Origin of the sequence: Flavobacterium sp. W21_SRS_FM6, from assembly GCF_052119645.1 — a bacterium.
In the GTDB taxonomy this organism is placed as follows: domain Bacteria; phylum Pseudomonadota; class Gammaproteobacteria; order Enterobacterales; family Alteromonadaceae; genus Paraglaciecola.
Map to the genome: position 1 here is coordinate 1 of NZ_JBGQOM010000004.1, position 230,686 is coordinate 230,686.

The following is a 230,686-nucleotide window of genomic DNA, read 5'->3' on the forward strand; positions in this document are numbered from 1 at the left end:
AACTAACAAGACTGAGAGTGTAGAAGTTTGGTTGAGAGGCCAGTATTCATCTCTAACCCTGCCAGTCGGACAGAAACGCTAAGGTTCGTTCTCCTAAGGTCAACAAGCTGCGGTCAATAAACACATGACCTCTTACCTTTATGTTGCCTCCTCTTTGCTTTATTTTATTATTTTTAGCAAAGCTTTTCCTATAAAACGTCCAACTAACAAGACTGAGAGTGTAGAAGTTTGGTTGAGAGGCCAGTATTCATCTCTAACCCTGCCAGTCGGACAGAAACTTATTATCGTGCTTACTAGCACCTCACAACGTAGTTTTTACTTGAAAGTTTAAAAGCGTCCTATTTTACAATACAAAAAGTAAAAGCAGTATGTATGCCAATTTTTCAGTCATTGTAAATATAAGTGGCCTCAGGTTATTTCTTTAGCGTTTTTCCGTATTTTGAAAATAATTGGAAAAAAGTGAAAATAAAATTAAAGATTCTCTAGAGGTGGTCGATACCTTTAGTTGAGGGGCATTCCGAGTGATTGCTTTTAGTTTTCAGTAAGGTAGAGGTACCAAACTGATTCGAGTGAGGCAGTGTTAAATGGGGAGGCCTATTTAACGTTGAAATTGAGGCAAACTTATCGTGTTGAGTCATTAACAATTAACGATGAGTTTTCAGGAGGTAATTTATGGGCTTATATGTAAACACTAACGTATCGTCGTTGAATGCTCAGCGTCAGTTGTTCAATTCTGGGCAGGCACTCAGCACGTCGTTTGAAAGATTGTCATCAGGTTTTCGTATTAACCGTGCAGCAGATGATGCCGCAGGTTTGCAAATTTCTGATCGTTTAACGACTCAGGTACAAGGCTTAAATCAAGCGGTACGAAATGCGAATGATGCAATATCCTTAACTCAAACAGCTGAGGGTGCATTAGGTGAGGTAACAAACTCATTGCAGCGTATTAGAACGCTAGCTGTACAATCACAAAATGGTATCAACAGCTCTGCCGATCGACTTGCTTTGCAAAAAGAAGTGTCAGCCTTAAAGCAAGAGATATCGCGCATATCTTCAGATACACAGTTTGCTAACACAGACATTTTAAAAGGGTCTTTTTCTGCTACCTTCTTGGTGGGTGCCAACGGTGGTCAAACTATCGCTGTGTCGCTTAATCAGTCAGGTGGATATGGTACTTCTGGCTTAAGCCTGGGTGACACTACTGTCGCGACTGAAGCTGGGGCGACAAGTGCTTTAACTGCAATTGATACAGCGATTTCTACCATTGGCGCTGTAAGAGCTGATTTGGGGGCATTGCAGAACCGTTTTCAATCTACTATTCGTAACCTGAGTAATATTTCTGAGAATATTTCAGCAGCTCGTTCGCAAATTCGTGATACTGATTTTGCGACTGAAACAGCTGAATTGACTCGAAATCAGATTGTACAACAAGCATCACTATCAGTATTAAGTCAGGCGAACCAGCGTCCTCAATCAGCACTGTCTTTATTAGGCTAGTCTAAAGAGTTTGGTTCATAGTATTGAATGAGTTAGCTTTGTATTGTGTGAAGCTGACTCATTTCCTTGTGGAGGTGTAAGATGGAGATTGATGTCTCGCAAAGTGGTAATAATCTTGCAGTACCAAAATACGTTAATCCTGGTTTAAGCGATTCCGCTGGACTTGAAAAAGCCCAAAACCGAGATGCGAAGCAAGAAACAGTTAAAGGTAATGCGGCAAACGTCGATAACCTAGATAATACTGAAAAGGCCCTATCGACAGAAAATATTAAAGCGGCAGTTGATGAGCTTAGCGATTTTGCTAAATCAAGCAACAGGCAGCTAAATTTTTCAGTTGATGAAAGTAGTGAGCGCGCTGTTGTTAAAGTAACTGATAGTGAATCCGGAGAGGTTATCCGGCAAATTCCTTCAGAAGAAGTATTAAAACTCTCAGAACGTTTACGTGAGTTGCAATCAGATTTGGGCAACACAGTAGGGATTCTTTTTAATAAACAAGTTTAATTAAGGTAGAGGTTTCTCATGTCAATTCAGTCTCTGGGTGTAGGTTCAGGTTTAGATCTTGAAGCTTTGGTGACTCAATTATTGGATGCTGAGCGCAAACCTAAACAAGATAGACTTGATGCAAAAGATGAAACCCTTGATGCTGAGATATCGAGTCTTGGCAAATTAAAATCTAAAATGAAAGACTTTTTAGATTCAGTGGATGAATTGCGCACCGATACCGCGTTGAAAGGACGCGAACCGACTATCACCAATCCGAGTGATAACGTTGAACCTTTTACTGCTGAGGCTTCTAACAGTGCAGTGGAGGGGTCATATAAAATTGCCGTCAGCCAACTAGCGAGTGGAAGTCGTATTGAAACAGCGAAAGCGGTCGACGGTGGTTTTAGCGGTACATCATCTCCAGTTCTAACTTCAGGGGCAGGTTCACTCACATTTAAAGTGCCCAGCACCAGCGACTCCTTTTCGATCAACGTTACTGCTGGAATGACTTTACAACAGCTCAGCTCGGCCATTAACCAAAATTCCGCCAACTTTGGTGTAACCTCAAGTATTATCGATACGGGTACTGCATCAGGGGGCGCTAAACTGGTATTTTCATCCTCTACGACAGGTGAAGGAAACGATTTAGTCATCGTCAACGATAATGACTTAGCTGAACTAAACCGAGTATCGACCACAAACTCAGCTGAATCACTCTCTTATTTGTCTCCAGTAGTCTCAGCGCAAAATGCGAAGGCAAACATAGATGGCATCGATGTAGAGAGTACTACGAATGAATTTAAGAACACCATCGCTAACGTGTCTTTTGAAGTGTCTGAGGTAAGTGAACTTGAAGGCGATGCAGTCACCCGTAAAAAGTCGACACTTAAAATTGGTTTTGATACCGAGGGTATCGATAAGAAAATTCGTGATTTTGTGGATAACTTTAATGCCTTGAATAAGGAAATGACGTCATTAACCAAATACGGTCTATCGGATTTGGAAGATGATGGTGCCTTGGCGGGAGACTTCATGATCAGAGGTATCCAGCAAGGCTTAGCGTCAATCATTGGCTCATCTGTATCCAGCTCAAGTTTGGGCACTATTTTTCAACTTGGTATTGAGTTCAATGAAGACGGTGATTTAGAGATTGGAGCTAATGACAAATACGGTTTTGGCAGTGGCGAAGACAGGCTCAAAGATGCGCTTGAAAATAACTTCGATGAAATTTCTAAATTGTTTACCGATGAAGATTCAGGCATCGGCGCCAGATTATACGACTACGTTAAGGAATATACGTCTTATAGTGGTTTGTTAACGAGCAGAGAAAGGTCTGTTAAGGATCAAAAAGATTTGCTGGCCGATGAGAGAGAGCAGTTCGAATTGAGAATGTCGAGCTATGAGCAGATCTTGCGGGACAAATACTTAGGGCTTGACCAAACGGTTGCTAAATTAAACCAAACTGGCTCTGCATTGGTTGCAATGTTAAATGGCTAATTTTAATAAGTTAAGGTAGGACTCGTGACGTTAAAAGGCATTAATGCATACAAAAAAGGTAATCTTAAACAAGATATCGCCCATGCTGATCCCCACAAGTTAACGCTAATGTTGATGCAAGGGGCGCTTGAAAAAATGGCCTATGCAAAAGGGGGCATGGAGCGCAAAGATTATGCGCTTAAGGCAGAGCACATATCACGCGCGACAGCAATCATCGTGACGCTGCGTGATACGCTAGATATGGAGGCGGGAGGTGAAGTTTCAGTTAATTTGTTTAATTTGTATGATTACATGGTTCAACGTTTAGTTGATGCCAGTGTGCAGAATAGCTTGAAGATAATGGATGAAGTGATTAACCTATTGTTACCTATCAAAACAGCCTGGTCACAAATTCCTGAGTCTGCGAAGCAAGAGGCTTATGAAATACAGAGGCAAAAGCGACAAACCGCCGTTTGAAGAACTTAAATCTAGATCATGCATTTACACCGATTCCACTAAAAGAGCTCAATGCACAAGTATCTGAGCTCTTTTTGCTTGAATCTTTCAATGAGTTTGAGCTTCTTAAACTCATTGAGCAAAGAGACGTTATTATCAACGAATATCTGCAATCTTGCGAACCTGAACTCCAAAAAATTTTTGCCAAGGCCGAACTTGAAGTTAATGGCCTGCTAGTTGCTTACGTATCAGAATTGTCAAAAGCGTCATTAAAACAGCTAAGTGATTTAGTTCGTGGCCGCAAGGCGGTCAAAAAATATAAATAATTCTTTTAAGATGTTTTGACTTTCACATCGAAGTTGTCGTTATAGTTTTTTCGTTATCCGATTTTGCGTTATGCTAATTAGGTGATGCACACTAAAAATAAAGTGAGAAAAACTCACAATTAGGTTGGAGAGATAAACGTGTTTAATAATAAAGTGATTTTAATAACCGGCGGCACAGGATCATTTGGAAAGCGTTTCGTTGAGTACATCACTAGTCATTACCAGCCTAAAAAAGTCATTATCTATTCTCGTGATGAGCTAAAGCAATTTGAAATGCAACAAACTCATGATCATCCCGCCATGCGTTATTTCATTGGTGACGTGCGAGATAAAGAGCGGCTAAAAAGCGCTATGCGCGAAGTGGATTATGTAATACATGCGGCAGCCTTAAAACAAGTGCCTGCGGCAGAATATAACCCCAATGAATGCATTAAAACTAATATCAACGGTGCACAAAACGTGATTGACGCAGCGATTGATACTAACGTTAGTAGGGTTATCGCTTTATCTACAGATAAAGCGGCAAACCCTGTTAATTTATATGGCGCAACGAAACTCGCCTCTGACAAATTATTTGTTGCCGCCAATAATATGTCTGGTGCTAAAGGACCGCGATTTGCTGTTGTGCGCTACGGAAATGTGGTGGGGTCTCGAGGTTCCGTGGTGCCTTTTTATCGGCAGCTAATCGCAAAAGGCGTGACTTCGTTGCCAGTTACTCACATCGAAATGACACGATTCTGGATCACCTTAGATGAAGGCGTCGATTTTGTGGTCAAAAGTTTTCAGCGTATGCAAGGGGGAGAGATTTTTGTACCTAAAATTCCTTCAATTCGCATATTAGATTTGGTTGAGTCAATTAGTGGCAAATTAGAGTACGAGGTGGTAGGCATTCGCCCGGGTGAAAAACTCCACGAGGTGATGGTGCCCGAAGAAATGGCCCATCATTCTTTAGAATTTTCTGATCACTATGTCATAACGCCTGCCATCACCTTTTTTGAAAAAAACATAAATTATAAGCTCAACAAATTAGGTGAAAAAGGGCAAGCGGTAGGCGAAAAATTTGAATATCACTCTGGTACTAACCCGCACTTTCTGTCAGTTGATGAACTGAAACAACTCGACAAAAATACCTTATAAGGGAACAATTTATGATCCCTTATGGTAAACATCTGGTGGATGAAGCCGATGTGCAGAGCGTGGTAGATGTGCTGCGCAATCAATTTTTAACTCAAGGAACGGTTGTTCCTCGATTTGAACAAGCACTATGCGACTACACTGGAGCCCGGCATGCTGTCGCGGTTAATAGTGCAACCTCAGGCTTGCATATCGCTTGTTTGGCCGCGGGTGTCAGCTCTGGCGATGTGGTTTGGACAGTACCCAATTCTTTTGTTGCGTCTGCGAATTGTGCGCGTTTCTGTGGAGCAGAGGTGGATTTTGTTGATATTGATCCGCTTACTCGCAATCTTGCTATTTCAGAACTTAAAAATAAGCTTGCCGAAGCGCAGAAAAACAATCGCTTACCCAAAGCCCTGATTGTTGTGCATTTTGCAGGCTTAAGCTGCGATATGCAGCAAATCCAACAATTAACTCAGCCTTTTAATATCGCCCTTATTGAAGACGCTGCCCATGCATTGGGCGGGGATTATTTAGGGAGAAAGATTGGTTGCTGCCAATTTTCTGACATGACTGTCTTAAGCTTTCATCCCGTTAAATCTATTACAAGCGCTGAGGGCGGTGCAGTACTTACCAATGACGCAGAGATGGCATCTAAACTGACCTTGTTTGCTAAACATGGCACCACACGTGACCCGAATATGATGCAAGGTGTCAATGAAGGTCCTTGGTATTACCAGCAAATTGAGTTGGGCTACAATTATAGATTAAGTGATTTGCACGCAGCATTGGGGCTCAGTCAACTGCAAAAGTTAGATGAGTTTATTGCTAAGCGCCGTTTTCTAGCCTTGCGCTATAGAAAAAAATTACAAGACCTGCCTTTGATATTGCCTTGTGAAGAAAGCTATCATACCAGCGCTTGGCATTTGTACATGGTTGAATTAACTAAACATGACCGGCTTCGCACTTATCAAGGCTTACATGACAAAGGTATTGGAGTGAATGTGCATTATATTCCTATTCACCTGCAACCTTATTATCAACACTTGGGTTTTCAACAAGGTGATTTCCCTAACGCTGAACACTATTATAATCACGCACTAACATTACCTCTTTTTCCGAGCTTGACTGAGACTGAACAGGACTCTGTGATTGAAACGTTGCAAGAGGTATTGAGTTGAATATAGCGATTATTCCAGCTCGAGGTGGTAGTAAACGTATCCCCGGAAAAAATATCAAAGCGTTTGCTGGTAAGCCTCTGATCGCCTATTCCATCGATGCAGCAAAAAACAGTGGGTTATTTGAACAAATTTGGGTTTCCACTGACAGTGAAGATGTCGCTGAGGTAGCAATCCGCTATGGTGCAAAAGTGCCTTTTTTACGCCCTGCTGAACTATCTGACGATTTTGTGGGTACCGGAGCCGTAACAAAACACGCTATAAAGTTTAGCCTGAGCCAAGGAATTCAACCCGACTATTTCTGCTGCATCTATGCTACCGCCCCCTTCTTGCAGGCCTATTATTTACAAGATGCCTTGCTGAAGCTGCAATCAGATAAGCAAAAAAGTTTCGCGTTTTCCTGTACCAGTTTTGCGTTTCCTGTACAGCGAGCTTTAACCATGCAGGGTAGCGGTGTCGCCCCAATGTATCCTGAATTTATTGCAAAACGCTCACAGGATCTAAGCGAAGCGTTTCATGATGCAGGTCAGTTTTATTGGGGCACAATCGACGGGTTTTTAAGTGATAAAGCTATGTTCAGTGAGCATGCCATCCCCGTAGTTTTACCTCGTCACTTAGTGCAAGACATTGATACTTATGAAGATTGGCAAAGAGCAGAATTAATGTACCAAGCTTATATGCAAAAAACGAATCTCATTACAGGTAATTCTCATGACTAAAGTGGCTGCATTGAGCCCTCAAAAAATATTAATCATTCGTATGTTATCTGACAGCGATGTAGTGGCTATTGGCTTACCAGCTTTGCGATTTTTTAAACAAAAATTTCCTGAGGCTGAAATTCATTTTTTGAGTTTTGGGCAAGCCGCTGGCGTGTTGAAACTGGCAGAGCCAGAGACTGATGTAAAAGTACTTGAGTATTGGCCTGATGATTTTTTTCAAGCTATGGAAGCTTTTTTAGGCTTGGCTGAAGATATTATCGGTGAAACATATTCGCAGATAGTCAATTTGGATACAGCTTTTATGCCGTGCTTTTTAGCGCGATTCTTACAAGATGCAGGCGAGCCTGTCGGCGGTAATTATTTGTCGATATCTATTCAAACCTTACTTGATAAAGTCAAAGATCAAAGTTTGCAAGCTGACTACGTAAACGTTCCTGCGACCTATATGCTGAGCAGTTTCTTTACAATGAGTCGTTGGTTTTCAAATTGGACGGTTGGCGATTATTTACCAGAAGGCGGTTATCCTGAATTTTACTTAAAACAGTGTTGTGGTTTTGGTTCTATCACTATGGATAATCGAATTGATATGAACATACAGCCTGGTGCAAGAAATGAAACTAAAAAAGCAACAGTAGCATTGTGCTTATCACAATCCGATGATGGGTATATTTATCCTTACAGCAAAGAGTTGGCTTTAGCGTTACAAGAAGCAGGATGCAAAGTGTGGTTCGACCGTGATTCAAATTTTGAGTTAAGCGGACTGCTTAGAAAACTAGCTAACAGCGATTTAGTGGTGTGTAAAGCAAGTGCTTTCAAATGGTATGCTGATGCTGTGGCATGCCCCACCTTACTCATAAGTGGTACGGCCAACCCCAAAATATTGATGCCAGACTTTGCTACAGATACAACGGCACCTTGCCCATTGCACTCTGGACAAGTACTTACTCAAAATGAGCGTTTACAGGCTAGGTGTTTATGTGAGAAGCCAGCTGTATTGGCCGATAACATTGTATCTATATTGCAAGCATTAAACGGAGCTGCAGAAGATGAATGATATTCAGATTGGCCATTTTACCATCGGCCCTAGCCATTCTCCTTTTGTCATCGCTGAACTAAGTGGTAATCATAGTCAACAACTAGATTTGGCCATCGCTATGGTTGAGGCGGCGGCTGAAGCTGGCGCCCATGCAATAAAACTACAAACTTTTACTGCAGATAGTATGACTTTAGATGTTGGTACTGATGATTTTGTGATCCAAGAACAAGACAGTCTATGGTTCAAAGAAAAGCTCTTTGCACTCTATCAAAAAGCAGCCACACCTTACGAGTGGCACGCTAGTTTGTTTAAGCGAGCTAATGAACTGGGTATGGTAGCGTTTAGCTCACCTTTTGATGAAGCTGCAGTGGATTTTTTAGACGAGCTGGGTGTGCCTTGTTTTAAAATCGCATCGTTTGAATTAACCGATTTACCTTTGATTGCCAAAGCTGCGTCTAAGAGAAAACCCTTGATTATGTCTACCGGTATGGCCAGTTTAAGCGAAATTGAGCAAGCGGTAAGTACCGCGAAACAAAACGGATGTCAGGATATTATTTTACTGAAATGCACCAGTACTTATCCGGCTGAGCCGAGTAATACCAATCTATTTACTATTCCTCATTTAGCGCAGGCCTTTAGCTGTCAGGTGGGCTTGTCTGATCATACCGGCGGCATTGGCGTATCGGTTGCAGCGATTGCCTTAGGCGCAACAGTCATAGAAAAACACTTTGTTTTAGATCGCAGTGCTGGTGGGGTAGATGCTGCTTTCTCACTTGAACCTAGTGAACTCAGTGCGTTAGTAACTGAGACTGGCCGAGCGAAACAAGCCTTGGGGCAGGTGTGTTATGGCGGCACTGAAGCTGAAGAAAAATCCAAACAATATCGCCGTTCGATTTATGTAGCCCAAGATATTAAAGCCGGTGATGTATTAAATAGTGAAAACCTACGCATAGTTAGACCAGCTTTTGGTTTGGCGCCCAAACATTGGTCGTTAGTGTTAGGTAAAACAGCCAAGACCGATTTAGTTAAAGGCACGGCACTGAAATGGCATTTTTTTGAGTAATGTCAGGTGAAAGTTTTATTTAGGGTAGAGGCTTACTTAGAAATTGGTTTAGGCCATATTATGCGGTGTAGTGCACTCGCCCAAACTTTGCGTGTTGAGGGTCATGAAGTCTGTTTTGTTTTATCTGAGCGCACACTGAAATTATATCAATCAAGACTCGCTAGCTTGGGTGAGGTATTCACTTTTCCAAGTGCAAATATAGCAACTGAGCCGCAACGTTTGGTGAACAAATGTGAGAGCCTTAATGTGGATTGGTTGATAGTCGATGGTTACGAGTTTGCGCAAGATTATCGTTATGCCCTGCACAAAAAGAAATTCAAATTAGGTATATTTGATGATGTAAATGACAGTGGTGCGCTATACGCAGACTTGGTGATTAATGGGGCTATTAAGGCAGATGTGTTGAATTATCAGCAAACAGCACCAAACGCCTCATTAGCCCTTGGTGATTATTATCGAATATTGAGACCTGAATTTCTGCAGTTGGCAGATAGAAGTTGGTCAGTTCGAACACACTTGACCATCATGTTTGGTGGCAGTGATCCGCAAAATTTAACATTGTCATTTTTAAAGGTTATTGAAAAGTGCGCGCCTGACATACCCATAGTACTCATTACGGGCTTAGCATATGCGCATCTCCCTGAGTTAGAAAAATGGTTAAAATTAAGTTGTTTGACCAGTAAACACCTGCATGATTGTCAGCATATGGCTGATGTTTTGGTTAATACGCGTTTAGCCGTCTCGGCCGCTGGTGGAACACAATTTGAGTTATTAGCGTGCGCCACGCCAGCACTTTTACTTGTCACTGCCAAAAACCAGATCTTTGCGAGTCAACAAGCTGCAGAGCAAGGCTGGTGTGAGGTTATTTCGTTGAATGATGTGAACATTAGTCAATTAGTTGAACATTGTGTGTCTGCTTGGCAGCAGACTGCACAGTTAAAAAAAATGCATGAACAAGCAAAAAGGTTTGTAACGCACGACGGTGCTAAGCATATTGTAGCGCTTATGTTACAGGGGCTTACAGATGGAAAATAGCAAAAATGAACGGATGCAGTCGAGGTTGCCAAACCACCGTTTTGAACCCTTGGTTGAAGCACAATTAGAATTGGTGTGGAAATGGCGCAATAGTGATAGGGTGAGGAAAAATATGCATGACCTAAACCTTATTGCCTGGCAGGACCATTTAAATTGGTTTTCTACATTAAAGAGCGATGTAAGTCGTCATTTTTTTATTATGTGGCAAAATGATAGGCCCATAGGCATATTAAACTTTTCAAAACTCGACACTTCAGCGCCCGAATGGGGGTGTTATTTAGGCGAAACGGATGTGTGGCCCGGAAGTGGTATCATTTTGGAGTTGGCTGCATTGGATTACGCGAGTCACAATCCAATTTTTACTCATTTGGATGCGCAAGTACTTTCATTTAACAATGCAGCGAACAAATTACATCAAGTCTTTGAATATGAAAGAATTAAGAGTGTGCCAGCTGGACAGCGAGATGGTCAATCTTTTGATATATTACATTACCGATATCCCCTTGATCTTTGGTCTCAGAAGCGGGATAAAGTTCTGGCGAAGCTACCCAAAAATATAAAGTTAGTGGCAGCTTCTATTCAATTTGTAAATTAGGAACTAACGTGAACATAGAACACCAAATCAGGCACGCAATGCACCAAGTTGCTGAGCTTAATGATTGTCAACTTATAGAGCCAATTGAAGCCGATACCCTACTGCTCGAATGTGGGTTAGACTCACTTTCCTACGCTATGCTGGTTGCTCAGCTTGAAGAAGATTTAGGCTTTGACCCGTTTACTGACTTAGTAATCGACACTTATCCGAGCTCCTTTGCTGAATTTTTAGCTATCTACCAATTATGCGCTGACAAACAATAATTCAGTCATGCAAAACTTGTTTAATGAACTATCTGCATTAAAAATTACAGGCAATGTAAGTGATAATTGTGAGTCTAAAACCGTCCTAGAAATAAATCGGCAAGCTTTAGCACTCAGACGAGCCAATCCACAGCTTAGGCAACAAAAAATAGCCTTACCTTATGATAACCTTATAAATTTTGTCACTGAACTCGTTGCATTTGACGGTTGGTGTTCTGCTATTTATTTATGCCCACCTTTAGTCAAAATTCCTGAAAATGTACTATTGTGGTCGAAAAACGATCAAATAGGCGCTGACTATTGTGAGGAAACAACAGGTTCATTTTCTTGTGCTCTGGCTCAGACAAGCTGGTATCTAGCAACGTCTGGGACGATGGGAGAGCCGAAATGGTGCGAACATAGTTTTGTATCTTTAAGTGTAGGCATTAAACAGAGTGATAATCTTCAAAAATTGTGCTGGGGGCTACTGTATCAGCCCTTTCGTTTTGCGGGTTTACAAGTTGTTTTACAAGCGTTACTCAGTGGCGCGGAATTGGTCGATGCTTCAAAAGGTGAGCCGCGCACTAAGCTAAATATTTTGCAGGGTAAAAGTGTAAGTGCTATTTCTGCCACGCCAAGTTTATGGCGACAGCTATTGATGACAAAGCAGCTACATAACTTGCCATTACGTTATATTACTTTAGGCGGTGAAATTGCTGACCAAACCTTATTAGATAACTTACGAGCCTTATTCCCCAAGGCGAATATTCGGCATATTTACGCATCAACAGAAGCCGGGGTTGGATTTGTGGTCAGTGATGGACAAGCCGGTTTCCCAGCCAAGTGGTTGGACGATCCATTGAGACTGCCTGTTGCTTTAAAAGTATCTGATAATCAACATTTATGGGTGAAACCAAGCCACCAAGGCTCAGAAACTCTGCTCCAGCAGTATGATAAACAAGGTTATATGGATACCTTGGACCAAGTTCAACTCAGCGGCGACAGGGTGTTATTTTTAGGACGTGTTACGGGTGTGATCAACGTAGGGGGTAATAAAGTGCATCCAGAGAAAGTTGAGCAAGTGTTATTGCAATGCCCCTCTATTGGTCAAGTGAAAGTCTATGCTAAAAAAAGTGCTTTAATGGGAGAATTAGTGGTGGCAGATGTCACGGTGATTGAAGATGCTGACCAGCACAGTGTTAAACAAGAGCTGTTAAAAATATGCAAAACCCAATTACAACGTTTTGAAATACCAACCAAAATTAGCATAGTGGATAATATTATCTGTGAGCCAACGGGTAAAGTGAATAGGAAGCTACAACATGGTTGACTACGTAATTGTTACGGGAGCCAGCAGAGGTTTAGGCTTAGCGATTTGTCAACAAGCTGTGCTTGAAGGCTATAGGATAATTGCCCTAGCACGTCAGTTTTCAGAGCCCTTGAAACTATTGCAGCAACGCTACCCTGATTTAGTCAACTACCATGCTGCTGACTTAGCCGATACGGATAGTTTAGCTGCGCTGTGTAAGCAATTAGTAAAACAGTATGGAAGACCTTACGCATTAATCAATAACGCGGCTGCAGGCCATGATGGCGTGTTGGCCACCATGCCTAACTCTGCGATTGAGCATTTAATGCAGCTGAATATTCAAGCGCCTATTTTACTGTGCAAGTACTTAGTGCGCTCCATGTTGTTAAATCGCAGAGGCCGGGTGATTAATATCTCGTCTATTATTGCCCAAACCGGATTTAACGGTCTGAGTGTTTATGCTGCCAGTAAGGCCGCTTTAGAGGGCTTTAGTCGGTCCTTAGCTCGTGAAGTGGGGAAGGCCGGTATCACCGTCAACTGTGTTGCTCCCGGTTATATGCAAACCGACATGACCAGTAGTTTACAGGGCTCCAAGTTAGACAGTGTTAAAAGGCGCAGCCCATTGGGGAAATTAGCCTCGGTGGATGACGCCGCGGCTATGGTTGTGTATTTACTCAGTGAACGCGCATCGGCTATTACCGGCACCGTTATGACAGTGGATGCAGGTAGTACGGCATAATTCACGCTAAAGCTGTAGGCTGAAATGCCGATACATTGTTGATTTATATTAAATTTTGATTGGTGGTATATGAAGTTATCGGTATTAGTGCCAGCGTACAACTTACAAGACTACATTGTACCTTGTCTCTTGTCGGTGCTAGAGCAAGAAACCGACTTTGACTATGAAGTCATTGTTTGTGATGACGCCTCAACCGACGATACCGCCGCTAAAATTGCGCAGATAGCCTCATTATTTCCACTCAAACTGCGCTGCATATACAAAACAAGCAATGCCGGTCTGGCGGCCAATATGCAAACCTTATTGGCCACTTGTAGAGGTAATTATATTGCTTATATGGATGGCGATGACTTAGCCTTACCCAGTAAGCTACAGACTCAGGTTGATTACCTAGATGCCCATGGGGATTGCCACATGGTTTATCACGAATCAGATATGTTTGATTCAGTGAGCGATAAAACCATTAAACTGTATTCTCAAGAGTTCTATAACTGGTCTTATATTCCAGCGCGTTCAAACATTGAACATATGATTAAGTTTGGCAGTTACATGCAAGCCAGCAGTGTGATGTTTAGACGGCACAACCATTTGCTCGATACGGTAGCTGGCAATTGTAAAATTATTTTTGATTACGCTTTTTACATTCTTACTGCAGGTTTTCTGCAGGCTAATATCGATTTTATTCCGCAAGTATTAGGTCGCTATCGAATTCATGAAAACAGCTTTGGCCAGCAAACAAGTCGTTCATTTGCCCGTCGTGAACAGTCTTTTCAAGACATTGAGTTGGCGTGTCATTTAGCAAAGCAATTTGATGTATCTGATATGGTTATTGCGCAGGGCATTGCCCATCACCAATTTGCCGCGGCCTTGTATTTTTTAACCCGTAACGAGCAAACTTTATTTTTAAAATACATTGAATTATCTGCTACGCAGCAGTGGTTTTTTAATGACAAACATCGACTGGCTTATGACTTAAGGCTTCAGCCTCAGCAACTTTTGCAACGTTTGCAGGGCGCTACCTAATGGAACACTTTGATGTCATTGTTATTGGCGCAGGTTTTTCAGGCGCGGTTATGGCGGAGCGTTTTGCCAGTCAGATGAATAAAACTGTATTAGTGCTTGAGCAACGGCCGCATGTTGCCGGTAATTGTTACGATTATCGCAATGAGGCAGGTATTCTGGTTCATCATTATGGCCCGCATTTATTTCACACCAGTAAACAGCAAGTTTGGGATTATCTGAGTCAGTTTACTCAGTGGACGCCATACGAACACAAGGTGCTGGGTTCGGTCGATGGTAAATTAATTCCTATTCCCTTTAATCTTAATAGCCTGGCTGTCTTATATGCAAAAGAGCAGGCTGAGAAAATTGAAGCGCTACTTATTAGTACCTATGGTTTTGATACTAAAGTACCGATATTGGAATTGCGTAAAAGCCCAGAGCTACTGCTGCAAGAACTGGCTGAATTTGTTTATCAAAAAGTATTTGTAAACTATACCGCCAAACAATGGGGCTGCTCGCCAGAAGATATCTCCCCTACTGTTACGGCTCGAGTGCCGGTGGTTATTTCACGGGATGATCGTTATTTTCATGATACTTATCAGGCGATACCTTCTGCAGGCTACACTAGCCTTATCACTAAGATGCTCAGTCACAAAAATATTACGGTCAAAACATCCGTAGAGGCTAAGTCTTTTATCCGCTTAGAGCCGCAGAGTAAGCGCGTATTGTTTGCAGGTGAGGTGTTTAAAGGGCAAGTTGTGTTTACCGGTATGTTAGATCAATTATTTGATTATGTAGACGGCGAATTACCTTATCGTTCATTGCAGTTTGACTTTCAAACCCTTGAACAAAGTCAGTTCCAACTGGCGACTACCGTCAATTATCCCAACGAACACGCCTTTACACGTATTACTGAGTTTAAACATATTCTGCAAGATAAGTCGGCTAGTACCACCATAGTCAAAGAGTATCCGCAGGACTATGATCGCCATGATCCGAGTAAGAATGTACCTTACTACCCAGTATTTACTGAGATAAATCAGCAAAAATTTGCAGCATATAAAAGCTTAGTTGCCACGTTTCCACAGATTATCCCGACGGGGCGACTCGCTGATTACAAGTATTACAATATGGATGATGCAGTGGCGAATGCCTTATTGAACTTTCAAAAAGTAAAGATGACGGACACGCTTAATGCATAACGTTGAACTAACAATTGTCATATGCAATTTTAATAAGAAGGCGTTTTTGCAGGGGTGCTTAGACAGTATTTTTGCATCAACGCTGAATTCCGATTTCTTCTCAGTCATTGTAGTTGATAATGCATCGACTGATGGCTCTGTTGACATGATAAAGACGGAATACACCAATCGTGTACGTTTGATTTCTATGCCAAAGAATACGGGAGGGGCTGGGGGATTTTCTCAGGGTATTGAAGCGGCAATGCAAACACAAACGGACTTTATTGCGCTGCTAGACAATGATATTTTGTTAGACAGTTCAACATTATTAACCCTGCTGAACTACCTCAAGGATAAGCCTGACGTGGGCGTTGTAGGTGCCAAAATATGTGTAATGGATAAGCCCAACACGCTACAGGAATTAGGCTCTTTTATTGACTGGAAAAGTTTCAATGTTAGCACACCATTGAAAGGCTATTTAGATACTGAAAAACTGCCAGAGATAGTGGAATGTGACTACGTACCAGCCTGCTGTTTTATTACTAAACGCGCGGTAGTTGAAAAAGTAGGGAGCTTTGATAAACGACATTTTATTTACTGGGATGATATGGATTGGTGCACGCGCGTTAAAGCTGCTGGATTTGCTGTTCATGCTATGCGGGATGCTCGGGTGTTACATAAAATGGGGGCAGTGAATACCAGCAATACGTTTAGTAATTACTACTTTGAGCGCAATCGTATTCTGTATTTTATTAAGCACAGCAGTCTAGAGACATTTAATAGATTTTGCAGGAAGTTTGTATCTCAGCTTCAGCAACAGTGCTTTTTTGCACATCGAAAAGGACTGAGTAACAACGTTATTAGCACCTTGTTAGGTATGATCGATATCGTTGCAGGACAATTATTTGAGCAGACAAAACATATACTAGAAAAGCAAGATGTTGAGCCACTCGCTGCACTTAAAGTAGAAGAGCACGACTCGGTATGTGTGATCCTCTGCGACGACGTGTTAACTAATAAAAGAGTGATAAATGCAATTTTACACTCATCGACATTACTCGTTTATGTTGTTGCACATGGTCCAAGTGATATACAAGTCGATGATGAAAGGCTAAGATTTTTAGACCAGAAACCGCAATCCACTGCGCTCACTGTGCGCATAGTTCCTCATATAATAGAGGCTAAGCTATCTGCGTCTAATAAGGGCGAATTTGCTATCGATGGTTTTTTAAATCTATGCCAAGTAGATAGTTTAGCTGAGCTTCAGCGGGATTATAGTAATTATCAACAGTTTTTCGGTAGTATTTTACGGCCTGTGTTTGAGCGTCAGTTACTGAATGCCTATGAGCGTTATCATGCTGAACGATGGGCATGAAAAAAAGGAAATAAGCAATGATTGATAAATACCAGCAGTTACTTGCTTACGTTGTTCAACATAATATCACCCATGTTTCTTTTGATATATTCGATACCCTAGTATTCAGGCATGTGCATTCACCCACTGAGTTATTTACCTCCATATCGACCATTAGTGGCCACAGTGATATGGCTTTATCTGCATCAGAGTTTGCGACCCTGCGTGAACAAGCAGAGCGGGTTGCAAGAAAAAAAGAACATGTAAAAGAAGACATAACTTTAATACAAATTTATGCTGAGCTTCCTTTTGATAATGCCTACAAAATTAAGTTGATGGAGGCTGAGTTACTCACTGAGAAACAGTGTTATGTATTAAACGAAAAGTTAATAAGAGTGATTGACCAATTATCTAAAAGTGGCGTGACTCTGTGTCTGATTTCTGACATGTATCTTTCATCTGAGCAAATTAGGCAGACGTATTTACAGAATACAATATTGCAGAATTTACCTTTATACGTATCGTCTGAGCAAGGACTGACCAAATTTAGTGGTAAACTTTTTAGTTATGTAGCGACTGAACTTGGGCTTGATTATGCTCAGTGGCTCCATGTTGGGGACAATATCGATACCGATGTGCGCTCTGCACAGGCGGCAGGTTTGCATGCCATACACTTTCATCCGATTATCGATTCTTGGCAAATTCGGGATGCAGAGAAACGGCAGTTTCAAGTCAACAGCATATCTAGTGCTGATAGATTATTAGCAGCACTGGATTGTAACGCTGCTTCAAAATACGAGCAAACCGCGTACGAAATAGGTGCGTTTGTTTGGGGACCGATTTTAGCTGCATTTAGTGATTGGGTGGTCAGAACAGCCGATAAAACTGCTTGCACTCATCTAATTTGCTTAATGCGTGAAGCTTATGTATTTGCACCATTGTTAAATCAACATCTTAAACAAATAGGTCGCGAAGACTTAACGGTGGTTTATTTTTATGTCTCTCGCAAAGCGGCATTTTTTCCATCGATTGATGTGAATAGAATCAAGTGGTTAGAAGAGTTGATGGATACACTCATGAGTTACCGGGGCTACACGCTCGAAAATTTTATCGATGATTTCGGTGTGTCAGCTGAGCTACTTGATCATTTCGCACCTCAATTTGAGTTGAAAAATATTGAAGGTGTTTTTGTTCAAGGTGAAGCGTTATACACGAGACTATTTCGGGATGCTGATAAAAACCGGATTCATTTGATAGATAAAATCCAGCAGCAACGGTCTTATTTAAAACAGTATTTTAAGCAAGTATGTCCTGTGCCTTATAGTAAATGTGCAATTGTCGATTTTGGTAACGGCGGCACAATCCAACATAGCCTTGAGAAAGTATTTGAACAACAAGGGGGCGCTAATCTACTCTTTTATTCAACAGGGAGGATATACCGTTTCATCAATGACACTGTGTTTCATTCATTTATTCCATTCGGCAATGATAAATTTAATGTAAGTGAAACACTTGCTCGATCACCTGAATGTATAGAAGCATTATTGTTGGGAGAGGGTGGGTCAACTCTGGAGTATAAACAAGAAAATGACAATATTTTACCTGTTATAGACATTGGCGTGGCGGAAAATCGTGCTCTATGTGAGCAATTTCTAGCGGGTATGTTGGCATTTGTAAAACGTTCAGTCCCTATTCAAAGTAAAACGTTATCTAAAAATAATGCTATAGGCATTTTAGCCCGCTATATAGTAATGCCTACCCCAATTGAAGCCAGTATATTTACTCAGTTGCTCCACCAAGATAATTTTGGTACCAAAGGAGAATATCCAGTTATCAGCGTGGAGCAATGTGAGCAAGTAAAAAATTTAGGCTTGGACCAGACGTTTCTCAATTTTTTACGCAACAAAGAATGGGAACGAGGTAATATCCACTGGCCTAACGGAGTGCTTAGTTTGTCTGATAGCACATTCTTGCCAAAATTTTTGGGTCTAGCTGTTAATGATAATTTGTATTACATACAAATACTGATTAAAAAAATACAAGCAGCAGGATGGAAACGCATCACTGTTTATGGCGCAGGTGATTTTTATTTACAAATGTGTCCCTATTTTCAACAACATCAAATCGATGTTGATTGTTTAGTGGATCGACGAGCGGAAGTCAGTGGGCAATATGAATTAATGGGAAAACCAGTCGTTAGCTTACAAAGCGCTCTAACTCAAGGAAAAACTATTTTTGTAGTTTGTTCAATGGCCTTTCGAACTGAAATTACTAATCGAATAAATGAACAAGCGACCTCAATGGGACGGGGATCAATACAACTTATCTGTGCTTAATCCTTAAGGCTGCTTGGACATATTGATGTTTTTTGTTGCTCTTCTACTATGAAGGAATTATTTTTTTGTGTTAGAAATTACTAGTCAAAAAACGCCAATGTTAAGCGTCATTATACCTGTTTACAACGCTGAAAAATTCTTATTGAGGGCCGTGTATTCGGTCTACAAACATGCACCAGAAGACACTGAAATTATTATAGTAGACGACGCATCTGAAGGGAGTTGTCAACAAATTGTTAGCCAACTTCCACGAGTGACCTATATTAGTCACACTGTCAACAAAGGGTTGTTAGCAGCTAGGTGTACTGGTATCAATGCAGCCAGTGGTGATTATATCGTTCATTTAGATCCCGATGATTGGATAATAAATGATATGTATTCCCAAGGTTTGGAGACTATCATTAATCATGACCTTGATGTTTTTATATTTGGTGTCGAAGAATGCGATTCTAATAATAAAAAATGGATTGAAAATAATAATGTATTAAGTGATAAATTAGATTTACAAGGAAACGATATTATTGAACGGATCTTTCTGATTAATAGTGCATGGATTTGGCACGTCGGCGTTAATAAAATTGTAAAAAGAGAATGTTGGTTAGAGGCTTTGAAAAAAATCAAGGACCTGCCTAGGATAAATATGTTCGAAGATTTGCTTTTTTCTATTTTGTTGTATACGAATTTTCCAGATAACAGAAAAATTGGCGTTACAAAAGATATAGGCTATCAGTATTATAGACATGAAAATACCTTGACCCTCTCAAAAGATAATCGTGCAAATTTTTTACGGGTCAAAGATATATTCAGAGTAAGAAAGTTAGTGATCGAAATCATGGGGATTAAGTGGAATTTTTTACGCCCATTTATTAACTTGAAATTTAATAATACTTTGAAGAAGTCGACTTATTTAATGAGTCTTAATTTCAAGTTTAAACATCCACTAATTTACTTGAAATCTTTTTTTTACTTACATTATTTTGATCTCATTAAAAATAATCCAGAACAAGAAATGATCATATTTAGGAAGATAATAAAATATATTCCTTTTGATAAAAAAAGATATTATGTTTTTGGGAATGGCGCTTTGGCAAAGCGATTAGGTGTTTATATCATAGAGAGTAAATTAAATTTAAAATTTTTTATAGTTTCAACATCTTCTGATAAAAACTTGTTGGGATTTCCCATTTTAGGACTGAATAATTTAAATAGAATGGATCAAGATGATGTGATTTTAATTGGTTCTGGTGGTTCAATAAATAGTATTTATGCTTTATTGATTGAGCATTCAAAAAACGTGAATATTGTCAGCGCTTTTGGTTACCAAAAAAATGCTGCCGCATAATATTTTTCTTGTAATTCAAACTATGAGCGATTTATGAAATGAATATTTTCTTTAGTTATGACTTTTTAACAACTCAGAGTCATGTTGGTAAAAGGGGGTTAGAAAGGTTTGACTTCCTTTTCAATATATTAAAGAAGCTCAATATTGATGTTAGACTTGATACAAACTTAAGTCACAATTTTCCGATAAAAAAATTTTACGCACTTCATCATAAAACTTATCAAGATCAGATACTAAATTATATTGAGCCTAATAGTAATTGTGTCGAGTCGAGACATTTAGTTGAAGACTATTTATCAGGGTGTGATATTTTTATTGGTTACGAACTTTCTGAAAAAACTCGGGCTTACTTTGATAGAATCGGCGTTTGCTATATTGACATTTGGTTATCTCCTCTAAGGTTTTGTAAGGATGTATTATTTTCTTTTTTTTCAAATAGTCATGATATTCAAAATAAATTTATCTCATATAAAACTAAAAAAGAGTTTTTCTACAATGAAGTTAAAACGCTTAAGAGAAATTTTAATTTCTTAAATGATGATTCTATGGATTTGATAGATGATAGTGCCTTACTAATATCTCAACTTTTTGTAGATAAAGCTTGTCAGAGAGGGGACCAGTTTTTAAACTTTTTGGACTTCAAACTGGAATTGACGGAGATCTCATCTTCTTTTCATACATTATATCTACTCAAGCATCCATTAATGTCAGATGAAGATTTTGTTAAAGTAATCGAAGGATTAAAATACTTAGAAAATGTTGTGTACTTACAAAATAAAAATGTATACGAACTTTTATCTAATTCTAAAATAAAATCTGTTATCGCCGTTTCTTCTTCCGTTTTAAAAGAAGCAAGCTACTTTGGAAAAAAGATAATTTGTCTATATAGACCAACACTCCACAATGGTTATTGTGATATCTATCAAAGTTTTTTCGATTCAGAATTCTGGACTGATTTATTAGATTTGAAATTCCGTCAAGAACATTGGATTTATTTTAACTGTGATAATTATTTACGACAAAAATTTAATGCGTTTTATGCTTACAGGCCGTTCGTTGAAGACCTTTTTTCTACGCCAAGACTTCAAAAAACTGATGTCGCATACAATAATCTTGTTACCATTAGTGCTCTCGTAGACAGCTTGACATTAGGTCCTCCTTTTATCTTGTGGGGCTTTGGCTCTGTCGGTCGCCTCATCTTTCCAAGTCTGAAATCAAAAATAAAGGGGGTCATTGATCATCAATTAACTATAAGTAATATTAGTGCAGTAGAAGGTGTACCGGTGATTAATATAGATGATTTAGACGATAACGATTTAATAGTTCTTTCTGCGTTTAAGTATATTCATGAAGTAAAAACACTACTTTCAGATAAGGATCTTTCCTGTGAAGTTATTCCTCTATTTTGACCAGATAAGTCTGACTCGTTGCTAAGGCTAATAAATAAGTAAGCTTTTTACTAACTCAGTCGATAGAGTAAGTTGAACTAACATAAAGAGTAAATCATGATCTGTTCTAAAACTGTTTCAAAACTATACCTAAAACCGCTTAGAGAGGACTTTTTGTCCTTAGTTAATAACTCAACTGCAGGTCAAGGGCTTCAAAAATTAATTGATAATTATAGCTTTCATACCGTTTTAGATATTGGCGCAGGTGAAGGTCTACACAGTAAAATTTTAAATAAATATGGTAAGAAAGTAACAGCTATAGATTATGGAAAATCTATCTATTATAAAAAGAATCAAAACCCGATAGCAGTAGATTATTTTTATGGCGACTTCATGGACTTTCCTGAAGATAGTTTATTTGACTGTGCTTGGTGTTCCCATGTCTTAGAACACCAACTTAATTGTAATTTATTTTTGCAGAAAATTGGTCGGTTAGTTAAAGAAGGTGGCGTTATAGCAATTACTGTACCGCCACTAAAAAATGATGTGGTTGGCGGACACTTTACGTTATGGAATGCCGGTATATTACTCTACAATTTGGTGATGGCTGGCTACGACTGTTCAGAGCCCGCAATTTTAAAGTATGGGTATAATATTAGTGTTATTATAAAAAAGAAGAGTGTAAATTTACCCAAAAATATGAGTTTTGACTCCGGAGATCTGGAATTATTATCTCCCTTCTTCCCACCTTTTGTTAAACAAGGCTTTAATGGGGATATATTAGAGTATAACTGGTATGAATGAAAACTCAGGGCTTTTTAATTGGAATGTCTTTGATGATATACCCAGCGACAAATTCATTTATATCAGGTGGATAGGGAATACATGCGATAGTCTTGTTCGGGAAATTGACGACAAAGAACAAGTTATTCACCCGATCACCTTTTTTATTGGTTCAAACGAGCCAGCTAATAGAATCAGAATCCATAATTTTGTTAGAGAAAATCCTTTATACTATAAAAAAACTTTAGAAAAAATTATCCATACTGATATCAAAGGATTTATTTTTACTTTTGATTGGTATTTTGTGTTTCGAGATATAGTTGAAATCGCAAATGCAAAAGGTATTTCAACTATTTTAATCCCACATGAAGGGGTATTCTCCTCAGAAGAGCAATATTATAAAGATAGGGAATACGGTTACAATTTTCCGATATGTAAATTTTGTTTGTTGTGGGGAGAATTGCAGAGAAAAATATTTATTCGTCGTGGTCACGCCGGGATTGGTTTGATGCTTGTTGGCGCGCCAAAGTTTGAAAAAATTTTCAAGTTACAATTAGATAAAAAAGTAAGTAAAGAAAATAGCTACCTATTGGTTTTGCAAAATATGGACTGCCAAATTTTACAAAAAGAAGCCGTAGAATTTCAAAACAAGCTAATTCAGTTTATGTGCTTCTATACTATTGCCCAAAATAAAAGACTAGTGATTAGAAATCCACCTAATAATATCAATATGATCCCAAATTCTATTAAAAAAGACTACATTGATATAAATGAATGTATAAGTGATTTTGATGGTGATAATGCAATCGATGCAATAATGGCTTCTTCGGTTGTTATATCTATTAATAGTACGATGCTCTTAGAAGCAAAGTTGTGTAAGAAAATTGCAATCTCAGTGACAAATGAAAATATTGACAATATTTGGTCTGACTATGATATTGAAACAGTTTTTACACTTTCAGAATTAGAAACAAGGTTAAATAGTATTGATAAAGTTTATGTTGAGCATAGTTCAATCTCTGAACTATTAAAAATTGATTTTGGTTTAAATTTTGAATCGCCTAGAGCAAGTATTCGAAAATTCTTAATTGGAATGTTAAATGATACTCACAGTAATTACGACTATTAATGGCCTAACTAAAGCCATAGAAAAATTTCTCCAATATCCTAAAACTCAAAATATGATCGTTATTGGTGACAAAGGAAGTAAGAACATAAATGAAACAAGAAAAGGATTGCAGTATTATTCATTTGAGCAACAACTTTCTCTTAAGGAATTAAAATCAAGTATGATGCCTGAGAGGCATTACAGTAGAAAAAATATTGGATACTTATTAGCGATTAAAAAGGGGGCTAATATTATTTATGAGACTGACGACGACAATATCCCTCATTCTGAAGATTTTTTAGACGATTTATCTAAAGGTTATGTTATTGATATACGTTCCGAAAATAACGTTGTGTTTAATTGCTATAAGTTATTTACAGACCAGTTTATTTGGCCGAGAGGTTTTCCTCTTTCCGAAATAAATAGTGATGTTGATTACAAAATTAATAAAGAAAAATTGATCGGAGCATCAATAATACAAGGCCTTGCTGATAGTGACCCTGATGTGGACGCAATATTTAGGCTAAGTAGAAAATACACACCTATTAATTTTTCTCGAAAAGACCATAGTTTTTTATTGCCTAGTCAATGTTATTGTCCATTTAATTCGCAAAATACGCTTTGGAAAAAGGAAGCATTTGCGCTTCTATATTTGCCAGTTACAGTGAGCTTCAGGTTCACGGATATTTTAAGAAGTTTTGTAGCAAAACGATGTTTAGATCAATTTAATTTATATTTAGCATTTGCAAACGCTACCGTTTATCAAGAACGTAATCAACATGATTTGTTCAAAGACTTCCAAGATGAGATAGAGTGCTATATTAACACTCCAGCGGTAATTCAGTGTTTGATTGATACGGTATTTCATCAATCAGATTCTTTAACAGATTGTTTGCTAAAAATTTATTCGAATCTAGTCTTAGCTAAACTTGTTAAAGAAGATGAGTTGTTACACTTAAATAATTGGATTACGGACTTTAATTTCGTGAGCAATAGCAATGAAGTTTGATTTTTTGATTATCGGTCACACGATTGAAGTGACTGATTGCAATAATCCCCTATCAAATGTGATTGGTAATGCCATTAGAGCGGTAGGTGTTGCGAAGGAGTTAGCAATATTAAATTTGAGTGTGGCTCTTGTCGTAGATTATAGGATATCTTTACCCACGGGGCTTAGTCATGAAAACATAACACTAATAGACAGAAGCCGCTACAAGAGCGTAGCTAACTCGGCAAGTCTGGTTCTTATCTCTACGACTAAGCCTAGTGTCTTAATAAGTGAGCATGGAATTGATTTGCTTGCTTTATCAAATTGTAATTTAGTTTTACTGTCTTGTTTTAATGATAATGCCATTAGTAAAGATGGGCAAGATTTGTACAACATCTTTAAGTTAATTACAGTGAATAACTATGAGCAGAAATTAATTGTTGAGCAGAGAGGGGTTGTTCCAAAGGTATTGAATCTTGATTTTGGAGTAAACGAATTAGTACAAAGTCGTAGTCATACTGAACCAGGGAAAATCAAGGCTCTTTGGGTTGGTTGTATAAGAAGTCGAGAGGTGTTGAAAAAGATAGTTAAATTTGCAAACGTATTTTCTAATATAGAAGTTAATATAGTAAGCAGGTTAGTGTTTGATAAACATACTGTAAGCACTGCACCTGGTAATAAAGTTTTTGGAACAGTAATTAATTTGTTAGAAGAGAACTTAACTTCGCGTGAAGCCTTAAAAAAGTTATCAGATTGGATTGGTCATGAACTGCCTTTAAATATTAATTTTCTTGGTGCAGCAGAATCTAACTACCAAGACATTTTACTATCACATGATATTGGTTTAGATTTTTGTGAAAGTGTGTATCAACAGCACGACAATACTAAGATTTTAGATTATTTATCTTCAGGAATGTTCGTTTTTACAGAAAATTATGCCCCAAGTTTTCGTTATGTAGAGGAGTTTGATTCAGGATATTGTCTGCCTGACTTCGAAGAGAACAATTTGATTTATGGTTTGGAACATTATAAAAAGTGCAGCTCTAAGTATGGGCGCAATAATCTAATTGACTTAGTCTACCAAAAATATGGCTGGAAAGCGCAAACCCAAAAGCTTATTTCCGCTCTTCAAACCATAGATGAACCCAAATTTTCTTAATTCGAAAATTCTTTAAGCTTCCGATTAATTGTATTCTTTATCATTAAATAAGCACGGAGTGATTTTTAAGTATTCTTCTTGGTTTTTTAATATTTCTTCTTTAGTGCAATAAGAAAAGATGTAGGCGCTTTCATCATCTAAGTTTGAAATTTTTATGCCTCTCTCTCCACTGAATGTGAGCAGCTCCTTATCTCTCTGTTCATTAAAAGGGATGATGGAATAGTATTTAAAAGTAACTGTAAAAAATGGGAAATCTTCGCGTTTAAATTTCCCGAATGAAGTTTTAATTTCAGATAGATCATTTGTCCCATATTTAACTTTAGGAAAAATGATGCCAGAGAATTTGAGTTCGATACAAGATCTGATTGCAACGGTAGCATAAACAAATAAATTGTATATTTTAAAATCAGTTAACTCGTTAAATTCAGGTCTAATTAATATTGATGTCCTTTGTCTTTCTTTAGTCAAAGCCTCTAAATTTTCGTCAAAAGAACGTGATAGGATAAGTGTATGAATTTTACCACCTACGGGATAATCGTAATCTTTCCGATTTTCGTTGTTTAAATAGAAACGAGAGTCAATATAGTAAATTACAAAATCATATTTAACATTCTCTTTCACATCTTTAATAAGACATATAGTTGCCTTGAGATTAGATTCATAAATTTTAGATAAAAACCATTCACAAGAACCTGCAAAAGTTGATGAATTGGTCACTACTAACATTGTTTTATACTCAAGGTAAGTTCGCGTCAAAAGTCTCTCTCTTTCAAAATCTCGGTAATTTGAAATATCATAAATAGTAGATTTATTGCGAATGAGTTCTTTAATTTTTGTTAGTGTTATTTTCCACACATTAAATGTATTAAGTGAATATGTATTATTAACTCCTATTTTGCTAAATACAGCATTTGCGTAATTTACTGTCCCGTATAAGTAATAAAAAAGAAGTGATTTTCCATTTTGATAGGAAGCAAAAAGCATCTCTTTTTGTTTATTTATAAGATAGTTTATCTGTTCTGTACTTATAAAAGCTTGTTCTAGCAACTTCTCAAAAGCAGTTAATTCTTGGATTAATAAAGAATGTGAAAATTTATTTTCATATTTTTCAATAAAATCTTCGTTATGTTCTACAGAAAAAACTAAACATTTTAGTCCCATTAAGACGTGTTTTTTCTGAACGTTAGATGAAACAATTAGAAGGTTGTCAATTCGGAGCGGGTTAGTACCACTAATCTTTGCACCATCACTGCAGTTGTAGAATGTTTGTAATTTTGGCTTTTTATGAGTGACTTGTTCAATGATCTGCCGTGAAATTTTAAATTCGTGCTTAGTATTTACGCGGGGGCGAAAATTCCCTGGGACGACTAATGAGGTATTATTATTCTCTGCATAATCATAAATTTCTTGGCCATCTTCCTGATAATAACCAGAAGATTTGGAGTGATGGTGTTTCACATTAATAAAGCCTAAATCAACGCCCATCAAATAAATATGATTAAAACCGATCACACTGGTAAGGTTAACTACAAAGTTACTCACCGTGGGGAAGGCGTGCTGCAACACTTCAAAGTGTTGTTGTCCTAAAACGCTCAATGCTGAAACAGTCGATGATTCACCTTCTTTGAACGCAATTAGAACATCCTTGTAAAGGTCACAGGTATCGGGATGAATGCCGTTACATGAAATCAGTGTGATCTTCGTTAAGTACTCTAAGTCTCCGATTAGTACGGCCCAATCATAGGTACTGCGGTTTTGCTCTATTTCAGCATGGAAGTCAGGGGTAATTCCGTTTCGATGTAAAGCTTGTAAAGCTGTGCCACAGCTAATGATAATCGCTTGTTCTTGCCATTCTTTAATCGCCTCTATAGACAGATCCAAAGACGGACCATTGCCGACGATAAAAACAGGTACTTCTTTGTCGTCGTAACTGAGTTTGCTCGACGGATTTTTGGTTAAAACTGGAATGTTTCTTCTAAAGCCTTCTTTAGTGTGTTCGATACCGTAATAGGCATGATCAAAATACTCTCCCATCGAAATAACAATTTGTAACTGCTCTCGTAACTGTGCGATGGCTGTGTTTAAAGATGCGTTGTAATAACTTTGATAAAAGTAGGTGTTATTGAGAATGTAGGGCCCAATTGAATGGAACTGGCGCAATAAGTCTCGAAAAAGATTTGTACCATCGTCACCTACATTCAGATAAATTCGCGCGTTTGAATTTTCAACAGTTTCGAAAATAGATTGCCAATCAATTGCAAAAAGTGAGGCGTAAAAAAAATCAGTATTTGGCTCACATAAGAATAATTTTTCAACTGTATGGTTAGCCAACAAGCTTTCAAGTTGATAACCCACCCCTAAACCAAACATAATTATCGATGCAATGTTTTCAGGTAGTGCGCCTACTTCGTCTTCTGCTTGAGCGAGTAATTCTTCAGTTTCCTTAACAAATTGATAATGAATATAGTGTGCGAGTTTAGTGCCTTTGTAACCTAAAACTAATCCATCTTTGTGGGGTTGTTCTTTGTAATTTTCGTAGTTAATCAAGCAATCGTTTTTTGGGTTGTTGCTGTACCATGCGGTTAACGAATCTGCTTTTACAACGTTTATTTCGCCTTGTTCATTTTGGAGAGGTAACCAAACTTTTGGCTGATAATCTTGGTATTCTTTATGGATATCAGGAAAGTAGTGTTGAAAGGCCTGCAGATTACGTTTAAATAGTTCATCGTTTTTTGAGCAGCTTTTATATCGTTTTATATCAAGGCTACTTGTCCAACTCGGCAGGTACCTTAGGTAGTTTTCAGTGAAATCAAACGACAGACCATTTTCAGTTAATTCATCCCAGCTTTTAGTTCTTAAGTCTTTTAATAAACTATTGAACACTGGGTGGTTGTAGTGTTTATAAACAAAGAAATGAGAAATTTTCTCATGCTCAACGAGCTCGTTTATATCATCAACGAGATTTCGCCCATCCTTTTCAATCTGCAAAAATATTTTAGTCCCCTTTTGCTTAGCTAAGTCAAAAATATCACTCCATTTATTGATTAAAACCGAGCATTGAAAATACTGCAGTTCAGGCTCGTAAATCACTAAGCAATTGATTGTTTTACCTTGCATCAGCTCTAATACATGGAAACCCAAACCGCAACCGAGTACAACCAAACACTCAATGTTTTCAGGAGCCGGTTTCTGTGCAATATAGTACTGATATCCCTCGCTTGACTTGAAATTTTCGGGATCTAATTCACCTTTGATCTGCGTCTGAGTATTTGCTGTGTTTAGGTAAAAGAGTGGGGCGTGAGAATTAAAATCGCCAACTTGTTCAAGAACTTCTTGCTGTGGATGAAAACCGTAAAGCGTTCTGCCTACACCGTAATCCACAATATTTATTTCACCAAATTTATTACAAAATAAGGAGTAGTTTTGCAGGTTGGGTTGTTTAATGTAGTGACTTAAAGACGGAATGTTTCTATCGAAACTGTTTACATTTTTATGGTGGGCCTCAAGAATGCTTTTAGCTAAGGATGCTTCTAGTTCTTGTTGTTTTTCTTCATCTTTTTCTAAATGTAAACGTATATTTTTTAGCATGATTATATTTTGACTACCAACCGTGCTGATAGGTTAGCAAAAAGTAAGCCTAACCGTCAGTAACTGTTACAGTAAAGCGCATTAAAAAAAGAATGTTATCAATCTTTAAGATGAAAAGTATCGAATTGTGGTGCTAGGTATTCATTTATATTGTTTACGCTTTGAGCGATATTTTGCTATTATCAGGGACTAGGTTGAGAGGGCCTTACTATGATTAAACTAGACAGCAGTTCAAATTCATCATTTTTACAGCAAATTCAACAGAAACAAGATTCTATTCTTGAAAAACTGTCGTCTGGTAAGCGTATCAATAGCGCGGCCGATGGCGCTGCAGCCCAGCAGATTATTGATCGCTTAACCAGTCAAGTTGAAGGCAATCGGCAGTCGATTTCTAATGCTTATGACGGTATTTCTTTGGCTCAGGTGGCTGAAGGTGGCTTGGCTGGAATTAATGAAGATGTTAATAGGATCCGTGAATTGTCTGTGCAAGCAGGCAATGGTTTATTGACTGACGGTGATCGCAAAGCACTACAATCTGAAGTATCTCAGCTGCAGCAAAATATTTCCCAAACGATCAAACAAACAGAGTTTGGTGGCAAGTCGCTTTTAAGCGGTTCTGAAAGTATTAATTTTCAAGTGGGCGCCAATGCAGGTCAAAAAATTGGCGTGCAAACTAACGATGTCGCCTCCGGTTTGAGCGATATTCTTAATGTAGACTTGAGCACAGCGCAGGGCGCGCAAGATGCTTTAGTAGCAGCAGATAGCGCAATTGATTATGTGGGTAATGCGCGCACTGATTTAGGCGCCACGCAAAATCGCTTCGAAAGTGCTGCCAGAAACTTATCACAAGCTGATGTTGATGTATCAGCGGCCCGCAGCCGAATTCAAGATACCGATTATGCGCAAGCCTCTGCGGAACGAGCAAGTAATGACATACTTAGTCAGGCGTCAATTGCCATGCAGAGTAGCGCGAATCAACAAAGAGGGCAGGTGCTTAGCCTATTAAATGGTTAGATTTTGCGATTAAGAGATTATTTTAGAAAGAGCAATTTGTTTGCTCTTTTTTTTATCTTGATTTTTGTCCGAGCGTAACAGAATAATTTGATTTAACTGTCACTTGCTCAGTAATTTGTGTTGCTATCCAGCCTTGAAAAGCTAAAATCATATAAGTTACATTGGCTTACAAGAATAATACGTGGTTGAGGAAGGCATGAGCGACATTTTGATTATTAGTTCCCAAGTAGATCGAGCCAATAATCTATGCACTATTTTAACCTTTCTTGCTGAGTCTTTTGGCAGTATTACATTCGCTGAAAGTATGCAAACCTTGCAGAAAAAACAAGGCTTTAAAGCAGTGTTTATCGATGCCAATGATCTTCAACTTGCCTCTGATATTTGTGAAAAATTCCCTCATTTACCTTTCGTAATGTTTGGACAAGAACTCGACTTAACTACCAAGGGCAATATCGTGGGAGCAATAGGCGAACCTTTTACCTATCCATCGTTAACCCAAGTGCTGCACCGTTGTCAGGAATACAAACGCCACCAACCCAATGCAAAAACCAGCGTTAATAATAAAACCCGTTTATTTAGAAGCTTAGTCGGGCAGAGCCGGCAAATTCAAAATGTGCGTCATTTGATTGAGCAAGTTGCTCCCACTGAGGCAAATGTGCTGATTTTGGGGGAGTCTGGTACCGGCAAGGAAGTAATTGCCCGTAATGTACACTTTTTATCAAATCGAAATGAAAGCACCTTTATCCCTGTGAATTGCGGTGCTATCCCCGGAGAGTTGTTGGAGAGTGAGCTGTTTGGCCACGAAAAAGGCGCTTTTACAGGTGCGGTTAATTCACGTAAAGGACGCTTTGAGCTAGCCGAGGGTGGAACATTATTTTTAGATGAAATTGGTGATATGCCTTTGCAAATGCAAGTTAAGTTGCTCAGGGTCCTCCAAGAAAGAACCTATGAAAGAGTTGGGGGCACCAAACCTATTAAGTGCAATGTCAGAGTGATTGCAGCGACCCATAGAGATTTGGAAATGATGATCGAGCAAGGGCAATTTCGCGAAGATTTATATTACCGCCTGAACGTTTTTCCTATTGAAAGCCCAGCGTTGCGTGAGCGAAAAGAAGATATTCCACTGTTATTACAAGAACTTATTTCACGGCTTGAATCTGAGAATGCGCAAATTAAATTTACTGAGAATGCCTTAACCTCTTTGATGGAACACAATTGGGCAGGGAACGTGCGTGAACTGTCAAATCTGGTAGAACGCTTGATGATTTTATTTCCCAATCAATTGATTGATTTGCATGACTTGCCTCATAAGTACAAACATATTGATGCTGAGGCCTATCAACCCGAATATCCCCAAGAATTGTTGGAACGCGAAGCCATTAATGCGATGTTTCAAGAGTCGGTCAATGCAGAAGAGGATCTAACTACTTTTGACGAATTGGCAGACCCAAGCACGAAAGCCTTACCTTCAGACGGCTTGAATCTCAAAGAATACATTTCAGATTTAGAAGTGAGTTTAATTACTCAAGCTTTAGATCAGCAAGACTGGGTAGTTGCCAGAGCTGCAGAAGTGTTAGGTATGCGACGCACGACTTTAGTGGAAAAAATGCGCAAATATACTATCTGCAAAGACTAATTTTTATCGTTCACTTTCTATCTTATCCTGAATTGCGTCAGTACCTTGACGCTTTTTTTCTGTCTTAAACTATCTAAGTAACTGATTTTAAAAAATATATACCTTGGCATGCCCTGTGCAATAGCTCTGCTGTAACTAATCTGTCTAAGTTTTGACGAGAGGACAATATGGCAAGTAGTGAATTGTTAAAAAATGAACATGTTCAAAGCCCATGTTTGACTTCAAACTCGACCAAAAAAATACTTCAAAAGGCCAACATTGAAGTTGTTGAGCAAGGTATCACTTGCAGTGAGCAAGAAATTGCTAATTTGCGTCAAGAAACGGCGCGACTGAATCATATATTACAAGTCATGCCTGCTGGTGTTGTGGTCATAGATGGTAACGGTCTGGTTAAACAAGCGAATAAGCTCGCTACAGACTTGCTGGGTGAACCGTTAGAAGGTCAACTATGGCGCGTTATTATCCATCGCTCATTTAAACCTCAGGCAGACGATGGGCATGAAGTCTCCTTAATCGATGGTCGTAAAGTGAAACTATCCATTACGCCGCTCGCTAACGAGCCGGGCCAACTTATCGTTTTGACCGATTTAACCGAAACAAGACAACTTCAACAACGGATTGGCCATCTACAAAAACTGTCCTCTCTAGGAAAAATGGTCGCCTCTTTGGCTCATCAGATCCGTACTCCTTTATCTGCAGCTATTTTGTATGCGGCTAATTTATCGAATAATACCTTGAGTAAAGAGTCCCGGGCTTCGTTTGCTGATAAGCTGCAATCTCGATTGCGGGACTTGGAAAATCAAGTCAATGACATGTTGTTGTTTGCTAAAAGTGGCAGTGAACAAGTGGTCAGCCGAATTTCTTTGCAAAGCTTACTGCAAGAGGTACAGCTTGGTGCTGAGGTGATGTTAGGGCGCCAAAATGCCGTATTAAAAGTTAATCTGCCTGACCCAGATATTCACATACTGGGCAATAAAGTGGCCCTTGCAGGGGCGTTACAAAACCTTATCCATAATGCCCTTGGGTTTACTCCGACCAATGCAGTTATTGAGCTTACTGCAAGTCGCGACTTACAAAACATCAGCCGAGTAAACATATCTGTTTCTGACAATGGACCAGGTATTAAAAAAGAACACTTAAAACAAATTTTTGAACCGTTTTTTACTACCCGTACACACGGTACAGGCTTGGGGCTTGCGGTGGTAAAAACAGTGGCACAATCTCATCATGGTAAAATTACGGTGACAAATAATATTGATGGAGGGGCCTGTTTTACCCTGCGCTTACCCATTTTATCAAGCCAGCCTTCACAAATAACGGCAATTCAAAATGCTACTGAATCTACACAACACTTTGCCAATGTAGCGAGGAACTAAAGTATGTCGCAAGCAAAAATTATGATCGTTGAAGACGATGCCGGGCTAAGAGAAGCCTTAGTTGATACCTTACTGTTAGGTGGTTATGACGTTGTTGAAGCCGATAGCGGTGAACAAGCTTTAGTTAAGTTAGGCGAACATGTTGTTGATTTAGTGGTGAGCGACATCCAAATGGGCGATATGAGTGGTTTAACGCTGCTTAAAAATATTAAACACCGCAACGCAACTATGCCCGTGTTATTGATGACGGCGTACGCCACCATCAATGATGCGGTGCAAGCAATGCGCGATGGCGCTACAGATTATTTGTCTAAGCCCTTTGCTCCTGAAGTACTGCTTAATTTAGTGGGACGTTATGCTCCAGCCCATAAAGTTGAGTCTTGTAACCCAATCGTCGGTGATCCATCAAGTGCCCAACTATTAGAGTTGGCCAAAAAAGTAGCACGCTCAGAGGCAAGCGTTATGGTGTTGGGCCCAAGTGGTTCAGGCAAAGAAGTGCTTGCACGATTTATTCATGATCAGTCACCTCGCAGTCAACAGCCTTTTGTTGCGATTAATTGCGCCGCGATCCCAGAAAATATGCTTGAAGCCACTTTGTTTGGTTACGATAAAGGCGCGTTTACAGGCGCTGTACAAGCTTGCCCCGGTAAATTTGAGCAAGCTCAAGGTGGCACTATTTTACTGGATGAAATCAGTGAAATGGATTTGAGTTTGCAAGCAAAATTGCTCAGAGTACTACAAGAAAAAGAAGTTGAGCGCTTGGGTAGTCGTAAAACCATTGCGCTGGATGTCAGAGTGATTGCCACCAGTAACCGGAATTTAAAAAAGACCGTAGACAATGGTGAGTTCAGAGAAGACTTATACTACCGCCTCAATGTATTTCCACTTACCTGGTTACCTCTTGATAAACGAGCGGGCGATATTCTGCCATTGGCCGAGCATTTAATAGAAAGACATTGTCAAAAACAGGGCAGTGCCATTCCTAAACTCAGTGCCGCGGCGCGCAGTAAATTGCTGCAACATGCATGGCCTGGTAATGTGCGTGAGTTAGAAAACGTGATCCAGCGGGCACTAATCTTAGCAGAACCCTCACAAATTGATGCTGGCGATTTAATGATTGAACAAGATCAACCTTTTACCTCGAGTAACAGTCAACTTAGCGTTGAGAAGTTTGAAGATGACAGTAAATTAGGCTCTGAGCTGCGCCAGCAAGAACATCAAATTATTTTAGATACCCTTCAAAGCTGCAAGGGGAGACGGAAAGATGTTGCTGAACGTCTTGGGATTAGCCCACGAACCCTGCGTTACAAACTTGCTAAAATGCGTGAAGTAGGTATTGACCTCCCTGCTTGATAGCGCACATTAGTACGTTTTTCAAAAAAACGATAGCGACCTTTCTGCTATCGTTTTTGCTTATTTGCACCCCACTTAGTGAATAATTGCCTTAACTAAAAAGAGCGTTTCCAAAATCCACATAGCGTGAAATGACGCGCTGCAATAATTCCGCCGAGCTTTATTTGCTTTAAGTCAATTTTATGACGCTGTTTTCATCGTTTTAAATAAGTTTAAGTTATTGATTTTAAATAAATATTGTTATTTTTTGGCTGGCTGTATGTTGGCACTCAGTTTGCTATAACTCTCTATATACAGTTTTTCACATCGTATAGTAAGCGGCGTGATAATCGGAGAAAACCAATGGATATTAAAGCTCAGTCTCTTTACTCAGAATTTCAAAATATGGCGGCGCAAAGCAAAATTGGCTTAGGCGACAGTCTTCCTAATTTGCAGGAAAATCCGTCTTCAGCCAACTTTGCTGACATGCTTGGCAAGGCGATAGATACGGTTAACACCATGCAATTGGAATCAAGAGACAAAACTATGGCATTTGAGATGGGTGATAAAAGCCTTAGTTTAGCTGATGTCATGGTAGCTAAAGAGAAGTCAGGCATTGCTTTTGAGGCCACCGTTCAAGTACGTAACAAAGTGCTTGAAGCTTACAAACAAATCATGAATATGCCGGTGTAGGAGTTAACTCGTGGCTGAAGCAACTGGTACAGAATTAGCGATGAACAATAACATGGGAATGGATTCCTATGGCAATGATCAAATCGTTGAACAAAAGTCTGGATTCATGGATTCGCTTGGTGGCACAGACTTAATGCGACAAGTTGTGTTAATTATTGCCTTGGTGATCTGTTGTACTATCGCGATTGTAGTTTTTTTGTGGGCCAATCAACCTGATTATCGCCCTTTGGCGGCAATGCAAACCCAAGAGCTGGTAGAAACCCTTGATTACTTTGATCAGAACCAAATTGATTATCGTCTTGAGGGCAACACCATTCTTGTAAACAGTGAACAGTATCAAAGCATCAAATTAGGTATGACCCGTCAAGGACTGACCCAAAGTGATACTCAAGGCACTGATATTATTATGCAAGACATGGGTTTTGGTGTCAGTCAGCGGGTCGAAAAAGAGCGTCTAAAACATTCTCGTGAGTTACAAATCGCCAATACCATTGAAGAAATGAGCGGTATTACCCGTGCAAAAGTCTTATTAGCTTTGCCTGTAGAAAATGTGTTTGCAAGGCGTGAAAAGAAAGCCAGTGCTACCGTGGTGGTCACACCTCGTCGCGGCACCGCGATTACCAGTGAAGAAGTGAATGCCATCGTAGATATTGTGTCATCAGCCGTACAAGGTATGGAGCCACAGCGCGTTACGGTCACAGACAGTAATGGCAGGTTGCTAAATTCAGGATCGCAAGATGCCGACTCAGCTCGTTCACGTAAAGAATATGAATTAGAAAAGCAGCGCGAAAGCGAATACTTATCCAAAATAGATTCAATTTTAATTCCGGTTTTAGGGCTCGGTAATTATACCGCGCAAGCTGATGTATCAATGGATTTTACGGCTGTTGAGCAAACGCAGCGCAGTTACAATCCAGATTTACCGGCAATTCGCAGCGAAATGACGATGGAAGACAATAGTATCGGTGGAGTCATTGCAGGTATACCGGGGGCGTTAACCAATCAACCGCCGCTAGATGCTAACATTCCAGAGCGAGCGACAGGCAGTAATTCTCAACAAACGGCGCCAGGTAGAAATCTTAAAGAAGCCACTCGCAATTATGAACTTGATACCACGGTAAGCCATACCAAACAGCAAACTGGGGTTATTCGCCGTTTAAGCGTCTCGGTCGCCCTTGATTATGTTGCTACAACTGCAGCCGATGGTACCGTAACCACCGCACCTCGTGCACAGGCAGAGCTACTTGATATTCGTCGTTTATTACAAGGCGGTATTGGCTTTGATGTCACTCGTGGGGATTCACTGGAAGTGGTGAGCATTCCGTTTAGTCGTCAAGATGAGTATGTGCCAATCGAGCTACCGTTTTGGCAAGATCCTGAAAACCTGCCGCTTGCTAAGCTTATTGCTGCGTTAATTGTAGGCATCATCTTGGTTCTGTTTGTCCTGCGTCCTATGGTTATGAAACTGATTTACCCAGATGATATTAAATCTAAAGATGAATATGACGCAGACGAAGCACTGGACTTGGGTGACGAAAGTATCAGTATGCTGGCTCAAGAGTTTGATGAGTCTCAAGTGGGCTTCGCTCCGGATGGAACCTTTAGATTACCTGATTTACATAAAGACGAAGATTTACTCCGTGCAGTGCGGGCCTTGGTGGCCAATGAGCCAGAGTTATCGTCGCAAGTGGTTAAAAATTGGTTGTTACATGATGAATAGCAAGATCAAGGCTATGAATAAAGACTTAAAGGTCGCATTATCTGCAAATAGTATTTCAGTAGGAGTTGCTCATGGCTGATGAAAATCCAGCGGAAAGTTCTGGTTACGATATTAGTAAACTAGAAGGTGTTGATAAGGCTGCTATTTTATTATTGAGCTTAACTGAGGATGATGCTGCCCAAATTTTAAAACATTTGGAGCCAAAACAAGTTCAGCGGCTCGGCCAAGCCATGGCTCAAATTGACGATATGACGCAGTCTAAGATCACGGCCGTGCATCGTCATTTTATCGAAGAGATTCAAAACTACAGTACCATTGGTTTCCAAAGCCATGACTTTGTTAAGCGTGCGCTTACCTCCGCCTTGGGTGAAGACAAGGCCGCTAATTTAATTGACCAAATTTTGATGGGTAGCGGTGCGAAAGGTCTGGATTCTCTTAAATGGATGGATTCAAAACAAGTGGCTAGCATCATTCGTAATGAACACCCACAGATTCAAACCATTGTTATGTCTTATTTAGATGCCGAGCAATCTGCCGAGATCTTAAGCCAGTTCCCTGAAAAAGTACGACTTGATTTAATGATGCGCGTGGCTAATTTGGAAGAAGTCCAACCAGCGGCATTACAAGAATTAAACGAAATCATGGAGAAACAATTTGCCGGTCAAGCGGGTACTCAAGCGGCCAAAATGGGCGGCTTAAAATCTGCTGCAGACATCATGAACTACCTCGACACCAATATTGAAGGGCAGTTAATGGATGCTATCCGTGAACAAGATGAAGAGATGAGTCAGCAGATACAAGACCTCATGTTTGTCTTTGATAACTTAGCTGATGTTGACGACCGCGCAATTCAAGCGATTCTGCGTGAAGTCCAACAAGATTCCTTACTTAAAGCCATCAAAGGTGCAGACGAAGAGCTGCGTAATAAGATCAGTAAAAATATGTCTAAACGCGCCGCTGAAATGCTCATGGATGATTTGGAAGCAATGGGACCTGTTCGAATTAGTGAAGTTGAGACCGCCCAGAAAGAAATTTTGTCTGTCGCTCGGCGCTTAGCCGATGCGGGTGAAATCATGTTAGGCGGCGGTGGTGGTGATGAGTTCTTGTAAGCCCAACCCTGCCAACCTAGGCGAGTACCATTATGTCTGAAGAGCCAAAAGAAGGGGTGAAGTCTTGGGATTTGCCTTACATTGAACAACGTCCAGATCACAACGATGCAAATAAAACCAATGTCTTTAACCGCCGTAATGACTGGAAATATGAACCACCCGAGGAAGAGGAAGAGATCCTTCCTCCTACCGCTGAAGAAATCGAAGCCATTCGTGCTGCGGCTCATACTGACGGTTTCGAACAAGGTAAGCAAGAAGGCCATGAAAAAGGTCTACAAGATGGTCTTAAGCAAGGCTACGAAGAGGGGTTTGCGAAAGGACTCGAGGAAGGCAATCAGCAAGGTTTAGCCGCGGCGCAAGAAGAGGTTTCGACGCATATTACTGCTCTAGCTGATATCGTTGAGCGCTTGCAAAAACCAGTGAGTAAAGTTGAAAAAGTACTTGAGAAGGAAGTCGTCCTTTTGGCCGTAAGTTTGGCGCGGGCGGTCATACGAGCCGAGGTAAAAACAAATGAAAATTTAATTTTTCAGGCATTGAGTGAAGGCTTAAAAGTACTGCCTATTCAAGAAGTAAAATATCAAATTCATTTACATCCGCAAGATCTTGCTTTGGTGACTAACCATTTTAGTCAGGAAGAAATCGAAAAACATCACTGGAATTTTGTCGAAAATCCAGAATTTAATCGCGGTGGATGTGAGGTTATTACTGAATCGAATGCCGTAGATATCACCATCGATCGGCGTGTGCGAGATGTGCTTGACCGCTTTTTACTAGAACAAGGTTTACATACCATCAGCACTGACGCCAGTGATGACGTATTATGAGCAGCGCGCTTCTAAACAAAATAAAGCAGTTGCAAGAGCAAGTGCCGCAAGCCCCCATTATCGCGGCCGGTAAACTAGTTAGAGGCATTGGCCTGACGTTGGAAGCTGTAGGTTGCCAAATGCCTGTTGGAAGTCAGTGCCTGATCCAAACCATTGACGGTGAAATAGAAGCGGAAGTGGTTGGCTTTGCAGGCAATATCACTTACTTGATGCCAACTACTGCCGTTAAAGGCATTGTGCCAGGTTCTCGCGTACAACCCCTTAATCGAGAGCAAGGACTTGCCGTTGGCATGAGTTTGCTAGGACGAGTGGTTGATGGGAATGGTCAACCTCTTGACGGTCTAGGGCCGATCAAAGCTGAAAAACGTGTTCCTTTGACACGCCCGCCAATGAATCCTTTGTTACGCAAACCTATTAGGCAACCATTGGATGTTGGTGTTAGAGCGATTAATTCGCTGATAACCGTCGGCTCAGGCCAGCGCATGGGCTTGTTTGCTGGCAGTGGCGTAGGTAAAAGCGTGCTATTGGGAATGATGACCCGAGGAACGTCGGCCGATGTGGTTGTGGTTGGCCTGGTGGGTGAAAGAGGACGAGAAGTAAAAGAATTTATTGACGATATACTCGGCGAAGAAGAGCGCAAAAAAGCAGTTGTGGTTGCAGCTCCTGCCGATACCTCACCCTTGATGCGCTTAAAAGGCTGCGAAACGGCAGTTACTATTGCCGAGTATTTTCGAGACAGAGGCTTGAACGTATTGCTTTTGGTGGATTCTTTGACTCGATACGCCATGGCTCAACGTGAAATCGCCCTTGCCGTCGGTGAACCACCTGCTACAAAGGGTTATCCTCCGTCGGTTTTTGCTCGCTTACCAGCCTTAGTTGAACGGGCGGGTAATGGCGCTGAACATCAAGGCTCGATAACCGCTTTTTATACCGTGCTTACTGAGGGCGATGATTTACAAGATCCTATTGCTGACGCCGCTCGGGCCATTCTTGATGGTCATATTGTATTGTCGCGTAGTATCGCTGATGCAGGTCACTACCCAGCCATCGATATTGAAGCTTCTATCAGCCGTGTTATGCCGATGGTGGTGTCACAAGAACATGTGCAACAAGCTCGGCGTATCAAGCAGGTCTATTCTACTTACCAACGTAACCGAGATTTGATCAGTATTGGCGCTTACACCAGAGGCACTGATCCGCGAATAGATTTGGCCATTAACGCTGAGCCTGCAATTAATGCTTTTTTACAGCAAGGTATGCACAACATTATTCCTTTTGAAGAGTCTGCAAACGCAATGAAAAGTCTGAGTTCCGGACTGGGTAAAGGCTAAAACGTTGAGGCAAACAAGGTGATAATTCAATGTCCATAGCGCAATTAGAGATGGTTGCTGAGCTGGAAAGCAATAAGGAGCAGAAATGTCTTCGCGACTTCCAGTTAGCTCAGCAACACGTGCAAAACAATAAACACAAGTTAACAGGCCTTGAACAATATCGTCTCGACTATTTGCGTCAGGCTCAGGCTAAAGCTAAACAAGGCATGGCCGCCACAAGTTATGGCCAGCATCAGCAGTTTATTGGAAAGTTAGATAAAGCCTGTGAACAACAAACTAAAGTGGTGAGCAACGCTCTGCTAGTGGCCGAGCAAAGGCGACAGCAATGGTTAAACCAGCAAAAAAAACGTAAAGCAGTAGAAATGTTACTGGCCAAACAGCGCAAAGCGATTGATTTTAAAATGGCCAAACAAGAGCAGCACATGCTGGATGAATTAGCCCTACAACGCTTTGTTCGCAAAGAACCCAGCTACAAGTTTTAAGCAACTCGCACCTTTGGAACAGACTTTGCTATTACCTAAGCATTGCAGCCCTAATGACTGTTTCAACTGGCTAAAGAGGTTAACATGCACATGTTTTATCGCCAATTGGCATTAAAATATTCTCAAAATACAACTCGATCTATAGGTTTATCTCAATTAAATCAGGGAGTTGTCTTACTATGATGCAAACTATTGCCTCTTCTAAATCTGAGCTTGCCGCTTTTGCCGCCCTGTCTGATCCCAGCGAAGCCAGCGTAAGCTCTACCTTTGAACAGATATTTCAGCAGCAGAGTAAGCAACAGACTGCGCCTTCTTCACCGCAAAAAACAAGCGCCAAGTCATCTGAGCAAACAACGGTACCAGTATTAAATAACTCAGCCAAAGCATCAGATGTGAAACCTGAGCCAAATTCTGAAGACTCGTTAATCGTAAGTGATTCTAAAAGCGCTGAAGAGCTCACCACATCGCCAAAGAATCAAGACCCCGCGCAAGATTTGCTTGAAAGTACACAGCCGACAAAAACTAAATCTGTGTTCAACGGACAAGAGGAGCAAGTTGTTAATGACGAGCAAGCGGAAGATTGGGTGGAGCTTGTTTATCAATTGCAGTTATTGAATATTGATGAGCAAAGTCAAGAAGTGGCGCCACGCCCAGAACAGGCAGTAGTGAATGAGGGGGAGGAGCTAACTGATGTACTATCGTTCATTGATACATTAGCTAACGCCCCTCGTTTTCAAGAAGCTTTATTGAAAGCTGGTTTCAGCTCGCTAGATGATTTTAAACAGCAAGTGAGCGGATTAATAGACAAACCCAACTCGGCGTTAACCAAGCTGTTAAACGATATCCAAGCTAGCCCTGAGATAGTTGAGTTAGTCTCATACCACAATGGCGACAAAGTTAATCAGAAGATTGAAGCTAACACGGTCGACACTAACATTGAGTTATTTGCGAATAACGTCTTACGACTCATGCAACAAGACCAATTAAGTGGCAGTGAAATTAAACAAATTCAGCAGGCTCTCAATGACAGTGTGAACAAAAATAATGTCATAAGCCCCGAGTTGCTATCGCTTGTGCAGTCAAAGCTAGCGGCTACGAGTCAAGATGTAAGTCAGCAAAAGGACACTCTTGCGAGTGAGCTTCCTCAGACTGAACTTGATGCTCTGAGTCAGTTGCTAACTAAATTCACACAAAATGAGAAGTCGCGTGGTGTAAAAGGTGAAATCAAATCACAAATCGACTTCCCATTGAACGAGTTAGCAGCAAAACCACAGCAATCGCCCTTTTCAGCAATGGTTAGGCAAGAGTCCAATGTGTTTGATGAATTCGTTATGTTAGTAGTTAGAGAAGCCGGTAATTCAGAGACAGGTGATAAAACCGCACCTAAAACGAGCGAAAAAATAGACCTTACCCTGCCGGTAGCGACGGGAGCAGAAAAAAGCCAGTCAAATAAGCTTACTAGCGATTCTGACCTTAAAGCTTTATTAGCTCTACCTACTGAAAAAATTGATGAAGCATTAGTGAATATTGCCCAGCGAGTGGCCGCTATTTTAGCCGATGAAGTAAAAGCCAAAGGAGCAAATTTAGACCTTGGTAAAGCGAGTAGTGACGCTGCTTTGCCTAATACCAATAGCAAAGATATTTTGGCTGCTTTAAAGGCTGGTGTCAGCGAGTTTAAACAACAACTAGCCGACGGCCGCCAGCCTGGTATTGATCTGAACGCACTGGTGAGCCAAGCAATATCTCAATCCGGTGATAGCGAATTATCAGCTAACGCGGCTAAAAGTATTGAACAGTCTTTATTGGGACTTAGCCAAGCTCTTAGCTTGGCTAGCCAGCTTGATGAAAGTGCGCAACGTCAGCAGGCGTTAGCGGCAGTTGACGTCAGTTTCGACAAGTTATTGACGCAATCTGAACAGATAAAAGTGCATAGCGCGAGTCAATTTGAAAGCAAACTGGATAAGGCCATTAACTTGGCTAAACCTGAAGCACATCAGCAGCTTGCAGAAAAAGTGCGCTGGATGGTGAATACCAACAATCTGATAGCAGAAATCCGTTTAGATCCGGCTGAGTTAGGTTCGATGCAGGTGAAAGTCTCGCTCTCATCAGATTCCGCTTCAGTTAATTTTGTCGTGCAGTCGCAGCAAACCCGAGATGCCCTTGAAAGCGCTACCCCGAGACTAAGGGAAATGTTGGCTGATAAGGGTATTGAACTGGGGCAATCATCAGTGCGCCAAGAAAGCCAAGCTAAACAAGATAATCAAGGCCAGTCGCAGCAGCAGACGAAGGCTGATCAGGGGGTAGCCGCTAATGATGGTTTAACCGATGATGCTGCGCTTATGTCACGACCTAACGTTAATCAGAGTCAGGTTTCTGGAGGCATAGACTACTTCGTTTAATCCTTTATTTTATTGGCTATTTACTTGTGATTTTAATTGGCAGGTAGATAATAACGCTACATGTTACAGATCTTGAGAAAGCGATGGCTGAAGAAGAATTAAAAATGGAAGAGGGCGGTAAGAAAAAAAAGCTGATAATCATTATTATTGCAGCTGTTGTTTTACTTGCCGGAGGCGGTGCTGCTGCTTATTTTTTACTGGGTGATTCGGAAGAAGTTACCACTGAAGTGGTCGAAGGTGAAGCTGAAAGTACAGAGGAAGCGACTGCCAGTGCGCCATCGCAAAGTGGATCGGCACTTTATGTTGCGATGCCACGACCATTTGTTTTTAATGTGCCTGGTTCCACCCGGGATCGTTTGGTTGAGATAAAAGTGCAGTTAATGCTGCGAGGTTATGACAACGAAGAACAAATTAAAATGCATATTCCATCCATCGAAGGTGCATTATTGAGAGTGTTTAGTACCGCCAATGCTGATGATTTAGTGACCGAAGCGGGGAAAATAGCGATTCGCGATAGCGCACTAAAAGAAGTACAGAAAAAGATGCAGGAAATCACCGGCAAGCAACTCGTGGAAGAAGTGTTGTTCACGGGTTTCGTCATGCAATAGCAATTAGTTAGCAAGAGAGAACTACATTGAGTGATTTATTATCCCAAGACGAAATTGACGCCTTATTACACGGTGTTGACGATGTTGAAGAAGAAGATACCAGTGGACGTGATTCTGACGGCTCACTACTAGAATACGACTTTTCTTCACAGGACAGGATAGTGCGTGGGCGCATGCCCACCTTGGAGATAGTAAACGAACGTTTTGCAAGGCATATGCGGGTAAGTTTGTTCAATATGATGCGACGCTCTGCAGAAGTCTCGATTAACGGCATCCAGATGATTAAGTTTGGTGAATATATTCACACATTGTTTGTACCAACAAGTTTAAATATGGTGCGCTTTAGACCTTTAAAAGGGACTGGACTTATCACCATGGAAGCGCGTTTAGTCTTCATTTTAGTTGATAACTTTTTTGGTGGTGATGGCCGTTATCACGCCAAGATAGAAGGTCGTGAATTCACTCCCACTGAGCGGCGTATTATTCAAATGTTATTAAAATTAATTTTTGAAGATTACAAAGAAGCATGGGCTCCGGTGATGGATGTGTCTTTTGAATATTTAGATTCTGAAGTTAACCCGGCCATGGCAAACATTGTCAACCCTACAGAAGTGGTGGTTATTAGCTCTTTTCATATTGAGCTTGACGGTGGCGGTGGTGACTTCCATGTTTCCTTGCCGTATTCGATGCTTGAGCCTATCCGTGAGCTACTTGATGCCGGTGTGCAAAGTGATAAGGAGGACACTGATCTTAGATGGAGTAAAGCCCTACGTGATGAAATCATGGATGTCAAAGTAGAGCTTTCAACTCACATGTTAGATGTTGAGTTGTCTTTAAGAGAAATCATGGAATTTAAACCGGGTGACATTATACCGATTGAGATGCCTGAGCATATTACCGTGTTAATCGAAGACTTACCGACGTTCAGAGCGAAACTAGGCCGTTCAAGAGAATATATAGCGTTGAAGATTACTGACAAAATTCCGCGTCCGACTTCTGTTAAGTCGGAATTGCAATTATTAACCAAAGGCGGTCGCAGAATAGATAGCGATGCTGAATTACAAACCCTTGAATTAGATTTGTAATCAATAGGAGTAGATTTTATGAGTGGTGATGACGAGTTAGACGATTGGGCAGCGGCCATGGCCGAACAAGCTGACGAAGAAGCAAAAGATGGTATTCCTCGTGTGGCTGAGTTTGATGAATTCGATGAAGATCGCGAGATTACCCCTGCCGAAAAGCGCAAACTGGATACGATTTTAGATATCCCGGTTACGATATCGATGGAGGTCGGTAGAAGTAACATCAGTATTCGTAATTTATTACAGCTTAACCAAGGTTCAGTTGTTGAATTAGAGCGGGTTGCTGGAGAGCCATTAGATGTTTTAGTAAATGGCACGTTGATTGCTCATGGAGAAGTAGTAGTAGTTAACGATAAATTCGGTATTCGCCTAACAGATGTTATTAGTCAATTGGAAAGAATCAAAAAACTCAGGTAGTAAATTACCTTTAAATTCATGGGCTTGGATTGCACTAAGCCCTTTATTTTTACTTTCTTTTAGTGCCCAAAGTGAGCCTCAATCACTATCAAATTCTACTTCAGTAGTGTCAATTTTCCTCTCTTTACTCTTGGTTATCGCAGTTGTTTTTATGCTGGCCTTTCTGATGCGTCGGTTTAATGTCACTCACGCGGGTTCATCTCAGTTAAAAGTTGTTGCGTCAATGATGGCTGGAACTCGTGAGCGTGTGATGGTGATTGAAGTAGGCGACGAGCAACATCTTATTGGCGTTACCGCGCACAATATTAATCATTTAGCCAAGTTATCTCAGCCATTAGCTGAATCTAAGCCCCTCGCTGGCGATAACTTCAAAGACAAGTTAGCTATGTTTATGGCAGGCAAAATAAATCCCAGCCAGCAGCAAGATAAAGTGTCAACAAAAGGGCGTAATGATGAATAAACTAAGTTGGTTCATGCTGGTCTTGCTGTTATCCCTGTGCAGCACGTCTGTATTTGCAGGGCCGGGTATTCCCGCATTGACCGTGACTGATAACGCCACTGGTGGACAAGACTATACCATGACCTTGCAAGTTCTGGCGATAATGACGTCTTTAAGTCTATTACCTGCCTTTGTCATGATGATGACCTCGTTTACTCGTATCATTATTGTATTGTCAATATTACGTCAAGCCATCGGTCTACAGCAGGCACCATCAAACCAAATTCTCATTGGCGTCAGCTTGTTTTTGTCGATGTTTATTATGGCGCCGGTTTTTGAAAAGATTAATGAAACAGCGCTGCAGCCATACCTGAATGAAGAAATTACCTCTCTTGAGGCTTATGAACTGGGTAAGCAGCCTTTGCGAGCCTTTATGTTGGCCCAAACACGGGTAAAAGATTTAGAGACTTTCGTTCAAATAGGAGGAATGGAAGGGCAGTTTCAAGATCCACAAGATGTACCCATGAATGTTTTGATCCCTGCCTTTGTAACCAGTGAATTAAAAACCGCGTTTCAAATTGGTTTTATGTTGTTTATTCCCTTCCTTATTCTCGACTTGGTGGTTGCCTCGATATTGATGGCGATGGGTATGATGATGTTATCGCCGATGATTGTTTCATTGCCTTTTAAGTTAATGTTGTTTGTTTTGGTCGACGGTTGGAATTTGATATTTGGTAGTTTAGCTAACAGTTTCGGAATGGGGTAATTAGATGAGTCCTGAGGTCTTTGTCGAGATTTTAAAAGAAGCGCTGCAGATGGTTATTTTATTGGTATCTGCCATCATCCTACCCAGTTTATTTGTGGGTTTGATTGTCGCAGTTTTCCAAGCTGCAACATCCATTAACGAACAAACCATGAGCTTTTTACCTCGTTTAATCGTGACTTTGCTCGCGCTGAGTTGGGGGGGACATTGGTTAGTGCAAAAATTAATGGATTTTACCTTTACAATGGTTGAACGCATCCCTGAGGTAGTGGGTTAAGCTCTTATGGAAGTCGCATCTGGCACCATCATGCAGTACCTGACGGATTTGTTGCTGCCGTTTATGCGCATATCAGGCATGTTTGCTGCGATGGTTGGGCTTAGTGCTAAGTCAGTACCGACCATGACTAAAGCGCTATTAACCTTATTTTTAACTATGTTGGTGATGCCTTTAGTTCCCCCTATTTCTATCGGTGAACTCTTTTCAGTGGGAACGTTTCTACTGGTTATTCAACAGCTCATTATTGGTATTGCGATCGGGTTTATATCAAATATGGTGCTCAATACCTTCGTTTTAGCCGGGCAAATCGTGGCCTTACAAACCGGTCTAGGTTTTGCGTCGATGGTTGACCCCGTGAATGGCATAAACGTACCTGCCGTTGGTCAATTTTATCTTATTTTGGCCACCTTAATTTTTTGGGCCTTAGATGGTCATTTGGCCATGATCCGGATGATTGTACTGAGTTTTGAGGCCTTACCCATAGGTGAGGCCTGGTTGACCGGCGAGCAATTTCGCGAAATCGCCCACTGGGCAAGCTGGATGTTTATTTCAGCGATAACTATTTCTTTAGCACCTATTATCTCGCTGCTAATCGTTAATTTAGCCTTTGGCATTATGACTAAAGCTGCACCGCAGCTTAACGTATTCAGTCTTGGTTTTTCAATTGCTCAGATCATGGGTTTATTCATTATTTGGTTGACCTTAGACAATTTAACCCACCACTTTGAAGTGCTGTGGGACCGCGCTCAGTTGTTGATGTGTCAACTGCTGCAAGTGTGTCAGTAAAGGGGGTAAGCGATGGCTGATGAGAGTGATAAAACCGAAGACCCCACGGGTAAAAAGGTTGATGACTCCCGAAAAAAGGGACAGATAGCTCGTTCAAAGGAGCTTTCTACTGCCTTGGTCTTGGTCGGCAGTGCTGCTTGTCTTATGCTAATGAGTTCAAGTATCGCTGAAGCAATGTTTAACATTACTCAGCGCACGTTTACTTTGTCTCGAGATGAAACCTATGACTATAACCATATGTTTCAGGCGTGGGGACAAGCCATTGAAACCATCGCATCTCCGGTATTGTTGTTTATGTTTGTAGTGGCCGCTGCCGGTATTTATGGCAGCATTGCCCTTGGCGGATACAACTTTACTTGGGAGTCAGCATCGCCAAAAGCCAGTAAAATTAACCCTTTGGCTGGTCTCAAACGCATGTTTGGAATGAATGGTTTGGTGGAACTGCTCAAGGCCTTAGCAAAATTTTTTATTGTTGCCGCTATGGCTTATGCCGCCATGGTGTTTTTTCATGACGAAGCTCTGCATATTGACATGGAGCTTTACCCGATGAATTTATTTCATGCCATGGACATGGTTCAGTGGAGCTTTTTGATCATGTGTTGTGCGTTGATCCCAATTGCTATTTTTGATGTGCCTTATCAAGCATGGAAGCACAATAAAGAAATGAAAATGTCTAAACAGGAAGTGAAAGACGAACGTAAAAATTCTGATGGTGATCCACAAGTAAAAAGTCGGATAAGACGATTACAATATCAGTCTGCTGCCAGACGCATGATGCAAGAAGTTCCTCACGCTGATGTGGTTGTGACAAACCCAACACATTATTCTATCGCGTTAAAATATGATCAGAATGGAACTAAAGCGCCTGTTGTGGTTGCCAAAGGGGTGGATGAATTAGCTATGCATATCCGAAAAATTGCTAATGCCCATGAAGTTCCCATTATCGAGTCCCCCATGTTAGCCCGAGCAATCTACTACTCAACTGAAGCTGAACAGCCCATTCCTGACAAATTATTTATGGCAGTAGCACAAGTACTTGCTTATGTTTATCAGTTAAAGGCCTATAAAAAAGGCAAGGGTAAACGGCCTAAACCACTTCGTAAAGATTTGCCTATCCCAGCTGAGCTCAGAAGGTAAACAGGCACAAAGGCTGTGTCGAAAAACGAACCAACTCAAGCCCCTCGCTCTTGAGCAGAAAATTCGAGGGTATTGTTTATTAAGTCAGCAAGTAACGTATCTCACCTTAAAATTGGCTTACTAGTTGCAGTGAGACTATCAATCGCCATCAAGTGTCAAACTTTCGTTCATGGAACTAGCCAGCTATTTTAATCAGTTCGACAAGAAGCAAATCAAAAATGTTGCTTCTGGTTTAGGTGCGCCTATTGTTCTTTTGGCCATCATGGGCATGGTTATCTTGCCCATGCCGGCCTTTCTCCTTGATGTGCTGTTTAGCTTTAATATTGCTCTTTCTCTGGTCGTCATTTTAGTGGCAATGTTCACTAAAAAACCGGTGGATTTTGGTATTTTCCCACTGGTACTGTTGATTGCCACCGTTTTGCGTCTTGCCTTAAATGTTGCCTCAACCCGGATCGTATTGCTTGAAGGTCATGAGGGCGCTGATTCTGCTGGTAAAGTGATACAAGCTTTTGGTGAAGTGGTCATTGGCGGAAACTTTGCAGTAGGTATCGTGGTATTTGCCATCCTTTTGATCATTAACTTTAAAGTGGTTACCGCTGGAGCGGGTCGTATATCTGAGGTTAGTGCTCGCTTTACTCTGGATGCAATGCCAGGAAAACAAATGGCCATTGATGCTGACTTAAATGCTGGGTTTATTGATCAAGACGAAGCCCGTAAGCGCCGCATTGAAATTACCAGCGAAGCCGATTTCTACGGTTCAATGGATGGTGCGTCAAAATTTGTTAAAGGGGATGCCGTCGCAGGTTTGTTTATTATGTTAATTAACATTGTAGGAGGCTTGTTTATTGGCATGATCCAACATGACCTGAGCTTTGGTGAAGCCATTGAAATATATACTTTGCTGACCATTGGTGACGGACTGGTAGCGCAAATTCCCTCGCTGTTATTATCAATCGCGACAGCCATCATTGTTACCCGTGAAAATGATTCTCAAGACATGGGCAAAGAGTTGACTAAGCAGCTCGGTAATCAACAAGCTCTGTATATTACTTCGGGTATTTTGTTTGTAATGGGCATTGTACCTGGTATGCCCCATGTGGCGTTTTTAGGTTTTAGTGCCGTAGTAGGGGGCTATGCCTATTATGGCTATTGGCGCAGTAAACAAGTAGATGAAGAGCCCCAAGTTAGCAGTAACTTCCCAGAGCAGAGTCGTCAGCCCGCTGAGATAAAAGAATTGGGTTGGGATGATGTGCAACAAGTCGACACTATTGGTTTAGAAGTTGGTTACCGTTTAATCCCCTTGGTAGATAAAGCCCAAGGCGGCGAATTATTGACACGAATTAAAGGTGTGCGCAAAAAGCTTTCTCAAGAATTGGGTTTTCTTATCCCCCCAGTGCACATTCGCGATAATTTAGATTTAAACCCAAATAGTTACACTATTTCGATGCTGGGCGTAACGGTGGGTGAGGCTGAATTAAGTCACGATGATGAATTAGCCATCAATCCTGGTCAAGTGTTTGGCAAATTAGAGGGTAAAGCGACAAAAGATCCCGCCTTTGGTTTGGACGCAGTTTGGATAAAAGCAAGTCAAAGAGAGCACGCACAAACCCTCGGTTATACGGTGGTGGATGCGGCTACAGTCGTAGCGACTCACCTCAGTCAATTACTGACTAACAACGCTTATCAGCTATTGGGCTATGAAGAAGTTCAGCAATTACTCGATTTGTTGGCAAAAAACAGTCCTAAATTAGTCGAAGGCTTAGTCCCTGATATTTTGCCACTTGGTACCGTGGTGAAAATACTTCAAACCTTGTTATCAGAAGGTGTGCCGATTAGAGATATGCGCAGCATAGTGCAAACTCTCTGCGAATATGGACCGAAAAGCCATGATCCAGATGTGCTTGTATCAGCGGTTCGTATTTCGTTAAAACGACTCATTGTTCAGCAAATTAATGGCGGATCCAATGAGATCCCTGTCATTACCTTGGCACCAGAATTGGAACAGATGTTGCACCAGTCACTTCAAGCTGGTGGCGCTGATGGTGCCGGTATAGAGCCTGGTTTAGCAGAACGTTTGCAAACCTCTTTGGGTGACGCATCCCAGCAGCAAGAATTGGCCGGGGAACCTGCGGTGCTGTTAACCTCTGGCATGCTCAGACCCGTGCTATCCAAGTTTTTAAAGCATTCAGTAAGTGGATTACATGTATTGTCATATCAGGAAATTCCAGATGACAAACAAATTAAAATAGTCAGTGCCGTTGGAAAATAGTTATTGTGCTATCTACGGTGTAAGGGGGTAAGGTGAAAATTAGACGTTTTTATGGCAAAGATATGCGCGATGTACTCAAACAGGTCAAAGATGAACTGGGCGGTGATGCGGTTATTATGTCAAATAAAAAGCATGCTGATGGCATTGAAATCGTCGCTGCCTACGACCGAGAGCCCGTGGCCAAACTCAAACCCCAGCAGTTGAAAAGCTCGACGGTAAAAACACCGACTTTAAGCGAAATAATAGGCGATTCGGGACCAGATAGCTTGCGCGCCCTATTAGAGAAACAGTCAAAAGTTTCTGCCCAGCCACAACGACAAACAGAAAGCCCCAGCCCCAAAGTTGCAGATAAGAAAGAAACGGCTTCTCACAAGCCTAGCGCTCTAACCAACGCTGACAGTGCAGCTATTGCTGAAATGCGTTCTGAACTGAGTTCGTTACGGAATATATTACAATACCAGGTCTCTGGCTTGTTACAGCAAGACAAAAACCGAAAACATCCTTTGCACGCTTATTTGGTTTCAAAATTAGAACAAATGGGTATTGCTACCCCATTGGCTGAAGAAGTGGTTTCTTATGCTCCTGACAAAGCAGACGAGCGCGAGGCGTGGGTATTTTTATTGAAGCTATTGGCTAATAGGCTGCAAACCAAGCACGATGACATTTTACTCAATGGTGGCGTTGTTGCGCTAATGGGCCCAACCGGCAATGGTAAAACGACGACTATTGCTAAATTAGCGGCCCAAGGAGCGCAAAAATATGGTGCTGATCAAATCGCTATAATTACCTTAGATAATTACCGCATTGCCGCCTACGAGCAGATAGCCACTTATGGCCGAATTATTGGATGTAGTGTTAAAAAAGCACAAACAAGTGAAGAATTAGCAGATTTATTATTTCAATATAGAAATAAGCGCCTAGTATTAATAGACACTGCCGGTTTTGGTCAGAGAGATGTTAGATTAATCAAACAGTTAGATACCTTAAATGCTGATGTGTGTGCTAATATTAAAAAATTCTTGGTTCTGCAGGCAAACTGCCAATATCAGGTGATACAACAAAGTATTAGAGCCTACAAACAAGTGTCGTTACAAGGGTGTATTTTAACTAAACTTGACGAGTGTTACAGTTTAGGCGAGGCCATCAGTGCCGTGATTGAACATAAGCTGCCTGTCTGTTATTTGACCAATGGGCAACGAGTACCGGAAGATTTGCAAATGGCTGATACAAAATTTTTAATAACCAGTGCTGCGAAGCTTTATAAAAAATATGGTTTAATTCATACTACGAGAAATGACGCACATAAAGCAGCAGTGGCAGTATGATTGAGGATCAAGCGAGTAGCTTAAGAAGAATGAATCAATCTAGATTAATTAAAGTAATAGCAGTGACGGGCGGTAAAGGGGGCGTAGGTAAAACTAACGTAACCCTTAATACTGCGATTTCATTAGCACAACAAGGCAAACGAGTCATGGTGCTTGACGCTGACTTGGGTTTAGCTAATGTTGATGTGTTATTGGGACTACGTGTTGAAAAAAATCTTTCCCATGTCTTATCAGGCGAATGTACTCTTGATGAAGTGCTAGTTGAGGGCCCCTACGGTATCAAAATCGCGCCGGCGACCTCCGGTAGTCAGTCTATGACTGAGCTGACTCCTACCGAACATGCAGGATTAATTAGAGCATTTAGCGAGCTGCAGTCTCAAATTGACGTATTGTTGGTTGATACCGCAGCAGGTATCTCTGATATGGTGTTAAGCTTTTCCAAAGCGTCACAGGACATTTTGATGGTGGTGTGTGATGAGCCAACGTCTTTGACCGATGCTTATGCTTTGATCAAAATTTTGAACAAAGAACATGGCGTTTTTCGCTTTAAAATTGTGGCTAATATGGTACGTACACCCCGTGAAGGCGATGAATTGTTTGCTAAATTAAGTAAAGTTACTGACCGTTTTCTTGATGTCGCTTTAGAATTAGTGGCGGTTATTCCGTTTGACGAAAATGTGAGAAAAGCCGTTAGAAAACAAAAAGCGATTGTCGATGCTTTCCCCAGTTCACCAGCGTCATTAGCTATTAGAAAACTAGCAAGAAAGGCAATCGATTGGCCAATACCTTCACAACCAGGAGGACATTTGGAGTTTTTCTTGGAACAATTAGTCAGTAAAAAAGCAGTGGGCGATAATCGGTGAATACTAAAGCCTCAGCTTATCAACAAATGACAGATAAGAATGAGCTTGTTGAACGTCATGCCCCTTTAGTTAAGCGCATCGCGCATCATTTGTTAGCGAGACTTCCGGCAAGTGTGCTGGTGGATGATTTGATTCAAGCAGGTATGATTGGTTTGCTTGAAGCATCCAGAAATTTTGATGGCAGTAAAGGCGCGAGTTTTGAAACCTTCGCCGGTATTCGGATCAGGGGTTCAATGCTCGATGAAATCCGCAAAGGAGACTGGACCCCCCGTTCAGTGCATAAGAATGGTCGCGCCATTACTCAAGCTATTCGTGAGGTAGAGCGTGAAACTGGCAGAGACGCAAGAGACGTCGATGTCGCTGAAAAACTTCAGGTTAGTATTGATGTTTATCATCAAATGTTACTTGAAGTTAACTCTGGTAAATTGATTGGTATAGAAGATTTAGGCGTAACGGAAGACGTTGTAAGCACGGAACAAACCAAAGGTTCGGACACTCCTTTTGAGGATTTGTTACAAGGTTCATTTCAAAAAGCGCTGGCTCATGCTATTACTACCTTACCTGAAAGAGATGCCATAGTTTTGTCACTCTATTATGATGAAGAATTAAACTTGCGTGAAATAGGTGAAGTGCTAGATGTTAGTGAATCACGCGTAAGCCAAATACATAGTCAAGCCATGTTGAAACTAAAGTCTCGCATGCAAGCTTGGCAAAATAACGATAATTAAATTTGCATTGAAGATGGGTTGAAACCCTTACCGGAGGTAGTTTTGGATAAGAATATGAAGATTCTTGTTGTTGATGATTTCTCAACCATGCGTCGGATTATCAAGAACTTACTTAAAGATCTTGGCTTTACGAATATACAAGAAGCAGACGATGGTAGTACTGCTTTACCGATGTTACAACAAGGTGATTTTGACTTTGTTGTAACTGATTGGAATATGCCCGGTATGCAAGGTATTGATTTGCTTAGAGCTATTAGAGCGAATCCTAACTTGAAACACATTCCGGTGTTAATGGTGACAGCAGAAGCGAAAAAAGAGCAAATAGTCGCTGCTGCTCAAGCTGGAGTAAATGGCTATGTCATAAAACCATTCACTGCAGCTACGCTTAAAGAGAAACTAGCGAAAATCTTCGAACGCTTAGGTTGAATTCAGAAAACCCTGATATAGAGGAATTGCTGTATGAAAACCCAAAGCGCGGTCAAAACACCAATCTCATTAGAAGAAGCTAAAAAATTAGTAGAGTTATTAGAAAAAGGCGACAACGAAGGTGCCAATGACCTCCTAGAAACAATTGGCGTACAAGACTCAGTAGAGCTATTTGCAGAAGTGGGTAAATTGACCCGTCAACTGCACGATTCGTTAAATAATTTTCAGCTTGATCCACGGATTGTTAATTTAACAACCGAAGATATACCCGATGCACAGGCCCGCTTAACCTACGTTATTCAGTCCACTGAAGATGCGGCCAATAAGACCATGGATCTGGTTGATTCATGTATGCCTATCGCTGAAAAACTTCATGAGGGGATCGCCACTTTATTACCAGAGTGGAATAAATTGATGTCCCGTGATTTGCAACTTGGGGAGTTTAACCAGCTTTGCAAAAATATGGATGCGTTTTTAAAGAGTGGAAGTGAAGACTCTGCGCAGTTAACTGGACTGCTTACAGAGGTACTAATGGCCCAAGGATATCAGGATTTGACTGGGCAAGTAATCCGTCGAGTGATTGAATTGGTCAAGGAAGTTGAAGACAACTTAGTTTATATGTTAACCATGTTTGGTGGCATTGAATCCAAAGACGTTAAACAACGTAAGGATAAAGCTAAGACTTCAGATGATCAGGCCGATACGATTAAAGCGGAAGGTCCAATCTTAGATGCTGAGTCTCGTGAAGACGTTGCTTCAGATCAGGTTGATGTTGATGATTTGCTTTCGAGTCTTGGTTTTTAGGGGTGCTACTGTATGGCTTTTGATGTGGATGAGGATATATTACAAGACTTTCTCGTTGAAGCAGGAGAGATCTTAGAACAACTACAAGAACAACTTGTTGATCTTGAAAATAACCCAGAAGATGCAGGTTTACTTAATGCTATCTTTAGGGGGTACCATACCGTCAAAGGTGGTGCAGGATTTCTATCTCTGACCGAGCTCGTTGATGTCTGTCATGGTGCTGAAAACGTATTCGACGTAATGCGTACAGGCCAACGTACACTCACTCCTGAACTTATGGATGTTATCTTACAGGCCACTGATGAAGTGGTAAAAATGTTTGATAGTGTAAAAGCCGCCCAGCCCTTAGTGCCCGCTGGCCAAGAATTATTAGATACTCTTCATAGATTGAGTCGCCCGGAGTCAGAAGACGAGGTGGCGATTGAGCACGACACAGTTGCCGACGACACGTCAGACCCCCTTGCGGTGGAAAGTACTAACCCGTCCGACTCTGATGATTTCAGTGAAGACGAATTTGAAGCTTTGCTTGACGAATTACATGGTAAATCAAGCGCTCCAGCTGCTAAACCAGCAGTCAGTCAACCGTCTAATCCAGCAAATGCTGATCAAGACATCAGTGATGATGAATTTGAAGCACTGCTTGATGAATTGCATGGCAAAGGCAAGTTCAAGGTGGAGGCAGAAGCAAAGCCTGCTGCCAAAAGTGTTGATTCAGCTGAAAAAGTAAGTAAAAAACCCCCAGCGAGTGATGAAATCAGCGACGAGGAATTTGAGGCCTTGCTTGATGAGTTACACGGTAAAGGTAAAGCACCTGATACCGTTGAAGCTGCTCAGCCACCTAAAAAAGAAACGCCTGCGCCAACAAAATCTGAACCGGTAAAAGCAAGTGCAGCAGTTAACAAACCAGCGCCATCAGTGGTTAAACCGGTTGAAAAAGCGAAACCTGCATTAGAGCCTGATCCCAAAGAAGATAAAAAATCAGCCGCCGCACCACAAGCCGAAACGACAGTCAGGGTTGACACTAAGCGACTCGACCAAATCATGAACATGGTGGGAGAGTTAGTTTTAGTGCGTAACCGACTCATCAGCCTTGGTATTAATACCAATGATGAAAGCATGTCGAAAGCGATTGCGAATTTAGATGTGGTAACTGGAGATTTGCAAGGCGCGGTCATGAAAACTCGGATGCAGCCGATTAAGAAAGTGTTTGGCCGCTTCCCTCGGGTTGTTCGTGATCTTGCTCGAGCATTGAAGAAAGAAATCACCTTAGAACTCGAAGGTGAAGAAACAGATTTAGATAAAAACTTAGTTGAAGCCTTAGCCGATCCCTTGGTGCATTTGGTAAGAAACTCGGTTGATCATGGTATTGAATCACCAGAAGATCGTAAAGCCGCGGGCAAGCCAAGTATGGGAACGGTTAAATTAGCAGCCTCTCAAGAAGGCGACCATATATTGCTTACTATCACAGACGATGGTAAGGGTATGGATCCTGAAAAGTTAAAAGAGATAGCCATAAAACGGGGCGTTATGGATGCTGACACGGCAGCCAGAATGACGGATGTTGAGGCGTTCAACCTCATATTTGCCCCAGGATTCTCAACCAAAACTGAAATCTCTGAAGTATCTGGCCGCGGCGTGGGTATGGATGTTGTTAAAACTAAAATTAATCAGTTGAACGGAACGGTAAAGATTGATTCAAGATTAGGTATAGGAACAACTCTTGAGATAAAAGTACCGCTCACGCTGGCAATTTTACCAACATTAATGATTGTTGTCGGTGAGCAGACCTTCGCCTTACCATTAGGTTCAGTGAACGAAATCATCAATGTGGATGCCAGTAAAACCAACACGGTTGATGGTCAACTTACGATGATAGTGCGCTCTAAAGCCATTCCATTGTTTTACTTAAAGGAATGGTTAACTCGAATTCCGGGCAAGCATACCCCAGTTGATAAAACCAAAGGCCACGTTGTGGTGGTGCAGATTGGTACAAAACAGCTTGGTTTTGTGGTTGATGCCCTGATCGGACAGGAGGAAGTGGTTATTAAGCCCCTTGATGAGCTGCTACAAGGTACGCCAGGTATGGCGGGTGCAACTATAACGAGTGATGGTGGTATTGCATTAATACTTGACGTTCCTGGCCTACTCAAACGTTATGCAACAAAAAAAGTGTAGTGACGGTAAGCTCATTTTACGGTTTTTAATATTACTTAAGGTTTAAATGGCATACCGAATTTTAATAGTGGACGATTCCACGTTTTTCCGTCGTCGTATTACTCAAATTCTTCAAGAAGATGCTGAGTTACAAGTGGTGGGAGAAGCTAAAAATGGTATGGAAGCGATTTCTTTAGCGCAAAGTCTCAAGCCGGATGTAATAACGATGGACGTTGAAATGCCCGTTATGGATGGCATCTCGGCGGTTAAGAAAATAATGGCCCTGTGCCCCGTGCCAATCATCATGTTTTCATCTTTAACCCACGATGGTGCTAGCGCTACATTAGATGCTCTTGATGCTGGCGCTGTGGATTTTTTACCTAAAAAGTTTGAAGATATAGCGCTGAATAGAAAAGAGGCCACACTATTATTACAGCAACGTGTTAAAACGTTGGCCCGCAAAAATCCCAACGTCCACAGCTCTGTTGTAAAAAGATCTTTTACTGACAGGTTTGAACCAAGGCAATCTTTAAGTTCGCTATCCAGTCGTAACGACCAACACGACAAATACAGTCATCCCTCGTATCCAAGCCATGCTAGCAAAAAAAGTTACAAATGTTTGGCCATTGGAACCTCAACCGGTGGGCCTGTTGCATTGCAAAAGATCCTTGTTGATTTACCGAGCTCATTTCCCTATCCCATTATCATGGTACAACACATGCCAGCAGCGTTTACAGAAGCGTTTGCAAATCGGCTAAATGACTTGTGTAACATTACGGTGAAAGAAGCTAAAAATGGCGATCTGCTGAGTCCCGGGACGGCATATTTGGCACCGGGCGGATGTCAAATGTTAGTCGAAGGAAGGCCTAGCTCTGCGCATATCCGAATTGTAGATGCTGATCGATACTCCGATATCACGTACAAACCAAGCGTTGACATAACCTTTAGGTCTTTATCAAGCGTTTTTGGTGGTGATGTACTTGGCGTTATCTTGACTGGAATGGGGGCTGATGGACGAGAAGGCTGTCGTGAACTCAAGTTACTTGGCGCAAAAATTTGGGCTCAAGATGAAAAGAGTTCAGTTGTATATGGCATGCCTCAGGCGGTTACGGTCGCTAATATTGCCGAACAAAATTATGATATAGAACACATGTCCCAACAAATTAAGTCTGAAATGCTTAATTAATACAACATGATATTGGTAAGTGTCTGTCTTGATTTTTTCGGGTGATTAAAATTAAGATTTTACAGTATTTATAAGGCGACAATTTTGATTGTTTGGACAGTTGCTAATCACAAAGGTGGAGTTGGCAAAACAACGACGACCGTGACTATGGGCGGTCTACTCGCACAAGCTGGCAAGCAAGTTATCTTGGTTGATACCGATCCTCAAGCGTCTTTAAGTTACTACTTTGGTGTTGATTCAGAGCAGTTAAGCTCGAGTCTTTATGATGTTTTCATCAGTGGCAAATCTTTAACGAGGGAAAATGTACTAGACTGTTTGTGTCCAACAAAGCTTGATTCGTTGTTTATATTACCCGCAACGATGGCGTTGGCTACGTTAGACCGAAAAATGGGTACACAAAATGGAATGGGGCTTATTCTTAAAAAGGCTTTGCAATTGATTAGTGACGAATTTGATTTTGCTATAATTGATTGTCCGCCAGTTTTAGGCGTATTAATGATAAATGCGCTGGCCGCTTGCGACAGGGTGATTGTGCCGGTACAGACGGAATTTTTAGCCTTAAAAGGCCTAGAACGAATAATGCACTCTATGGAAATAATGCAAAAATCACTCGATAAAACGTTCTCGTTTACAATCGTGCCCACGATGTTTGATAGAAGGGTTAATGCAGCTATCGAGTCTTATAGAAACCTGAAATTAACCTATGGTGATGGCGTTTGGCCCGGTGTCATTCCTGTTGATACCCGATTTAGAGATGCTAGCCAGGCCCAGACCCCGCCTTCTGTTTTTTCTGCCAAATCCAGAGGTGTATTCGCTTATGAAAAATTACTTAAATATATTTTAGATATGGATCATAAATCATGAGTGGTAAGCCCTTCGCTAACGAAGATGTCATGGAAGATTATATGTCAGCGTTGCTGACCGAAGAGCCTGTGATTGATTCCCTACAAAAACAGGCTATTTCAAGCTTGCTCGAAAAAGCTAAGCCTGTTCCTCGTAGTGAACCTTATGTGGCACCTGTGGAGACGCCTGTTGCCGAAGAAGCTAAAGTAATTGTTGAAAGTGTCGACATAAAAACCACAAACAGTGAAAAGAAAACTAAAAGAGTTGCAGCTCTGATACCAGAATCTGCATTTCAGGCCTTGTTTTTTGAAATATCCGGTCTGACCTTGGCAGTGCCTTTAACTGAACTAGGTGGTATTCATCAGATTGAAACGATTAACCCTCTGTTTGGCAAACCAAGTTGGTTTAAAGGGGTAATGTTGCATAAAGAGCAAAAATTTAATGTAGTTGATACGGCAAAATGGATAATGCCAGAAAAATCTGCTGAAAAACTGGCAGAATCTGCAAAATATCAATATCTTATACTATTAGATGATAGTGGCTGGGGTTTAGCTTGCGAGCGTTTGATAAGCACCTCAACCTTGCAGCCTGAAGATGTTAAGTGGCGAAGTGCAGATGCTAACCGACCTTGGTTAGCGGGCATGGTAAAAAATAAAATGTGCGCCTTGGTTAATGTGCAACAACTTGTTTGTATGTTAACGCAGGGATTAAGTAGTAACGAATAACCCTATCAGGGTGGAGCCTTTGCAATGAGTAATAACAAAAATCCAAGTAATAAAGTCACTGCTGGTGATGACGTTCTACAATGGGTCACCTACAAGTTAGGTGAAGAAACCTATGGAATAAATGTTATGCAGGTGCAAGAGGTCCTGCGTTACACTGAAATTGCACCAGTGCCTGGGGCGCCAGATTATGTGCTGGGTATCATTAATTTACGCGGTAATGTGGTTACCGTGATTGATACTCGCTCTCGTTTTGGATTGCCTTCATCTGAGATTTCAGATAACAGCCGTATCGTGATTATCGAATCAGACGAGCAAGTTGTCGGTATTATGGTCGATAGCGTTGCTGAAGTTGTTTACTTACGTTCTTCTGAAATCGACAGTGCCCCTAATGTTGGCACTGAAGAAAGTGCAAAGTTTATCCAAGGTGTTAGTAATCGTGACGGTCAGTTATTAATATTGGTGGATTTAAACAAATTATTAAATGACGATGAGTGGGACGAGATTACCAATATCTAAGGTTTAATGAGGGTAAACTTTATTTAAGAGAACTCATTGCAAGAGTTTTAGATAGAAAATCCATTAGTTGAATTAATCATGCCCCAGTTTTTAATTATGAGTGTCATTACAGGAATACTGTTCTTAATAAGCTGGGGTGCCATCGTTTATCTTATTATTCAAACCCGTAAACTTAAGAGTCAATTGTTGTTATTGCAGCAAATCAGCATGGCCAACGAGGTTAAATTAAAGGAAGTGGATGATGAGTTCCACGAAATTCATACGGGCAGCCAAGCTTTAGGCCGGAAAGTAAAAGAACTTGTTGTCAGTATCAAAGGCTTACGGGAGCAACATCAGCAGCTAGCTGAACAATATCCGCAAAGTCGCTTCTATTTAAACGCAGTAAAGCTCATCACTGACGGTGCTTCCCTTGAAGAAGTGATGCGGGAATGTGACCTGCCTAGAGCCGAAGCAGAGCTGCTCTTTAATCTGCATCAATCATAAAAATAATGACTCACTATTTGTGGCTACTACGCTAACATTGATCATCAACTGCGTGTTTATAGGTCATCGTGAGTGATGCAAAATCTGTTGCTGACTTTTATCACTTCCATCGAGGCTGACGCTTCTCCGTTTTTTTTACTTAAGTTGAATAGAAGCAACTAAAAAGAACTTAATTGTGGCGCATGCGATGCATCTTGATATTAATTACGTGTATACTACGCGGCCGTAAATTTCATCCGTATTATTGATTTAGAGGCGAGTTTTCATGCGCACAGATTATTGTGGCAACATCAATGCATCCTATATTGGGCAAACTGTAACCTTGTGTGGCTGGGTAAACCGCCGTCGCGATCTTGGAGGTGTTATTTTTATCGATCTACGCGATCGTGAAGGCATTGTTCAAGTGGTTTTTGATCCTGATTTAGCAGAGCTATTTGACGTTGCTAATAGTTTACGCAACGAGTTTTGTGTGCAACTCAGTGGCCTTGTCCGCCCTCGTCCAGCTGGTCAAGTAAACAGTGATATGTCCACTGGTGAGATTGAGATGCTGGGTAAATCTTTAACGATATTAAATAAATCTGCGCCATTGCCCTTAGATTGGAATCAAGAAAACTCCGAAGAGCAGCGCCTTAAGTATCGTTATTTGGACTTGCGCCGTCCTTTGATGAGTGACCGTTTAAAATTTAGAGCCAAAGTTACCAGCGCCGTTCGCAGCTTTATGGATAATGCTGGTTTTTTAGATATTGAAACTCCTATTTTGACCAAAGCGACACCTGAAGGCGCCAGAGATTATTTGGTACCAAGTCGAACACATAAAGGTCAATTTTTTGCATTGCCTCAGTCTCCACAGTTGTTTAAACAATTGCTGATGATGGCTGGAATGGATCGTTATTATCAAATTGTAAAGTGTTTTCGTGACGAAGACTTACGCGCTGATCGTCAACCAGAATTTACCCAAATAGATATAGAAACAACGTTTTTAGACGCAGCCGGCGTCATGTCTATTACTGAAAATATGATCCGTGATCTATTTCAAAAAATGTTAAACGTTGATTTAGGCGTGTTTCCTCAAATGACTTATGCAGAAGCGATGCGTCGTTTTGGTAGTGACAAGCCTGACTTGCGTAACCCACTTGAATTGACTGATGTTGCCGATTTATTAGCCGAAGTTGAATTTAAAGTATTCGCCGAGCCTGCCAATGATCCTAAAGGACGCATTGCTGTTATAAAAGTGCCAAGTGGCGCCTCCCTATCTCGTAAACAGTTAGATGACTACGCAAAATTTGTAGCTATTTATGGTGCTAAAGGCTTAGCTTGGATGAAAGTCAACGACCTAGCTGCAGGCATGGATGGTTTACAATCACCAGTACTCAAATTTTTGCCAGAGACTGCGGCACTGGCTATCGTCGAGCGCTGTGGTGCGCAATCAGGTGATTTGATTTTATTTGGTGCAGATAACAAAACTGTTGTTACAGAAGCCATGGGCGCTTTGCGTTTAAAGTTGGGCGAAGATTTAAACCTGTTGGAAGGCGAGTGGCGTCCATTGTGGGTTGTTGATTTTCCTATGTTTGAAGAGATTGATGGTCGCTTTTATGCACTTCATCATCCTTTTACCGCACCACGAGACCTCAGTGCAGAAGAATTAGCCGCTGATCCAGCTAATGCATTGTCGAATGCTTACGACATGGTTTTAAATGGTGTTGAGCTTGGAGGTGGCTCGGTACGTATTCATCAACAAGATATTCAAGCAAAAGTTTTTCAACTCCTTGGTATCAGTGATGATGAAGCACAAATTAAGTTCGGTTTCTTGTTAGAAGCCCTGAAATTTGGTGCCCCCCCTCACGCTGGACTTGCCTTTGGTCTTGACCGGTTGGTGATGTTAATGACAGGTGCTACTTCGATTCGTGACGTGATGGCTTTTCCTAAAACGACAACAGCAGCATGTCCTTTAACTAATGCCCCAGGCGAAGCGAATCCTGAGCAGTTGAAAGAGTTAGCAATTCAAACTGTCAAACCTGCCGTTGAAAAATAGTCAGCTTGGCGGTTTGTGAGTAGTCAATGGCGTATTCCTGAATCTGCCCTGATAGTCATATACAATATGGCTGGGCAGGTTTTGGTACTACAACGAAATGACGACCCCTTGTTTTGGCAGTCAGTAACGGGGACTCGTGAACAGGGCGAGTCACCTTTGCAAACTGCTATCCGCGAAGTGCGGGAAGAAACCGGTATTGATATTACTGCTTCAAATTATCAACTTGTTGATTGTAAGCAAACGAATCAATATGAAATACGTTCTCGCTGGCGTCATCGATACCCCCCAGATGTCAGTACCAATACGGAATATGTTTTTAGTGTTCAAGTCGTTAATGATCAGCAGATTATTTTGACTGAGCACAGTGCATTTTCTTGGCTACCAAAGGCGCAGGCTATAGAAAAGGTCTGGTCTGAAACCAATAAAGCGGCGATTGAACGTTTTGTCCCAAAGGTAGTTGATAATGATGATATGTCAGAGTAATAAGGGATTAAATGGCGATTATCTTAGGCATTGATCCCGGCTCGAGATTGACCGGTTATGGCATTATTAAACAGCTTGGGGCTAAAACAGAATATTTGGGTAGTGGCTGTATTCGTATGCAAGGTGATCCTCTTGCGCCAAGATTAAAACAAATATTTGACGGCGTCAGTGAAATTATCACGCAGTTTAGGCCTACTGAGTTTGCGATTGAGCAAGTTTTTATGGCTAAGAATCCTGATTCGGCATTAAAACTTGGTCAAGCACGTGGCGCCGCAATTGTGGCTGCTACATATCACAATCTACCGGTCGCGGAATATTCTGCCAGACAAATTAAACAATCAGTGGTGGGAAAAGGTAATGCGGATAAAAGCCAAGTACAGCATATGGTCACTTATTTATTAAAGTTAAGCGCCAGCCCACAGGCAGATGCTGCAGATGCGCTCGCCGTCGCGCTGTGTCATAGTCATACACAACAAAGCTTGATTAAGATGTTGGGGCAAGCGAGTAAGACAGTGCGAGGGCGCTTAAGATGAGCCTTGCAAACCTATTAACCAGCCTTTATCTAAGCTCAGCCATCTGCTAAGCGACAGGAATTATTATGATCGGCAGTATTCGTGGCATTTTATTAGAAAAACAAGCTCCAGAAATTTTAATTGAAGCTGGAGGCGTTGGTTACGAAGTGCAAGTCCCTATGACCAGTTTTTATCAATTGCCGGATGTGGGCCAAGAAGTTAGCTTGTGTGTGCATTTTGTGGTCAGAGAAGATGCTCAATTATTATTCGGTTTTGCTAATAAACAAGAAAGAGCTGTATTTCGTGAACTCATCAAAGCGAGTGGGGTAGGTCCTAAGTTAGCTTTAACCATCTTATCGGGCATGAATGCTGCTCAATTTATGCAAGCAGTGAGCCTTGATGATGTCACCGGTTTAACTAAATTACCCGGGGTGGGCAAAAAAACAGCAGAACGTTTGGTTATTGAATTGCGAGATCGATTGACAAAATTGTCTGTAGCTCCCAGCAATACCGAAGCGTTCGGTCGTGTATCGAGTCTACCTATCGAAAATACATTTTTACAAAGTAATGATGCCAAGGAAGAAGCCTTAAGTGCGCTAGTTGCCTTAGGCTATAAGCCTGCTCAGGGAAGTAAGGTTATCAACTCAGTGTATAAATCTGAGATGAGCAGTGAAGCCTTGATCAGAGAAGCATTAAGGGCAATGATTTAATCAAAAACTAATTTGCTTTTATAAGATATTCACCAACAATTCTGCTAACGTACTGAGCAGTAAACCCATTAACTTATCTCGTTAACCCGTGATATCAGTAACATTACCTAAGAATACACTGTAAAAACATGATTGAAGCTGACCGACTAATACAACCTGTTGCCAACAGAGAAGATGAACTTATCGACCGTGCTATTCGACCAAAAATGTTGGCTGACTACACTGGGCAAGATCATGTGTGCTCACAAATGGAAATCTTTATTGCCGCGGCGCGGCAAAGGCAAGAACCTTTAGATCATTTACTCATCTTTGGCCCTCCTGGCTTAGGTAAAACGACACTGGCTAACATTGTAGCAAATGAAATGGGCGTGGGAATAAAAACCACGTCTGGACCTGTCCTTGAAAAAGCCGGTGATTTGGCGGCTTTACTAACAAATCTTGAAGAAAATGATGTGCTATTTATTGACGAGATCCACCGCCTTTCGCCAGTTGTTGAGGAAATTCTCTATCCAGCTATGGAAGATTACCAATTAGATATCATGATTGGTGAAGGACCCGCTGCGCGTTCCATCAAGCTTGAATTACCTCCTTTTACGTTAGTTGGAGCAACAACGCGAGCCGGCTCATTAACCTCCCCTTTACGAGATCGTTTTGGTATCGTCCAACGCCTTGAGTTTTATAGTGTTAAAGACTTAACTACCATAGTAAAACGTTCTTCAAGCTATTTAAATTTGCCCATTGATGAAGCGGGTGCAATTGAGATTGCACGACGCTCCCGCGGTACACCAAGGATCAGTAATCGGTTACTCAGACGCGTACGAGATTTTGCAGAGGTAAAAGCCAAAGGAGAGATTACCGCTGAAGTCGCGTGTAATGCATTAGATATGCTAGACGTTGATGGAGAAGGCTTTGATTATATGGATAGAAAATTGTTGGTTGCTATCATCGACAAATTTTTAGGTGGGCCAGTTGGTTTAGAAAACCTAGCCGCTGCCATTGGAGAGGAGAAAGATACAATAGAAGATGTGATTGAGCCTTTTTTAATTCAGCAGGGCTTTTTACAACGAACACCTCGAGGGCGAATTGCGACACAAAGGGCGTTCTTGCATTTCAATCGTGATTACTCTCCTAGCTAAGTCAGCAAACCCGATAAAAATCCAAAAAAAAACCCACGAAATTCGTGGGTTAACAACAAAAACTGTTGAGGAAATATCCAGGGAACATGTTAGTCAACACAAATTGACTGGAGCATCTACAGACCGCTGTACTTAGAAGCACAACTGCCTTCAAGAAAACTGTGATTAGTATAAACGTAAGTTAATTGCCTACAACTGAAAAAAATTGTTTTTATTCATTATAAAAACTAATGCTAGACCTTTCATTTCTTCCTGGTTTACTGAAAAAAATGGCCTTCAAATCCTATAAAACATATGCATTACAATTACTTAAAATAGTTGTCTTATATTTAATCAATTAATTTAAGTAAGGTGGGGCTGGGTCTGTGAATTATATTTCTGCATTGAAATGCTGAATTGTAGCTACAACTTACAATGAACTTTTTGAGTTAAAGGGATTCAAATGACACTTATTTACAATTAACTATTTGAAAATTATCATAATAATTTTTATTGTAGATTTAATGTGTAAATTGCGTTTAATCAATCGTGATGCATAAAAATTCAAAATAACACGAGTTATAACCAGTTAAATTAAGGCGGTAACGAGTTATGGGGCATCAACATTCCATAAGAGTTTATTACGAAGATACCGACGCAGGTGGCATTGTTTATTATGCTAACTATTTAAAGTTTTTTGAGAGAGCCAGAACAGAGTGGTTACGTAATTTAGGTACTGAACAAGATGAACTGTTGGAACATTCCATAGGTTTTGTCGTCAAACGCGTTGAAATGGATAATCATGCGCCGGCTCGCTTCAATCAGTTGTTGTGTATTCAAAGCGAAATAGTAGAATTGAAGCGAGCGAGTCTGGTATTCAAACAAACCATCATAAGTCCAAGCGATACGCGCTTGGTTAGTGCAATAATCAAGGTGGCTTGCGTTAATTTATCATCGATGAAGCCGCAAGCAATACCAGCCAATATTTTAGAGGAATTCAAGCGTGTCGTCTGATTTAAACTTTTTTGACCTTTTTCTGCAAGCCAGCATATTAGTGCAATTTGTGATGTTATTACTGCTTGCAGTGTCGATTTTTTCTTGGGCTTTTATCTTTGAGCGCAGTAAGGCTCTGACTCATGCCCGTAATGAAATGAAAAAATTTGAAGATAAATTTTGGTCGGGCGTCGACCTCAATAAACTTTATCAAGAACTGTCTGCTCGGCAATCTATTCAGGGTATGTCAAGTATGTTCTGCGCAGGTTTTAAGGAGTTTGTCCGTTTACGTAAAACCACCTCAACTCCGTCGGAAGCGGTTATGGAGGGATGTTATCGGGCCATGCGAGTCGCCTTATCCAGAGAGGTGGATAATTTAGAAAATCGTTTACCGTTTTTAGCCACAGCAGGTTCGATAAGTCCGTATATCGGTTTATTTGGCACTGTATGGGGGATAATGAACGCCTTTATCGCATTGGGTGAAGTTCAACAAGCTACTCTTGCTATGGTTGCGCCTGGCATCGCTGAGGCATTAATCGCTACTGCAATGGGGTTGTTTGCTGCGATTCCGGCAGTTATTGCCTATAACCGTTTCAGTCATCAGGTCGAGAAACTCGAAAATAACTATGGCAATTTTATGGAAGAATTTTCGAGCATTTTGCATCGTCAGGCCTTAGCTGCAAACGCTGAGTCAGCCACACGCAGTAATAATCAAAGTAACTAAGGCTATTATCCTATGGTTGTATACACCAGAAAACGCCGTCGGCCAGTATCAGAAATTAACGTTGTGCCCTACATAGACGTAATGTTGGTTTTGCTTATCATTTTTATGGTTACAGCCCCTCTAATAACGCAAGGGGTAAAGGTCGATTTGCCAAAAGCAGAAGCGGCAGCGTTAGATAAAGACAGTAAGCCTCCGTTAATTGCGTCAGTTGACGCTCAGGGTAACTATTTTCTGAACATTGGCGATAGTCAAGAAGAGTCTATGTCAGCGGTTGATCTGGCGACTCTAGTGGCTGCACATTTACAGCTAGAGCCTCAAACACCCGTCGTAGTAAAAGGTGATGGAGCAGTGCCTTATAGTGAAGTGGTGCAATTAATGGTTTTATTGCAACGAGCAGGTGTGCCTTCAGTTGGTTTAATGACAGCGCCTCCTGAGAAAAAGAGATAGTGAACTGAAATGCAAAAATTTTCTATTCCTTTGTCTTTTTCTATCGCTTTGCATGCTGCGGTCGGAATTGTATTAACCTTGAGTATGAGTTTTACCCATCCAGTCTCAGAGGACCTAAGCCTTGATGCGCCGATTATCGATGCAGTGGTGGTTGATCAAAAAACGCTTGAAACACAAGTAAGGAAGTTAAAAGACGAAAAAACTGCTCAACGACAAAAAGAAGAACAGCGCGTTAAAGAATTGGAGCGTCGTGCAGAAGAGGCTGAGCGTGAGCGTCGTCAAAAAGAAACTCAAGTCGCTGAACTTGAAAAACAAACGCAAAATAAGCTAAATGAAAAGAAAAAGGCTGACCAAGCTGCAGTAGAGGCACGGGAGAAACAGCAACAGGAAAAAGCCAAAGCGGCCGCTTTAGAAGAACAGCGTAAGCGCAAAGAGCAGGAGCGAATTAAGGCTGACGAGCAAGCGAAAGCCGCCAAAGAAAAACGCGAAAAAGAAGAAAAAGCTTTGAAAGAAGCTGAGCGTAAAAAGCAAGAGGCTGCTGAGCAAGCGGCTCAAGAAAAGTTATTGCAAGAACAACTCCAAGCAGAACAAGCTACTCGTCAACAACGTCGAAATAAGCAAGTTTTAACTGAAGTGCAGAAATACGAAATTTTAATTAAGCAGACTATCCAGCGTAATTTAATTGTGGATGATGCAATGAAAGGAAAATCTTGTCGTCTAAATATTCGCCTAGCGTCGAACGGTTTAGTGACCCAAGTAAAAGAACTTTCAGGTGACGCGGTTCTGTGCAGAGCAGCTATCGCCGCAGTGAAAAAGTCAGATACACTTCCGGTCTCACCTGAGGCAGATGTATTTGAAAAATTAAGAGATATTAATTTAACAGTTGAACCAGGACTCTAATGTTTAAAAATAAAGTGCTTGTCTTTTTTGTCATTATTTTAGTCGCGAGCTTTAAAAGTATGGCGGCGCTAGAAATTGTTATTACTGAAGGTATCGATACCTCAAGACCTATCGGCATTGTGCCATTTAGTTGGGTAGGTGAGGGAGCAATGCCTGAAAAATTGACTAACACCATCGCGGCTGATTTAAAGCGCAGTGGTAAATTTAATCCAATTAATGTTGCTAATATGCCGCAGTTCCCTAGTTCGTATCGTGATGTTGACTATGGAGCTTGGGTCGCTGCAGGTGTTGAAGCCATTCTTGTGGGGAAGGTAGAGTTAGTAGGGATAGGTCAATACGCGGTTTCATTCGAGCTTATCGATGTGATCCGTGGGCAAATCACGGGCGGGCAAAGCCAAGTATTAAGCAATGGAAAATTGATTGCGAGTAATGACCAAATAATGGACGCTCGTCAAGCGACGATAGGCGGCAAGGAATTTAGGCAATATGCTCACCGAATTAGCGATGTGGTTTATGAAAAATTAACTGGGGAAAAGGGGGCGTTCTTGACCAGAATTGCCTATGTGATAGTAAGGGATAGTGCCACAACAGAATTTCCATTCCAATTAGTCGTTGCAGACTATGACGGCGCTAACGAAACGACATTATTACGTTCTAAAGAGCCATTGATGTCGCCTTCTTGGTCACCGGACGGAACTAAATTAGCTTACGTGACGTTTGAAAATAAGCGTCCACAGATTTTTATCCAAGATATCTATACAATGAGTCGTAAGCAAATGTCTGATTTTAGCGGCATCAATGGCTCTCCTGTGTTTTCGCCTGATGGTAAACAGCTAGCCCTAGTGTCATCGAAAGACGGTAACCCAGAATTGTATGTGATGGATATTGCGACAAAACAAGTACGTCGAATTACTAATGATCGCGCCATTGATACCGAACCAAGCTGGATGCCAGATGGTAAGAGTCTGGTATTTAGTTCAGAGCGGGGTGGTAAACCGCAGATTTATCGAGTAGATTTAATGAGCAATAAAGTGCGTCGTCTTACTTTTGAAGGCGATATGAATTTAGGGGGGACGGTTACACCAGATGGAAAACAACTGGTTTTTGTCAATCGTACCCGCGGAAATTATCATATAGCGAGACAAGATCTAGCCACGGGGAATATGCAAGTATTAACCAAAACATATTTAGATGAATCTCCTAGTATTGCTCCGAACGGGAGTATGATAATTTATAGTACTTTGCATGAAGGTAAGCAGGTTTTATCACTGGTTTCCCTTGATGGGAGGTTTAAGGCGCGGTTACCCGCAGCCGATGGGCAGGTTAAGGCACCAAATTGGTCACCCTTTTTGTTTTAATGTTCAACCTAATTGGTTTAGTTTAGATAAAAATAAGGAAAAAAAATGCAGTTCAATAAAGTTTTAAAAGGGTTAATCATAGCTCTACCTATTATGACTATGGTTGCTTGTAAGTCTGGTCCTACTGCTGAAGAAATTGAAGCTCAAAAAAATAAAGAAGCGGCAACTGCGCAAGCTGAAGCTGATCGTTTGGCTGCAGAGGCGCGCAATGCACAAACTCAAGTCGGATCAATGACTCCACTTGTCTCGCCTGCTGAAAAAATGAAAATGGAATTACAAGCATTGCAGGGTGAGCAAACTGTTTATTTCGACTTCGACCGTTCAACTATCAGCTCGGACTTTTATTCTGTGCTGGATAAGCATGCTGCGTTTTTAGTAAAAAATCCAAGCCAATCGATTGTTATTGAAGGTCACTGTGATAGCCGCGGTACGCCTGAATACAATATCGCTCTTGGTGAGTTACGTGCCAAGTCTGTGCAGACTTACCTACAAAATGCTGGCGTGAGCAGCTCACAATTGACAGTGGTCTCTTACGGTGAAGAAAAGCCGGTTGTTAGTGGTAGCACAGAAGCTGCATTTGCTAAAAACCGTCGTGGTGTCTTAGTTTATCAATAAAAAAGTAGAAAACATGATCAAACGCACGTTTGCGCTTAGTCTGTTATCAGTATACGGAGCCGCATTATTTGCGGCTCCTGCTCCTGTAGCAGACGTTACTAGCGGTAGTAATGACCAACGCATAGAAGCATTAGAAAGAATGTTTGCTACGCGAACTGAAGCTCAGCACAGACTGCAACAGCAGCTCGACGTGATGCAACAGGAAGTGAACGAATTACGTGGCAGCATAGAGTTACACAATTATCAATTAGAGCGGATCCTCGATAGACAACGGGAATTGTATGCTGAAATTGATAAACGGATGTCCAACCTGAGCCAGGCTCCCAGTGCTGCTCCCATAGAAACTGATGACAATGGTTCCTCTTCTGCTAACTCAGCTGTTTTATCTGAGAACGAGAATGAGGCGTACGACAAAGCTGTTAATCTGATTTTAAAAGATAAGCTTTATGACCAAGCCATTCCTGCATTTCAATCGTTTTTACAAACGTACCCCAATTCTAGTTATGCATCAAATGCACACTATTGGTTGGGCCAGCTATTGTTTAACAAACAAGATTGGGCAGGGGCAAGTGGTCAGTTTCAAGCCTTAGTGACGAACTTTCCCGATTCAAGTAAGCGAGCCGACGCTATCCTGAAATTAGGTATAACAGAAATAGAGCGTGCTAATTCAGCCCGTGCTAAGCAGTTATGGGAACAGGTATTGAAAGAATACCCTAATTCACCTTCAAGTAAATTAGCTGAGAAGCGGCTTAAAAATTTATAAGTCGCGATACTTTTTTGCAGTCTAAGCCACTTTTATTGGTTACTAATTGACTGAATTGTTTGCTTTTTCGGCAAACAAACCGAATATTTAAAATAAAACGGATTTTGACTTGCACTGAAGTATGGATTGAGTATTATATGCGCCCGTCGCAGTGAGGCGGAAGGAAAAGGGTCGTTAGCTCAGTTGGTAGAGCAGTTGACTTTTAATCAATTGGTCGCTGGTTCGAATCCAGCACGACCCACCACTTTCCTAAATTTATGATAAGAACGTTTTATCGTAAAATCACAAAAAGCGTTTCAATTAGATGGGTCGTTAGCTCAGTTGGTAGAGCAGTTGACTTTTAATCAATTGGTCGCTGGTTCGAATCCAGCACGACCCACCATCTAAATCTCTGTGTTAATCAGCAAAAATAATTAGAATATTTCTAAACCAGCAATAGCGTAAAGCACGTTTTATGATTCGCTAATGCTAAAGAACAATCTATCCTCCCTGCGTCTAAATAATTCTTCAAAAAAATCTTAAGTAGTCAAAACAAATCAGAAACGGGTGTACGAATTGGTACAAAAATTCGGTGTTTAAGCCTTTTACAAAATATCTCTATCGTTAACCCTAGTGGCTACCTTGGTTTTGTTTGGTGTTTTCAACTGACGAAATAAACAGTCACGGTTCATCAAACGATTTTTGGTTTGATCGAGGCAAGCTTATTTCAAATCAACGTTAACTAATTTGTATGGCTGAATTTTTAGATACAGTGTAAATCATCAATATACGTCTTTATGCAACGCAGTGAGCTATTGAGATACATTTTCTAAGTAAGCGGAAGAACGCTTGTGAAACGACGTCAAGGCTCTTTCAACATGCCAAAATGATAAAAGTCGGGCTAATAAGATATATTACATGTTTTAATCTGGTGACGATGGGGCGAATAGTAAACAAGTTGCGCGCTGCAGGTGAATATCGTGTGTACCGGTATCGAAAGTTCATCATCGATTAGTTTCGTATTTTCTTTTTGCTTAAAATTATTGTGCTATTTCCTTGTTTAATTTAGTCTTTTCATACGGATGCATTGTTTTTTTATGCGGGTTTTAAATTCATGGGTTACACTTTGTGGACTCAATGCGCAAGGCACAAAATTTAATGAATGCAAAAGATTATGCTGTTAACGCTGACGATGTCTTTGTTTTACCTGAAGCGGTTATCAAGATTAAGCAATTAATTGATGATCAGAAGGCGTCTATGGATGAAATAGCAGACGTTATCAATTACGACCCCGCTATCACTTCTCAAGTATTAAAAATTGCTAACAGTGCGTTGTATAAGTTTCCTGCAACGATTTCGACTGTTAGCAAAGCCATTCAAGTAATTGGCACAAAATCAGTTTACGATTTAGTGTTGGCCTACGGTGTTTCTTCAGCCTTTCAGTCTATATCTTCTGAAGTCATTGATTTAGAACGTTTTTGGGAGAGGGGCGTCAGTTGCGGTTTGCTAGCTAAGTATTTTGCCGAAGAGTTAGGCGTCAAAGAGCCAGAACGTTTGTTTGTATGTGGCCTACTGCATAATATTGGTGAACTTGTGATGGTAAAGTTTAATCCTGAGGCGGCGCAGTTATGCGCTAAATTTGATGTAAATACCACACCACTGGATTTAGAACTGACTCATTTGGGCTTCAGTTATGCTGAGTTGACCGGGGAATTACTAAAATTATGGGGGTTGCCACTCGCTATTTATCAACCGATAAAAAGAATTCATCCAAGCTTAGCGACTGCTTTGACCAAAGAAGACCAAATTTTGCAACTCAGCTATTTGTTATCGGTGAACAACATTTACAAAGAGCATTACACTTCTCACTCAAGACTGACGCCTTACCTTTATGAAAATTTAGGTTTGGATCTTCCTCATGTTAATGATGCCTTAGATTTAACCAACCTCCAGTTTATGAGCGCTATGGCTGTGTTCAGTCCTTCGTCATTTGCTATGTTTTAACGAAAGACCTTCTATCTAGTCGAATACGGCGACAACTTGACGACTAATGGCCACTAATGCACCTTCTTCATCCCAAATATTCGCTTCGGTGTGAGCGTAGCCATTTGAAGCCTGTCTGGTTGTAGCCTGATAAGCAAACCATTCATCGTTATTAAAAATTTTATGCGGGTAGATAAACTCTAAGTTCCAACTCATTGTGCTTGCCGGAGCCGGTGAGGGTAACATCTGCAAGATAGTGGGCGGCCACAGGTCAATGATGGCGACTAAATGAGCATCGGTAAAGACTGCTGGTGCCTCTTTGAAACGCATCCAGCCATGTATGTCAGCCGTTTTACTGCTGCTAAAAGGCATTTCTCCAACTATTTTCGCTAAGTCGAAATGGGCTAAAAAGCTAGGGGTGATGTTGGGGATCATAGGAATGAAATTACTTTCATTCGGTTTTTCCATAGCATGCTTGATGTGATTATCAATCTTGATGCTAGATGCTCTATCTAAGCCAAAATTTGCTAGCGTACTCAACGCTACCTTTCCATTCTGTAAAATATCTCCTCTTACAACACTTGTATTTTTTCCCTCTCTAACGGTTTCTATTTTAATTATAAAAGGAGAATCGGGTTCTATAGGCCCGATAAAATTAGTGTTAAGCGATCTCAGACTCTTAAGATTGTCAGTAATTTCACGGGCTGCTCGATAGACTAGAGAAGCCGATATACCACCGTACAACGTTCTCCCTTGTGCCCAATTAGCCGGCACTGAAATTTCCGCTGAGGTCGAGGATTGACTGATCTGTTGTTTCACTTGTTCAAATAATTGGTCTATATGCATAGGATTCTTTGGTTAACTCAACTCAACTCCTTATACCAGTTTATTTTAGCCAATGTCTAGAAAGAGCGCTTTGTTAAGGGAAATAAGTGGCTTTATTGTTCCCCCTTATGTTGTTGCATAAGTCCTTGTTATGTTTACATAATATTAACAATATTGTCTTGTTATTAACCAATGTAAGGCTTTAAGATGGTTCTACTAAAGGTCTAAAGTTACCAGTTCATTTGGTAAGTCGCATTATAAGAGGCAATAAAATGGAATCTAAGCAAGCTGTAGAACAAGATAAAACAGATAAGTCGTCAAATGCTTATCGAAATTATGTCTTGTTTATTTTAACCCTAGTTTACGCCTTTAATTTTATAGACCGTCAAATCATTGGGATTTTGTCACCATTTATAAAAGCTGACCTAGGTCTTGATGATGCGCAATTAGGCTGGCTCAAAGGCCTGTACTTTGCGCTCTTGTACACAGTGTTGGGGATCCCCATTGCGTGGTTGGCGGACCGTTACAGCCGAGTTAATATCGTAGTGATTTCTCTTACTCTGTGGAGTGGTTTTACTGCACTCTCGGGTTTAGCAACCAACTTTACTCAGCTTGCCCTTGCAAGAGTTGGAGTGGGTATTGGTGAAGCAGGCGGAAGTCCCCCCTCACATTCTATTATTTCTGATTTGTTTCCAAAAGAAAAACGCGCAGGTGCACTTGCAGTTTATTCTTTAGGGATCCCGTTTGGTATCATGTTAGCGTTTTTTGCTTCTGCTTATTTTTTAAAGGGCGGGAGCACCGATTGGCGCATGGCTATGTTAGCTGTAGGATTGCCAGGTATCGCCCTAGCAATTATTTTGAAGCTAACTGTCAAGGAGCCGGTTAGAAGCGGTAACATGCAATCAGAGGCCGCTAAAACAAAGTCCTGGAACTCGATAAAAACCTTACTTAGTATAAAAAGTTGGTGGGGGATGTGTTTCGCCATCTCTTTTGGTTCATTTGGTAATTATGCTATATCGACGTGGATGATCGATTTTTATGTCAGAGCCCATGTAGGTTTAGACGTCACATCGTTGTTGATTACCATCGGTATTATAAACGGCACGGCCTACGCAGGTGGTGTTTGGTTAGGTGGTGTCTTGGTTGATAAACTAGGTCGCAAAAATCGCGGAGCATATGGTTTCGTGCCAGGCATTGCTTTACTAATAGGGGCTCCTGCTTATTTTATTTCATTGCAAGTAGAATCGCTTAATATGTCTATTGGTTTGCTGGCGATTTTACTAATGACAAGTGGTTTTTATTTAGGGCCATCGTTCGCCTTGGCGCAAACGCTAGCGCCCGTTAAAGTCAGGGCCATGTCTACCGCTTTGTTTTTCTTTGTGTTAAATATCATTGCATTAGGTGGTGGTCCAACATTTGTGGGTCTATTGAGCCAAGGTTTAACAGCGGAGCATGGGGAAGTAGAGGCTTTAAGATTATCGTTATCGTGGTTGGCTGTCCCCTATGCTCTATCGATATTGGCGTTCTTTTGGACAGCAAAACAAATTCCTGCAGATTGGGATGCCGCAGAGTCTAGAAACGCCTGAGTTTATATTTTAAGGAAATAGTTTGACTAACAAAAATGGCATTAATCTGCACTTTGCTCACGCTAATGGTTTTCCTGCAGCGAGCTATAAGCAAGTTTTTAATGCGTTTCCTGAGCATTTTAATGTTGCGGCCTTATCCCAATTTGGCCACGATGCCACATTTCCCGTTAACAGTAACTTGTCTAATTTGGTCGACGAGTTACTTGCTTACTTACGAACGAAATCTATAGGCCCAGTGTATGGCATTGGCCATTCAATGGGGGCGCTTGTTACTTATATGGCGGCCTGTGAAGCCCCCGAGTTGTTTAAGGGGGTGATTATGTTAGATCCACCCATTGCGTCAGGTGTGGCCAGATTGGTATTTAAAATGGCGAAAATGACGCCCATGATCGACAAAATAACCCCAGCAGGCAAAGCCGCTGTTCGTTGTCAGTCTTGGCCAATTGATGAGGACTTGTTGACTTATTTCAGCTCAAAAGCCCTTTTTAAGGATTTTGTACCTGCTTGCATTGAAGATTATGTCAACGCTGCGATCAAGGTTGATGGTCAACGCAAAGTCTTAACGTTTAAAGCCTCAGTCGAAGCACAGATATTCCGTAATGTGAGTCACAATATCCATCGTTATTATGGAAAAATGCAAAGGCCTAGTTGTTTGATTACAGCTGAATTAAGTCAAGTCTGTGTGCCAAGAAATATAAATCACTTTCTTAAGCGTACTCAAATTGAACACATTCGAGTGCCAAACGTCGGCCATATGTTTCCCTTTGAAGCACCGGTTGATGTGGCTAAACTCATCACTCAGAAAATTGACCAATGGGAAGCAATAAAAAAGGCTGATTAAAATCAGCCTTCTCTTCTGAGTTATCTATAAGTAACTAGTAACCAACGGGTAAACCTAACATCTCACGTGTTACCAAGACTACACCCTTGTCGGTCACTCTAAAACCACGCTCAATGTCGTCTGCTCTACTGTGTCCAATAACCATACCCTCAGGAATAACGCAGCCTCGGTCAATGATGGCTTTGCGAATACGGCAGTTACGTTTAACTTCAACATCTGGCAGTAAAACTGAGTCTTCGATTTCACTGTATGAATGGACTCTGACATTTGAGAAACACAAACTACGCCTTACGGTGGCTCCGGAGATGATGCAACCACCTGATACCACAGAGTTGATGGCAGTACCGCGCCTGTTGTCTTCTTCCCATACAAATTTAGCTGGAGGAAGTTGCTCTTGATAAGTCCAAATTGGCCATTTTTTATCGTATAAATTTAATGCCGGTACGGGCGCAACCAATTCCATATTGGCTTGCCAGAACGAATCTAAGGTTCCTACATCACGCCAATAGGCTTGGGTGTCACCTTCGTCCATAAAGGGGAAGGCATATACGGGATGATCTTTGATGATAGAAGGGATGATGTCTTTACCGAAGTCTCTTTCTGAGCCTGATTTCTCGGCGTCTTTTTTGAGTTGTTCAAACAAGAAATCCGTATCAAAAACATAGTTGCCCATTGACGCTAAGCATTTAGTTGGATCATTCGGCAAGGGAGTAGGGTGCTCTGGTTTTTCTTCAAAACCAATAATCTTATAGTTCTCGTCTACCGACATAACACCAAATTGACCAGCAGCTTCTTCAATTGGCACCGGCATACAACTGACCGTCATTTTGGCGCCAGATTCGGCATGTTTTGCAATGAGACTGCCATAGTCCATTCGGTATATATGGTCGCCAGACAAGACCATGACATATTTGGGGACTTCATCACGAATAATATCAATGTTCTGAAAAACAGCATCCGCAGTACCCTCGTACCAATTGTCCGAGAAACGCTGTGAGGCGGGTAAAATTTCAACAGATTCACCTAATTCTTTTTTGAAGTGACCCCAGCCACGTACCAAATGTCTGATTAAAGAATGAGATTTGTATTGGGTGACTACGCCAATTCGTCTGATGCCAGAATTAACACAGTTTGAAAGTGGGAAATCAATAATACGGAATTTACCACCAAAATAGAGAGCGGGTTTCGCTCGCCAATTCGTCAGTTCATACAGTCTAGAACCTCTCCCTCCAGCCAAAATTAAAGCATATGTATCACGAGTTAAATTACTAATATATCGGGACGGTTTTTCTGTCATACGACGAGCTCCATTAAAATTACCTTAAACTAAATGATTCCATTAGCTACAAAACTGCAGACTAGCTTTACTGTTTTTGCTGAATACGCCTTAGCAGACACTAGCGTAATTTAAAAATAATTGACAGTACATTTAATGTCTAAATGTAAAACTTTAACCATACTAAAGCTCAATAAACTTGCGGCTCTTGAGAATACTCGTTAGCTGTGCGTTAATGAGATGTTAATGGTGGCTGGGAGTGAGTAATGTTGGCTATGAAGAAAACAGTTATTGTCGTTGTGGTTGTATTTTTAACCTTTTTGTTAATAGGTTATTTGCTTCCTTCCCAATACAAAATTGAACGTTCGGTTATCGTCAATGCCCCTGAAAAAAGTATTTTTCCACATATCGCTGATCTTAAAAAATGGCAAAACTGGGGAGTGTGGTTTAAACGGGATTTGAATATAACGATTGAATATGTCGGCGAAGAAGGGGTTGTCGGTATGAAATCTATTTGGGTAGGCGAAGTAATGGGTGAGGGTGAAATAGAAATCATAGCATTAGAAAGCAACCATCGCTTAATTTATACAGTACGTCTTGCCGATGCGTCTAAAACGTCGACCGGAGAGTTTGTTCTAACCAAAGTAGAAAGTGGCACCCAAGTGGTATGGATGGAATATGGCAATGTTGGGTATAACCCCATTCATCGCTATGTGGCGTTTTTCATGGATTATTCTATTGGGCATGATTTTGAATTGGGTTTAGACAACTTAAAACTTGTAGCAGAATCCTCATAAAGTACTGGTTAACCAGTAAGAAAGCATATAAATTAGACAAGAATTAGGGTTAGTGTGGGCTCTGTAGGAATAGCCCAATACAACAGTTTGATGTTGATAGCCGTGTTGTTCTTATCTAAAGAGGATATTTTGATGAGTCGCTTTCAAGTTCATGGAACCATTAATCTCAATATTGTTGATCGGATCCTAGTAGTTGAAGGAACAGGGCCATGGAATGTCGAGTCTGTTGCTCAAGCCAGTAAAGCTGTCTCTCCGCTCATTAAAACGCTAAGCGGTAAACATTGGGGAGTCCTGGTCATTTTACACGGCGAGCCCATCTACGTGCCAGAAGCTGCTAGCTACCTTAGTCAATCAATCAAAGCAGAGAAAACCCGAGGGCGTGTTGCTACCGCCGTTATCGTTGTTGAATCAAAGTCTCCCGAATTTGCTAAAAGCCATTTGAATAGTATTTATCGAGATGCGGGTGAAACTGTGCGTTTTTTTGATAACAAAGAGCAGGCTAATTGGTGGTTGATTCAACAAATTAGCCAGCAAGATGTGATTGACGTTTAAGGGCTTAGCAAGTTTGACAGAGGTTTATAGTGCGCCCATGGCTTGGGCTACCTTTGATTGCGAAACACGCCCTAGCTGGTGCATAATTTTACGTCCCGCGGTGGCTAAGCTGCTCAAATCGATACCGGTAAAAATATTCATCCCATTAAGCATGTAGACGACATCTTCTGTTGCAACGTTGCCGGCAGCCCCCTTCGCATAAGGGCACCCTCCTAGTCCTGCCACAGAGCTATCAATCACACTGATCCCGTGCTGCAATGCCACCAATATGTTAGCAAGTGCTTGTCCGTAGGTATCATGAAAATGCACTGCAAGTTTATCAGCAGGGATATCGTTCAACAGTGTTGCTAACAATTCAGCTGTTTTACATGGTGTGCCAACCCCGATGGTATCGCCCAGAGAAACTTCATAACAGCCCATGTCGAGCATGGTATTAGCAACATAAGCAACTTGTTCAGGTTGAATATTGCCTTCATAGGGGCAGCCTAGTACACACGACACATAAGCTCGAACTCGCACGTTTTTGGCTTTTGCTTGCTCAAGCACCGGTTGAAAGCGTCGTAAACTCTCCTCTATAGAGCAATTGATGTTTTTCTGCGAAAAACGCTCAGACGCTGAGCCAAATATAGCTACCTCGTCAACGTCTGCTAACAAAGCCGCTTCAAATCCTTTTAAATTAGGCGTTAAGGCTGAATAACACACATCAGCATGGCGCAGTAAATTTGCAAATAGATCGGCACTATCTGCCATTTGGGGCACCCAGCGGGGAGAAACAAAGCTCCCTGTTTCTATCCACTTAACACCCGCGGTGGCTAAATCAGCGACTAGTTGTAATTTCGCCTCAAGGGGAATGAGTTGTTTTTCATTTTGTAATCCATCTCTTGGGCCAACTTCTACAATTTTTACGGATGAAGGCAGAGTTGTTCGATTAAACATTTACGCTCCTTCTTCGCCATGAAAAGCCAGCAGTTCAGCGCCACCGTCAACAAGTTCGCCCACATTGAAATAAAACTCAGAGACTCTTCCGGCCGTTTTTGCCTTGATTGCATGTTCCATTTTCATGGCTTCCATGACTAGCAAGGTTTGGCCTGGTTCAACGCGCTCGTTGGTGTCTACTAATATAGCTACCACGGTACCGTTCATCGGAGCCGTGAAATTGTTTGTGTGATGGGTGTCTTCGTTTAAGCCTAGATCAATTAATGCTCGACTAAAACGTACCCGTCCTTGTGCAGTAAAAAGCACTTTTTCTGGTGAATTGCCAGAGATAGTTGAAGTGCTAATGTGCCCGTTAATGCTACTGATAAGTTGTTGCCCATCGAGAATTCCCCAACAAGTGTAGTTCTGTTGTTGGAATTCGAGGTTAAAGAGCTGCCTGTCTTGTGACATAAGTGAATTAACCAACACATCATGCGACTCATCGTTAACATAAAGTTTAAGCGCTTCTTGATAATTGTCGTTTGCTCGCCAAACAGATTGCACTGACCACGGTGAATAAGGATCCTGTTTAGCAATGTTCGTTTGTTGTTGACGCTCTAGTAGTAAAGCAAGTGCAGCTATCGGCACAATATCCGCATACGCAAGCTTATACTCTGAGCTAAGCTGTTCGTGGTGTTTTTCAATAAAACTGGTATCGATAGCGCCTGCTTTAAAATCGTCAATTTGGCTAATACGACTTAAAAAATCGATGTTTGTACTTACCCCATCAATGAAATATTCACTTAGGGCTTTTTGTAAACGAGCCAGCGCTGTGCTTCTATCTTGATCCCAAACAATCAATTTGGCTAACATCGGATCGTAATAAACCGAAACTTCATCACCTTCTTGTATGCCAGTATCTATCCGAACATAGGCAGATTCATTGGGCGTTTTTACTAAGCTCAAGCGACCTGTTGCAGGTAAAAAGTTATTGTTGGGATCTTCAGCGTAAATGCGCGCCTCAAACGCGTGCCCCTTAATTTTCAATTGCTCTTGTGTTAAAGGCAGGCGCTCATGATTCGCGACACGAATTTGCCATTCGACTAAATCTTGACCTGTAATTAACTCCGTGACGGGATGTTCTACTTGTAATCGGGTATTCATTTCCATGAAATAAAAACGTTGGTCTACATCTAGCAAAAATTCAACAGTTCCCGCGCCCACATAATTAATGGCCTTTGCCGCTTTTAATGCAGCTTCGCCCATTTGTTGGCGCAGTGTTTCACTTAAACCTGGTGCGGGAGCTTCTTCAATAACCTTTTGATGACGTCGTTGGATTGAGCAATCTCGTTCGAATAAATACACCCCATTTTCGTGTTGATCACAAAATACTTGGATTTCAACGTGGCGAGGTTGCGTTAAGTACTTCTCGACTAACATATGATCATCATTAAAGCTGGATAGGGCTTCGCGTTTAGCTGCCGCCAGCGCATCATTAAACTCATTGGCATGCCACACTTGGCGCATGCCCTTACCACCACCACCGGCAGCGGCTTTTAGTAAGACAGGGTAGCCCATGGTATCTGCGTGGTATTTTAGTATGTCGGCTGCTTGTTCGTCGCCATGATAGCCTGGTACCAGAGGCACGTTGGCTTGCTGCATGATGTGTTTGGCTGCTGACTTTGAGCCCATTGCCTCTATCGCACTGATAGGCGGGCCGATAAAAGTGATATTATTTTTTGCACATTGGCGCGCAAATTCAGCATTTTCTGATAAAAAACCATAACCAGGGTGAATGGCATTGGCGCCAACTTTTCGCGCAATTGCTATAATTTTATCGCCACACAAATAGCTTAATTTTGATGGCGCAGGGCCAAGGTAAACCGCTTCGTCTGCCAATTTAACGTGTAGGGCATTTTGGTCGGCGTCTGAATATACCGCTACCGTCGCAATACCCATGCGTTTAGCGGTTTTTATAACACGGCAACAAATTTCACCGCGATTAGCAATTAATAATTTGTGAATCATAGTGATGCCTTGTTCCAACTAGCGAGCCGTTTTTGTAAAAATGCCTGTAAACCTTCTTGCCCCTCTTCTGACACCCGAATATGCGCAATTTGCTCACAGGTATAATCAATTAAAGCGTGGTCTATTTTGCGGTTTTCTACGTGATTGATTAAGCTTTTGGCCGCGCTGACTGCTTGTGGTGAGTTGCGTAATATATGTTCAATTAACGATTCAATAGTTGAATCGAGCTCTTCTTCAGTCACCGCTTCACTGAGTAAACCCAAGCGCCGTGCACGACGTGCTGAAAATACTTCTGCGGTGGTAAAGTATCTACGGGCTGCTCTTGCGCCTATCGCACTGATTACATAGGGGCTAATGGTGGCAGGCACTAAACCAATCTTAACTTCGCTTAAACAAAATTTACTTAGTTTGCTGCCCACCGCCATATCACAACAGGCGATGAGGCCAATGGCGCCGCCAAAAGCAGCGCCTTGTACTCTAGCAATGGTTGGTTTGCTGAAATGATTTAAGCTGGCTAGCATTGTGGCGAGTTTTGCTGCATCTTGCATATTCTCAGCGTAACTATAGTCTGCCATTTTTTGCATCCAATTTAGATCGGCTCCAGCACTAAAACTGCGGCCATTGGCGGCTAAAATCATCGCACGGACCTCAGGCTGGCTACCTAAGTAGTTAAACACTTCGGTGAGATCTGCAATCAATTGTGCATCAAACGCATTGTGCAATTCAGGGCGATTGAGCGTGACTTTGGCAACACCCCGTTCATCAATATTGACTAATAAACCACTATAGGTATTTTTCATTACATTCTAAACACCCCAAAACGGGTGTCCTCAATTGGTTTGTTTAAACTGGCTGAAATACATAAACCAAGCACTTGCCTGGTATCTGCCGGATCAATAACGCCATCATCCCAAAGGCGAGCTGAGGCATAATAGGGATGACCTTGATGTTCGTAAGTATCAACAATGGGCTGTTTGAAGTTGGCTTCTTCTTCTTTCGACCAAGATTCGTTAGCCCGTTCTTTTTGTTCTCGTTTCACCTGTGCCAATACACCAGCCGCTTGTTCGCCGCCCATTACAGAGATGCGGGCATTTGGCCACATAAATAGAAAGCGAGGATCGTATGCGCGACCACACATGCCATAGTTACCCGCACCAAAACTTCCGCCAATCAAGATAGTGAATTTGGGGACTTTGGCACATGCAACAGCGGTAACCATTTTGGCGCCATGTTTGGCAATTCCGCCAGCTTCATATTGTTTGCCAACCATAAATCCAGTGATGTTTTGTAAAAATACCAATGGAATTTTGCGTTGAGTGCACAGCTCAATAAAGTGGGCGCCTTTTTGTGCCGATTCGGAAAACAGGATGCCGTTGTTGGCTATGATGCCAACGGGATAGCCAAAGATGCGGGCAAAACCGCAGACCAGCGTTTGGCCGTATAACGTTTTAAATTCATCAAATTCAGAACCATCAACAATACGGGCGATGACTTCTCTGGCATCGTAGGGCTGCCGTGTGTCTTTTGGGATCAAACCATAAATGTCGTCAGCAGGGTAAAGCGGTGCGATAGGCGCGTGAATATCAAGTTCAATTTTTTTCGTGCGGTTTAAACGGCTTATGGCATCTCGGGCTATTTGTAACGCATGAGAATCGTTGTTTGCCAGATGATCAACTACACCCGAAGTGCGACAATGAACGTCGCCGCCGCCCAATTCCTCGGCGCTTACAACTTCACCAGTAGCCGCTTTAACCAGGGGCGGACCACCTAAAAAAATGGTAGCTTGGTTTTTAACGATAATGGACTCATCTGCCATGGCAGGCACATAAGCGCCACCTGCTGTACAAGAGCCCATCACGACGGCAATTTGTGGGATGTTTTGCGCCGACAGATTCGCTTGGTTATAAAAAATGCGGCCAAAGTGCTCACGATCAGGAAATACTTCATCTTGTTGCGGCAAATTCGCGCCTCCAGAATCCACTAAATAGATGCAAGGCAGATTATTTTGTTCCGCGATAGTTTGTGCTCTGAGGTGCTTCTTTACTGTTAAGGGGTAGTAAGTGCCACCTTTTACTGTGGCATCATTTGCTACAATCATACATTCAATACCAGAAACTCGACCGATACCTGCAATCACACCTGCAGCGGGAACATAGTCACTGTATACATTGAGGGCGGCAAGTTGCGAGATTTCTAAAAATGCTGAGCCAGGATCCAGTAGCTGATTGATACGCTCCCGTGGTAACAGCTTACCTCGTGAGGTGTGACGCTCATTGGCTTTTTCGCCACCGCCCTGCTTTATTTGGGTAATTTTTTCTTTTAGATCGGCAACTTGCAAGCGCATGTGCGCGGCGTTGTCAGCGAACTCTTGGCTTTTGGTATTTATTTTACTAATGATAGTGGGCATCTGGGGGTCCTTGCCTAGCTTATGCTGATTCTTTAAACAATTCGCGGCCAATCAGCATACGGCGAATTTCTGATGTGCCCGCTCCAATTTCATATAGCTTCGCGTCCCGTAATAAACGTCCCGCAGGAAATTCGTTTATATAACCATTACCGCCTAGTAGTTGAATTGTATCTAAGGCCATTTTTGTGGCCAGTTCTGCTGAATAAAGTATTGCGCCAGCTGCGTCTTTGCGGGTGGTTTCTCCTCGGTCACATGAACGGGCTACCGCATAAACATAAGCTCGGGCGGCATTCATTTGGGTGTACATATCAGCAATCTTGCCTTGCACCAACTGAAATTCCCCAATAGATTGACCAAATTGTTTGCGGTCGTGGATATAGGGCACAACTAAGTCCATACAGCTTTGCATGATACCTAAGGGACCTCCTGATAAAACCACTCGTTCGTAGTCAAGACCACTCATTAAAACGCGGGCACCACCCCCTTCTTGGCCGAGAATGTTTTCAGCAGGAACATGGCAATCTTGAAAAACCAATTCACAGGTATTGGAAGAGCGCATGCCGAGCTTGTCGAGTTTCTGAGCTTGGGTGAACCCAGAGGTGCCTCGCTCTACAATAAAAGCCGTCATGCCTTTTGAGCCCGCATGCACGTCAGTTTTGGCATACACCACGTAAGTATTGGCGTCAGGTCCATTGGTAATCCACATTTTGTTGCCGTTAAGGACATAGTGCTCACCCTTACGATCAGCGCGTAATTTCATGCTGACCACATCTGAACCCGCATTTGGTTCGCTCATGGCTAAGGCCCCAATGTGTTCGCCACTGACTAATTTAGGTAGGTATTTCTGCTTTTGGCTGTCACTGCCGTTTTTATGAATTTGGTTAACACATAAATTCGAATGCGCCCCATAACTTAAACCGACTCCTGCTGAAGCTCTGCTAACTTCTTCCATGGCTACGACGTGAGCTAAATACCCCATATTTGAACCACCATACTGTTCAGAAACCGTTACCCCCAGCAGACCCATTTCACCGAGTTTGGGCCATAGATGATTAGGAAAAGCGTTGTCTTTATCCGCTTGCTCAGCCAAGGGGGCAATTTCATTTTGAGCAAAATGATAGACATGTTCGCGCAGCATATCGATGTCTTCACCAAGGCCAAAGTTCAGGCTGGGGTAGGGTAGGTTCATAAAATTTTCCTCAAATTACGGGTGGCTTAGTGCCGCTAATTCTTCTTTACACCGACTTTCAACTTCGTCTAGTTCGTTCATCAAAATTTGAATATCTTCAAGTTGCTGTAACATGTGTCGACGTTTCTCGGTGGTCATCAATAGCATGGTTTCGAGTTGTGCCTTTGAGTTTTGATTACTGTCGTAAAGCTCAAACAAGGTTTTTGTTTCGGCCAATGAAAAGCCGAGTCTTTTACCTCGTAAAATAAGCTTGAGCCTTACCTTATCTTTTTTAAAATAGACTCGGTTTTGACCTTGACGCTCTGGATTGAGTAAACCCTGCTCTTCATAAAAGCGAATAGAACGTGGGGTGATATCCAGTGCTTTTGCCAACTCACCGATGCTAAATGTTTGTGTATTCATGATTACTCGTGGGCAAATAATACGTAAATTAAATGTAAAAATACTTTACGTTTACGTAAACTGAAAGTAAAGGTAAAGTAAGCCTTGGTCAAGGTAGCCAAAAAAATTATCAAGGTGTAGGAATGTGTCTGTGTGCAGTTTCCTATACACTTTAAATCTCACTGTGGGCGATGCTCACTGCTTCATCGAATTGAAGTCGTGCAAAAATTAAAAAGGAGAAAATATGTCAGATAATTCAGTGGTCATAGTTGCAGCGAAACGCACGCCGATGGGTGGTTTTATGGGGGCGTTATCTTCGCTAACCTCGCCAAATTTAGGGGCAGAGGCCTTAAAAGCCACGATTGATGCGGCTGGCGGAAATAGAGCTGCCGTCAATAGTTCAGTCGATGAAGTCATTCTGGGATGTGTTTTGCCCGCTGGCTTAGGGCAGTCACCAACTCGCCAAGCGAGTATCGCAGCCCAACTGCCTTTAGCGAGCGGAGTGACAACGATCAATAAAGTGTGTGGTTCAGGTATGAAGGCGGTCATGTTAGCGCACGATTTGATTAAAGCAGGTAGTGCTCATAGTATTTTAGCTGGTGGTATGGAAAGCATGAGTAACGCACCGTATTTGTTACCTAAAGCTCGTGCTGGCTATCGTATGGGCCACGGACAAGTGCTGGATCATATGATGTTAGATGGTCTTGAAAATGCCTATGATGGTAAAGCCATGGGGTGTTTTGCCCAAGCAACTGCTGATGAGCAGGGCATTGATCGTCAACAAATGGATGAGTTTGCACTGAGCAGTTTGGCTAAGGCGAATGCCGCCACCACTAATGGGAGTTTTAGTCATGAAATTTGCCCCATTAGCGTAAAAACACGTCAAGGTGAAATTATCGTCGCTGAAGACGAGGGCCCTAAAAACGCCAAACCAGAAAAAATTCCTAATTTAAAACCGGCTTTTACGAAGGATGGTACGGTTACTGCGGCCAACTCCAGTTCAATTTCTGATGGGGCTGCAACTTTACTTGTCATGTCAGCAAGCAAAGCAAAAGAGCTAGGTTTAACGCCAATGGCACGCATTGTGGCTCATACTTCACATGCTATCGAACCTGAAAATTTTACTGTTGCCCCAGTTGGTGCAATGGAAAAGCTGTTTGCTAAAACCGGTTGGAGTAAAGAAGACGTCGATCTTTTTGAGATTAACGAGGCCTTTGCCATGGTAACGATGTTGGCCATCAATACACTGCAACTCGACCCTAATAAAGTGAATGTTAACGGCGGAGCTTGCGCGCTGGGTCATCCTATTGGCGCCTCGGGTGCGCGTATTTTGGTGACTTTGTTACATGCCCTGCAACAGCGCAAGTTGTCTAAAGGCGTTGCGGCTATTTGCATTGGTGGCGGCGAAGCAACGGCTATTGCCCTAGAAGTGTGCTAAGAAAGACTGACTAAGGGGTCACATGAAAATTCATTTATTTGCCTTTCTGCTGTTAGCAGGTAGTAGCGCGGCGCAGACTAACGGTAAAGTCATTGAATATGCGGCAATAGACAGCAATGTGGCTTATTCAGCCATAGGTGCTTTGCCTTTCAGAGCCCCTGATGAACAAATACGTTATGGTGACGACCCCTTACAATATGGCGCGCTGTGGTTGCCACTTGGCGCAGACAATAGCGCCAGAAAAGTCATTGTTTTAGTGCATGGTGGTTGTTGGTTAAACGCCTATGACATCAAACATAGCTATGCCCTAAGTACCGCTTTGGCACAAGCTGGTTATCTTGTTTGGTCATTAGAATATCGACGTATTGGCGATGCGGGAGGCGGTTGGCCTGGCACCTTTGAGGATATTCTTGCGGGCATCAAATATGGTGCTAACTTACCTGAACATGCGTTTAATTTACCCAATGTGGTTGTGGTTGGGCACTCTGCTGGCGGCCATTTAGCCCTGCTTGCTGGTAGCCGATTACCTGAATTGAAAGGTGTTATGGGATTAGCCGCTATCACTGATGTACTTAGTTATTCTCAAGGGCAAAACAGTTGTCAACAAGCTACGCCACAATTTATGGGTGGCACAGCGCTTGATAAACCAAGAGAATATCAATCAGCTAATCCCATCAATATGCCTATGCATGTTAAGACGGTATTGATGCAGGGAAATGAGGATAACATTGTTCCCCCATCGCAGGCCTTTGCTTTAAAAGCGACGTTGGTTTTAAATCCACTAGCAGGCCATTTTGATTGGATCCATCCAGGCACGTCAGCGTATCAGCAACTATTAACTCAATTAGATGACATGTTTAAGCAATGATAGATTTACAGCATATACAAAACCTTGACGCTACTGATCCTTTAGCGCACAAAAAAGCAGAGTTTGATCTCCCCTCAGGCTGTGTTTATTTGGATGGTAACTCATTAGGCGCTTTGCCCTTTGCTGCAAAAAAACGGGTTGCAGAGGTGGTTAGTGAGCAATGGGGTAAGGATCTTATTAAAAGTTGGAATTGCCACCAATGGATTGATTTACCGCAAAAAGTGGGCGAAAAAATCGCTCCACTTATTGGTGCCGCCCCAGGTCAAGTGATTTGCTGTGATTCTATTTCGGTTAATTTGTTTAAGTTGCTGTGCAGCGCCCTAGCGATGCAAAAGGGCCGCAACGTCGTGTTATCTCAAGGGGACAACTTTCCAACCGATTTGTATATGGTGCAAGGTTTACAAGATTTACTTGGCGAAACGCAGTGTGAATTGCGTATATGCGCTGAAGAGTACATCGAGCAAAGCTTGCACTCTGACGTGGCTGTTTTGTTGCTGACTCAAGTTAATTTTCGCTCAGGACAATTGCACAATATGCAGCGCATAACTAAGTTAGCCCATCGACATGGCATTTTGGTTATTTGGGATCTTGCCCACAGCGCTGGCGCCTTGCCTGTGCAGCTAGACGATTGTCAGGTGGATTTTGCTGTTGGCTGTGGTTACAAATATCTCAATGGAGGGCCTGGGGCCCCGGCTTTTGTTTACGTGGCATCTCGCCATCAACAAACCGTTAAACAACCGTTAACTGGATGGATGGGGCATCGCCAACCTTTTCGTTTTGACCCAGAATACTCGGCAGCCGAAGGCGTGCATCAATACCTTAGTGGCACGCCATCCATAGTAGCAATGTCTGCTCTAGATGCTGCTTTAGACGTGTTTGCAGATATCAATATGCACCAAGTGCGCACAAAGTCTTTGTTGCTTGCAAAGTTATGTTTAGATTTGTTTGCACAATATCGGGCCTTAAGTGCGTTAACGCTAGCGTCTCCCATGCGAAATGAGGAGAGAGGTAGCCAACTGGCTTTCGCCCATCCCCAAGCCTTCGCAATATGTCAGGCACTTATCGCGCAGAATGTTATATGTGACTTCAGAGCCCCAGATATTTTGCGAATTGGTTTCACTCCGTTGTATACCTCTTATGCGGATGTATGGTTAGCGGTGTCTCGATTAAATGACGTCGTTGAAAACAAGGTATTTAAAGAGGTGGCGTACCAGCAACACAGTAAGGTGACCTAGTAAAAGGGATACATAGGCGAGCGATTTGTTAATAAATGGACAACAACTGATTGAAAAAAGAGCAGAATTGATATCTGATAGACCTTAGCTTATTTTTTTGTTGCAGTGGCTAACCGTTCAATGTTTGTTACTGTTCAAAGGAATGTATCTGAATCTTTGAATTAGGGCGAAGAACGATTAACGTTGTCAGTTGGTGCACAGAAAACACTCGTTATGTCAGGGGACTCTGCTTAGGCCTCTTGTCATCATTTTCTTTGGTCATATCGGCAAACGAAGTAATAGGCCTGCCAACTGATTTCGTGGACAAAACATCGGTTAGCTATTGTATCGACCCAGATTGGTTACCTTACGAAGCCATACGCAATAACCAGCATGTTGGTATGTCTGCTGATTACATGATGTATATAGGTGTATTAGCAGACATTAATTTTATGTTGGTTAAAACCAAAACGTGGTCTGAAACCTTAGCGAAATTGCAAACGGGCGAGTGCCAAGTCGCCAGCATGTTAAATGCCAGCCCTGAGCGAGAAAAATACCTTCTATTCACCCGTCCATTTTTTGTAGGTGCGAATGTGCTTGTCTCTGACTCAGAGCAAGGTTTTTTGCAAGGCTACGAAAATATTGGTGAGCAAATGTTAGGCACGGTGTCAAACTATCGGCAAGCAGAATACGTCAAAAATTACTATCCCAATATAAAACTTAAATTAGTGGAAACTGAATTAGCGGGCCTAAAAAGTTTAGCATCGGGGGAGATTGATTTATTTGTTGGCTCACTTTTGTCGATCAATGCTCAAATTCAAAAAAGTGGATTTTCCAATTTGCGAATCGCTGGTATCGCTGAACCGCAAGATATGCTGGGAATGGGTGTAGCCGGTAATGATACTGAGCTATTAGCGAGGCTCAACGATGCCATCGCGCAACTACCTGAATGGGTACATGTTGATATTTACAAACAATGGAATAATGTCAGAGTTATTGACGAAATTGACACTCGATACATTTGGGGCGCAGCAGGGATTATTTTCTGTTTAGTGATAGTGGGCATTTGGCGGCAAATTATTGTGAGACGTTACAATAATGCCTTACTAGCAAAAAATACTCAGTTACAAGCCTTGCAAAATGAGTTAGTAGATAAGAATCAACGACTAGAGTTTATCTCGATTCGAGATCCGCTTACCGCTATGTTCAACCGGCACTTTATGCAAGAGCGGCTAGAGCAAGAAAAGCAAGCGAGTTTACGTAACAATACTGCGGTGTGTCTTATTCTGATAGACATCGATTTTTTTAAAGCAGTGAATGATCAACATGGTCATTCGGTTGGTGACACTGTGTTACAACAAGTTGCCCAGATAGTGCACTCTACGATACGCGAGATGGATGTTGCGGCTCGTTGGGGTGGTGAAGAGTTTGTTGTGCTGTGTCCTAATTCTGCGCTGGATGACGCAATTCAACTTGCTACTCGATTAAGAGACACTATTAGCCAATTTATGTTTAGCAAGGTGGGGCATATTACCTGCAGTTTTGGGGTGGCACAAAATAAAGAGACAGAAAGTTTTAGAGAGTGGTTCGACCGTGCTGACAAGGCGCTATATCAGGCTAAAGATGGCGGTAGAGATGCTATCTTTACCGCCAAATAGTGTTTCAATGTGCTAATAAACGATCTGTGTTAATACGTGACTCTGGCCTGGGGCAAGTATCTCACCTTGTGTTATTGCGGTTTCCACACATACCATTGTTAAGTAGCCCTCATCTTCCATATCGTTCATCGAAATCGACTTATCCTGCCATGGATTCCATACCACAAGACTATCATGTCCATTTGAACCAATAACGGTGTGTAGTTGCTTATCTACAATAGTCACATTGCTAGCTTGACACAAATGAACTCTATCTGTTTCCGCGTTGAATTTATAAGGAGAGGGAGTCTTGAACGTTTGCATGTCCTGAGTTTTGTCTCGGTAGTCGCCAGTGATACCTTGCAAACTAATGGTGCGAATATCTGAAATAGCAAAATAACTGTGTAAGGCGCAGCGATATTCCAAATGAGCAGAGCCAACATTACTCGTGACAAGCTGCATGGAACAATGTTGGCCAATCGTGATAATGAGCTGCAATTGTGCCTCGCCTTTAAAGCCTGCTCCTTGAGTAGTTGTAGGGCTTAAGGTCACTTCGGTTCCTTTGGGAGTATCCAAAGTTTTGACTATATTCCAGAGTTGAGTTCGCACGTAACCGTGACTCGGGAAGTCTTTGTTATCGGGCTCGATTTGTTTGATTTGATGGTCGCCAAACCATGGCCAACACAGCGGTACACCGCCTCTGATGGCTTGAACACCGTCTAACTTTGCCGCTTTACTCAACCAAAATCGCTCACGTAAATCGCTTTTAGGTTGAAAGCTCAACATATGTGCCCCAAACAAGGCAACTTGAGCGCTAGCGAAAGCATTATCAATATGCAGAACTTGAATATTATCTCTTATAGAAATTGAACAGGCTGGTGAAAGCAAACGGAGTCTCCTTAAAGTAAAAAAGGCGACAATCTGTTAAGAGTCGTCGCCTTTGAAGCATAAATAAACCGAGAGGGTAATGCTACCCTAGAACTTATTTACTGATGTGTGCCACTAAATCAAGTACTTTGTTTGAGTAACCAATTTCATTATCATACCAAGACACTAATTTTACGAACGTGTCAGTTAATGCGATACCAGCTGTAGCATCAAAGATTGAGGTACGTTTGTCGCCGATGAAGTCTTGCGAAACAACTGCTTCTTCGGTGTAACCCATAATGCCTTTTAATTCGCCTTCAGAGGCGGCTTTCATTACGGCACAAATTTCAGCATAAGTAGCTGGTTTTGCAAGGTTTACGGTTAAGTCCACGACCGACACGTCAGCCGTTGGTACGCGAAATGCCATACCTGTTAACTTGCCGTTTAATTCAGGGATAACCTTGCCCACTGCTTTAGCAGCGCCAGTTGATGACGGGATGATATTTTGAGAAGCACCACGTCCACCGCGCCAGTCTTTTGCTGATGGGCCATCAACGGTTTTTTGCGTCGCCGTTGTTGCATGGACGGTTGTCATTAAACCGTCAACAATACCAAAATTATCATGTAATACTTTTGCTAAAGGCGCTAAGCAATTTGTCGTACAAGAAGCGTTAGACACAATATCTTGGCCAGCATAGCTGTCATGGTTAACACCCATAACAAACATCGGAGTGTTATCTTTAGAAGGTGCCGATAGGACTACTTTCTTTGCACCTGCTTCAATATGTTTACGGGCGGTAGTGTCATCTAAAAATAAGCCAGTTGCTTCAACGACTACGTCAGCAGAAATTGCATCCCAAGCTAGATTAGCAGGGTCTCGCTCTGCAGAGACACGAATCACTTTACCGTTTACAACCAACTGGCCGTTTTGTACTTCTACAGTGCCATTAAAGCGACCATGAGTTGAGTCGTACTTCAACATATAGGCCATGTATTCAGCATCAAGTAAGTCATTGATACCGACGATTTCAATGTCAGAGCGTTCGCATGCTGCGCGGAACACGAAACGACCAATGCGACCAAATCCGTTAATGCCAACCTTTATTGTCATAATACACCCCTCTAAAATGAGTTAAATTGAAAGATAATTACAAAATTATGGACTATTTAGCCAAATAAGGCAAAATATTAACAAATAAATGTTATTTAATTACAGTTATGCTTCTGCAAACGTATTCAACTTCGGTTGTTAGAATTTTTAGATGATAATAAGTTGTTAACAGACTATGTCAAAATCACAGGAATTTTAAGTTAATGGCCTCATCGCTAATTGATCATCTAGTAGAATATCGCGGAATCGAGTCAAACTATACTGACGCTTGGGGCAAAGCTGCCACTATCGATCCTAATACCAAACAAAAGCTGCTGGGCGTTATGGGCTACGACGTGGATGATGCGGAAAAGCTTCAGGTTCAAGCTGACGAAGATGTTAAGACCAGTTGGTTAAATCCACTGAACCCCGTTCAAGTACTTCGAACCGGAGACACTATTCAGTTAGCCCTTAGACTTCCTATCGAATTAGTCAATGACCAATATCTTATTCGGATTATGACAGAACAGGGCGATAATTTAAGTCATGCTCTTACGCCGGTTGATGAACAGTTAATAAATGTCATTCATATTGATGGTATTGAATTTCAAGAATACTTGATTGATTTACCCTTTGGATTGCCATTGGGCTACCACGAGCTTGCTCTTACTATTGATGATGACGAAATTGCTAACATGCGTTTAATTATGGCACCGAAGTCGTGTTATAAGCCTAAAACCATTATTGATGGCAACAAAATCTGGGGATTAAGCGTTCAACTTTATTGCTTGCGTAGTGAGCATAACTGGGGCGTTGGTGACTTTTCTGACTTGGCCTATTTATTAGAAAAAGCCGCCAAACAAGGGGCCCAGTTTGTTGGATTAAATCCAATTCATGCTCTGTACCCGGCTAATCCTGATGCGTGCAGTCCTTATGGACCGTCATCTCGTCGTTGGCTCAACTTTATCTATATAGATGTAACCGCCTTAGATGGATATCAAAGCGCTGCAACTCAACACATCGTGGATGATGCTAACTTTCAGCGAGAGTTAGCCAGTGCTCGAGCGAATGAGCTGGTTGACTATCCCGCGGTAACTCGATTAAAACTGCAAGCACTGAGTGCCATCTTCGAGTATCAGAATAGTCAGTATCTCAATAAAAATACGAAACTTAACAAAGCCTTTAAAGCGTTTGTTGAGGAGGGAGGGGAAAGCTTACAAACCTTAGCGGTTTATGACGCCTTGCAGGAAAACTTAGCGGCACAAGGTAAGCCTTCTTGGGGTTGGCCTGTTTTTCCGGCAGAATTTTCTGACTTTCAAAAACCTGCCGTTGCCCGTTTTATTAAGAAAAACGCGACAAGGGTTAAATTTTTCCTATGGCTGCAATGGCAAGCCGCATTGCAGTTGGCCGCAGCTAACGAAGTGGCGGCAGCAAATAACATGTGTATTGGTCTGTACCGTGATTTAGCCGTGGGCGTGAGCGAAGGGAGTGCTGAAATTTGGGGTAACAAAGACCTCTACTGCACCAACGCCAGTGTGGGGGCGCCACCCGACGTATTGGGGCCTCTGGGACAAAATTGGGGTTTACCTCCAATGGATCCAGAAAAACTGTATCAGCAACGATATCAGCCGATAATTGATTTATTTAGCGCGAACATGCAAGCCACAGGTGCATTGCGTATCGACCACGTTATGGCCTTACTCCGCCTATGGTGGGTGGTTAAAGGCGATTCCGCTAAACAGGGCGGTTACGTTTATTATCCGGTTGATGACTTGTTAGCCATCTTGGCCCTTGAAAGCCACAAAAATCAAAGTTTGGTCATTGGCGAGGATTTAGGTACAGTACCTGAAGAAATCCGTGACAAATTAGCTGACAACGGTGTTTATTCCTATCGAGTATTCTTTTTTGAGCAGGCCAAGGACGGAGGGTTTTATTCTCCTGGTCATTATCCTACTCAGTCCATGTCTACGCTGACTACCCACGATATGCCGACATTGACAGGTTATTGGCATTGTTATGATTTGGAGCTTGGCAAAGAATTAGGCTTGTACCCAACAGAAGAGATTTTGCAGGAGCTTTTTGTTAGCCGTCATGAGAACAAACAGGCTATATTAGATACCCTGCATGCACATAAGTCAGTTGGCGATGAGATAGGTATCGACGTAAATTATGTGGGAATGAGTACCGCGCTAAACTTTGGTATGCAAAAACACATGGCTGGAGGTTCAAGCGAATTATTGAGCCTACAACTAGAAGATTGGTTACAGATGGATAAACCCGTTAATATTCCTGGTACGTTTAAGGAGTATCCTAACTGGCAACGTAAATTGACTCGAAATCTACAGGGCATATTTGATGATCCTATGCTTAATGAGCTAGCTTTGAGTCTGACAGAGGCAAGAAAAAACGCTTCGACATAATGTGATAATTAATAGCGGTTCGACCAAATTGGCGAACCGCCTTCATTAAGGCGGTAAAATGCAGCTAGAACAACAGTTACAACATGCACAGTGTGCTTCCCCATTCAATCAACTAGGCCCACGTTTCGATTCAGCTAAGTCAATTCTCTCTCTCACTGCATGGGTTCCACACGCTCTAAGCATTAAAGCCGTCGACTTAAAAACCGGTCTTGAGATCGGTGAGTTAAAGCAGGTCAATGGCACGCATTTATTTACTGGTGATTTTAAGGCGCAAGCCGCTCCTCTTGCCTATAGTCTTCATATTACTAATGCAGATACACATTATGAAATAGTTGACCCTTATCAATTCAAAGAGCAGGCCTATCACGCGGTCCATTTTGTCGATCATTCAGCGCAAAATGTGTACAAACAACTCGGCGCACAATTAGTGTCTTTGGATGTCGGATTAGCGCAGCCTATCAAGGCGACTCGTTTTGCCGTCTTTGCTCCTAACGCCAGCGCAGTTTCGTTAATCGGCGATTTCAATTTCTGGGATGGCAGCTGTTTGCCAATGCAAAAAACCGATTTTGGATACTGGGTACTCGTTGTTCCTGGAATTCGTCCGGGGGCAAAATATAAATATCAAATTAAAGATGCAGCGGGTAATAGTTTACCGCACAAGGCTGACCCTGTAGGGTTTTCTGCTGAACAATACCCTTCACATACCTCAGTGGTTTATGATCATAATGCTTATCAATGGCAAGACAGTGATTGGATAAAGCACGCGCAAAAAGACAAATATCGAACCCCAATGAGTATCTATGAAATCCACCTAGGTTCATGGAAACGCCCTGATAGAGATTCGAATGAAACGTATTTAAGCTATCGTGATTTAGTCAAAGAGCTCATTCCTTATATCAAAGATATGGGTTATACCCATCTTGAATTACTGCCCGTATCAGAATTTCCATTTGATGGGTCTTGGGGATATCAACCTGTTGGACTCTTTTCGCCAACCAGTCGCTTTGGTTCGCCCGATGACTTTAAATATTTTGTTGATCAATGCCACCAGAATGGCATTGGCGTAATCATTGATTGGGTACCTGCCCACTTCCCAGAAGATGGTCACGGGCTTGCTCGCTTTGATGGTACACATGTATACGAATATGAAGATCCTCGTAAAGGCTGGCATCCAGATTGGAATTCCTGCATCTACGATTTTGGTAAAGATACGGTGCGTCAGTTTTTAGTCGCTAACGCCTTGTTTTGGATTGATAAATTCCATATCGATGGTTTACGCGTCGATGCGGTTGCTTCAATGTTGTACCTTGATTACTCTCGGGAAGACGGCGAGTGGATCCCAAATGTTGATGGCGGTAACCACAATTATGAAGCGATTAGTTTATTGCAATGGATGAATCGTGAAGTCTATGAGAAGTTCCCTCATGCAATGACCATTGCAGAGGAATCCACTTCATTTCCAAAAGTATCTCGTCCGTTGTTCGACGGCGGCCTCGGTTTTGGTTTTAAGTGGAATATGGGCTGGATGCATGACTCGCTGCACTATATTTCAAAGGATCCAAGTTATCGCCGCTATCATCATAATGAAATCACTTTTAGTATGGTGTACGCCTTTGATGAAAATTTTGTATTACCTATCTCTCATGATGAAGTGGTACATGGTAAGGGCTCCTTATTACGCAAAATGCCAGGGGATGAGTGGCAACAAGCAGCAAACTTGCGCGCTTATGCTGCATTCATGTACGGGCACCCCGGTAAAAAACTAAACTTCATGGGTAATGAAATTGGTCAAGCCGCTGAATGGAACCATGATAGTTCTGTGAATTGGCATTTGCTGGAGTTTGAAAAACATAAAGGCATTCAAAGCTTATATCGTGACCTAAATGGTTTATATGCAAAGTACCCTGCTTTATATGAATTAGATAGCAGTCATGCTGGGTTTGAGTGGATTGATCATGGTAATGCTGAGCAAAGTATTTTGTCATTTTTACGTAAGTCTGACGGCCAACAACAAAAGATCTATTGCATAACCAATTTCACGCCTGTACCACGTGATAACTTCTTACTCGGTGTGCAAGATGAAGGGACGTATCAATTGTTGATGAATACCGATGATAAAAAATACTGGGGGAGTGGTTACAAGGTAGTGAAAAAAATGACGTCCAAAGCGAAGTCTTGGAATGGCCAACCGGCTGCCATTAGTATCAATTTACCGCCCTTGGCGAGTTTATTTATTATTTTTAAAGGTTAGAAAAAAATGGATGCTAAAGCGTTAAATGTATTACCGGGCGCGGCTCATCCACTTGGTGCAACCTTAACGGCAAATGGCTGCAATTTTGCAGTCCATTGCCCCAATGCCACGGAAGTGCAACTTTGCTTATTTGCAAAAGATACCGAAGAACAACTCGCTGTCATTCCCTTACCTGCTAAAACAGGCAAGGTTTGGCATGGTTTTATTGAAGGGATAACAGAAGGGCAGTTATATGGCTACCGAACATGCGGTGAAAATAACGCTCAACTTGGATTACAGTTCAATCCTGAAAAATTACTCATTGACCCCTATGCCAAGGCACTAAATCGCCCCTTAGTATGGAATGCCCAGCAGTACCATGGCGATAGCCAGTTTATGATTGCCAAGGGCCTTGTCTTAAAAACCAGTGAATGTCGCGGCCGGATTACCAAACCACGAGTGCCAATGAGCCAAACCGTTTTATATGAAGCCCACGTAAAAGGCATCAGTCAACTTCATCCTGATGTGCCCGATGCCCATCGTGGAAAGTTTTTAGGTTTGTCTCATCCTTCAATTATCAAGCATATTAAGTCCCTTGGTGTCACGAGTGTTCAGCTCATGCCGGTGATGGCGTTTATGCCAGAGCGTTATATTACTGAAAAAGGGTTGACCAACTATTGGGGATATAATCCGATCAACTATTTTAGTCCTGATCCTCGTTATGTCGTGGCTGATGGGGTGTGTGAATTTAAAAGTATGGTTGATAGTTTGCATGAGGCAGGTTTAGAGGTCATTTTAGATGTGGTGTTTAATCACACGGCTGAAGGGGGTCTAGACGGCCCTACCTTGGCGTTTAAAGGGCTTGATAACGCTTCGTTTTATTTGTTTGAGCGCAATGAGTACGGCACTGTTGATTATCGCAAGTATGTGAATAACTCAGGTTGCGGTAATAGCGTCAATACGGCCTATCCCTATGTACTGAAACTGGTCATGGATTCACTGCGTTATTGGGTTCAAGAAATGGGGGTGGATGGCTTTCGTTTTGATCTTGCCGCAAGTTTGGGCCGAGACCCTTATGAATTCTCTAGTGTATCGGGTTTTTTTAGAGCCATACGACAAGATCCCGTATTATTAAACATCAAGCTTATCGCTGAGCCTTGGGATATTGGCAATGGTGGTTATCGATTAGGCCAGTTTCCATCGAATTGGGTGGAATGCAATGACAAATACCGTGATACGGTGCGCGCATTTTGGCGCGGAGATAAAGGCCACACAAGTGATTTTGCTACTCGTTTATTAGGCTCACGAGATATTTTTCCTAAGGAAAATCGAGCTATTCATACCTCTGTCAATATGGTGACTTACCACGACGGTTTTACATTGCAAGATTTGGTTAGCTACAACGAACGCCATAATGAAGCAAACTTAGAACAAAATCGTGATGGTCATGGGCATAATATTTCGTCAAATCATGGATTTGAGGGGGTGACAGGCGATACGCAAATTAAGGCTCTTAGAGATCGTCAGAAGCGAAACTTGTTTGCTACCTTAATGATGTCGCAAGGCATTCCCCATGTGTTAGGTGGCGACGAATTAAGTCGCACGCAACAGGGTAATAACAATGCCTATTGTCAAGACAATGAAATTAATTGGTTTGATTGGGAGTTAAGCGAAAATGAACAGGACTTTTTAGATTTTTGCCGTCACATGATCAAGCTTCGCCGCGACAGTGAGCTGTTAAGTCAACTTAATTTGGAAGATGATAGTTACTCCTTGCAACACAACGTCGACAAGATCAATTGGTATCGCCCTGATGGTGAAAGAAAATTAGTCGATGATTGGCACGATCATAATAATCAGGCCTTCGCCGTAGAATTTGTCGGTCTCGAACCAGCAGATACAGTCAACAAAACTGAGCACTGGTTATTGGTTTTTAATGCAACTGACCATGATGTACGTTTTAATTTGCCCCTTTTAAGTCAGGCTCATGGTTGGAAAATTATGGTGGATACCCGTTATCCAAAATTAGCCCTTCAACCTCAGGTGGCTGTAAAGCAGGTTTATATGCAGGCATTTAAGAGCATCTGTTTATTCAAGGTTATAAATGACCAAACCTAAGCTATTTTTGCCGGAGGGGACTTGACTGAACAATGTGCCCAGTAATATAACTGTCATATCCATCGATTGGATACCTTACACATCAACCATGGAATCATGACGGTCGGAGTATAATTGTGAAGTTAACTGAATCGCAGTGGCGAGAGAGATTAACAGAGGAAGAGTTTAAGGTTTGTCGTGAAAAAGGGACTGAGCGCCCTTTCACGGGGCACTTACTCGACAGTAGAGCAGCTGGTGATTATGTTTGCACCTGCTGTGAAAAGAAGTTATTTACCTCTGAAGATAAGTTTGATTCCGGTTGTGGTTGGCCCTCATTTTTTAGCCAAAGCACGGAACAGAATGTTGAATATCACAGCGATAACAGCTTAGGGATGCTGCGCATCGAAATCGTTTGTCGTCATTGTGATGCCCACCTAGGGCATGTCTTTGATGATGGCCCGCCACCAACGGGCAAGCGCTATTGTGTTAATTCAGTTGCCGTTAAATTTAAACCCACGTAATCCCTATTTGCTTGAAAACGCTCAATTATTGGGCGTTTTTTGTTTTAGGCCAAAAAAGTATAAAAAATATCGTGAAAGTAAATTTCATTTATTAGGTCTCACAAACGCTGAATAAGGCTGTTTTAACCCTTGCCTGCCGATTTATCACCTCACTCTGAATCTATTTTAAAAGTCTAAGTTAAAAGTGTAGAAATATTACAAATTAAATAGCTTAAAAGACTGATTTTTAATCATTTTAGTAATTTAGTGCCAATTTGGCGAAAGGGATCACTTTCATTAGAATGACGCCGCTTTATCACAGCATCGCTGTATATCCTTAATCAAGATTGATATGTCAGCTAAGACTAGCGACAAAAATATCAAAATCATTCACTGTAGGTAGCCACTTTCAATTATGAATCAGCAATTAGAACAGGAATTATTAAGCAGTTGGCAAGAAAGGCAGGAATATGCTGAGCAAATGCAGCCTTTGCTAGGAAAGTTATACCGCAATCATGCAATCGAAATCTCGGTATATGGGCGTCCGTTACTTGGCGCAAGTGCAATCGACATCATCAAAGCGCACCGGTCCGTCCGCTTAAAGGAAACGCATAAACTAAGGTTGCGTGAAAGCTGGCCTTTGTTAGACGCTATCAGTCAAATGACTCTGGCCCCAGCACATATTGATTTAGGAAAGCTAGCATACGCTTATCACTATGATGCACAATTTGCAGAGCAATCAGTAGAACAATACCTGCAACAGCAACTTGCTGAAATTATTGGCGTACATGACGCTCAAGAGCCACAAGATGTGGTGTTATACGGTTTTGGTCGAATAGGTCGTATTTTAGCCAGATTACTTATCGAACGTCAGGGGAAAAATAATAAGCTGCGCTTAAAAGCGATTGTTGTAAGAGGCGGTAAGAGTGGAGATCTTGAAAAGCGTGCTAGTTTGCTAAGACGCGATTCAGTGCATGGCCCTTTTAATGGCAGCATCACCATTGATACTGAAAAAAATGCCATTAAAGCGAATGGCTCCTATATTCAAGTAATATACGCTAACTCGCCGCAAGAAGTTGACTATAGGCATTACGGTATTCAAAACGCCATTGTGATCGACAACACCGGTATGTGGCGTGATCAAGAGGGTTTGAGTCAGCATTTATTGTCGAAGGGTGTTAAAAAAGTCCTTTTGACCGCGCCGGGCAAAGGCGACATAAAAAACATTGTTTTTGGTGTTAACCATAATGACGTAGCCGCAGAAGACGTCATATTGTCAGCCGCTAGCTGTACCACCAATGCCATCACCCCTGTTTTAAAAGCGCTAGATGAACATTTTGGGATTCAAAGTGGGCATGTAGAAACGGTACATTCATTTACCAATGATCAAAATTTGATTGATAATTTCCACAAGGGTGACCGACGTGGACGCAGTGCGGCTTTGAACATGGTTATCACTGAAACCGGTGCTGCTACAGCCGTTGCGAAAGCGTACCCGCAATTAAAGGGTAAACTAACGGGTAGTGCTATTCGCGTACCTACTCCAAACGTTTCCTTAGCGATCTTAAATTTACATTTGAGCAAAGCCACTACCAAGGACGAGCTCAACAATTACTTACGTGATGTTTCGCTTTTTTCCGACCTGCAACATCAAGTTAACTATACGGCTTCAAGTGAAATAGTGAGCACAGACTTAGTAGGAACTAGAGCCCCAGCTGTGGTTGACTCAAAGGCAACCATCGTGGTTGACCAACGAGCAACTGTCTATGTTTGGTACGACAATGAGTTTGGCTATAGCTGTCAGGTCATGAAGGTGCTAGAAAAAATGTCAGGGTTGACATCACCCACCTTACCTCACGCGACAGTGAAACTGTAAGCAAAGACGCTGTGCTGTTTTAAGGCAGCATAGCGGCGTTTTTATGCGCTAATATAGGCTGTAAATTGAAAATTTCAGCCTTTTTGTTGTTCATTTTCTCCAGTTATAACCTTTTTTATTGAAGCTGTGTTAAATTACCGCGGTCAAATTTATTAGAGAATATATCGTGAGAATAAGCAGCAATTTTGATAGTGGAAATATCGAGGTAAACAATGCCTCTTCACCAAATGACATTAGACTGAGCATTAAAAAAGACAAGCAATCAGACTTTTTTCAATGGTTCCATTTTAAACTTGAAACCACCGCATTTTTATCACACAAGCTTGTTATCACCAATTTACATCAGTCCGCTTACCCTGATGGTTGGAAGAATTATCAAGCCGTAGCTTCATATGATCGCCAAGAATGGTTCAGAGTCGATACCGAGTTTGATGGTGACAGTTTAGTCATACAACACACCCCTGAATATGAGCATGTTTATTATGCTTATTTTGCCCCTTATAGCTACGAACGTCATCTTGATCTTTTAGCATGGGCGCAGCAATCACCCGTATGTCAGCAGCAGTTTTTAGGCGAGACCTTGGATGGGCGAGATATGTCGATGTTAGTGGTAGGTGAACCAGAAGAAGGCAAAAAAGTTATCTGGGTCACTGCCAGACAGCATCCAGGTGAAACCATGGCTGAGTGGTTTGTTGAAGGATTTTTGGAACGTTTATTAGATGAGAGTGATGGTGTTGCCCGTCAATTGCTGGAAAAATCTGTATTTTACGTCATACCCAATATGAATCCCGATGGTTCTGTTCGCGGTCATTTGCGCACCAATGCTATTGGCGTGAACCTTAATCGAGAATGGGCGACACCTAGTTTAGCGTCTAGTCCTGAGGTGTATTTTGTCAAACAAAAAATGATAGAAACTGGGGTGGACATGTTTTTAGATGTTCATGGTGATGAAGCACTACCCTACAATTTTGTAGCTGGCTGTGAAGGTAACCCAGGCTATTCTCCTCGCATTAAAAATTTAGAAGATAAATTTAAGCAAAACTTTATGTTAGCAACGCCAGACTTCCAAGACAGTTTTGGCTATCCAAAAGACAAACCAGGAGAGGCCAATCCCACAGTCGCCACTCACGCTATTGGTCAACACTTTGATTGTTTAGCCTTTACCTTAGAAATGCCTTTTAAAGATAATATCGATTTACCTGACAGTGCCTATGGCTGGTCGCCTGCGCGCAGTAAACAGTTGGGTGAAGATGTAATGATTGCTATGCGTGCTGTAGTTGATATGCTTCGTTAGGAACGATAAAACCGTTACAAAAAAACAATAAAATACTGACTAAAATAATAAATAAAGGGGAAAGCAGTGGAAATATTTCATGATTTTTTAAAGTCACTTGACGGCATGCTGGGTGGAGCCTTTTGGTTTCCTTATGTGCTTCTCGGTACCGGTTTGTTCTTCACAATATATTTGAAATTTCCACAAGTTCGATATTTCAAACATGCATGGAAAGTGGTGTTAGGGAAATACGATAAAGCGGATTCTCCAGGGGATACGACGCATTTTCGAGCACTGACAACCGCCTTATCAGGTACCGTTGGTACAGGTAACATCGGTGGGGTGGCATTTGCTATCTTTTTAGGTGGGCCGGCTGCGTTGTTTTGGATGTGGGCAACGGCATTTTTAGGGATGACAACCAAATTCGTAGAAGTGACCTTGTCTCACAAATATCGTGATAAAACACCTGACGGTACCATGGCTGGTGGTCCCATGTATTACATGGACAAACGCTTGAACATGAAATGGCTAGCTGTTGCCTTTGCTGTGGCAACCGTTATCAGTTCATTCGGTACTGGAAACTTGCCTCAAAGTAACGGTATCGCGACCAGTATTGAATCCACCTTTGGCTTCGATCCTCTTATTGTTGGTAGCGTGTTGGGTATTTTACTGGCATTGGTTATCTTGGGCGGTATTACCCGTATTGCAGCAGTAACGTCTAAAATCGTACCCTTAATGGCGCTTATTTATTTGGTTGGTGCGGTGTCTGTTATTTTTGCCAATCTTGAAAACGTCGGACCTTCGTTTGTGTCTGTGTTATCAGATGTGTTTACTGGCTCGGCGGCAACAGGTGGCTTCTTGGGGGCGACTATCGCTTATGCGTTTAACCGCGGCGTTAACCGAGGTTTGTTTTCAAACGAAGCGGGCCAAGGTTCTGCGCCAATTGCGCACGCAGCGGCAAAAACAGATGAGCCTGTCTCTGAAGGAATGGTATCAATACTTGAGCCCTTTATCGATACTATTATTATCTGTACCTTAACTGGTTTGGTGATCTTGTCATCGGGCGTTTGGAAAGAAAAACACTGGAATACCTTTGATCGTTCAGACATGGACATTGTTGCCGGTGCTTACCTTGAGTCGAGCGATAGCGATAAAAAACAACTTTATAATTACTTGAACGGTTTAGATGAAAGCCAAGTTGAGGAATTTAATGGTGAAATACAAGTGGTCAACGGTAAACCTGTTAGCACTGGATTTACTATTATTAACGCGCGTTCATTAGCTGAAGACGTGACCTTTACAGTGGGTGATCCTGAAGATACTTTTACCGGTACGTTAAAAGTAGTTAATGGGCAATTGCTTAAAGATAACATCATGGTGTCTGGTTACTCGTTAATTCACTCAGCCAGTTTAACGGCGGTAGCGTTTACACGAGGGTTCTTTGGCGATTCGGGAAAATATATTGTTTCAATAGGTTTATTGCTCTTTGCTTTTTCAACAGCCATCGCTTGGTCATATTATGGCGACAGAGCCATGACCTATTTATTTGGCCCGCGTTCGGTTATGCCATATAGAGTGGTTTACGTTGCAGGCTTTGTTTGGGCTGCAGTGTCTGATACGACCTTAGTTTGGACGCTATCTGCAGTAGCGATAGTAGTGATGACCTTGCCCAACTTATTTGGTATCTTTTTGCTCAGAAAAGAAATGAAAGATTCGGTAGCAAGCTACTGGGATAAATTTAATAAAGAACATAAGTCTTAAGTTTAGTGATTAACAAAAGCGCAGCTCATAGCTGCGCTTTTAAGTTAAAAACTGTTTTTAGTGAACATCGTATAAAGTAGCTTGGTCATAACCTTTATTGAGCTACCTGTGTGGAGTAGAAAAATGGCATTGATAGATTGCCCCTCATGCGGCAAAAAAATTTCAGACAAAGCACAAAGTTGCCAGCACTGTGACTTTGCAATTGGTCAAGCAAGTGTTGAGGACTTTGCGAGAAAAAACGCATTGAAAAAGTATTTGCAACGCCAAAGTATTCAAAATCAGTCAATGCTGGCCATGTTGTTGTTTGTTGGTGGTTTTGGTTTTATGTATTGGGGCGATGTGAGCCAAGAAGACATTCAATTTAAACTTGCATTTGCAGTAGCCGCGAGCGGTTTCGTTTGGTACATAGTGAATCGTGTGCGCCTTGTTTTTATTAAAAAATCTGATTGAGCGATAACCAGTAATGAATGTTGAAGTACTCGTGCAAAACATGTCGCAAGACATATACGAAAAGCTACGTGGCTCAGTAGAAACCGGAAAGTGGCTTGATGGCTCACCCTTGACAGAGCAACAAAAAGAAACATGTATTCAGGCTGTTATGCTATATCAGTCTAAAGTGCTGAAATCTGAACAACACATGACCGTTGGTGCAAACGGCGAAATAGTGCACAAAAGCCGAGACGCTTTCAAAAAAGAACTTGCCCAACAATCTTTCGATAATCAAACTATAGCGCGGTTTAAACAGGATGATATTTAATCGTTTTTTTCGTTCCAAACATCTCGATCCAAATCCACACGTTCGCATCAAAGCCATTGAAAAGTTAAACAGTGAGCTTTCTGCTGAAAAATCGGTTTTACACGAATTGGCGTTTAACGATCCTGATGCTGGAGTCAGTTTGGCTGCTTTGCAAAAGTTAGATAGTTTTACCTTGTGGTATAAAATGTCTGAGATAAGTAAAGACGAAAGGGTACTTAAAAAATCACAGCAAATTGTTGAACAAAGCCTGTTTGATCCTACCAATACCCGCTTAAATGAACAAGACAAGCTCAGTTTTGTGCGTCAATGCAAAGACGTAAAGTTGCTAGAAAAGTTGGTTTTTTTACCTTGGGTGCAATCGGATACACGCTTAGCTGAAACATTACTCACCAAAATATCAAAGCCTGTAGTGCTTGAAAAGATCATATTAGAATCCAGCAATGACGAGTTGCAAAACCGTTTAATGGATAAATTAAGCGATGAAGCAACTAGCCGAAAATTGCTAGCAAAAGTCATTAAAAAAGGTCGCGCTGAGGCAGTCAACCAAAAAGCTCGTGACATACTGCAAAAATGGGATTTGCAACAACAGTTGCCCATCAGTATTGAAAAAGACACGACAATGTTGCTCTCTCGCTTACTTGCCTTAAAAGAACAGACTGATTTACGTATTATCACGGTACAGCAAGAATTATTAACGGCTCAATATGCTGAGCTTTGTGAACAGTTTTCTTGTTTGGCCGAAAGCAAAAAACGAGAATTTGAACAAAAATTTAGTGAAATAAGCCAGCGTGTAAACAACACGATTGAGCTGCTCAAACCTCAATGGCAAGAAGAGCAAGCTGCCCAGTTACTCAGCAAAAACATCAATGATCTCCAGTCAAGGAGTCGCGAAGTCCTTGATGCAGCCAATGCTTTATTACGTGAGCACATGCTTGAGATAACAAATGACCAGGTTGAGTCGACTACTGAAGAATTAAATCACTTGTACGACAGTGTGAAACAAACACTAAGGTCGCTGCAGGCTGACAAATCTGTAGAAAAAAGGCGTTTAGAGCTGATCATCGAGCAAATAATTCAGTGTCAAGAAAGCTTGGCAAATTTGCCTGGTTTCATGTTGTGTTTAGGTCACAGCCAAGAATTATTGCAGCAGTTTAGTGCTTTAAAATTGCCGGATGATGTCAGTCAAATTGATGCCGCAGAGCAATATTTGAGAGAAGTAAAACACCAGTGGCGTGAAATTACGCAGCGTTTTAATAAAAACCTACCTGCTGAATTGCTTTCGGCTTGGCAACAAGTTGTGCATGATTGGCAAGACGCAATTAAAAACCTGAGCGAGCAAGTTAACCAAGAGGTTGCACGTTGCCGAAATAAGTATCGCGCGATAGAAGGTTTGATCAATCAAGGGCGTTTTCGTCTTGCTATTGATGTGTATAGCAAAGTGCTGGTTTGGTATGAAAAACTACCTGAAAAACAACAAGATAAACTGAATAAATTACATTCGCAGATAAAACAGCAAATTGAAAATTTAAAAGATTGGCAAGAGTATATAGCTGCACCCAGAAAGCCAGCCTTACTTAGTGAAGCTGAGCAGCTGGTACTTGCACCGCTAAGCGATATTGAAGAGCAAGCAAAAGCTATTAAAGTGCTTCGTCAGCAATGGAATAGTTTAGGTGTGATTGATTCAGAATCGGATGCAGCACTGAACGTTGCCTTTGATGAAACCTTAGAAAAAGCGTTTGCGCCTTGCCGAGCTCATTATGAGCAGCAACAACTATTGCGAGCTCAAAATCTGCAAGACAAAAACGCTATTTTGCTTGAGTTAGGGCAGTTGAATGAATCCACAGGTGAGTTGAGCCAATTGTCTAAACAACTGACTACTTTGCAGCAGAAATGGCGCAAAACCGGCGAAGTTGAGTTTAGTTTACGCAATGATCTGTATGCTAAATTTCAAAGCGCGATATTACCCCTAAAAGAAAAAGTGTCTGCTTTTTATCAAAGCAATGCAGAGCAAAAAGGAGTCTTAGTTAAAAAGGCTCAGCAGTGCCTTGAAATTACACCAATTGAAGACGGCATTAACCAGATTAAGTTACTTCAGCAGCAGTGGAAGTCTATTCAGCACGCAGGTAAAAAAGCAGAAGCTGTGTTATGGCCCGCTTTCAAAGAAGCTTGTGACAAAGTATTTGCGTTACGTAATGCCCAATTTGAGCAGCAAAAGTCACAGCAAATTCAGCAAATAGTGAGCCTCAAAGAAAAGCTCGCTGCTATGCAACGTGCAGTCGAACAGGCGCAAAATAAAGCAGAGTTTGAGCAAGCCAGTGCGTTAAAAGCAGACATTACTGACCTATTAACTTCAGTAGCTAGTAAAGAGCGCCATGCCTTGGAGCGCCAACTACAAGGCCTAGAACAGCAGATTTCACAAGGCATAGCGAAGCAAGAATCAAGCTTGGTTCAGCGCCAATATGTGTCTGTCTTTAAGGTGATGTCGAAGTGGCAAACACCAGATGAATTGCCAGCTGAACATGAGGAGTTGTCAAATACTTGGCAGGCAGCATTTAATCAGTCAGCACAGGGCCCGATGCTCACACGTCACGAGCTAACGGTGATGTTAGAAATTCTTAAAGAGCAGGCTTCCCCTAACGTGGACAATGCGTTAAGACAACATCTTCAATTGCAATTAATGGCTAAGAAATTACAAGATGGCGACCTAGAGCAAGCAGATGATTTACTTAAAAAATGGATCAGTTTAGGTCCTTTAACGACCAACGAGCAGAGTTACTTTGAGCGGGTTCAATCTTTATTCATCTATTAAGGCGCCAGAGAGTCAAATGGTAAACTTAGTGTTATTTACAGTATGTCACGATAATCAGGGCAAAAATGAGTCAGTCAGACGCAATACGCCTCAATAAATTTATCAGCGATTCGGGTTTTTGCTCCCGTCGTGAAGCAGATAAATTAATTGAAGCGGGGCAGGTTACGATAAACGGTTCAACACCTGAACTAGGCACCAAAGTCCTACCAGGCGACGAAGTGCGAGTACAGGGGCAGTTGGTCTCAGCGAGTGCCAGGAATAAGTCAGATAGGGTTTATATTGCTTATCACAAACCGGTAGGGATAACCTGCACCACGGAGCGTCATATTAACGGCAATATTATCGATGCAATTGGACACAGCGAGAGAATTTTTCCAATTGGTCGCTTAGATAAACCTTCCGAAGGTTTGATTTTTTTGACCAGCGATGGTGACATCGTTAATAAAATTTTACGCGCCGAAAATGCCCATGACAAAGAGTATGTGGTTACGGTAAATCGACCATTAACAGAGCACTTTATCAATAAAATGGCCAAAGGCATTCCAATTTTGGATACCATCACAAAACCTTGTACGGTTAAAATGCAGAGTAAGATGGTGTTTACGATTGTGCTAACACAGGGGCTGAATCGACAAATAAGACGAATGTGTGAATATCTTGGTTATGAGGTAGTCAAGTTAAAACGCACACGGATAATGTCAATAAGACTCGCCGGGCTAAAAGCGGGACAGTGGCGAGATTTAACTGGCGATGAAGTTGAAAATCTGCAAGCGGCTGTGATGAATTCGTCTAAAACGGCATAACTTGTTTTGTTGCTTCTACTAGCCTGTTGATCTTATTTTAAATTAACAGGCTAGTAATACAGTTGTTAAGCGCCGATTTTCGTTTTTACCTCCTTGTTGATTGCCACTAGCGGTTTAGAGCGGGTAGGTTAATTTCAACAAGACAAGTACAATCGCAGAATAACAAATGGAAACAGGTAGACCCATTTTCACAAAGTGCTTTAATTTATAGTTTACTGCACTGAACACCAATAAATTAGTTTGATAGCCGTAGGGCGATATAAAACTGGCACTGGCAGCGAAAGCCACGGCTAAAGCAAATGGCATAAGATCAACATTAAGGACTTGAGCCAAACCGTAGGCAAAAGGAAACATCAGGGCCGCTGCTGCATTATTGGTGACCACTTCCGTTAATAATAGTGTCAGTAGGTAAACACCAACTAACGCCGTAAATGGACTTACATTCGTCATTACAGGTGCTAACACTTCGGTAAGTGAATCTATAACACCGGTATTTTCTAAGCCAGTGGCAAGGCTCAGAGCGCCTACTATCACTAAAATAAGATTGATTGGTAAGTTATTCTTCACTTCATTGGTATTAGTTACACCTGAAACAACTAACAGCGCGAGAAAAAACACCAACCCCGTTGCTAAAGACAATACCGACGTAGCCGCTAATGCGACAACGGTTAAAAAACCGCCTAGGGTAATGCGCTCTTGCCAGGGAGTGAGTTTGGCCGGCATTTTTTTCTCAGACAAGATGAAAAAGTTTTTAGCAAGATTATGCCGTTTATTAAAGTCAGGGCCGGTGGCTAATAACAAAAAATCACCCGCTTGCAGTTTGATTTCACCTAACTTGCCAGAAAGAGATTCGCCATCTCGTCTAATCGCCACCACGGCTGCATCAAATAAAGCCCTAAAGCCAATGGCTTTTAAGCTATAACCAATGACTTGTGCTCTGTTGGAAATAATGACTTCGGTTAAATTGTCACGCAACAAGCCATTTGATTCTGCAAATAAATGCAAACCTTTGATATGGCTTAAGTTACCGACATTTTGCACATTGCCTGAAAATATCAATTTGTCATTAGCTTGAATAATAAGGTCAGGGGAAACGGGGGATATAAGGTTTTTTTCACGAATTATTTCTACTAAAAAGAGTTCAGGTAGGTTTCTTAAATGATTCTCCTCAACACTTTTACCCACCAGTTCTGAATCCACAGCCACCTTTGCTTCAATAAAATAGTGATTGTATTTATTACTCTTATTTTCGATGTCGGGTAGCCATGAAGACATGATAAAAATCAGCAATCCACAGCTTAAGCCTGCAATCATGCCATAAAGGGTAAAATCCCAAAATTTAAACCCCTCGTGACCATGCTCAATAAGAAAGCTATCTACAATTAAGTTTGTTGAGGTGCCAATCAAAGTTACGGTACCACCTAATATCGCGATGTAAGATAAGGGGATGAGCAACTTAGAAGATGAATGATGTTGGTTTTGTTTCACTGGGCCAATCAAACTTGCCACTACGGCGGTGTTATTTAACAAGGCGGAAGAAAAAAAGGTTAAACCAAATAGACGCCAATAACTTTGAGTGTAATTAGCAGTTATTAGTGTCCGACCTAATCGTTTGATTAGTGAGGTTTTATCGACCGCGTTACTGACCAATAACAACAGTATCAGCGTCATTAATCCTTGGTTAGTTAAATTATTAATGACTTGATTTAAATTGAGCTGCTGTCCAACAATTAAGGCCAACATGGAAGCGGCAAAAATAGAAGAAGGGCGCTTATCGGTGAAGATAAGCGCCATGATAGTACTGGCAAAAATGGCTATTACCAGATATTGATTAAAGTCCATATAATCCCGAAAGGTTAGACTAGTTTACTGATATCAGTGGCATTCCAATGTGGAAAATGTTTTCTGACCAAGGCATTAAATTCTAATTCAAATTCAGAATAGTGCTTATCTGAGCTTGTGCTTGCGTCTTTTGCCACATCCAGGATCATGCCTGCACCCACAGTACCATTGGTTAAACGATCAATAATAATAAACGCCCCGGTAGAACGGTTTTTCGTGTAAGCGTCACATGCCACAGGCTGAGTCAGTTTTATGGTACCCACAGCTATCTCGTTTAGATTAAGCCTGATTGCGGGCTTGTGCTCTAAAGAGTTTACGTCGATTTGGTACTCGATGTCAGTCACACTACCGGGTACAAACTTAGTGGCAAATTTAAAACCATATTGTTTATTAGGCATCATAGGCTCTTCAGCCATCCACACTAAGTTTGTGACAAAGGTACTGCCTTGCAGCGGCAAATTATCAGATTTCACAATCATATCGCCACGAGAAATATCAATTTCGTCTTCTAACGTTAGAGTCGTGGTAAGTGGTGTATGTGCACTTTGTTGTTCACCTTCATAATTGACGATGGATTTAACGGTTGATTGTTTACCTGAAGGAAGCGCGGTTATTTTATCACCCACGGAAATTTGACCGGATACTACCGTACCTGCGAAACCTCTAAAATTAAGGTTTGGACGGTTGACATATTGCACCGGAAAACGAAAATCATCTACGTTAAGATCGTGTGCAACTTTAATGTTTTCTAACATCGTCATCAGGGTTTCACCTTTATACCACGGTGTTTTTTCACTAACGTTTACCACGTTATCACCATCTAATGCAGATAAGGCAATAAATTGAATGTCTGGAATGCTTAGCTGTTTAGAGAACGTTAAATAATCCGCTTTAATCTTTTCGTACACACTTTCACTATAATCCATCAAATCCATTTTGTTGACGGCAACAATGACGTGCTTGATGCCTAACAAAGAGACGAGGAAAGAATGGCGACGAGTTTGGGTTTTAACTCCAGCACGCGCATCTACAAGAATAATGGCGAGATCACAGTTTGACGCGCCGGTCACCATGTTTCGAGTATATTGTTCGTGTCCAGGGGTATCAGCAATAATAAACTTTCGTTTGTCAGTAGAAAAATACCGATAAGCAACATCGATGGTAATACCTTGCTCTCTTTCAGACTGTAAACCGTCAACTAATAAGGCTAAGTCTACTTTGTCACCTGTTGTGCCACTTTTTTTACTGTCTTTCGTAATAGCGGCTAGTTGATCCTCAAAAATCATTTTTGAGTCATGCAACAATCGACCGATTAATGTACTTTTTCCATCATCAACACTGCCGCACGTTAAAAAACGCAGCATATCTTTCTTTTCGTGCTGATCTAAATAACCCAATATGTCGGATTGAAGTAAGGTGTTTTCGCTATTCATAATTCAATAACTCACTAAAAAATAAGGGTTTAAAACGGATTCTTTCTGGTTGTAGCGTAAGGCTTGGGCATCTTTTGATCTAGCAGTGGCCACTGCATTTACCACAGTAACTGTCCCACCAGCGGCTTCCACCACGGCTTGAGCTGCTCCAGTATCCCATTCGGACGTCGGGCCTAATCTGGGGTAAAGATGAGCTGCACCTTCTGCCACTAGGCATAATTTCAATGAACTTCCCATTGCAACTAATTCTGACTCACCGCCCAAGGCTTCAAGAAATTGCTGTATTTCAGGACTTTGATGAGAGCGGCTACCAACAATTAACCACTTTTCATTGCCAGAATGGGCTTTGACAGTAATATCTTTCCGAGCCCCGTTTGTTAACTTATACGCCCCTTGGCCAACAACACCCACATAGGTTTGTGCAAGTACAGGCGCATACACTACGCCAAAGACGGCTTGGCCATTTTTAATGAGTGCAATGTTGACGGTAAACTCACCATTTTTCTTGATGAATTCTTTTGTGCCATCTAAGGGGTCAACCAACCAATATTCTTGCCATGTACTGCGCTCTGACCAGGGAATATTAGCGGATTCTTCCGACAGGATCGGTAAGTCTGACACCGCTTTAAGACCATCTACAATGCAGTGATGCGCGGCTAGATCGGCTTCAGTTAAGGGGCTCTCATCAGACTTTTCGTACACACTGAAATCACGCTGATAAATTTCCATGATTTTATCGCCAGCGGCATGACTTATTGCAACAATTTTGTCGACTAATTCACTACTTAGCATCAGATAAAAATCCTTTTTCTTGTAACAGCGTGAAAAGTTGATCAGCTGATTCTTCTGCAGTTTGGCCACTGTAGGCTAATTCAATCTCGGGGCTATCAGGTGCTTCATAGGGAGAACTGATACCCGTAAAGTCTTTGATATCACCTTGACGTGCTTTTTGATACAAACCCTTAGGATCTCGTTTTTCACACTCTTCGATGGGCGTATTAATAAACACTTCAATAAATTCGTTTTCAGCTAATAAATCGCGACAGTAATCTCTATCTCGCTGAAAGGGCGAGATAAACGCGGTGATAACAATCAGGCCTGAATCGACAAATAATTTTGCGACTTCACTGATGCGTCGAATATTTTCAACGCGGTCTTTGTCGCTAAAGCCTAGATCGCCACAAAGACCGTGACGTACATTATCGCCATCAAGTAAATAAGTGTGTTTGTGGTGCTCCGCTAATTTTTTTTCTAGCAGATTGGCAATAGTTGATTTGCCAGAACCACTTAAACCGGTTAACCAGATGACACATGGTTGTTGATTTTTGGCTGCTGCACGACGAGATTTGTCTACCTCGTGTTGATGCCAAACAATATTGGTTGCCATTAGAAATAACCTTCCATTTTTTTCTTTTCCATAGAGCCAGATGAATCATGGTCAATAACTCGTCCTTGACGCTCAGAGGTTTTGGTGAGCAGCATTTCTTGAATGACTTCAGGTAGTGTAGCAGCCGTTGATTCCACAGCTCCTGTTAAAGGATAACAACCTAGTGTTCTGAAACGAACTGAACGCATTTCTGGTTTTTCACCTGGCAGCATGGGCATGCGGTCATCGTCAACCATGATTAGCGTACCATCACGCTCTACCACTGGACGAGGTTTGGCTAGATACAAAGATGGAATCTCAATGTTTTCAAGGTAAATGTATTGCCAAATATCTAATTCCGTCCAGTTTGACATAGGGAAAACTCGAATACTTTCGCCCTTGTTAATTTGGGAGTTATAGATGTTCCATAACTCTGGACGCTGATTTTTAGGATCCCAGCGATGGTTATCATCTCGGAATGAGTACACCCGTTCTTTGGCTCGTGATTTTTCTTCGTCACGACGTGCTCCACCAAAAGCGGCATCAAATTTATATTTATTTAAGGCTTGTTTTAAACTGGCTGTTTTCATGATGTCTGTGTGTTTGGCACTACCATGCACAAACGGACTGATATTCATGTCTACACCTTCTTGGTTAATGTGAACCAACAAGTCGAGATCATGTTTTTCCGCCATTTTATCTCTAAAGGCAATCATTTCGTGGAATTTCCACGTGGTATCAACGTGAAGCAAAGGAAAGGGGATCTTGCCAGGAGCAAAGGCTTTTCTTGCTAAATGCAACAATACAGAGGAGTCTTTTCCGACAGAGTACAGCATAACGGGATTATCAAATTCAGCTGCGACTTCGCGGAAAATATGGATACTTTCAGCTTCAAGTTGTTTTAAATGGGTAACATTAGGTATAGCGTTAGGCATAATGACTCTCACACTGGATTAAGTTATATATCAATAAATTCTATGTATAGAACATAACATGAATTAACCGAGAGTGAGTAGACAGATTTATGCTATATTCTTATAAATTAAAGCTTTTCAGATATATGCCTAATCTATAACAATATTTTTACAATATCGTTGTGTTTAGCGGGCTGCGAAAGGTTCAGATACGTATTTCACAGTAACTTTATTCTCTCCGATGCCCACTGCAAACTCTGTTGAAAGCGCGCCAACACGTGGTCTAAATTAAAGTCTAATGCTTGGCAATACGTTTCAACATTACACCAATCAGCTGCTTCAAGTAATTCACATAAGGCGAGGTATTCAGCTAATTTACCTTGACGCTTAATGAGTGCATCTTTGAGCGCCTGTGCGATGGGCAACTTTTCCATTAATTCTGCGATATTGGTATCAACCATGGCATCAATTAAAGAGAGTAAACCGATTAAAAAGGCAGAAGAGGGATCCGCACCTTGTTTATCCATTTTTACCATTTGCTCACAAAACCGTGCTCTTGCTAAGGCCATTACCGTTAATTCTTGTGGTTTACCATGGCTAAATTGTGCAGTAAATAACAGTGAGATAAAGCGCTTTAATTCAAGTAAACCGAACATTGTGATCGCTTGCTTGAGGCTTTCGATTTTAGCAACGCGCTTAAAAATAGGTGATTGGGCATAACGCAGTAGTTTAAAGGATAATTCGACATCGCCGGCAAAAATAATGGAAATTTTTTCTATATTCGGCTCTGGCTTGCACACTTCTGCCATTAAATTAACAAGGGAGAGTTGGGAAGGCTGAAAAGATATCGATTTAATGACTTCCGGTTTACTAAAAAAATAGCCCTGAAAGTATTCACAGCCTATTTCTAGGGCGTGTTGATATTCAGTGTAAGTTTCAACTTTTTCTGCCAGAAGTTTAATATTAGGGTAAGGCTTTACTTCCTCAAGAATCTGCTTTATTTGGTCTTCTGACGATAAGGCATAATCAATTTTGATGATGTCGATATAAGGGAAAAAGTGTCGCCATAGGGGGTCATGTTCGTAGTCATCTAAGGCAAGTATATAGCCTTTTTCTTTGAGCTCGACGCAGGCTTGCAGTAAACGTTTTCCTGGTTTGGCTGTCTCTAAAATTTCTACCACAATTTGTTCTTTGGGCAATAATAAAGGGTAGCCGTTTAGCAAAGTATCGTGGGTGAAATTAATAAAAGCCAGTGTACCTTGTGTGAGGGTTTCTAACCCTAAATTGAATTGTAATCCTTCGATAAGCTTAGCGGTTGCTTGGTTGTCATTAATTTTAGGAAAAACATTTTCTAAACTTTGACGAAAAAGCAATTCATAAGCAAACAAGGACTTATCTCTATTCAAAATAGGCTGTCGAGCTGCGTAAAAACTCAAGTTGGAACTCCTCTTACAACATGGCTGAGTAAAAACCAGACATGTTGAGCCCGATAATTGTTATGAGTGAAACTCTCGTTCTACTCGTTCAAAAGTCGCTTTTATAGACTGATCTTGTTGTTTACTTAATACACTCACAACCACGATAGTAACACTACAGATAATGAATCCAGGGATAATTTCATACACTAATTGACTTAAGCTTTGACCGTTGATAGCGATAGGTGCGTAAACCCAAATAAGCACAGTGATAGTGCCTGTTACCATACCAAGAATCGCCGCTGTTCTGGTCATATTGGGCCAATACAAACTCAGTAAAACCACTGGTCCAAACGCGGCGCCAAACCCTGCCCACGCATTACTCACTATTGACAATATAGAACTATCACGGTCTTGTGCCAATAAAATCGCTACTATTGCCACTAAAGCCACAGACAGACGACCGACAAAAACTAATTCTCGCTGGCTGGCCTTTCGGCGGAAAAATAACTGATAAATATCGCCGGTTAACGAACTGGAGGTCACTAATAGTTGTGAGGAAATCGTACTCATGATGGCTGCCAAAATAGCAGCCAATAAAAAGCCACTGACAAGTGGGTGAAAAAGTACATTAGAAAGATAAATAAAAATAGTCTCAGGATCCGCAATGCTTCCCGCTTGACTTTTAATATAAGCCATACCAAATAAACCAGTGGATAGGGCACCTACTAAGGTGACTATCATCCAGCTCATGCCAATTCTGCGGGCAGTTTTAATATCCTTAACTGAACGAATGGCCATAAAACGCACAATAATATGCGGCTGACCAAAATAACCCAGACCCCAAGACAACATCGATATTATTGTCAGTAGGGTAAGACTTTGGCCTGTCGAAGCGTCAGTAAAAACATCCAGAAAACTGTAATCACCTTTGGTTAAAATATCGCCAGTCAATTGTAAGTCACCAATGTGTAGCAAGGTCACCACAGGGACTAAAATAAGCGCCGCAAACATGATACAGCCTTGTACAAAATCTGTGATACTCACCGCTAAGAACCCGCCAAATAGCGTATAAGCGACGACGACACCCGCGGTAATGTACAAGCCGAGGTTATAGCTTAAGCCAAACGATGATTCGAACAGCTTGCCACCTGCCACCATTCCTGATGAGGTGTAAACCGCAAAAAATACAATAATAACGATAGAAGATATGACCCTTAATAAATGACTATTATCGTTAAAACGATTTTCAAAATAATCGGGAATAGTAATCGCGTTATTGGCAAATTCGGTATAAACCCTTAACCTAGGGGCTATCAAAACGTAATTTAAATACGCGCCAAAGGTCAAACCTATGGCAATCCAGCCACTTGATAAGCCAGACACATACATGGCGCCCGGCAAACCCATTAACATCCAGCCGCTCATATCTGAAGCACCTGCAGAAAGTGCGGTAACTTTTGGGCTTAAACTTCTTCCACCCAGCATATAGCCCGAAACATCAGTATTCGCTTGTTTGAATGAAAACAGGCCAATTGCCAGTACCACAACAAAGTACAAGCCTAGGGAAATAAAAACTGTGGGTTCCATCTATACCTCTATTGTTTGACTGTGGTGACAATGGTTAAATACTAAAAAACATAACGAGGTGGTACGGAACGCCATGCTAGCAACAGTATGAAAAATTCTCTACAAAAATCAACGCATTATATTCAATCTCTTCAATTTGAAGATTTAAGTTGTCAGCAGTTTTATAGGGTGGCTAAATTACGTCAAGATGTGTTTATTGTTGAACAACAAAGTATTTATTCGGACTTAGATGGGCTCGATCAACAAGCCATGCACTATTTGTGCTGGTCGTCTGAGCAAAATGATGCCGAACTCATTGGGTATGCACGTACTCGTCAATCGCAAGATTTAATTCATTTTAGTATTGAGCGCGTTGTCTTCTCGAATTTGAGCCGGGGTAAAGGGCTAGGCGCGGCGCTGATGCGTTTGATGATAAACGATATCATCTTAAAAAATACGGGCGCTGACATCACCCTTTCTGCTCAACTTGAGGCGCAAAAGTTTTATGAAAAACTAGGGTTTGTGGCAAAAGGAGAGTCGTATGACGATGGCGGGATCGAACACGTCACAATGCATTTTAATTCGCAATAACGATACTCTGTTCAGCTTTACCATCGGTTAACTGGTAAAGTCTGAACCGATCTTCAGTTTATGCCGAAAACTGAATACTTTTGCTGAGTCTATCTCTCATCCTAGCCACATCGGATGGCACATCACTCACAATCACTAGGCTGGCTTTGCTTAGGTTGTAGGCTTCACTGTTCCACTTACCTTTTACTGCGCTGTCGATTGCATAGCCCTGCATGTTGGGGACAATAAAAACACTGACTTTGCCATTATCACCTTGCATCACTAAATGCAGGCTCTTGATATTGTCAAAATCGCAAAAGTTGGCGTAATAGATTTGTCCGGTATTGGCTGTCATTTCACCACCAAATCGCGCCAGCTTGGCATTCACTTGAGACAAGCTAATATCTTCACTTGCCCCTAAGGCATAGTCGCCTTCATGTAAGACGTGGGCAATACCATATTCAGATAGGCTAGCAGCCTCTTTAAATTGCCATTGAGTCACACTAATACCCAAAATAAACGCCACCGAGGCCGCTAATGCTAATTGAATAAAATGACTCCGCTGACGTTTTTGAGTATGAACAGCCATAGTTTGACGAAGTAACAAACGATGCGCGAGACCATCTGGTACAGGTATGTTGCTTGCTTCGGTAATTTTTTTATCTAGCTGTTTAATTTCTTTAACAAAAGCCTGTTTTTTGAGATCATCGGCAGTAGCCTTAGCAAGCTCTTTGTCATTTGGATCAGCTAAGACCGCTCGACGAAATTCTAATTCATCCATTTTGGCGTCCTCTGTGCTCGTTCGCTTTTTCTAAAGCCTCTTTTACCTGATTGCGCGCTCTAAATAATCGTGTCATCACTGTATTCTTATTCAAATTAAGTTGTTCTGCGATTTCATCGCCTGAATAACCAAATATAATTTGCAGCATAAGCGGCTCTTTATATTCATCGCTTAAGGCGTTCATAATTGCGCGTAATTCTCGATGTTCTATTTCTACTTCACTACTTAATTGTTCGTCAATAATGGCAACATCATCGATATCCACTAAATCAAATTGTTTGCGTTCAAAACGGCGAGCATTTTCTCGGCGTAATATCGTGATAAGCCATGATTTAGCTGCTTTTTCATCTTGTAATGTATCTAGGCTTTTCCACGCGCGCAGGAACGTTTCCTGAGTAATATCCTCAGCGACCGCTTTATCTTTGACTAGCCAATACGCATAGCGAAAAATATCGGCGTGTAATGCCAATACTAATGCTTCATATCGTTGTTGTTTACTTGCCATGTCACTAGAGACCGAGGCTTCTTTATTTTGCTTTCGCCAAAACATAAATTTTTCCACTGTTTAGCTCACTGATGGAATATAAAGGTAAAAATGCGAGCGCGAGCTGGTGAAGATAGAACGTATTATGCGTGAATCCATGGGGCTAGCCTAGTTTGAAGCAGTGAATTTTAGGATGAGCCGTCGCTCAGATTGAATGTCAGAGCAGTTAGTAGGCAAAGGTAGTGCCTACTAACTACCATAAGCACCGAGGATTATACGCTAGGATAGAGCGGTTTTAAATTAAGCTGTTCCGACTTGGATTTGTTTCCATGGCTTTTTACATAAGGTTTAAGGGCTGCATGCAGCGCCTTGTTATCCCAAGTATTTGGCGTTTGGCCGTATTGCGATGCCAGCATCAGGTTAACTTCGTTGCTTAACTTAGGGTCTTGGATACACTGCAGGGATTGCGTTAGCGTGAGATTGGCTTGCCCCACGAAACGCGCTAAAAATGGCCCTAATAATGACGTGATTTGTTTGACATCAGATTGTTTGATGGCGTGTTGTAAGAGACGCCACTGATCGCCTGTCTGCGGTTTTTGTTGTGCTGTTTTACTTGACTTGCTGCTGACTTGCGGGGGGCGAGATTTTATCAACCAAAACCCTAGTACTAGGGTCAACAGCCACAAAATAAATAATACCGCACTCACACCTTTCCAGAACGGATCGGCCTCAGTTTCAATAATACTGGGCGCTTGCGCATTGTTTGGCTCCAACGCCCCCTTAACATCTATCAGGCCTGGATTATCACTCAAAGGCAAAGGGGCAGTACTTTGGTTAAGGGACGGCAAAATCGTTAGGTTTTTTTCGGGTAGAGTCGTAAATTCGGTCTTCTTAGTGAGTACGTTAAACCAGGGAACTTGCACTGCAGGCAACACAAGCTGACCCGCTTCACTAGGAATAATCGCAACCGACTCTTTGCGCTGGGCAATCAATGTTTGGTCTTTCTCAACCGTGGTGGTTTCAGCTTGATCCGGGTAGGATTTTACAGAATTGGGGTAAACACCGTTGATAGCGGGTAATTGTTCTTCTACAACGCCAATTGCCGTGAGCGTAATAGTGCGGGTTATAGGCTCCCCTACATGATATTGCTGAGGATTGCCTTGCCATTCTTCATTTATTTGCACAAAGTCGCTAGGCAGCCAATGATGAGGATAATCGCTTGGAATAGGTAAGACCGTAATAGCTTGGCTTTGTCCAACGCGATTTACCGGTGTACTACGATTAAAAAAGCCAAAACTTTGACGTGAATTATCAATAATTTCACCTTCAAACAGAGGGCCTTCGATGGTAAAAGTACCGCTTTTTTGGGGAATGATTGCGAAGGTTCGTTCAATGACGCGGTAACGACGGCCGTCTTTTATTTCGCTGTATTCTTTATCTTTACCAATTTGTCTAATGTCTGCGTTTTCTAAACGCGGATTAGCAAGACTGCCTCTTTGTAATTCTTGGCCTAAATACAGTTTCACCGTATAGCGTAACTGCTGTTGCAGATACGCTTCTGGCACATCAACTTCTGTTGTAATAAAAATATCTCTACCCTGAGTCGCACCGCTTGACGACACAGGGACCACCATTAGTTGAATCGCTTGGGTCTTTTGACCCCCGACATCAAAAGCTGGAATAGTAAAACGGCCTTCTTTACGCGGGATTAGTACGGTTGTCCAAATTGTGGTTCGAGTCGTATTAAAATTTATCATTTGGGTTTGGGTGCTGACGGAAGTTCTGCCCACTACAAAATCTTTCATGAGTACTGATGGATCAAATGCTGAGCGGTCAACATCGTCGTTGGCGGTGATAGTCAAATTAAAAGACTCATCAGCCATCACTGGATTTTTGTCAACACTGGCAATCACTTCATTGGGTTTAGCGTTCACGCTGGTCACATATAACAGCAATAAACTTAGGCTGACGATTAATAATTTTATGGCTCTCACGGTTACCAGTTCCTCTCTAAATTGCTGGGTACTCTTTCACGTTTACGTTGCTGCGCCTCTATTTGCATCTTTCTTTTTAACAAAAAGGCCGGATCGTCGGGCACGCGATTTAGTAAAGTTTGCATGCGCTGCATTTGCTCTTTTTCTTCATCTGTTAATTCTTTAGTTTGCTCAGCCATCGCCTGTTGCTGGGCCTCTTGCGAAGGGTTTTCTGGCTCTTGTTCAGATTCAGATGGTTGCGCTTGTTGTTGCTCGGGCTCTTTTGAATCAGTTTGGGATCCCTTCGTATTGCTATTTTGTGCTTTAGTATTTTCTTGTTCAGCCTTGCTATCTTGACTCTCCTGCTTGTCAGAAGCCTGATCTTGATTTTGTTGTTCTGAATCTTGAGGTTGAGACTGTTGGTCTGAGTCCTGATTTTGTTGGTTCTGTTGATCTTGATCTTGCTCTGAGTTATCACCGTCTTGGTTTTGCTGCGGGTCATTTTGTTGATCAGATTGTTCATTTTGCTGATCTTGTTGCTGCTGTTCTTGCTGTTCAAGCAGTTTCTCTAAAAAAGTCTTATTGGCTAAGGCATCTTGATGATCTGCTTGTTCGGCAAGGACCTCCTTATACAATGCAATTGCCTCAGGATATTTGCCTAACTGTGCCAAGGTATTCGCTTGGTTATAGCGCCCATCGATACTATCTATTTGGCTAAATGCCTTTAGCGCTTGTTCGTAGTTTTCATCTTTGTATAGAGACGAGCCTGCCCACAACGGATCTTCAAAGGTCTCTGCCGCGTGTTTAAACTCTTTGGCGTGAAAGGCTTCTAAACCTTGTTGGTCTTTGGTTTTCCACATGTCTTGCCACCAACCTGCTTCCGCTTGTGGCGCATACATCGGTAGAGCAAAAGCGATGAGAAAAACAGGGATTAAGCCTTTTCGAAAGCTGTAAGCGGCCAAGGGAAGCAGCAAGAGAAGTAAATAAGGTCCTAATTCTTGCCATTTATCACCAAAGTTATCATCGCCAGCAGATTCTTGCTCGCCAGCATTATTGTCTAGCAGGGTTTGATTCATGAGATAGTCAATGTCACTATCATCACTTTGTAAAGGAGCATAGCGGCCTCCACCTTGTTTGGCTAAAGTTTGCAGATTGCTGGTAGGTAGTTTGGGGATCACAATAGCGCCGTTGGAGTCTTTTAATAACTCTCCATTGAGTGTTTGTACCGGGGCACCTTCCTCAGTACCCACCGCTAAGATAGATAAGCGATAACTTGATTTGTTTAATAAGTCGCTGATTTCTTTTAATTGACGATTATCTACACCGTCAGTTATCCAAAAAATATCTCCCTGCTGATAATTCGCGCTTTTAAGGAGATCAAATGCAGTTTGCAAACCTAAGACAGGGTCGCTACCCGGTATCGGCATAATCTCGGGGCTTAAGCTGGGAATCAACGCCGTTAAATTTTGCCCATCACTGCTAAGCGGACTAATGGTAAATGCATCTCCTGCATAAGCCACTAAACCTGTTTCACCTTCGGTTAATTTTTTGACTAAATCAATGGCCTTATATTTTGCGCGAGTCAAGCGGTTTGGTTTGATGTCAGTCGCTCGCATCGACATAGACATATCCATTAGTACCACCTTACCGGTGTTTAACTGAAAAACGGGTTGTGGCAAGCGTTCCCAAGTGGGGCCGGCTAAAGCAAGTGTTGCTAACAACCAACCAAGAACGAGTAATCCAAAAGGGTATTTGTGAGATTTTTGTGTACCATGACTAACAAGATGTTTGTATAGGTGTCCCGCCAGTACAGACTGCCAGCCTGTTTGCTGTTTACTAAAATAAGCTAATAAGATTGCAATGATAAAAAGGGGGACAAGTGCCCATAGCCATTGAATTCGTAAAAAGTGAAAGTCTTGTAGTTGCAGTAAAAACTCACTCATTACCTAGTCCTCCCTAAGCGCGCGGTAATGCCTTTGGCTGACAGTATCTGATACAAACTCAGTAATACGGTCAAAAGAAGTGATAGCGCCAAAGGATAATAAAACAGCGCTTGCAAGGGGCGCATCTGGCGACTTTCTCTGGCAATCGGCTCAAGCTCATCCAGTTTGGCGTAAATATTTTGCAGCGAAGCCACATCGCGGGCTCTAAAATATTGACCACCAGTAGAGGTGGCTATTTGGGTCAGCATATCTTCATCCAACTCTTGAGAGGGATTAATTTGCCGACTACCAAAAAAGCTTTGCATCATCATTTTGTCGGCGCCAACACCAATAGTATAAACAGTTACTTCGTTGTTAATCGCCAATTCATTTGCCTGTTCGGGTGTGATGTTACCAGCGGTATTTTGGCCATCCGTCAATAAAATCAGGACTTTGTTAGACTCTTCTCTGGCATTGAAACGTTTGATCGCAAGGCCAATGGCATCACCAATGGCGGTTTGTTCACCCACTAATCCTATCAAAGACTCTTTGAGTAATTGGTTGACAGTATCGCGATCATAAGTAAGCGGGGCTTGTAAATAGGCGGTATCGGCAAAAAGAATTAGGCCCAAGCGGTCACCGACTCGGCGCTCAATAAAGTCACTCAAAACATACTTGATCATTTGTAGTCGGTCTACTTGGCGGCCATTCACTTCCATATCTTCCATTTTCATACTGCCGGAGAGATCGACTGCAATCATCAAATCTCTACCTTCAGCGGGTATATTCACAGGCTCGCCAAGCCATTGAGGGCGAGCAGCGGCTATTACTAAGGCGGACCAAGCGACCGCGGCAATGAGTATTCGTATTTTATTGGTTTTTTTACTGATGTGGTCAGCTGCGAACCCTTTTATTAAATGCGGCACTTTTAACGCTGCGGGCTGCACTTCCTGTCGAGCAGGTAATAAATAAACAACAATAGGCAAGGGCAGCGCAAGTAGTACCCATATCCAAGCAAACTCAAACATGGCTTGCTCCTTGCTGATTAATATGTTGCTCACTCCAGCGGCTTAAATTCAGTGCGACTTTTCTGTTGGAGAGTTTTGCTGAATTAATCCAAGCCAAAACGAGGCGTTTATCTTTTTCATAATCCGCCTCTGAATCAGCGCCCACTTGATACAAACGCTGCTGAAATTCACTCATTTGTTGCTTAAAAAGGGCTTGTTTGCTGGTAGGCAAGGTTAAACTTAAAAGTTGACTAAGGTGCTCACCGTAAAGTTGTTGCACAGGCAAAGTTGGGTAGTAACTCATCAATACGCGTTTTACTATACTGTTTAAGCCAAGGCGCCATGCTCCGCTTTCAAAAGAAAGTGCTCTTATCTCTTGTTTGGCTTGGCGTTTTGCTCGGCCGCGCATATGTCGTTTAATCAACAATACAACGATTAAACTCAGCAGCACTAAAGTGGAAAATACCACTAACCACCAGCCATATGCAGGTGGCCAAAAGTTGACTGTGGCTGGGATATGGATGTCTTTTAATTCAGACAATGAGTTGTTCATGAGCTTGTCCGAGAAAACTGATTGAGTTGCAATTCTAAGGGTAAGCCTGCACTGATAGGCACCACTTGTGCTTTACACTGCTTAAGTACATGTTCAATAGAAGAAAAATAGGCGAGATGCTGCTCAAAGTAACGGGATTCCGTGCTTTGTTCTCCTAATATTAAGTGTTGTTGTTCAACGCCATTAGTCAGGGCGACACGCTGGCTTATTTTTACTTTTGGTAATTCGTGTTCAAAGGGATCGCTCATTGGATAAGCAACCACTTCACAGTGCCTGCTTAGCTGAGAAATATGTTGCTTAGCCAATTCGTTTAACTGACTAAAATCACTCAAAATGAAAACCAAACTTCCTGGATGGGCTAAACGACGGATGCGGGCGCAGGCATCTGTAAAAGTAACACCTTGAGCGGTTTGTTTTGATTGGAAGGTATCATTTTGCTGTGCATCAATCGACTGTGCTTGGACTTTTATCAAACTATTTAGAAGCGACAAAACGGCTTTTTGACGGGTTAGCGGTTTACACTCAATATGTTGAAACTGATTAAAAATTAGTCCGCCAATACGGTCGCCACGTTTGCGCGCAGCCCAAGCGAGTAGGGCACTCAAATGCGCTACTTGAACTGACTTAAACAGTAATTGCGTGCCAAACTGCATGCTTGACGACAAGTCGGCTAATACAAAAACGGGGCGCTCTTTTTCTTCGCGATAGATTTTTGTATGGGTTTTACCGGTTCTAGCGGTAACTCGCCAGTCAATAGCACGGATATCATCGCCCGCTTGATAATGCCGAGCTTCATCAAACTCCATGCCTCGGCCTTTCGTTTTTGCCAAATAGGCACCTGCCAATTTGGCTTGCACAGTTTTACGTGGTGATAAATTAACTAAACTCGTTTTACCTTGATAGTAAATGAGCTCTCGTATACCAAGATTGATGCCATCACTCTGATGGGCCGACAACCAATTTTCAACATCCAACATCGTTTTACCTTTTCCGTATGACGCCTAAGGAACAGCCACGAGTTGCAAAATCTTATCCAGTACCTGATTACGATTTATACCTTCTGCTTCTGCTTCGTAACTCAGTATTAATCGGTGGCGCAATACATTGTGAAACACCGCTTGTATATTATCGGGGCCAACAAAATCACGTCCCATCAGCCAAGCATGGGCGCGCGCGCATTTATCCAGAGCAATGGTTGCCCGTGGACTTGCACCAAATTCAATCCAGTTAGCCAAGTCACTATCAAATTTATCGGGTTGACGGGTCGCAATGATGAGTTGTACTAAATATTTTTCTAAACCTTCATCTAAGTGAATTTTTAATAATTCTTGGCGAGCTTTGAATATGTCAGCTTGAGTGAGGTTAGGAGCTTCAATCATATTGGTATGCAGCGCTTCGTTGCGGGTAAGCCGTAAAATTTCTAGCTCTGTTTCAGCGCCTGGATAGTCGATTTCAAGATGCATTAAAAAACGATCAAGCTGAGCTTCTGGCAACGGATACGTACCTTCTTGTTCAATGGGGTTTTGGGTTGCCATCACTAGAAATAGCTCAGGTAGAGCATAGGTTTTATTGCCTACCGTTATTTGTCTTTCAGCCATCGCTTCAAGGAGGGCAGACTGCACTTTTGCTGGAGCTCGATTGATTTCATCAGCCAATACCAGGTTGTGAAAAAGGGGACCTTGTTGAAAAACAAAGCTGCCGTTTTCTGGTCGGTAAATATCAGTACCGGTTAAATCAGCAGGGAGCAAATCTGGCGTAAACTGCACGCGATGAAAATCACCTTCGACTCCCTTAGCAAGGGCGTTAACTGCTCTCGTTTTAGCTAGACCCGGTGGGCCTTCAACAAGCAGATGTCCATCGGCTAATAACGCTAAGAGGATATTTTGTGTCAAGGTTTGTTGGCCCACTACTTGAGTATCAAGGTAGGCTTGCAATTGAGAAAACTGAGCTCTTGCCATCTTTTCTTATACTTCCTTCTAACTAACGGGTGAACAGCATGGTGTGTAACACACTGTTATCTAAAGCTGCTTTACTGACAATGCTAACCTATATAGGGTTCCCCTTTTGAAAAACAATGTTACAAAGTCCTAATTAGTTCAGCATATTAGCAGTACCTTCAGTTCAATATAGTAAAAGCAGCATTTTCATCGACGACGCTAAGCGCTGAAAAGAACGCGATTACTATTTGACCAAAATTCGGTACTTTAGAAGGCCTATTGTTTTTTATTGGTCTAACTTTAAAGCCAAACAGGCTCGCTTGAACAACTAAAGTTATCCCTGTACAATCTGTGATACATAACAGGTCAGACCACTAATTCGAAGGGCACACCATGACTACAAAGCAAAACGTCACAACTAGACAGGGCGACCGTATAGCGATTGTCGCTGGATTACGCACTCCATTCGCCAAAATGGCTAGCTATTTCCACGGAGTTCCCGCCGTCGATTTAGGTAAAATGGTCGTCAACGAGATGTTAGTTCGCAATAACCTATCCCCCTTGGAAATAGAGCAATTGGTATACGGCCAAGTAGTACAAATGCCCGAAGCACCCAATATTGCCCGAGAAATCGTGTTAGGCACGGGTATGAACGTACATACCGATGCTTACAGCGTGTCGCGAGCTTGTGCCACCAGTTTTCAATCTACAGTGAGCATTGCCGAATCGATGATGGCCGGAAATATCAGTGTAGGTATTGCAGGTGGAGCTGATTCAACTTCTGTGTCACCCATTGGTGTGTCAAAAAATCTGGCGAGAGCTTTAACCGATTTACAAAAAACCAAGACTTTAGGACAAAAGTGGGGGGTGCTGAAAAAACTGGGTTTTAAAGACCTGTTGCCCGTACCACCAGCTGTAGCAGAGTATTCGACAGGTTTGTCTATGGGGCAAACGGCTGAACAAATGGCTAAAACCCACAATATCAGTCGTCAGGCACAGGATGAACTCGCTCATCGTTCTCATACATTAGCAGCGCAAAGCTGGAATGAAGGTAAGCTTGCCAATGAAGTAATGACAGCCTATGCAGAGCCTTTTAAAGGGGCGCTGGAGCGTGACAATAACATACGTTTTGACTCAAAGATTGAAGGCTATGCGAAGTTACGTCCGGTGTTTGATAAGAAGCACGGTACAGTAACCGCAGCAAATGCTACCCCGCTAACCGATGGTGCTTCAGCCATTATCATGATGACAGAAAGCAAAGCAAAAGCCTTGGGTTATAAGCCGCTAGGGTATTTGAAGAGCTATGCTTGGGCCGCCATTGATGTTTGGGAAGACATGTTAATGGGCCCTTCCTATGCGACTCCCATGGCATTGGACAGAGCGGGTATGACACTGCAAGACCTCACATTAATTGAAATGCATGAAGCTTTTGCGGCGCAAACTCTGGCTAATTTAAAAATGTTTGCCAGTGATAAATTCGCGCAAGAGAAACTTGGCCGTAGCAAGGCGATTGGCGAAGTGGATATGAGTAAATTCAATGTGATGGGTAGCTCTTTGGCCTACGGTCATCCATTTGCTGCAACGGGTACGCGTATGATTACGCAGATGTTAAACGAATTAAATCGTCGTGGTGGTGGCACTGGCTTACTGACCGCCTGTGCCGCGGGTGGCTTAGCTGCCGCTATGATCGTCGAAACTGAATAAGGGCAAAATAATGACAGAGCAAACTCAAAATATAGAATCTCATCCTAGCGCATTTAGTTTAGCTACTCGCGATGATGGTATAGCCATTCTCACCATGGACGTGGTGGGGGAGTCGATGAATACGCTTAAAGTCGAATTTGCCGAGCAAATAGATACTGTATTACAGCAAATTAACGCCGATAAAAGCATTAAAGGTGTAGTAGTAATAAGCGGAAAGCCTAACTCATTTGTGGCAGGTGCTGATATTAGTATGTTAGCTGCGTGCCAAAGTGCCGAAGATGCTGAAGCTATCGCTGCTGGTGGGCAAGCCATGTTTCAACGGATTGAAGAGATGTCGCAAACGTTTGTCGCGGCGATCCATGGTCCGGCCTTAGGTGGAGGCCTAGAACTGGCATTGGCTTGTCATTACCGCGTATGTTCAGACAGCGACAAAACTCAATTAGGTTTACCTGAAGTGCAACTTGGATTGTTGCCTGGCAGCGGGGGGACACAAAGATTGCCACGTCTAATTAGTGTGCAGCAAGCAATGAAAATGATGTTAACTGGTGCCTCAGTGCGTGCCAAACAAGCGCTTAGATATGGCATTGTGGATGATATGGTCCCACAATCCATATTGCTTGATGTGGCTATCGAAATGGCGAAAAAACCTAAAACTACTCGCAGTAAGCCCAAGCTCGACGTAATGGGACAATTTTTAGAACGTACGTCAGTTGGCCGTAATCTTTTGTTCAGTCAAGCACGTAAACAAACAGCACAAAAAACCCAAGGCAATTATCCTTCACCTGATCTGATCATTGATTGTATCGAAACAGGCTTAAATCAGGGCGTGAAAAAAGGCCTGCAAGTGGAAGCACGTAATTTTGGCAAACTCGTTATGACGCCTGAATCTGCTTCATTAAGAAGTTTGTTTTTTGCTACCACCGAGATGAAAAAAGAGACCGGTGTGCAAGGTGTCGCACCCAGTAAGCTGAGTAAAATAGGCGTGTTGGGCGGGGGCCTTATGGGCGGTGGTATCGCTTTTGTTACGGCTACAAAAGCGGGATTGCCTGCAAGAATTAAAGATATTCGGCCTGAGGGTATCGCAAATGCGATTAAGTACAGCTATGACTTACTTAATAAAAAGGTCAAAAAACGCTTTATGGCTAAATCGCAGATGCAAAAGCAACTGTCTCTGTTAACAGGAACGGTAGATTACTCCGGTTATAGTGACCTTGATGTGGTCATTGAGGCTGTGTTTGAAGATCTAAACTTAAAGCAGCAAATGGTGGCTGAGATTGAAGAAAATTGTGCTGAGCATACGATTTTCGCATCAAACACCTCTTCTATACCTATCGGCCAAATTGCCGCCAAAGCCGCACGACCAGAACAAGTTATTGGTCTACATTACTTCTCTCCTGTAGATAAGATGCCTTTAGCTGAGGTTATTGCTCACGAAACAACGTCTGATTTAACTATATCAACCACGGTGGATTTAGCTAAGCGTCAAGGCAAAACTCCCATAGTGGTTAAAGACGGCGCTGGTTTTTATGTTAACCGTATTTTGGCGCCTTACATGAACCAAGCTGCAGAGTTAATTTTAAGTGGGGAACCGATAGAAAAAATTGATAAAGCGCTGGTGAAATTTGGTTTTCCTGTTGGTCCGATTAAGCTGTTAGATGAAGTTGGCATCGATGTAGGTACTAAGATTATTCCTATTCTACAGGCCCAGTTCGGTGAGCGATTTGCCGCGCCAGAGGCATTTAATAAAGTCTTAGCGGATGACCGAAAAGGTAAAAAGAATAAAAGAGGCTTTTATCTTTACTCGGGCAAAAAACCAGGAAAGGTGGTCGATGAGTCAATATACACCTTACTAAGCTTGAGCCCTAACTCAACAATTAGTCAGGCCCAGATTGCAGAGCGGTGTGTTCTGACCATGTTAAATGAGGCCGCGATGTGTCTTGACGAAGGCGTTATTCGAAATGCTAGAGATGGGGATATAGGCGCCATATTTGGTATTGGATTCCCACCATTCTTAGGAGGTCCTTTTAGATACATGCATAATTTAGGTATTGAGCATGTCGTTGCCAGATTAGAATATTACCAAGGCTTGTATGGTGATAAGTTTGCACCTGCACCGTGTTTAAAAAATATGCAAAAAACTGGCGTAAGCTTTTATTAACCATTAGAATGCGCGCGTTTTGAGTTTTAAGGGCTACTACGGATAATTTGGTACTCCTTTTGTTTAACAAACGGCAACTTATTGCCCCAGAGAGAAAACAGTGATTGCTTATATACTTTGTTCGATTTTATGTAGTGTCTTGTATTATGTTCAGGCGTATAAGACGGGCTTGCGAGCTAAAATGTGGGCATGTGTTGGCTTGGCGCTCGGGCCAATGGCTTTTCCCTTGTTAAAAGCCCAGCAACGGATGACGTTATTAAAATCTCGAGGTTTACAGAGTGTTGTATGGCTGGCATAGCCTATCATTAATCGCTAATTGTGAAAAAGAGAGCCTAGGCTCTCTTTTTTTAGGTCAATTCCGAGGAAAGACGCTGATATTGATGCTATATCCTTATAGACGAACGGTACCCGTTCTGACTGAGTACAGACGAACAGTCCCAGTTCTAACACTGCTTTTAGATGTGTCAGTCTGGCTTGTTGCTTCCGTTTTAACGGAAGCCTGTGATCCTTCAACAGATTTAACTGCTACGGGGGCCGTGGTGGCGAGTACTACTGCTACTGCATAAGCTTTCAACATCTTTGCTTTCCTATTATTTATATTATTGACGTTTTTGCCGACATATTTTTGTCAGTCAATAATACTTTAGCGAGAAGCGTGCCAGCTTTGCTTTGAGCGTAAATTTTACCTTAAATAAAATTTTATATTTACTATAGATTAACGTGAATGAAGATGAAAATTTTTAAAAATCAACGCTTTGTGATTTTTAGCGTTCGTTTTTATAAATGATTTTATTTAGTTCATGGTTTTCTTTTAACAAGCGTTCAAAGCGTACAGAGCTTAAGGGTTTGCTGTATAAATAGCCCTGTAACATCTCACATTTAAACCGACGTAATATTGACAATTGGTTTTCATGCTCCACACCCTCAGCGACAACTTTTAATCCAAGGTTATGAGCAATAGTAATGATGGCCTGCGTCATATGCCTGTCTTCACTGGTTGTTGCAATATCATCTATAAATGCTTTATCAATTTTTAAAGTGTTTATTGGGAAACGTTTAAGATAAGCCAATGACGAGTAACCGGTGCCAAAGTCATCTAGCGCAAGGTGGATCCCTCGCTCACGTAAACGCTGCATCATACGTAGGGCACTTTCAGGGTTTTGCATTAAAGTACCTTCAGTGATCTCACATTCTAAATGCAGGGGCGATAGGCCTGCGCGCTGCAATATACTGATGATCCGCTCATCTAAATCAGGTAGCTCAAATTGACGAGCAGAGATATTAACCGCCACTCGTCCAGTAAAGAGGCCCGCATCCACCCAGCGTTTGGTCTCTTCGCAGGCTTTACGTAAAACCACTTCGCCAATTTCGATTATTTGCCCTGTCTCTTCGGCCAAAGGGATAAACTGAGAAGGGCTAACTAAACCTTTGTCTGGGTGCTCATACCGTACCAAGGCTTCCATACTAACTAATTTACCACTGGCGATATCTACTTTCGGTTGATAGAACACCGTAAATAAGTCTTCTTTTAGGCCATGTCTGATTAAGTTCTCTATTTGTAATTGGCGAACTGCATTTTGGTTCATTTCGCCACTGAAAAATTGATACTTATTGCCTCCTGCATTTTTAGCAAAATACATCGCAGTATCTGCATTTTTCAACAACTCTTGCGGTGTACTGCCATCTTCCGGATAAAAAGCAATACCCACACTGGCACCGAGCACAAACTCTTGTTTATTGATTAAAAACGGGCGGGCCATATTGTCTAATATAGTTTGCGCAAAGTGGGTAATGCGGTGAACATCAGTGCCCTTATCAATAAGGATACTGAACTCATCGCCGCCAAGGCGATAACAAGTGGCGTCAGTACCCGCAATACGTTGTAAACGTTTCGCAATTTGTTTTATAAGGATGTCACCTGTTTGATGGCCTAAAGAGTCATTAATCTTTTTAAAGTTGTCCATATCCAAACAAATCAGCGCGTGATGCGTATCCCTGCGCACAATATTGTTGTGACTGGCTTGAAAAAAGGAGCGATTGGGTAATTCTGTTAGTGGATCGGTATTGGCGAGTTTTAACAGCTCTTTCTCTGTGGTTTTACGGGTCGTTATATCCGAAAATACCCCTACATAATGGCTTATTTTACCGTCTTCATCGCTTATAGCATCAATGTTTAGTTCCATTTCATACTTTTCACCATCAGTTCGGCGAGACTCTACTTCACCTAACCAGTTGCCTTTTTGTCTTAAGGCTTTTTTAACTTCTTCGGTAAAAGCCCCAGGATATTGATGAAAGGTCAGGTAGCTAACAAGTGCTTGCTCTCTGGTTTCTCCGGTATATTTACAATACGCATTATTAACCGATATAAATTTAAATGCGGTATCTGTGATAAACACCCCATCGGAAATAGTTTCAATTGAGCGTTTAAATAGCTTTAACTGTTCTTCAGCCAATTTCAAATGGCTAATGTTTTTTAGGGTACCTGTCATGCGCATCGCTTGATTGTTGCTATCTCGGCTCACTACTTTACCGCGGTCAAGTAACCATACCCATTCGCCTTTATAAGTGCGGGCTCGATAAGTGACTTCGTAATGCTCACTTTTGTCTTTTAAATGTTCTCTTAATGTTTCTTGAACTTTTATAATATCACTCGGATGGATATTGGCTTCGTAAGCACTGTTTACCCGAATGTCATCCTGCGGGAAATCGAGGGTCCCCCAGGTGTTTGAGCGATATACTTGGCCTTGATAAATATCCCAATCCCACAATTCGTCACCACTACTCCACAACGTCAGTTTTAGTCGTTCTTCATTTTCTTGAATTGATTGATTAATGGCTCGTTTCGCCCTCATCTGTTTGATTGAATATAACAAAATAAAAGTCAGTAAAATGCCGTAAAGCAACATCGCTTGTTGGGTTAACCATGGTGGGGGCGCAATTGATAGCTTGACGCTTTTAATAGCCGACCAAGGGGAGTTACCATTTCGACTTTGAACTTGAAATTCATATTCACCAAATTCTAGATGAGAAAATTGCGCTTTGCGGGGTGAATCTTTGTCGGTCTCAATCCATTTATCTGATAATCCAATCAATTTATAACGGTATTTAAAAGCTTTTGGGTCTATAGGATTTAATTGTGCAAACTTAATACTTAACATGTAAGAGTTGTATGGTAGTTTGATATGTTTTATCGATTCGATAGGCTCAGACAATGGGCTATTACTAGAATGTAAATTTGTTTCGTGATTAAATAAATTAAGCTGGGTAAGGATTGGAGCAACAGTTGGTTTTGTTGCACCCAAATCAGGGTTTTTATCTTGAAGGCTAAACTTAGCGGCATCGAACATTAGAAAGCCGTTTGTTCCTCCGAATAGAAGTTGATTTTTGTCAGTCAGGACACCAACACCTTCATTTAACTCACTAAACGCCATTCGCTCAGGGCTTATATGTTGTTTCACTTTGCCTGTGCTTACCGAAACCTCATCTATTCCCTCAACAGCAAATCCGAGCCACAAACTATCTCCTTGCAGTATGGTGGTTACTACCTGATCACTTGATAAGCCTGATTTCGAATCAATTACCGATAAAACTTGAAATGTTTCCTTATCAAGTTTTATCAATCCATGACTAAATGACGACAACCAAAAAGCATTTTTTGTCTCAATAACAGAGGTAAAATGACGGACAGTATCGTCTAGATTTAAAATAAGCTGATTTACTTGTTTAGTTTCGAGATCATAAAGCATCATCCCCAATGATGTTAGTAACCAAACGGTGCCATTGCTATCCAAAAAAATAGGGTCTACGGTCTTGATATTATCGTTCGCTAAGGTTATCCATTCTGATTTTAACGTTTTGGGATCTATGGAGTGAATTCGATTTTCTGGCGATTTAACCCATATTTTTCCACCAAAATTATGAATGTATTCGATATTTATTCCGGCCATCAAAGTGGAGATTAGCTTTAAATTTGAATCTTCAGTAATCTCATACACAAACAAACCGCCACTGCTTGCCACCCAGATTCTATTTTGATCATCAACTAAAACATTCCAAATATTATGACTAAAATCCTTTAAATAATGGCTGAAAGTATAGGTTTGAGGATTAAATTTATTTAAGCCGTTAGATTGGGTAGCTATCCAAACATCTTTGTTTTTATCCTGGACTATTCTCCAAATATTGTTGCCAGACAAAGATATATAATTAGAGTGTTTCTGAAAGATTTCAATTTTAGCTATTTGAGGTGTATGTTTGTAAACTCCTCCAGAGTATGTTCCGAACCAAAGCGTATTTTTTGAGTCTTTATATGCTTTTAAAAAGAAGCTGTTCTCTAAACCAAAATTCACATTGTTTTGGTCGTTAAAGGAAAACTCTGATGAATCCTCAGGGTCGTAAACAGTTAAACCTGTCGTTGTTGCAAACCAAACTCTACCTAAATGGTCTTCAATAATACTCCTTCCTTCTCCGTTAATTGCCGGATGAAGTTTGTCTTCAGACTTGTTAGTCTTCAGATAATCGATTGTTATTTCATATGCCCCAATATCTGTAGCCAACCAATGGCTTGTATCGGTTTTTAACACATCAAACAAATATGTTGCATCAAGCCTGAAACCCCATGGATTAGGATCTTTTAGGTCGTATAGATAATTGCTGTCGTTATCTAAAAGAAATATTCCATGTCCATAACTACCGATCCAAGTTTTGTCTTTTTCACTGAAAATAAATCTGATTTCTGGTGGCAGAGGAAGACCTAGCGTTTTTTTCAAAACAAAGTTATCTGCAGAACTATCATATGAATATAGATTTTTTTCATCGGCGACAAGCAAAAAACCATTTTCATCGATAGCCAGGGTTATGATTTCATTATTTTGTAAATTACTATTTCTCCTATCGTAAGTGATAAAGCTGTCTGTAATTCTTTCATATCTGGCTAACCCCGACAGAGTACCGACCCATAAAGTTCCACTTTTGTCGATAACTAACTGCCTGATAAAATTGTCAGGTAAGCTATTCTTCTGTCCTGGGTTGTGTAAATATTTTTTGAAATCGTAGCCGTCAAAACGATTAAGCCCACTAAAGGATGCAAACCAAAGAAAACCTAAATTATCCTCTACAATATCAGGGACCGTATTTTGTGAAAGATCGTTAGCAGTAGAATAATTTTGAAATTTTGAGTCAAGCGCAAAAACTGTGGATGCGAAAAAGAGGCTCATGAAGAGAAGCCAAATGAGGCAATGTAACTTTTTTAGATAACGGATACGCACTTTTCACCCATAGGTAGTGTCCCTACCATGTTGTTATTAGAATTTTCTGACCATATCCGTATCGCCAAGTGTTTAAATATGCCCAAAATAGTGACGGGCTACAAGCCTTTATCTTGCAAAAATGGCAATGCATAAATAAAAAAAATAATAATGATTACTTTTTGGGTGTTTGGGATTTAACTCAGGTAGTTTGCTTGATGTTTAAATTCTGAAATAGAGGTGATTTCCTGCCAGTCATTAAGGGTTTTGACCTTGTGTTTACTGCTGATGAGGATTAATTCCCCACATTTTTTCTGCCACATTAAACGCTGGCTAAACTCAAGCATTTGTGAAAATGTAAGTTGTTCAATAGCAGCTATCATTTTGCTGTTCTGAGAAAAGGTGAAGTCCTTGTTTCCAATACACATCCATAGGCGTTGACTCTTCATGCTTAGATGGCTATCAGTTTGACTTAGTTGCCTTATTAGCCCCGCTTTTAAGGCTGTCCAGATTTCTTGATAGTCATTGAGGCTTTGTAAAAATTCGCTAAGAAATTGTTGCATTGCAATAATGATTTGGTTTGCTGAAAAATTAGGCGATTGTATGTATAGCGCAATACCAGGATGCTGATTGTAAGGTAGGTAGCCACTCCCTACTAAATAGCCCACTTGGCGTTCAGTGCGCATTTGATTAAAAAATGGCGTTGCAATCATTTGCTCAAACAACATGGTTAAGGCGATATCTTCGGTGCATGCACTGGGCGCTTGAAAGTACATAACAACCGCATCGTCGTTATGTTGACAGTCAACAAAGTGAACCTGCACTGGCTTTTGAGTTAAATCGACTAAGCCTTTAGATAGTGGGGTGCTATGAGCATATAACTGGCGAAATGCTCGAACCTTGTCGACTGCTTCGTTGGCTTTTTCAATTGACCAGTTACCATACATCATACCTTCCAAATTAAATTGTCCGAGCAAACTGTTTTTAGTCTCAATGACATGTTTAAGTTGAGCTTTTCCCATGATTTCTGCCATATCGATGGGGGCATAATTGTATTGCTGTAAAAGGACTGACAAGCGGGTAAATAAACGGTTAATGGGTTTGTTTAATAAACTATTGTTAAGTAATTGAACTTGGCCGTTTTTTACTTGTTCGAAGCTGCTTTTGAAGTCTTCGTTGACCACTATTTGGGTAAGTAAATCAGTACAAAAGTGTAATTGCTTGGCGCTAAAACCATTTGTCTGTAATGAAAAACCGCCTTGATGAGGGTAGAGGTGAAAATGCAATCCGGCTAAATTGGCTTGATAATATTTTTGCGTTAACTTCTCATTAATCAAAGCAACCCAGAGGCGTTTATAGGTCGCAATTTCGATACCCTGTGTTATGGCTGGGCAGTCGAAAGTCAGAAAACAATCACCTTTTGGCTGCTGAAACTGTTGGTCTTGGCCAAACCATAAATCGAGACCAGGCTGATGATGAATGAGTGTGGGTAAGGTGTATTCATCCTCTTTAATAGCCAATTGATTGATATCACTTAAGTATCGATTGGCTTTAGGCAAGGTTAAAGAATCGATAGGCTTTACACTTTTTGTACTTTCTACTATGGCAGGTGGTAACTGGCTTATTTTGTAAGGGGTGTCGTACCAGCGCGCCACGGTGTCAGTTTTTTGACTTTGGTAAATAAGCTTCAGGCGCATATTGTTTGCGCTGAAGAAATCTAACATCGAGTATGTCATTGCAGGGCTGGCCTTATCAAAAAGATAGTCACCGGCCATCACATGCTCTGGTGGATAATCCACCATATTGTGAGAAAGTTTTAGTACTTCATCGATGGGTTTTGGGTTTTCACCATAGCGCCACGCCAGTGTATTGAGTCTTGCCATTTCTACTAAGCGCCATGACTCTACACCCTGCTTTTTAATCAACTCAAGGTAGCTAAACAGGGCACTGAGGATGCCTTCGATGCTGTTTAGGCCTTTATCAGTCAGCTGCAGATTAATATTAAAATCTTTAAAATTACTGCCTTCGATACCACCGCCAGCACTGAGGCTCGTGGCCCAATTTTTACCTTTGTAATAATCCAGCAAGCCACCATATCCTTCGTCACCCAAAATATGGCTGATAATGGCAAGGGGTTTTGCGCGATAGTGCTGGTTTTGGGCGGGTAAGGCGAACGTAATGATTAATCGTTGGGCTTTTTGTAATGGGGTGATCTGAATCAATACGCCCAGTTGATGTTTTAAATAAAGGGCAGGGTAAGCATCTCGCTTAATCTTTTTACCGTGCTTCCAATGACTGAAGTGCTTTTCAACAATCAATTTGGTCTCACTGATAGGAAGTGATGAAATAACACTAAGGCAAAGATTAGCGCTTTGGTAATAACGCTGGTGTAAGCGCCGCAATTTTTTCTGTAACTCAAGGGCTGAGAATTTTTCGAAGGTTTGTCGATTGCCCACTGAAAACTTACTAAAGGGATGGTTGGGGTTGCAGGTTTCTTTATGAACTTGATACAAACGACGTAAATCATCTTTTTGTTTTAATTTAAATTCGGCATCAATGGCCTGAATTTCTTTTTCAATATAAGTGGTTTGCAGTAAAGGGGAAAATAGCATTGCTGAAAATTGTGCTAAGGCGTCGTCAAATACGTCGCTGAAAATATCAAAAAAATAACTGCTGGTTTCCGTGCCTGTCGATGCATTTAGGGTTCCGCCATGAGCAGACACAAAATCACCTAAAGCGTTAGCCACTTCTGTGCTCGCGTTACCCAAGAACAGCATATGTTCTAATAAGTGGCTTAAACCATGACAGTCATCGTCATCGTCAAAATGTCCGGTCTGGAATGTGGCTGAACAAGCAGTTTTAGATATTTTAGTGTCTTCGACTACAAGTACTTGCAAACCATTTGCTAAAGTAAAATGGTCATAAAGCCGAGTATCATTCTCACATTTAAGCAAAATTGACTGTCCAGTTTCAAAAAATTTAATTAAGCATAAACTAAATTTATCACGCGAAAGATTTTTAAATAGTATATTTGTTATATTATCGAGTTAAAAAGACCAATAACGAAACTTATGAAATTAATTGTCATGCGTCATGGTGAAGCTGAATCGAGTAATATTTCAGACCAAGCCCGTAATTTGACCGCTTATGGCATCAGCCAAACACACAAAGCAGGGAGTTGGTTGGTCAGTCATGTTCTCGCCGAGAATAAAATAGATGTGGCGTTGGTGAGTCCTTTTGTGCGGGCGCAACAGACGTATGACGGCGTTCTTTCACAATTAAGTATATCGAGTAAGCTAGATGTTGTAGAACTCGTTCCTGACGCTAAACCTCGTAATAGCCATAGAATGGTCGACCATTTCCTGCAACAACACCCCAACGCTACTAGCATGATCCTGATAAGTCATATGCCTTTAGTTAGTTATTTATTAGACGAAATATTGTTGACCTACCAAGGCGCCTTGTTCGATACATCTAGTATGGCAATCATCGATTATGATGTGGAAACGGGGCTGGGTGAATTAACTGAATTTTATCATCCTTCAATGAGTGATTTAGGTAACAACTAAGCTTCAGAATTTTGTGGTTAGTACCGATAACCTTTTTATGAATACAAAAAGCTTACCTGCCCATTTGCAACAAGTGCTTGAACAGCACGTTGCTGAATCACAACTGACTCAAGATGATGAGCTTCGGGAGATTTTTGCTAAGTTGAGTTCACTAAACAGTAAAGTTGAACTTTTAAAATCTAAAATTATTCAAAATCGACAAAACAAACAATAGGGTGTTTAGTATTGGAAGAAGTGATTCTTTTAATCGGATGGACTCACGCTAAAAGCACTTAATAGGGCGCATCAACGTGAGTTAAGTGTAGTTAAAAGTCGTCTAGCCAGACAAGCTGCTTGCATCACGGCCCTGTTCTGCGCGGTAGAGCTTCGGCATCACTCTTACGGTTTTCACCATATTGTCTTTCATCTCAACGATTTCAATGGGGTAACCTGCCAAACGCAAACTAATATTGGCTTGTGGAATGTCTTCCAAGTACTCCAATATTAAGCCATTGAGGGTTTTTGGCCCTTCTGTTGGAAACTGCCAATCTAGTTCTTTATTTAGCTCTCTTACGTTAACACTGCCGTCAATTAATACACTGCCGTCTTGTTGCAGGTTGGCTTCTTTACTATGATCAGGCAAGAAACTGGTGGTAAAATCACCAATGATTTCTTCAAGAATATCTTCCAGGGTCACTAAACCTTGAATATCGCCATACTCATCAACCACTAAACCGATGCGCTCTTTGGCTGCTTGAAACTTATACATCAAGGTGTGTAGTGGAGTGGACTCCGGTGTGAAATAAATTTCACGCACTGCGCGTAACAAACTGGCTTTAGTAAATTGATCTTTAGACAGCAGGCGCAGGGCATCTCTTACATGGACAAAGCCCACTGCATCATCAATGCTATCGCGGTACAACAATACGCGCGTGTGCTGGGCGTTAACCAATTGTTTTTGAATGTCTTTCCAATCATCGTTGATGTCGATAGCGACGATATCACTGCGTGGCACCATAATGTCTTCAGCGGTCACTTTTTCTAAATCAAGTATACCCACTAACATGTCTTGGTGCTTTTTAGGGATCATTGCCCCAGCTTCGAATACCACCGTCCGTAATTCTTCTCGGCTTAGACTGTCGCCACTGCCATCGCTAGGATTGATGCGAAACAGCGCCAAAATGCCGTTGGTAATGCCATTGACTAAAAAAACGAAGGGATAAAATAAAAGTAACAAGGGTGAAAGAATAAACGAACTCGGAAAAGCAACCTTTTCTGGGTACAAAGCGGCAACGGTTTTTGGTGTTACTTCAGCAAAAATAAGGACCACGAAAGTCAAGATAACCGTAGTTAAAACTAAACCCAGTACGTCATCTCCGAGTAAGCGGCCGCCAATAATACCCGCAATAATCGATGCGGCTATGTTCACCAGATTATTGCCAATCAATATAAGGCCAATAAGTCTATCAGGGCGATCAATTAATTTTCTGACTCTAAGGGCGGCTTTATTGCCCTCATTTTCAAGATGTTTAAGTCGATATCGGTTTATCGACATCATGCCAGTTTCAGAACCCGAGAAATAGGCGGAGAGTAAAATCAAAATACCCAGTAGAATAAATAAACTACTGGTGGATATGTCGTCCAACGAAAATCTTCCTAAGCAATTGCAGAGAGGTGAATGTAAGGGCTAATGAAGCTCGATTCAAGTGACTTTTATGTGTTGATGATGACTTCACGCACAAAACGGCTGCCAAAATAGGCTAATGTTAATAAAATTGAGCCTACAATTGTTGCACTAATAACCCATTTGCCGCGCCAGCCAAACTTAGCATGCCCGAATAAAATTACACTGTAAATTAGCCAGGCCAGGATCGACAGCACGGTCTTGTGAGCTTGCTCTTTCGCAAACATGTTTTCTAAAAACATAAAGCCGCTGATCAAAGATAAGGTTAATAACACGGTACCGACTAACAGCAATTTAAAGAGAATCGTTTCAACGGCCATCAATGGAGGAAGGGAAGAATGCAGCAGAGAGGCCTTTTTTTCTTTTAAACGAATATTGATATAAGCCAATTGCATGGCGTACAAAAACGCAATACTCAAGCATGCATAGGCCATCAACGCTAAGCCTACATGGATAAGCACAGCGGGTTGAATATTGTAATGCATCACGTGCATATCTGTCAGGAGCGGTGCAAGCATCACAACAATTGCAGTAAAACCAAATACCACAGGCAATAAAATCGTATTGGGTAAGCTAAATGATGCAACAATCATGGTTGCGGTTATTAACCATGCAACAAAAGAAGCAACATTCATGATGCTCATATTTTGCCCAGGTAAAATAAATACGGTGTCCCATAAAATAACGATATGAATAAACAATGCCAGGGTGGCTAAGCCGAGTGCGAGAGGTTTTTTAGGGCCTTGAGCATTAAATAAACCTGAGACAATAATGCCTGCTGATGAGCCATAGAGTAAAAAACAAATTAGCTCTAAAAACATTGTGAAAACCTTTTAGCAATCAACACCTAACACTCCGTTGGTTATTTCTTAATTTACTATGAAATAAAGCCATAAATTACCATTAATTATTGGCGGTTGACACTGCTTTCATCGCCCAACGCCCAACATAGCGCTAAAGTTTAAACAGAAAGTTGGATTGATTATTCTTATCTTGCCGCTATTTCGATATACTTGGGGCAATTAGACATTAGTAGGTAAGCGTAGATTCATGTTTGAAAATTTGACCGAACGATTGGGTAGTACCCTTAAAAACATCAGCGGCAAAGGCCGTTTGACGGAAGACAACATCAAAGATACTTTGCGTGAAGTGCGCATGGCATTGCTTGAAGCGGATGTCGCCTTACCGGTAGTGCGTGATTTTATTTCGCAAGTAAAAGAGCGGGCGGTTGGTACAGAAGTCAGCAAGAGTCTTAACCCCGGTCAGGTTTTCATCAAAATAGTTCAGTCAGAACTTGAAGCCGTTATGGGTCAAGCGAATGAAAAACTGAATTTAGCCGCTCAACCTCCCGCAGTCATTCTCATGGCCGGTTTGCAAGGTGCAGGTAAAACCACCAGTGTGGGTAAACTGGCATCATTTTTAAAACAACGTGAAAAGAAAAAAGTCTTGGTTGTTAGTGCTGATGTGTATCGTCCGGCGGCAATTAAACAACTTGAAACCTTAGCGAATGATTTAGAAGTTGGTTTTTTCCCTTCTGATATTAGTCAAAAGCCAGTTGATATTGCTTTGGCGGCAATTAACCATGCACGTAAACAATTTTACGATGTGTTATTAGTGGATACCGCCGGTCGTTTGCATGTTGATGGCGAGATGATGGCTGAAATTCAAGCCCTGCATAAAGCCATTAACCCAATTGAAACCTTGTTTGTGGTTGACGCAATGACGGGGCAAGATGCCGCGAATACGGCAAAAGCATTCAACGAAGCACTACCATTAACGGGGGTGATTTTAACAAAAGCCGATGGTGATGCTCGAGGCGGTGCTGCCCTTTCTGTGCGCCATATTACTGGTAAGCCCATTAAGTTCATTGGTATGGGTGAAAAACTCGACGCCCTTGAAGCCTTCCACCCAGAACGGATCGCCTCGCGTATATTGGGAATGGGCGATGTACTGAGTTTAATTGAAGAAGTTGAACGTAAAGTAGACAAAGCCAAAGCGCAAAAGTTGGCGCAAAAAGTCCAAAAGGGTAAGGGTTTCGATTTACAAGACTTTAAAGAGCAGCTAGAGCAAATGCGCAATATGGGTGGCATGATGTCGATGATGGACAAGATGCCTGGTATGGGCAACATGACAGCGCAAATTAAAGAAAAAGCCAACGATAAATCCTTTAATCAAATGGAAGCCATTATTAATTCCATGACGCCAGACGAGCGTACTAAGCCTGATTTGATCAATGGCTCCAGAAAACGCCGTATTGCTGCGGGTTCTGGTACGCAAATTCAGGATATTAATCGCCTGCTTAAACAATTCACGCAAATGCAAAAAATGATGAAAAAAATGACGGGCGGCGGCATGGGTAAAATGATGCGAAACCTCAAAGGTATGATGCCCCCCGGTGGACCAGGCGGCATGTTTCCAAAACGATAGGTTTACCGCTTAAAAACTCATCCTCGCGATGAGTTTTTTGTTTCTAGAACATTCTTAAGTAAATACCCTAAGCCTCAAAAAAGTCAGTTTTATCTCGCGTCCACCTGCGAGTTAACCTTTCGTTTAAGCAGCGAGTCATGATCGCACCTTGTTCAAGCTGGTAAATTGTAAACTTTGGTAAAGTTCATTGCTTACTCTGTAATTAAAGTGCTTGAATGCAAACCGTTTTTTAAACTCAAACTGACTTGTGTAAATAATGAAGCATATTAATTTTTCAGGACTTGTCTGCGCAGTTTTGTTGCTCAGTGCTTGTTCTCATTTATCGGCTGTCGATAATACGTTGCGACAGCCTACACTGCCTGACAACTGGCAGCAGCAGAGTCCCTATTTAGCTGTGCAAGATGATTGGCTCAGTGAGTTTAATCAAGCAGGTTTATCAGCATTGGTTGAAAAAGCCCTCAACAAAAACCTCACTTTAAAGCAGCTTGCTTACCAAAGCCAAATTGAAGAACAACAAGTTAAGCTCAGTGGCGCCTATATCTGGCCTACCTTGGATTTATCACTCAGTCAGGGACGCGGTAAAAGCGTCGAGCCCACTTCTTATGCTACCACTAGTTCAATAAGCTTGGATCTTGCTTATGAAATTGACATTTGGGGCAAGTTATCAGATTCACAGCGCCAAGCAAATTTAAGCTACTTGGCGCAAAAAGCCACGTTTGAACAAGCGAAACAACAAATAGTTGCTGACGTAATTGTTGCTTGGTTTAAGCACTTAAGTGACAAACAATTAAGTACTTTATATCAAGCAAGGGTGCGTAACTCTGAACAAAACCTCGACATTATCGAGCAAGGATACCAACAAGGTTTAAATGCTGCCTTAGATGTTTATCTCGCCCGCAACGATTTAAACAGTGAACGCTCTCGTTTGTCGCAACAACAAGCCAATGAGCGAGACAGCAACAGAGCCTTACAACGCTTGGTAGGTGAGTATCCAGATGCACAATTGAATATCGAATCTGATATTCCGTTTATCTCGGCCAGTCTTGGCAAAGGCATTCCAAGCGAACTTATTACTCGCAAACCAGAATTAGTGGCTAGTTGGTATCAATTATTAGCTAAAGATGCGGCATTAGCCTTTGCTCATAAACAACGTTTTCCAAGCTTAGCCATTGGCGCTTCACTGAGTGACGGCGGTGAGACTTTAAGTGACGTGCTAAGCCCCGCCAGCTTAGCTTGGTCGTTAATAGGCCGAATCAGTGCTCCCTTGTTTCAAGGGGGAAGTCTCAAGGCAAACGAAAAAATTGCCTTGTTAAGCCTAAAGCAAAGTGAGCAAGCGTATCTTGATGCGTTGTACTCTGCATTTAACAGTGTCGAAAGTGGCATAAACCAAGAAGAGTCATTATTACAACAATATCAAGCTACCTTAGCCGCGCGCGACAATGCAGTGATAGCGGAACAGTTGTCTTTTGAACAGTATCAAAGCGGCCTTGTCAGTTATACCACGGTGCTTGATGCCCAAGGACGATCTTATGATGCGCAAAGTTCGCTGATTGATTTAAAAAATCAACTTATCGCCAATCGAGTCAGTTTGCATATTGCATTAGGCGGTAATTTTTCAACAACCCAACTTTCCAAAAGTGAAAACTAAGCATGAGTTCTAAAATAACTAAACGAGTCATCCCCGCGCTAATCCTAGTTGCGACGGTGGTGTTGTTTCAATTTATTATGGGTAATCCCCCCGAGGCTCAGCGTGGCTTTACGCCCAAGACAGCCAAAATAGTGGTAGAAACTCACACACTGCAAGCTCAATCATATCAGGTGCAAGTAGACAGTTACGGTATTGTTAAACCGCGCACTCAAAGCAACTTAGTGGCCCAGGTTTCGGGGCAAATTACTCAAATATCAGCTCAATTTCGCGAAGGGGGATTCTTTAGTAAAGATGACGTGCTTGTGCAAATTGATGACCGTGATCATCTCGCCGATGTCAAAACCGCGCAAGCCAATATATTATTAGCTGAGCAAAGTTTGTTGGAAGAGCAGGCGCGAGCCAAGCAAGCGATAACGGATTGGCAACGATTGGGCAATGGCCAAGAGGCCAGCAGTTTAGTGTTGCGTAAACCGCAGCTTGAAGCGGCAAAAGCCAGTGTGCTTTCTGCCCAAGCAGCCCTCGATAAAGCGCAACTTAATTTAGAGCGCACGCAAGTAAAAGCGCCTTACGCCGGCAGAGTGTTAACTAAAAATGTGGATATTGGCCAAGTTGTGGCAAATAACAGCGAACTGGCTGAGATTTTCGCCACCGATAAGGTAGAAATTCGTTTACCTGTTAGAAACAAAGATTTGGAACTGCTTGAACTACCTGAGCAGTTTCGTGATGCAGGTTTGGCTTCGAGCGGCGCAATGGTTGAATTTCAGTCTGATCTTGTGGGGCAACAAGCTTGGGTCGGCAGCTTAGTGCGTACCGAAGGTGCTATCGATGCCAATGCCCAGCAATTATATGTGGTTGCACAAATTAACGACCCCTATAAAGCAACCGCAACCAACAGATATCCCATTAAAATAGGCCAATATGTCAACGCTAAAATAGCAGGGCGCAACTTACAAGACGTCCTCGTTATCCCTAATTCAACGATATATCAAGGAAGTTACGTTTACATTGTTGAGGACGGCGTTCTAAAACGTAAAGACATCGAGATCCGTTGGCAAAATAGCCGTCAAAGCATTATTGCTAAAGGCTTAGAAGCTGGGCAGCAACTGGTGTTAACGCCGCTAGGACAAGTGAGCTCAGGCACTGCGGTGAGTATCAAAGGTGAAACGAAAGATAAACCTACGAGAGAAAATAAAGCACTTACTGCTGACAATAAAGGAGCCACTGCATGATAGCTTGGTTCGCTAAAAATCATGTTGCGGCCAACCTATTATTAATCAGTATTGTATTGGCCGGCTTGTTTTCCTTATCCACTAAGATCCCACTTGAAGTTTTTCCTTCTTTTGAAGCAGACACCATTAGTGTGTCGGTGTCGTTACGCGGTTCAACCCCCGAAGATGTTGAAAAAGGCGTAGCGATTCGAATCGAAGAGGCGGTACAAGATTTAGAAGGTATTAAGCATATTACCAGCAGTTCGTCAGAGGGCTCTGCGTCGGTCGTTATCGAATTAGAAAATGGCTATGATCCCCGTGAGCAACTCGCTGATATTAAAAGCCGTGTTGATGCCATAAATACCTTTCCTGTGGACGCAGAAAAGCCGGTGGTGGCCTTAGCTCAACGTAAACGTGAAGTGATGGCGGTAACGGTAGCCAGTGATTACGGTGAAAAAGAAACCCGTGAATTTGCTGAGCATGTGCGTGATCAACTGCTTTCTTTACCGAATGTTACCCAAGTGGAGCTAAGCGGTGTGCGTGATTACGAGATTGCCATTCAAATTAGCCAAGACACATTGCGCCAATACAATCTTACCTTAGCTGGAGTTTCAAGTGCCATTGCCAGTTTCAGTAGTGATGTTTCAGCGGGCAATTTAAAAACCGACGGTGGAGATGTGTTGATCCGCAGTAAGGGCCAAGCCTATCGTAAAAATGAATTTGCCAACATCGTGATAAAAAATCAGACCGACGGCACTATTATTCGCTTAGGTGATATTGCTCAAATCAGTGATGATTTTGAAGAAACCCCCGTGCGCACTCGTTTTAATGGTAAACAAGCTGCATTTTTGGATATTTATCGCATCGGTCCACAAAGCGCTATTACGGTGGCCGATGAAGTAAAAAAGTTCATTGAACAGCAGCAAGAAAATCTGCCCCAAGGCTTTGAGCTGAGTTACTGGGATGATGACTCCGAATTAGTGAAAAGTCGCCTGGCTACCTTAACCACCAATGCTCTGCAAGGCGGCGTATTGGTACTGGCGTTATTAACCTTGTTTTTACGTCCCGCTATCGCGTTTTGGGTCTTTATCGGCATTCCAGTGTCTTTCATGGGCGCGTTTTTGGCTATGCCATTATTTGGTGTCACCCTTAATGTTATGAGTTTGTTCGGCTTTATTTTAGTGCTAGGGATAGTGGTTGATGATGCCATTGTCACGGGCGAAAATGTGTATACCCACTTAAAAACGGCTAAATCAGGTGAAGAAGCCGCAATTAAGGGCACTCTTGAAGTTGCTACGCCGGTGACGTTTGGTGTATTGACCACCGTAGCTGCGTTTTTACCCCTTGCTTTCATTGAAGGGGCGCGCGGTGCCTTGTTCGCTCAGCTTCCAGTGGTGGTTATTCCTGTGCTGCTATTTTCACTGATTGAATCAAAGTTTGTGTTACCCGCACACTTAAAGTACCTCAAATTGCGCGATCAAAAAGGTCATCCCTCAAAGATAGAGCAACTGCAACAACGCTTTGCTGATGGTTTTGAACGGGCGATCCTCAAGTACTATAAGCCGGTATTAAAGCGAGTACTGAATAATAAAGTCACCACCTTAAGTTTATTTATTGGCACCTTTGTCATCATTTTAGCCCTTATCATGAGCGGCTGGACCAAATTTGTATTTTTTCCACGCATACCCAGTGAAACAGTACGAGTGAGTTTAACGCTTCCCACCGGTACTCCCTTTGATGTCACCAATAATCACGTGATTGCTATGGCTGACAAAGCTCGTATTTTGCAAGACAAGTATCGCGATGCAGATACTAACGAAAGCGTGATTTTAAATATACTAGCGACCACTGGCGGTAGAGGTGGCGCGTCTAATTCTGGCCAGGTGCGTTTTGAAATTACCCCTGCTGAAAAGCGTGAATCTGCTGTTACGTCCCAGCAATTAGTTGCACAGTGGCGCGATATGATAGGGGATATTCCAGGAGCAGAAAGCCTAACCTATCGCGCTGAAATAGGCCGTAGCTCTGATCCTATTGATATTCAATTAAGTGCCAACAGCCTCGATACGCTACAAGAAGTGGCTCAGTTAATAAAAGCGCGATTAGCCACTTATCCTACGGTATTTGATATTGCTGATAGCATGTCTGACGGTAAACAAGAGCTGCAAATTGAATTAAGCGAACAAGGCCTTGCCTTGGGGTTGAACCGAGTACAAGTATCAACGCAAATTCGTAACTCGTTTTTTGGTGCTCAGGTACAACGCATCCAACGTGGCCGAGATGACGTTCGTGTGATGGTGCGTCTGCCCATCGAAGAGCGCCGCTCTTTATCAGACTTACAAGATATGTTAATTGCTACGCCCACAGGTAGCAGTGTGCCGCTGTCACATGTTGCCAAACTTATTCCTGGCCAGAGTCCTTCCAGTATCTTAAGAGTCGACCGTTTTAGGACCCTAAACGTGAGTGCGGATATCGAAAAAAGTAAGACTAATATGACGGTCTTGCAAGCTGACTTAAAAGCTTACCTCGATGAAGTAATGAATCAATATCCTGGGGTGCGCTATACCATGGAGGGCGAAGCAAAAGAGCAAGCGGAGTCTTTTGGATCATTAGCTTGGGCCTTAGTGTTTGTGTTTTTTATTATCTATGGTTTGTTAGCTATTCCGCTTAAATCTTACTGGCAACCGATTATTGTGATGAGTGTTATTCCTTTTGGCATGATCGGAGCCGTGATGGGACATTGGATCATGGGCATGGACTTAACCATCATGAGTTTGCTTGGCATGTTGGCTCTCATTGGCGTAGTGGTTAATGACTCTTTAGTGTTAGTTGATTTTATCAATAAAAAACGCAGTGAAGGATTGCCTCTGATGGAGGCGGTTGCGTCAGCAGGTGTTGTTAGATTTAGGCCAATTATGCTCACTAGCTTGACCACGTTTATTGGTCTAATGCCCCTGTTATTTGAAAAAGCTACCCAAGCTCAATTTTTAATTCCGATGGCGGTTTCTTTGGGCTTTGGTATTATTTTTGCGACTTTTATCACCTTATTAATGGTACCGGTAAATTACGTATTGTTAGAGAAGCTAAAAAAATCAGTGGCGTAGACTAAGCCTTTTTTATGCCTAATACCAAATAAACAGGTGCGTTAGTCGGTGCCTGTTTATGTCTTGAGACCCATCGATTCTTTGCTTTACTGTCTTCCTTGTGTATTTAAGCTCATACCTTTTTCCCATATTCAATACTTCATATTGAGGTTGTTGGGCGTAGTCTGGCGGATGGTTCAAGTCAGAATAGGAAGCGGTATGCCACAGGCGGTTATCAAAAAGCGAGGTACGCAGTTAGTGTGCGCCGCATTTATGTTGTTCAGTCATGCTAGCTTTGCCCTTGTTCAACCGCTACAAACTCTTCCTACTAAGCAATTTGAACTCGCTTTATACACATGGGCTGGGCTATTTGTTGTGGTGCTATATTTGGTTTTGATGTTAAAAATTAAACTTCGAGTGCAGCGCAACCTTTGGGCGCAACAACGCCAAACGCTAACACAGACTCTGGCGTTAATGGATAATTTTAATGAAGGCATGGTTCACCTTGATAAAAACAAACGCATTGTTTTCCTGAATCAGGCAGCATGTTATTTACTGGGAAAAAGTAGCGACGACATCCTACATACTGATCTTAATGACTGCTTTAACCAACAAAACCAAGCTAAGTTAATGCAACTGTTCGGCCAAACTACGCATGACAAAGTGCAAGTGTTTGAACGAAATAGGCATGTAGCCATCGTTATAAACCGTCCAGCAGACTTCTCAGCCTCGGTTTGTTATATCGTTTCTCTAACCGACATCACTAACTACCAACTCAAAATTGACCAACAAGCTAAGCAACTTACACAATTTGACGCTCGATTGTCTCTAACAAAGTTGGCTCGAGTAAGCCTAGATTTAACTAAAAAAACCTATCATGGGGATGTTGAGTTTGCTGCCCTATTACAAAATGAGCATGCAGCACTTAGCGGTGAGTTGAGCGAGTTTAATTCACTTATTCAATCCACTGATCGCTATGAATTTAATCAAGCCATTGAGCGAATAAAAAGCCAAGAGCAGAGCGATTTTCGTTGCCAGTTTAGTGGCGCATCACAGCCAATTCTAACGCAAGTTTTTGTTTTGGTTATTAGCCGATCTGTGACAGGTGAGCCTGTTCTTGTTGAACTTATCGTACAAAACCTATCTGAACTTGCAGAGCAAACTAAACAGGCAGAGGTCAGCTTACATTTATCTCAAGCCGTGTTTAATTCTACTCGCAATGGCATGTATTTACTCGATGTGTCGGGGCAAATACTCTCGTGTAATGCGGCCTTTGAGAGTCTGTTTAAAACCCATCAGAATAAAGTCAAATCACGCTTTGTTCACGAGCTGGATTTTTTACCTGAAGATATCCGCCAACTGCATCCAACTGCACAGTGCGATAGCCCTTTTTCTCGAGTCGGTCAAAGTAAAGAATTCACCCTAAGGACACTCGATAATCACGTCCGGTACCTGCGCTTTAGCCTTAAACACTACGCTGATAAACAAGGCAATAAAGCCGGTATGTTAGGAATATTTGAAGATGTCACCGAGCTTAGAAACACTAAATTAACTGCCGACAAAGCCTGCAAACGGTTCACAGACTTGCTCAACTTAGCGCCCTTGTCTATTGCAATTACCGACAGCAACGACAACATACTAGAGGCGAATGACACTCTGGTAAAACGCTTGGGTACAAGCCCTAAAGATTTGAAAAAAAGCAATCTATATCAATTGTTTACCGAACCAAGCTCTGCAGCAACTGCGGTAAAAATTCTGCAAAAAGAAGGGCGACTACATCAATATCAGGCAAATTTAAGCGGTAAAAATGGCGCTTCGTTGCCCAGTGCAATTACCATTGATGTCTTTGATAAAGAGCTCAAAGAGCACCTTTGTTGGATTAGCGATACGTCAGAGCAGCTGTATCAAACTCAGCGCTTTGAGCGTATTTTTTCTGATTGTAACGAGCCCATGGCCTTATTGGACGAATTGAGTTTTATTAAAGCGAATCAAGCCGCCGCTGACTTTTTTGCGGTACAAGAACCACAGCAGCTACTGGCACTTTCGCCCTGTGATGAACGCTTTAATCAAAACATTGAATTGGCGAGAACCCTAGCGCAAACCATCACTAAGGTGAGACAAAGTGGGAAAAAGCAGTCGCTGTTATGGGAGCACCAAATAAACCAGCTAACCCAGCCTTGCCAGCTCGAGCTGGTGCCTATTTTAAAGGCAAATGTTTGCGTACAAGTATTATGTATTTGGAAAGATTTCCGCGCCATTAAAGAGGCAGAACGGGCACGCTTAGAAGCGATTAATTTGCATCAGGCTGCGGAGCGTAAAGTGGCTGAAAAGCAGCAACTATTAGAAAGCAGCCAAGATCTGCTGGCAAACAAAGCTAAAAACTTGGCCGAAACACAAACCCAGTTGCAAGCAGCGCAAATAGATTTAACTGTAAAACAAAATACGATTTCTGATTTAGAGCAAGCTCATCAAGATAGTAATCAACAAATCGAGCAGTTGCAGCAAGCGTATCAAAGCAGCCGTGAAAAGCTTGCCCATAGCCAAGATGAAAACGAAGCGTTGAGCAAGCAATTAGAAAGTTCAGTAGTTAAAGTGCGCGGGTTACAAGAGCAGCGCAATCAAATAGCTGATGCCTTGCAGTACTCTGAACGCAAATATACAAACGTGCAAAATCAATTAGCCAAAAGTGAGCAAACTACCCAGTCCTTGCAACACGAACAACAAGTGCAGCAGCAAAAAATGCACGATTTTGCGACTCAAATCGACGTACTAAAAGCCTCTATTATTGATAAAGACAAACAAATTTCAGATGTGAGTAGTCAAATCAATACCCTGCAGTCGCAGTTAAGTAGCTCGGGGCGCGCAACAGAAAAGTTGCGTGAATCGTTGATTAACCAGCGTAAAGCCAGTGCACAAGCCGAGCAGGAGCGTCGCGAGCTGGAATTTGCCTGTCACAGTGCGCAAACCGAATTGTCGAGTAAGGCCCGTCACATAGAGCATTTGCAACATGAGATGGAAAAGTTTGAAGAAATGAGTCAGCAACAGCAAGGCAATATGGCGCAACAACACTCACAGTTACAACAAGAGTTAGCAGCCAAACAGGCCGTGCTAAAAGCGACACAACAGCAGCTTGATGAGACTCAGCAAGCCTCTTTGCGAGAAAAAGCAGAAAAAGAGCAACAACACACTATTTTGATTACCTTACAAAATGAACTTGTAGTAATGGAGCGTGAGGCTGAGTTGCGTCAGCAGAAAATGCTGCAGGCTAGTCAACAATGGCAGCAACAGCAAAAACAATTGCAACATGAACTACTGCAAAAGCAGCAAAAATTGCAAGAGAGTGAAGACATACTCAGCGAAGCCAAACAACAAACTGAAGCAGAAATAAAAGATAAAGCCAAGCATCAAGCTATTTTTGCTCAGTTGCAACAAGACTTGCTCATACTTAAAAAGCGCGAGGAGCAACAACAACAGCAAATTCAACAGAGCGAAAGCCAATGGCTAGCACAGCAAGAAGCACTTAAAAATGAGGCTTTCGCTAAGCAGCAAGCCCTGCAGAAAACGCAACAAAAATTAGATGAAAAACAACGGGTAGCGGATGCAGAGAAACGTCAGCGCTTAGAACAACAGCATCAAGTGGAGCAGTTAAGTGTCGAATTAGCCGATGTTGAGAAACGAGCCGCTAAACAACAAGAATTAATGCAAGGCAGCGAAGAAGAGCGTCGTCAGTTTTTAGCAGAAATCGAACAGCAAAAACACCAGTTACAACAGGCTTTAGACCACGCACAGCAGCAGAATCTGAGCATGAAAGACACTCTCGATAAGCACCTTCACGCACTTAAAAAAGCCGAATCGCAAGTGAGCCAAACCGTATCAGGCGAGCAGAAACTGCAAGAAGAACTGAATAAAGCGCGCCAAGAAGCACAAGAATTAGCTGCTCGTTTACAACGTCAAGAACAACAAGAGCTTGCTTTGCAACAACAATTGGCTGAGCAGCAACAAGTCTTACAGGGCAGTGAACACAGTATTAATGAATTACAATCTAAGCAAGGCGAGCTCACTAAAGAGTTATGCAAGGTGCAGCAAGAATACGATAACCGTAAACAAAGTTTAGATGCACAAGATTCCAGCCAGAGTAAGCTAAGCCAACAATTAGAAAAATTAGAACAAGCACTTACCGCTAGTAAATCTCAATTAGCGCTAAAAGAAAAATCGTTGCAAGACGCACAGCAGCAGGTGCAATTAAGCCAAGCCCGATTGGCCAAGCAAGAACAAACTTTAGTGGCTGCCCACAAAGTTGAGCTTCAACAAGCCCATGCTGATGAGCCTAAAACGCATCAACGAGCCGGGTCGCATTTTGCCCAATTGCCTTTGCCGGCTAATCCACATGCCTGGTTTGCCTTATTGCCTTTTTTGCAACAACAAACAACAAACTTGCCGCTGCCGATTGCATTGACGACTCTGATGGATGAGCTGGACGAAGCGATTAACGCTGCTGATATCGCTATGCAGCATGAGGACTTGGCACACATCAAACAAACAATGGCAGGCCTTGCTAAGCTGACAACACATGTCAACTCACTTGCCTTGTCAGACCAAATGAGTCGCTTAGAAGCTGATTGTGCTCAAGGTCTGATAGATAATATTACAATAGCGTGGCCGAGCCTGAAAAAATCATTATTAACTACCTTACGGGTTATTTATTCTCATTTACACGCTTAGTGATGTTTACTGTGAAGTTTCTACTTGTCGCCTGTATATCTTTCATCTTCTTTGCCTTTTAACGTCAGCTCCTTAGCGTTGATCTAGATAAAAAACATTTCATATCAGTTACTTAACTAGCTGGCATGTTGTTCGCTTAGCGTTGTTGCAATACATTTAAGTTCATCAATAGCCAGCTAGGGTAGCCACAGCGTGTAAGCTGTAATAGAGCTTCTGTGCGATATACGATTTACTAAGTGAATATGCAAAGTCAGTCAGCAGTACCGAGTTAACCTGCTGGGAATCGAATCTACAAGCCAACAAAACCAATTGATTAGGTATAAACTTGCCCAATTGGAGCGGAGGTAAAATGCAAAATCAAATACTAAAAGCCGGTCAAACCTTTCCCGATATCAAAGTAAAAACAGAAGATGGTAGAGAGCAAGCCTTAGTGGATGTTCACAATAAAGCGACTACCGCAAAATGGACATTAGTGACGGTCTATCGGGGTCAGCATTGCCCTATATGTTTAAAGTACCTCAATGAACTCAACCTTTTTACCGGTCGCTTTAATGCTCTAGATATTGAACTTGTTGCAGTTTCGGCTGACGATAAACAACAATTAGCACAATTTAAAGACAAAGGCTTGGACGTCAGTTTCCCTGTTGTTCTTGAACTACAAGTTGAAGATATGAAAAAACTCGGGCTGTATATTTCAGAACCTACCAGCAACACTGAAACAGATCACCTCTTTGCTGAACCCGCATTATTTTTAGTAAATCCAAAGGGCAAAATTACCATGGTAGAGATCGCGAATGCGCCCTTTATTCGCCCGGATATCGACCGTTTTGTTAGCGGATTAGAATATGCCATGGAGCATAACTATCCGACTCGAGGTACGCATAGTTATTAATGATAGAGGGTAGCTACACAATCAAGGCGAGACAGTCGCCTTGCCCTCATTTATTCACCACAATAATCTATTGCTAGAGTCTTTATCAGGTACTTCCATGTAATGCTTGATAATAGGCATGCCCACTGGAAACGTTTTGCCAAAGAAAACAAACAACCACCTATGATTCTTTATAGATTTACTACCGCAATTTGCGGTTTGGGTGTGCAGTTATCGAGCACATAAAATTGTTCTTGATCAGCTAAGTGCCACCAACGCTGCCACACACCGGAAGCATGGTTGTCCACTAGTTGGTTGGCGTCTAAAGGGGGTACGATACCCGGTGCAGCTTCTAGCAAGCCTTCTGAAGTGCGGCGTTTGAGCATGTTAGGGCACAACATCGCCGGATCGTCCAAGCCCATACTACCCACAAGCTCATAAAGACTGTGCAAAGTATTATGCTGGAATTGTTTTACTCTCAGGCTCTTGGCTTTTATATCAATGGCTTTTGAGCGCTTGGGATCTTGGGTTGCAATGCCAGTGGGGCAGGTATTGGTATTACACGACCGTGATTGAATACAACCCAAGGCCATCATCATAGTGCGAGCAGCGTTTACGGTGTCTGCTCCCATCGCCATCTTGGATAAGATATCAAAGCTACTGGCACTTTTACCAGAGGCGATAATTCGTATCTCATCTCGCAAGCCCACACCAATAAGGGCTTGGTGAGCAATAAAGGTCCCTTCTAAACACATCATGCCTAAACGATTGCTAAATTCGACCGGCGCAGCACCTGTGCCACCTTCAGCTCCATCGACAGTGATAAAATCAACAAGAATACCGGTGCTGACCATGGCTTTACAAATGGCTAAAAATTCAGCCGGATGCCCTATGCATAATTTAATGCCAATGGGTTTGCCGCCACTTAATTTACGCAGTCGCGCCACAAACTCCATTAACGCAATAGGCGTAGGGCATTCAGGGTTCATGGGCGGCGATACGCAGTCTTCATCTTGTGATACGCCACGAATTTGTGCAATTTCGTCACTAATTTTGGCTTTAGGCAATACCCCTCCGTGGCCAGGTTTAGCACCTTGACTCAGTTTAATCTCAATCATTTTAATAGCAGGTTTATTGGCCATATTAGAGAATTTGTCTTCGTCAAAGCCGCCATCTTTCGTGCGGCAGCCAAACAAGCCTGTACCGAGTTGCCAAATAATATCTCCGCCATGTTTTAAATGATAAGGGCTGACGCCTCCCTCGCCAGTGTTATGGGCAAAGCCACCTAACTTGGCCCCAAGGTTCAATGCTTCAATGGCATGGCTGCTCAATGCGCCATAACTCATGGCTGAGATATTCAACAAAGATGCAGAATAAGGTAATGCGCATTGTGAGCTACCAATCAAGATCCGTTTGCTTTGCTCCTTTACGGTTCGAGGGTGCATAGAATGCCAAATACTCAGATAGTTGTTTTCCATCAAATCTCGTTGCGTTCCAAAGGGTAGTGTGTCGTTAACGTTTTTAGCACGACGGTAAACGAGCTCCCGTTGTTCACGGTTAAAGGGCCGTTCGTCAGTATTGGTGGCGATAAAGTATTGCTGAATTTCAGGTCTTATTGACTCCATCATATAGCGCAAGTACGCCAATACTGGATACAAACGATTAAGTGTATGGGAGCTAAAAAACAAATCGTACAAGCCGGTTAGAGTAAACGCAGCCATAAAAAGTACTAGCAGCAAAGACGGTAAGTTGAAAAAGGTTAAATAGGTAAAAAGTGCTGTGGCGTTACCTAAGGATGCCATTAACCAGAAAAAAATTTGTGCTGGGGTCATAGTAGAAAAATTCCAAAACCTAACTAGATTCAATGCCCTATTAAGACATAAATTAGTATTAATGTATCTAAACAGGGCTTAAAAGTTCAGCTTTTACTGCGCACAACAGAGCATTATTAGGTAAGAGAGTATGTCGTCGTAGGTTACAATGGGGTCGTAATTACCGTGTTCAAGATAAACTGTTATCAAGGCAAACTAAGTCAATATTGTTTAAACCTTCAATGCTAGAACGCAATTAGGTTTTGCAGGGAAATCCTAGCGACAACCCCATAAATGGTTTGTAAATGCTAGCTCAAAGGGAAAGTTTGAAAGAAAAGGAGTTAGGTAAAGTCAGCTTATTGCGCCGACTTCACTTAAAGAACTATTACAGATCAAACATATTTTTGGTGGTTTTCTTCTCTTGCTTGGCGGCTTTTTTTTCTTTAGGGGATAAAGCAGGTTGTTTCTTCGATTCTTTTTTACTACTGCGTTCTTTGCTCATAATGTGGCACTCAGTGGGGTAGGCAAATATTGCTCGAAATATCAAGCAACCACCCAATGTAGCATAAATAAGTGGGTGGTGAGTGATATATAATCGTGCTTGTGGTTTTGAGTTGCAGATTAGCGCGAGAGTGAATAGGACGAGGGTTGTTTATTCATCCGCTAAGGGTTTGCGAACAAAAAAGGCCCATCATTACTGATGAGCCTTTTTATTGTATTTGGTGGAGCTGGGGGGATTTGAACCCCCGTCCAAAATACATCAACCGTCGGTACTACATGCTTATTTTGTCATTTATTTAACTATTTTGAACTCCGACAAACAGGATTTCTCATAGCTGGCCTAATACTGTTTCGCGGTTCACCCTTAGACAAGGTTCCCTCGCTATTCTGCTGGGATGACCTTCCGAACCTCTACTAGCAGAAAGAGTATGAGTGGAAGGGCTCAGCCGGTTATTAAGCGGCTAGAGCGTAGTTTTCGTCGTTTGCGACTATTTGTTTGCGGCTTTTATAGAGGCAAACCGCTCCTCTGCATGCACCTAAAGCCTCAAGCATCCTGTCGAATCCAAAATCAGCCCCAGAGTGTGTTGGCTGCAAACTGCCAACGCTGTTATGTTAACACAGCACTTGGCGTTTGTACCAAGCTAAGTTTTAAATCTTTGTTTTTCGTCTGTTTTTTAAACAGTTCGTGGGTAATGTTAATAACGTTTTTAAGCATTCATCCCTAGGGAGCATGATTAGCTTTTATCTAGTTTGTGTTAGCCTACGTTTTAGCGTGCTAACTCCCAGGAAACCACACATGCCGCAAGATGTATTCAGCCTTTTTACCTTGCCAAACGGTAATCAACTCAAGAATCGCTTAGTTAAAGCAGCGATGGAAGAAAATTTAGCAAATGTTTACCAATTGCCTGATGAGCCTTTGATGCAATTATATAGCACCTGGGCACGAGGGGGAGTGGGTTTGATTATCACTGGTAATGTGATGGTTGATCGATTAGCCATGACAGGACCGGGTGGTTTGGTGTTAGAAAAGTCCACTGAGCTTGAGCCCTATAGTCAATTAGCCAAACAAGCACAGCAACATAATTGCAAGGTGTGGATGCAAATAAACCACCCTGGGCGCCAAGTCTATAAACGCATGGGAGGTAAGGTATTATCATCTTCAGATGTGGCCTTAAATCTAGGCAAACATTCCGCTTTGTTTGCTCCGCCAAAAGCGATGAATGAACAGGAAATACAAGATGTGATCAAGCGCTTTGTTACTACTGCTCAAAAAGCCCAGGAGGCTGGTTTTGACGGGGTTGAAGTGCATGCGGCTCACGGGTATTTACTGGCACAGTTTTTATCACCTCTGACAAATAGACGTCAGGATAGTTGGGGTGGTAGCCTTGAGAATCGAGCTAGATTATTGTTGAACATTGTTGAACAAGTGCGTGTGGCATGTGGGATTAAATTTGATTTAGCGGTCAAGCTTAATTCAGCAGATTTTCAGCATGGTGGCTTTGATGTGAAGGATGCCCAGCAAGTCGTTTATTGGTTGACTGAATACGGCGTTGACATGGTGGAATTGTCTGGAGGTAGTTACGAAGCGCCAGCCATGCAGGGTCGTAGCGCGGATGAGCGCACTTTAGCACGAGAGGCCTATTTTTTAGAGTTTGCCGGTAAAATAGCACTTGAAAGTCAGATCCCAATAATGACAACAGGCGGGATCAGGCGTTTAGAAATTGCCGAACAAGTCATTGAAAGTGGCGTTGCGCTGGTGGGCATGGCAAGTGCTTTGGCTTATACGCCCGACTTACCTAAACAATGGCTTAATCATCCTGAGCGGGTTGGTTTTATTCCGTCAGTGAATTGGCAAGACAAAACCCTCAGTGCGCTTGCTGTTATGGCCTTGATCAAAAAACAGCTTAGGCGAATGAGTAAAGGTCAGGCTCCTAAAAAAGATAGCTGGGCATGGCTTGCACTATTAGACGATCAATTGCGCTTAGCTAAATTGACTAAGCGCTACCGAAATCTGCATGCGGCTGAGCTTGATTAGTCCATGACTTAAATTAGAAGCGTAACGACAAACCACTTAGGCCACCATCGAGTTTTTGAAATTCTGACATTGCTACTTCACGACTGGCATAACCCAGTGACTGAATGGTCGCGAGTGCTTCTGGAAATCCTTTAGGCACTAACACTGTACCGTTGATCCACACGCTACTCGCGGCATAGCGTTCATTGGCACTCATTTCAATACGGTTGTAGTCACTAAAATCGGCATGGTGATGCATCTCTCCGAAGGTCAGTAAATTGTTATTTTCTAAATAACTTAAAGACCTTTTTAGGTGCGGCAACCCTGACATGTTCACCATTGAACCAGACAAACCTTGTTTAGCTAACAAGTGAATCAATTGTTGTGCACCTTGGCGATTGGTACGGCCAGACAAACCAATATAAAAATGTCCTCCAACCATCATGATGTCACCAGCTTCTAGGTGGCCGGGGGCATCAATGATATCTGGACAAGGATAAAATTGGTTCACTACTTCAGTGATGAACTTTACTTCACCTTGTCGGCTGGACGTGCCAGGATGGGTTAAAATAGCCCCTATAGGTGTAAACAACGCGACATCCTCAACAAAACAGGAGTCTGGAAAGGCTTCTAATGCATCAAGCACTGTGACGCTTAAACCACATTCTTGTAGTGCCAATATGTAATCATCGTGTTGCTCACAGGCTATCTCAAAATTGGGCTTTCCACGTTTGGCTGAGGTTATTCCTTTGACCATGGAACGACAGGGTTTGCGAGCGATTGCGTGACTAAACATAGTACTTAATTCCTGGTGCGTTAATGGAGTTGAGATAACTGAAGCGCACCCTATAGACAAGCTATTAGCGACTCTTTCCCTTCATAAGAAGCTGAGCAAAGCGCCGTCCTGTTCATGGTTATTGAAATACGCGACAAGCTTAACGCAATAAAAAAGCCGAGGACAATGCTCGGCTTCGGTTAGATACATACAGGTTTATTAGACCTTATGTTTCATCATACGTTCTTTATCGCGGGCCCAATCACGGTCTTTAATCGAATCCCGTTTGTCGTGTTCCTGCTTACCCTTCGCCAAATAAATTTCAAGTTTTACCCAATTTTTACTCCAATACATGGCAGTTGGAATAATAGAGTAACCTTGACGTTCTACAGAGCCGATAAGTTTATCCAGTTCACGACGTTTAATGAGCAACTTACGCTTCCGGGTTGGATCACAGACAACGTGAGTCGACGCTTGATTTAGAGGTTGAATGGTCGTGCCTAAAACAAAGGCTTCACCTTTTTCAATCGACACAAAGCTCTCGGTAATATTAATTTTACCAGAGCGAATGCTTTTTACTTCCCATCCCTGTAATTCCAGTCCTGCTTCGATTTTGTCTTGCAAGTGGTATTCATGACGCGCTTTTTTATTTAGCGCAATGGTAGGTTTATTGTTTGGTTTGGACTTCTTCATATTCATGTCGGGCATTATAAAGCATGTCCAGTCGCACACAACTAAAATCATTGAAATTGAACGTGTTAGCGTAAAATATGTTAGCCTTATGCAGTTTTCAACTTTGGTAATGATAGTGGGGAATTAATGCCAAACGTGTCGCGCAGTGCCTTAGTCGCTTATAGTGCTGAATCTATGTTTGATTTAATAAATGATGTCGATAAATATCCAGAGTTTATTCCCGGTTGTGCCAAAACCGAAGTGTTGCGGCAAGATGAAGACAGCATGCGAGCGTCTATATTGATTTCAAAGGCGGGAGTGAAACAGTGGTTTACTACCGAAAATACTTTAATTCGTGGGCAAGCAATTCAAATGAACTTAGTTGACGGTCCGTTTTCAAAATTAAGCGGTGGTTGGACAATTACTTCTTTGAGCCCCAGTGCTTGTAAAATTGAATTGAACCTAGATTTTTCGTTTTCCAGTAAAATTGTTGAGTTTGCTTTTGGTAAGGTCTTTAATTCTATTGCCAGCAATATGGTGGTGGCGTTCACCGAGCGAGCCAAGAAGATCTGCGCGTAGAAGAGAAATAAAAATATGACCGAACACCAATTTTCAGTTGAAGTGGCCTACGCAACCCCAGCAAAACAAGCTTTGCTTGAAGTGGTAATTGAGCGCGATACAACGGTTGAACAAGCGATTAAGGCGTCTGGAATTTTATCGCGCTTTCCTGATATTGATCTAGACGTGCAAAAAGTGGGTATCTGGAACCGCACGTGTAAACTTTCTGATTTGCCTAAGCAGGGTGATAGAATTGAAATATACCGTCCCCTAATTGCTGATCCCAAAGAAGCACGCAGGCTGCGGGCTGAAAAGGCCAAGGAAGAGGGCAGAGCAAACAAGATCACTGGGGCTAAATTATAGATAGCCATGTTGACTGATTATTAATCCTAAGGATTAAATTGAGGTAGGTATTAAATTTCCAGATTTTCCAAAAAATGAAACTGACAGACTGCTAGCCCTATATAAGTTAGATATTCTTGATACTGCCCCAGAAGCGCGTTTTGACTATATTACTAAGAAAGTCAAAAAGTACTTTGATGTGAGTTATGTTTTGGTGACTATTATCGACAAAGAACGCCAATGGTTTAAATCTTGTCAGGGTATCGAGTTAAGTGAAACGAGCAGAGACATCTCTTTCTGTGGTCACGCCATCAACTATAACAACATTTTTTATGTACCTAATGCGCTAGCAGATGAACGTTTTTTTGATAACCCTTTAGTACTCAACGAACCCTATGTGCGTTTTTATGCTGGGGTGCCGCTGATTATATTTGGCGAATATGCCATTGGCACCTTATGTCTTATTGATGACCAGCCACGTGTATTAAGCGACGCTGACTTAGACATGCTGCAAGAGTTTGCCAACATGGTTATATTTGAAATCGAACAAAGAGAAGTTGAACGCGCTAAGCACCCCTAGCATCGCTATCTTAGCGCTTCACACAAAAATTTTGCAAGGGTTGTGCTCTACCAAACAGCCTCGCAATACGTTGTCAAACATCATCTCGGTAAAGTGCTGACTCTGGTAAATGAAAAAGGGATATTAAATCTTCGCGTTTTATTTTTTCGATCAGAGTAAGCCACTAACAATGCCTATTTTTGCAGAGGCGTCGTCGTGTGGTGAAACATGCGACTCCAAGGCTCAATTGTTTCGATATATTCAAGCGCTCGAGGGCGAACTTTGTCTTCATACTCATGCTTATGCGAAGTAAACCACTCGCCATTGTTATTGGCCTGTTGCTGCCGTCAAAACGAGCAGCGAAGGGGCAAAGTGGCTAAACCGCGTTTTTCTGATTCCAATAAAAAACAGAACCTAGTATTTTCGCCGTTGTAAGCCGGTTTGGGCCAAAATTTTTGCAGAAATCTCTTCAATGGAGTAGCGGGTACTATTTAAAAAGGGAATTTTTTCTTTACGATACAAGTTTTCAACTTCCCGCAATTCCATACGGCATTGAGCTAAAGATGCATAACGGCTATTGGCTCTGCGTTCAGACCGTATTTGGTGTAAGCGCTCCGCCTCGATAGTTAAGCCGAACAATTTATCTTTGAACCGTTTTAATGCGGGCGGCATTTTTAAAACGTCACCCATGTCATCCTCGGTAAAAGGATAGTTAGCCGCTTTAATGCCGTATTGCAAAGCAAGGTATAGGCTGGTTGGGGTTTTACCAGAGCGTGAAACACCAACAAGCACGATATCGGCTTCATGATAATCTTTTAGATTTGAACCGTCGTCATTTGCAAGGGCATAGTTGACTGCCTCGATTCGAATATCATAGGTTTTTTCATGAATACTGTGGGTACGATGTTTCTCTGGTTTGGATGGCACACCTAATACTTTTTCCAAAGGTGCAACAAATTGGTCAAGAAAATTGTAATTGATACCCACCGATTTTGAGATAATTTTGCGCACTTCAACATTAACGATGGTGTAAAACACTAAAGGGCGTTGTTGATCATCTTGAAAACTTTCAGATATTTTGTTAACAACTTGTAGCGCGTGCTCTGCTGTTTCCACAAAGGGAATTGTGATGTGTTTAAACTCTATGGTAAATAAAGAAAGGAGTGCGTGGCCAAAAACCTCCGCAGTAATCGCTGTTCCATCCGAAATATAGTAGGCTGTTCGCAAAACATTTCCTTAACATTGTTGTAATTTAATTACAGAAAAAATTAAATTTTACTTTAGTGTAAGCAACATTCTAAAATCCCCCACGCAAAAAGCTAGCCCGTTGAGAAAGATAAAAATTTCGATTGAGTATATAGCAAAAGTTTACTCTGTGATTGGTCAAGCGAGCACACTAAGTAACCCGACAAATTTCACTTTGGAGACTGAAGGAATGCAAGAGCACGTACTGTGGTATCAGCAATTAGGAATGGGCGATGTGGGTGTCGTAGGGGGAAAAAACGCTTCACTGGGTGAAATGATTTCTAATTTATCAAACGCAGGGGTGCAAGTTCCTGGTGGTTTTGCTACTACCGCTAACGCGTTTAACTTATTTCTTGAGCAAAGTGGTTTGGAGCAACGAATCCACACTTTGCTTGATAGCTTGGATGTTGATGATATTCCTGCTTTGGGCAAAGCAGGAGAAACGATCAGAAACTGGATCATCGATACCCCGTTTTTACCAGAGCTTGAGCAAGCGATAAAATCTGCTTTTGAAACATTGCAGGGTGAAGCCGGTGATGAAGCTTCATTTGCCGTACGCTCATCGGCTACTGCTGAAGATATGCCCGATGCCTCATTTGCCGGCCAGCAAGAAACCTTTTTGAATGTGAAAGGGTTTGATGCTGTCATGGTTGCCATTAAACACGTTTATGCCTCTTTATTTAACGATCGCGCTATTTCTTATCGAGTACATCAAGGCTACGACCATAAAGGTGTGGCACTCTCCGCTGGTGTGCAACGTATGGTGCGCAGTGACTGTGCTTCTTCCGGCGTTATGTTTTCAATTGATACCGAATCTGGTTTTGAAGATGTCGTATTTATTACTTCATCATACGGTTTGGGGGAGATGGTGGTGCAGGGCGCGGTTAATCCAGATGAATTTTATGTCCACAAACCTACGCTTGAAAAAGGCAAACCTGCAATCGTTAGACGTACCTTGGGCAGTAAATTAGTTAAAATGATTTACTCTGACGATCTTAGCCACGGAAAGCAGGTTGAAATTGTTGATAACGAAAAAGCCTTGGGTAAACAGTTTTCATTGACCGACGATGAAGTGATGGAATTGGCCAAACAAGCCTTGATCATTGAACGTCACTACAAACGCCCCATGGATATCGAATGGGCTAAGGATGGCATAGACGGTAAATTGTATATCGTTCAAGCGCGTCCTGAAACCGTACGAAGCCGTGAAGACATTCAAGTAATCGAACGTTTTCGCTTACATGGTAAGGCTAATATAGTGTGTGAAGGGCGTGCGATTGGTCACAAAATTGGGGCGGGTATCGCGAAGGTCCTCGGCTCTGTCGCTGAAATGGATAAGATTCAGCCTGGTGATGTATTGGTGACCGATATGACTGATCCGGATTGGGAGCCCATCATGAAAAAAGCCTCGGCGATCGTGACCAACCGCGGTGGCCGTACTTGTCATGCTGCAATTATCGCTCGTGAATTAGGCATTCCTGCTGTGGTTGGCTGTGGTAATGCGACAGATCTTATAAGTAACGGCGACAAAATTACCGTGTCTTGTTCTGAAGGTGATACTGGCTTTATCTACGCTGACGTGCTCGATTTTGATGTTGTCACTTCGCGTATTGATGCGATGCCAAGTATTCCGATGAAAGTCATGATGAATGTGGGTAATCCCGATCGCGCTTTTGACTTTGCGCGTTTACCTCATGAAGGCGTTGGTTTAGCCCGTTTAGAATTTATCATTAACCGAATGATTGGTGTGCATCCTAAGGCTCTGTTGAATTTTGATGAACAGCCTGAAGATGTAAAAGCTGAGATTACTGACATGATGGCAGGCTATGCCTCTCCGGTTGAATACTACATTCAAAAACTGGTTGAAGGCATTTCAACTATAGCGGCAGCGTTTTCACCGAAGAAAGTAATCGTGCGGATGTCAGATTTTAAATCTAACGAGTATTTTAACTTGGTAGGCGGCTTTCAATACGAGCCGGATGAAGAAAATCCAATGCTTGGTTTCCGCGGCGCAAGCCGTTATATCTCAGAAGATTTTCGAGCGTGTTTTGCCCTGGAATGCGAAGCGATAAAACGGGTTCGCAACGATATGGATTTAACTAACGTTGAAATCATGATCCCCTTTGTACGTACTCTCGAAGAAGGCAAGAAAGTCATTGAATTGCTTGCTGAGGAAGGTTTAGTGCAAGGTGAAAACGGTTTGCGAGTGATCATGATGTGTGAACTACCTTCCAATGCGTTGTTGGCTGACCAGTTCCTTGATATCTTTGATGGCTTCTCAATTGGTTCAAACGACTTAACCCAGCTTACATTAGGCTTGGACCGTGACTCGGGCTTGATTGCACACTTATTCGATGAACGTGACCCGGCTGTTAAAGCCTTATTATCCATGGCGATTCAAGCGGCTAAAAAGCGCGGTAAGTACGTTGGTATTTGTGGACAGGGTCCTTCTGATCACGAAGATTTAGCCGCATGGTTAGTTGAACAGGGCATTGATAGCGTATCGTTAAACCCTGACACCGTAGTTGAAACGTGGTTGTACTTGGGTGAAACGTTCAAACAGTAATCCCTCGAGTAAGCAATAAAAATGGCTGCAGTTGCAGCCATTTTTTATAAGAACTAGTTTTTGAACTTGCGCTTTAATAAATAGGCATCGAGTTTGCGAGCTGATTGGCTCATAGCGTTCTGACACCAGCGTAACCATTCGCGAGCTTTGGGAACGTCATAACTGAGCATCATTAAACCCAGTAGCAAAACAAACATCGAACCGGGCAATATAAAAAATATGATGCCGAAGGCAGCAAATACACTGCCAACCGTAATTCTGATGTGCTTTTTCAATTGATACTCCATGATCACTTTTACCTTAAAAACAGTATAACAAAGGTGAAAACAGCAGAATGAAATAAGTGTTACAAGCGATGTGATTAGCTCCGCGTCTTATACAAATTGCTCTAATTAATACCGATGTAATATAGAGAATAGGCTGCGGGATTAGGTATACTCTCAACCACGTTAAAAGCGGTAAATCAAAAACTAATGATGAATAACTTACCCTTTCTTGACCCACAAGAAACCATTGCTCCAGATTACAGTGACTTTTTGGCTGCGTTAAAATCGACGGCTTTTAGCGGCGACATTAAGATGAGTTATGGTAGCCGTTTAGCAGTAGCAACAGATAATTCAATTTATCAGCAGTTACCTCAAGCGGTTATTTTACCCAAGTCGATTGACGATTTATCGCTGATAGGCCAAACCGCCGCGCAATTTCCTTCGGTTAGATTTTCAGCGCGAGGCGGCGGTACGGGCACTAATGGCCAATCGTTAACGCCAGGCCTTATTGTTGATCTGTCGCGCTACATGAACAAAGTGTTAGAAGTTAATGCCGACGAGCAATGGGTTAGAGTGCAAGCTGGGGTGGTTAAAGATCAGCTCAATGATGTTCTGCGCCCCTTGGGCTATTTTTTTGCACCAGATTTATCCACCAGTAATCGCGCAACTATTGGTGGAATGGTGAACACCGATGCTTCAGGTCAAGGATCATTGGTTTATGGAAAAACCAGTGACCACGTGCTGGGACTCACTTCTGTTCTGGTAGATGGAACGGTTTTGCGTTCGCAGCCCATGTCTATGGATGAGGCGCAAACTCTCGCACAAGAACCCACAGTCGTGGGCAATATTGCCAAGCAATTGATCGAAACCTGTGTGGGTAAACGTGAACAAATTTTAACTAAGTTTCCGCGCATGAACCGTTTTTTGACGGGCTACGATTTAGAACATGCCTTAAATGATGAGCTAAGTCAGCTAGACATTAGCCGGGTTATTACCGGTTCGGAAGGCTCATTGGCCTTCGTGGCTGAAGCTAAACTCAACATTACGCCTATTGCCAAACATAAAGCACTGGTGAATATCAAATATGACTCCTTTGAATCGGCTCTTCGCCATGCACCTAGCATGGTTGCCGCGCAAGCAACGTCAGTAGAAACCGTAGACAGCAATGTATTGAATTTAGCCAAACAAGACATTATTTGGCATTCGGTGAAAGACTTAATTACCGATGTACCCGATAAAGTTGTTTTGGGTTTAAATATGGTTGAGTACAACAGCAATGACCAAGCTGGGATTGAGTTAAAAATTGCTGAATTACGAGCCAGGTTAGATAAGGATATTGAGCTTAATCGCTGCGGCGTGATTGGATATCAGTTAACTTATGATACAGCTGAAATCAATAAAATCTATGGCATGCGTAAAAAGTCAGTGGGCTTATTGGGTAAGACCAAAGGTGAAAAAAAACCGCTAGCTTTTGTCGAGGATACTGGTGTTCCGCCAGAAAACTTAGCCGATTTTATTATGGAGTTTCGGGCTTTACTTGACGCCAGAGGCCTGCACTATGGGATGTTTGGTCATGTAGATGCAGGTGTTCTGCATGTTAGGCCTGCACTTGATATGTGCGACCCTGCGCAAGAAGCCATGATCCCTGAAATTTCAGATGCGGTTGCTGCTTTAGTCGCTAAATATGGTGGTTTGATTTGGGGTGAACATGGTAAAGGCTATCGCAGTGAATATTCTCCAACCTTTTTTGGTGAAGAGCTTTACGCTGAGCTACGAAAAATTAAAACGGCCTTTGATCCTCTAAATAAAATGAATCCGGGCAAAATATGCACGCCATTTGAATCTGGTGATGCGTTGGTTAGGGTGTCTGATCAAAAGCGGGGCGGTTTCGACCGACAAATTCCTATTGATGTGCGTGCATCATTCGAGCCCGCCATGAGTTGTAATGGTAACGGCTTGTGTTTTAACTATGACACGACATCGCCCATGTGCCCTTCGTTTAAAATCACTGGTGATAGACGCCATAGTCCTAAAGGTAGAGCTGGCATCATTCGAGAGTGGTTACGTTTACTGTCTAAGCAGAATATCGATGTTGCTAATCTAGAGAAGTCAGGCAAATCTGAAGCATGGTATACCAAGCTATCGAATAGTTTGTCGAAGCAACATGAGGCAGATTTTTCTCATGAAGTATTGGAGGTCATGGACGGTTGTTTAGCGTGCAAAGCGTGCTCAAGTCAATGTCCAGTTAGTGTTGATGTACCAGGCTTTCGCGCGCGCTTTTTGAACATATATTACCGCCGATATAGTCGACCATTAAAAGACTATCTGGTGGGTAATATTGAAAATATGGCACCGCTTATGGCGAAAATGCCCAGCATGGTCAATTTCTTTTTGCGTCAGGATTGGTTCAATAACTCGATTCGTAAAACCGTGGGGTACGTGGACACACCGCACTTGTCGGTACCTACTTTAGAGCAACGGTTGGACAGCGATATACAGCATTTTGATTTAGCCCAATTAAAAGGATTGAGTGAAACGCAAAAAGCCAAGAAAGTCTGTATTGTGCAAGATCCGTTTACGAGTTATTACGAAGCCGGTGTGGTTGATGCTTTAGCGCAGTTGATCACTAAATTGGGATATGAGCCTGTCTTGTTGCCCTTTATGCCTAACGGTAAACCACAGCATGTTAAAGGCTTTTTGGATAAGTTTGCGAAGACAGCACAAAATGCTGCTGGTTTATTGAACGAGTTGCAGCAGCTTGCAATCCCGTTGGTAGGGATCGACCCATCCATGGTGTTGTGTTACCGAGATGAATATACCAAGGTTTTGGGTGGCCAACGTGGAAGTTTTCAGGTGCAGTTGGTCCATGAGTGGTTACTGACTATCGACTTACCCGCAAAATCAGTGCCTTCAGAACCTGCACGATATGCCTTATTTGGCCATTGCAGTGAAAAAACAGCGTTGCCCGCCAGCGAAGCACAGTGGCAAACTGTGTTTAGTAAGTTTGGGTTAGCACTACAACCCATTGCGGTAGGGTGTTGTGGAATGGCAGGCACTTTTGGTCATGAACAAAGCCATGTGAGTCAATCGAAAGGACTGTATGAACTAAGTTGGCAAGAACAAATTGCGCAATTTTTACCAGAGCAAATTGTTGCAACAGGCTATTCGTGTCGTAGTCAGGTGGCAAGAATGGCGGAGTTCAAGCCTAAACACCCCTTAGAAGTGCTGCTTGAAAGTCTTCATTGAGAAGGTGGCAATAGGGTAGAGCGTAGTTAAAACCTTGAAAGGTTCACCACAACTAAACTCTCCCTTTTTCAAACTAGTGGGTGTATTCCACTTTGTTGAGTGTGAAGTTTGCTAGACCGCACGTCATACATTGACGTGGTACCCCAGCATCCATAAACACCGAGCCGACTGATCGGAATCCTTGTTGTTGATAATAATTAACACCTTCCAACTCACATAAAATCTGCACTTGTTGCAGTCCTTGTTGTTCTGCAATACTGATTAATGCTTTAAAAAGTAATTGATACACTTCTGGACCTCGAAATTGAGGTTCAACCGCTATTCGACCTATTTCACCCGTGGGAGTGATACGACCTGTCGCTACTTCTTGATTGTTTTCATCAACCACCAATACATGACTTGCACCATGGTCTTGTTGGTCAAATTCGTATTCGATAGGAATACGCCATTGGCATACAAATATCTTTTCTCTAATTTTACGAAGCTTGTGTTCTTCGTTTCCCCAGTCGACGTTTCTTACTGTAAACGCCATGACTGACTCCTTTTATTCAGGAAACCAAAATCCTGAATTCACCAGTTTAGCTAATGTTTGTGTAAAAAATAAACAAATTTCTGGTTTTTTTTGTGACTCTAGGCTGAAATTGGGGGAATTCAGAAAGTTTAGTACGAAGTTTTTATGCTCTGCGGCAATTGAAAACATTTGCCCTTCGACGAAAAAAATAAAGTCTGCATTTTCAGTGCTTTGCTGTTCAGTAAACATCGCTTTTATGCCAGTCTCACGCACAAAATAAACGCCACTTAGCAGCAGCTCACTGATTTCTGCTTCACTATATTTGTCTTCTTCGTTGAGCTCATTGCTGGATAAACGATTGGTTTCACTTAAATATTGAGTCAGCCAATGGTCAAAATGCGGAGTGTTTACGCTCTCTAAAAGCAAACGTTTAAATTGCTGTAATTCTTGTTGCTTTATTTCACCAGGGAATGGCCTTAATTCAACAGATTGATCTTTATACCGCTTGTTAAAGAGATTGTGCTCTAAGGCATAATCAGCAAATGATGTAAGTAATTCTTGTTGAGAAGGGGCTCTAAAACCAACTGAGTAATTCATACAGTCTTCTAAGGCAACACCATTGTGGGGATGGTGCGGCGGTATGTAAATTATATCGCCAGGCTGCAAAATTTCATCAATAACAGGGCTAAAGTCGCTAATTTGTTTTAAATCTGCATGGGGCAACGATTCAGAGTAATTGCCAGGCAAACCTATTTGCCAACGTCTGGTACCTTTTCCTTGGATGATAAATACATCATATTGGTCAATGTGCGGACCAACGCCTGCTTTAGCATTTGAGAAACTTACCATTAGGTCTGTCATGCGCCAGTGTGGAATAAATGCGAAGCAGCGCATTAGTTCATCTGCGTCAGGTATAAATTGATCAACCTTTTGCACCAATAGGCTCCACGCTCCTATGCAGTGGGCATTGATATCCTCAAACGGCCCATGAGCAACATGCCACGATTCTTTGTGTTGGCTGATTAACCGAGAATCGACCGAATCTTCAAGGGCTAAGCCAGCGAGTTCGTTCTCATCTAATGGATCGATAAAATCCCGAAAACCTTGTTTGATCACTAGCGGTTTTTTTTGCCAATAATCACGTAAGAAGGTTTCTTGGTCAAAATTATGTAATTGGTACATTGAATGGATATCGTCATGAAATTATCGGGGCAGTTTATCATTTACGCCCAATTAACCAATAGGTGATGACTTTTCCGACACCTTTTACTTGAATTTCGCCACGCTCAACAAAATGAAAAACATCTTTAGCTAAGTCATAAGTGGTTTGAGTGGTTTGTATTTTATGGCCTTGCCCATGGCTTTCCATTCTTGAGGCCAAATTAACGGCTTCTCCCCACATGTCGTAACTAAACTTATTTTTGCCAATTACACCAGCCACCACTTCACCGCAACCAATCCCTATTCTCAAACCGGTTGCCAAATGATGTTGAATACTGAATTCTTCAAATTTTTCCTGCATATCTAAGGCACATTGACAACATTGAATGGCATGCTTTGCATTCGCGTGCGGTAAGCCACATGCGGCCATATAGCTATCGCCACTGGTCTTAATTTTTTCTAAGCCATGTTGTTGGGCAAGCAGGTCGAAATGACAGAATAGTTCGTTTAGCAACAAGACTAATTTTTGTGGATCCATACTTTTACATAAAGGCGTGAAATTTTGAATATCGGCAAACAAGATGCTTGCTTGAGCAAAGTAGTCAGCAATCAGAGAGTTAGAGTGTTTCAGTCGGTCAGCAATACTGGTGGGTAAAATATTCAGTAAAAGTTGCTCAGAGCGTTTTTTTTCAAGGGCTAATTTCTGCCAACTACGATAAATATTTTTTTGAATATGGTAGCTACAAAGCAAACAGGCGAGGGCAAGTAGTATTGCGCTAGACAGTTTAAACATCTGTTGTGCATTCTGCTGTGACCAAGACGAAGTCGCGTGGTAATACAATTCACTTAATAGAAATAAGCCAGTAAAAAGGCCGCAACAAACCCATTTATAACCACTTTCTTTCGCAGTGAAAAAAAACGGACAACAAACCACCGCTAATAAATAGAAAAAGTGGATGTAGAGATTAAGTTGCCACAACAAGCTAGTCCAGATTAAGTTGCCAATATATACGCTGATGAGCAGCAGCTTGGCGTACAAATAATCGCTTTGAGCATTCAGTAGCGGAACAAAACACAATAAAATTGTGGTGCTAATGATGATGATAAATTGGTCGTAACCAACGTCGTGCCAATACCAGATAGCCCCCGGAATTTGACAGAACGAAACAAATATAACCAAAAAAGCTATGATGTTGGTAAGGCGTATAGGCGTAAAGTTTTCGTCTGAGTGGTGGGTGTTGCCCGCCCAAACCCAGCGTTTAAGAACGTGTTTTAACATTTTTAAATCCCTTTAAAAATAACTAAACCCGACTAAGTCTAGTCGGGTTTGCTAAAATTGGGATATAAAATTGCTCGGTTTTTAGATCAAATTATTGGTTACTATTGTTCCAGTTGCTCAACAAACGCAATGGCACGTCCAATATAATTAGCCGGTGTGACACCTTTTAATTGCGTTTTTACCGCATCAGGTAAATCAAGGGTATCGATAAAGTCTGCCATAATTGTCTGGTTTACTTTTTTACCTCGAGTGAGCTCCTTGAGTTTTTCATAGGGCTTTTCAATACCGTGACGACGCATCACGGTTTGCACTGGCTCTGCCAATAGCTCCCAGTTGTTATCCAATTCGTCTAATAAGCTTTGCTCATTCACTTGTAGCTTGCTGATCCCTTTTAAAGAGGCCTGATAAGCAATAACAGAATAAGCTACCCCAACGCCTAAATTGCGTAATACCGTTGAGTCAGTTAAATCTCTTTGCCAACGAGATACCGGTAGTTTTGCAGATAAGTGACTGAACATCGCATTCGCCAACCCTAAGTTGCCCTCAGAGTTTTCAAAGTCGATGGGGTTGACCTTATGGGGCATGGTCGAAGAACCGATTTCGCCTGCGATTGTTTTTTGTTTGAAGTGCCCTAAAGCGATATAACCCCAAATGTCTCGGTCAAAATCTAACAATATGGTATTAAAACGGGCTATCGCATCAAACAACTCGGCAATATAGTCATGGGGTTCTATTTGGGTAGTAAAGGCATTCCAAGTGATCCCTAAACTCGCTACAAACTCTCCAGCAAACTGGTGCCAGTCAAATTCAGGATAGGCAACCATGTGAGCATTGTAATTACCCACTGCGCCATTAATTTTGCCTAACATATCAACTGCCGCAATTTGTTGGCGTTGACGCTCTAATCGAATCATCACGTTAGCCATTTCTTTACCCATCGTAGTGGGGGTTGCTGGCTGGCCGTGAGTTCTAGCCATCATTGCTACCGATTTTAACTCGATGGCTAAGCGTTTTAATTCGCTGATGAGCTTATCGCAATAAGGAAGAATGACTTCATCTCGTGCTTCTGACAGCATCAGAGCATGAGACAAATTATTAATGTCTTCTGAGGTGCAAGCAAAGTGAATAAACTCGTTTACCGCATGCAGCTCAGCATTATTGGCTACTTTTTCTTTTAAAAAGTATTCCACGGCTTTGACATCGTGATTGGTCGTGCGCTCAATATCTTTAATACGTTGGGCATCTTCTAAGTTAAAGTTTTTAGCGATGGAATCCAAAAAATCAGTGGCTTGTTGGCTAAATTCCGGAACTTCTACAATGGCAGGGGCGCTAGCTAATTTTTGTAACCATCGGATTTCAACAATAACCCGATATTTTAGTAAACCAAACTCGCTAAAGATTGTTCTTAATTCAGCAGATTTATCACCGTACCGTCCATCAATGGGCGATATAGCTGACAATGCAGTTAAGTTCATTTTGACTCCTAGTTTACCGTAGTAGATTGATTTAAAACTAATTTGGCATCGCGCAATATGCTCTGCCGACTGAATAAAATTTGGCGTCTTTTGCCACCAAGTTGACGCCATAACACCGCCGCCCGTACTCCTGCAAGCAAACAAGCTCTGACTTTGTGCTGGTTATCGTTGCGTTTCAACAAGGCGGGAGTTCCTGCAATTTGAATTTTACGACCCACTGGACTAATTACGTCACTATAAATGGCAGCGAGATTACTCATCATTTGGCCATCTAGAATGTCCATGTGTAATTGTTGACGTTGTATTTGTCCGACGCGGTCACCCAAGCTCTGCATGACTTTTTTGTTGCCACTCACTTTGCGTTCTAAGGTAAGTAAGTTTGCAACGTATCGTGTAATTTCGATATCTTTGAGCTTATCGTCATTGCCCAATTGATTAATTAGGGTAGAAAATCCTAGATAAAGCTCACCCAATGAACCAAACACATCAATCGTATTCTGTGGCGTGGTAATAACGATACTATTGATACTGGCGTTGAAGGCTTTTTCATTCACTTCGCCGGTTCTTGCAATTTGTTTAACTAAAGCGGCTGCTTGGCATACGCCTGCTAGTGCAAGATTACGGTTGTAAAATTGGTGTTTTTCATTTGTCATGTTAGCGAATATAACTCTCTATAATGCCGCCACCTAAACAGACTTCATCAGCGTAGAAAACAGCAGATTGGCCAGGAGTAACGGCTTTTTGAGGCTCGTCAAAAAGAACCTGAACTGAACCGTCTTTTTGTGGGCTTACCACACAGGGGATGTCTGCTTGACGGTAGCGAGTTTTTACTACGCAGCGCAAGGTCTGCTGAGGGCCGGCTCTGTCTACCCAATGCAATTGTTTGGCAATCAGACCTTTAGAATAAAGGCGAGGGTGGTTAGCGCCTTGCCCAACAATTAACACGTTTCGCGCCACGTCTTTGTCGACCACGTACCATGGGTCTTCAGAAAAATCTTTTAAACCACCGATCAGTAAGCCTTTTCGTTGGCCTAAGGTGTGGTACATCAAACCTTCGTGACGGCCAATCACTTGTCCTTCGCTGGTTTCAATATCGCCAGGTTGGGCGGGCAAATATTGCCCTAAGAAATCTTTGAATTTGCGCTCACCGATAAAACAAATACCCGTACTGTCTTTTTTGTCATGAGTGACTAAGCCTTGTTCTAAGGCAATTTTCCTGACTTCAGGCTTTTCAATATGACCAATAGGAAACAGCGTTTGCGCAATGTGTTCGTGAGATAAGGTGTATAAAAAATAACTTTGATCTTTATTACCATCTAAACCACGTAACATTTGCCACTGACCAGATGCGTTTGAACGCTGCACGTAATGACCTGTCGCAATAAAATCAGCGTTTAATTCTTCTGCGGCAAACTCCAAAAAAGCCTTAAACTTGATTTCTTTATTGCACATGATATCTGGATTAGGGGTACGGCCCGACCGATATTCGTCAAGAAAATACTCAAAGACATTATCCCAATATTCAGCCGCAAAATTAATGGTGTGCAAATGAATACCCAGTTTATCTGCAACGGCTTGTGCATCTTTTAAATCTTCCGCAGCAGCGCAATATTCAGAATTATCGTCTTCTTCCCAATTTTTCATAAACAGGCCTTCAACTTGGTAGCCCTGCTTTTGTAGTAAATAGGCAGACACAGAAGAGTCAACTCCTCCAGACATTCCAACGATGACCTTGACGCGGCTGTTGTCTTGTTTTGTTGAGTCTACCTCTGATGAGTGTGGACCGAAAATTGGGGCTGTGTCTGAGACCATAAAAGCTTATTTAGATGTCGTAAAAAATGGAGCCGAAGTCTAGCAAAAAGCACCACTTAAATCATCTCGTTAATTACCACTCCTTAGCCTTAAAAATTTTAAAATGTAACGAAATGCTTGAATACACACTTAAATCAATTTGTATTGACCCACATCGATGCCTTCTATCGTCCATTCACCAATACGATATCGAATGAGGCGTAAGGTTGGAAAGCCAACATGGGCTGTCATTCGCCTGACCTGGCGATTGCGGCCCTCGGTGATAGTGATCGATAACCAAGATGTGGGTATAGCTTGGCGAAATCTAACTGGAGGGTCGCGTAACCACACTGGAGGCTCTGGCATCGTGTGTACTTTAGCTGGGGCCGTTAATCCATCAGCTAAATGTACGCCATCACATAAAGCCTGAATAGCTTGTGTATCGGGGATACCCTCCACCTGTGCCCAATACGTTTTAGCAGTCTTGGCGGTGGGGGAGGCAAGTTGATGTTGTAATTTTCCGTCGTTGGTCAGTACCAAAAGACCTTCGCTGTCTCTGTCTAGGCGACCAGCTGCATAGACATGTTGTATTGGAATAAAATCCTTCAGAGTTTGGCGACCCTCTTGGTCAGTAAACTGGGTGAGTACATTAAAAGGTTTGTTGAATAGCACGACCTTTCGCGCTTCTGATGGTTTGTCGCCGCGCGCTTTTGGCTTGAAGCCTATTCTGCTAACTTTTGTTTGAAAATGTTTTTGCTTAGATGACATGTTAATAACTGATCTTTATTTGATCTAATAAATCGGATTTAGTTTATTTTCAGTTTGCTTAGCTAAATATAATATGCAAGCAAAACTTGTACTTAACTAACAAGCGCAGTTATTATTTGTTGATTGTTTAAGCTGGTCTTGCATTTTTCAACTTAAACATAAGCAAAAAGTTTAAATGGAATGACAAAGCATAACCCTACATGCTTTAGATGTGCCGAATTTCACATGGTGGTGCTCTGCCAATAACAAGAGGTTTAAAATGACGACTTCCAAGTCAAAAATTATCTACACAAAAACTGATGAGGCTCCTGCCTTAGCAACGTATTCTCTTCTTCCTATTATTCGCAGTTTTGCTTCAACTGCTGGCGTTGAAATTGAATTGAGTGATATTTCACTGGCAGCTCGAATCTTAGCAACGTTTGCAGATTATTTACCCGAAGAGCAGCGCGTTCCTGATGCTTTGAACGAGTTGGGTGAGCTCACTCAAGACCCCGATACCAATATTATCAAATTGCCTAACATCAGTGCATCAATTCCACAGCTAAAAGCAGCCATTAAAGAGCTACAAGCCAAAGGTTTTGCATTGCCAGAGTACCCTGATGAGGCAACAACTGACGAACAAAAAGAGATTCAGGGCAAATACAGTAAGGTATTAGGGAGTGCAGTAAACCCAGTGTTACGGGAAGGAAACTCAGATCGCCGTGCACCTGTTGCTGTTAAAAATTATGCCAAGGCCAACCCGCATTCAATGGGAGCTTGGAGTCAAGCGTCACAAACTCACGTTGCTCACATGCGTGGGGGTGATTTTTATTCAGCTGAGAAGTCAGTTACCGTTAAAAAAGCGGGTCATGTCAGAATCGAATTTACTGATGATGCAGGTAACGTCACGGTATTAAAACCCAAGGTTGATTTGCTTGCTGGTGAAGTTATCGACGGCATGTTCATGAGCAAAAAAGCGTTGTGTAAATTTTTCGAAGAACAAATCGAAGACGCTAAGCAGACGGGGATTTTATTCTCGTTACACGTAAAAGCCACCATGATGAAGGTGTCTCATCCCATCGTTTTTGGCCACTGTGTAAAAGTGTTCTATAAGGATTTATTTGAAAAACATGCAGCTTTATTTGAAGAACTTGGTGTTAACCCCAATAACGGCCTAGGCAGTGTTTACGACAAGATAGCTAGCCTTCCTGAGTCACAACGTTCTGATATCCAAAAAGATATTAATGCCTGTTATGCAGACCGTCCTCCTATTGCGATGGTTAATTCTGATAAAGGTATTTCCAACCTCCATGTACCTAGTGATGTCATTGTTGATGCATCAATGCCCGCGATGATCCGTAGCTCAGGCCAAATGTGGGGACCAGATGGTAAGCCACATGACACCAAAGCGGTTATTCCTGAAAGTACCTATGCCACTATTTATCAAGAAGTCATCAACTTCTGTAAAACCCATGGTGCTTTTGATCCCACTACAATGGGTACCGTGCCAAATGTTGGTTTGATGGCGCAAAAAGCGGAAGAATACGGTTCACACGATAAAACCTTTGAAATCAAGGGTAACGGTACGGTTAAAATTATCGACCAAGATGAAACCGTATTAATTGAACATGCGGTTGAAGACGGTGATATCTGGCGTATGTGTCAGGCAAAAGACGCACCGATACGCGATTGGGTTAAATTGGCCGTAACTCGTGCGCGTCAGTCTGGTATGCCAGCTGTATTCTGGTTGGATGATGAGCGTGCTCATGACATTCAATTGATTGCTAAAGTCACTGAATACTTAAAAGACCATGATACAGACGGACTTGATATCTCTATTATGGCACCAGTGAGAGCAATTCGTTATACCATGGAAAGAGCTATCCGTGGTTTAGACACAATTTCAGTAACAGGTAACGTACTTCGAGATTACCTCACTGATTTGTTCCCCATCATCGAGTTGGGAACTAGCGCAAAAATGCTGTCTATCGTGCCATTGATGGCGGGCGGTGGCTTGTTTGAAACTGGCGCTGGCGGTTCGGCTCCTAAGCATGTTCAGCAGTTTGTTGAAGAAGGTCATTTACGTTGGGATTCTCTGGGAGAATTTCTAGCTCTTGCGGTTTCTTTAGAGGACTTGGCGATTAAAACCAAGAACACTAAAGCGAAACTATTAGCTGCAACGCTTGATAAAGCCACTGAAAAATTACTGACTAATAACAAGTCTCCACTTCGTAGAGCTGGTGAATTGGACAATAGAGGCAGTCATTTTTATCTGGCCTTATATTGGGCAGAGGCCTTATCACTGCAGTCTGAGGATGCTGAACTAGCGAAGACGTTTGCTCCTGTGTTTGCTTCGCTGAGTTCTAACGAAGCAAAAATTATGAGCGAGATTGATGCAACTCAAGGTAAACCAGCTGAAATCGGCGGATACTACTATCCAGATGAAAAACTGGCGACTGAGGCATTATTCCCCAGTTCTACATTTAAAGCGGCCCTAGCTTTTAATTAGAATAAATTGATATAACAGAAAAAAAGCAGACTATTAAGTCTGCTTTTTTATGAAGATTTTAATTTAACGTTCTGGCTCACCTTTGAAATCGATGTTTTCAGCATGTAAGCCTTTTGGGCCTTGCTGAACATCATATTTCACTTCTTGCCCTGCCTTCAGAGAGCGGTAACCTTCCATCTGAATAGTGGAGTAGTGTGCAAAAATATCCTCCCCACCATCATCCGGTACAATAAAGCCGAACCCTTTTGCATTATTGAACCATTTTACTTTGCCGACTGCCATACTTCTGCTTCCTTTTAATCCCTTGAACAAATGCAACTTTGACCCCACACTAGGGTATGAGGAAAGACGAGATAACTACTCAATACGATCGTCTTAGAAAATGTAGGTTTTTTAACCTGTTTTTGTCAAGCCTAATTTGGTTTTTCCTTGGTTTGTAAAGAAACTTTAATAAACTGTTCCCATTTAAATACGTATATAACGAATTAGTCAGACAAATGAGTAAAGACACAACAATCAATATAGAGCGGGTCAAACTGTTAGATGCAGAGAAGCAAAAAGCGGTTCCGCCACCCATGTATAAAGTTTTTCTCAATAATGATGATTACACCCCGATGGATTTTGTCATTGAAGTCTTGATGCGCTTTTTTAATTTGGACGCCGAGAAGGCCAATCAAATAATGTTGACTGTGCACTATCGCGGGAGAGCAGTTTGTGGCATATATACTGCTGAGATTGCAGAAACTAAAGTCATGCAGGTGACTCGATATGCCAGGCAGCATCAACACCCATTAATGTGTACGATGGAACAAGCGTAATTTATTAGCCGAAGTATTTGGTCAGTAGTCAGAGGGCATTTTATGTTAAATAAAGATTTAGAGCAGACGCTAAACGAAGCGTTCATTTTTGCCAGAGAACATCGTCATGAATTTATGACGGTTGAGCATTTATTACTTGCCCTACTCGATAACAGTGCTGCTAAAGAGGCACTGAAAGCCTGTGGTGCTAACATCGATTTAATCAAAAAAGAATTAACTGATTTTGTTAAAGACACCACACCTCTGTTGCTAGATGAGCAAGGCAGAGAGAGAGAAACCCAGCCCACGCTTGGTTTTCAGCGTGTCTTGCAGCGCGCAGTATTTCATGTGCAGTCATCTGGAAAAGATGAAGTAACTGGGGCGAATGTACTGGTAGCTATTTTCAGTGAACAGGAATCTCAAGCAGTTTACATTCTAAAAAAATCAGATGTCACTCGCTTAGACGTGGTCAACTTTATATCTCACGGTGTGTCTAAAATTGATGATGAGGCGCGCTCTCATACGGACACACCAGAAGAAACTGCCGAGCAGGAAGAAAATACTTCGTTACTGCACAAATTCTCCGTTAATTTAAATAACTTGGCCAAAGACGGCAAGATTGATCCGCTCATTGGCCGTGATATGGAGTTAGAGCGCTGTATTCAAGTGTTGTGTCGTCGACGCAAAAATAATCCATTACTGGTGGGTGAGGCTGGTGTCGGCAAGACGGCGATTGCAGAAGGATTGGCTTTTCGCATTGTGAATAACGATGTGCCTGAGGTCATTGAGTCAGCAGTGGTTTACTCTTTGGATATGGGAGGCTTATTAGCGGGCACTAAGTACCGTGGTGATTTTGAAAAACGTCTCAAAGGTATCCTTAAAGAACTTGCAGATGACCCCAATGCCATTCTATTTATCGATGAGATCCACACCATTATAGGAGCAGGAGCCGCGTCAGGTGGCGTAATGGACGCGTCTAACTTACTTAAGCCTAAATTGAGTAGCGGTGAGCTGCGTTGTATTGGCTCAACAACTTATCAAGAATACCAAGGCATCTTTGAGAAAGACCGAGCGCTTGCTCGTCGTTTCCAAAAAATTGACGTATTAGAGCCAACCGTGAACGACACCACTAAAATATTGATGGGTTTGAAATCCCGTTATGAAGAACATCACAGTGTGCGTTACACCACTAAGGCGATTCGTGCAGCGGCAGAATTGTCTGCGAAATACATTAACGAGCGTCATTTACCAGATAAAGCGATTGACGTTATTGATGAAGCAGGTGCGAGTCAACGGTTGTTGCCTCCGTCGAAACGCAAAAAAACCATTGGTGTGCCTGATATCGAGCTGATCATTGCTAAAATAGCGCGCATTCCAGAAAAGTCAGTCTCTGCTTCGGATAAAGAAGTCCTGAAAAATCTTGACCGTGATTTGAAATTAGTGGTTTTTGGTCAAGACAAAGCCATTGATACCTTAACCGATGCCATTCGTTTATCTCGCTCAGGTTTAGGCAACGAGTCCAAACCTATTGGCAACTTCTTGTTTGCTGGCCCAACAGGGGTGGGGAAAACCGAAGTGACGGCTCAGTTAGCTAAGGTTATGGGCGTTGAATTGGTGCGTTTTGATATGTCGGAATACATGGAACGCCATGCGGTTAGTCGATTAATTGGCGCCCCTCCCGGGTACGTTGGTTTTGATCAAGGTGGCATGCTTACCGATGCAGTCATTAAAAACCCTTATTGTGTGGTTTTATTGGACGAAATCGAAAAAGCCCACAGCGATATATACAATCTTTTATTGCAAGTGATGGATCACGGTACACTCACTGACAACAATGGTCGTAAAGTTGATTTCAGAAATGTTGTTTTGGTGATGACCACTAATGCCGGCGTACAGCAAACCATACGCACCTCTATTGGCTTTAAACAACAAGACCACAGTCACGATGCGATGAGCGAGATTAATCGCTTATTTACGCCTGAGTTTAGAAACCGTCTTGATGCAATCGTGTGGTTTAATCATTTGGATCAAGAAATTATCTTACAGGTCGTGGATAAGTTTATCGTTGAGTTGCAAGTTCAGCTTGATAACAAAGGGGTATCCCTTGAAGTGTCAACAGCAGCAAGAAGCTGGTTAGCACAAAAAGGTTACGATAAAAACATGGGGGCTCGGCCTATGGCAAGGGTTATTCAACAAGAGATCAAAAAAGAACTGGCTCATGAGTTATTGTTTGGGCGGCTAAGTAATGGCGGTAGTGTCAAGATTGACTTGGCAGACGAGAAACTTGCCTTTGAATTTGAGACAGACAGTAAAGAAAAATCTGAAGCTTAAAAGCGCAGGTGTCAAAAAAAAGCCCTTGAGTATTACTCAAGGGCTTTTTTGTATTTGCAAGCAAGGTTTATTTCAAAGAAAAATTTACCGCTAAATTAGTATCAACAACTAATAATTTGATTAGCGTGCGCGGTAGATAATGCGACCTTTGCTTAAGTCATATGGTGTCATTTCAACAGTTACAGCGTCACCGGTTAAAATACGGATGTAGTTTTTGCGCATTTTACCTGAGATATGAGCTGTCACAACGTGACCGTTCTCTAACTCAACACGAAACATAGTATTTGGAAGGGTATCCAACACAGTTCCTTCCATTTCAATACAATCTTCTTTCGCCATCTAACTCTGTTACCTCTGTCTTAAAAATAAGTGTCTAAAAAAGCCGCGCAGATTTTGCCCAATAAGGCCGCGAGTGTAAAGCTTTACCCGACATTTTTTACAATTAGTTGCCATTTATCGTTTAAAAAACGCTCATGGGGTAAGAAATTCTGCTTATAGTTCATTTTTTGGCAGCTATCTATTTGATAGCCTAAATATAAAAAGTCGCATTTTAATTGCTGCGCTAGCTGAACTTGCTGCAATATAGCATAAGTGCCGAGTGAACGTTGCGCATATTCTGGCAAAAAGAAGGTATACAAGGCAGATAAGCTAGAATTCAATCGATCGGTTACCGCCACACCGATGAGGGTTTCACCCAGCATCAGTTCGACATACATCGCTCTATCCCAAGGGCTAATCACAAAACCCTCGTATTGCTCTTTTGAGGCAGGGTACATACTGCCATCTGCATGACGTTCATTAATATACCGCTCGTATATAGCGTAATATTCAGGTTTGCTGTGCAGACTGACATTCGTGGTGACATCACTATTTAATTTCAAAACCCGTTTTTGGCTTTTTGATGGTTTAAAATCCTTAACCGGTAAACGTAAAGATTTGCAAGCCTGGCAATCAGTGCAGTGAGGCCGATAAATCTGGGTGCCACTGCGCCTAAAACCTGCCGCGATAAGCACATCATAATGCTGAGCGCTTGGGGCGTTGTTGTCATCGACAAAGACCAGCAAACGCTCTTGTTGGTCAGTCAGATAACTACAAGGAAAGGATTGGGTAATACCAAATTTCATATGTGAGGGCTAAGAGTACGTGCTTTCCAACAGTCTATCGAAAAAGACTGTGACTGCAGTACCTTTAATTGCGCTAAAAATTGCGTTCTGGGCGTGGCGATACAGCCCAAACTTTGCAAATGTGGATTAACCATCTGGCAATCAATAAATGACGAACCTTCTGCTTTCAGCAATTCGACCAAATAATACATGGCCAATTTTGAGCAATCAGTCAGGTGATGAAACATCGACTCACCACAAAAGAGTTTAGCGCTTACGACACCATACAGTCCGCCAACTAAGATGTCGCCTTGCCACACCTCAATTGAATGCGCATGTCCTGCTTTATGCAGGTGCTTGTATGCTTCGATCATCTCAGCAGTAATCCACGTACCAGAGTCATTTCGGGGGGTGGTGGCACAGGCGTCGATTACGGCATCAAATGCGTAATTGAGAGTGACTGCAAAGCGCTGTTGTCTCACTAACTTCGCCAACTTAGAACTACAATAAAACTGCTCTAGTGGCAATATGCCTCTGGGGGTAGGTGACCACCACAAAATGGGTTCACCAGGGCTATACCAAGGAAATATGCCCTTAGCATAGGCCGTCGTTAAACGAGCTACGGACAAGTCTCCGCCAAATGCCAGTAAGCCGTTCGGCCGAGATAATGCCTGACTCGGATCAGGGAAAACCGCTTTGTGAGTCAACTCAGGTAAATGAATCATAATGGTTTTTGCAATTAAAAAAGGCCTCTACGAGGCCTTTGATTATTTCTCTAATGCGTCTAAGTATTTTTCTGCGTCTAACGCGGCCATACAGCCCGTGCCAGCTGAGGTTATTGCTTGACGGTAGATATGATCGCTCACATCACCTGCGGCAAATACACCTTCAACACTGGTTTGTGTCGCATTGCCTTCTGTACCGCTTTTCACTTTTAAGTAGCCATCTTTCATGTCAAGTTGGCCTTCAAAAATGGAAGTGTTGGGTTGATGCCCGATAGCAACAAATAAGCCCATTACAGGCAACTCAGTGGCTGCTCCTGACTCAACATGTTTAATTCTTACCCCTGTTACACCCATTTGGTCACCGAGTACTTCATCTAAGGTACTGTCCATGTGTAATACCACATTACCGTTTTTCGCTTTGTCCATTAAACGGTCGGCTAGAATTTTTTCACTTCTAAATGCATCACGTCTGTGAATGACGTGTACTTCTGATGCGATGTTAGACAAGTACAAGGCTTCCTCAACCGCGGTATTACCTCCGCCGATAACGGCTACTTTTTGATTACGGTAGAAAAACCCATCACAAGTGGCACACGCCGATACGCCTTTACCCATAAAGGCAGTTTCTGATTCCATACCAAGGTACTTAGCCGATGCACCGGTGGCAATAATTAAGGCATCACAGGTGTAAGTGCCTTGGTCACCAAACAACGTAAAGGGTTTTTTGGTTAAATCTGTTTTATTGATGTGATCGAAAATAATTTCAGTATCAAATTTTTCAGCGTGCTTTTGCATACGCACCATCAAATCTGGACCCGTTAAACCTTCAGGGTCACCTGGCCAGTTCTCTACTTCCGTTGTGGTGGTTAATTGGCCACCTTGTTGAATGCCCGTCAACAGCACGGGTTGAAGATTAGCACGTGCCGCATACACAGCCGCTGAGTAGCCTGCAGGTCCAGAGCCGAGTATTAATAATTTTACGTGTCTTGTTGCAGACATGGTGTTCTCCGAATTTGTCGTGGTATGACCAAAAATGAAATCTTGGGGCTAATAATAAGGGCAGTGAAGCCATAATCAATGCCATTATGGCTAACTTGTGTTTTTTCTTTATTGTGTGGCTTGAATTGCCGTCAGTGCAATAGTGTAAACAATATCATCAACTAAGGCACCTCGGCTCAAATCATTAACGGGTTTGCCCATTCCTTGCAGCATCGGGCCTATGCTAACTAAATTGGCACTGCGTTGCACCGCCTTGTACGTGGTATTCCCGGTGTTTAGATCAGGAAATACAAACACCGTCGCTTGGCCCGCCACTTTAGAGTTAGGGGCCTTTTTGCTTGCGACATTTTCCATGATAGCGGCATCATATTGCAAAGGACCATCAATTAGTAAATCCGGTCTTTTTTGCTGGGCTAATTGTGTGGCTTTTTTTACTTTATCTACATCAACGCCCGTGCCTGAATCGCCAGTACTATAACTGATCATGGCTACTTTAGGCTCAATGCCAAAGGCTGCGGCTGAGTCGGCTGACTGAATAGCAATGTCGGCTAATTGTTCGGCTGTTGGGTCTGGGTTAATCGCACAATCACCGTACACCAGCACTTGCTCTGGCAGTAACATAAAGAATATCGATGAAACCAACGAGGCGCCTGGAGCCGTTTTAATCAACTGCAGGGCAGGGCGGATCGTATTGGCGGTTGTGTGCACTGCACCTGACACTAAACCATCAACATGGCCTTGTTGTAACATCATCGTACCTAATACCACATTATCGAGTAACTGTTCTTGGGCAACTACCGCTGTTAAGCCCTTGTGTTTGCGCAATTCGACTAGTGGCTCAATATATTTCTGCCTGACATCTTCGGGTTGTTGAATGATGACTGAGTCAGGTAACGCTACCCCTTGTTGTTCGGCAACTCTGAGGATCTCCGCTTTGTCGCCTAACAATATGCACTTAGCAATACCGCGTTCAGCACAAATTGCTGCAGCTTTGATGGTGCGGGGCTCTTCACCTTCAGGCAAAACAATGGTTTTTTTCGCAGCTTTGGCTAATTGCGTCAATTTAAATCGAAAGGCCGGCGGTGATAAACGCAATACTTTTGATGCGCCCTCAGTTAGTGAATTTATCCATTTAGGGTCGATACAATTGGCTGCATGATCCATTACACGGTTCACGCGCTGTTCATCATCTACTGGCACTTCAAGATTATAAAAATGCAAATTTAACGAAGTTTGCCAAGTATTGTCATTAACTAGCATCACAGGTAAACCGCTCTCTAAAGCTTGAGAGCACAGTGCCATGACTCTTGGGTCAGGTTCGTAGCCACCTGTTAACAAGATTGCGCCAATTTTAGTGCCGTTTTGTGCCGCGAGGCAGGCCATCACAAACATGTCGTTGCGATCTCCTGAAATCACCAATAATGCACCCGGTTGTAAGACCCACACCATATTATTAATCTCACGTGCACACAAATGTACGCTACGCAGTCTGCGATGCAAATAGTCTCCTTCGTTTAATAGTTTTGCATTTAGATGTTTGCACAGATCATTGACCCTTGGTGCGATCAAATCAAAACTCCAACTGATACACCCTAGTAAGGCAAAAGACTTATTGAAAATTGCGAGTTTTTTAAGTTTTTTGATGATTTTTTCAGTTTGGCTTTCATCATGATGTTCGATCAACTCAATGCTTAAACGGCCTCGCTCATCCAGCGGCGCATTGATTTTATTAAAAATACAGCCTAGTACCTTTTTACTTTTGTGTCCGCCATAGTTATCGGCCACAATTTCTAACTTATCGTTTAACTGAGTAAGGCTTAAATTTCCGGGTGAACTGACCAGAACGATCTTCGCGTCAAGAGCATTGCAAATTTCACGATTAAGGCGCACGGCATAAGGATGGCTCTGTGTCGTGACTAAGCCCTCAATAATACCGATATCTTCATCGTTCGAATATTGCTCGTACAGGGCAATAATTTCTTCTAACAAGACATCCATTTTATCATTGCTGATTATGTCCTCTACATAGGCCGGAGTGAGCGGAGGGGCAGCTTTTATTAAGCCTAATTGATTGATGATGGTAGTGGATTTTTCAGCTTCATCATCACCGTGTCGAGGTTGGCCCATAGGTTTAAAAAAGTTTACTTTTAACCCTTGTTGTTGCATTGCTCTGACTAAGCCCAAAGAAACGCTGGTCAAGCCGACACTGCTGCCCACTGGAATTAACATTATTCTGCGTGCCATGACTGCTCCTTACGCGTTAAATGCGTATTTGATGGTGTCTTGTGCAATAACCCATTCTTCATTAGTGGCTATGGCAAAAATGGATTTTGAATCTTCGTTGCTGATTAAGCCTGAACGACCAAAGCGCATGTCTTTATTGGCTTTATCATCGATGTGCAGTCCCAAGTGGGCGAGCTGAGCAATGGTCTGCTGCCTAATATAGCTGGAGTTTTCACCTATGCCACCAGTAAATATCAGGGCATCCAACGGCCCAACTACGGCTAAATACGAACCGATATATTTCACTAGTCGGTAAACAAACATATCCAGCGCTAGTTTAGCCCGTTCGTTACCTTTCTCTTGCTCGCTCTCTAAGGTGCGACAATCATTACTTATTTGTGAAATACCTTGTAAACCCGATTGTTTATTCATCAAGGCATTGACCTGGGCTGCACTATAGCCGAGTTGCTCCATTAAAAACGTCGTAATGCTGGGGTCGATATCACCGCAGCGCGTGCCCATGACTAAACCTTCAAGTGGGGTAAAACCCATACTGGTATCAACCGCTTTACCTTGTTTGATGGCAGCAATACTGCAACCATTACCCAAGTGGGCGGTGATTAGGTTGCAGTGCTCAATATCTTTATTTAGCAGCTTTGCTGCTTGGCGAGAAACAAAATAATGACTTGAACCATGAAAGCCATATTTTCGTATTCCATGGTGTTCATACAAATTATATGGCAGGGCATACAGGTAAGCATGTTGGGGAATGGTTTGAAAAAATGCGGTATCGAAAACAGCGACTTGAGGAAGTTGGGCAAAAGCGGCTTGTGCACTTTCAATACCAGCAACTTGAGCGGGATTGTGCAGTGGCGCCATTTGGGCCATATCACCGATGGCTTGTTTGACCCTATCATCAATTAAACAAGAATGAGTGAATTTTTCACCGCCATGCACGACCCGATGGCCAACGGCCACTAAACTTGAGCGAAGTTCAGTAAATTGCATCAAAATACGGCCAATGGCTTCCAGAGCATGTTTATGATCCGCCTTATCCTCTAGATTGATAGTGTGTTTGTTTTGCCCATCGGTATAACGTACTTGGGAATGACTGGCTGCCAAATTTTCAGCTATCCCTTGTAGGGGCGCTTCACCATTAGCAGCATCGATAATCGCAAATTTAATTGAAGAACTACCACAATTGAGCACAAGTACGCGTTGATTCATAAGTCTTTTTTCCTTACAAAGGGACAGTCATCATAGCAATGTTAGCGTGGCAAAAACAGGTTTTGGTATCAATAGTTGATTTGATATAACAGATGAATTTAGGTAAATGGCAGGTTACACGCTAGAATAACGCTGCAAAATAAGAGAGAGGTGAATTGTGGCACAAAACATAGGCTCTATGTTTAAAGATGGTCAGCAATACATGCTTACATGGCCGGCAGAAAAGCAGTTAACCACACTGTTTGCCGAAAACCGCGTTATTGCTGCAACAAAGCTATCCATAAAAGTGATGCCGCCCTTAGCGGTGTTATCGGTTGCTGCTGTGGTGAATTTTCAAGGTGTTGAACAATTGCCACAGGCATTAGCGATGGGGGCATTCTTTTTAACCCTGCCCATGCAAGGCTTATTGTGGTTAGGACATCGTGCAAATCAAGTGCTGCCGCCTGCATTGAGTGCGTGGTATTTTGAAATTCATCACAAGATGCAATTACAAGGCTGTGCCTTACAAAATCCTCAAGCCAAACCAAAGTATATGGAGCTGGCTCGATTGTTAAAAACCGCCTTTGACGAATTAGATAAAGCGTTTACCAAGCGCTGGTTTTAAATTTCTAGCACCGTTTAATATGCGGCCACAAGCTGTGTGCCGCATTTCAAACAGCGATATTGCTGCTGCTTTCTGACTACCTTGTTATGCCGCCTGATGCTCAATTCAACCGGACCGCACGAACAACGATAACTAAACTTTTTACCTGTCACTTTGCTTACATCCATAGCGTGATACGGATGTGGCTTTATGCCATACAGTTCCACCATTAACGCTTGCCACTCTTTACCGTGGGGTCTTACTCTGCCAAAAAGCTGAAAACTAATAAGATGGCAAATTTCATGAGGCACTACATCACTTAAAAAATGCTCAACATTGTCCATCAGTAATACGGGGTTAAAGCGCAGCTCATTGAGATGCAAGCGTGCACTTCCGGCAATTTTCCCCCGCTGATTAAATTTTATGGTAGGCATAGCAAATTGACGTTGGAGACCTTTGCAAGCCAGCTCCATGCATTCCTCTACACGTTGAGTGATTTGTTGTTGGATTAAAATTAATGCTGTTTTTTGCACGTTTATCTTTACTTACCTACTGTTTTTTTATGATAGTAAACAATCCTACGTCATAACCAAAACAATAAGAGAGTATTATGTCACCACAAAGAGCAATTGATTTTAGATTTTTAGCCGAGCCTACAGACGTCAATTTTGGCGGAAAAGTACATGGTGGCATCGTCATGAAATGGATGGATCAAGCGGGATATGCCTGCGCTGCTCAGTACAGTGGTAAATACTGTGTGACAGTGTCCATTGGGGCAATTCGCTTTATTCGTCCAATTTTAGTGGGGCAATTGGTGACCTTGAAAGCCAAAGTTGTGCATACCGGGCGCACCAGTATGCATATTTTTATTGAAATTCAAGCGGTTGATCCAAAGTGCAACGACATTAAAACGACAGGGCATTGTTTAGTTGTATTTGTGGCATGCGATGAAAAGGGTAATCCAGTTAGTATTCCGACCTGGGAGCCTGAGCAAGAAGACGATATCGCTCTAGAACAATACGCGATTGAAGCCAAGCTAGCTGCGCAGAGTTTAGATGCGAGATTACACAGTGCCTTGCCTTTAAATTAGGGCCTTCTGTCAAAGCGTAAACTCGCATCATCGCTACTTTATAAGCTGCATTCCAAACAAAACGAATACACACCGCGGGGATCATTAAACTTAGCTGCGGTGTCCATATCGACGGCGAGCCCCTTTATAAAGTTCATGAACGGGCTGGGTGCACTGGTTTTAAACGCGCCATCCATCAGTACCGTTGCTTGACCAAACAATTCTTTGAAGAATAATTCACGACCTGTCAATGAACGTTGCACATAAACGGTGTCATAGCGTTCAAGGTTAGCTAACTGGGCTGCGGCTTTTATACCATCTTCCAAATAACCTAGCTCATCAACTAAGCCAAGCTCTTTGGCGGTATCACCGATCCACACTCGGCCTTGAGCAATGCCATCTACTTGCTCTTTAGTCATATTGCGCTTGTCTGCCACCAATGAAATAAACTGATCGTAACCATGTTCAATACCACGCTGCAGAATTTGGCCCATTCTAGGATCCAAGGCTTGAGTCACACCAAAACCAGAAAACTCTGTAGTGCCCACACCATCGGTATGTATCCCCAAATAGTCCAAGGTGTTTTCAAAGGTAAGAAACATCCCAAAAATACCAATTGAACCGGTAATCGTGCTAGGAGCTGCCCAAATTTGATCGGCGCCGGCTGAAATCCAATAGCCACCTGACGCCGCATAAGTACTCATTACTGCCACAACGGGTTTACCCGCGGCTTGGAGGTTTTCTACTTCTTGGCGAATAATTTCAGAGGCAAAAGCACTGCCACCTGGTGAGTCGACATACAAGACTACTGATTTGATATTGTCGTCTAAGCGTGCCTTGACTAACAATTCAGCGGTACTGTCACCCCCTATATCACCTGGTTTTTGTGTGCCATTTAGAATGGTGCCCTTAGCGACTACTATGCCCACTTTTTGCGTATCAGTACTGATGTTGGGCAAGGGCGGATTGATGATTTTCAAATAGTTGCGATAGCTAATCTGTTTGAAGCTCATGCCTGATTCGTTTTCTCCCACCAGACTGATGAGCTCTTGTCTGATTTCTTCACGGGTTTTTAGGGCATCCACCCAATTATTCTGCAAGGCATATTGAGCAAAGTCGCCATCAGCTTGCTCAAATTTAACCATGAAGTCTTCTAGTTTCTCATCAAAATTTAGCGGCGAAATACCACGAGCTTGTGCCACGTTATTTTTATATTGCGACCAAATAGCACTTAACCACGCTTGGTTTGCTTCTTTGGCAGCATCTGACATGTCATCACGAATGTAGGGTTCGATGGCTGACTTGTAAGTCCCCACTTTGAAGACATGAGTTTGCGCTTTGATTTTTTCTAAAGCTGACTTGTAGTAAGTCGGATAACGACCGTAGCCTTCGAATAATAAGAAGCCCATCGGATTCAAATATAAGTGGTCAGCATGACTGGCCAAATAATATTGGTTTTGTGTAAAACTATCACCTACAGCATAAATAGGTTTGCCACTTTCTTTAAAATTATCAAGGGCCTGTGAAATTTGCTCTAATTTGTCTAAACCACCGCCCGCTAATTGCTGTAAATCGAGCACCAATACTTTGATACGATTATCTTGCTTGGCGTTTTCAATGGTCAACAGGACATCTTGCAGTAATGTTTCACTGTTTTGACTGTCGTCTTCAAATGCTTCCTGCATAAACTCTTCAAAGGGGTCAACACCGCGTTTTTCGATCACAATACTGCCGCTAAGCTTTAACACTAATGCAGAGTCATTGGGCACAATGATTTTATTGTTGTCTTTCATCAACAAGGATAGAAAACCAATAAAAATTACGATAAAGATGAGATTGAAAAATAATTTGCGGCAAAAATTAAGGATTGACCATAAACCGATAAACAGAGATTTTGTCCAACTTCTTCCTGTCGACATAAATGAGCGTTACCAAATAATAAATAAGTGCTGCATCCTATCTAAAATCGCGTTTAGAAGACATTCAGAAATGTAATTTTTTATTACATAAGGGTGCATTTGCGCATAAACTCAAAGGCAGATTGATTATTTCATCAGGTATTACATGACATCACATGCTCATTTTCCGCAACTTTTTACGCCCTTGAATTTAGGATTTACCACCCTTGCCAATCGAGCCTTGATGGGATCGATGCATCTTGGTTTAGAAGAAGAAAAACAAGGTCACCAAAAACTCGCGGCTTTTTATGCTGAGAGAGCGGCTGGCGGAGTGGGCATGATTGTGACTGGTGGCATTAGCCCTAATCGGCAAGGGTGGGTGTTTCCCTTTGCCGCACGAATGGCCACCAAAGGGCACGCAAAAGCTCACCAAGTGATTACCGAAGCAGTGCATCGCTATGATACTAAAATTTGTATGCAGATTTTGCATACCGGGCGTTACGGCTATCATCCGTTTATTGTTGGCCCATCAGCCGTGAAATCGCCCATTGTGCCCTTTAAGCCCAAGGCTCTCTCTGTGCGCGGCATCTATAGCACGATTGAAGACTATGCAAATTGCGCAGCAATGGCTCAGCTCGCAGGCTACGACGGCGTTGAAATCATGGGCTCTGAAGGCTATTTCATTAATCAGTTTTTGTGCGCGCGCACGAATCAACGTGATGACGAATGGGGTGGCAACTTTACTAATCGAGCGCGCATCGCCGTTGAAATCGTCAAGGCGGTACGCCAGCGTGTTGGTGAAAAGTTTATTATTATTTATCGTTTATCCATGCTCGATTTAGTTGAAGGCGGTAGCCATTGGACAGAAGTCGTGGCCTTAGCCAAGATGATAGAAGAGGCTGGCGCTACAATAATTAATACTGGTATTGGGTGGCATGAAGCACGTGTTCCTACCATAGGTACGATGGTACCCAGAGCTGCCTTCACCTGGGTGACGCAGCGTATGAAAGGCGAGGTAAACCTGCCTTTAATTACCTCGAATCGTATTAACACACCTGAGGTAGCTGAACGTGTTTTAGCTCAAGGCCACGCTGATATGGTGTCAATGGCGAGGCCTTTTCTCGCCGACGAAAACTTTATGCGCAAGGCAAAACAGGGCAACAGTGCTTTTATCAATACCTGTATTGCCTGCAATCAAGCGTGTCTTGATCATGGTTTTCAGAAAAAACGTGCCAGTTGTTTAGTCAATCCACGAGCCGGATTTGAAACTGAATTAAATTTCCCTTTAACCACCCACAAAAAAAAGCTGGCCGTGGTAGGCGCAGGGCCGGCAGGATTAGCGTTTAGTTGTTATGCCGCCGAGCGCGGACACGAAGTGCATTTATTTGATAAAGATGGTGAAATTGGCGGCCAGTTTAATTATGCCAAACGGATTCCTGGTAAAGAGGAGTTCAGCGAAACGTTACGTTATTTTGCCAATCGATTGACCCAAGTCGGTGTGCATATACATCTTTCAAGCGAGCAAAGTGTGGAGAGTTTAGCTAAGGGGAAATTCGATCAAGTGATACTAGCCACTGGCATTGTACCCCGTAAACTCAATTTGCCAGGTGCTACGCATCCCAAAGTCATTAATTACTTAGACGTACTACGCGACAATAAAACAGTGGGCAAGACAGTCGCTATTATTGGGGCTGGTGGCATTGGCTTTGATGTGGCTGAATTTTTAGTTGAACATGAATCCTTGACCTTAAAGCCCGATCAGTGGTTGAAGTCTTGGGGGATTGACACTGCGTTTCAGCATGCAGGCGCACTAATGACGCCAGATATCGCACCGCCAGAACGTGAGATATTTTTACTGCAACGAAAAACCACCAAAGTGGGGAAGGGTTTAGGTAAAACCACAGGGTGGATACATCGCAGTAGCTTACAGCGTAAAAATGTGCAAATGATACCCGGCGTTGAATATGTGCGAATCGACGATGAAGGTTTACACGTCATTATTGATGAGAAACCACGCTGCTTAGCGGTGGAACACGTTATTTTATGCGCCGGCCAAGAGCCTCTCAGAGCCCTGCAAGACGGTTTACTCGCCCAAAACATTACCACGCACGTAATTGGGGGCGCAGATGTGGCCGCGGAACTTGATGCCAAACGTGCAATCAGACAAGGTGCTGAATTAGCAGCGCTTATCTAGGGTTTATTCAAGATTAATAGAATTGCAAGATTGACAGTCAGCCTACTTGCCTTTGACAATAGCGGATTATTTTTACTATAGCGATAGAAGATGATTCAAAATACAGTGGCTAATGCGCACAGGCAATTTGCTGGCATCACGCCCATATTACTGTTTGTCGTGCTTGTTATTTCTGCCGGAGCGCTGACTCAAGATTTTTCAACTATGCCCATCTTAGTTGCTTTGTTTATCTCTGCAGGCTACGCATTGCTGCTAAATAACAAGCAACAGCCTTTGAGCATAAATGAAAAAATTGAGATTTTTTGCCGAGGCGGGGGTGAAAAAACCATCATTTTATTGGTGGTTATATTCTTATTAGCCGGCGCATTTTATGCGGTCACCATTGACATTGGTGCGCGAGATGCCACGGTAAATTGGGCCTTACAGTATGTGCCTACCTCCTTCTTATTACCGGGTTTGTTTATCATTGCCTGTTTTATTGCCTTTGCCATGGGCACATCCATGGGCACCATTACCGCTATTACGCCAGTTGGAATCGGCCTTGCTGAATCATTAGGCGTGTCTGTACCTTTAGCTGTCGGTATTGTGATAGGCGGCGCCATGTTTGGTGACAACTTGTCGTTTATCTCTGATACCACCATTGCCGCCACTCGCACTCAAGGCGTCAAACTGAAAGATAAGTTTAAAGCAAACCTTATGATCGTCGCTCCCGCGGCTCTCGTCACGGTGTTAGTTTTATTTAGTGTCGATATTGATAGCTCAGCAGCGCTTGAGCAAAACACCTACGACCTGTGGCTTGTATTGCCTTATCTACTGATTATAGCCTGCGCCTTACTGGGTTTTAACGTGATATCCGTATTGGGTACAGGGATTATGTGTGCCTGTGTTATTGGTCTGTTGAATGGCAGCTTTGAACTTAAAAGTATGTTGCATAGCCTGCATAAAGGCTTAGGTTGGATGCAAGACTTAGCGATGGTGGCGGTCGTCATCGGCGGGATCGTGGCCTTGATGCAAGCCTATGGCGGCATGAATTGGCTAATGCATCAACTCACTCGCCATATCAGAACCGTAAAAGGGGCCGAATTAAGCATTGCGGGCTTGGTCAGCTTTTTGGACTTATCTACTGCAAATAATACAATTGCCATTGTCTCCGCTGGGCCAATTGCTAAAGACTTGTCCGAGCAATATCAACTCGATCCTCGGCGTACCGCCAGCTTATTGGATATTTTTTCCTGTGGTTTTCAAGGCCTAGTACCTTACGGTGGTCAGTTATTAGCTGCGGCAGCCATAGCGGGTTTATCACCGTGGCAGTTGTCTTTGTATTGTTGGTATCCGATGTTAATTTTATTTTTTGGTTTAGCTGCAATAGCCTTTGGTTTACCGCGTTTTGTGGTAAAGCAATATGACGAGTTTAACTAACTCTTGGCTAGGGGGCTGTCGTTTGATGAATCAAAGCAAATTGAAATTAAGACTCAATAGAACCTTTATTGGACATCATTGGTCTATGGTTGCAAGTCGTGCGATTAAAGGAGAGACAAGATGCACAATATGAGCAAAGCGACCGCGATGATCCTTGGGATCTGTACCATCATTGGTTTATTGGGCTTGGGTTATTTGTTAAAAACAGCAGCCTTAGAATACAAACAATTTGAGCGAAGTGTGACCGTAAAAGGCCTGTCAGAGCGTGAATATCCAGCCGATATTGTGATCTGGCCGATTCAATTTGCATTTGCTGAAAATGACTTAACTAAACTTTATGCCTTGGTAGATAGTAGCAGTGTAAAAATACAGAACTTTTTACAAGACAAAGGTATCGATGCGAGTGAAATTACTTTAGGTTCGCCAGCCATTACCGATAAGTCGGCTCAGCAATATGGCAGTGACAATAATGTGAGATTTCGCTACACCGGTGTGCAAACTATTACTGTTTATTCAAAAAACGTTGAAAACGTCCGACAAGTGATGAGCGCGTTATCTGGGCTGGGTAAAGAGGGCATTGTGTTTACTGGTGATAATTATCAAGCACAAGTGGAGTATATTTTCACCCAGCTCAATGATGTTAAGCCGGCCATGATAGAGGAAGCAACCAATAAGGCCCGCGAGGTGGCTGAAAAATTTGCTTCTGATTCTCACAGCCGTTTAGGTAAAATCAAGCAGGCCAGCCAAGGCCAATTCAGCATTAGTCATCGCGACAAAAATAACCCCCATATAAAAAGTGTCAGGGTCGTATCAACGGTGGAATATTACTTAGCCGATTAGCTATGCTGCATTGAGTGATTCAATTCGTTACAAATATAATTTGCTGTGCAGGGTCGCATCAGAATACAGTGTCACCTATCAGCGCAAAGGCTGAGTGAGTGACATCGTTTTAATCAAACAAAATAAGGTTTTTTGCGACATGACGGGATTGGGTTCGTATCTAGGGGCAAGCATTTTGGTGCTTGGCACGGTGTTTAGCCACGCAAGTTTGGCTGCAGAGTCACCAAAGCCTATGGATTATTTGCAAGATCTTGCTGGTGAAAAAGGCATTGGAGCAAGGGTAGCTGGTTCAGAAGGCGAACAACGTGCCGCAGCCTATATTGAGCAGCAATGGATAGACCAAGGCTTATCACCTTATAGCAGTAGTTTTAATATAAACGATGAGACCTTATCGAAAAACATCATTGTAGATCTCAAAGGTCAGTCAGATAAGACCCTAATCATAGCGGCGCATTATGATTCAACGGGCGCAAAAGAAGGGTCAGTGGGCGCAACAGATAATGCCAGTAGCGTTGCAGCTTTGTTGGCTCTAAGTCATAACTTACGCAACCAAATGCTAACGGCCAATATTCGTTTTATTGCCTTTGGCGCTGAAGAAATTGGTTTGTTGGGATCTAAGGCTTATGTAAAACAATTGAGCCGAGAAGAATTAGCTAACATTGTGGGTATGATCAACCTTGATACCATAGTGGGTGGTGACAACTTATATATTCACAGTGCGCATCCAGAGCCTTATAAATGCAATGGTGATGCTCAGTATTACAGCAGTGATACAAGCTTGCGCGACAGTGTGTTAAAACAAGCTCAAAGCGGTTTTACGCCTAATCCATTTTCTAAGCATCCGCCGTTTCCGGGATACCCAGAGGGTACAACTGGCGGTTGGTCTGATCATGCGCCCTTTGCTTGTGCAGGTGTGCCCATCGCTTACATCGAAGCCACTAATTTTTCTATCAACGGCAAAGATGGCTATGACGGTTATTCACAATCAACCAATGGTGCACTATGGGATTGTTTTGCAGATGATAAAATGAGTGCCTGTGACAGAGAAAAAGAACAAAAGTGGGGGGATATTTGGCACAGTGAGTTTGATCGCCTAGACAAACTCCTCCCATTATTTGGAGAGCGAATTGAATTGCAGTTGCAGCAAAATATACAACTATTGACTGATTTTGTAAGCTCCAACTATACACAATAAGCTAGCCGAACATGCTTTGAACATCCCAGCCTGAGCGTTTAAAGCTTGGGCTTTTTTATATGCTGATAACCGCGTACCTTTAATCAATGGTTCTATGACTGCTAAAGGGGCTTCTCACCCGCCTTAAAGTTGTCTTGTACCGCTGCTGCAGAAATTTTGTAAGCATACTGTTATAGCGCACTTGTTAATGAGATTGACTATCATTTGCATAAGCAATAGACTTAATGCAATGACTCATTTCAAAAGATTTTTGTGACGTAATGTTTAAACCTTTAGTTATTTCCAGTGCCGTTTCTTTTGCTCTTTTAGTAAATTCTCAAGCTGTTATTGCCAATACCACAAGCGCCATCAATACTGCGACTTTAGCGGCTTCAGCCGACATTGAGCGGGTAACGGTCAGGGGCGCATACTTTGGTCAAGAATATGCGGATGGACTCAAAACGCCAACCGTACTGGTTAATGTACCTCAGTCATTGACTATGGTCAGTGCAGAACAAATTCACGAACAGGGTTTTGATTCTATTGCCGATATTTTGCAATACACCCCAGGTGCGTCAGTGGGGCAGGGTGAAGGACACCGCGATCAAATGACCATTCGTGGTCAAAATACTACCGCTGATTTTTTTATCGATGGTTTACGAGACGACGTGCAGTATTATCGCCCCTTGTACAACTTAGAGCGCGTTGAAATTATGCGCGGGGCCAATGCACTTTTGTTTGGTCGAGGCGGCGGTGGCGGTATTGTCAATCGCGTCACTAAAACTGCATCAACCCAAAGCACGTTTACCACCCTTGACGGTGCCCTTGATACGTTTGGTGGTTATCAGCTTAGCTTTGATCACAATCAGCACATCGATACTGACCAAGCGTTCAGAGTCAATGGTTTCTATGAACAACTGAATAATCATCGCGAAAATTACGATGGCGAGCGTTTTGCGATTAATCCAACGTTTACACAACATTTTGATAGTGCCACGCAACTTGTCTTATCTTATGAATATGTTGATGACGACAGAGCGGTTGACCGTGGTATTCCCTCAGCGAATGGCGCACCCTTGAGTGGTCAAAACGATACCTTTTTTGGTTCTGCACAACTTAATGGTTCAACCATTCAAGCTCATGTACTGCGTGCCAAATTGGATCATCAATTGTCAGAAAATTGGTCAGTTAACGGTACATTACAGTACTCAGATTACGACAAATTTTACCGCAATATTTACGCCGCGGCATTTGACCAAGCAGCCAATACGCTAACCTTAGATGGTTACCAAGATGCCACTGAGCGCCAAAATATTATTGCTCAGTTTAACGCTGTGGGGCAGTTTGATACCGCGAGTGTTGAGCACACGGTATTGGTGGGGGCCGAATACGGTCAACAACACTCGTCGAATAATCGCAAAGACTCATTATTTGTAGACAGCAATGATGATCAAATTACCATCGACTTTGGTCATCCTTTGCTGATACCGGAAGTAGGGTTTACTGATTTTGTTAGAGACAGTGCGTCCGATGTCACCTTTAGTTCGATCTTCATTCAAGACGAAATCAAATTGAGCTCAGCGTTTATTTTGGTCGCTGGTTTACGTTACGATCGCTTTGACATCGATGTCGAAGATCAAATAGAAATCGCCAACGGCAGTGACGATCAAAACAATGGCTTGTTAGGCCGTATTGATACCGAAGTATCTCCTCGTTTAGGCGCCATATATAAACCTAACGAAGATGTGTCTTTTTACTTAAGTTTAAGTCGCTCATTTTTACCTCGTTCAGGTGATCAATTTTTAAATCTATCACTGAGCACCCAAGCATTGGCGCCAGAAGAATTTGAAAACCGTGAGATAGGTATGAAATGGAACATCACCAATAAGTTGAGTTTTACCAGTGCATATTTTGATGTACGACGTGAAAATGGTACCGCATCTGATCCAAGCAACCCTGAAAAATCACTCATCATTGGCACCAAGACCACCGGCTACGAATTGCAACTGGTGGGTTATATCAATGACGCATGGCAAATCAATGCAGGATACAGCCACCTCGATGCCAACGAGACGGGACGAGTAGTCAATAGCAACATTGATAACCGAACCCTAGGGCAAGTGCCTGATACCATGTTTACTTTGTGGAATCGTTATCAGTTAAACGAGCAATGGGCCTTTGGTTTAGGGATGATTTATCAGGCAGAGCAATATACGTCTTTAAACAATACCGTTGAGTTACCAGACTTTACTCGAGTCGATGCTGCTGTTTATTACAGACTATCAGACACAACTAAACTGCAATTTAATGTTGAAAACATCTTTGATGAAAGCTATTTTCCTGCCGCTCACAACGACAATAACATTTCTACTGGTCAGCCTCCGAATGCGCGATTTGGCGTAAGCTATCAATTTTAATACGTTATCTAGCGTAAAAACTGATAAAACGACCTGCCCCGGCAGGTCGTTTTTTATCTTCACCTTGTTAGTTTTTTTGTCTAACATCAATTACTTAATAAACTGAATTAGAATATCTAGCAACGGGTGCAAGATGAAACAAAGCCAATCTATTCAAGCCAAAGACGGCCATCCTATTCAAGTGTATGTGTGGCCAAATGAAACAGCTAAAGCATGGGTTCACATTAATCACGGTATGGCTGAGCATGCAGAGCGATATGATGACTTTGCCCAAGCCCTAGTTGCGGCGGGATATGCCGTGGTGGCTCATAATCACCGCGGGCACGGAAGGACTGCGAAGCAACAATTAGGTCGATTAGCCGAGACAGAAAGCTGGCAATCCCTGTTGGATGATATTGATGAAGTGCGCTTTGCTGTGTGTGACTCAAGACCCTATTGTCTATTTGGCCACAGTATGGGCTCGTTTATCGTGCAGTCATATCTAAGTCAAACGGAGCAAAAGGTTGATGGCCTGATACTTTGTGCCTCTAATTTTCAATCACCGACCTTAAGTCGCGCGGGTAAGTGGGTCGCTAGCTTCGAACGTTGGCGTTTAGGGCGCGACCAACGTAGCGCCTTGTTGCAGTTTTTATCCTTTGGCTCGTTTAACCAAGCCTTCAAACCGGTGCGTACTGAGTTTGATTGGCTGAGTCGTGATAATACACAGGTAGACAAGTATATTGCGGATCCTTTGTGTGGCTTCCCTTGTTCAAGTGGATTTTGGCAAGCATTTTTGGCTAGCTTGATTACGCTCTTTGGTACTCATGCAATCGCAAACATTCAGGCAAATTTAGCCATCTTGATGATAGGTGGAACAGATGATCCGGTTGGTATGATGGGCAAAGGGCTGCCACGCTTAGCCAAAGCGTATCAGCAAGCGGGGCAAAAACAGCTGAGCTTTACATTATATGAAGGAGCACGTCATGAGATCCTCAACGAAACCAATCATGCAGAGGTAAAACAAGACATTATCAACTGGTTAGCAGAACAGCTCGCGCCCGCTTAAGTTGATAAGAAAATCCATTAGGCGTGTCCACGCCTAATGGATCAAAGCGACTTATTCTAAGCGACTTATTCCATTTCACTGATGATTTTTTGCAGGCCCTTAACCGAGGCTTCAACGCTTTCCATGGGCGTCATTCCTTCTGGATAAGACTCTTGTTCAACCACCAACCATTGCGTTCCGCCATAGGTTTTATTCGCAGTGATCAAGGCTTTCCAGTCAGTGGTGTCTTGGCCAATAATGGGGTCTTCAGGATTACCCGGTTCAGGAGCCGAGGCCTTGTAATGAGTTGTCACGGTGCGCCCTGGGTAGGCTTTTACCATCACCACGGGATCTTTGCCGGCCACTTCGGTCCAGCCCACATCTTGTTGTAATATAACTTGGTCATTGGTGTTTTTACCAATCACGTCCCAAGGAGTATGACCGAGTTCACCTTCCATTTCGGGTTTGTGGTTGTGATAACCAATTCGCATACCAAGCGGGGCTAACTTTTCTTGTAAATCGGCTAATTCAGCCGCTACCACTTTGGCACCTTCTACAGTAAAGGCCCGTTTATCCATAGGAATAATCAGATAATGGCAATCAATATCTTGGTAAAAGGCTACGGTACTATCAAAATTTTCTGCGGTGAATTTGTCAAATGGTACATGAGCGCCTGATGCTTTAAGACCCAATTCGTTAAGAAAAACCAGTAAGCCTTGAGGATCGTCAGCAAAGGGACCAAAGTTGCCAGCAAATTCAACACCATTAAAGCCCATGGCTGCAATACTGCGTAGTGTGCCCTCAAAGTCTTCACTGACCGCATCTTTTACCGACCAAAGTTGCACACTCAATTGAGGTTGAGTCGTCGCAACACTAGCCACCTGTGGTTCTGTGGTCACTGCGTCGCTGCAGCTTACACCCAGAGTGGCCACTGCGACCAGGCCCATGGCTTGAATCGCACAGTTGATACTTTTTTTGATAATCGGCATGACATATCCTTGTATTTATTAGTAAAGAATTTGTTAAATCTTGCTTGATTGGCGCACAGGACGCAACAGTAAATCGATATAAACTGTCATTAAATTACATCACGCAGTGGCCTTGAGAAAAATGTATGCGCAGCGGCAAAGACGACATGAAAAAACTAAGCAGAGCGCAATTGAAACTTCTCACGAAAGGCGGTGGGAGTGGTTTTAAATTTTTCTCTAAAGTGATGCCGAAAGGCCGTGGTGCTCTCAAATCCCAGCTGTTGGGCAATGGCATCAATGCTCAAGGTGGTGGTTTCAAGCAGTTGCAGCGCGACAGACATACGTTGGCTAATCAGCCAAGCCTTAGGTGGTAAGCCGGTGGCTGATTTAAATTTTCTTATAAAGCTTCGTTCACTCATATTAGCGCGCTGGGCTAACTCGCTGATAGAAGACGATAAAGCCAAATTTTGGTACAAATAATCAAGAATGGGGGCGATGGCGTTATTTTCTCTCTTAGCCACAGGACTTTCGATAAATTGCGCTTGATTACCTTCTCGCAGGGGCGGGATCACTAAACGCCTGGCCACTATATTTGCAATTTTGCTGCCGTAATCTTTTCTTATCACATGTAAACACACGTCTAACCCTGCGGCACTGCCTGCTGAGGTGATGATATCGCCGCAGTCAACATACAACTGATCTGCGCAAATCGAAATAGCCGGAAATTGCGCTTTAAACAAGGCTGCGTAACGCCAATGGGTGGATAACGCTTTACCATCTAACAAACCAGAGCAAGCCACAGGATACGCACCAGAACAGATGGTAACAATGCGCCCACCCGCTTCATTAAACGTCACTAAAAAAGCTAGCAAGGTCTTACTGACTTTATTATGTATATTGTCCCAACCAGGCAGTAACAAGGTGTCATTGCCAGTGATGTCCTCAAGTCGGATTGTGGGGTGCTGCACACCACCAAATTGGGTTGTGACCGCTTGGTTATCCAATGATGCAGTGACAAACTCATAGATTTTTCGTCCAAGCTCCGGCCTGTCTAAACCAAAAACTTCTGCCACACAGGAAAATTCAAACAAACACAGATTAGGATAAAGAAAAGCAACAATACGTTTCGGATTTTCTGCTTGAGGCGTGTTTGGCATAATATTTATCATTGTCGGTGTTTTTGCCAAGGGTAGTCTGAATTTCACGCTGCCACAACAAGCGTGTATCAATCTAATTAACATGGTAAGTATTAGCGAGTCACGGCAGCACCAAAGGTGGATTGTGTTTTAATCCAACCCATTGAAATACCCTAAAAAATTATTGCTTCTTTGCAATGGCTTAAAAGTATGGAATATTAATCACAGAGAATTTTGTCAAGTTGTTTTAAGTTTAAAACGAGTAAACCGAAACAGTTTGGCTCAATAGTGTACTTGGTTTTATGTGGTTCCAAAACCAAGCATACTTACCAGATGGAACTATAAAATTAAAAAGGAAATACCATGAAAGATATCTTTTTCTTCGACTCAATGTTAACCCCCAAAATAATTACTTTTGTATATTGGCTGCTTTTGTTGATATCACTGGTGTCTGGCATAGCTGCCATGTTTAACGCCTACACAGGTGGTTTTATTAGTGGTTTGAGTATTATTGTTTTTGGGATGATAGGAGCCAGAATTTGGTGCGAGTTAATGATTGTGTTATTTAAAATACATGAAAATCTACAAAAAATGGCTGATAAACAAGACTTATAATCTGAGTTTTTAAAGCGAAAGGGGCTAACATTGCGTTTGTTGTGCCCACTTTTATCTGTTTGTAACCGCTCTGCTCGGTGATTTTATGCTACTGTTATCGAGTTAGCACGGTACCTACAATATGATTTATTGTACCTGCTAGAGCCCCTTGTTTATCCCCATCTAAAACCATTTTTCGTGATGTTATCTTTAACACTGTTTTTGCACTTTAATTGTCATGAATAGTAGATACACTGTGTTAAAAATGACGATTACGCTTGAGGCAGTATGGGTAGTTGGTATCAGAACAGGCGCTCCGTTTTTATCGTATTAATCTTTCTTAGCTGTGCCTCATCGGTGATGGCGGCTTCTAAGGTTGAGCCTCTGGTTATTATGATTGGCGTGGATGGCCTACGGGCAGATACTCTTGATAGGATGCCGGCGCCCAATTTGCAAGCACTAGCCGATAATGGAGTGCACGCAAGTATGTTGCCCGCCATGCCCAGCAAAACCTTCGTTAATTTTTATTCTTTGGCTACCGGTCTTTATCCAGAACACCATGGCATGACTTCTAATTATCCATACGATAAAAACTTAGGGCGTAAGTTTGAGCGTAAAACCGATGTGCAAGACCCTCGCTGGTGGGGCGGGGAGCCTATTTGGATCACCGCCGAAAAACAAGGCTTGAAAGCCGCCACGTATTTCTGGGTAGGCTCTGAAGTTGCTATTGATCAGGTAGCGCCAAGTTATTGGAAACCCTATGACCAAAATAAAGATTATGCGCAGCGGGTTGATGAGGTATTAGCGTGGTTACAACTGCCTATTTCACAGCGACCAAAATTAGTTACCCTGTATTTTTCTGCAGTGGATACAGCCGCACATGATTACGGGGTTGATTCTGCACAAGAGCGCGAAGCCGTTGCCCGCGTTGATAAACACATAGGCGACCTTGTTGAGGGGCTAAAAAAACTGGGGGTATATCAAAAAACCACTATGCTTGTGGTGGCTGACCACGGTATGGTGAATTTATCTGATGAGCGCGTGATTAACCTTGATGAACGCATCGACCTGAGTCGTTTTGAGGTGTCTGATTGGAACAACAAAGCGAAACCTATTTACGCTCCATTTTTATCACTTTACGGCGAACCAAAAGACATCGAATTGGCTTACAGCAAGCTGGTTGCCAGTCATCCACACTTTCAAGTATTTATGCGCGGGCATTTCCCAAGTCACTACCATGTTGATCATCCCGATAGAGGACCAGATCTGATGATTATGGCCGATTTAGCGTGGTCACTTTACGCCAGTAGCGACAAAAGCCCGCCTCAAACCATGGCAGAAACAACGCGCAGCGTTGCCACCCATGGCTATGATAATCGAGCTTCTGCCATGCAGGCGATGTTTATTGGCTCAGGCCCTTTATTTAAAAAAGCGGGGGGCGTTGAGTCTTTTGAAAATATTGAAGTTTATGGTGTAGTTGCGTGTGCCCTAGGTATCAAACCGGCGAAAACAGATGGTGATATTAAGCGGGTACAAGGCATGTTGACGCAAACATGCCTGCAATAGCGTTCTGCCACCCTATTCAGTGAGTATTTTGAGGAGGCATGGTCTACATCATTAAATAATCAGTAGCGTGTAGAAGTGCAGTTGGCAGGTATCACCAGAGAATGCTCAAAGATTACAATGTGGCCATTCCATTCCATTGCATTATGCTCCGTATATCACGCCAAGTGTTTCACGCCACGTGTTCCACGCCACGTGATCCACGCCACGTGTTCCACGTGCATGCTTCCTATCCCCTGCTGTGCTTGTCATCTTCATGCCATGCGTTACGCTTTGTTACTAAAGTCTTAGGGTATCATTTGTAAAATCGCTGTTATCTATTGGTTAAGGCGCTATTGTAAATAGTCCACGTCACTGAGCATAAGACTACACTATTTGCAATGATAGCTGATGCTGTGGCCGATGCGTTTCATCACTGAAAAAGGAAGCAATATGCGCCAAATGGTAAAGAGGGTCGGTTTTCTTGTTTTATTTAATTTAGTATCTTATAGCCATGCGGCAACAAACAATTCCGAAGATGAATTTCATTTGTTAGTCTCGAAATTAGTGACGGCTCAGCGCCACTTTGACAACCAAGCGCTTGCTGAGTTATTGCATCCTGATTATGTTGAAATTTCACCCGCGGGTGAAGTCGATCACAGAGATAAGGTATTAGGTTTTTATGATCAATCAAATAAGGTTAAAGGCAAAAATAGTCCGCAAATTGAGCTTAGTGAGTTAGTCGCTAATACGGTTGATAACTATGCATTCATAAGGGTAAGAGAAACGTTTATAACGCCAAATAGCGAACGTAGTTTTGCCATGAGAGTGTCGTTTGCATTAACTAAAATCGACGGTAATTGGTTATTTTACAATGCCCAATATACCGGTATTCGCCCCTAAAAAACGTCTTCATTTAACTTAAGAGATAAGTACCCATGAGTAAATCTTACCCCGACATTACCCAACGCATTTCCGATAACATGAAAACCTTGAGAGCCGAAATTCCAGACACCATGCAAGGTTTTTCAAGTATGGCGAAAGCCGCCACGGCAGACGGCGTATTAGACAAAAAAACCAAAGAATTAATTGCCCTAGCCATAGGCGTTTCAACCCGCTGTGATGGTTGTATCGGTTTTCACACGAAAGCGCTAGTTTCACTAGGCGCCACGAAAGAAGAAATAGCCGAAACCTTAGGCATGGCTGTTTATATGGGTGGTGGTCCATCGTTGATGTATGCCGCCGATGCAATGCAGGCCTTCGAACAATTTAGTGAGAGTGCTTCAGAGGTTTAGTCATCGAACTAACCGCGATCGGATAGCAGATGGTTGCCGTCATTACTGCTATCCGTCTTAAATGTCAGGCCTTGTCGGAGTGACTCCGAGCCGTCTGTTATTTTTTATGACAACGTGCAAAACCAAAACCAAAAAAAGCCTGCGCCACGTTTGAAGCGTCCGTGGCGATTTACAAACGAACCCACTTGTGTCCGACCGATGATTCTTCATTAGCTACGTAATGCCTGCAAAAGCAATCGCACTGCGTCCACCTGACTGTTGCAATCTAAGGTGTGCCTTGTTGGCCAAACCGCCAAGCAAAGAACATCCCAGTCCTCACCTTGTTTGTCCAGGCAGCCTGTTTGGCCTTTGACAAGGGACGCTTAAAATCCGTGAAGGTGGCGTCGAGAGGACAGCGGCCTTTGTTCGGCAAAAAGTGAGCGTAACGGCATGCGGACGCCGCGCGGGATGCCGTTACAAGAAAGCAATGCCCTGTGAGTTTTACCACGTCTCCCACATTCCTAATATTGTGTACGTTAACGTACCGAGTTTAATCAGCACATCAACTATAACGGTCACTAACTGATTAACGCTTAACCTTCGGCAACAGGAACTCATCAATACTATGCAACAGACTAAAGACTTTTCAGACATCCATTTAAAAGACTTGGCGCGAGTGGGCGGAAAAAATGCCTCATTAGGCGAGATGTTTTCAAAGCTGTCGTCTAAAGGCATTAAAGTACCCGATGGTTTTGCCGTCACTAGCGATGCTTATTGGCATTTTCTCAAGCACAACAAGTTGCGCGAAAAACTAAGCGAAAACCTCGCCCAGCTTGACCTGAAAACATTTAAAAACTTAGCGGGAATTGGGTCAAAAGTGAGGCAACTAGTGCTAGATGCAACCATTCCACCAGCCTTACGTGATGAGATTATCGCAGCATACAAACGCTTAGAAAAACGGGCAGGTAGCTCGGTGTCGTTAGCAGTGCGCAGCAGTGCCACCGCTGAAGATTTGCCCCATGCCAGTTTTGCTGGTCAGCAAGAGTCCTATTTAAATGTTCAGGGCGAAGAAAACCTAATCGCCGCTTGTCAGCGCTGTTATGCCTCATTGTTCACTGATCGTGCTATTAAATACCGCGTCGATAATGGCTTTGAACATATGCAAGTGGCCTTGTCTATTGGTATACAAATTATGGTGCGCTCAGACAAAGCTTGCGCTGGCGTGATGTTTACTCTCGACCCCGATACCGGTTTTGACAAAGTCGCTTTGGTTTCTGGTGCGTGGGGCTTGGGTGAAAACGTAGTGCAGGGTAGCGTTAATACCGATGAGTTTTTGGTATACAAGCCCTTTATTGGCAAAGTGAAGCAAGCGATTATTTCACGGACCTTAGGAAGTAAAGCGCTGACAATGGTGTACGCCAATAAAAAAATGTCTCAGATACAAAAACCAGAAGACGCCATCATTAATTTAGACACCAGTAAAGCTCAGCAACAAAGGTTTATTTTAAGTGATGATGAGGTGATTCAATTGGCCAAGTGGGCGGTCATTATCCAACAGCATTATAAGCGGCACATGGATATTGAATGGGCCAAAGATGGCGATACTCAGCAAATATTTATTGTGCAGGCCCGGCCAGAAACCGTGCACAGTCAAAAGAAAAACATTAGCCAATTTAAAGAATATCAGATTAGGCAAAAGGGCAAACTAATCTGTCAAGGCATAGGTTTGGGTAATCGCATAACCTCGGGTACGGCACGATTACTTGCCTCGCCAAAGGACATCGATAAACTGGAGATTGGCGAGATCCTTGTAACAGGTAGAACCGACCCCGACTGGGATCCCATCCTCAAAAAAGCTGCAGGCATTGTAACCGACCAAGGAGGCAGAACCTCACATGCCGCCATTGTGGCTCGCGAAGTGGGCGCAGTGGCCATTGTCGGCACCGGTAACGCAACGAGTGTGATTGAAGATGGTCAAGAAGTGACGGTTTCCACTGCTGAAGGCGATACGGGTTTTGTGTATGAAGGCAAAGGCACGTGGGACGAGCAAGAAATAGATACCTCTAAGATTGAACTGCCCAACACCCAAATTATGCTAATTCTGGCAGATCCCGATAAAGCGTTTCATTATTCATTGTTCCCGAATAATGGGGTAGGACTGATGCGCATGGAATTTATTATCAACAACGCCATTAGAGTTCACCCAATGGCCTTACATCATTTTGACCAGTTACAAGATGCCGAGGTAAAAAAGGAAATTGAAACCCTTACTCATCATTATCCTGATAAAAAAGAGTATTTCATTCATAGGTTGGCCGAGGCCACAGCTAAGATTGCCGCAGCGTTTTATCCAAAAGATGTGATTGTGCGAATGAGCGACTTTAAATCTAATGAATATGCCAGCCTCCTAGGTGGCAGTCATTTTGAGCCTCATGAACAAAATCCGATGATTGGTTTTAGAGGGGCCTCAAGGTATTCACATGCCTTGTATCAGGACGCGTTTGCCCTTGAATGCGCCGCGATGAAATTAGTGCGCGAAGACATGGGTTTTGCCAACATCAAGCTGATGATTCCCTTTGTGCGTACCGTAAAAGAAGCTATTAAAGTGATTGCTGTCATGCAAGATAATGGTTTAGTGCGCGGCGAAAACGGCTTAGAACTGTACATGATGGTTGAAATTCCCAGCAATGCTTTAGAGGCTGAAGAATTTGCGCAACACTTTGACGGCTTTTCGATTGGCTCTAACGACTTAACCCAATTAACCCTTGGCGCAGACCGAGATTCTGAATTACTCAGTGATATATTTTCGCCCTTTGAACCAGCGGTAATGCAATTGATAAAAATGGCCATTGAAAAAGCCAAAAAAACAGGGGTGAAAATTGGTTTGTGTGGTCAAGCGCCCAGTGATTACCCCGAGTATTCCCAGTTTTTGGTGGATTGTGGTATCGACAGTATTTCGTTTAATCCCGATGCTTTAATCAAAGGCATCGCAAATATTAATCAGGCAGAAAGCAAAAAACGGGCAGTACGCACTTAACTGTCAGCGCGATGGTTTACGTACATTGTTAGTGATTCTATTTTGCTTCGGCTCAATGTGAGAAGCCGAGGCATTTGGGGGTTCGGCTTTACTACAACGCTTGAGAGTGATTGTTTATAGACGGTGTTTTTGTTAGTTTCACCCCATCAAAAGTCAACACTTTCTAAGAATCGTATCACTATGAAGCTCGCTGCTTTAATTCAGTCGCCAGTACAGCAACAATTAGACACCTTGTATCAACACTTTTTAGGCCTAAATGAAACCGAACAGACGGTTTTAGTCGTATTGGCGGTGATCTATAAACCGATTGGTTTAGCCAAACTAGCCAAGGTTTTTGACATCTTAGATGGTCAGTATCTGTTACCCAAGGGGCCAAAAGCCTACGTATTTTCTAAAGAAAGTCGCGATCAACTCAGTAAAAATGCCCTGGTATCATTTAGCCTAGAAGGCATGAAAATCAATACCTTGTTGGCAAACCGCTTAAGTGCCGAAGTAGAACAATTTCATCACTTATTTACTTTTATGCCTTTCAAGAAAAGCCCTACATTGCTGCTTGAAATTATCAAAGCCGCCGAACACGTAGTGCCGGTAGTTAATAGTTACAGTTGGCAGAACAAGGTGGCCGATAAGCATAGAGTCATCCGTGATCTGTATTTTTTAGATTTAACAGACAAGCTAGCCGCAGCCTTTGAGTGTCATAAAAATCCTCAGGTGGTTGATCATGTGCAAAATCAGATTTTACTTGAATTATTCTTTTTACCTTTTGAGCTTAGCGCGTTTTTACAAGTGCCTCTGGTTATACAATATCAGGCTTTTGCTAGCTTAATTAGAACCTTTCAAATGCAGGGGCAAAGTCTTGATTACCCCATTCAATTATTAGAAAAAGTATGCGCGGCTCATTCAGAGCCAAGTAGCCCCGCATATAATATCGACTGTCAGCATTTGCTCGCAGAGCAGTACTTATACCAGTTACGCTTTGCTGATTTTGCTCGGGTGCAACATGCACAAGACAGCACAAGCTATGGATTACAGTTACTAGGTGCCCATTCTTTTTTAAGCGGTGATAACCGCCAAGCCATTGCGTTTTTTGAGCAAGCCTTAGTAGCAAAAAACAAAATCGCTAAACGTAAAAAGCAATATTTAAACGATGTCTTAGGTTATTTTTACAAGCTGGCCCTGGTGGTTCATGCCAACCAAGAGGATGTCAGTTATTTTACCACTGCCCTAGAGCAAGTGGAATTTGAAGAGAGTGACCGTAAGGTTACGGGGGATTTTATCCGCCTGAGTCAAAGTGTGGCAAAACCCATTATGTGTTTATCAAACGGGGAAAAATACACTGGCAATATTCATTACAGCAGAGTAGATGAAGACTTCGATTTTTTCTCCCATCAACTGAGTTATTTTAATTACTTGCTGGCAAATGTGTGGTGTAACCACCCTAAAGATCCTACCTTGGCCAAGTTAGCCGTAAAATATCAGACTCATTTTAACCAGCTTGCTTATCCCTTATTTGCCGATTTTTGTCAGCAAATGGCGGCGTGCTTCAGTAAGAAAGAGAGCAATAAAAAGCACGAACCAAATCACGGATCAAAATTAATCGATATTTGCAGCCTAGTAACCACCAAGTCAGAGTGGGACTTAGCGCTGGATAAACTGATTGCGCTGAATCCAAACAGCGAAAAAAACACCCAAACAGAGAAACAAAGCCCAAGCAAACCGGTGCGTTTAATTTGGGAGCTTGAGCCTGGCTTGTCTCACCAATTTAAGGCCCGTGAGCAAAAATTGAGTAAAGCAGGCTGGAGTAAGGGGCGCAGCGTTTCGCTTAAACGCTTAAAAGAAGAATTTGCCCAAATTGAGTATCTAAGCGACAGCGATAAACGGCTTTGCCGCGAGATTGAGATGTATCAGCAATGGGGCTATTACGCTAAGACAGATTACGTTCTGCAAGGTTTATCAGCCCTAGAGGCCGCGGTGGGTATCGACAATCTTTACCACACAGACGACTTAGATCAAAACATCGAGATAACTCAGCGTGAGCCAGAATTATTGGTCAGTGAGCAAGGCGAGCAGTTGTGTTTAAGCATTGCTGATTTGCCCGCCGATATCAGTGAATACCAGGGACAGTCTGCCTATGATTTAAAATCGCTTAATCATAGGCAATATCAGCTTACGGTGTTTTCAGCTGACCATCTGAAAGTCGCCGAGATCATTGGTGAGTCGGGCTTGCTTATTCCTATTAGTGCTAAACAAAAAGCCCTAGATGGCATTGCCGCTATTGCATCATTTTTAAATATTCAATCAGATATTACTGAGTTAGATACCGGTTTAGCACATCACCCCTGTGATCCCCATTTGGTGGTGAACATTCAGCCCCATCAACAAGGACTGGCCTTTACTTGCGTGGTGATGCCCTTTGGTGAACAAGGGCCAGCCTTTAAACCCGGTGTAGGCAGTGCCAGTTTAACCACCGAGCTAAACGGTAAGCGCATGGCAACCCAGCGAGACTTAGTGCGCGAAGAAAGCTTACTTGATCTGCTCGACCAAAGCTGCCCCGCTTTTTTAGCTATGCCAGATAACAGCTTGCTATTAGATGACTTACAAACCGCGCTCGAAGCACTAGAACAACTCGAAACCGCTATGCGTCAAAACGCTTTCGATTTACTGTTGCGTTGGCCCAAAGGCAAAAAAATCAGCTTAACTAAAGCCCTAGGTAGCGAGCATCTCCAACTAGCCTTGGGGCAAAAAAATGAATGGTTTGATATTAGCGGCGAACTGCAAATAGACAATCAACAAGTGCTTGAACTGCGTAAGTTGCTCGAACTGGTTAAAACCAGTCATGGTCGGTTTATCGAGCTTGGCCATGAACAAATACTCGCCTTATCACAAGACCTACGTCACAAGCTTGAGCTTATCAACCAAGTTAGCGATGACGGTAAATTTCATGCTTTAGCCAGCTTACAAATAGCAGAAGCCACTAGTGGCATGCGCATGAAAACGCTGCATGCTTGGGATGAGCAAACCAAAAAAATGCATCAAGCCAATAACATAAAACCGCACATTCCTTCTACCTTTCAAGCGCAACTGCGCAGCTACCAATTAGAAGGTTTTGACTGGGCATCCCGCTTGGCGCATTGGGGGGCAGGGGCCTGTTTAGCCGATGACATGGGCTTGGGCAAAACCCTACAAGCCTTGGCTGTTATCCTGTCGCGGGCTAGTCAAGGGCCCAGTTTGGTGATTGCACCGACTTCGGTGTGTTTTAATTGGCAACAAGAGGCGCTTAAGTTTGCCCCCACGCTCAATATCAAACTCTTCGCTGACTCCAGTAATACCCTGCAACGCGAAAACTTGTTAAACGATTTAAGCCCATTTGATTGCGTGATCATCAGTTATGGTCTATTGCAGCGTGAAAGCGACATTCTTAAGCAAGTGCACTGGCATACGATTGTTGCCGATGAAGCTCAGGCATTGAAAAACCCACTGGCTAAACGCACCAAAGCGGCTTGTGCCTTAAAGGGGGATTTTAAGATGATCACCACAGGTACGCCCATTGAAAACAATCTTAGCGAGCTGTGGAGTTTATTTCGCTTTATTAACCCTGGACTACTTGGCAACTTAAAACGTTTTAGCGAACGGTTTGCACTGCCCATGGACAATGTAAAAGACGAACCTCTTGCGGCACGTAAGGCCAGTCAAGGCTTAAAAACCTTGATCCAACCCTTTATTTTGCGGCGCATGAAAAACCAAGTATTAACCGAATTACCTCCACGAACCGACATTAATATTCGCGTTGAAATGGGCCCACAAGAGCGCGATTTTTACGAAGCGCTACGACTGAATGCCATCGATAATATCAGCCAAAACAACCAACAAACCAACCCTGGCGAGCAACGAATTAAGATGCTTGCAGAGTTAGTGAAACTGCGCCAAGCCTGTTGTCATCCTAAACTAGTTATGGCTGAAACCGATATTCCCAGCGCCAAACTGGCCGCTCTAGATGAATTGCTTGAGGAGCTACAACTCAACAAGCACAAAGCACTGATCTTTAGCCAGTTTGTGGGCCACTTACAACTAATTAAGCAGCACATTGAAGCCAAAGGGTTTAGCTATCAATATCTTGACGGTTCAACCCCGCAAAAACAGCGACAAGAGCGAGTTAACGCCTTTCAACGCGGTGAAGGCGATATCTTTTTAATTAGTCTAAAAGCCGGTGGTTCAGGCTTAAATTTAACCGCAGCAGACTATGTGATACACATGGACCCTTGGTGGAATCCGGCAGTAGAAGAGCAAGCGTCTGATCGTGCCCATCGCATTGGCCAAACTCGGCCTGTGACTATCTATAGGTTGATTACCCAAAACACCATTGAAGAGAAAATCGTCGCCTTGCATCAGCAAAAACGCGACTTAGCGGATAATTTGCTAGAAGGTAATGACGCGGTGACTAAGCTGTCAGTAGATGACATGTTGAATCTGTTGAAAGAAACGTTTTAACAAGGTGCTACGCGCCGCAAAGTTATCGCTACGCGACTAAGATTATGTGCTTCGCACACTGCAATCCATTGCGTTTTTCTGGCGGCGTCCCTGCCGCCCGACCATACTTTTTGCCTACAGCCGCAAAAAATAGGCAAAAAATGCCGCTCTCCGGCCAACTTACTATTCCAATTTAAGCCCAACTTGTTTTCAAACCGGCGCGGAGAGCACATCCTTGTGCTCACCGCACCTTGCCCAGACATCCTGTCTGGTCATTTGCCAAGTTGCGCCTTAAATCGGGTAAGTTGGAGTCGAGAGTTAGGCATCGCTTCGCGATACAGCATGGCCTGCGGTCACAGCGACTATGCGCTGCGCGTACTGACAGTCCCTGCCATTTTTCGGTTGGCATCCATGCCAACCGACCATACTTTTCTTCAACAGCTAAGAAAAGTAGGCAAAAGAAGCCGCTCTCCGGCATTGCTCTATTCCCTTCATACCTTTGATTAAAACAGGTCGTGAATACGCGCTCCCGGCGCGGAGTCACTCAAAATGCATCCATGCATTTTGCCCTGTTTTAATCCGCGGTATTCGGGGAGCAATGAGTCGAGAAGAATGCACAGCTTCGCAGCTAAATAACATCCGTTACGGACAGCTTCTACAACATTCAGCCACTTGCAAGGTGGCTGATAAAGCTATCAATGATTATGCTCAGCACCAATTGCTTGACCGTCGGCATTATAAAACCCTGAGGCGCCATGTTCGACAAAACCAAGGTTGATCATTTTGGCTAAAAAGGGGTCGCTGTGATCATCGCCGATGTCGGCAAAGTCGGTACTTTGATAAGCGTTACGCTGGGCAAAAAAGGCCTGAATTTGGCTTGAATCACTTTGCTTGTTAATCAGTTGCCATATTTCTTGTTGCCCACCCACGGTGGAACTGAAATAGCTCAGTAGATTCAGTGCGGGTAGCCATTTCACTACAATCTTTCCTTGAGGGGTGTCTTTGCTAAAGGTTTGCTCTTGGTTGCAGCCTTCGCCGCTTTCACTGCTTAGTTCAAGTTGTGAAAGTAAGGCCTGCGAGACTAACTGATAGCGATATAGCCAGTCTTTTTCACTTTTGCCATGTACCTTTTCGCCGGGTTGATATTCGATGGCGCGCTTATAATGATCAAAAAAGCGAGTGGGCTTAATGTGTTGGTTTTTTAACAAATACCATGATTCGGTAATGTTGGTTTGTGGAAATTGATGGGCAACGGTATGGCCATCTCGCCATAATATCAGTGAACTTTTTTGCGCAGTTTGGTCATTTTTGTGGGTTTGCAGGGTATATTCTGCGCGCAGATGTGTTGGATCGATATCACATTGTGCGTGGCTAAGTTGGCTTGCCAGTAACAGCATTGAAAAAAATACGGTTTTCACGGTTTACTCCAAAGTGAAAAATAGGCGTTTGAGTGGCTTAAAGTCGTTAACAGGTAAAGGGAAAAAGGGCGCAAGTCACTGCGCCCTTAATTTGCTTAACAATTTATTCAATTGACTGCTTGGCATTGGCCTTAGTACTTAAATCAGCGGCAAACTCCATTACATGATAAATGGTGCTTTGCTCGTTGGTGCCATTGACTAATAAGGCCCCAGGGCCTGAGGCATAGATGCCTACGTCTTCACCTGAGTGGGTTTCAGATGAAAGGGGAACGAGTGCCTCTTGGTGAAAACCCGGTGAGGTGGTGTCGATATCACTTAAGTCATGGCGACCCGCGGCAATAGGGAGGTTATAACCAGCATCAGCATCGGTTTCGTCACCTAGGTTTCTAAACCCATTTCCGTTGGTATAGCCCAAAGTTGTGTAGGGCATACCATCGGCGGCAAGGGCTGGCTCTTGTGAACCAACACCGACCACTTTACCTAAGATAGGGTTGCCGCGTTTAGGGTAACCGGCAATGGTAAATACGTGGCCATGGTCAGCGGTAACAATGATTAAGGTATTGCTCATGTCGGTCATTTGAACTGCTTTTTTCACCGCATCAGATAAGGCGATAGTATCGGTTAGGGCGCTGTATGCACTGCCTGCGTGGTGACCGTGGTCAATACGACCGGCCTCAACCATCAAGAAAAAGCCCTCGCTGTTGTTGTCGAGTATATCAATGGCTTTTTCAGTCATTTGGGCAATAGAAGGCTCGCCTGCTACGTCGTTGGCACGATCCGCTTCGTATTGCATGTGAGACTCATTAAACAAGCCAAACAACTTGGTGGTATTGGCGGGGTCTACCGCATCAAAACCGTTTTGATCCATCACATAAGTACCACTGGTGTATTTGGCTTGCCATTCAGCGGTTAAATCACGGCCGTCGGTACGGTCCCCCTCTACTGCGCTGACCGCATCAGTACTATTAAAAGCCACGTCTTTGGGCAAAAATGAACGACGTCCACCACCCATAACAACTTCGATACCATCCACATCAATACCACCAATGCGCGCTTCTAAGTTAGTTTCAAAGTTTACTAATTGGTCAGCGATGTCGGTGCAGCCAGCTTCACGTGCGGCGGCGGGCATATCGCCATCGTCTTCCCAGTTGCGATCTGCTGATTTTGCATAGGTGGCCGCTGGAGTGGCATGGGTAATACGGGCGGTAGAGATGATACCCGTAGATTTGCCCGCAATTTCAGCCAGTTCAAGGGCAGTAATTAATTCGTGGCCGCTAACGGTGCTGCAATTACCTCGCTCAACCGCTTCGCTTACCCCAATAACGCCGATGTCGGTTTTTACGCCACTCATCATGGCCGTCATGGTGCCTGCAGAGTCGGGGGTTTGTGAGTCAACATTATAGGTTTTAGATAAGCCCGCAAAAGGAAAGGTATCAAATGATAACTGGTGTTCTTCACCAAGCTCACCGTTTAACTGTCCTTCAAGGATGCGAGCGGCCGTTACGGTTGATACACCCATGCCGTCACCTACAAATAAAATCACGTTTTTAGCGCTGCCGCGCAAGCGTTCAATTGATTTAGCTGCAAGCGCAACACCGCTGTTGGTGCTAACACTTACTTGAGTGTTCGTGGCGTTTAACCACGCACTGCGCGCCTGAGCGACTTTTTCTTGGCCATCAACAAACCAGTCATTGTTGAGGTTGGTGAGTAACTCACTTGAGCTTACACTGCTGATGCCTGGGGCACATACATAATCGGTGCTGGTGATTTCGCTGCTATCCAACGTGCCATTGGCATCTGCATCAAGACCAGAGTCGATTTGCACGCCGCTATTGGGGCAGTTGGCATGGCCTACAGCTAAGTTAGTTTGTAGCACTAAACTGGTTAAGCCATTGCTACCATTTGCGCCGTCACTACCATTCGTGCCGTCGTTTCCATCATCCATACAGGCTGACAAGCCCATTACTGCCATGGCTATCATTGTTAATTTTAATGTTTTCATGATGCTTTTCTGCCTATTCCTGAATTAAGTCGAGCGCTTGTTCAATTAAATGAAACACAACACTTTGTTCAATCACACCTTGAACCAACTGGGCGCCGGGCCCCTGTGCATGTAGGGCAATGTCTTCGCCTGAATGGGTTTCGTCACTAAGGGGGACCAACGCTTCTTGGTGATAACCGCTGGCGGTAGTATCGATAGTGGTAAGATCTGCACGGCCTAGCGCAATGTCTTGGCCGTAGCTTAAATCTGCATCAGTCGCGTTGCCTAGGTCATGAAAGCCATTACCGTTGTTGTAGCCCACTGTGGTGTAAGGCATGCCCTCGGCGTCTAACGCGGCTTCATCAGAGCCAACCGATACCACTTTTCCTAAGATGGGATTACCACGTTTTGGGTATCCGGCGATGGTAAAAACGTGGCCATGATCGGCAGTGACTAAAATTAAGGTATCGTCAGGGTTGGTCATCGCGACCGCTTTTTCAACGGCGTCAGATAAGGCAATTGCATCGGTTAGAGCGTTGTAAGCACTGCCTGCATGATGGCCGTGGTCGATACGGCCTGATTCAACCATCAAGAAATACCCTTGTTCATTGTTATCCAGAATATCAATGGCTTTTTCAGTCATTTGCGCAATTGAAGGCTCGCCTGCAACATCATTTGCGCGGTCTGCTTCGTATTGCATATGTGATTCATTAAATAAACCAAACAGTTTGGTGGTGGTGGCCGCATCAACAGCTTCAAAACCCGCTTGGTCAATCACGTACTTACCTTGTGGATAATGGGCTTGCCACTGAGCGGTCAAGTCTTTGGAATCAGTGCGGTCACCTTCGACTTCGCTTACTGCATCAGCACTGTTAAAGGCAGCGTCCTTAGGTAAAAACGAGCGACGTCCACCGCCCATGACTACGTCGATTCCGTCTACATCCACACCTTTAAACCGAGCTTCAAGGTTGGCTTCAAAATTCACTAATTGACTGGCAATGTCGGTGCAACCGGCGGCAAGTGCAGTTGCAGGCATGTCGCCGTCATCTTCCCAGTTGCGGTCTGCTGATTTAGCGTAAGTCGCCGCAGGTGTTGCATGAGTAATACGGGCAGTAGAAATAATACCGGTAGACAAACCTTTGATTTCAGCTAACTCTAAAGCGGTAGTCACCTCATTGCCTTTGGCTGTGCTGCAATCGCCGCGCTCAACGTCTTCATCTACCCCTATGACGCCAACGTCAGTTTTTAGGCCTGACATCATCGCCGTCATGGTACCGGCTGAATCAGGAGTTTGGGCGTCAACGTTATAGGTTTTAACTAGGGCGGTATGGTGAAAAGCCTCGAAGCTTAAATAGCCTTCTTCACCGCTGTTACCGGCTTGTTGTCCTTTTAGGATGCGAGACGCAGTGAGGGTAGAAATACCCATGCCATCACCCACAAACAAAATAACGTTTTTTGCTTTGAATTTATTGTTGGTTTCGAGTTTTTGCGTGAGTTTTGTTTGGGCATCCGTGTACCAGTTATCAGCGCTTTGATAAGCGGGTACAACCTCTGCGCTAAGGGCGGTGGACACGGCTAATGCCAGCACGCCATAAGCTGCTTTGTAAGTCTTATTCATCGTTGTCTATCCTAATTGCGGTTTTGTGTGTGAGGGTCGAAAGTGAATTCTCGACCTAGTTGACGCACAGTAGCTTAGGTGAGCTTTGTGAAACTCAGGCGACAGTTTGTTTACAATTACGCGGCATTACTGTGTCGTTTTTGTGGCAGCGAGATGACAAAAATATTATTGAGCTTAGTGCTAGGCGAGGGGAAAAGTAGGTGGCGACATTAGGCTTTTTTGTGCTGGCTACCTATTCATTGGCGCTAAAGTTAAAGGCTTGATTGCTTAGCTCTATGCCATTTGGGTCAACTTTCAAAATGCTGCCTTGATCGTACCAATCGCCCAATACAATGCGTTCGGCTGCTTGGCCATTGACCGTTAAAGCGTGAATAGCAGGGCGATGAGTGTGGCCATGAATAAGCCGAGTCACTTGATGGGTTTCCATGGCTTTAACTACGTCTTGTGGGGTGACATCCATAATATCCATGCTTAATTTTGCATGGTTTTGCTTACTGGTTTTCCGGCCATTTTCGGCGATTTTGCGTCGAGTACTCAGCGGCAGGGCAAGCACTAAACGAGGCCACCACCAACCACGGGCTTTGCGACGAAACTTCTGATACGCCACATCACGGGTACACAGTTCATCACCGTGCATTAACAGGGTAGGTGTGCCGTACAAATCAACGACAACTTGCTCTGGCAATAGGGTAAATCCGGCTTGTTTGGCAAAGGTGTTGCGTACTAAAAAATCACGATTACCGTGGATAAAATAAACCGCTACACCGGTGTCGGCCAAGGCTTTAAACGCATCTGCAACACTGAGATTAAAGGCACTTTGATCATCATCACCAATCCACGCTTCAAATAAATCACCTAATACGTACAGTGCCTCTGCTTGCACGGCTTGTTCCTGTAAAAAGCGAAACAAACAGTCGCTGATATCCGGGCGCTCAGCACTAAGATGTAAGTCAGATATAAAGTAGGTCGTTGGGAGCATGGTGCTTTTATGTAATTTGGCTGGAAAAACCTACGTGCAAACACTAACAAAGTGTTGCGCGTAGGTAGTAGAGGCAAAAATTATTCGATGATTTCTGCTTTTTGAATAATGACATCTTCAACAGGTACGTCTTGGTGATAACCAGAATTGCCTGTTTTTACCGCTTTAATTTTTTCAACAACGTCCATGCCTTCAGACACTTCAGCAAATACACAGTAACCCCAACCATCGGGTGTTTCGCTGCGGAAGTTTAAGAAGCTGTTGTCTTTTACATTAATAAAAAACTGTGCAGTGGCAGAGTGAGGAGCGTTAGTACGCGCCATCGCGATTGTGCCTTCGTTGTTGGCTAAACCGTTGTTTGCCTCATTTTTGATGGTGTCTTTAGTTGGTTTTTGTTCCATACCTGGACCAAAACCGCCACCTTGGATCATGAAGCCGTCGATAACACGGTGAAAAATAGTATTGTCGTAAAAACCTTCTTTCACATATTCCAAAAAGTTAGCCACGGTAAGCGGTGCTTTATCGGCAAAAAGCGTAAGGGTGATTACGCCATAATTTGTATGTAGTTTAACCATTAAGTTGTCCTGTAACGTCAACATGTCAATAAAGCGCTCATTCTAACACTAAACAAAGTAAGTTTTTAAGCAGTTAGCACTGATTGATTAATGCGAGGCGAGTTTCACAATGCTAGAATCGGCGTTTTTTATTATTCCACAGCCTAAATAGGAAAACGTAATGCTGCATATTTACAACACACTTACTCGACAAAAAGAGCTATTCCAGCCATTGCAACCGGGCAAAGTGGGTATGTATGTGTGTGGTATCACTGTGTATGACTTGAGCCACATGGGCCATGCTCGTACGTATTTAAGTTTTGATTTAATGGTGCGTTATTTACGCTCACGGGGCTATGAAGTGAATTATGTGCGAAATATCACCGATGTTGACGACAAAATAATTCAGCGTGCTCAGCAAAATAACGAAACCATGGAGCAATTAACTCAGCGTACTATCGCCAAGATGCATGAAGACTTTGCCGCGATTAATTTACTTGAGCCCGATATCGAGCCACGGGTTACCACGCATATTCCTGAAATTATTGATGTGATTGAAAAGCTTATTGCAAAAGGCTTTGCCTATCAATCGCCCTCGGGGGATGTATTATTTGAGGTCAATAGCTACAGTAATTATGGCAAACTTAGCAAACAAGATTTAACGCAATTACATGCGGGTTCGCGCGTGGATGTGGATAACGATAAACGGGATCCGATGGATTTTGTACTATGGAAAACGGCTAAACCGGGCGAGCCAGCTTGGGCATCACCTTGGGGAGAAGGTCGACCTGGCTGGCACATTGAGTGTTCGGCGATGAATCAGAAACACCTTGGTAAACATTTTGATATTCATGGTGGTGGATCAGATTTGATTTTTCCCCATCATGAAAACGAAGTGGCGCAATCATGCTGCGCTTTTGACACCCCTTATGTGAATTACTGGATGCATGCTGGGATGGTACAGGTTGACCAAGTTAAGATGTCAAAATCCCTTGGGAACTTCTTTACTTTGCGTGATGTACTCAATCAATATGATGCTGAAACCCTGCGTTACTTTTTGATGTCAGCCCATTATCGCAGTCAGTTAAGTTACTCAGAAGATAACATCAAACAAGCCCGTTCAGGTTTAGAGCGCTTATACACGGCATTGCGTGATATTGAGCCTAACATGGCGGTTGATTTAACATTGGGCGCCTATTTGGCGCGTTTTAATGCGGCGATGGACGATGACTTTAATGTACCAGAAGCCGTTGCCGTGTTGTTTGAAGTGGCCCGAGATTTAAATAAAGCAAAATTAGATAACGGTCCAGAAGGCCAAGCAAAGGCCGCAGACTTAGCTGGTGTGCTACGCCAACTTGCCGCTGTATTGGGGATATTGCATCAAGCTCCTCAGACATTCTTACAATCTAGCTTAAGCACGAATGGTGATGATGATGTTGCCAAAATCGAAGCGCTGATCAAAGCCCGTAACGATGCCAGAGCCAAGAAAGATTGGGCAGCAGCTGACGTGGCCCGCGATGGCCTTCAAGCCTTGAATATCGTACTAGAAGACGGACCTAACGGCACGACGTGGCGCCGAGGGTAGTTGATACAAAAGGGCTTTGATTGCTCTGTGCCTGATTCATCGCTAAAAATTAGCGAAAAAGCAGCGAACCGGTAAATATGAAAAGGGCAACTAACCTAGGGTTATTTGCCTTTTTTATAATTTTTAGTTTATTTATTAGTATGGTACGGGGTCTTTATTGACCATTGGCCTAATATACATTGGTACAACGCTTAGTTTGGAGCTTAGATGAGTCAACACAGCCTCGTAAATCAAGACAGCAATGACGCCATGGTTCAACTTCGCTCAGTGGCATACTTTTTTGCTGTCCTCTACTTTTTTCTCACCTTAGCCCACTTTTTTTTTCTGCAAGACGATTTTAAGTGGGTCTTAATCACCTCTGCATTGGTGACAGCCACGGTGAGTTTTATGCTGGGCCGCATGGCTGCTCACATCTCGAGTACTCAGCAGAGCCTTGGCATTCTGGCTTTATTAGTTATGGGCACAAGCAATAGCCTGTTGCATTTATGGTTGTCTCATGCTCCTGAACAAACCACTAATATCTTCGTGACCATTATTGCCTCAGGCATTGTACTGTCTAATCGTTACCATTGGGTTGCGGCTATTTTATTTAATTGGTTGGGCTGGATTACTGTGAACTTCGTTCTTGAAATGCCCTTGGTACAACATTTTTTCTTTGCCATGTCCATGAGTACATTATTGAGTTGGTTTGCTCACTTAGCGCGCAAAAACGTTGTAGCGAAACAAATAGAGCTCAAACAAGAGAGGGATATTGCCATTCAACATGAAATGGAAGCCAAGGCCGCTACGGAAGCAAAAAGTGCATTTTTGGCCAATATGAGCCATGAAATTCGCACACCTATGAATGGTGTCATTGGCATGATTGAAATGGTTGCCCGTTCTAATCTGAACAAAGACCAAGCGGATTTTATTGCAACTGCTAAACGAAGTGCTGACTCACTAATGATTATCATCAATGATATCTTAGATTTTTCAAAAATAGAGGTTGGTGAACTTGCTATCGAGCTTATGGAATTTGATGTCGATCAGTTTCTTTCTGAGCTTGTGCATGATCAACAATTTCAAGCGAGTAAAAAGGGCTTGCTGCTAGATTTGAGCAAACCTCAAAGTCAACAAACTAGGGTGGTGGGAGACCCTTACCGTATAAAACAGATATTAAATAACTTGCTGTCAAACGCCATTAAGTTTACCGAAACCGGTGGCATTAATATTCTATATCATCTGGTCCACATTGACGATTATCTGCGTTTGGATGTTGAAGTACGTGATACCGGCATGGGTATAAGTGAAACCGCCCTACCTTTTCTTTTTGACTCTTTTTCTCAAGCAGACACATCGACGACCCGAAGATTTGGTGGTACCGGATTGGGACTGGCTATTTGCAAACAGTTGTGTGAGTTGATGGGGGGCAATATTAGTGTCGAGAGTCAAATAGGGAAGGGCTCTACGTTCAAATTTTCAATTAAGCTTGGTGTGCCGGCTCCCTTAGCCCCATTGAGTCAGCAACAGCATAGGGCGTCGATGCCATCTTTTGTTCATTTAAGACTTCTGTTGGTTGAAGACAATTTCATTAATCAACAAGTCATGCTCGCCATTTTAGAAAGTATTGAGGTGAACGTCGATGTTGCCAATGATGGACTCGAAGCGATTGATATGCTCAAGCAAGCTCGTCCGACAACGTATGATGTCATTCTGATGGATTGTCAAATGCCTAATTTGGATGGTTACGAAGCAACTCGGCGCATAAGAGCAGGTGATGCGGGTGAAGTGTTCAGTCAAATTCCTATTGTCGCCCTAACGGCAAACGCCTTGACGAGCGAAAAACAGAAGTGTTTCGATGCTGGTATGAACAATTACCTAACTAAACCGGTCGAGATTGAGTCTTTGAAAACAATTTTAGCAAGTTATCACAAAATTTAGCTGCCATAGATACCGTAGACATGTGTGCTACAGCGCCGCCAATACTGGATTTGCCAAGTTGGCTGGCTAACTCGCAATAATTCTGTGTAAGGCCGTTATATCCAACGCCTCACTCGTTGTTTGTATTCAACATACTCCTCACCAAATAAGCTCTCTACGATACGTTCTTCAGGCTTAATTTGAAACTGTGTCATGTAACTAATAAACAAGGGCAATACGATAAAGCCCAGCAGGCTAGCAAATTCGATAATGGCGCCAATGAGCACTAACACCATACCCAAATACATCGGGTTGCGGGTGTATTGGTAAATGCCAGAGGTGACTAAACTACTGGCCTTATTTGGATTGAGTGGGTTAGTGGACGTTTTCGCAAGGCGAAACTGCCTAAGGCCCATAAATGCGACAATAGCGCCAGCTAATAAAAACAGGCCACTTAGGGTATCCGTTAAGGCAAAGCGAAAAGGGGCAATGGATAATTGCGAGATAGCATAAACTAAGGCGATGGCAATGATAATCTGCGCAAGAGGTGGAACTTTGAGTGCTAAGGTGTGCATAGTGTTCTACTTTAGGGCTCTATTAGAGAGCTTAACATTCGCTGCCTGCGTTAAAGCAAAGGATGTTAAGCCGCTATTTCAATGTCTTTAGGGCTAAATGGGCGTTTAGGTCCGCGTTACATCAACATAAATTTTCAAACGCTGACCAGGTTGTAAGTATTTTTTGGCATTTATTTTATTCCATTGCTGGATGTCTTTAATACTCACTTTGAATTTATCTGCAATTCTGGCTAACGAGTCGCCGCTTCGCACGGTATAAGTTAGGCTGCGCATGATGGCGTTATTCGATTGACTATCAGTGACTTTGTCCACCCACACCACAAGGTTTTTACCCGGTATGAGAGGGTCGGTCGGCGCCATGCCATTCCATTTAGCTAAGCTGCGTAAATTCACTTTATATTTGCGGCTGATATCCCACATGGTATCGCCACTTTTTACTTCATGACTTAACTTAAAGGCCCCGCTGTGTTTTTTAGATTGGGTTGCCACTAAACGCTGGTCTTGCGACAAACTATAAGAATCAAGAGATTTGAGCGCCACAGGGATGACTAAGTAGTCACCTTGGCGGATCATGTTGCCTTTTAACTCATTGACTTGCGCAATAATGTCTACGGTAGTGTGATATTTGTCAGCGAGCTTTAACAGGCTATCGCCACCTTTAACTTTATGGCGCACCCAGTTTAAGCGTTCTTTACTGTCGGTTTTTGCCAAGGCTTGTTGAAACTGACTGACCTTATCAATTGGCAATAATAACTCAAAGGGCCCATCAGGATCCGTGGCCCAGCGGTTGTAGCCAGGATTCAATGCATGCAGTTCTTTTACTGTCAGCCCCGCCATTTGTGCAGCTAAGGCTAAATCAATTTGTGAGCCTACATCAACCGCTTGGGTTAAGGCCTGATTCTCAATTTCAGGCCAAACAAAATTGTATTTTTCGCTGTTTTTTAGGATATCCGCTAACGCCAACAATTTAGGCACGTAGGCACGAGTTTCGCGAGGTAAATCAAGCGCCCAAAATTCGGTGGATTTATTGGCTTTTTTGTTACGCTTAATAGCAGCCATTACCCTACCTTCGCCGCTGTTGTAAGCGGCTAAGGCATGCAACCAATTGCCGTCAAACATAGTATTTAAATAGGTCAAGTAGGCGATAGCTCCTCTAGTGGAAGCCAGTACGTCGCGGCGTCCGTCATACCACCAGGTTTGTTTCATGCCAAAACGTTTGCCAGTAGCAGGAATAAACTGCCACATTCCAGCTGCGCGGCCATGGGAATAAGCAAAGGGATCAAAGGCGCTTTCAACAATAGGCAACAGCACCAGTTCAAGGGGCATATTGTGCTTTTCGATCTCTTCAACAATAAGGTGTAAAAAAGGTTTGGCGCGCTTAGCAACACGCTCCATATAAGCGGGATGACGCAAATACCAATCTCGTTGCTCGGTCACCCGTTTATCATCAATAATTTCGAAGTTAAGTTGCTTGCTGATCCGTTGCCATATATCAACAATCTCCTCATCAACTGCAGCGACTTCTTCAGGTGCCTCTAGTTCATCTACGACCACTTCATCTACCGGATGCGTGACCGGAATGGTGCCTGCTTCAGCAGAATCACAATCAAAAATGTCAGCCACTTGTTCCCCTGATTGTTCACAGGAGACTCTAATTTGTTCAGCAATTTGGTGTTCTTGGTCTAATTCTTGGTTATCACTTGTTTCGTTCGGCGTCATTTGACAGGCCGATAGAAGTGCACTCATGGCAAGGATACTTATAATTTTTACTCGCACAGACAGTTTCCTTGTGGATATTGGTACTCATAGTTAAGGGCATAACACCCTCAATTAATGCATTGCTTTCGCATTCTACTGATTAAAACTCATCTTTCCAGCGTCTTAGCGCGGCAAAGGTATCTTCATTTGTACTAAACGGAGTGTTGCGATGGTCTAAAAGCGCTTGTTTTACACTGTCTAACTGGCACCGTAAAAATGGGTTTATGGCAAGCTCTTTGGTGATTGAACTTGGCAAGGTCGCACGCTCAGTTGCACGTTGCGCTTGGGCCCATTGGTGGTATTCGAGTAAGGCTTGGTTATTTGGTTCAACCGCAAGCGCAAATTTTATATTGGCTAAGGTGTATTCGTGAGTGCAATAAACTAGGGTATCTCCTGGCAGAGCCGCTAGCTGACTTAGAGAGTCATGCATTTGCGCTGGTTGGCCTTCAAATAAACGACCGCATCCGGCAGAAAACAAGGTATCACCGCAAAATAATCGCCCAAGGCCATAATAGGCAATATGATCGAGGGTATGACCTGGTACTTCCATGACGGTAAAGTCCAAATCAAGTTCTGGTAACTTAAGGCTGTCGCCTTGACCTACGCGCACATTAATTAAATCAATCTTGGGGTTGTGGGGACCAAAAATAGTGATATCACCAAAGGTCGCCACGAGCTCTGACAAGCCATTAGTGTGATCCCAATGATGATGAGTAATTAGGATCCCTTTCAACGAAAGTTTGTGAGTTTGGCAAAATTCGATAACTGGCTGTGCATCGCCCGGATCCACCACGTAGCAGTAGCTGCTGTTATGCAAACACCATATATAATTATCTTGAAAGGCTTTAATAGCCGAGATCTGTAAAGACACCCTTACTCCTTATTCTTTGAGCCTTAACTTTATTGGCTGTCGCCGTACCCTATCGACAGTTGCAGTTTTTGGCCAAATGACAAACAATTGCTTGAAGATCTTATTTAAGAACTAGGTTAACATAATTTGATGAAACCAGCCTTAACTCACACCGCACCCCAATACCCCAACTCGTGGCAGGATTTGCCCATGGGGGAGGCCTTACGTGATATTGTTGAGGCCACCTTGGCTGAATCAAGTCGTCAATTTTTTGGTTACCATTTATTACGACTCGGTAATTTGAGTAGTGAAATTACCCTTGCTCAATGCCCCATTAAACATAGATTTAATCTCACACGCAAAACACAAGATTATAGCCATGTAGTGGGCAAACCTGATTCCTTGCCCATAGCTGAAAATAGTGTTGATGCTATTTTGTTAGCTCATGAATTAGATTTTGCCAAAGATCCCCATCAAATTTTACGTGAAGTAGTCAGAACAATTATTCCAAATGGTCATTTAGTCTTGGTAGGATTTAATCCCTGGAGTTTATGCGGGCTGTTCAAGTATTTGCCCTTTAAGCGCAGTAATCCTCTGCATCACGCACGTTTTTTTAGTCTTACCCGCACCAAAGATTGGCTTCATTTACTCGGCTTTGAAATCACTTCGGTGCGCCGCTCGGTATTTTCTGAGCTTTTTTTGGGGCGCCGTCTGGCCCCTGAATCTAATTGGCTAACGTGGTGTGAAAAATACTTAGGTTGGCTCAGTGCGATCTATATCATCGAAGCAAGAAAGCGAGAAATTCCGCTTAGTTTGATCAAACCAAAGTGGAATACCAAAGCGAAATTTGCGCCAGTAGGTGCCACTACGTGGCGCACCGGCTCGATGAAAGTGGACAATTAGCTCTGCCGTTCTTCAGTCAAACCTTCTACGCACTGAGCTGAGCTTGATGCTAGATGGCGTTCGCGACGATATCTACCCACTCCTCACTAGCCTGTGGGATTACCACCAGTTAAAGCATGAGATTAAGCCGGCAGATTGCATAATTGTTATGGGCAGTCATGAGCTTTTTGCTGCCCACAGAGCCGCAGAGCTTTATCAGCAAAAGATGAGTGATGTGCTGATATTCAGTGGGGGCTATGGAAAATTGACCAAACTAGCTAAACAAGCCCCTGAAGCACAACGTTTTGCTGAGCTTGCTGTACAAGCTGGGGTCGCCACCCGTGATATTTGGCTTGAGACTCACGCCAGCAATTGTGTTGAGAATATTCGGTTTTCGATGCAACTGTTGGCCAAACAAGGACGAATGCCTCAGAGCGTAATACTGGTGTGTAAGCCGTATTTAGAGCGACGAGCCTTCGCCACTTTTAAGCAGCAATTTGTTGATATACCCGTCACTGTGACTTCTTATCAAGTGAGTCTCAAGGATTATCTTGTTATGGTCGATGATGTTAAGCAGTTTATCAATCTGATGGTCGGGGACTTACAACGTATAATGGTGTATCCAGCCAAGGGGTATCAGATACCGCAAGCTGTGCCACAAAATGTTTGTGAGGCGTTTAATCGTTTGGTGGAACTCGGTTTTAACCAGCAAATAATCAGTGACCGCTAACATGGAGTGGGGAGTAAAGAGATATTGGCTTAGTAATTCCTAACATAGCGCTCAAAAATAGCGTGATATTGACCGTTTGCTTTTAAGTGGCGTAATCGTCGGTCAAATTCATCACGCATTTTTTCGGATTTAAACATAAATCCATTAGGACTGGCGCCAAATATGGCTTGTCGGTCAACCTTTTGAGTCATGTCTATGTTATTGGTCGCGGCGATATTCGCTCGATAGTAATCAAAAATAGTGGCGTCCATTTGGACCACATCAAAACGTTCGAGAAATAACATTTTGACCTGCATGGATTGATCAAAAGTTTCACTGTAGCGCGGATTATTTTTTGCCATAAGTGCGTAGTCTGCGCCCAAATGGACTGTCGCATCTTGCCATGAAAGTAAACTGTATTTTTCAAGATCGCTAAGTTGAGTCAATTGGACA

189 protein-coding genes, 2 tRNA genes, 1 other RNA gene and 1 pseudogene (1 of these 193 cut by a window edge) are annotated in these 230,686 nt (G+C 42.4%); 128 read left to right on the forward strand and 65 right to left on the reverse strand.

Annotation, left to right across the window (positions count from 1 at the left end; all coding sequences use genetic code 11):
- The first annotated feature begins 672 nt into the window (after window positions 1–672).
- The 25 genes from ACEN2L_RS08095 to ACEN2L_RS08215 all read left to right on the forward strand — a co-directional run bounded on the left by ACEN2L_RS08095 (window position 673) and on the right by ACEN2L_RS08215 (window position 25,908).
- On the forward strand, window positions 673–1,497 hold the full coding sequence (locus ACEN2L_RS08095; protein ID WP_441743099.1) for a flagellin N-terminal helical domain-containing protein: 825 nt from the start codon (window positions 673–675) through the stop codon (window positions 1,495–1,497).
- A gap of 81 nt (window positions 1,498–1,578) precedes the next feature.
- A complete protein-coding gene (locus ACEN2L_RS08100; RefSeq protein WP_441743101.1) occupies window positions 1,579–1,998 on the forward strand; it encodes a flagellar protein FlaG in 420 nt (139 codons plus the stop codon).
- A gap of 18 nt (window positions 1,999–2,016) precedes the next feature.
- Window positions 2,017–3,477: a flagellar filament capping protein FliD gene (gene fliD, locus ACEN2L_RS08105; RefSeq protein ID WP_441743103.1), complete on the forward strand. Its 1,461-nt coding sequence runs from the start codon at window positions 2,017–2,019 to the stop codon at window positions 3,475–3,477.
- 24 nt (window positions 3,478–3,501) lie between these two features.
- Window positions 3,502–3,933: a flagellar export chaperone FliS gene (fliS, locus tag ACEN2L_RS08110; protein ID WP_441743104.1), complete on the forward strand. Its 432-nt coding sequence runs from the start codon at window positions 3,502–3,504 to the stop codon at window positions 3,931–3,933.
- The gene (locus tag ACEN2L_RS08115; protein ID WP_441743106.1) at window positions 3,930–4,238 is read left to right on the forward strand and encodes a hypothetical protein; all 309 of its coding nucleotides are present in this window, start codon (window positions 3,930–3,932) and stop codon (window positions 4,236–4,238) included. Before fliS ends, ACEN2L_RS08115 begins: the two co-directional genes overlap by 4 nt.
- A 138-nt stretch (window positions 4,239–4,376) precedes the next feature.
- Window positions 4,377–5,375, forward strand: a complete 999-nt coding sequence (gene pseB / locus ACEN2L_RS08120; protein ID WP_441743107.1) for a UDP-N-acetylglucosamine 4,6-dehydratase (inverting) — start codon at window positions 4,377–4,379, stop codon at window positions 5,373–5,375.
- An 11-nt stretch (window positions 5,376–5,386) separates the two neighbouring features.
- Complete coding sequence (pseC, locus tag ACEN2L_RS08125) at window positions 5,387–6,532, forward strand: UDP-4-amino-4,6-dideoxy-N-acetyl-beta-L-altrosamine transaminase (RefSeq protein WP_441743109.1); 1,146 nt, start codon at window positions 5,387–5,389, stop codon at window positions 6,530–6,532.
- Window positions 6,529–7,248 carry a pseudaminic acid cytidylyltransferase gene (gene pseF, locus ACEN2L_RS08130; RefSeq protein WP_441743111.1) on the forward strand — a complete coding sequence of 240 codons (720 nt, stop codon included), beginning with the start codon at window positions 6,529–6,531 and terminating at the stop codon, window positions 7,246–7,248. The genes pseC and pseF overlap by 4 nt, the downstream gene beginning before the upstream one ends.
- Window positions 7,241–8,302: a hypothetical protein gene (locus ACEN2L_RS08135; protein WP_441743113.1), complete on the forward strand. Its 1,062-nt coding sequence runs from the start codon at window positions 7,241–7,243 to the stop codon at window positions 8,300–8,302. Before pseF ends, ACEN2L_RS08135 begins: the two co-directional genes overlap by 8 nt.
- The gene (pseI, locus tag ACEN2L_RS08140) at window positions 8,295–9,347 is read left to right on the forward strand and encodes a pseudaminic acid synthase (RefSeq protein WP_441743115.1); all 1,053 of its coding nucleotides are present in this window, start codon (window positions 8,295–8,297) and stop codon (window positions 9,345–9,347) included. The genes ACEN2L_RS08135 and pseI overlap by 8 nt, the downstream gene beginning before the upstream one ends.
- Window positions 9,348–9,353: 6 nt before the next feature.
- Entirely contained in the window at window positions 9,354–10,382 is a 1,029-nt protein-coding gene (pseG, locus tag ACEN2L_RS08145) for a UDP-2,4-diacetamido-2,4,6-trideoxy-beta-L-altropyranose hydrolase (RefSeq protein ID WP_441743117.1), read from the forward strand.
- Window positions 10,372–10,977: a UDP-4-amino-4,6-dideoxy-N-acetyl-beta-L-altrosamine N-acetyltransferase gene (gene pseH / locus ACEN2L_RS08150; protein ID WP_441743119.1), complete on the forward strand. Its 606-nt coding sequence runs from the start codon at window positions 10,372–10,374 to the stop codon at window positions 10,975–10,977. The genes pseG and pseH overlap by 11 nt, the downstream gene beginning before the upstream one ends.
- Before the next feature lie 8 nt (window positions 10,978–10,985).
- Window positions 10,986–11,240 (forward strand): acyl carrier protein, encoded by a 255-nt coding sequence (locus ACEN2L_RS08155; protein WP_441743121.1) that lies wholly within the window; start codon window positions 10,986–10,988, stop codon window positions 11,238–11,240.
- Between the two features lie 7 nt (window positions 11,241–11,247).
- Entirely contained in the window at window positions 11,248–12,549 is a 1,302-nt protein-coding gene (locus tag ACEN2L_RS08160; RefSeq protein ID WP_441743123.1) for an AMP-binding protein, read from the forward strand.
- Entirely contained in the window at window positions 12,542–13,267 is a 726-nt protein-coding gene (locus ACEN2L_RS08165) for an SDR family NAD(P)-dependent oxidoreductase (RefSeq protein WP_441743124.1), read from the forward strand. Before ACEN2L_RS08160 ends, ACEN2L_RS08165 begins: the two co-directional genes overlap by 8 nt.
- 69 nt (window positions 13,268–13,336) lie before the next feature.
- Window positions 13,337–14,290, forward strand: a complete 954-nt coding sequence (locus ACEN2L_RS08170; protein WP_441743126.1) for a glycosyltransferase family 2 protein — start codon at window positions 13,337–13,339, stop codon at window positions 14,288–14,290.
- Complete coding sequence (gene glf / locus ACEN2L_RS08175) at window positions 14,290–15,471, forward strand: UDP-galactopyranose mutase (RefSeq protein WP_441743128.1); 1,182 nt, start codon at window positions 14,290–14,292, stop codon at window positions 15,469–15,471. The genes ACEN2L_RS08170 and glf overlap by 1 nt, the downstream gene beginning before the upstream one ends.
- On the forward strand, window positions 15,464–16,825 hold the full coding sequence (locus tag ACEN2L_RS08180; protein ID WP_441743130.1) for a glycosyltransferase family 2 protein: 1,362 nt from the start codon (window positions 15,464–15,466) through the stop codon (window positions 16,823–16,825). The genes glf and ACEN2L_RS08180 overlap by 8 nt, the downstream gene beginning before the upstream one ends.
- A 17-nt stretch (window positions 16,826–16,842) precedes the next feature.
- On the forward strand, window positions 16,843–19,140 hold the full coding sequence (locus tag ACEN2L_RS08185) for an HAD-IA family hydrolase (protein WP_441743132.1): 2,298 nt from the start codon (window positions 16,843–16,845) through the stop codon (window positions 19,138–19,140).
- 67 nt (window positions 19,141–19,207) lie between these two features.
- Window positions 19,208–20,482, forward strand: coding sequence for a glycosyltransferase family 2 protein (locus ACEN2L_RS08190; RefSeq protein ID WP_441743134.1), 1,275 nt, complete (start codon window positions 19,208–19,210; stop codon window positions 20,480–20,482).
- 38 nt (window positions 20,483–20,520) lie between these two features.
- Complete coding sequence (locus ACEN2L_RS08195; RefSeq protein ID WP_441743136.1) at window positions 20,521–21,891, forward strand: hypothetical protein; 1,371 nt, start codon at window positions 20,521–20,523, stop codon at window positions 21,889–21,891.
- 96 nt (window positions 21,892–21,987) lie between these two features.
- On the forward strand, window positions 21,988–22,674 hold the full coding sequence (locus ACEN2L_RS08200; RefSeq protein ID WP_441743138.1) for a class I SAM-dependent methyltransferase: 687 nt from the start codon (window positions 21,988–21,990) through the stop codon (window positions 22,672–22,674).
- Window positions 22,667–23,782 carry a hypothetical protein gene (locus ACEN2L_RS08205; RefSeq protein ID WP_441743140.1) on the forward strand — a complete coding sequence of 372 codons (1,116 nt, stop codon included), beginning with the start codon at window positions 22,667–22,669 and terminating at the stop codon, window positions 23,780–23,782. The genes ACEN2L_RS08200 and ACEN2L_RS08205 overlap by 8 nt, the downstream gene beginning before the upstream one ends.
- Window positions 23,754–24,770, forward strand: coding sequence for an STELLO glycosyltransferase family protein (locus ACEN2L_RS08210; protein ID WP_441743142.1), 1,017 nt, complete (start codon window positions 23,754–23,756; stop codon window positions 24,768–24,770). Before ACEN2L_RS08205 ends, ACEN2L_RS08210 begins: the two co-directional genes overlap by 29 nt.
- Window positions 24,760–25,908 (forward strand): hypothetical protein, encoded by a 1,149-nt coding sequence (locus tag ACEN2L_RS08215; RefSeq protein ID WP_441743144.1) that lies wholly within the window; start codon window positions 24,760–24,762, stop codon window positions 25,906–25,908. The genes ACEN2L_RS08210 and ACEN2L_RS08215 overlap by 11 nt, the downstream gene beginning before the upstream one ends.
- Before the next feature lie 24 nt (window positions 25,909–25,932).
- Here the strand turns inward: ACEN2L_RS08215 and ACEN2L_RS08220 are convergent, their stop codons facing one another.
- Window positions 25,933–29,496: a 6-hydroxymethylpterin diphosphokinase MptE-like protein gene (locus ACEN2L_RS08220; RefSeq protein ID WP_441743146.1), complete on the reverse strand. Its 3,564-nt coding sequence runs from the start codon at window positions 29,494–29,496 to the stop codon at window positions 25,933–25,935.
- A gap of 210 nt (window positions 29,497–29,706) precedes the next feature.
- Here ACEN2L_RS08220 and ACEN2L_RS08225 point away from each other — a divergent pair, with 210 nt between their 5' ends.
- From ACEN2L_RS08225 to ACEN2L_RS08450, 46 genes are all read left to right on the forward strand, one after another.
- Complete coding sequence (locus tag ACEN2L_RS08225; RefSeq protein ID WP_441743148.1) at window positions 29,707–30,510, forward strand: flagellin N-terminal helical domain-containing protein; 804 nt, start codon at window positions 29,707–29,709, stop codon at window positions 30,508–30,510.
- 196 nt (window positions 30,511–30,706) lie between these two features.
- A complete protein-coding gene (locus ACEN2L_RS08230; protein ID WP_441743150.1) occupies window positions 30,707–32,146 on the forward strand; it encodes a sigma-54 dependent transcriptional regulator in 1,440 nt (479 codons plus the stop codon).
- Window positions 32,147–32,313: 167 nt separating this feature from the next.
- Window positions 32,314–33,522 (forward strand): sensor histidine kinase, encoded by a 1,209-nt coding sequence (locus ACEN2L_RS08235; RefSeq protein WP_441743152.1) that lies wholly within the window; start codon window positions 32,314–32,316, stop codon window positions 33,520–33,522.
- Between the two features lie 3 nt (window positions 33,523–33,525).
- A complete protein-coding gene (locus ACEN2L_RS08240; RefSeq protein ID WP_306022890.1) occupies window positions 33,526–34,875 on the forward strand; it encodes a sigma-54-dependent transcriptional regulator in 1,350 nt (449 codons plus the stop codon).
- Window positions 34,876–35,217: 342 nt separating this feature from the next.
- Entirely contained in the window at window positions 35,218–35,547 is a 330-nt protein-coding gene (fliE, locus tag ACEN2L_RS08245; protein ID WP_441743154.1) for a flagellar hook-basal body complex protein FliE, read from the forward strand.
- A 10-nt stretch (window positions 35,548–35,557) separates the two neighbouring features.
- Window positions 35,558–37,267 (forward strand): flagellar basal-body MS-ring/collar protein FliF, encoded by a 1,710-nt coding sequence (gene fliF, locus ACEN2L_RS08250; protein ID WP_306022892.1) that lies wholly within the window; start codon window positions 35,558–35,560, stop codon window positions 37,265–37,267.
- A gap of 71 nt (window positions 37,268–37,338) precedes the next feature.
- Complete coding sequence (gene fliG / locus ACEN2L_RS08255) at window positions 37,339–38,376, forward strand: flagellar motor switch protein FliG (RefSeq protein WP_306022893.1); 1,038 nt, start codon at window positions 37,339–37,341, stop codon at window positions 38,374–38,376.
- A 32-nt stretch (window positions 38,377–38,408) separates the two neighbouring features.
- On the forward strand, window positions 38,409–39,200 hold the full coding sequence (gene fliH, locus ACEN2L_RS08260; protein ID WP_441743156.1) for a flagellar assembly protein FliH: 792 nt from the start codon (window positions 38,409–38,411) through the stop codon (window positions 39,198–39,200).
- The gene (fliI, locus tag ACEN2L_RS08265) at window positions 39,197–40,531 is read left to right on the forward strand and encodes a flagellar protein export ATPase FliI (RefSeq protein ID WP_306022895.1); all 1,335 of its coding nucleotides are present in this window, start codon (window positions 39,197–39,199) and stop codon (window positions 40,529–40,531) included. Before fliH ends, fliI begins: the two co-directional genes overlap by 4 nt.
- 29 nt (window positions 40,532–40,560) lie before the next feature.
- Complete coding sequence (gene fliJ, locus ACEN2L_RS08270; protein ID WP_306022896.1) at window positions 40,561–41,013, forward strand: flagellar export protein FliJ; 453 nt, start codon at window positions 40,561–40,563, stop codon at window positions 41,011–41,013.
- A 179-nt stretch (window positions 41,014–41,192) separates the two neighbouring features.
- Window positions 41,193–43,412 carry a flagellar hook-length control protein FliK gene (locus ACEN2L_RS08275; protein ID WP_441743159.1) on the forward strand — a complete coding sequence of 740 codons (2,220 nt, stop codon included), beginning with the start codon at window positions 41,193–41,195 and terminating at the stop codon, window positions 43,410–43,412.
- An 83-nt stretch (window positions 43,413–43,495) separates the two neighbouring features.
- A complete protein-coding gene (fliL, locus tag ACEN2L_RS08280) occupies window positions 43,496–44,020 on the forward strand; it encodes a flagellar basal body-associated protein FliL (RefSeq protein WP_441743161.1) in 525 nt (174 codons plus the stop codon).
- 26 nt (window positions 44,021–44,046) lie between these two features.
- Complete coding sequence (gene fliM / locus ACEN2L_RS08285) at window positions 44,047–45,105, forward strand: flagellar motor switch protein FliM (RefSeq protein WP_441743162.1); 1,059 nt, start codon at window positions 44,047–44,049, stop codon at window positions 45,103–45,105.
- 18 nt (window positions 45,106–45,123) lie between these two features.
- A complete protein-coding gene (gene fliN / locus ACEN2L_RS08290; protein WP_306023902.1) occupies window positions 45,124–45,519 on the forward strand; it encodes a flagellar motor switch protein FliN in 396 nt (131 codons plus the stop codon).
- Complete coding sequence (fliO, locus tag ACEN2L_RS08295) at window positions 45,479–45,979, forward strand: flagellar biosynthetic protein FliO (RefSeq protein WP_306023901.1); 501 nt, start codon at window positions 45,479–45,481, stop codon at window positions 45,977–45,979. Before fliN ends, fliO begins: the two co-directional genes overlap by 41 nt.
- Window positions 45,969–46,724 (forward strand): flagellar type III secretion system pore protein FliP, encoded by a 756-nt coding sequence (gene fliP, locus ACEN2L_RS08300; protein WP_441743164.1) that lies wholly within the window; start codon window positions 45,969–45,971, stop codon window positions 46,722–46,724. The genes fliO and fliP overlap by 11 nt, the downstream gene beginning before the upstream one ends.
- Window positions 46,725–46,728: 4 nt before the next feature.
- A complete protein-coding gene (fliQ, locus tag ACEN2L_RS08305) occupies window positions 46,729–46,998 on the forward strand; it encodes a flagellar biosynthesis protein FliQ (protein WP_306023899.1) in 270 nt (89 codons plus the stop codon).
- A gap of 6 nt (window positions 46,999–47,004) precedes the next feature.
- Window positions 47,005–47,784 carry a flagellar biosynthetic protein FliR gene (gene fliR / locus ACEN2L_RS08310; RefSeq protein ID WP_306023898.1) on the forward strand — a complete coding sequence of 260 codons (780 nt, stop codon included), beginning with the start codon at window positions 47,005–47,007 and terminating at the stop codon, window positions 47,782–47,784.
- A gap of 12 nt (window positions 47,785–47,796) precedes the next feature.
- Complete coding sequence (flhB, locus tag ACEN2L_RS08315; protein WP_441743166.1) at window positions 47,797–48,921, forward strand: flagellar biosynthesis protein FlhB; 1,125 nt, start codon at window positions 47,797–47,799, stop codon at window positions 48,919–48,921.
- A 169-nt stretch (window positions 48,922–49,090) separates the two neighbouring features.
- Entirely contained in the window at window positions 49,091–51,190 is a 2,100-nt protein-coding gene (flhA, locus tag ACEN2L_RS08320) for a flagellar biosynthesis protein FlhA (RefSeq protein WP_306023896.1), read from the forward strand.
- Between the two features lie 32 nt (window positions 51,191–51,222).
- Window positions 51,223–52,515: a flagellar biosynthesis protein FlhF gene (flhF, locus tag ACEN2L_RS08325; RefSeq protein WP_441743169.1), complete on the forward strand. Its 1,293-nt coding sequence runs from the start codon at window positions 51,223–51,225 to the stop codon at window positions 52,513–52,515.
- A 29-nt stretch (window positions 52,516–52,544) separates the two neighbouring features.
- A complete protein-coding gene (locus ACEN2L_RS08330) occupies window positions 52,545–53,378 on the forward strand; it encodes a MinD/ParA family protein (protein WP_441743171.1) in 834 nt (277 codons plus the stop codon).
- Entirely contained in the window at window positions 53,375–54,106 is a 732-nt protein-coding gene (locus ACEN2L_RS08335; RefSeq protein WP_306023893.1) for an RNA polymerase sigma factor FliA, read from the forward strand. Before ACEN2L_RS08330 ends, ACEN2L_RS08335 begins: the two co-directional genes overlap by 4 nt.
- A gap of 54 nt (window positions 54,107–54,160) precedes the next feature.
- Window positions 54,161–54,532 carry a chemotaxis response regulator CheY gene (cheY, locus tag ACEN2L_RS08340; RefSeq protein ID WP_441743173.1) on the forward strand — a complete coding sequence of 124 codons (372 nt, stop codon included), beginning with the start codon at window positions 54,161–54,163 and terminating at the stop codon, window positions 54,530–54,532.
- 33 nt (window positions 54,533–54,565) lie between these two features.
- The gene (locus tag ACEN2L_RS08345) at window positions 54,566–55,336 is read left to right on the forward strand and encodes a protein phosphatase CheZ (RefSeq protein ID WP_306023891.1); all 771 of its coding nucleotides are present in this window, start codon (window positions 54,566–54,568) and stop codon (window positions 55,334–55,336) included.
- Between the two features lie 12 nt (window positions 55,337–55,348).
- Window positions 55,349–57,511, forward strand: coding sequence for a chemotaxis protein CheW (locus ACEN2L_RS08350; protein WP_441743175.1), 2,163 nt, complete (start codon window positions 55,349–55,351; stop codon window positions 57,509–57,511).
- A gap of 46 nt (window positions 57,512–57,557) precedes the next feature.
- The gene (locus ACEN2L_RS08355) at window positions 57,558–58,676 is read left to right on the forward strand and encodes a protein-glutamate methylesterase/protein-glutamine glutaminase (protein ID WP_441743177.1); all 1,119 of its coding nucleotides are present in this window, start codon (window positions 57,558–57,560) and stop codon (window positions 58,674–58,676) included.
- Window positions 58,677–58,760: 84 nt separating this feature from the next.
- Entirely contained in the window at window positions 58,761–59,540 is a 780-nt protein-coding gene (locus tag ACEN2L_RS08360; protein WP_441743179.1) for a ParA family protein, read from the forward strand.
- The gene (locus tag ACEN2L_RS08365) at window positions 59,537–60,244 is read left to right on the forward strand and encodes a chemotaxis protein CheW (protein ID WP_441743181.1); all 708 of its coding nucleotides are present in this window, start codon (window positions 59,537–59,539) and stop codon (window positions 60,242–60,244) included. Before ACEN2L_RS08360 ends, ACEN2L_RS08365 begins: the two co-directional genes overlap by 4 nt.
- 24 nt (window positions 60,245–60,268) lie before the next feature.
- A complete protein-coding gene (locus ACEN2L_RS08370; protein ID WP_306023886.1) occupies window positions 60,269–60,760 on the forward strand; it encodes a chemotaxis protein CheW in 492 nt (163 codons plus the stop codon).
- A gap of 78 nt (window positions 60,761–60,838) precedes the next feature.
- Window positions 60,839–61,243, forward strand: coding sequence for a DUF2802 domain-containing protein (locus tag ACEN2L_RS08375; RefSeq protein ID WP_441743183.1), 405 nt, complete (start codon window positions 60,839–60,841; stop codon window positions 61,241–61,243).
- A 265-nt stretch (window positions 61,244–61,508) separates the two neighbouring features.
- A complete protein-coding gene (aspS, locus tag ACEN2L_RS08380) occupies window positions 61,509–63,275 on the forward strand; it encodes an aspartate--tRNA ligase (protein WP_441743185.1) in 1,767 nt (588 codons plus the stop codon).
- Between the two features lie 15 nt (window positions 63,276–63,290).
- Window positions 63,291–63,758, forward strand: coding sequence for a dihydroneopterin triphosphate diphosphatase (gene nudB / locus ACEN2L_RS08385; RefSeq protein WP_441743187.1), 468 nt, complete (start codon window positions 63,291–63,293; stop codon window positions 63,756–63,758).
- 11 nt (window positions 63,759–63,769) lie between these two features.
- Window positions 63,770–64,291, forward strand: a complete 522-nt coding sequence (ruvC, locus tag ACEN2L_RS08390; RefSeq protein ID WP_306023882.1) for a crossover junction endodeoxyribonuclease RuvC — start codon at window positions 63,770–63,772, stop codon at window positions 64,289–64,291.
- Window positions 64,292–64,356: 65 nt separating this feature from the next.
- Window positions 64,357–64,980, forward strand: a complete 624-nt coding sequence (gene ruvA / locus ACEN2L_RS08395; RefSeq protein WP_441743189.1) for a Holliday junction branch migration protein RuvA — start codon at window positions 64,357–64,359, stop codon at window positions 64,978–64,980.
- Window positions 64,981–65,108: 128 nt separating this feature from the next.
- Window positions 65,109–66,116, forward strand: a complete 1,008-nt coding sequence (gene ruvB / locus ACEN2L_RS08400; protein WP_306023880.1) for a Holliday junction branch migration DNA helicase RuvB — start codon at window positions 65,109–65,111, stop codon at window positions 66,114–66,116.
- Window positions 66,117–66,707: 591 nt separating this feature from the next.
- Complete coding sequence (ybgC, locus tag ACEN2L_RS08405; RefSeq protein WP_441743190.1) at window positions 66,708–67,109, forward strand: tol-pal system-associated acyl-CoA thioesterase; 402 nt, start codon at window positions 66,708–66,710, stop codon at window positions 67,107–67,109.
- A complete protein-coding gene (gene tolQ / locus ACEN2L_RS08410) occupies window positions 67,099–67,812 on the forward strand; it encodes a protein TolQ (RefSeq protein ID WP_306023878.1) in 714 nt (237 codons plus the stop codon). The genes ybgC and tolQ overlap by 11 nt, the downstream gene beginning before the upstream one ends.
- A 12-nt stretch (window positions 67,813–67,824) precedes the next feature.
- Window positions 67,825–68,259, forward strand: coding sequence for a protein TolR (gene tolR / locus ACEN2L_RS08415; protein WP_306023877.1), 435 nt, complete (start codon window positions 67,825–67,827; stop codon window positions 68,257–68,259).
- Between the two features lie 9 nt (window positions 68,260–68,268).
- On the forward strand, window positions 68,269–69,159 hold the full coding sequence (gene tolA, locus ACEN2L_RS08420) for a cell envelope integrity protein TolA (protein WP_441743192.1): 891 nt from the start codon (window positions 68,269–68,271) through the stop codon (window positions 69,157–69,159).
- A complete protein-coding gene (gene tolB, locus ACEN2L_RS08425; protein ID WP_441743194.1) occupies window positions 69,159–70,517 on the forward strand; it encodes a Tol-Pal system beta propeller repeat protein TolB in 1,359 nt (452 codons plus the stop codon). The genes tolA and tolB overlap by 1 nt, the downstream gene beginning before the upstream one ends.
- Before the next feature lie 45 nt (window positions 70,518–70,562).
- A complete protein-coding gene (gene pal / locus ACEN2L_RS08430; RefSeq protein ID WP_306023874.1) occupies window positions 70,563–71,132 on the forward strand; it encodes a peptidoglycan-associated lipoprotein Pal in 570 nt (189 codons plus the stop codon).
- A 13-nt stretch (window positions 71,133–71,145) separates the two neighbouring features.
- Complete coding sequence (gene ybgF, locus ACEN2L_RS08435; RefSeq protein WP_306023873.1) at window positions 71,146–71,895, forward strand: tol-pal system protein YbgF; 750 nt, start codon at window positions 71,146–71,148, stop codon at window positions 71,893–71,895.
- 168 nt (window positions 71,896–72,063) lie between these two features.
- Window positions 72,064–72,139, forward strand: a tRNA-Lys gene (locus ACEN2L_RS08440).
- Window positions 72,140–72,201: 62 nt separating this feature from the next.
- Window positions 72,202–72,277: transfer RNA gene (locus ACEN2L_RS08445), tRNA-Lys, on the forward strand.
- Window positions 72,278–73,032: 755 nt separating this feature from the next.
- Window positions 73,033–73,878, forward strand: coding sequence for an HDOD domain-containing protein (locus tag ACEN2L_RS08450; RefSeq protein WP_306022998.1), 846 nt, complete (start codon window positions 73,033–73,035; stop codon window positions 73,876–73,878).
- A gap of 15 nt (window positions 73,879–73,893) precedes the next feature.
- Here the strand turns inward: ACEN2L_RS08450 and ACEN2L_RS08455 are convergent, their stop codons facing one another.
- Window positions 73,894–74,703, reverse strand: a complete 810-nt coding sequence (locus tag ACEN2L_RS08455) for a thioesterase family protein (RefSeq protein WP_306022997.1) — start codon at window positions 74,701–74,703, stop codon at window positions 73,894–73,896.
- 251 nt (window positions 74,704–74,954) lie between these two features.
- Here ACEN2L_RS08455 and ACEN2L_RS08460 point away from each other — a divergent pair, with 251 nt between their 5' ends.
- Window positions 74,955–76,268 carry a spinster family MFS transporter gene (locus ACEN2L_RS08460; protein WP_441743196.1) on the forward strand — a complete coding sequence of 438 codons (1,314 nt, stop codon included), beginning with the start codon at window positions 74,955–74,957 and terminating at the stop codon, window positions 76,266–76,268.
- 22 nt (window positions 76,269–76,290) lie between these two features.
- Window positions 76,291–77,109 (forward strand): alpha/beta fold hydrolase, encoded by an 819-nt coding sequence (locus tag ACEN2L_RS08465; protein WP_441743198.1) that lies wholly within the window; start codon window positions 76,291–76,293, stop codon window positions 77,107–77,109.
- 34 nt (window positions 77,110–77,143) lie between these two features.
- Here the strand turns inward: ACEN2L_RS08465 and glgC are convergent, their stop codons facing one another.
- Window positions 77,144–78,406, reverse strand: coding sequence for a glucose-1-phosphate adenylyltransferase (gene glgC / locus ACEN2L_RS08470; RefSeq protein WP_306022994.1), 1,263 nt, complete (start codon window positions 78,404–78,406; stop codon window positions 77,144–77,146).
- Between the two features lie 245 nt (window positions 78,407–78,651).
- Here glgC and ACEN2L_RS08475 point away from each other — a divergent pair, with 245 nt between their 5' ends.
- Both ACEN2L_RS08475 and ACEN2L_RS08480 read left to right on the forward strand, forming a co-directional pair.
- On the forward strand, window positions 78,652–79,182 hold the full coding sequence (locus ACEN2L_RS08475) for an SRPBCC family protein (RefSeq protein WP_306022993.1): 531 nt from the start codon (window positions 78,652–78,654) through the stop codon (window positions 79,180–79,182).
- A gap of 132 nt (window positions 79,183–79,314) precedes the next feature.
- Complete coding sequence (locus tag ACEN2L_RS08480) at window positions 79,315–79,734, forward strand: hypothetical protein (protein ID WP_441743200.1); 420 nt, start codon at window positions 79,315–79,317, stop codon at window positions 79,732–79,734.
- 24 nt (window positions 79,735–79,758) lie between these two features.
- Here ACEN2L_RS08480 and ACEN2L_RS08485 read toward each other — a convergent pair whose 3' ends face one another.
- The 6 genes from ACEN2L_RS08485 to ACEN2L_RS08510 are packed head-to-tail and all read right to left on the reverse strand — an operon-like array spanning window position 79,759 to window position 86,675.
- Window positions 79,759–80,670: a hydroxymethylglutaryl-CoA lyase gene (locus ACEN2L_RS08485; protein WP_306022991.1), complete on the reverse strand. Its 912-nt coding sequence runs from the start codon at window positions 80,668–80,670 to the stop codon at window positions 79,759–79,761.
- Entirely contained in the window at window positions 80,671–82,677 is a 2,007-nt protein-coding gene (locus tag ACEN2L_RS08490; protein ID WP_441743201.1) for an acetyl/propionyl/methylcrotonyl-CoA carboxylase subunit alpha, read from the reverse strand.
- Window positions 82,674–83,477, reverse strand: coding sequence for an enoyl-CoA hydratase/isomerase family protein (locus ACEN2L_RS08495; protein ID WP_441743202.1), 804 nt, complete (start codon window positions 83,475–83,477; stop codon window positions 82,674–82,676). The genes ACEN2L_RS08490 and ACEN2L_RS08495 overlap by 4 nt, the downstream gene beginning before the upstream one ends.
- Complete coding sequence (locus ACEN2L_RS08500) at window positions 83,477–85,084, reverse strand: carboxyl transferase domain-containing protein (protein ID WP_441743204.1); 1,608 nt, start codon at window positions 85,082–85,084, stop codon at window positions 83,477–83,479. The genes ACEN2L_RS08495 and ACEN2L_RS08500 overlap by 1 nt, the downstream gene beginning before the upstream one ends.
- Window positions 85,085–85,103: 19 nt before the next feature.
- Window positions 85,104–86,273 carry an isovaleryl-CoA dehydrogenase gene (locus ACEN2L_RS08505; RefSeq protein ID WP_306022987.1) on the reverse strand — a complete coding sequence of 390 codons (1,170 nt, stop codon included), beginning with the start codon at window positions 86,271–86,273 and terminating at the stop codon, window positions 85,104–85,106.
- 15 nt (window positions 86,274–86,288) lie between these two features.
- The gene (locus ACEN2L_RS08510; protein WP_441743206.1) at window positions 86,289–86,675 is read right to left on the reverse strand and encodes a MerR family transcriptional regulator; all 387 of its coding nucleotides are present in this window, start codon (window positions 86,673–86,675) and stop codon (window positions 86,289–86,291) included.
- Window positions 86,676–86,898: 223 nt separating this feature from the next.
- Between ACEN2L_RS08510 and ACEN2L_RS08515 the strand changes: the two genes are divergently transcribed.
- From ACEN2L_RS08515 to ACEN2L_RS08530, 4 genes are all read left to right on the forward strand, one after another.
- Entirely contained in the window at window positions 86,899–88,092 is a 1,194-nt protein-coding gene (locus tag ACEN2L_RS08515) for a thiolase family protein (protein WP_306022985.1), read from the forward strand.
- A gap of 22 nt (window positions 88,093–88,114) precedes the next feature.
- On the forward strand, window positions 88,115–88,960 hold the full coding sequence (locus ACEN2L_RS08520) for an alpha/beta fold hydrolase (protein WP_441743208.1): 846 nt from the start codon (window positions 88,115–88,117) through the stop codon (window positions 88,958–88,960).
- Window positions 88,957–90,195: a kynureninase gene (kynU, locus tag ACEN2L_RS08525; RefSeq protein ID WP_441743210.1), complete on the forward strand. Its 1,239-nt coding sequence runs from the start codon at window positions 88,957–88,959 to the stop codon at window positions 90,193–90,195. Before ACEN2L_RS08520 ends, kynU begins: the two co-directional genes overlap by 4 nt.
- 299 nt (window positions 90,196–90,494) lie before the next feature.
- Entirely contained in the window at window positions 90,495–91,832 is a 1,338-nt protein-coding gene (locus tag ACEN2L_RS08530; protein ID WP_441743212.1) for a diguanylate cyclase, read from the forward strand.
- Window positions 91,833–91,844: 12 nt separating this feature from the next.
- Here ACEN2L_RS08530 and ACEN2L_RS08535 read toward each other — a convergent pair whose 3' ends face one another.
- Together ACEN2L_RS08535 and gap are read right to left on the reverse strand one after the other, a co-directional pair.
- Window positions 91,845–92,699, reverse strand: a complete 855-nt coding sequence (locus ACEN2L_RS08535) for a D-hexose-6-phosphate mutarotase (RefSeq protein ID WP_441743214.1) — start codon at window positions 92,697–92,699, stop codon at window positions 91,845–91,847.
- Between the two features lie 94 nt (window positions 92,700–92,793).
- On the reverse strand, window positions 92,794–93,792 hold the full coding sequence (gap, locus tag ACEN2L_RS08540) for a type I glyceraldehyde-3-phosphate dehydrogenase (protein WP_441743450.1): 999 nt from the start codon (window positions 93,790–93,792) through the stop codon (window positions 92,794–92,796).
- 200 nt (window positions 93,793–93,992) lie between these two features.
- Here gap and malQ point away from each other — a divergent pair, with 200 nt between their 5' ends.
- The 11 genes from malQ (at window position 93,993) to rluF (ending at window position 110,294) form a co-directional block, all read left to right on the forward strand.
- A complete protein-coding gene (malQ, locus tag ACEN2L_RS08545) occupies window positions 93,993–96,188 on the forward strand; it encodes a 4-alpha-glucanotransferase (RefSeq protein ID WP_441743216.1) in 2,196 nt (731 codons plus the stop codon).
- Window positions 96,189–96,246: 58 nt separating this feature from the next.
- Entirely contained in the window at window positions 96,247–98,439 is a 2,193-nt protein-coding gene (glgB, locus tag ACEN2L_RS08550; protein ID WP_441743217.1) for a 1,4-alpha-glucan branching protein GlgB, read from the forward strand.
- Window positions 98,440–98,445: 6 nt separating this feature from the next.
- The gene (gene glgX, locus ACEN2L_RS08555) at window positions 98,446–100,536 is read left to right on the forward strand and encodes a glycogen debranching protein GlgX (protein WP_441743219.1); all 2,091 of its coding nucleotides are present in this window, start codon (window positions 98,446–98,448) and stop codon (window positions 100,534–100,536) included.
- A gap of 116 nt (window positions 100,537–100,652) precedes the next feature.
- Entirely contained in the window at window positions 100,653–101,036 is a 384-nt protein-coding gene (gene msrB, locus ACEN2L_RS08560) for a peptide-methionine (R)-S-oxide reductase MsrB (protein ID WP_306022976.1), read from the forward strand.
- 394 nt (window positions 101,037–101,430) lie between these two features.
- Window positions 101,431–102,891 (forward strand): glyceraldehyde-3-phosphate dehydrogenase, encoded by a 1,461-nt coding sequence (locus ACEN2L_RS08565; RefSeq protein ID WP_441743221.1) that lies wholly within the window; start codon window positions 101,431–101,433, stop codon window positions 102,889–102,891.
- Between the two features lie 166 nt (window positions 102,892–103,057).
- The gene (locus ACEN2L_RS08570; protein ID WP_441743222.1) at window positions 103,058–104,185 is read left to right on the forward strand and encodes a M14 family metallopeptidase; all 1,128 of its coding nucleotides are present in this window, start codon (window positions 103,058–103,060) and stop codon (window positions 104,183–104,185) included.
- A 66-nt stretch (window positions 104,186–104,251) separates the two neighbouring features.
- On the forward strand, window positions 104,252–105,925 hold the full coding sequence (locus ACEN2L_RS08575) for an alanine/glycine:cation symporter family protein (RefSeq protein ID WP_306022973.1): 1,674 nt from the start codon (window positions 104,252–104,254) through the stop codon (window positions 105,923–105,925).
- 123 nt (window positions 105,926–106,048) lie between these two features.
- Window positions 106,049–106,375, forward strand: coding sequence for a hypothetical protein (locus tag ACEN2L_RS08580; protein WP_441743224.1), 327 nt, complete (start codon window positions 106,049–106,051; stop codon window positions 106,373–106,375).
- Window positions 106,376–106,388: 13 nt separating this feature from the next.
- Entirely contained in the window at window positions 106,389–106,682 is a 294-nt protein-coding gene (locus ACEN2L_RS08585; RefSeq protein WP_441743226.1) for a YeaC family protein, read from the forward strand.
- Window positions 106,672–109,491: a DUF349 domain-containing protein gene (locus ACEN2L_RS08590; RefSeq protein WP_441743228.1), complete on the forward strand. Its 2,820-nt coding sequence runs from the start codon at window positions 106,672–106,674 to the stop codon at window positions 109,489–109,491. The genes ACEN2L_RS08585 and ACEN2L_RS08590 overlap by 11 nt, the downstream gene beginning before the upstream one ends.
- 65 nt (window positions 109,492–109,556) lie before the next feature.
- Window positions 109,557–110,294: a 23S rRNA pseudouridine(2604) synthase RluF gene (gene rluF, locus ACEN2L_RS08595; RefSeq protein ID WP_306022969.1), complete on the forward strand. Its 738-nt coding sequence runs from the start codon at window positions 109,557–109,559 to the stop codon at window positions 110,292–110,294.
- A 114-nt stretch (window positions 110,295–110,408) separates the two neighbouring features.
- Here the strand turns inward: rluF and ACEN2L_RS08600 are convergent, their stop codons facing one another.
- The 7 genes from ACEN2L_RS08600 to putP all read right to left on the reverse strand — a co-directional run bounded on the left by ACEN2L_RS08600 (window position 110,409) and on the right by putP (window position 118,854).
- Window positions 110,409–112,136, reverse strand: coding sequence for an SLC13 family permease (locus ACEN2L_RS08600; protein ID WP_441743230.1), 1,728 nt, complete (start codon window positions 112,134–112,136; stop codon window positions 110,409–110,411).
- Window positions 112,137–112,150: 14 nt separating this feature from the next.
- A complete protein-coding gene (cysN, locus tag ACEN2L_RS08605; RefSeq protein ID WP_306020327.1) occupies window positions 112,151–113,569 on the reverse strand; it encodes a sulfate adenylyltransferase subunit CysN in 1,419 nt (472 codons plus the stop codon).
- Window positions 113,570–113,572: 3 nt separating this feature from the next.
- The gene (cysQ, locus tag ACEN2L_RS08610) at window positions 113,573–114,361 is read right to left on the reverse strand and encodes a 3'(2'),5'-bisphosphate nucleotidase CysQ (RefSeq protein ID WP_306020325.1); all 789 of its coding nucleotides are present in this window, start codon (window positions 114,359–114,361) and stop codon (window positions 113,573–113,575) included.
- Window positions 114,351–114,956 (reverse strand): adenylyl-sulfate kinase, encoded by a 606-nt coding sequence (cysC, locus tag ACEN2L_RS08615; protein WP_441743232.1) that lies wholly within the window; start codon window positions 114,954–114,956, stop codon window positions 114,351–114,353. The genes cysQ and cysC overlap by 11 nt, the downstream gene beginning before the upstream one ends.
- Entirely contained in the window at window positions 114,956–115,870 is a 915-nt protein-coding gene (cysD, locus tag ACEN2L_RS08620; RefSeq protein ID WP_306020323.1) for a sulfate adenylyltransferase subunit CysD, read from the reverse strand. Before cysD ends, cysC begins: the two co-directional genes overlap by 1 nt.
- 197 nt (window positions 115,871–116,067) lie before the next feature.
- Window positions 116,068–117,285, reverse strand: a complete 1,218-nt coding sequence (locus ACEN2L_RS08625; RefSeq protein WP_306020322.1) for an EAL and HDOD domain-containing protein — start codon at window positions 117,283–117,285, stop codon at window positions 116,068–116,070.
- 60 nt (window positions 117,286–117,345) lie between these two features.
- On the reverse strand, window positions 117,346–118,854 hold the full coding sequence (gene putP / locus ACEN2L_RS08630) for a sodium/proline symporter PutP (protein ID WP_441743235.1): 1,509 nt from the start codon (window positions 118,852–118,854) through the stop codon (window positions 117,346–117,348).
- An 87-nt stretch (window positions 118,855–118,941) separates the two neighbouring features.
- Between putP and ACEN2L_RS08635 the strand changes: the two genes are divergently transcribed.
- Entirely contained in the window at window positions 118,942–119,424 is a 483-nt protein-coding gene (locus ACEN2L_RS08635) for a GNAT family N-acetyltransferase (RefSeq protein ID WP_441743237.1), read from the forward strand.
- 58 nt (window positions 119,425–119,482) lie between these two features.
- Here ACEN2L_RS08635 and ACEN2L_RS08640 read toward each other — a convergent pair whose 3' ends face one another.
- The 8 genes from ACEN2L_RS08640 to ACEN2L_RS08675 all read right to left on the reverse strand — a co-directional run bounded on the left by ACEN2L_RS08640 (window position 119,483) and on the right by ACEN2L_RS08675 (window position 128,081).
- On the reverse strand, window positions 119,483–120,184 hold the full coding sequence (locus ACEN2L_RS08640) for a DUF3379 family protein (RefSeq protein WP_441743239.1): 702 nt from the start codon (window positions 120,182–120,184) through the stop codon (window positions 119,483–119,485).
- Complete coding sequence (locus ACEN2L_RS08645) at window positions 120,177–120,734, reverse strand: sigma-70 family RNA polymerase sigma factor (RefSeq protein WP_441743241.1); 558 nt, start codon at window positions 120,732–120,734, stop codon at window positions 120,177–120,179. The genes ACEN2L_RS08640 and ACEN2L_RS08645 overlap by 8 nt, the downstream gene beginning before the upstream one ends.
- Before the next feature lie 206 nt (window positions 120,735–120,940).
- Window positions 120,941–122,662 carry a BatD family protein gene (locus ACEN2L_RS08650; protein ID WP_441743243.1) on the reverse strand — a complete coding sequence of 574 codons (1,722 nt, stop codon included), beginning with the start codon at window positions 122,660–122,662 and terminating at the stop codon, window positions 120,941–120,943.
- A gap of 2 nt (window positions 122,663–122,664) precedes the next feature.
- Window positions 122,665–124,584, reverse strand: coding sequence for a VWA domain-containing protein (locus tag ACEN2L_RS08655; protein ID WP_441743244.1), 1,920 nt, complete (start codon window positions 124,582–124,584; stop codon window positions 122,665–122,667).
- Window positions 124,584–125,591 (reverse strand): vWA domain-containing protein, encoded by a 1,008-nt coding sequence (locus ACEN2L_RS08660; RefSeq protein WP_441743246.1) that lies wholly within the window; start codon window positions 125,589–125,591, stop codon window positions 124,584–124,586. Before ACEN2L_RS08660 ends, ACEN2L_RS08655 begins: the two co-directional genes overlap by 1 nt.
- Entirely contained in the window at window positions 125,584–126,123 is a 540-nt protein-coding gene (locus tag ACEN2L_RS08665) for a DUF4381 domain-containing protein (protein WP_441743248.1), read from the reverse strand. The genes ACEN2L_RS08660 and ACEN2L_RS08665 overlap by 8 nt, the downstream gene beginning before the upstream one ends.
- Complete coding sequence (locus ACEN2L_RS08670; protein WP_441743250.1) at window positions 126,120–127,100, reverse strand: DUF58 domain-containing protein; 981 nt, start codon at window positions 127,098–127,100, stop codon at window positions 126,120–126,122. Before ACEN2L_RS08670 ends, ACEN2L_RS08665 begins: the two co-directional genes overlap by 4 nt.
- Window positions 127,101–127,124: 24 nt before the next feature.
- Complete coding sequence (locus ACEN2L_RS08675; RefSeq protein ID WP_441743252.1) at window positions 127,125–128,081, reverse strand: AAA family ATPase; 957 nt, start codon at window positions 128,079–128,081, stop codon at window positions 127,125–127,127.
- A 372-nt stretch (window positions 128,082–128,453) separates the two neighbouring features.
- Here ACEN2L_RS08675 and fadI point away from each other — a divergent pair, with 372 nt between their 5' ends.
- Both fadI and fadJ read left to right on the forward strand, forming a co-directional pair.
- A complete protein-coding gene (gene fadI / locus ACEN2L_RS08680; protein ID WP_441743254.1) occupies window positions 128,454–129,764 on the forward strand; it encodes an acetyl-CoA C-acyltransferase FadI in 1,311 nt (436 codons plus the stop codon).
- Window positions 129,765–129,774: 10 nt separating this feature from the next.
- Entirely contained in the window at window positions 129,775–131,922 is a 2,148-nt protein-coding gene (gene fadJ / locus ACEN2L_RS08685; RefSeq protein WP_441743256.1) for a fatty acid oxidation complex subunit alpha FadJ, read from the forward strand.
- A gap of 391 nt (window positions 131,923–132,313) precedes the next feature.
- Here the strand turns inward: fadJ and ACEN2L_RS08690 are convergent, their stop codons facing one another.
- The 3 genes from ACEN2L_RS08690 to ACEN2L_RS08700 all read right to left on the reverse strand — a co-directional run bounded on the left by ACEN2L_RS08690 (window position 132,314) and on the right by ACEN2L_RS08700 (window position 140,065).
- Window positions 132,314–132,499 carry a hypothetical protein gene (locus ACEN2L_RS08690; RefSeq protein WP_441743258.1) on the reverse strand — a complete coding sequence of 62 codons (186 nt, stop codon included), beginning with the start codon at window positions 132,497–132,499 and terminating at the stop codon, window positions 132,314–132,316.
- A gap of 187 nt (window positions 132,500–132,686) precedes the next feature.
- Window positions 132,687–137,138 carry an EAL domain-containing protein gene (locus ACEN2L_RS08695; protein WP_441743260.1) on the reverse strand — a complete coding sequence of 1,484 codons (4,452 nt, stop codon included), beginning with the start codon at window positions 137,136–137,138 and terminating at the stop codon, window positions 132,687–132,689.
- Window positions 137,139–137,365: 227 nt separating this feature from the next.
- Window positions 137,366–140,065 (reverse strand): insulinase family protein, encoded by a 2,700-nt coding sequence (locus tag ACEN2L_RS08700; protein ID WP_441743261.1) that lies wholly within the window; start codon window positions 140,063–140,065, stop codon window positions 137,366–137,368.
- Between the two features lie 174 nt (window positions 140,066–140,239).
- Here ACEN2L_RS08700 and sixA point away from each other — a divergent pair, with 174 nt between their 5' ends.
- Both sixA and ACEN2L_RS08710 read left to right on the forward strand, forming a co-directional pair.
- On the forward strand, window positions 140,240–140,737 hold the full coding sequence (gene sixA / locus ACEN2L_RS08705) for a phosphohistidine phosphatase SixA (RefSeq protein WP_441743263.1): 498 nt from the start codon (window positions 140,240–140,242) through the stop codon (window positions 140,735–140,737).
- Window positions 140,738–140,774: 37 nt separating this feature from the next.
- Entirely contained in the window at window positions 140,775–140,951 is a 177-nt protein-coding gene (locus ACEN2L_RS08710) for a hypothetical protein (RefSeq protein ID WP_306020990.1), read from the forward strand.
- A 102-nt stretch (window positions 140,952–141,053) separates the two neighbouring features.
- On the opposite strand, the gene ACEN2L_RS08715 is transcribed toward ACEN2L_RS08710, so the two are convergent.
- Both ACEN2L_RS08715 and ACEN2L_RS08720 read right to left on the reverse strand, forming a co-directional pair.
- Window positions 141,054–142,361 carry an HlyC/CorC family transporter gene (locus tag ACEN2L_RS08715; RefSeq protein WP_306020991.1) on the reverse strand — a complete coding sequence of 436 codons (1,308 nt, stop codon included), beginning with the start codon at window positions 142,359–142,361 and terminating at the stop codon, window positions 141,054–141,056.
- A gap of 68 nt (window positions 142,362–142,429) precedes the next feature.
- A complete protein-coding gene (locus tag ACEN2L_RS08720) occupies window positions 142,430–143,221 on the reverse strand; it encodes a cytochrome C assembly family protein (RefSeq protein WP_441743265.1) in 792 nt (263 codons plus the stop codon).
- A gap of 229 nt (window positions 143,222–143,450) precedes the next feature.
- On the opposite strand from ACEN2L_RS08720, the gene ffh reads away from it, so the two are divergent.
- From ffh to ACEN2L_RS08750, 6 genes are all read left to right on the forward strand, one after another.
- Window positions 143,451–144,827, forward strand: a complete 1,377-nt coding sequence (ffh, locus tag ACEN2L_RS08725; protein ID WP_306020995.1) for a signal recognition particle protein — start codon at window positions 143,451–143,453, stop codon at window positions 144,825–144,827.
- A 256-nt stretch (window positions 144,828–145,083) separates the two neighbouring features.
- Complete coding sequence (locus ACEN2L_RS08730; RefSeq protein WP_441743267.1) at window positions 145,084–146,475, forward strand: TolC family protein; 1,392 nt, start codon at window positions 145,084–145,086, stop codon at window positions 146,473–146,475.
- A 2-nt stretch (window positions 146,476–146,477) separates the two neighbouring features.
- Entirely contained in the window at window positions 146,478–147,704 is a 1,227-nt protein-coding gene (locus tag ACEN2L_RS08735; protein WP_441743269.1) for an efflux RND transporter periplasmic adaptor subunit, read from the forward strand.
- Window positions 147,701–150,784, forward strand: a complete 3,084-nt coding sequence (locus ACEN2L_RS08740) for an efflux RND transporter permease subunit (protein ID WP_441743271.1) — start codon at window positions 147,701–147,703, stop codon at window positions 150,782–150,784. Before ACEN2L_RS08735 ends, ACEN2L_RS08740 begins: the two co-directional genes overlap by 4 nt.
- 198 nt (window positions 150,785–150,982) lie before the next feature.
- Window positions 150,983–155,485: a PAS domain S-box protein gene (locus ACEN2L_RS08745; protein WP_441743273.1), complete on the forward strand. Its 4,503-nt coding sequence runs from the start codon at window positions 150,983–150,985 to the stop codon at window positions 155,483–155,485.
- Between the two features lie 349 nt (window positions 155,486–155,834).
- Window positions 155,835–156,377 (forward strand): redoxin domain-containing protein, encoded by a 543-nt coding sequence (locus ACEN2L_RS08750; RefSeq protein WP_441743274.1) that lies wholly within the window; start codon window positions 155,835–155,837, stop codon window positions 156,375–156,377.
- 170 nt (window positions 156,378–156,547) lie between these two features.
- Here ACEN2L_RS08750 and ACEN2L_RS08755 read toward each other — a convergent pair whose 3' ends face one another.
- Together ACEN2L_RS08755 and ssrA are read right to left on the reverse strand one after the other, a co-directional pair.
- Window positions 156,548–158,188 (reverse strand): FMN-binding glutamate synthase family protein, encoded by a 1,641-nt coding sequence (locus ACEN2L_RS08755; RefSeq protein ID WP_441743275.1) that lies wholly within the window; start codon window positions 158,186–158,188, stop codon window positions 156,548–156,550.
- A 699-nt stretch (window positions 158,189–158,887) separates the two neighbouring features.
- Window positions 158,888–159,244: a transfer-messenger RNA gene (gene ssrA / locus ACEN2L_RS08760) on the reverse strand.
- Between the two features lie 220 nt (window positions 159,245–159,464).
- Between ssrA and ACEN2L_RS08765 the strand changes: the two genes are divergently transcribed.
- Entirely contained in the window at window positions 159,465–160,703 is a 1,239-nt protein-coding gene (locus ACEN2L_RS08765) for an NADH:flavin oxidoreductase/NADH oxidase family protein (RefSeq protein ID WP_441743277.1), read from the forward strand.
- A 13-nt stretch (window positions 160,704–160,716) separates the two neighbouring features.
- Here the strand turns inward: ACEN2L_RS08765 and ACEN2L_RS08770 are convergent, their stop codons facing one another.
- Window positions 160,717–161,478 carry a hypothetical protein gene (locus ACEN2L_RS08770; RefSeq protein WP_441743279.1) on the reverse strand — a complete coding sequence of 254 codons (762 nt, stop codon included), beginning with the start codon at window positions 161,476–161,478 and terminating at the stop codon, window positions 160,717–160,719.
- 198 nt (window positions 161,479–161,676) lie between these two features.
- Entirely contained in the window at window positions 161,677–162,150 is a 474-nt protein-coding gene (smpB, locus tag ACEN2L_RS08775) for an SsrA-binding protein SmpB (protein WP_441743280.1), read from the reverse strand.
- A 126-nt stretch (window positions 162,151–162,276) separates the two neighbouring features.
- Here smpB and ACEN2L_RS08780 point away from each other — a divergent pair, with 126 nt between their 5' ends.
- From ACEN2L_RS08780 to ACEN2L_RS08790, 3 genes are all read left to right on the forward strand, one after another.
- A complete protein-coding gene (locus tag ACEN2L_RS08780; RefSeq protein ID WP_441743282.1) occupies window positions 162,277–162,708 on the forward strand; it encodes a type II toxin-antitoxin system RatA family toxin in 432 nt (143 codons plus the stop codon).
- Between the two features lie 15 nt (window positions 162,709–162,723).
- Window positions 162,724–163,050, forward strand: coding sequence for an RnfH family protein (locus tag ACEN2L_RS08785; RefSeq protein WP_306022926.1), 327 nt, complete (start codon window positions 162,724–162,726; stop codon window positions 163,048–163,050).
- A gap of 112 nt (window positions 163,051–163,162) precedes the next feature.
- Entirely contained in the window at window positions 163,163–163,609 is a 447-nt protein-coding gene (locus tag ACEN2L_RS08790; protein ID WP_441743451.1) for a GAF domain-containing protein, read from the forward strand.
- Between the two features lie 173 nt (window positions 163,610–163,782).
- Here the strand turns inward: ACEN2L_RS08790 and ACEN2L_RS08795 are convergent.
- Window positions 163,783–163,914: pseudogene (locus ACEN2L_RS08795) on the reverse strand (hypothetical protein); the annotation flags it as partial.
- Window positions 163,915–164,002: 88 nt separating this feature from the next.
- Window positions 164,003–164,815: a posphoenolpyruvate synthetase regulatory kinase/phosphorylase PpsR gene (gene ppsR, locus ACEN2L_RS08800; RefSeq protein WP_306022924.1), complete on the reverse strand. Its 813-nt coding sequence runs from the start codon at window positions 164,813–164,815 to the stop codon at window positions 164,003–164,005.
- A gap of 208 nt (window positions 164,816–165,023) precedes the next feature.
- Here ppsR and ppsA (ACEN2L_RS08805) point away from each other — a divergent pair, with 208 nt between their 5' ends.
- A complete protein-coding gene (gene ppsA / locus ACEN2L_RS08805) occupies window positions 165,024–167,399 on the forward strand; it encodes a phosphoenolpyruvate synthase (RefSeq protein WP_441743285.1) in 2,376 nt (791 codons plus the stop codon).
- A 53-nt stretch (window positions 167,400–167,452) separates the two neighbouring features.
- Here ppsA (ACEN2L_RS08805) and ACEN2L_RS08810 read toward each other — a convergent pair whose 3' ends face one another.
- Complete coding sequence (locus ACEN2L_RS08810; protein ID WP_306022922.1) at window positions 167,453–167,674, reverse strand: PGPGW domain-containing protein; 222 nt, start codon at window positions 167,672–167,674, stop codon at window positions 167,453–167,455.
- Window positions 167,675–167,872: 198 nt separating this feature from the next.
- On the opposite strand from ACEN2L_RS08810, the gene ydiJ reads away from it, so the two are divergent.
- Window positions 167,873–170,911: a D-2-hydroxyglutarate dehydrogenase YdiJ gene (ydiJ, locus tag ACEN2L_RS08815; protein WP_441743287.1), complete on the forward strand. Its 3,039-nt coding sequence runs from the start codon at window positions 167,873–167,875 to the stop codon at window positions 170,909–170,911.
- A gap of 73 nt (window positions 170,912–170,984) precedes the next feature.
- Here ydiJ and ACEN2L_RS08820 read toward each other — a convergent pair whose 3' ends face one another.
- The 7 genes from ACEN2L_RS08820 to ACEN2L_RS08850 form a co-directional block, all read right to left on the reverse strand.
- Window positions 170,985–171,443: a GNAT family N-acetyltransferase gene (locus ACEN2L_RS08820; RefSeq protein ID WP_306022920.1), complete on the reverse strand. Its 459-nt coding sequence runs from the start codon at window positions 171,441–171,443 to the stop codon at window positions 170,985–170,987.
- 12 nt (window positions 171,444–171,455) lie between these two features.
- Complete coding sequence (locus tag ACEN2L_RS08825) at window positions 171,456–172,604, reverse strand: cupin domain-containing protein (protein WP_441743289.1); 1,149 nt, start codon at window positions 172,602–172,604, stop codon at window positions 171,456–171,458.
- Window positions 172,605–172,641: 37 nt separating this feature from the next.
- Window positions 172,642–173,862, reverse strand: a complete 1,221-nt coding sequence (locus tag ACEN2L_RS08830) for an adenylate/guanylate cyclase domain-containing protein (RefSeq protein ID WP_441743291.1) — start codon at window positions 173,860–173,862, stop codon at window positions 172,642–172,644.
- Window positions 173,863–173,963: 101 nt separating this feature from the next.
- Window positions 173,964–175,337 carry an adenylosuccinate lyase gene (gene purB, locus ACEN2L_RS08835; protein WP_441743293.1) on the reverse strand — a complete coding sequence of 458 codons (1,374 nt, stop codon included), beginning with the start codon at window positions 175,335–175,337 and terminating at the stop codon, window positions 173,964–173,966.
- Between the two features lie 8 nt (window positions 175,338–175,345).
- Entirely contained in the window at window positions 175,346–175,990 is a 645-nt protein-coding gene (gene hflD, locus ACEN2L_RS08840) for a high frequency lysogenization protein HflD (RefSeq protein WP_441743295.1), read from the reverse strand.
- Window position 175,991: 1 nt separating this feature from the next.
- Window positions 175,992–177,149, reverse strand: a complete 1,158-nt coding sequence (gene mnmA / locus ACEN2L_RS08845) for a tRNA 2-thiouridine(34) synthase MnmA (RefSeq protein ID WP_441743297.1) — start codon at window positions 177,147–177,149, stop codon at window positions 175,992–175,994.
- Window positions 177,150–177,278: 129 nt separating this feature from the next.
- Window positions 177,279–177,896 (reverse strand): pseudouridine synthase, encoded by a 618-nt coding sequence (locus ACEN2L_RS08850; protein ID WP_441743299.1) that lies wholly within the window; start codon window positions 177,894–177,896, stop codon window positions 177,279–177,281.
- 259 nt (window positions 177,897–178,155) lie between these two features.
- Here ACEN2L_RS08850 and ACEN2L_RS08855 point away from each other — a divergent pair, with 259 nt between their 5' ends.
- A complete protein-coding gene (locus ACEN2L_RS08855; RefSeq protein WP_306022913.1) occupies window positions 178,156–180,384 on the forward strand; it encodes an NADP-dependent isocitrate dehydrogenase in 2,229 nt (742 codons plus the stop codon).
- 63 nt (window positions 180,385–180,447) lie between these two features.
- Here ACEN2L_RS08855 and cspD read toward each other — a convergent pair whose 3' ends face one another.
- On the reverse strand, window positions 180,448–180,666 hold the full coding sequence (gene cspD / locus ACEN2L_RS08860) for a cold shock domain-containing protein CspD (RefSeq protein WP_306022912.1): 219 nt from the start codon (window positions 180,664–180,666) through the stop codon (window positions 180,448–180,450).
- 215 nt (window positions 180,667–180,881) lie between these two features.
- On the opposite strand from cspD, the gene clpS reads away from it, so the two are divergent.
- Together clpS and clpA are read left to right on the forward strand one after the other, a co-directional pair.
- Window positions 180,882–181,202 carry an ATP-dependent Clp protease adapter ClpS gene (gene clpS / locus ACEN2L_RS08865; RefSeq protein ID WP_306022911.1) on the forward strand — a complete coding sequence of 107 codons (321 nt, stop codon included), beginning with the start codon at window positions 180,882–180,884 and terminating at the stop codon, window positions 181,200–181,202.
- 42 nt (window positions 181,203–181,244) lie between these two features.
- Window positions 181,245–183,512 (forward strand): ATP-dependent Clp protease ATP-binding subunit ClpA, encoded by a 2,268-nt coding sequence (gene clpA, locus ACEN2L_RS08870; RefSeq protein WP_306022910.1) that lies wholly within the window; start codon window positions 181,245–181,247, stop codon window positions 183,510–183,512.
- Window positions 183,513–183,632: 120 nt separating this feature from the next.
- On the opposite strand, the gene infA is transcribed toward clpA, so the two are convergent.
- The 6 genes from infA to ACEN2L_RS08900 form a co-directional block, all read right to left on the reverse strand.
- The gene (infA, locus tag ACEN2L_RS08875) at window positions 183,633–183,851 is read right to left on the reverse strand and encodes a translation initiation factor IF-1 (protein ID WP_068373302.1); all 219 of its coding nucleotides are present in this window, start codon (window positions 183,849–183,851) and stop codon (window positions 183,633–183,635) included.
- Window positions 183,852–183,934: 83 nt separating this feature from the next.
- On the reverse strand, window positions 183,935–184,636 hold the full coding sequence (locus tag ACEN2L_RS08880) for an arginyltransferase (RefSeq protein ID WP_306022909.1): 702 nt from the start codon (window positions 184,634–184,636) through the stop codon (window positions 183,935–183,937).
- Window positions 184,633–185,340, reverse strand: coding sequence for a leucyl/phenylalanyl-tRNA--protein transferase (aat, locus tag ACEN2L_RS08885; protein ID WP_441743302.1), 708 nt, complete (start codon window positions 185,338–185,340; stop codon window positions 184,633–184,635). Before aat ends, ACEN2L_RS08880 begins: the two co-directional genes overlap by 4 nt.
- 42 nt (window positions 185,341–185,382) lie before the next feature.
- Window positions 185,383–186,339, reverse strand: a complete 957-nt coding sequence (trxB, locus tag ACEN2L_RS08890) for a thioredoxin-disulfide reductase (RefSeq protein ID WP_441743304.1) — start codon at window positions 186,337–186,339, stop codon at window positions 185,383–185,385.
- 108 nt (window positions 186,340–186,447) lie between these two features.
- A complete protein-coding gene (pta, locus tag ACEN2L_RS08895; protein ID WP_441743306.1) occupies window positions 186,448–188,583 on the reverse strand; it encodes a phosphate acetyltransferase in 2,136 nt (711 codons plus the stop codon).
- Window positions 188,584–188,592: 9 nt separating this feature from the next.
- Window positions 188,593–189,789 carry an acetate kinase gene (locus ACEN2L_RS08900; protein ID WP_441743307.1) on the reverse strand — a complete coding sequence of 399 codons (1,197 nt, stop codon included), beginning with the start codon at window positions 189,787–189,789 and terminating at the stop codon, window positions 188,593–188,595.
- 157 nt (window positions 189,790–189,946) lie between these two features.
- On the opposite strand from ACEN2L_RS08900, the gene yfbV reads away from it, so the two are divergent.
- Window positions 189,947–190,393: a terminus macrodomain insulation protein YfbV gene (gene yfbV / locus ACEN2L_RS08905; RefSeq protein ID WP_306022904.1), complete on the forward strand. Its 447-nt coding sequence runs from the start codon at window positions 189,947–189,949 to the stop codon at window positions 190,391–190,393.
- A gap of 14 nt (window positions 190,394–190,407) precedes the next feature.
- On the opposite strand, the gene ACEN2L_RS08910 is transcribed toward yfbV, so the two are convergent.
- Window positions 190,408–190,905: a SprT family zinc-dependent metalloprotease gene (locus ACEN2L_RS08910; protein WP_441743309.1), complete on the reverse strand. Its 498-nt coding sequence runs from the start codon at window positions 190,903–190,905 to the stop codon at window positions 190,408–190,410.
- A gap of 77 nt (window positions 190,906–190,982) precedes the next feature.
- Here ACEN2L_RS08910 and ACEN2L_RS08915 point away from each other — a divergent pair, with 77 nt between their 5' ends.
- Window positions 190,983–191,462: an acyl-CoA thioesterase gene (locus ACEN2L_RS08915; RefSeq protein ID WP_306022902.1), complete on the forward strand. Its 480-nt coding sequence runs from the start codon at window positions 190,983–190,985 to the stop codon at window positions 191,460–191,462.
- Window positions 191,463–191,500: 38 nt separating this feature from the next.
- Here ACEN2L_RS08915 and sppA read toward each other — a convergent pair whose 3' ends face one another.
- Window positions 191,501–193,360 (reverse strand): signal peptide peptidase SppA, encoded by a 1,860-nt coding sequence (gene sppA, locus ACEN2L_RS08920; protein WP_441743311.1) that lies wholly within the window; start codon window positions 193,358–193,360, stop codon window positions 191,501–191,503.
- 145 nt (window positions 193,361–193,505) lie between these two features.
- Between sppA and ACEN2L_RS08925 the strand changes: the two genes are divergently transcribed.
- The 6 genes from ACEN2L_RS08925 (at window position 193,506) to ACEN2L_RS08950 (ending at window position 202,428) form a co-directional block, all read left to right on the forward strand.
- On the forward strand, window positions 193,506–195,533 hold the full coding sequence (locus tag ACEN2L_RS08925; protein ID WP_306022900.1) for an NADPH-dependent 2,4-dienoyl-CoA reductase: 2,028 nt from the start codon (window positions 193,506–193,508) through the stop codon (window positions 195,531–195,533).
- Window positions 195,534–195,623: 90 nt separating this feature from the next.
- Window positions 195,624–196,952 (forward strand): Na+/H+ antiporter NhaC family protein, encoded by a 1,329-nt coding sequence (locus ACEN2L_RS08930; protein WP_441743313.1) that lies wholly within the window; start codon window positions 195,624–195,626, stop codon window positions 196,950–196,952.
- A 120-nt stretch (window positions 196,953–197,072) separates the two neighbouring features.
- The gene (locus ACEN2L_RS08935; protein WP_441743315.1) at window positions 197,073–197,792 is read left to right on the forward strand and encodes an SIMPL domain-containing protein; all 720 of its coding nucleotides are present in this window, start codon (window positions 197,073–197,075) and stop codon (window positions 197,790–197,792) included.
- A gap of 139 nt (window positions 197,793–197,931) precedes the next feature.
- Complete coding sequence (locus ACEN2L_RS08940; RefSeq protein WP_441743317.1) at window positions 197,932–198,987, forward strand: M28 family metallopeptidase; 1,056 nt, start codon at window positions 197,932–197,934, stop codon at window positions 198,985–198,987.
- Window positions 198,988–199,247: 260 nt separating this feature from the next.
- The gene (locus ACEN2L_RS08945) at window positions 199,248–201,383 is read left to right on the forward strand and encodes a TonB-dependent receptor (RefSeq protein WP_441743319.1); all 2,136 of its coding nucleotides are present in this window, start codon (window positions 199,248–199,250) and stop codon (window positions 201,381–201,383) included.
- A 133-nt stretch (window positions 201,384–201,516) separates the two neighbouring features.
- The gene (locus tag ACEN2L_RS08950) at window positions 201,517–202,428 is read left to right on the forward strand and encodes an alpha/beta hydrolase (protein WP_441743321.1); all 912 of its coding nucleotides are present in this window, start codon (window positions 201,517–201,519) and stop codon (window positions 202,426–202,428) included.
- Window positions 202,429–202,493: 65 nt separating this feature from the next.
- Here the strand turns inward: ACEN2L_RS08950 and ACEN2L_RS08955 are convergent, their stop codons facing one another.
- The gene (locus tag ACEN2L_RS08955; protein WP_306023425.1) at window positions 202,494–203,396 is read right to left on the reverse strand and encodes a sugar phosphate isomerase/epimerase family protein; all 903 of its coding nucleotides are present in this window, start codon (window positions 203,394–203,396) and stop codon (window positions 202,494–202,496) included.
- Between the two features lie 155 nt (window positions 203,397–203,551).
- On the reverse strand, window positions 203,552–204,532 hold the full coding sequence (locus ACEN2L_RS08960) for a helix-turn-helix domain-containing protein (protein WP_441743323.1): 981 nt from the start codon (window positions 204,530–204,532) through the stop codon (window positions 203,552–203,554).
- Window positions 204,533–204,874: 342 nt separating this feature from the next.
- Here ACEN2L_RS08960 and ACEN2L_RS08965 point away from each other — a divergent pair, with 342 nt between their 5' ends.
- The 6 genes from ACEN2L_RS08965 (at window position 204,875) to ACEN2L_RS08990 (ending at window position 215,446) form a co-directional block, all read left to right on the forward strand.
- Window positions 204,875–205,126, forward strand: a complete 252-nt coding sequence (locus ACEN2L_RS08965; protein ID WP_306023427.1) for a DUF4282 domain-containing protein — start codon at window positions 204,875–204,877, stop codon at window positions 205,124–205,126.
- A 267-nt stretch (window positions 205,127–205,393) separates the two neighbouring features.
- On the forward strand, window positions 205,394–206,671 hold the full coding sequence (locus ACEN2L_RS08970; RefSeq protein ID WP_441743325.1) for an alkaline phosphatase family protein: 1,278 nt from the start codon (window positions 205,394–205,396) through the stop codon (window positions 206,669–206,671).
- A 429-nt stretch (window positions 206,672–207,100) separates the two neighbouring features.
- The gene (locus ACEN2L_RS08975) at window positions 207,101–207,550 is read left to right on the forward strand and encodes a nuclear transport factor 2 family protein (protein WP_441743327.1); all 450 of its coding nucleotides are present in this window, start codon (window positions 207,101–207,103) and stop codon (window positions 207,548–207,550) included.
- Between the two features lie 35 nt (window positions 207,551–207,585).
- Window positions 207,586–207,942, forward strand: coding sequence for a carboxymuconolactone decarboxylase family protein (locus tag ACEN2L_RS08980; RefSeq protein ID WP_441743329.1), 357 nt, complete (start codon window positions 207,586–207,588; stop codon window positions 207,940–207,942).
- A 604-nt stretch (window positions 207,943–208,546) separates the two neighbouring features.
- Window positions 208,547–210,958, forward strand: coding sequence for a phosphoenolpyruvate synthase (gene ppsA, locus ACEN2L_RS08985; protein ID WP_441743331.1), 2,412 nt, complete (start codon window positions 208,547–208,549; stop codon window positions 210,956–210,958).
- Window positions 210,959–211,138: 180 nt separating this feature from the next.
- Window positions 211,139–215,446, forward strand: coding sequence for a DEAD/DEAH box helicase (locus ACEN2L_RS08990; RefSeq protein ID WP_441743332.1), 4,308 nt, complete (start codon window positions 211,139–211,141; stop codon window positions 215,444–215,446).
- Window positions 215,447–216,120: 674 nt separating this feature from the next.
- Here ACEN2L_RS08990 and ACEN2L_RS08995 read toward each other — a convergent pair.
- From ACEN2L_RS08995 to ACEN2L_RS09015, 5 genes are all read right to left on the reverse strand, one after another.
- The gene (locus ACEN2L_RS08995) at window positions 216,121–216,843 is read right to left on the reverse strand and encodes a hypothetical protein (protein ID WP_441743334.1); all 723 of its coding nucleotides are present in this window, start codon (window positions 216,841–216,843) and stop codon (window positions 216,121–216,123) included.
- Window positions 216,844–216,946: 103 nt separating this feature from the next.
- On the reverse strand, window positions 216,947–218,845 hold the full coding sequence (locus ACEN2L_RS09000) for an alkaline phosphatase (protein ID WP_441743336.1): 1,899 nt from the start codon (window positions 218,843–218,845) through the stop codon (window positions 216,947–216,949).
- A 13-nt stretch (window positions 218,846–218,858) separates the two neighbouring features.
- Window positions 218,859–220,442: an alkaline phosphatase gene (locus ACEN2L_RS09005; protein ID WP_441743338.1), complete on the reverse strand. Its 1,584-nt coding sequence runs from the start codon at window positions 220,440–220,442 to the stop codon at window positions 218,859–218,861.
- 232 nt (window positions 220,443–220,674) lie between these two features.
- Window positions 220,675–221,421: a UDP-2,3-diacylglucosamine diphosphatase gene (gene lpxH, locus ACEN2L_RS09010; protein WP_441743340.1), complete on the reverse strand. Its 747-nt coding sequence runs from the start codon at window positions 221,419–221,421 to the stop codon at window positions 220,675–220,677.
- Between the two features lie 80 nt (window positions 221,422–221,501).
- Entirely contained in the window at window positions 221,502–221,996 is a 495-nt protein-coding gene (locus ACEN2L_RS09015; protein ID WP_306021046.1) for a peptidylprolyl isomerase, read from the reverse strand.
- 160 nt (window positions 221,997–222,156) lie between these two features.
- Between ACEN2L_RS09015 and cysS the strand changes: the two genes are divergently transcribed.
- A complete protein-coding gene (gene cysS / locus ACEN2L_RS09020) occupies window positions 222,157–223,560 on the forward strand; it encodes a cysteine--tRNA ligase (protein WP_441743342.1) in 1,404 nt (467 codons plus the stop codon).
- Between the two features lie 207 nt (window positions 223,561–223,767).
- Window positions 223,768–225,480: an ATP-binding protein gene (locus tag ACEN2L_RS09025; RefSeq protein WP_441743344.1), complete on the forward strand. Its 1,713-nt coding sequence runs from the start codon at window positions 223,768–223,770 to the stop codon at window positions 225,478–225,480.
- 95 nt (window positions 225,481–225,575) lie between these two features.
- Here ACEN2L_RS09025 and ACEN2L_RS09030 read toward each other — a convergent pair whose 3' ends face one another.
- From ACEN2L_RS09030 to gloB, 3 genes are all read right to left on the reverse strand, one after another.
- The gene (locus ACEN2L_RS09030; protein ID WP_441743345.1) at window positions 225,576–226,034 is read right to left on the reverse strand and encodes a methyltransferase family protein; all 459 of its coding nucleotides are present in this window, start codon (window positions 226,032–226,034) and stop codon (window positions 225,576–225,578) included.
- 105 nt (window positions 226,035–226,139) lie between these two features.
- The gene (locus ACEN2L_RS09035) at window positions 226,140–227,810 is read right to left on the reverse strand and encodes a LysM peptidoglycan-binding domain-containing protein (RefSeq protein ID WP_441743347.1); all 1,671 of its coding nucleotides are present in this window, start codon (window positions 227,808–227,810) and stop codon (window positions 226,140–226,142) included.
- An 82-nt stretch (window positions 227,811–227,892) separates the two neighbouring features.
- Window positions 227,893–228,663 (reverse strand): hydroxyacylglutathione hydrolase, encoded by a 771-nt coding sequence (gloB, locus tag ACEN2L_RS09040; protein WP_441743349.1) that lies wholly within the window; start codon window positions 228,661–228,663, stop codon window positions 227,893–227,895.
- Between the two features lie 129 nt (window positions 228,664–228,792).
- On the opposite strand from gloB, the gene ACEN2L_RS09045 reads away from it, so the two are divergent.
- The gene (locus ACEN2L_RS09045; protein WP_441743351.1) at window positions 228,793–229,545 is read left to right on the forward strand and encodes a methyltransferase domain-containing protein; all 753 of its coding nucleotides are present in this window, start codon (window positions 228,793–228,795) and stop codon (window positions 229,543–229,545) included.
- Between the two features lie 46 nt (window positions 229,546–229,591).
- Window positions 229,592–230,254, forward strand: a complete 663-nt coding sequence (locus ACEN2L_RS09050) for a YdcF family protein (RefSeq protein WP_441743353.1) — start codon at window positions 229,592–229,594, stop codon at window positions 230,252–230,254.
- 29 nt (window positions 230,255–230,283) lie between these two features.
- Here ACEN2L_RS09050 and ACEN2L_RS09055 read toward each other — a convergent pair whose 3' ends face one another.
- A protein-coding gene (locus ACEN2L_RS09055) for a substrate-binding periplasmic protein (RefSeq protein WP_441743355.1) crosses the window boundary here: on the reverse strand, window positions 230,284–230,686 show its 3' portion. The gene runs 350 nt beyond the window's last position; only the last 403 of its 753 coding nucleotides appear in the window; its start codon lies off the right edge, out of view — the gene reads right to left on this strand; its stop codon occupies window positions 230,284–230,286.

Excerpts from the sequence above, each read along its gene's own strand:
- ruvA (WP_441743189.1), top strand. The coding sequence starts at position 64,357 with ATGATCGGCAGTATTCGTGGCATTTTATTAGAAAAACAAGCTCCAGAA.
- ACEN2L_RS08460 (WP_441743196.1), top strand. The coding sequence starts at position 74,955 with ATGGAATCTAAGCAAGCTGTAGAACAAGATAAAACAGATAAGTCGTCA.
- ACEN2L_RS08365 (WP_441743181.1), top strand. The coding sequence starts at position 59,537 with ATGAGTGGTAAGCCCTTCGCTAACGAAGATGTCATGGAAGATTATATG.
- ACEN2L_RS08230 (WP_441743150.1), top strand. The coding sequence starts at position 30,707 with ATGAGCGACATTTTGATTATTAGTTCCCAAGTAGATCGAGCCAATAAT.
- pseI (WP_441743115.1), top strand. The coding sequence starts at position 8,295 with ATGAATGATATTCAGATTGGCCATTTTACCATCGGCCCTAGCCATTCT.
- fadJ (WP_441743256.1), top strand. The coding sequence starts at position 129,775 with ATGACAGAGCAAACTCAAAATATAGAATCTCATCCTAGCGCATTTAGT.
- ACEN2L_RS08220 (WP_441743146.1), bottom strand. The coding sequence starts at position 29,496 with ATGCTAAAAAATATACGTTTACATTTAGAAAAAGATGAAGAAAAACAA.
- ACEN2L_RS08205 (WP_441743140.1), top strand. The coding sequence starts at position 22,667 with ATGAATGAAAACTCAGGGCTTTTTAATTGGAATGTCTTTGATGATATA.
- flhB (WP_441743166.1), top strand. The coding sequence starts at position 47,797 with ATGGCTGATGAGAGTGATAAAACCGAAGACCCCACGGGTAAAAAGGTT.
- ACEN2L_RS08690 (WP_441743258.1), bottom strand. The coding sequence starts at position 132,499 with ATGTTGAAAGCTTATGCAGTAGCAGTAGTACTCGCCACCACGGCCCCC.
- glgB (WP_441743217.1), top strand. The coding sequence starts at position 96,247 with ATGCAGCTAGAACAACAGTTACAACATGCACAGTGTGCTTCCCCATTC.
- fadI (WP_441743254.1), top strand. The coding sequence starts at position 128,454 with ATGACTACAAAGCAAAACGTCACAACTAGACAGGGCGACCGTATAGCG.
- ACEN2L_RS08210 (WP_441743142.1), top strand. The coding sequence starts at position 23,754 with ATGATACTCACAGTAATTACGACTATTAATGGCCTAACTAAAGCCATA.
- ACEN2L_RS08455 (WP_306022997.1), bottom strand. The coding sequence starts at position 74,703 with ATGCATATAGACCAATTATTTGAACAAGTGAAACAACAGATCAGTCAA.
- ACEN2L_RS08345 (WP_306023891.1), top strand. The coding sequence starts at position 54,566 with ATGAAAACCCAAAGCGCGGTCAAAACACCAATCTCATTAGAAGAAGCT.
- ACEN2L_RS08990 (WP_441743332.1), top strand. The coding sequence starts at position 211,139 with ATGAAGCTCGCTGCTTTAATTCAGTCGCCAGTACAGCAACAATTAGAC.
- ACEN2L_RS08750 (WP_441743274.1), top strand. The coding sequence starts at position 155,835 with ATGCAAAATCAAATACTAAAAGCCGGTCAAACCTTTCCCGATATCAAA.
- ACEN2L_RS08185 (WP_441743132.1), top strand. The coding sequence starts at position 16,843 with ATGATTGATAAATACCAGCAGTTACTTGCTTACGTTGTTCAACATAAT.
- ydiJ (WP_441743287.1), top strand. The coding sequence starts at position 167,873 with ATGATGAATAACTTACCCTTTCTTGACCCACAAGAAACCATTGCTCCA.
- pseH (WP_441743119.1), top strand. The coding sequence starts at position 10,372 with ATGGAAAATAGCAAAAATGAACGGATGCAGTCGAGGTTGCCAAACCAC.
- ACEN2L_RS08780 (WP_441743282.1), top strand. The coding sequence starts at position 162,277 with ATGCCAAACGTGTCGCGCAGTGCCTTAGTCGCTTATAGTGCTGAATCT.
- fliO (WP_306023901.1), top strand. The coding sequence starts at position 45,479 with ATGTTATTAGTCAATTGGAAAGAATCAAAAAACTCAGGTAGTAAATTA.
- ACEN2L_RS08480 (WP_441743200.1), top strand. The coding sequence starts at position 79,315 with ATGAGTCGCTTTCAAGTTCATGGAACCATTAATCTCAATATTGTTGAT.
- ACEN2L_RS08695 (WP_441743260.1), bottom strand. The coding sequence starts at position 137,138 with ATGAGCCTCTTTTTCGCATCCACAGTTTTTGCGCTTGACTCAAAATTT.
- ACEN2L_RS08925 (WP_306022900.1), top strand. The coding sequence starts at position 193,506 with ATGACATCACATGCTCATTTTCCGCAACTTTTTACGCCCTTGAATTTA.
- tolR (WP_306023877.1), top strand. The coding sequence starts at position 67,825 with ATGGTTGTATACACCAGAAAACGCCGTCGGCCAGTATCAGAAATTAAC.
- purB (WP_441743293.1), bottom strand. The coding sequence starts at position 175,337 with ATGAACTTAACTGCATTGTCAGCTATATCGCCCATTGATGGACGGTAC.
- tolA (WP_441743192.1), top strand. The coding sequence starts at position 68,269 with ATGCAAAAATTTTCTATTCCTTTGTCTTTTTCTATCGCTTTGCATGCT.
- sppA (WP_441743311.1), bottom strand. The coding sequence starts at position 193,360 with ATGTCGACAGGAAGAAGTTGGACAAAATCTCTGTTTATCGGTTTATGG.
- ACEN2L_RS08515 (WP_306022985.1), top strand. The coding sequence starts at position 86,899 with ATGTCAGATAATTCAGTGGTCATAGTTGCAGCGAAACGCACGCCGATG.
- cysS (WP_441743342.1), top strand. The coding sequence starts at position 222,157 with ATGCTGCATATTTACAACACACTTACTCGACAAAAAGAGCTATTCCAG.
- glgC (WP_306022994.1), bottom strand. The coding sequence starts at position 78,406 with ATGACAGAAAAACCGTCCCGATATATTAGTAATTTAACTCGTGATACA.
- aat (WP_441743302.1), bottom strand. The coding sequence starts at position 185,340 with ATGATTCATTTACCTGAGTTGACTCACAAAGCGGTTTTCCCTGATCCG.
- ACEN2L_RS08670 (WP_441743250.1), bottom strand. The coding sequence starts at position 127,100 with ATGTTGGATGTTGAAAATTGGTTGTCGGCCCATCAGAGTGATGGCATC.
- ACEN2L_RS08275 (WP_441743159.1), top strand. The coding sequence starts at position 41,193 with ATGATGCAAACTATTGCCTCTTCTAAATCTGAGCTTGCCGCTTTTGCC.
- ACEN2L_RS08505 (WP_306022987.1), bottom strand. The coding sequence starts at position 86,273 with ATGAACCTACCCTACCCCAGCCTGAACTTTGGCCTTGGTGAAGACATC.
- hflD (WP_441743295.1), bottom strand. The coding sequence starts at position 175,990 with ATGACAAATGAAAAACACCAATTTTACAACCGTAATCTTGCACTAGCA.
- fliP (WP_441743164.1), top strand. The coding sequence starts at position 45,969 with ATGATGAATAAACTAAGTTGGTTCATGCTGGTCTTGCTGTTATCCCTG.
- ACEN2L_RS08930 (WP_441743313.1), top strand. The coding sequence starts at position 195,624 with ATGATTCAAAATACAGTGGCTAATGCGCACAGGCAATTTGCTGGCATC.
- ACEN2L_RS08935 (WP_441743315.1), top strand. The coding sequence starts at position 197,073 with ATGCACAATATGAGCAAAGCGACCGCGATGATCCTTGGGATCTGTACC.
- ACEN2L_RS08640 (WP_441743239.1), bottom strand. The coding sequence starts at position 120,184 with ATGGATGAATTAGAATTTCGTCGAGCGGTCTTAGCTGATCCAAATGAC.
- pal (WP_306023874.1), top strand. The coding sequence starts at position 70,563 with ATGCAGTTCAATAAAGTTTTAAAAGGGTTAATCATAGCTCTACCTATT.
- ACEN2L_RS08225 (WP_441743148.1), top strand. The coding sequence starts at position 29,707 with ATGATTAAACTAGACAGCAGTTCAAATTCATCATTTTTACAGCAAATT.
- fliH (WP_441743156.1), top strand. The coding sequence starts at position 38,409 with ATGTCTGAAGAGCCAAAAGAAGGGGTGAAGTCTTGGGATTTGCCTTAC.
- ACEN2L_RS08100 (WP_441743101.1), top strand. The coding sequence starts at position 1,579 with ATGGAGATTGATGTCTCGCAAAGTGGTAATAATCTTGCAGTACCAAAA.
- ACEN2L_RS09000 (WP_441743336.1), bottom strand. The coding sequence starts at position 218,845 with ATGAAAACATTAAAATTAACAATGATAGCCATGGCAGTAATGGGCTTG.
- ACEN2L_RS08170 (WP_441743126.1), top strand. The coding sequence starts at position 13,337 with ATGAAGTTATCGGTATTAGTGCCAGCGTACAACTTACAAGACTACATT.
- cysC (WP_441743232.1), bottom strand. The coding sequence starts at position 114,956 with ATGGCAACCAATATTGTTTGGCATCAACACGAGGTAGACAAATCTCGT.
- ACEN2L_RS08495 (WP_441743202.1), bottom strand. The coding sequence starts at position 83,477 with ATGAAAAATACCTATAGTGGTTTATTAGTCAATATTGATGAACGGGGT.
- ACEN2L_RS08825 (WP_441743289.1), bottom strand. The coding sequence starts at position 172,604 with ATGTACCAATTACATAATTTTGACCAAGAAACCTTCTTACGTGATTAT.
- ACEN2L_RS08350 (WP_441743175.1), top strand. The coding sequence starts at position 55,349 with ATGGCTTTTGATGTGGATGAGGATATATTACAAGACTTTCTCGTTGAA.
- ACEN2L_RS08240 (WP_306022890.1), top strand. The coding sequence starts at position 33,526 with ATGTCGCAAGCAAAAATTATGATCGTTGAAGACGATGCCGGGCTAAGA.
- ppsA (WP_441743331.1), top strand. The coding sequence starts at position 208,547 with ATGCAACAGACTAAAGACTTTTCAGACATCCATTTAAAAGACTTGGCG.
- ACEN2L_RS09045 (WP_441743351.1), top strand. The coding sequence starts at position 228,793 with ATGAAACCAGCCTTAACTCACACCGCACCCCAATACCCCAACTCGTGG.
- ACEN2L_RS08645 (WP_441743241.1), bottom strand. The coding sequence starts at position 120,734 with ATGTTTTGGCGAAAGCAAAATAAAGAAGCCTCGGTCTCTAGTGACATG.
- ACEN2L_RS08200 (WP_441743138.1), top strand. The coding sequence starts at position 21,988 with ATGATCTGTTCTAAAACTGTTTCAAAACTATACCTAAAACCGCTTAGA.
- smpB (WP_441743280.1), bottom strand. The coding sequence starts at position 162,150 with ATGAAGAAGTCCAAACCAAACAATAAACCTACCATTGCGCTAAATAAA.
- fliG (WP_306022893.1), top strand. The coding sequence starts at position 37,339 with ATGGCTGATGAAAATCCAGCGGAAAGTTCTGGTTACGATATTAGTAAA.
- tolB (WP_441743194.1), top strand. The coding sequence starts at position 69,159 with ATGTTTAAAAATAAAGTGCTTGTCTTTTTTGTCATTATTTTAGTCGCG.
- mnmA (WP_441743297.1), bottom strand. The coding sequence starts at position 177,149 with ATGGTCTCAGACACAGCCCCAATTTTCGGTCCACACTCATCAGAGGTA.
- ACEN2L_RS08485 (WP_306022991.1), bottom strand. The coding sequence starts at position 80,670 with ATGTTTAATCGAACAACTCTGCCTTCATCCGTAAAAATTGTAGAAGTT.
- ACEN2L_RS08765 (WP_441743277.1), top strand. The coding sequence starts at position 159,465 with ATGCCGCAAGATGTATTCAGCCTTTTTACCTTGCCAAACGGTAATCAA.
- ACEN2L_RS08980 (WP_441743329.1), top strand. The coding sequence starts at position 207,586 with ATGAGTAAATCTTACCCCGACATTACCCAACGCATTTCCGATAACATG.
- ACEN2L_RS08160 (WP_441743123.1), top strand. The coding sequence starts at position 11,248 with ATGCAAAACTTGTTTAATGAACTATCTGCATTAAAAATTACAGGCAAT.
- ACEN2L_RS08770 (WP_441743279.1), bottom strand. The coding sequence starts at position 161,478 with ATGTTTAGTCACGCAATCGCTCGCAAACCCTGTCGTTCCATGGTCAAA.
- malQ (WP_441743216.1), top strand. The coding sequence starts at position 93,993 with ATGGCCTCATCGCTAATTGATCATCTAGTAGAATATCGCGGAATCGAG.
- ACEN2L_RS08235 (WP_441743152.1), top strand. The coding sequence starts at position 32,314 with ATGGCAAGTAGTGAATTGTTAAAAAATGAACATGTTCAAAGCCCATGT.
- ACEN2L_RS08720 (WP_441743265.1), bottom strand. The coding sequence starts at position 143,221 with ATGTTTTTAGAGCTAATTTGTTTTTTACTCTATGGCTCATCAGCAGGC.
- clpA (WP_306022910.1), top strand. The coding sequence starts at position 181,245 with ATGTTAAATAAAGATTTAGAGCAGACGCTAAACGAAGCGTTCATTTTT.
- cspD (WP_306022912.1), bottom strand. The coding sequence starts at position 180,666 with ATGGCAGTCGGCAAAGTAAAATGGTTCAATAATGCAAAAGGGTTCGGC.
- ACEN2L_RS08450 (WP_306022998.1), top strand. The coding sequence starts at position 73,033 with ATGAATGCAAAAGATTATGCTGTTAACGCTGACGATGTCTTTGTTTTA.
- ACEN2L_RS08950 (WP_441743321.1), top strand. The coding sequence starts at position 201,517 with ATGAAACAAAGCCAATCTATTCAAGCCAAAGACGGCCATCCTATTCAA.
- ACEN2L_RS08590 (WP_441743228.1), top strand. The coding sequence starts at position 106,672 with ATGATATTTAATCGTTTTTTTCGTTCCAAACATCTCGATCCAAATCCA.
- glgX (WP_441743219.1), top strand. The coding sequence starts at position 98,446 with ATGGATGCTAAAGCGTTAAATGTATTACCGGGCGCGGCTCATCCACTT.
- ACEN2L_RS08330 (WP_441743171.1), top strand. The coding sequence starts at position 52,545 with ATGAATCAATCTAGATTAATTAAAGTAATAGCAGTGACGGGCGGTAAA.
- ACEN2L_RS08755 (WP_441743275.1), bottom strand. The coding sequence starts at position 158,188 with ATGACCCCAGCACAAATTTTTTTCTGGTTAATGGCATCCTTAGGTAAC.
- ACEN2L_RS08975 (WP_441743327.1), top strand. The coding sequence starts at position 207,101 with ATGCGCCAAATGGTAAAGAGGGTCGGTTTTCTTGTTTTATTTAATTTA.
- ACEN2L_RS08095 (WP_441743099.1), top strand. The coding sequence starts at position 673 with ATGGGCTTATATGTAAACACTAACGTATCGTCGTTGAATGCTCAGCGT.
- ACEN2L_RS08585 (WP_441743226.1), top strand. The coding sequence starts at position 106,389 with ATGAATGTTGAAGTACTCGTGCAAAACATGTCGCAAGACATATACGAA.
- ACEN2L_RS08855 (WP_306022913.1), top strand. The coding sequence starts at position 178,156 with ATGACGACTTCCAAGTCAAAAATTATCTACACAAAAACTGATGAGGCT.
- kynU (WP_441743210.1), top strand. The coding sequence starts at position 88,957 with ATGATAGATTTACAGCATATACAAAACCTTGACGCTACTGATCCTTTA.
- ACEN2L_RS08740 (WP_441743271.1), top strand. The coding sequence starts at position 147,701 with ATGATAGCTTGGTTCGCTAAAAATCATGTTGCGGCCAACCTATTATTA.
- infA (WP_068373302.1), bottom strand. The coding sequence starts at position 183,851 with ATGGCGAAAGAAGATTGTATTGAAATGGAAGGAACTGTGTTGGATACC.
- ACEN2L_RS08215 (WP_441743144.1), top strand. The coding sequence starts at position 24,760 with ATGAAGTTTGATTTTTTGATTATCGGTCACACGATTGAAGTGACTGAT.
- ACEN2L_RS08475 (WP_306022993.1), top strand. The coding sequence starts at position 78,652 with ATGTTGGCTATGAAGAAAACAGTTATTGTCGTTGTGGTTGTATTTTTA.
- ACEN2L_RS08565 (WP_441743221.1), top strand. The coding sequence starts at position 101,431 with ATGAATCAGCAATTAGAACAGGAATTATTAAGCAGTTGGCAAGAAAGG.
- aspS (WP_441743185.1), top strand. The coding sequence starts at position 61,509 with ATGCGCACAGATTATTGTGGCAACATCAATGCATCCTATATTGGGCAA.
- ACEN2L_RS09005 (WP_441743338.1), bottom strand. The coding sequence starts at position 220,442 with ATGAATAAGACTTACAAAGCAGCTTATGGCGTGCTGGCATTAGCCGTG.
- ACEN2L_RS08945 (WP_441743319.1), top strand. The coding sequence starts at position 199,248 with ATGTTTAAACCTTTAGTTATTTCCAGTGCCGTTTCTTTTGCTCTTTTA.
- ACEN2L_RS08915 (WP_306022902.1), top strand. The coding sequence starts at position 190,983 with ATGTCACCACAAAGAGCAATTGATTTTAGATTTTTAGCCGAGCCTACA.
- ACEN2L_RS08375 (WP_441743183.1), top strand. The coding sequence starts at position 60,839 with ATGCCCCAGTTTTTAATTATGAGTGTCATTACAGGAATACTGTTCTTA.
- ACEN2L_RS08180 (WP_441743130.1), top strand. The coding sequence starts at position 15,464 with ATGCATAACGTTGAACTAACAATTGTCATATGCAATTTTAATAAGAAG.
- ACEN2L_RS08965 (WP_306023427.1), top strand. The coding sequence starts at position 204,875 with ATGAAAGATATCTTTTTCTTCGACTCAATGTTAACCCCCAAAATAATT.
- ACEN2L_RS08675 (WP_441743252.1), bottom strand. The coding sequence starts at position 128,081 with ATGGCAAGAGCTCAGTTTTCTCAATTGCAAGCCTACCTTGATACTCAA.
- ACEN2L_RS08900 (WP_441743307.1), bottom strand. The coding sequence starts at position 189,789 with ATGAATCAACGCGTACTTGTGCTCAATTGTGGTAGTTCTTCAATTAAA.
- ruvC (WP_306023882.1), top strand. The coding sequence starts at position 63,770 with ATGGCGATTATCTTAGGCATTGATCCCGGCTCGAGATTGACCGGTTAT.
- ACEN2L_RS08600 (WP_441743230.1), bottom strand. The coding sequence starts at position 112,136 with ATGGACTTTAATCAATATCTGGTAATAGCCATTTTTGCCAGTACTATC.
- ACEN2L_RS08665 (WP_441743248.1), bottom strand. The coding sequence starts at position 126,123 with ATGAACAACTCATTGTCTGAATTAAAAGACATCCATATCCCAGCCACA.
- ACEN2L_RS08735 (WP_441743269.1), top strand. The coding sequence starts at position 146,478 with ATGAGTTCTAAAATAACTAAACGAGTCATCCCCGCGCTAATCCTAGTT.
- ACEN2L_RS08165 (WP_441743124.1), top strand. The coding sequence starts at position 12,542 with ATGGTTGACTACGTAATTGTTACGGGAGCCAGCAGAGGTTTAGGCTTA.
- ybgF (WP_306023873.1), top strand. The coding sequence starts at position 71,146 with ATGATCAAACGCACGTTTGCGCTTAGTCTGTTATCAGTATACGGAGCC.
- ACEN2L_RS08880 (WP_306022909.1), bottom strand. The coding sequence starts at position 184,636 with ATGAAATTTGGTATTACCCAATCCTTTCCTTGTAGTTATCTGACTGAC.
- ffh (WP_306020995.1), top strand. The coding sequence starts at position 143,451 with ATGTTTGAAAATTTGACCGAACGATTGGGTAGTACCCTTAAAAACATC.
- ACEN2L_RS08830 (WP_441743291.1), bottom strand. The coding sequence starts at position 173,862 with ATGTTAAAACACGTTCTTAAACGCTGGGTTTGGGCGGGCAACACCCAC.
- clpS (WP_306022911.1), top strand. The coding sequence starts at position 180,882 with ATGAGTAAAGACACAACAATCAATATAGAGCGGGTCAAACTGTTAGAT.
- cysD (WP_306020323.1), bottom strand. The coding sequence starts at position 115,870 with ATGCCTAACGCTATACCTAATGTTACCCATTTAAAACAACTTGAAGCT.
- ACEN2L_RS08520 (WP_441743208.1), top strand. The coding sequence starts at position 88,115 with ATGAAAATTCATTTATTTGCCTTTCTGCTGTTAGCAGGTAGTAGCGCG.
- ACEN2L_RS09050 (WP_441743353.1), top strand. The coding sequence starts at position 229,592 with ATGCTAGATGGCGTTCGCGACGATATCTACCCACTCCTCACTAGCCTG.
- sixA (WP_441743263.1), top strand. The coding sequence starts at position 140,240 with ATGAAATTAATTGTCATGCGTCATGGTGAAGCTGAATCGAGTAATATT.
- pseC (WP_441743109.1), top strand. The coding sequence starts at position 5,387 with ATGATCCCTTATGGTAAACATCTGGTGGATGAAGCCGATGTGCAGAGC.
- ACEN2L_RS08355 (WP_441743177.1), top strand. The coding sequence starts at position 57,558 with ATGGCATACCGAATTTTAATAGTGGACGATTCCACGTTTTTCCGTCGT.
- ACEN2L_RS08960 (WP_441743323.1), bottom strand. The coding sequence starts at position 204,532 with ATGCCAAACACGCCTCAAGCAGAAAATCCGAAACGTATTGTTGCTTTT.
- fliJ (WP_306022896.1), top strand. The coding sequence starts at position 40,561 with ATGTCCATAGCGCAATTAGAGATGGTTGCTGAGCTGGAAAGCAATAAG.
- ACEN2L_RS08785 (WP_306022926.1), top strand. The coding sequence starts at position 162,724 with ATGACCGAACACCAATTTTCAGTTGAAGTGGCCTACGCAACCCCAGCA.
- ACEN2L_RS08490 (WP_441743201.1), bottom strand. The coding sequence starts at position 82,677 with ATGATTCACAAATTATTAATTGCTAATCGCGGTGAAATTTGTTGCCGT.
- cysQ (WP_306020325.1), bottom strand. The coding sequence starts at position 114,361 with ATGCTAAGTAGTGAATTAGTCGACAAAATTGTTGCAATAAGTCATGCC.
- ACEN2L_RS08580 (WP_441743224.1), top strand. The coding sequence starts at position 106,049 with ATGGCATTGATAGATTGCCCCTCATGCGGCAAAAAAATTTCAGACAAA.
- ruvB (WP_306023880.1), top strand. The coding sequence starts at position 65,109 with ATGATTGAAGCTGACCGACTAATACAACCTGTTGCCAACAGAGAAGAT.
- trxB (WP_441743304.1), bottom strand. The coding sequence starts at position 186,339 with ATGTCTGCAACAAGACACGTAAAATTATTAATACTCGGCTCTGGACCT.
- flhA (WP_306023896.1), top strand. The coding sequence starts at position 49,091 with ATGGAACTAGCCAGCTATTTTAATCAGTTCGACAAGAAGCAAATCAAA.
- ACEN2L_RS08955 (WP_306023425.1), bottom strand. The coding sequence starts at position 203,396 with ATGCCGATTATCAAAAAAAGTATCAACTGTGCGATTCAAGCCATGGGC.
- fliR (WP_306023898.1), top strand. The coding sequence starts at position 47,005 with ATGGAAGTCGCATCTGGCACCATCATGCAGTACCTGACGGATTTGTTG.
- ACEN2L_RS08730 (WP_441743267.1), top strand. The coding sequence starts at position 145,084 with ATGAAGCATATTAATTTTTCAGGACTTGTCTGCGCAGTTTTGTTGCTC.
- lpxH (WP_441743340.1), bottom strand. The coding sequence starts at position 221,421 with ATGCTCCCAACGACCTACTTTATATCTGACTTACATCTTAGTGCTGAG.
- ACEN2L_RS08655 (WP_441743244.1), bottom strand. The coding sequence starts at position 124,584 with ATGAGTGAGTTTTTACTGCAACTACAAGACTTTCACTTTTTACGAATT.
- ybgC (WP_441743190.1), top strand. The coding sequence starts at position 66,708 with ATGGGGCATCAACATTCCATAAGAGTTTATTACGAAGATACCGACGCA.
- ACEN2L_RS08195 (WP_441743136.1), top strand. The coding sequence starts at position 20,521 with ATGAATATTTTCTTTAGTTATGACTTTTTAACAACTCAGAGTCATGTT.
- pta (WP_441743306.1), bottom strand. The coding sequence starts at position 188,583 with ATGGCACGCAGAATAATGTTAATTCCAGTGGGCAGCAGTGTCGGCTTG.
- ACEN2L_RS09025 (WP_441743344.1), top strand. The coding sequence starts at position 223,768 with ATGAGTCAACACAGCCTCGTAAATCAAGACAGCAATGACGCCATGGTT.
- fliQ (WP_306023899.1), top strand. The coding sequence starts at position 46,729 with ATGAGTCCTGAGGTCTTTGTCGAGATTTTAAAAGAAGCGCTGCAGATG.
- ACEN2L_RS08820 (WP_306022920.1), bottom strand. The coding sequence starts at position 171,443 with ATGGCGTTTACAGTAAGAAACGTCGACTGGGGAAACGAAGAACACAAG.
- ACEN2L_RS08635 (WP_441743237.1), top strand. The coding sequence starts at position 118,942 with ATGAAAAATTCTCTACAAAAATCAACGCATTATATTCAATCTCTTCAA.
- fliE (WP_441743154.1), top strand. The coding sequence starts at position 35,218 with ATGGATATTAAAGCTCAGTCTCTTTACTCAGAATTTCAAAATATGGCG.
- ACEN2L_RS08370 (WP_306023886.1), top strand. The coding sequence starts at position 60,269 with ATGAGTAATAACAAAAATCCAAGTAATAAAGTCACTGCTGGTGATGAC.
- fliD (WP_441743103.1), top strand. The coding sequence starts at position 2,017 with ATGTCAATTCAGTCTCTGGGTGTAGGTTCAGGTTTAGATCTTGAAGCT.
- ACEN2L_RS08850 (WP_441743299.1), bottom strand. The coding sequence starts at position 177,896 with ATGTCATCTAAGCAAAAACATTTTCAAACAAAAGTTAGCAGAATAGGC.
- ACEN2L_RS08135 (WP_441743113.1), top strand. The coding sequence starts at position 7,241 with ATGACTAAAGTGGCTGCATTGAGCCCTCAAAAAATATTAATCATTCGT.
- fliL (WP_441743161.1), top strand. The coding sequence starts at position 43,496 with ATGGCTGAAGAAGAATTAAAAATGGAAGAGGGCGGTAAGAAAAAAAAG.
- fliN (WP_306023902.1), top strand. The coding sequence starts at position 45,124 with ATGAGTGGTGATGACGAGTTAGACGATTGGGCAGCGGCCATGGCCGAA.
- ACEN2L_RS08660 (WP_441743246.1), bottom strand. The coding sequence starts at position 125,591 with ATGTTTGAGTTTGCTTGGATATGGGTACTACTTGCGCTGCCCTTGCCT.
- ACEN2L_RS08510 (WP_441743206.1), bottom strand. The coding sequence starts at position 86,675 with ATGAATACACAAACATTTAGCATCGGTGAGTTGGCAAAAGCACTGGAT.
- ACEN2L_RS08500 (WP_441743204.1), bottom strand. The coding sequence starts at position 85,084 with ATGCCCACTATCATTAGTAAAATAAATACCAAAAGCCAAGAGTTCGCT.
- ppsA (WP_441743285.1), top strand. The coding sequence starts at position 165,024 with ATGCAAGAGCACGTACTGTGGTATCAGCAATTAGGAATGGGCGATGTG.
- ACEN2L_RS09030 (WP_441743345.1), bottom strand. The coding sequence starts at position 226,034 with ATGCACACCTTAGCACTCAAAGTTCCACCTCTTGCGCAGATTATCATT.
- ACEN2L_RS08745 (WP_441743273.1), top strand. The coding sequence starts at position 150,983 with ATGCCACAGGCGGTTATCAAAAAGCGAGGTACGCAGTTAGTGTGCGCC.
- cysN (WP_306020327.1), bottom strand. The coding sequence starts at position 113,569 with ATGAATAGCGAAAACACCTTACTTCAATCCGACATATTGGGTTATTTA.
- rluF (WP_306022969.1), top strand. The coding sequence starts at position 109,557 with ATGAGTCAGTCAGACGCAATACGCCTCAATAAATTTATCAGCGATTCG.
- ACEN2L_RS09015 (WP_306021046.1), bottom strand. The coding sequence starts at position 221,996 with ATGGTTAAACTACATACAAATTATGGCGTAATCACCCTTACGCTTTTT.
- fliI (WP_306022895.1), top strand. The coding sequence starts at position 39,197 with ATGAGCAGCGCGCTTCTAAACAAAATAAAGCAGTTGCAAGAGCAAGTG.
- ACEN2L_RS08710 (WP_306020990.1), top strand. The coding sequence starts at position 140,775 with ATGAATACAAAAAGCTTACCTGCCCATTTGCAACAAGTGCTTGAACAG.
- cheY (WP_441743173.1), top strand. The coding sequence starts at position 54,161 with ATGAAGATTCTTGTTGTTGATGATTTCTCAACCATGCGTCGGATTATC.
- putP (WP_441743235.1), bottom strand. The coding sequence starts at position 118,854 with ATGGAACCCACAGTTTTTATTTCCCTAGGCTTGTACTTTGTTGTGGTA.
- glf (WP_441743128.1), top strand. The coding sequence starts at position 14,290 with ATGGAACACTTTGATGTCATTGTTATTGGCGCAGGTTTTTCAGGCGCG.
- ACEN2L_RS08970 (WP_441743325.1), top strand. The coding sequence starts at position 205,394 with ATGGGTAGTTGGTATCAGAACAGGCGCTCCGTTTTTATCGTATTAATC.
- ACEN2L_RS08940 (WP_441743317.1), top strand. The coding sequence starts at position 197,932 with ATGACGGGATTGGGTTCGTATCTAGGGGCAAGCATTTTGGTGCTTGGC.